General features: G+C 42.7%; 194 protein-coding genes, 5 tRNA genes, 3 rRNA genes and 3 pseudogenes (2 of these 205 only partly in view). 110 read left to right on the top strand and 95 right to left on the bottom strand.

Translation table 11 applies throughout. The features are described 5' to 3' along the window. From AC0J5Y_RS12020 to ahr, 3 genes are all read left to right on the top strand, one after another. On the top strand, nucleotides 1-1,245 hold the 3' portion of the coding sequence (locus AC0J5Y_RS12020) for an efflux RND transporter periplasmic adaptor subunit (protein ID WP_475130898.1). 87 nt of this gene lie to the left of the window's left edge; 1,245 of the gene's 1,332 nt are visible here — the last part of the coding sequence; the start codon falls outside the window, past its left edge; it ends in the stop codon at nucleotides 1,243-1,245. Further along, nucleotides 1,242-4,340 (top strand): efflux RND transporter permease subunit, encoded by a 3,099-nt coding sequence (locus AC0J5Y_RS12015; RefSeq protein WP_475130897.1) that lies wholly within the window; start codon nucleotides 1,242-1,244, stop codon nucleotides 4,338-4,340. The genes AC0J5Y_RS12020 and AC0J5Y_RS12015 overlap by 4 nt, the downstream gene beginning before the upstream one ends. Nucleotides 4,341-4,709: 369 nt before the next feature. Further along, the gene (gene ahr, locus AC0J5Y_RS12010; protein ID WP_475130896.1) at nucleotides 4,710-5,711 is read left to right on the top strand and encodes an NADPH-dependent aldehyde reductase Ahr; all 1,002 of its coding nucleotides are present in this window, start codon (nucleotides 4,710-4,712) and stop codon (nucleotides 5,709-5,711) included. 247 nt (nucleotides 5,712-5,958) lie between these two features. Here the strand turns inward: ahr and glmS are convergent, their stop codons facing one another. The 7 genes from glmS to hisF form a co-directional block, all read right to left on the bottom strand. Beyond that, entirely contained in the window at nucleotides 5,959-7,803 is a 1,845-nt protein-coding gene (glmS, locus tag AC0J5Y_RS12005; RefSeq protein ID WP_475130895.1) for a glutamine--fructose-6-phosphate transaminase (isomerizing), read from the bottom strand. Between the two features lie 285 nt (nucleotides 7,804-8,088). Then, nucleotides 8,089-9,465, bottom strand: coding sequence for a bifunctional UDP-N-acetylglucosamine diphosphorylase/glucosamine-1-phosphate N-acetyltransferase GlmU (glmU, locus tag AC0J5Y_RS12000; protein WP_475130894.1), 1,377 nt, complete (start codon nucleotides 9,463-9,465; stop codon nucleotides 8,089-8,091). A 182-nt stretch (nucleotides 9,466-9,647) separates the two neighbouring features. Beyond that, nucleotides 9,648-10,226, bottom strand: coding sequence for a phosphatidylglycerophosphatase A family protein (locus AC0J5Y_RS11995; RefSeq protein ID WP_475130893.1), 579 nt, complete (start codon nucleotides 10,224-10,226; stop codon nucleotides 9,648-9,650). 3 nt (nucleotides 10,227-10,229) lie between these two features. Further along, a complete protein-coding gene (thiL, locus tag AC0J5Y_RS11990) occupies nucleotides 10,230-11,264 on the bottom strand; it encodes a thiamine-phosphate kinase (protein ID WP_475130892.1) in 1,035 nt (344 codons plus the stop codon). A gap of 2 nt (nucleotides 11,265-11,266) precedes the next feature. Continuing rightward, nucleotides 11,267-12,328: a transcription antitermination factor NusB gene (gene nusB, locus AC0J5Y_RS11985; protein ID WP_475130891.1), complete on the bottom strand. Its 1,062-nt coding sequence runs from the start codon at nucleotides 12,326-12,328 to the stop codon at nucleotides 11,267-11,269. A 224-nt stretch (nucleotides 12,329-12,552) separates the two neighbouring features. Then, nucleotides 12,553-13,074 (bottom strand): 6,7-dimethyl-8-ribityllumazine synthase, encoded by a 522-nt coding sequence (ribH, locus tag AC0J5Y_RS11980; RefSeq protein WP_011514697.1) that lies wholly within the window; start codon nucleotides 13,072-13,074, stop codon nucleotides 12,553-12,555. Nucleotides 13,075-13,279: 205 nt separating this feature from the next. Further along, nucleotides 13,280-14,062: an imidazole glycerol phosphate synthase subunit HisF gene (gene hisF, locus AC0J5Y_RS11975; RefSeq protein ID WP_475130890.1), complete on the bottom strand. Its 783-nt coding sequence runs from the start codon at nucleotides 14,060-14,062 to the stop codon at nucleotides 13,280-13,282. Nucleotides 14,063-14,250: 188 nt separating this feature from the next. On the opposite strand from hisF, the gene AC0J5Y_RS11970 reads away from it, so the two are divergent. The 3 genes from AC0J5Y_RS11970 to AC0J5Y_RS11960 are packed head-to-tail and all read left to right on the top strand — an operon-like array spanning nucleotide 14,251 to nucleotide 16,648. After that, nucleotides 14,251-15,438 carry a homoserine kinase gene (locus AC0J5Y_RS11970; RefSeq protein ID WP_475130889.1) on the top strand — a complete coding sequence of 396 codons (1,188 nt, stop codon included), beginning with the start codon at nucleotides 14,251-14,253 and terminating at the stop codon, nucleotides 15,436-15,438. Nucleotides 15,439-15,481: 43 nt separating this feature from the next. Continuing rightward, entirely contained in the window at nucleotides 15,482-15,742 is a 261-nt protein-coding gene (locus tag AC0J5Y_RS11965; protein ID WP_475130888.1) for a putative signal transducing protein, read from the top strand. Continuing rightward, nucleotides 15,743-16,648, top strand: a complete 906-nt coding sequence (locus tag AC0J5Y_RS11960) for a class II glutamine amidotransferase (protein ID WP_475130887.1) — start codon at nucleotides 15,743-15,745, stop codon at nucleotides 16,646-16,648. Nucleotides 16,649-16,656: 8 nt separating this feature from the next. On the opposite strand, the gene AC0J5Y_RS11955 is transcribed toward AC0J5Y_RS11960, so the two are convergent. Both AC0J5Y_RS11955 and AC0J5Y_RS11950 read right to left on the bottom strand, forming a co-directional pair. After that, the gene (locus tag AC0J5Y_RS11955) at nucleotides 16,657-17,238 is read right to left on the bottom strand and encodes a YchJ family protein (protein ID WP_475130886.1); all 582 of its coding nucleotides are present in this window, start codon (nucleotides 17,236-17,238) and stop codon (nucleotides 16,657-16,659) included. Nucleotides 17,239-17,283: 45 nt separating this feature from the next. Then, nucleotides 17,284-18,000, bottom strand: coding sequence for a metal-dependent hydrolase (locus AC0J5Y_RS11950; protein WP_475130885.1), 717 nt, complete (start codon nucleotides 17,998-18,000; stop codon nucleotides 17,284-17,286). A gap of 113 nt (nucleotides 18,001-18,113) precedes the next feature. Here AC0J5Y_RS11950 and AC0J5Y_RS11945 point away from each other — a divergent pair, with 113 nt between their 5' ends. Together AC0J5Y_RS11945 and acnA are read left to right on the top strand one after the other, a co-directional pair. Continuing rightward, nucleotides 18,114-19,124 carry a DUF3025 domain-containing protein gene (locus AC0J5Y_RS11945; RefSeq protein WP_475130884.1) on the top strand — a complete coding sequence of 337 codons (1,011 nt, stop codon included), beginning with the start codon at nucleotides 18,114-18,116 and terminating at the stop codon, nucleotides 19,122-19,124. Between the two features lie 413 nt (nucleotides 19,125-19,537). Next, a complete protein-coding gene (gene acnA, locus AC0J5Y_RS11940) occupies nucleotides 19,538-22,366 on the top strand; it encodes an aconitate hydratase AcnA (RefSeq protein ID WP_475130883.1) in 2,829 nt (942 codons plus the stop codon). A 235-nt stretch (nucleotides 22,367-22,601) separates the two neighbouring features. Here the strand turns inward: acnA and AC0J5Y_RS11935 are convergent, their stop codons facing one another. The 5 genes from AC0J5Y_RS11935 to gltX form a co-directional block, all read right to left on the bottom strand. Then, the gene (locus AC0J5Y_RS11935) at nucleotides 22,602-23,255 is read right to left on the bottom strand and encodes a LysE family translocator (RefSeq protein WP_475130882.1); all 654 of its coding nucleotides are present in this window, start codon (nucleotides 23,253-23,255) and stop codon (nucleotides 22,602-22,604) included. A gap of 222 nt (nucleotides 23,256-23,477) precedes the next feature. Continuing rightward, nucleotides 23,478-23,553, bottom strand: a tRNA-Glu gene (locus AC0J5Y_RS11930). A gap of 160 nt (nucleotides 23,554-23,713) precedes the next feature. Then, nucleotides 23,714-23,789: transfer RNA gene (locus AC0J5Y_RS11925), tRNA-Ala, on the bottom strand. A gap of 122 nt (nucleotides 23,790-23,911) precedes the next feature. After that, nucleotides 23,912-24,277: a hypothetical protein gene (locus AC0J5Y_RS11920; RefSeq protein ID WP_475130881.1), complete on the bottom strand. Its 366-nt coding sequence runs from the start codon at nucleotides 24,275-24,277 to the stop codon at nucleotides 23,912-23,914. 297 nt (nucleotides 24,278-24,574) lie between these two features. After that, nucleotides 24,575-26,104, bottom strand: a complete 1,530-nt coding sequence (gltX, locus tag AC0J5Y_RS11915) for a glutamate--tRNA ligase (protein WP_475130880.1) — start codon at nucleotides 26,102-26,104, stop codon at nucleotides 24,575-24,577. Between the two features lie 277 nt (nucleotides 26,105-26,381). Here gltX and rsmH point away from each other — a divergent pair, with 277 nt between their 5' ends. The 7 genes from rsmH to AC0J5Y_RS11880 all read left to right on the top strand — a co-directional run bounded on the left by rsmH (nucleotide 26,382) and on the right by AC0J5Y_RS11880 (nucleotide 35,891). Further along, a complete protein-coding gene (gene rsmH / locus AC0J5Y_RS11910) occupies nucleotides 26,382-27,533 on the top strand; it encodes a 16S rRNA (cytosine(1402)-N(4))-methyltransferase RsmH (protein ID WP_475130879.1) in 1,152 nt (383 codons plus the stop codon). A gap of 211 nt (nucleotides 27,534-27,744) precedes the next feature. Beyond that, nucleotides 27,745-28,257: a cell division protein FtsL gene (gene ftsL / locus AC0J5Y_RS11905; RefSeq protein ID WP_475130878.1), complete on the top strand. Its 513-nt coding sequence runs from the start codon at nucleotides 27,745-27,747 to the stop codon at nucleotides 28,255-28,257. Then, complete coding sequence (locus AC0J5Y_RS11900; RefSeq protein WP_475130877.1) at nucleotides 28,254-30,341, top strand: peptidoglycan D,D-transpeptidase FtsI family protein; 2,088 nt, start codon at nucleotides 28,254-28,256, stop codon at nucleotides 30,339-30,341. The genes ftsL and AC0J5Y_RS11900 overlap by 4 nt, the downstream gene beginning before the upstream one ends. Nucleotides 30,342-30,411: 70 nt before the next feature. Then, a complete protein-coding gene (locus AC0J5Y_RS11895; RefSeq protein WP_475130876.1) occupies nucleotides 30,412-32,130 on the top strand; it encodes a UDP-N-acetylmuramoyl-L-alanyl-D-glutamate--2,6-diaminopimelate ligase in 1,719 nt (572 codons plus the stop codon). Between the two features lie 90 nt (nucleotides 32,131-32,220). Beyond that, entirely contained in the window at nucleotides 32,221-33,669 is a 1,449-nt protein-coding gene (locus AC0J5Y_RS11890; RefSeq protein ID WP_475130875.1) for a UDP-N-acetylmuramoyl-tripeptide--D-alanyl-D-alanine ligase, read from the top strand. A 3-nt stretch (nucleotides 33,670-33,672) separates the two neighbouring features. Continuing rightward, a complete protein-coding gene (gene mraY, locus AC0J5Y_RS11885) occupies nucleotides 33,673-34,791 on the top strand; it encodes a phospho-N-acetylmuramoyl-pentapeptide-transferase (protein ID WP_475130874.1) in 1,119 nt (372 codons plus the stop codon). 164 nt (nucleotides 34,792-34,955) lie between these two features. Beyond that, nucleotides 34,956-35,891 carry a putative RNA methyltransferase gene (locus tag AC0J5Y_RS11880; protein WP_475130873.1) on the top strand — a complete coding sequence of 312 codons (936 nt, stop codon included), beginning with the start codon at nucleotides 34,956-34,958 and terminating at the stop codon, nucleotides 35,889-35,891. Nucleotides 35,892-35,947: 56 nt separating this feature from the next. Here AC0J5Y_RS11880 and cls read toward each other — a convergent pair whose 3' ends face one another. The 6 genes and pseudogenes from cls to AC0J5Y_RS11850 form a co-directional block, all read right to left on the bottom strand. Further along, entirely contained in the window at nucleotides 35,948-37,387 is a 1,440-nt protein-coding gene (gene cls / locus AC0J5Y_RS11875) for a cardiolipin synthase (RefSeq protein WP_475130872.1), read from the bottom strand. A gap of 80 nt (nucleotides 37,388-37,467) precedes the next feature. Further along, nucleotides 37,468-37,566, bottom strand: a pseudogene (locus tag AC0J5Y_RS11870) (YdcF family protein); the annotation flags it as partial. A 435-nt stretch (nucleotides 37,567-38,001) separates the two neighbouring features. Further along, nucleotides 38,002-38,418: a hypothetical protein gene (locus AC0J5Y_RS11865; protein WP_475130871.1), complete on the bottom strand. Its 417-nt coding sequence runs from the start codon at nucleotides 38,416-38,418 to the stop codon at nucleotides 38,002-38,004. A gap of 17 nt (nucleotides 38,419-38,435) precedes the next feature. Continuing rightward, the gene (locus AC0J5Y_RS11860) at nucleotides 38,436-39,365 is read right to left on the bottom strand and encodes a hypothetical protein (protein ID WP_475130870.1); all 930 of its coding nucleotides are present in this window, start codon (nucleotides 39,363-39,365) and stop codon (nucleotides 38,436-38,438) included. A gap of 18 nt (nucleotides 39,366-39,383) precedes the next feature. Further along, nucleotides 39,384-39,722 carry a YkgJ family cysteine cluster protein gene (locus AC0J5Y_RS11855; protein ID WP_475132166.1) on the bottom strand — a complete coding sequence of 113 codons (339 nt, stop codon included), beginning with the start codon at nucleotides 39,720-39,722 and terminating at the stop codon, nucleotides 39,384-39,386. A gap of 32 nt (nucleotides 39,723-39,754) precedes the next feature. Next, nucleotides 39,755-41,062, bottom strand: coding sequence for a tetratricopeptide repeat protein (locus AC0J5Y_RS11850; RefSeq protein ID WP_475130869.1), 1,308 nt, complete (start codon nucleotides 41,060-41,062; stop codon nucleotides 39,755-39,757). Between the two features lie 359 nt (nucleotides 41,063-41,421). Between AC0J5Y_RS11850 and AC0J5Y_RS11845 the strand changes: the two genes are divergently transcribed. Genes AC0J5Y_RS11845 through AC0J5Y_RS11835 form a run of 3 tightly spaced genes read left to right on the top strand, consistent with a single transcriptional unit; the run spans nucleotide 41,422 to nucleotide 45,192 of the window. Next, nucleotides 41,422-42,939, top strand: a complete 1,518-nt coding sequence (locus AC0J5Y_RS11845; RefSeq protein ID WP_475130868.1) for a type I restriction-modification system subunit M — start codon at nucleotides 41,422-41,424, stop codon at nucleotides 42,937-42,939. Then, nucleotides 42,929-44,131, top strand: coding sequence for a restriction endonuclease subunit S (locus tag AC0J5Y_RS11840; RefSeq protein WP_475130867.1), 1,203 nt, complete (start codon nucleotides 42,929-42,931; stop codon nucleotides 44,129-44,131). Before AC0J5Y_RS11845 ends, AC0J5Y_RS11840 begins: the two co-directional genes overlap by 11 nt. After that, nucleotides 44,131-45,192 carry a hypothetical protein gene (locus tag AC0J5Y_RS11835; RefSeq protein WP_475130866.1) on the top strand — a complete coding sequence of 354 codons (1,062 nt, stop codon included), beginning with the start codon at nucleotides 44,131-44,133 and terminating at the stop codon, nucleotides 45,190-45,192. Before AC0J5Y_RS11840 ends, AC0J5Y_RS11835 begins: the two co-directional genes overlap by 1 nt. Before the next feature lie 176 nt (nucleotides 45,193-45,368). On the opposite strand, the gene AC0J5Y_RS11830 is transcribed toward AC0J5Y_RS11835, so the two are convergent. Further along, a protein-coding gene (locus AC0J5Y_RS11830; RefSeq protein WP_475130865.1) for an IS3 family transposase occupies nucleotides 45,369-46,534 on the bottom strand; the annotation gives its coding sequence in 2 pieces (ribosomal slippage) (nucleotides 45,369-46,276 and nucleotides 46,276-46,534; 1,167 coding nt in all). Between the two features lie 17 nt (nucleotides 46,535-46,551). On the opposite strand from AC0J5Y_RS11830, the gene AC0J5Y_RS11825 reads away from it, so the two are divergent. The 8 genes from AC0J5Y_RS11825 to AC0J5Y_RS11790 all read left to right on the top strand — a co-directional run bounded on the left by AC0J5Y_RS11825 (nucleotide 46,552) and on the right by AC0J5Y_RS11790 (nucleotide 57,230). Then, nucleotides 46,552-47,214, top strand: a complete 663-nt coding sequence (locus AC0J5Y_RS11825) for a hypothetical protein (protein ID WP_475130864.1) — start codon at nucleotides 46,552-46,554, stop codon at nucleotides 47,212-47,214. 191 nt (nucleotides 47,215-47,405) lie between these two features. After that, complete coding sequence (locus tag AC0J5Y_RS11820; RefSeq protein ID WP_475130863.1) at nucleotides 47,406-48,398, top strand: restriction endonuclease; 993 nt, start codon at nucleotides 47,406-47,408, stop codon at nucleotides 48,396-48,398. Between the two features lie 234 nt (nucleotides 48,399-48,632). Then, nucleotides 48,633-48,902: a hypothetical protein gene (locus AC0J5Y_RS11815; protein WP_475130862.1), complete on the top strand. Its 270-nt coding sequence runs from the start codon at nucleotides 48,633-48,635 to the stop codon at nucleotides 48,900-48,902. Between the two features lie 225 nt (nucleotides 48,903-49,127). Beyond that, on the top strand, nucleotides 49,128-50,606 hold the full coding sequence (locus tag AC0J5Y_RS11810) for an AAA family ATPase (RefSeq protein ID WP_475130861.1): 1,479 nt from the start codon (nucleotides 49,128-49,130) through the stop codon (nucleotides 50,604-50,606). Continuing rightward, complete coding sequence (locus tag AC0J5Y_RS11805; RefSeq protein WP_475130860.1) at nucleotides 50,590-51,204, top strand: HNH endonuclease family protein; 615 nt, start codon at nucleotides 50,590-50,592, stop codon at nucleotides 51,202-51,204. The genes AC0J5Y_RS11810 and AC0J5Y_RS11805 overlap by 17 nt, the downstream gene beginning before the upstream one ends. Next, complete coding sequence (locus AC0J5Y_RS11800; protein WP_475130859.1) at nucleotides 51,197-54,547, top strand: type I restriction endonuclease subunit R; 3,351 nt, start codon at nucleotides 51,197-51,199, stop codon at nucleotides 54,545-54,547. The genes AC0J5Y_RS11805 and AC0J5Y_RS11800 overlap by 8 nt, the downstream gene beginning before the upstream one ends. Before the next feature lie 6 nt (nucleotides 54,548-54,553). Then, a complete protein-coding gene (locus AC0J5Y_RS11795) occupies nucleotides 54,554-55,378 on the top strand; it encodes a M48 family metallopeptidase (protein WP_475130858.1) in 825 nt (274 codons plus the stop codon). Nucleotides 55,379-55,571: 193 nt separating this feature from the next. Further along, the gene (locus AC0J5Y_RS11790; RefSeq protein ID WP_475130857.1) at nucleotides 55,572-57,230 is read left to right on the top strand and encodes an RNA-binding domain-containing protein; all 1,659 of its coding nucleotides are present in this window, start codon (nucleotides 55,572-55,574) and stop codon (nucleotides 57,228-57,230) included. A gap of 77 nt (nucleotides 57,231-57,307) precedes the next feature. Here AC0J5Y_RS11790 and AC0J5Y_RS11785 read toward each other — a convergent pair whose 3' ends face one another. From AC0J5Y_RS11785 to AC0J5Y_RS11760, 6 genes are all read right to left on the bottom strand, one after another. Continuing rightward, complete coding sequence (locus AC0J5Y_RS11785; protein ID WP_475130856.1) at nucleotides 57,308-57,568, bottom strand: helix-turn-helix transcriptional regulator; 261 nt, start codon at nucleotides 57,566-57,568, stop codon at nucleotides 57,308-57,310. A gap of 166 nt (nucleotides 57,569-57,734) precedes the next feature. Continuing rightward, entirely contained in the window at nucleotides 57,735-58,646 is a 912-nt protein-coding gene (locus AC0J5Y_RS11780) for a recombination directionality factor (protein ID WP_475130855.1), read from the bottom strand. 134 nt (nucleotides 58,647-58,780) lie between these two features. After that, a complete protein-coding gene (locus AC0J5Y_RS11775) occupies nucleotides 58,781-59,815 on the bottom strand; it encodes a YqaJ viral recombinase family nuclease (RefSeq protein ID WP_475132165.1) in 1,035 nt (344 codons plus the stop codon). A 231-nt stretch (nucleotides 59,816-60,046) separates the two neighbouring features. Further along, entirely contained in the window at nucleotides 60,047-61,042 is a 996-nt protein-coding gene (locus AC0J5Y_RS11770) for a DUF932 domain-containing protein (protein ID WP_475130854.1), read from the bottom strand. Between the two features lie 69 nt (nucleotides 61,043-61,111). Continuing rightward, nucleotides 61,112-61,399 (bottom strand): hypothetical protein, encoded by a 288-nt coding sequence (locus tag AC0J5Y_RS11765; RefSeq protein ID WP_475130853.1) that lies wholly within the window; start codon nucleotides 61,397-61,399, stop codon nucleotides 61,112-61,114. Between the two features lie 166 nt (nucleotides 61,400-61,565). Beyond that, nucleotides 61,566-62,477, bottom strand: coding sequence for a YagK/YfjJ domain-containing protein (locus tag AC0J5Y_RS11760; protein ID WP_475130852.1), 912 nt, complete (start codon nucleotides 62,475-62,477; stop codon nucleotides 61,566-61,568). 429 nt (nucleotides 62,478-62,906) lie between these two features. On the opposite strand from AC0J5Y_RS11760, the gene AC0J5Y_RS11755 reads away from it, so the two are divergent. Next, the gene (locus AC0J5Y_RS11755) at nucleotides 62,907-63,827 is read left to right on the top strand and encodes a hypothetical protein (protein ID WP_475130851.1); all 921 of its coding nucleotides are present in this window, start codon (nucleotides 62,907-62,909) and stop codon (nucleotides 63,825-63,827) included. On the opposite strand, the gene AC0J5Y_RS11750 is transcribed toward AC0J5Y_RS11755, so the two are convergent. Beyond that, nucleotides 63,824-65,182, bottom strand: coding sequence for a tyrosine-type recombinase/integrase (locus tag AC0J5Y_RS11750; protein ID WP_475130850.1), 1,359 nt, complete (start codon nucleotides 65,180-65,182; stop codon nucleotides 63,824-63,826). The two genes, AC0J5Y_RS11755 and AC0J5Y_RS11750, sit on opposite strands and share 4 nt — an antisense overlap. 283 nt (nucleotides 65,183-65,465) lie before the next feature. Further along, nucleotides 65,466-65,556: transfer RNA gene (locus AC0J5Y_RS11745), tRNA-Ser, on the bottom strand. A gap of 265 nt (nucleotides 65,557-65,821) precedes the next feature. On the opposite strand from AC0J5Y_RS11745, the gene AC0J5Y_RS11740 reads away from it, so the two are divergent. The 3 genes from AC0J5Y_RS11740 (at nucleotide 65,822) to AC0J5Y_RS11730 (ending at nucleotide 67,668) form a co-directional block, all read left to right on the top strand. Then, nucleotides 65,822-66,673, top strand: a complete 852-nt coding sequence (locus AC0J5Y_RS11740; protein WP_475130849.1) for a DNA/RNA non-specific endonuclease — start codon at nucleotides 65,822-65,824, stop codon at nucleotides 66,671-66,673. A gap of 76 nt (nucleotides 66,674-66,749) precedes the next feature. Next, nucleotides 66,750-67,013 carry a hypothetical protein gene (locus AC0J5Y_RS11735; protein ID WP_475130848.1) on the top strand — a complete coding sequence of 88 codons (264 nt, stop codon included), beginning with the start codon at nucleotides 66,750-66,752 and terminating at the stop codon, nucleotides 67,011-67,013. A 271-nt stretch (nucleotides 67,014-67,284) separates the two neighbouring features. Next, on the top strand, nucleotides 67,285-67,668 hold the full coding sequence (locus tag AC0J5Y_RS11730) for a DUF2147 domain-containing protein (RefSeq protein ID WP_475130847.1): 384 nt from the start codon (nucleotides 67,285-67,287) through the stop codon (nucleotides 67,666-67,668). Nucleotides 67,669-67,933: 265 nt separating this feature from the next. On the opposite strand, the gene AC0J5Y_RS11725 is transcribed toward AC0J5Y_RS11730, so the two are convergent. From AC0J5Y_RS11725 to AC0J5Y_RS11710, 4 genes are all read right to left on the bottom strand, one after another. After that, on the bottom strand, nucleotides 67,934-69,196 hold the full coding sequence (locus AC0J5Y_RS11725; protein WP_475130846.1) for an ammonium transporter: 1,263 nt from the start codon (nucleotides 69,194-69,196) through the stop codon (nucleotides 67,934-67,936). 77 nt (nucleotides 69,197-69,273) lie between these two features. After that, the gene (locus tag AC0J5Y_RS11720; RefSeq protein ID WP_011514651.1) at nucleotides 69,274-69,612 is read right to left on the bottom strand and encodes a P-II family nitrogen regulator; all 339 of its coding nucleotides are present in this window, start codon (nucleotides 69,610-69,612) and stop codon (nucleotides 69,274-69,276) included. A gap of 438 nt (nucleotides 69,613-70,050) precedes the next feature. Next, the gene (locus AC0J5Y_RS11715; protein WP_475130845.1) at nucleotides 70,051-70,905 is read right to left on the bottom strand and encodes a universal stress protein; all 855 of its coding nucleotides are present in this window, start codon (nucleotides 70,903-70,905) and stop codon (nucleotides 70,051-70,053) included. A gap of 145 nt (nucleotides 70,906-71,050) precedes the next feature. Next, nucleotides 71,051-72,550 (bottom strand): SulP family inorganic anion transporter, encoded by a 1,500-nt coding sequence (locus tag AC0J5Y_RS11710; protein ID WP_475130844.1) that lies wholly within the window; start codon nucleotides 72,548-72,550, stop codon nucleotides 71,051-71,053. Nucleotides 72,551-73,071: 521 nt separating this feature from the next. On the opposite strand from AC0J5Y_RS11710, the gene murD reads away from it, so the two are divergent. Both murD and AC0J5Y_RS11700 read left to right on the top strand, forming a co-directional pair. Next, on the top strand, nucleotides 73,072-74,487 hold the full coding sequence (gene murD, locus AC0J5Y_RS11705; RefSeq protein ID WP_475130843.1) for a UDP-N-acetylmuramoyl-L-alanine--D-glutamate ligase: 1,416 nt from the start codon (nucleotides 73,072-73,074) through the stop codon (nucleotides 74,485-74,487). A 441-nt stretch (nucleotides 74,488-74,928) separates the two neighbouring features. Continuing rightward, on the top strand, nucleotides 74,929-76,053 hold the full coding sequence (locus tag AC0J5Y_RS11700; RefSeq protein WP_475130842.1) for an FtsW/RodA/SpoVE family cell cycle protein: 1,125 nt from the start codon (nucleotides 74,929-74,931) through the stop codon (nucleotides 76,051-76,053). Nucleotides 76,054-76,110: 57 nt separating this feature from the next. Here the strand turns inward: AC0J5Y_RS11700 and gluQRS are convergent, their stop codons facing one another. The 6 genes from gluQRS to AC0J5Y_RS11670 form a co-directional block, all read right to left on the bottom strand. After that, complete coding sequence (gene gluQRS, locus AC0J5Y_RS11695; protein ID WP_475130841.1) at nucleotides 76,111-77,100, bottom strand: tRNA glutamyl-Q(34) synthetase GluQRS; 990 nt, start codon at nucleotides 77,098-77,100, stop codon at nucleotides 76,111-76,113. Nucleotides 77,101-77,363: 263 nt separating this feature from the next. After that, on the bottom strand, nucleotides 77,364-77,804 hold the full coding sequence (dksA, locus tag AC0J5Y_RS11690) for an RNA polymerase-binding protein DksA (protein WP_011514645.1): 441 nt from the start codon (nucleotides 77,802-77,804) through the stop codon (nucleotides 77,364-77,366). Nucleotides 77,805-78,327: 523 nt separating this feature from the next. Further along, nucleotides 78,328-79,167 carry a metallophosphoesterase gene (locus tag AC0J5Y_RS11685; RefSeq protein ID WP_475130840.1) on the bottom strand — a complete coding sequence of 280 codons (840 nt, stop codon included), beginning with the start codon at nucleotides 79,165-79,167 and terminating at the stop codon, nucleotides 78,328-78,330. Between the two features lie 308 nt (nucleotides 79,168-79,475). Then, a complete protein-coding gene (locus tag AC0J5Y_RS11680; protein WP_475130838.1) occupies nucleotides 79,476-80,309 on the bottom strand; it encodes a metal ABC transporter permease in 834 nt (277 codons plus the stop codon). A gap of 74 nt (nucleotides 80,310-80,383) precedes the next feature. Next, on the bottom strand, nucleotides 80,384-81,175 hold the full coding sequence (locus tag AC0J5Y_RS11675) for a metal ABC transporter ATP-binding protein (protein WP_475130837.1): 792 nt from the start codon (nucleotides 81,173-81,175) through the stop codon (nucleotides 80,384-80,386). A gap of 104 nt (nucleotides 81,176-81,279) precedes the next feature. Beyond that, nucleotides 81,280-81,807 (bottom strand): Fur family transcriptional regulator, encoded by a 528-nt coding sequence (locus AC0J5Y_RS11670; RefSeq protein WP_475130836.1) that lies wholly within the window; start codon nucleotides 81,805-81,807, stop codon nucleotides 81,280-81,282. A gap of 192 nt (nucleotides 81,808-81,999) precedes the next feature. On the opposite strand from AC0J5Y_RS11670, the gene AC0J5Y_RS11665 reads away from it, so the two are divergent. The 13 genes from AC0J5Y_RS11665 (at nucleotide 82,000) to AC0J5Y_RS11605 (ending at nucleotide 94,969) form a co-directional block, all read left to right on the top strand. Then, entirely contained in the window at nucleotides 82,000-82,881 is an 882-nt protein-coding gene (locus AC0J5Y_RS11665; protein ID WP_475130835.1) for a metal ABC transporter solute-binding protein, Zn/Mn family, read from the top strand. 295 nt (nucleotides 82,882-83,176) lie between these two features. Then, a complete protein-coding gene (locus AC0J5Y_RS11660; RefSeq protein WP_475130834.1) occupies nucleotides 83,177-83,575 on the top strand; it encodes an ATP synthase subunit I in 399 nt (132 codons plus the stop codon). A 681-nt stretch (nucleotides 83,576-84,256) separates the two neighbouring features. Further along, nucleotides 84,257-85,123 (top strand): F0F1 ATP synthase subunit A, encoded by an 867-nt coding sequence (atpB, locus tag AC0J5Y_RS11655; protein ID WP_475130833.1) that lies wholly within the window; start codon nucleotides 84,257-84,259, stop codon nucleotides 85,121-85,123. Nucleotides 85,124-85,162: 39 nt separating this feature from the next. Then, nucleotides 85,163-85,411, top strand: a complete 249-nt coding sequence (gene atpE, locus AC0J5Y_RS11650; protein ID WP_105244316.1) for a F0F1 ATP synthase subunit C — start codon at nucleotides 85,163-85,165, stop codon at nucleotides 85,409-85,411. A 117-nt stretch (nucleotides 85,412-85,528) separates the two neighbouring features. Then, entirely contained in the window at nucleotides 85,529-85,999 is a 471-nt protein-coding gene (locus AC0J5Y_RS11645) for a F0F1 ATP synthase subunit B (protein WP_475130832.1), read from the top strand. 13 nt (nucleotides 86,000-86,012) lie between these two features. Next, nucleotides 86,013-86,636: a F0F1 ATP synthase subunit delta gene (locus tag AC0J5Y_RS11640; protein WP_475130831.1), complete on the top strand. Its 624-nt coding sequence runs from the start codon at nucleotides 86,013-86,015 to the stop codon at nucleotides 86,634-86,636. 91 nt (nucleotides 86,637-86,727) lie between these two features. After that, nucleotides 86,728-88,272 (top strand): F0F1 ATP synthase subunit alpha, encoded by a 1,545-nt coding sequence (gene atpA / locus AC0J5Y_RS11635; protein WP_475130830.1) that lies wholly within the window; start codon nucleotides 86,728-86,730, stop codon nucleotides 88,270-88,272. A 261-nt stretch (nucleotides 88,273-88,533) separates the two neighbouring features. After that, complete coding sequence (gene atpG, locus AC0J5Y_RS11630) at nucleotides 88,534-89,415, top strand: F0F1 ATP synthase subunit gamma (RefSeq protein WP_475130829.1); 882 nt, start codon at nucleotides 88,534-88,536, stop codon at nucleotides 89,413-89,415. Nucleotides 89,416-89,465: 50 nt separating this feature from the next. Continuing rightward, nucleotides 89,466-90,899 (top strand): F0F1 ATP synthase subunit beta, encoded by a 1,434-nt coding sequence (gene atpD / locus AC0J5Y_RS11625; protein WP_475130828.1) that lies wholly within the window; start codon nucleotides 89,466-89,468, stop codon nucleotides 90,897-90,899. 115 nt (nucleotides 90,900-91,014) lie between these two features. Further along, nucleotides 91,015-91,431, top strand: a complete 417-nt coding sequence (locus AC0J5Y_RS11620) for a F0F1 ATP synthase subunit epsilon (RefSeq protein ID WP_475130827.1) — start codon at nucleotides 91,015-91,017, stop codon at nucleotides 91,429-91,431. A gap of 530 nt (nucleotides 91,432-91,961) precedes the next feature. Then, nucleotides 91,962-92,678 carry a response regulator gene (locus AC0J5Y_RS11615; RefSeq protein WP_020444432.1) on the top strand — a complete coding sequence of 239 codons (717 nt, stop codon included), beginning with the start codon at nucleotides 91,962-91,964 and terminating at the stop codon, nucleotides 92,676-92,678. Nucleotides 92,679-92,929: 251 nt separating this feature from the next. After that, on the top strand, nucleotides 92,930-94,615 hold the full coding sequence (locus AC0J5Y_RS11610) for an ATP-binding protein (RefSeq protein WP_475130826.1): 1,686 nt from the start codon (nucleotides 92,930-92,932) through the stop codon (nucleotides 94,613-94,615). Nucleotides 94,616-94,792: 177 nt separating this feature from the next. Then, a complete protein-coding gene (locus tag AC0J5Y_RS11605; RefSeq protein WP_475130825.1) occupies nucleotides 94,793-94,969 on the top strand; it encodes a hypothetical protein in 177 nt (58 codons plus the stop codon). A gap of 124 nt (nucleotides 94,970-95,093) precedes the next feature. Here the strand turns inward: AC0J5Y_RS11605 and AC0J5Y_RS11600 are convergent, their stop codons facing one another. Beyond that, nucleotides 95,094-96,563 (bottom strand): ATP-binding protein, encoded by a 1,470-nt coding sequence (locus AC0J5Y_RS11600; protein ID WP_475130824.1) that lies wholly within the window; start codon nucleotides 96,561-96,563, stop codon nucleotides 95,094-95,096. A 296-nt stretch (nucleotides 96,564-96,859) separates the two neighbouring features. Between AC0J5Y_RS11600 and rpsP the strand changes: the two genes are divergently transcribed. The 4 genes from rpsP (at nucleotide 96,860) to rplS (ending at nucleotide 99,295) form a co-directional block, all read left to right on the top strand. After that, nucleotides 96,860-97,129 carry a 30S ribosomal protein S16 gene (gene rpsP / locus AC0J5Y_RS11595; RefSeq protein ID WP_011281274.1) on the top strand — a complete coding sequence of 90 codons (270 nt, stop codon included), beginning with the start codon at nucleotides 96,860-96,862 and terminating at the stop codon, nucleotides 97,127-97,129. A 179-nt stretch (nucleotides 97,130-97,308) separates the two neighbouring features. Continuing rightward, nucleotides 97,309-97,842 carry a ribosome maturation factor RimM gene (gene rimM / locus AC0J5Y_RS11590; RefSeq protein WP_475130823.1) on the top strand — a complete coding sequence of 178 codons (534 nt, stop codon included), beginning with the start codon at nucleotides 97,309-97,311 and terminating at the stop codon, nucleotides 97,840-97,842. 116 nt (nucleotides 97,843-97,958) lie between these two features. Continuing rightward, the gene (gene trmD, locus AC0J5Y_RS11585) at nucleotides 97,959-98,723 is read left to right on the top strand and encodes a tRNA (guanosine(37)-N1)-methyltransferase TrmD (RefSeq protein ID WP_475130822.1); all 765 of its coding nucleotides are present in this window, start codon (nucleotides 97,959-97,961) and stop codon (nucleotides 98,721-98,723) included. Nucleotides 98,724-98,902: 179 nt separating this feature from the next. After that, nucleotides 98,903-99,295, top strand: coding sequence for a 50S ribosomal protein L19 (gene rplS / locus AC0J5Y_RS11580; RefSeq protein ID WP_011281271.1), 393 nt, complete (start codon nucleotides 98,903-98,905; stop codon nucleotides 99,293-99,295). Nucleotides 99,296-99,531: 236 nt separating this feature from the next. Here the strand turns inward: rplS and AC0J5Y_RS11575 are convergent, their stop codons facing one another. Then, nucleotides 99,532-100,089, bottom strand: a complete 558-nt coding sequence (locus AC0J5Y_RS11575) for a DUF4442 domain-containing protein (protein ID WP_011514625.1) — start codon at nucleotides 100,087-100,089, stop codon at nucleotides 99,532-99,534. A gap of 453 nt (nucleotides 100,090-100,542) precedes the next feature. Between AC0J5Y_RS11575 and AC0J5Y_RS11570 the strand changes: the two genes are divergently transcribed. Continuing rightward, nucleotides 100,543-102,063, top strand: coding sequence for a DUF3360 family protein (locus AC0J5Y_RS11570; RefSeq protein WP_475130821.1), 1,521 nt, complete (start codon nucleotides 100,543-100,545; stop codon nucleotides 102,061-102,063). Nucleotides 102,064-102,211: 148 nt separating this feature from the next. Beyond that, a complete protein-coding gene (uvrC, locus tag AC0J5Y_RS11565; protein ID WP_475130820.1) occupies nucleotides 102,212-104,056 on the top strand; it encodes an excinuclease ABC subunit UvrC in 1,845 nt (614 codons plus the stop codon). Between the two features lie 117 nt (nucleotides 104,057-104,173). Here uvrC and AC0J5Y_RS11560 read toward each other — a convergent pair whose 3' ends face one another. From AC0J5Y_RS11560 to lgt, 3 genes are all read right to left on the bottom strand, one after another. Then, complete coding sequence (locus AC0J5Y_RS11560) at nucleotides 104,174-104,746, bottom strand: dihydrofolate reductase (RefSeq protein ID WP_475130819.1); 573 nt, start codon at nucleotides 104,744-104,746, stop codon at nucleotides 104,174-104,176. 67 nt (nucleotides 104,747-104,813) lie between these two features. After that, complete coding sequence (locus tag AC0J5Y_RS11555) at nucleotides 104,814-105,686, bottom strand: thymidylate synthase (protein ID WP_475130818.1); 873 nt, start codon at nucleotides 105,684-105,686, stop codon at nucleotides 104,814-104,816. A 70-nt stretch (nucleotides 105,687-105,756) separates the two neighbouring features. After that, the gene (gene lgt, locus AC0J5Y_RS11550) at nucleotides 105,757-106,641 is read right to left on the bottom strand and encodes a prolipoprotein diacylglyceryl transferase (protein ID WP_475130817.1); all 885 of its coding nucleotides are present in this window, start codon (nucleotides 106,639-106,641) and stop codon (nucleotides 105,757-105,759) included. A gap of 157 nt (nucleotides 106,642-106,798) precedes the next feature. Here lgt and AC0J5Y_RS11545 point away from each other — a divergent pair, with 157 nt between their 5' ends. Together AC0J5Y_RS11545 and AC0J5Y_RS11540 are read left to right on the top strand one after the other, a co-directional pair. Further along, nucleotides 106,799-108,481, top strand: coding sequence for a DUF4139 domain-containing protein (locus AC0J5Y_RS11545; RefSeq protein WP_475130816.1), 1,683 nt, complete (start codon nucleotides 106,799-106,801; stop codon nucleotides 108,479-108,481). Between the two features lie 38 nt (nucleotides 108,482-108,519). Then, nucleotides 108,520-109,344, top strand: a complete 825-nt coding sequence (locus tag AC0J5Y_RS11540; protein WP_475130815.1) for an NRDE family protein — start codon at nucleotides 108,520-108,522, stop codon at nucleotides 109,342-109,344. 99 nt (nucleotides 109,345-109,443) lie between these two features. Here AC0J5Y_RS11540 and AC0J5Y_RS11535 read toward each other — a convergent pair whose 3' ends face one another. Next, the gene (locus AC0J5Y_RS11535) at nucleotides 109,444-109,965 is read right to left on the bottom strand and encodes an RNA pyrophosphohydrolase (RefSeq protein ID WP_011514617.1); all 522 of its coding nucleotides are present in this window, start codon (nucleotides 109,963-109,965) and stop codon (nucleotides 109,444-109,446) included. 489 nt (nucleotides 109,966-110,454) lie between these two features. On the opposite strand from AC0J5Y_RS11535, the gene AC0J5Y_RS11530 reads away from it, so the two are divergent. Continuing rightward, a complete protein-coding gene (locus AC0J5Y_RS11530; protein WP_475130814.1) occupies nucleotides 110,455-110,868 on the top strand; it encodes an OsmC family protein in 414 nt (137 codons plus the stop codon). Nucleotides 110,869-110,882: 14 nt separating this feature from the next. Further along, nucleotides 110,883-111,308, top strand: coding sequence for an MAPEG family protein (locus AC0J5Y_RS11525; protein WP_475130812.1), 426 nt, complete (start codon nucleotides 110,883-110,885; stop codon nucleotides 111,306-111,308). 49 nt (nucleotides 111,309-111,357) lie between these two features. Here the strand turns inward: AC0J5Y_RS11525 and AC0J5Y_RS11520 are convergent, their stop codons facing one another. The 6 genes from AC0J5Y_RS11520 to hisIE all read right to left on the bottom strand — a co-directional run bounded on the left by AC0J5Y_RS11520 (nucleotide 111,358) and on the right by hisIE (nucleotide 117,050). Beyond that, entirely contained in the window at nucleotides 111,358-112,392 is a 1,035-nt protein-coding gene (locus AC0J5Y_RS11520; RefSeq protein WP_475130811.1) for a tRNA dihydrouridine synthase, read from the bottom strand. A gap of 81 nt (nucleotides 112,393-112,473) precedes the next feature. Next, nucleotides 112,474-113,973 (bottom strand): UvrD-helicase domain-containing protein, encoded by a 1,500-nt coding sequence (locus AC0J5Y_RS11515; RefSeq protein ID WP_475130809.1) that lies wholly within the window; start codon nucleotides 113,971-113,973, stop codon nucleotides 112,474-112,476. 220 nt (nucleotides 113,974-114,193) lie between these two features. Beyond that, nucleotides 114,194-115,078: a twin-arginine translocase subunit TatC gene (gene tatC / locus AC0J5Y_RS11510; protein WP_475130807.1), complete on the bottom strand. Its 885-nt coding sequence runs from the start codon at nucleotides 115,076-115,078 to the stop codon at nucleotides 114,194-114,196. After that, nucleotides 115,078-115,743, bottom strand: a complete 666-nt coding sequence (gene tatB, locus AC0J5Y_RS11505) for a Sec-independent protein translocase protein TatB (RefSeq protein WP_475130805.1) — start codon at nucleotides 115,741-115,743, stop codon at nucleotides 115,078-115,080. The genes tatC and tatB overlap by 1 nt, the downstream gene beginning before the upstream one ends. Nucleotides 115,744-115,769: 26 nt before the next feature. Continuing rightward, nucleotides 115,770-116,012 carry a Sec-independent protein translocase subunit TatA gene (gene tatA / locus AC0J5Y_RS11500; protein ID WP_475130803.1) on the bottom strand — a complete coding sequence of 81 codons (243 nt, stop codon included), beginning with the start codon at nucleotides 116,010-116,012 and terminating at the stop codon, nucleotides 115,770-115,772. 189 nt (nucleotides 116,013-116,201) lie between these two features. Further along, nucleotides 116,202-117,050 (bottom strand): bifunctional phosphoribosyl-AMP cyclohydrolase/phosphoribosyl-ATP diphosphatase HisIE, encoded by an 849-nt coding sequence (hisIE, locus tag AC0J5Y_RS11495; protein ID WP_475130801.1) that lies wholly within the window; start codon nucleotides 117,048-117,050, stop codon nucleotides 116,202-116,204. 669 nt (nucleotides 117,051-117,719) lie between these two features. Here hisIE and rpmI point away from each other — a divergent pair. The 7 genes and pseudogenes from rpmI to AC0J5Y_RS11460 form a co-directional block, all read left to right on the top strand. Then, nucleotides 117,720-117,917, top strand: coding sequence for a 50S ribosomal protein L35 (gene rpmI, locus AC0J5Y_RS11490; RefSeq protein ID WP_011514608.1), 198 nt, complete (start codon nucleotides 117,720-117,722; stop codon nucleotides 117,915-117,917). A 150-nt stretch (nucleotides 117,918-118,067) separates the two neighbouring features. Next, nucleotides 118,068-118,424 carry a 50S ribosomal protein L20 gene (gene rplT, locus AC0J5Y_RS11485; RefSeq protein WP_011281252.1) on the top strand — a complete coding sequence of 119 codons (357 nt, stop codon included), beginning with the start codon at nucleotides 118,068-118,070 and terminating at the stop codon, nucleotides 118,422-118,424. Nucleotides 118,425-118,765: 341 nt separating this feature from the next. Next, nucleotides 118,766-119,821: a phenylalanine--tRNA ligase subunit alpha gene (gene pheS, locus AC0J5Y_RS11480; protein WP_475132164.1), complete on the top strand. Its 1,056-nt coding sequence runs from the start codon at nucleotides 118,766-118,768 to the stop codon at nucleotides 119,819-119,821. 68 nt (nucleotides 119,822-119,889) lie between these two features. Next, nucleotides 119,890-122,307, top strand: a complete 2,418-nt coding sequence (pheT, locus tag AC0J5Y_RS11475; RefSeq protein ID WP_475130799.1) for a phenylalanine--tRNA ligase subunit beta — start codon at nucleotides 119,890-119,892, stop codon at nucleotides 122,305-122,307. 248 nt (nucleotides 122,308-122,555) lie between these two features. After that, nucleotides 122,556-122,855, top strand: a complete 300-nt coding sequence (locus AC0J5Y_RS11470) for an integration host factor subunit alpha (protein WP_011514605.1) — start codon at nucleotides 122,556-122,558, stop codon at nucleotides 122,853-122,855. Between the two features lie 109 nt (nucleotides 122,856-122,964). Continuing rightward, nucleotides 122,965-123,405: a transposase family protein gene (locus AC0J5Y_RS11465; protein WP_475130068.1), complete on the top strand. Its 441-nt coding sequence runs from the start codon at nucleotides 122,965-122,967 to the stop codon at nucleotides 123,403-123,405. A gap of 8 nt (nucleotides 123,406-123,413) precedes the next feature. Further along, a pseudogene (locus tag AC0J5Y_RS11460) lies at nucleotides 123,414-123,797 on the top strand (transposase family protein); the annotation flags it as partial. 152 nt (nucleotides 123,798-123,949) lie between these two features. Here AC0J5Y_RS11460 and AC0J5Y_RS11455 read toward each other — a convergent pair. Continuing rightward, entirely contained in the window at nucleotides 123,950-124,306 is a 357-nt protein-coding gene (locus AC0J5Y_RS11455) for a hypothetical protein (protein ID WP_475130797.1), read from the bottom strand. Between the two features lie 541 nt (nucleotides 124,307-124,847). Between AC0J5Y_RS11455 and ypfJ the strand changes: the two genes are divergently transcribed. Further along, on the top strand, nucleotides 124,848-125,732 hold the full coding sequence (ypfJ, locus tag AC0J5Y_RS11450) for a KPN_02809 family neutral zinc metallopeptidase (protein WP_475130796.1): 885 nt from the start codon (nucleotides 124,848-124,850) through the stop codon (nucleotides 125,730-125,732). A 167-nt stretch (nucleotides 125,733-125,899) separates the two neighbouring features. On the opposite strand, the gene AC0J5Y_RS11445 is transcribed toward ypfJ, so the two are convergent. The 3 genes from AC0J5Y_RS11445 to trxA form a co-directional block, all read right to left on the bottom strand. Next, a complete protein-coding gene (locus AC0J5Y_RS11445) occupies nucleotides 125,900-126,139 on the bottom strand; it encodes a hypothetical protein (protein ID WP_475130795.1) in 240 nt (79 codons plus the stop codon). Between the two features lie 341 nt (nucleotides 126,140-126,480). Continuing rightward, nucleotides 126,481-127,749, bottom strand: a complete 1,269-nt coding sequence (gene rho, locus AC0J5Y_RS11440) for a transcription termination factor Rho (protein WP_020444407.1) — start codon at nucleotides 127,747-127,749, stop codon at nucleotides 126,481-126,483. A 524-nt stretch (nucleotides 127,750-128,273) separates the two neighbouring features. Continuing rightward, complete coding sequence (gene trxA / locus AC0J5Y_RS11435; RefSeq protein ID WP_020444406.1) at nucleotides 128,274-128,600, bottom strand: thioredoxin; 327 nt, start codon at nucleotides 128,598-128,600, stop codon at nucleotides 128,274-128,276. Nucleotides 128,601-128,954: 354 nt separating this feature from the next. Here trxA and AC0J5Y_RS11430 point away from each other — a divergent pair, with 354 nt between their 5' ends. Both AC0J5Y_RS11430 and AC0J5Y_RS11425 read left to right on the top strand, forming a co-directional pair. After that, a complete protein-coding gene (locus AC0J5Y_RS11430; RefSeq protein ID WP_475130794.1) occupies nucleotides 128,955-129,668 on the top strand; it encodes an RluA family pseudouridine synthase in 714 nt (237 codons plus the stop codon). 136 nt (nucleotides 129,669-129,804) lie between these two features. Continuing rightward, a complete protein-coding gene (locus AC0J5Y_RS11425) occupies nucleotides 129,805-131,418 on the top strand; it encodes a flavin-containing monooxygenase (RefSeq protein ID WP_475130792.1) in 1,614 nt (537 codons plus the stop codon). Between the two features lie 13 nt (nucleotides 131,419-131,431). Here the strand turns inward: AC0J5Y_RS11425 and AC0J5Y_RS11420 are convergent, their stop codons facing one another. The 3 genes from AC0J5Y_RS11420 to AC0J5Y_RS11410 all read right to left on the bottom strand — a co-directional run bounded on the left by AC0J5Y_RS11420 (nucleotide 131,432) and on the right by AC0J5Y_RS11410 (nucleotide 135,916). After that, the gene (locus tag AC0J5Y_RS11420) at nucleotides 131,432-132,382 is read right to left on the bottom strand and encodes a D-2-hydroxyacid dehydrogenase (protein ID WP_475130790.1); all 951 of its coding nucleotides are present in this window, start codon (nucleotides 132,380-132,382) and stop codon (nucleotides 131,432-131,434) included. Between the two features lie 168 nt (nucleotides 132,383-132,550). Further along, the gene (locus tag AC0J5Y_RS11415; RefSeq protein ID WP_475130788.1) at nucleotides 132,551-133,519 is read right to left on the bottom strand and encodes a response regulator; all 969 of its coding nucleotides are present in this window, start codon (nucleotides 133,517-133,519) and stop codon (nucleotides 132,551-132,553) included. Between the two features lie 84 nt (nucleotides 133,520-133,603). Then, nucleotides 133,604-135,916 carry an ATP-binding protein gene (locus AC0J5Y_RS11410; RefSeq protein WP_475130786.1) on the bottom strand — a complete coding sequence of 771 codons (2,313 nt, stop codon included), beginning with the start codon at nucleotides 135,914-135,916 and terminating at the stop codon, nucleotides 133,604-133,606. Between the two features lie 713 nt (nucleotides 135,917-136,629). On the opposite strand from AC0J5Y_RS11410, the gene rapA reads away from it, so the two are divergent. Both rapA and AC0J5Y_RS11400 read left to right on the top strand, forming a co-directional pair. Next, nucleotides 136,630-139,518 (top strand): RNA polymerase-associated protein RapA, encoded by a 2,889-nt coding sequence (rapA, locus tag AC0J5Y_RS11405; protein WP_475130784.1) that lies wholly within the window; start codon nucleotides 136,630-136,632, stop codon nucleotides 139,516-139,518. Between the two features lie 244 nt (nucleotides 139,519-139,762). Then, nucleotides 139,763-140,665, top strand: coding sequence for an acyl-CoA thioesterase (locus tag AC0J5Y_RS11400; protein WP_020444398.1), 903 nt, complete (start codon nucleotides 139,763-139,765; stop codon nucleotides 140,663-140,665). 256 nt (nucleotides 140,666-140,921) lie between these two features. Here the strand turns inward: AC0J5Y_RS11400 and mutY are convergent, their stop codons facing one another. The 4 genes from mutY to AC0J5Y_RS11380 form a co-directional block, all read right to left on the bottom strand. Then, nucleotides 140,922-142,169, bottom strand: coding sequence for an A/G-specific adenine glycosylase (gene mutY, locus AC0J5Y_RS11395; RefSeq protein WP_475130783.1), 1,248 nt, complete (start codon nucleotides 142,167-142,169; stop codon nucleotides 140,922-140,924). Between the two features lie 247 nt (nucleotides 142,170-142,416). After that, entirely contained in the window at nucleotides 142,417-143,373 is a 957-nt protein-coding gene (gene ylqF / locus AC0J5Y_RS11390) for a ribosome biogenesis GTPase YlqF (protein ID WP_475130782.1), read from the bottom strand. 168 nt (nucleotides 143,374-143,541) lie between these two features. Continuing rightward, nucleotides 143,542-146,649 (bottom strand): DUF2339 domain-containing protein, encoded by a 3,108-nt coding sequence (locus AC0J5Y_RS11385; protein ID WP_475130781.1) that lies wholly within the window; start codon nucleotides 146,647-146,649, stop codon nucleotides 143,542-143,544. Nucleotides 146,650-146,802: 153 nt separating this feature from the next. Beyond that, nucleotides 146,803-147,540, bottom strand: coding sequence for a dienelactone hydrolase family protein (locus AC0J5Y_RS11380; RefSeq protein ID WP_475130780.1), 738 nt, complete (start codon nucleotides 147,538-147,540; stop codon nucleotides 146,803-146,805). Nucleotides 147,541-147,700: 160 nt separating this feature from the next. On the opposite strand from AC0J5Y_RS11380, the gene AC0J5Y_RS11375 reads away from it, so the two are divergent. Then, nucleotides 147,701-148,264 (top strand): YcgN family cysteine cluster protein, encoded by a 564-nt coding sequence (locus AC0J5Y_RS11375; RefSeq protein WP_475130779.1) that lies wholly within the window; start codon nucleotides 147,701-147,703, stop codon nucleotides 148,262-148,264. 187 nt (nucleotides 148,265-148,451) lie between these two features. Here AC0J5Y_RS11375 and AC0J5Y_RS11370 read toward each other — a convergent pair whose 3' ends face one another. After that, the gene (locus tag AC0J5Y_RS11370) at nucleotides 148,452-149,795 is read right to left on the bottom strand and encodes an Lnb N-terminal periplasmic domain-containing protein (protein ID WP_475130778.1); all 1,344 of its coding nucleotides are present in this window, start codon (nucleotides 149,793-149,795) and stop codon (nucleotides 148,452-148,454) included. Between the two features lie 276 nt (nucleotides 149,796-150,071). On the opposite strand from AC0J5Y_RS11370, the gene AC0J5Y_RS11365 reads away from it, so the two are divergent. The 5 genes and pseudogenes from AC0J5Y_RS11365 (at nucleotide 150,072) to AC0J5Y_RS11345 (ending at nucleotide 156,216) form a co-directional block, all read left to right on the top strand. Further along, nucleotides 150,072-150,971 carry an HlyC/CorC family transporter gene (locus AC0J5Y_RS11365; RefSeq protein ID WP_475130777.1) on the top strand — a complete coding sequence of 300 codons (900 nt, stop codon included), beginning with the start codon at nucleotides 150,072-150,074 and terminating at the stop codon, nucleotides 150,969-150,971. A gap of 295 nt (nucleotides 150,972-151,266) precedes the next feature. Next, entirely contained in the window at nucleotides 151,267-152,841 is a 1,575-nt protein-coding gene (lnt, locus tag AC0J5Y_RS11360; RefSeq protein WP_475130776.1) for an apolipoprotein N-acyltransferase, read from the top strand. Nucleotides 152,842-152,977: 136 nt separating this feature from the next. Further along, a complete protein-coding gene (locus AC0J5Y_RS11355) occupies nucleotides 152,978-153,397 on the top strand; it encodes a hypothetical protein (RefSeq protein ID WP_475130775.1) in 420 nt (139 codons plus the stop codon). Between the two features lie 270 nt (nucleotides 153,398-153,667). Next, nucleotides 153,668-154,041: pseudogene (locus AC0J5Y_RS11350) on the top strand (POT-type proton-dependent oligopeptide transporter); the annotation flags it as partial. Between the two features lie 357 nt (nucleotides 154,042-154,398). Beyond that, entirely contained in the window at nucleotides 154,399-156,216 is a 1,818-nt protein-coding gene (locus AC0J5Y_RS11345) for an aminopeptidase P family protein (protein WP_475130774.1), read from the top strand. A 76-nt stretch (nucleotides 156,217-156,292) separates the two neighbouring features. Here the strand turns inward: AC0J5Y_RS11345 and AC0J5Y_RS11340 are convergent, their stop codons facing one another. The 3 genes from AC0J5Y_RS11340 to AC0J5Y_RS11330 all read right to left on the bottom strand — a co-directional run bounded on the left by AC0J5Y_RS11340 (nucleotide 156,293) and on the right by AC0J5Y_RS11330 (nucleotide 160,183). Beyond that, nucleotides 156,293-157,171, bottom strand: coding sequence for a hypothetical protein (locus AC0J5Y_RS11340; protein ID WP_475130773.1), 879 nt, complete (start codon nucleotides 157,169-157,171; stop codon nucleotides 156,293-156,295). A gap of 126 nt (nucleotides 157,172-157,297) precedes the next feature. Beyond that, nucleotides 157,298-158,713 (bottom strand): beta-ketoacyl-ACP synthase II, encoded by a 1,416-nt coding sequence (fabF, locus tag AC0J5Y_RS11335; RefSeq protein ID WP_475130772.1) that lies wholly within the window; start codon nucleotides 158,711-158,713, stop codon nucleotides 157,298-157,300. Nucleotides 158,714-158,809: 96 nt separating this feature from the next. After that, entirely contained in the window at nucleotides 158,810-160,183 is a 1,374-nt protein-coding gene (locus AC0J5Y_RS11330; protein ID WP_475130771.1) for an anhydro-N-acetylmuramic acid kinase, read from the bottom strand. Nucleotides 160,184-160,302: 119 nt separating this feature from the next. Between AC0J5Y_RS11330 and tyrS the strand changes: the two genes are divergently transcribed. The 3 genes from tyrS (at nucleotide 160,303) to AC0J5Y_RS11315 (ending at nucleotide 162,214) form a co-directional block, all read left to right on the top strand. Next, nucleotides 160,303-161,514: a tyrosine--tRNA ligase gene (tyrS, locus tag AC0J5Y_RS11325; RefSeq protein ID WP_475130770.1), complete on the top strand. Its 1,212-nt coding sequence runs from the start codon at nucleotides 160,303-160,305 to the stop codon at nucleotides 161,512-161,514. A 130-nt stretch (nucleotides 161,515-161,644) separates the two neighbouring features. Beyond that, the gene (locus AC0J5Y_RS11320) at nucleotides 161,645-161,875 is read left to right on the top strand and encodes a DUF1653 domain-containing protein (protein WP_475130769.1); all 231 of its coding nucleotides are present in this window, start codon (nucleotides 161,645-161,647) and stop codon (nucleotides 161,873-161,875) included. Nucleotides 161,876-161,899: 24 nt separating this feature from the next. Then, nucleotides 161,900-162,214, top strand: a complete 315-nt coding sequence (locus tag AC0J5Y_RS11315) for a hypothetical protein (RefSeq protein ID WP_475130768.1) — start codon at nucleotides 161,900-161,902, stop codon at nucleotides 162,212-162,214. A gap of 26 nt (nucleotides 162,215-162,240) precedes the next feature. Here the strand turns inward: AC0J5Y_RS11315 and AC0J5Y_RS11310 are convergent, their stop codons facing one another. Beyond that, on the bottom strand, nucleotides 162,241-163,197 hold the full coding sequence (locus tag AC0J5Y_RS11310; protein WP_475130767.1) for an alpha/beta fold hydrolase: 957 nt from the start codon (nucleotides 163,195-163,197) through the stop codon (nucleotides 162,241-162,243). 13 nt (nucleotides 163,198-163,210) lie between these two features. Between AC0J5Y_RS11310 and AC0J5Y_RS11305 the strand changes: the two genes are divergently transcribed. Continuing rightward, on the top strand, nucleotides 163,211-163,753 hold the full coding sequence (locus AC0J5Y_RS11305; protein WP_475130766.1) for a hypothetical protein: 543 nt from the start codon (nucleotides 163,211-163,213) through the stop codon (nucleotides 163,751-163,753). A gap of 24 nt (nucleotides 163,754-163,777) precedes the next feature. Here AC0J5Y_RS11305 and AC0J5Y_RS11300 read toward each other — a convergent pair whose 3' ends face one another. Both AC0J5Y_RS11300 and upp read right to left on the bottom strand, forming a co-directional pair. After that, a complete protein-coding gene (locus AC0J5Y_RS11300) occupies nucleotides 163,778-164,530 on the bottom strand; it encodes an SDR family NAD(P)-dependent oxidoreductase (RefSeq protein WP_475130765.1) in 753 nt (250 codons plus the stop codon). 81 nt (nucleotides 164,531-164,611) lie between these two features. Further along, nucleotides 164,612-165,259 (bottom strand): uracil phosphoribosyltransferase, encoded by a 648-nt coding sequence (gene upp, locus AC0J5Y_RS11295; RefSeq protein WP_475130764.1) that lies wholly within the window; start codon nucleotides 165,257-165,259, stop codon nucleotides 164,612-164,614. Between the two features lie 251 nt (nucleotides 165,260-165,510). Here upp and AC0J5Y_RS11290 point away from each other — a divergent pair, with 251 nt between their 5' ends. The 11 genes from AC0J5Y_RS11290 (at nucleotide 165,511) to AC0J5Y_RS11240 (ending at nucleotide 177,593) form a co-directional block, all read left to right on the top strand. Further along, a complete protein-coding gene (locus AC0J5Y_RS11290) occupies nucleotides 165,511-166,218 on the top strand; it encodes a DNA glycosylase (RefSeq protein ID WP_475130763.1) in 708 nt (235 codons plus the stop codon). Between the two features lie 745 nt (nucleotides 166,219-166,963). Further along, nucleotides 166,964-168,502, top strand: a 16S ribosomal RNA gene (locus tag AC0J5Y_RS11285). A gap of 85 nt (nucleotides 168,503-168,587) precedes the next feature. Continuing rightward, a tRNA-Ile gene (locus AC0J5Y_RS11280) sits at nucleotides 168,588-168,664 on the top strand. Between the two features lie 6 nt (nucleotides 168,665-168,670). Next, nucleotides 168,671-168,746 (top strand) — tRNA-Ala (locus AC0J5Y_RS11275). Between the two features lie 356 nt (nucleotides 168,747-169,102). Next, a 23S ribosomal RNA gene (locus tag AC0J5Y_RS11270) occupies nucleotides 169,103-171,964 on the top strand. Nucleotides 171,965-172,144: 180 nt separating this feature from the next. Beyond that, nucleotides 172,145-172,258: ribosomal RNA gene (gene rrf / locus AC0J5Y_RS11265) — 5S ribosomal RNA — on the top strand. Together the 16S, 23S and 5S rRNA genes with 2 tRNA genes alongside form the textbook arrangement of a ribosomal RNA operon. Before the next feature lie 358 nt (nucleotides 172,259-172,616). Next, a complete protein-coding gene (locus tag AC0J5Y_RS11260) occupies nucleotides 172,617-173,675 on the top strand; it encodes a TRAP transporter substrate-binding protein (protein ID WP_475130762.1) in 1,059 nt (352 codons plus the stop codon). A 16-nt stretch (nucleotides 173,676-173,691) separates the two neighbouring features. Beyond that, nucleotides 173,692-174,219, top strand: coding sequence for a TRAP transporter small permease (locus tag AC0J5Y_RS11255; protein WP_475130761.1), 528 nt, complete (start codon nucleotides 173,692-173,694; stop codon nucleotides 174,217-174,219). Beyond that, complete coding sequence (locus AC0J5Y_RS11250; protein ID WP_475130760.1) at nucleotides 174,216-175,505, top strand: TRAP transporter large permease; 1,290 nt, start codon at nucleotides 174,216-174,218, stop codon at nucleotides 175,503-175,505. Before AC0J5Y_RS11255 ends, AC0J5Y_RS11250 begins: the two co-directional genes overlap by 4 nt. A 393-nt stretch (nucleotides 175,506-175,898) precedes the next feature. Continuing rightward, nucleotides 175,899-176,951: a 5'-nucleotidase gene (locus AC0J5Y_RS11245; RefSeq protein WP_475130759.1), complete on the top strand. Its 1,053-nt coding sequence runs from the start codon at nucleotides 175,899-175,901 to the stop codon at nucleotides 176,949-176,951. A gap of 36 nt (nucleotides 176,952-176,987) precedes the next feature. Continuing rightward, nucleotides 176,988-177,593 (top strand): rhomboid family intramembrane serine protease, encoded by a 606-nt coding sequence (locus tag AC0J5Y_RS11240; RefSeq protein WP_475130758.1) that lies wholly within the window; start codon nucleotides 176,988-176,990, stop codon nucleotides 177,591-177,593. Nucleotides 177,594-177,676: 83 nt separating this feature from the next. Here AC0J5Y_RS11240 and AC0J5Y_RS11235 read toward each other — a convergent pair whose 3' ends face one another. The 3 genes from AC0J5Y_RS11235 to AC0J5Y_RS11225 all read right to left on the bottom strand — a co-directional run bounded on the left by AC0J5Y_RS11235 (nucleotide 177,677) and on the right by AC0J5Y_RS11225 (nucleotide 180,650). Continuing rightward, nucleotides 177,677-178,222, bottom strand: coding sequence for a hypothetical protein (locus tag AC0J5Y_RS11235; protein WP_475130757.1), 546 nt, complete (start codon nucleotides 178,220-178,222; stop codon nucleotides 177,677-177,679). A 294-nt stretch (nucleotides 178,223-178,516) separates the two neighbouring features. After that, nucleotides 178,517-180,385, bottom strand: coding sequence for a sodium:solute symporter family protein (locus AC0J5Y_RS11230; RefSeq protein ID WP_475130756.1), 1,869 nt, complete (start codon nucleotides 180,383-180,385; stop codon nucleotides 178,517-178,519). A 4-nt stretch (nucleotides 180,386-180,389) separates the two neighbouring features. Further along, nucleotides 180,390-180,650, bottom strand: coding sequence for a DUF4212 domain-containing protein (locus tag AC0J5Y_RS11225; RefSeq protein ID WP_011514563.1), 261 nt, complete (start codon nucleotides 180,648-180,650; stop codon nucleotides 180,390-180,392). Nucleotides 180,651-181,720: 1,070 nt separating this feature from the next. Between AC0J5Y_RS11225 and AC0J5Y_RS11220 the strand changes: the two genes are divergently transcribed. Then, nucleotides 181,721-183,217 (top strand): alanine/glycine:cation symporter family protein, encoded by a 1,497-nt coding sequence (locus AC0J5Y_RS11220; RefSeq protein ID WP_475130755.1) that lies wholly within the window; start codon nucleotides 181,721-181,723, stop codon nucleotides 183,215-183,217. 109 nt (nucleotides 183,218-183,326) lie between these two features. Here AC0J5Y_RS11220 and AC0J5Y_RS11215 read toward each other — a convergent pair whose 3' ends face one another. Further along, the gene (locus tag AC0J5Y_RS11215) at nucleotides 183,327-184,964 is read right to left on the bottom strand and encodes an electron transfer flavoprotein-ubiquinone oxidoreductase (RefSeq protein WP_475132163.1); all 1,638 of its coding nucleotides are present in this window, start codon (nucleotides 184,962-184,964) and stop codon (nucleotides 183,327-183,329) included. A gap of 620 nt (nucleotides 184,965-185,584) precedes the next feature. Here AC0J5Y_RS11215 and AC0J5Y_RS11210 point away from each other — a divergent pair. From AC0J5Y_RS11210 to AC0J5Y_RS11195, 4 genes are all read left to right on the top strand, one after another. Next, nucleotides 185,585-186,340 carry a DUF1285 domain-containing protein gene (locus AC0J5Y_RS11210; RefSeq protein ID WP_475130754.1) on the top strand — a complete coding sequence of 252 codons (756 nt, stop codon included), beginning with the start codon at nucleotides 185,585-185,587 and terminating at the stop codon, nucleotides 186,338-186,340. A 171-nt stretch (nucleotides 186,341-186,511) separates the two neighbouring features. Then, entirely contained in the window at nucleotides 186,512-187,513 is a 1,002-nt protein-coding gene (gene murI, locus AC0J5Y_RS11205) for a glutamate racemase (RefSeq protein ID WP_475130753.1), read from the top strand. Nucleotides 187,514-187,716: 203 nt separating this feature from the next. After that, the gene (locus AC0J5Y_RS11200; RefSeq protein WP_475130752.1) at nucleotides 187,717-188,736 is read left to right on the top strand and encodes a DUF4062 domain-containing protein; all 1,020 of its coding nucleotides are present in this window, start codon (nucleotides 187,717-187,719) and stop codon (nucleotides 188,734-188,736) included. Nucleotides 188,737-188,931: 195 nt separating this feature from the next. Then, nucleotides 188,932-189,231 carry a hypothetical protein gene (locus tag AC0J5Y_RS11195; protein ID WP_475130751.1) on the top strand — a complete coding sequence of 100 codons (300 nt, stop codon included), beginning with the start codon at nucleotides 188,932-188,934 and terminating at the stop codon, nucleotides 189,229-189,231. A 265-nt stretch (nucleotides 189,232-189,496) separates the two neighbouring features. Here the strand turns inward: AC0J5Y_RS11195 and AC0J5Y_RS11190 are convergent, their stop codons facing one another. The 4 genes from AC0J5Y_RS11190 to msrA all read right to left on the bottom strand — a co-directional run bounded on the left by AC0J5Y_RS11190 (nucleotide 189,497) and on the right by msrA (nucleotide 193,360). Continuing rightward, a complete protein-coding gene (locus tag AC0J5Y_RS11190) occupies nucleotides 189,497-190,969 on the bottom strand; it encodes a lytic murein transglycosylase (protein ID WP_475130750.1) in 1,473 nt (490 codons plus the stop codon). A gap of 267 nt (nucleotides 190,970-191,236) precedes the next feature. Beyond that, the gene (locus tag AC0J5Y_RS11185) at nucleotides 191,237-191,950 is read right to left on the bottom strand and encodes a DUF1499 domain-containing protein (RefSeq protein WP_475130749.1); all 714 of its coding nucleotides are present in this window, start codon (nucleotides 191,948-191,950) and stop codon (nucleotides 191,237-191,239) included. Nucleotides 191,951-191,962: 12 nt separating this feature from the next. Continuing rightward, nucleotides 191,963-192,622, bottom strand: coding sequence for a thiopurine S-methyltransferase (gene tmpT / locus AC0J5Y_RS11180; RefSeq protein WP_475130748.1), 660 nt, complete (start codon nucleotides 192,620-192,622; stop codon nucleotides 191,963-191,965). Between the two features lie 216 nt (nucleotides 192,623-192,838). Further along, nucleotides 192,839-193,360: a peptide-methionine (S)-S-oxide reductase MsrA gene (gene msrA / locus AC0J5Y_RS11175; protein ID WP_475130747.1), complete on the bottom strand. Its 522-nt coding sequence runs from the start codon at nucleotides 193,358-193,360 to the stop codon at nucleotides 192,839-192,841. Between the two features lie 196 nt (nucleotides 193,361-193,556). Here msrA and cmoA point away from each other — a divergent pair, with 196 nt between their 5' ends. Then, on the top strand, nucleotides 193,557-194,339 hold the full coding sequence (cmoA, locus tag AC0J5Y_RS11170; RefSeq protein WP_475130746.1) for a carboxy-S-adenosyl-L-methionine synthase CmoA: 783 nt from the start codon (nucleotides 193,557-193,559) through the stop codon (nucleotides 194,337-194,339). Between the two features lie 83 nt (nucleotides 194,340-194,422). Further along, on the top strand, nucleotides 194,423-195,469 hold the full coding sequence (cmoB, locus tag AC0J5Y_RS11165; protein WP_475130745.1) for a tRNA 5-methoxyuridine(34)/uridine 5-oxyacetic acid(34) synthase CmoB: 1,047 nt from the start codon (nucleotides 194,423-194,425) through the stop codon (nucleotides 195,467-195,469). Nucleotides 195,470-195,498: 29 nt separating this feature from the next. On the opposite strand, the gene AC0J5Y_RS11160 is transcribed toward cmoB, so the two are convergent. Beyond that, nucleotides 195,499-195,717 carry a DUF2788 domain-containing protein gene (locus tag AC0J5Y_RS11160; protein WP_475130744.1) on the bottom strand — a complete coding sequence of 73 codons (219 nt, stop codon included), beginning with the start codon at nucleotides 195,715-195,717 and terminating at the stop codon, nucleotides 195,499-195,501. A 415-nt stretch (nucleotides 195,718-196,132) separates the two neighbouring features. Between AC0J5Y_RS11160 and argS the strand changes: the two genes are divergently transcribed. The 3 genes from argS to AC0J5Y_RS11145 all read left to right on the top strand — a co-directional run bounded on the left by argS (nucleotide 196,133) and on the right by AC0J5Y_RS11145 (nucleotide 200,059). Next, a complete protein-coding gene (gene argS / locus AC0J5Y_RS11155) occupies nucleotides 196,133-197,962 on the top strand; it encodes an arginine--tRNA ligase (RefSeq protein WP_475130743.1) in 1,830 nt (609 codons plus the stop codon). Between the two features lie 65 nt (nucleotides 197,963-198,027). Next, nucleotides 198,028-198,819 (top strand): SPOR domain-containing protein, encoded by a 792-nt coding sequence (locus tag AC0J5Y_RS11150; RefSeq protein ID WP_475130742.1) that lies wholly within the window; start codon nucleotides 198,028-198,030, stop codon nucleotides 198,817-198,819. 145 nt (nucleotides 198,820-198,964) lie between these two features. After that, a complete protein-coding gene (locus AC0J5Y_RS11145) occupies nucleotides 198,965-200,059 on the top strand; it encodes a PTS sugar transporter subunit IIC (protein WP_475130741.1) in 1,095 nt (364 codons plus the stop codon). Nucleotides 200,060-200,410: 351 nt separating this feature from the next. On the opposite strand, the gene clpX is transcribed toward AC0J5Y_RS11145, so the two are convergent. The 4 genes from clpX to rdgB form a co-directional block, all read right to left on the bottom strand. Next, complete coding sequence (gene clpX, locus AC0J5Y_RS11140) at nucleotides 200,411-201,685, bottom strand: ATP-dependent protease ATP-binding subunit ClpX (protein WP_475130740.1); 1,275 nt, start codon at nucleotides 201,683-201,685, stop codon at nucleotides 200,411-200,413. A gap of 133 nt (nucleotides 201,686-201,818) precedes the next feature. Continuing rightward, a complete protein-coding gene (gene clpP, locus AC0J5Y_RS11135; protein ID WP_475132162.1) occupies nucleotides 201,819-202,448 on the bottom strand; it encodes an ATP-dependent Clp endopeptidase proteolytic subunit ClpP in 630 nt (209 codons plus the stop codon). Nucleotides 202,449-202,908: 460 nt separating this feature from the next. Further along, nucleotides 202,909-204,249: a trigger factor gene (gene tig / locus AC0J5Y_RS11130; protein ID WP_475130739.1), complete on the bottom strand. Its 1,341-nt coding sequence runs from the start codon at nucleotides 204,247-204,249 to the stop codon at nucleotides 202,909-202,911. Nucleotides 204,250-204,658: 409 nt separating this feature from the next. Continuing rightward, nucleotides 204,659-205,312, bottom strand: coding sequence for an RdgB/HAM1 family non-canonical purine NTP pyrophosphatase (gene rdgB, locus AC0J5Y_RS11125; protein WP_475130738.1), 654 nt, complete (start codon nucleotides 205,310-205,312; stop codon nucleotides 204,659-204,661). 459 nt (nucleotides 205,313-205,771) lie between these two features. Between rdgB and AC0J5Y_RS11120 the strand changes: the two genes are divergently transcribed. Next, nucleotides 205,772-206,401 carry a superoxide dismutase gene (locus AC0J5Y_RS11120; RefSeq protein ID WP_011514541.1) on the top strand — a complete coding sequence of 210 codons (630 nt, stop codon included), beginning with the start codon at nucleotides 205,772-205,774 and terminating at the stop codon, nucleotides 206,399-206,401. An 80-nt stretch (nucleotides 206,402-206,481) separates the two neighbouring features. Here AC0J5Y_RS11120 and AC0J5Y_RS11115 read toward each other — a convergent pair whose 3' ends face one another. From AC0J5Y_RS11115 to AC0J5Y_RS11105, 3 genes are read right to left on the bottom strand one after another with little or no spacing between them, the layout of a single operon-like run. Beyond that, nucleotides 206,482-207,222 (bottom strand): DUF4145 domain-containing protein, encoded by a 741-nt coding sequence (locus AC0J5Y_RS11115; protein ID WP_475130736.1) that lies wholly within the window; start codon nucleotides 207,220-207,222, stop codon nucleotides 206,482-206,484. Nucleotides 207,223-207,282: 60 nt separating this feature from the next. Continuing rightward, complete coding sequence (locus tag AC0J5Y_RS11110; RefSeq protein WP_475130735.1) at nucleotides 207,283-208,101, bottom strand: DUF72 domain-containing protein; 819 nt, start codon at nucleotides 208,099-208,101, stop codon at nucleotides 207,283-207,285. A 58-nt stretch (nucleotides 208,102-208,159) separates the two neighbouring features. Beyond that, nucleotides 208,160-209,167 (bottom strand): polyprenyl synthetase family protein, encoded by a 1,008-nt coding sequence (locus AC0J5Y_RS11105; RefSeq protein WP_475130734.1) that lies wholly within the window; start codon nucleotides 209,165-209,167, stop codon nucleotides 208,160-208,162. A gap of 735 nt (nucleotides 209,168-209,902) precedes the next feature. Between AC0J5Y_RS11105 and fadB the strand changes: the two genes are divergently transcribed. The 6 genes from fadB to AC0J5Y_RS11075 all read left to right on the top strand — a co-directional run bounded on the left by fadB (nucleotide 209,903) and on the right by AC0J5Y_RS11075 (nucleotide 215,952). Continuing rightward, entirely contained in the window at nucleotides 209,903-212,062 is a 2,160-nt protein-coding gene (gene fadB / locus AC0J5Y_RS11100; protein WP_475130733.1) for a fatty acid oxidation complex subunit alpha FadB, read from the top strand. Nucleotides 212,063-212,205: 143 nt separating this feature from the next. Then, a complete protein-coding gene (gene fadA, locus AC0J5Y_RS11095; protein WP_475130732.1) occupies nucleotides 212,206-213,378 on the top strand; it encodes an acetyl-CoA C-acyltransferase FadA in 1,173 nt (390 codons plus the stop codon). 264 nt (nucleotides 213,379-213,642) lie between these two features. Next, nucleotides 213,643-214,218, top strand: coding sequence for an isochorismatase family protein (locus AC0J5Y_RS11090; protein WP_475130731.1), 576 nt, complete (start codon nucleotides 213,643-213,645; stop codon nucleotides 214,216-214,218). A gap of 157 nt (nucleotides 214,219-214,375) precedes the next feature. Then, entirely contained in the window at nucleotides 214,376-214,687 is a 312-nt protein-coding gene (locus AC0J5Y_RS11085) for an IS630 transposase-related protein (protein ID WP_475130346.1), read from the top strand. Then, nucleotides 214,659-215,231, top strand: coding sequence for a transposase (locus tag AC0J5Y_RS11080; protein WP_475130347.1), 573 nt, complete (start codon nucleotides 214,659-214,661; stop codon nucleotides 215,229-215,231). The genes AC0J5Y_RS11085 and AC0J5Y_RS11080 overlap by 29 nt, the downstream gene beginning before the upstream one ends. 91 nt (nucleotides 215,232-215,322) lie before the next feature. Further along, entirely contained in the window at nucleotides 215,323-215,952 is a 630-nt protein-coding gene (locus AC0J5Y_RS11075) for an HD domain-containing protein (protein ID WP_475130730.1), read from the top strand. A 92-nt stretch (nucleotides 215,953-216,044) separates the two neighbouring features. Here the strand turns inward: AC0J5Y_RS11075 and phoU are convergent, their stop codons facing one another. The 6 genes from phoU to asd form a co-directional block, all read right to left on the bottom strand. After that, entirely contained in the window at nucleotides 216,045-216,776 is a 732-nt protein-coding gene (gene phoU, locus AC0J5Y_RS11070; RefSeq protein WP_475130729.1) for a phosphate signaling complex protein PhoU, read from the bottom strand. An 86-nt stretch (nucleotides 216,777-216,862) separates the two neighbouring features. Beyond that, a complete protein-coding gene (gene pstB / locus AC0J5Y_RS11065) occupies nucleotides 216,863-217,621 on the bottom strand; it encodes a phosphate ABC transporter ATP-binding protein PstB (RefSeq protein ID WP_475132161.1) in 759 nt (252 codons plus the stop codon). Nucleotides 217,622-217,866: 245 nt separating this feature from the next. Continuing rightward, the gene (gene pstA / locus AC0J5Y_RS11060; protein WP_475132160.1) at nucleotides 217,867-218,781 is read right to left on the bottom strand and encodes a phosphate ABC transporter permease PstA; all 915 of its coding nucleotides are present in this window, start codon (nucleotides 218,779-218,781) and stop codon (nucleotides 217,867-217,869) included. 69 nt (nucleotides 218,782-218,850) lie between these two features. Further along, complete coding sequence (gene pstC, locus AC0J5Y_RS11055; protein ID WP_475130728.1) at nucleotides 218,851-219,804, bottom strand: phosphate ABC transporter permease subunit PstC; 954 nt, start codon at nucleotides 219,802-219,804, stop codon at nucleotides 218,851-218,853. Between the two features lie 172 nt (nucleotides 219,805-219,976). Continuing rightward, nucleotides 219,977-221,128 (bottom strand): phosphate ABC transporter substrate-binding protein PstS, encoded by a 1,152-nt coding sequence (pstS, locus tag AC0J5Y_RS11050; protein WP_475130727.1) that lies wholly within the window; start codon nucleotides 221,126-221,128, stop codon nucleotides 219,977-219,979. Nucleotides 221,129-221,418: 290 nt separating this feature from the next. Further along, entirely contained in the window at nucleotides 221,419-222,252 is an 834-nt protein-coding gene (gene asd, locus AC0J5Y_RS11045; RefSeq protein ID WP_475130726.1) for an archaetidylserine decarboxylase, read from the bottom strand. Nucleotides 222,253-222,438: 186 nt separating this feature from the next. Here asd and dtd point away from each other — a divergent pair, with 186 nt between their 5' ends. From dtd to phoR, 3 genes are all read left to right on the top strand, one after another. Then, nucleotides 222,439-222,894, top strand: a complete 456-nt coding sequence (gene dtd, locus AC0J5Y_RS11040) for a D-aminoacyl-tRNA deacylase (RefSeq protein ID WP_475130725.1) — start codon at nucleotides 222,439-222,441, stop codon at nucleotides 222,892-222,894. 147 nt (nucleotides 222,895-223,041) lie between these two features. Further along, complete coding sequence (gene phoB / locus AC0J5Y_RS11035; protein WP_475130724.1) at nucleotides 223,042-223,746, top strand: phosphate regulon transcriptional regulator PhoB; 705 nt, start codon at nucleotides 223,042-223,044, stop codon at nucleotides 223,744-223,746. Between the two features lie 89 nt (nucleotides 223,747-223,835). Further along, on the top strand, nucleotides 223,836-224,900 hold the full coding sequence (phoR, locus tag AC0J5Y_RS11030; protein WP_475130723.1) for a phosphate regulon sensor histidine kinase PhoR: 1,065 nt from the start codon (nucleotides 223,836-223,838) through the stop codon (nucleotides 224,898-224,900). Nucleotides 224,901-224,913: 13 nt separating this feature from the next. Here phoR and AC0J5Y_RS11025 read toward each other — a convergent pair whose 3' ends face one another. Beyond that, complete coding sequence (locus tag AC0J5Y_RS11025) at nucleotides 224,914-225,504, bottom strand: M23 family metallopeptidase (RefSeq protein ID WP_475130722.1); 591 nt, start codon at nucleotides 225,502-225,504, stop codon at nucleotides 224,914-224,916. A 194-nt stretch (nucleotides 225,505-225,698) separates the two neighbouring features. On the opposite strand from AC0J5Y_RS11025, the gene AC0J5Y_RS11020 reads away from it, so the two are divergent. After that, nucleotides 225,699-226,376, top strand: coding sequence for a 3'-5' exonuclease (locus AC0J5Y_RS11020; RefSeq protein ID WP_475130721.1), 678 nt, complete (start codon nucleotides 225,699-225,701; stop codon nucleotides 226,374-226,376). Between the two features lie 16 nt (nucleotides 226,377-226,392). Here the strand turns inward: AC0J5Y_RS11020 and AC0J5Y_RS11015 are convergent, their stop codons facing one another. After that, entirely contained in the window at nucleotides 226,393-227,304 is a 912-nt protein-coding gene (locus AC0J5Y_RS11015) for an alpha/beta hydrolase family protein (protein ID WP_475130720.1), read from the bottom strand. 347 nt (nucleotides 227,305-227,651) lie between these two features. Here AC0J5Y_RS11015 and AC0J5Y_RS11010 point away from each other — a divergent pair, with 347 nt between their 5' ends. Then, complete coding sequence (locus AC0J5Y_RS11010) at nucleotides 227,652-228,329, top strand: LOG family protein (protein WP_475130719.1); 678 nt, start codon at nucleotides 227,652-227,654, stop codon at nucleotides 228,327-228,329. Nucleotides 228,330-228,422: 93 nt separating this feature from the next. Here AC0J5Y_RS11010 and AC0J5Y_RS11005 read toward each other — a convergent pair whose 3' ends face one another. Continuing rightward, a complete protein-coding gene (locus tag AC0J5Y_RS11005; protein WP_475130718.1) occupies nucleotides 228,423-230,015 on the bottom strand; it encodes an FAD-dependent oxidoreductase in 1,593 nt (530 codons plus the stop codon). A 348-nt stretch (nucleotides 230,016-230,363) separates the two neighbouring features. Beyond that, on the bottom strand, nucleotides 230,364-230,686 hold the 3' portion of the coding sequence (locus AC0J5Y_RS11000; RefSeq protein WP_475130717.1) for a YceI family protein. 283 nt of this gene lie beyond the right edge of the window; the window shows 323 of its 606 coding nt (coding positions 284-606); the start codon falls outside the window, past its right edge; it ends in the stop codon at nucleotides 230,364-230,366.

Genomic DNA, 230,686 nt, shown 5'->3' with positions numbered 1-230,686 from the left:
TCAAAATTTCCTTTATGGTTATTACCAGTATTGGCCATTGTGCTCGTTATTGGGGTATTGGTTGGTAAGTACTGGGGCAATGATGAGGAAGCAAGCAATGAGTCGCCCGTTGCTAACAGAGTGCAAAACGATAGCGCTAACCTAAAAGATGCTAGCATCGAGCAAGCTGTATTATCGGTTGAAACAGTGCTACCAAGCCAAGATAATATTGGTAATACGCTCAGTGCTGATGGAACCATCAATGCTAAAGATGTCGCTAATGTCAGTGCCAAAGTAAACGGCGTAGCGATTGAACGGATATTGGTCGAAGAAGGTCAGCGTGTCAAAGCTGGTCAAATACTGGCTGTATTTGATACCGACGCGATGGAGCAGCAAGTCTTGCAAGCAGAAGCAGATGTTGCTGAAGCAGAAGCGACGCTTGCCAATGCCACTGCCGATGCCGTCCGCGTCCTGCCACTTATTGATATTGATGCCATTAGCAAGCAAGAAGCAGATCGCTATCGTACTGCTAAACTACAAGCGCAAGCAGCACTGCAAGCCTCTAAAGCACGGCTGAATACGCAGCGCTTGAGTGTCAATAATGCCAATGTGGTTGCACCGGTTAGCGGTATTATTAGTGAGAAAATGGCTGAAGTTGGTATGGTTGCTGGTGGAGACCCACTATTTACTATTATCAAAGGTGGTATTTTGGAATGGCGTGCGGATATCGATCCTAAGCTGATTGGGGAGGTTAATGTTGGCACACCAGTGCAAGTTAGCCTACCGGGCGGCGATTCTGTCATGGGGCAGGTCAGTCGCATTGCACCAACAGCCGAGAATAATAGACAAATTACCATTTATGCTAGCCTTGCTGCTAACGCAAAAATACGAGCAGGCATGTACCAAACGGGCGAGTTTTTATTGGGTAGTAGTAGCGCTCAAACGGTTCCTAATAGCGCCATTGTCAGCAATGACGGTTATGACTATGTGATGCTAGTGACCAATATCAGTACTAAAAACGGTCACAACATTGGCCGTATTAAACAACAACGTGTGACCCTTGGTGAGCGCTTTGGCGATAGTATTATGCTCATAGAGCCACTCCCTGTAGAGAGCCGACTTGTAAAGCAAGGAGGAAGCTTTTTAAATGATGGTGACTTGGTACGTGTCGTTGATGGTCTGAGTCAAACTGGTAAGCAAGCGAATGCTGATGGTCAAGCAACTGCTAAGCAGGCTAGTGGCGCTGACACGCAGGCGCGCTCATGAGTTTAAATGTCTCCGCCTACTCGATTAAAAATCCATTAGTGGCTATCTTACTGTTTGTACTGCTGACCTTAGGCGGTATCTATGGCTTTATGCAAATGAAGGTGCAGCAGTTTCCTGATATTGACCTACCAGCGGTGGTGGTCACGGTTACTTTACCGGGTGCCGCACCATCGCAGCTCGAAAACGATATTGCAAAAAAGGTGGAAAATAAGCTCACCAGTATTGAGGGCGTCAAGCACATTCGTACGACGATACAGACGGGCGCTGCCACTATGGTCGCTGAGTTCGTCTTAGAAAAAGACATCCAAGAAGCAGTTGATGATGTACGTTCAGCAGTCGGTGAGGTACGTGGCGATTTGCCTGCCGCCGCCAATGACCCTATTATTACCAAGGTCTCAACATCAGGATTCCCAGTCGTCACGTACTCTTTCGCTGCTGAAAACATGAATGTAGAAGACTTGTCTTGGTTTGTCGATGATACCGTCACCAAGCGTTTATCTGATATACCCGGTGTCAGTACTGTTAGCCGTATCGGCGGTTTGCAGCGTGAAATTACGGTTGCCGCTGACCCTATTACCTTGAGTGGTCTAAAGCTTTCTATCACGCAATTATCCAATCAAATTACGGGTATTCAGCAGGACAGCTCAGGCGGTGAAGCCGAAGTTGGCAAAACCACACAGACCATTCGTGTACTTGGTGCTGTTGAGCGCTCAAGCGAGCTGAATAATTTACAAATAGCCGTCCCTACTGGCGGTACGCAAGCACTTGGACGCATGGCACAAATTACGGATGGCGCGGCTGATCCCAGCTCTATTGCCAAGCTCGATGGGAAAACGGTGGTTGCATTTAATATTACGCGCTCGCGTGGTGCCAGTGAAGTAGAAGTGATGACTCTGGTTGACGCTGAGCTTGCCAAGCTGTCAGCAGATGTGGGCAATATTAGTATTGAAAAGGTTTATGATCGAGCAACGCCAATCGCTGAAGATTATCAAGCGTCATTACGGATGCTGATAGAAGGTGGTTTGCTTGCCGTAGTCGTAGTGTTCTTATTCTTGCGCAATATCCGCGCAACTTTTGTGGCTGCTGTGGCATTGCCATTGTCCGTCATACCTACTTTTTTGGGTATGTATCTGTTTGGTTTTAGTCTTAATATTATATCCTTATTGGCATTGTCACTGGTCATTGGTGTACTGGTCGATGATGCAATTGTGGAAGTTGAAAATATCATTCGCCATTTGCGTATGGGTAAGACGCCTTATGAGGCGGCAATGGAAGCAGCGGACGAGATTGGCTTGGCGGTGGTTGCCACTACCTTTACCTTGATTGCCGTGTTTTTGCCGACTGCGTTTATGGGCGGCATTGTCGGGCAGTTTTTCCGGCAGTTCGGCTGGACGGCGGCATTATCAATATTTGCCTCGTTAATGGTCGCGCGTCTAATTACACCGATGATGGCAGCATATATATTGAAACCAGAAAAGAAGCACGTTGAAAAGCAGAGCGCGCTGATGGACTGGTATCTCAAAGTGGTCTCATGGACGCTAGATCATCGCTGGATTACGATGGGTGCTACTTCGGTATTGTTTGTAGCTTCGTTGGCTCTGGTAAAATTATTACCCACCTCTTTTATACCTGATAATGATATTGACCAAACACGGGTGGCGATTGAGCTGACACCCGATATGGCGTTAGCGGACACGGAGCGAGTTGCCGCGCTGGCAAGTGAGCGTATTTTAGCCATGCCTGAAGTGAGCAATATTTTCACATCAGTAGGTGAGGCGCAGGCGACAATGGACTCAAACTCTAGCGGTGGTAAGGCAGAGAATATAGCAGGTCTAGATATTGTACTTGCGCCAAGAGCAGAGCGCGGCTCTAAGCAAGAGATTGAGCGCAAGATTAGTACTATATTATCAGAGGTGCCGGGTGCACGTTTTACCGTTGGTTTATCGAGTGGCGGTGAGACAGGCTATAACTTTTCTTTAACCAGTACCGACCCGCAATTGCTTGAGCAAACGGTACAGCAGATGATGTCAGAGATTCGTCTGTTACCGACGGCGGGTTCTGTAACCAGTGACCGCAGTCTACCGCGCCAAGAGTTGACCGTTACGCCCAACCGATTAGCAATGGCGGATAAAGGCGTAACCACGCAAGATATCGCTACGACCTTGCGTGTGGCTACCGTTGGCGACTATGAGCAACGTTTGTCCAAGCTGAATTTAGATACTCGGCAGATACCAATAGTAGTACGCTTGCCAGATATCGCAAAGCAAAATGTCCGTCAATTAGAAGGTCTTTATGTACCGAGTACGCTGCCAGCAGGACAAGGCGTGCGTGTTGGCGAAGTTGCGACGCTCGACTTTGGTACTGGACCTGCGCAAATCAGTCGTCTTGATCGTGAGCGAGCGATTAGTATTACTGTTCAGCCTACCAATGGTGAGCTTGGTGATTTGGTACAAGCGGTAAAGAGTATACCTAGTATGCAACAGCTGCCAGCCTCTATTACTATTGTTGATCAAGGACAAGCAGAAAGTATGGCCGAATTATTTAGCGGCTTTGTGATTGCGATGTCGGTCGGTGTTGTCTGCATTTTGGGCGTACTTATATTATTATTTGGACGCATCTTGCAGCCATTTACGATTCTCATGGCATTGCCACTGTCTATCGGTGGTGCCTTTGTGGGCTTGGTAATTACGAATAGCAGCCTGTCAATGCCCTCGATGATTGGTTTTATTATGTTGATGGGCATTGCGACCAAAAACTCTATCTTGTTGGTCGATTATGCACTGATTGCTCAGCGGCGCGGCTTAGCACGTTTTGAGGCGATTATCGATGCTTGCCGTAAGCGTGCGCGCCCGATTATTATGACTACCATTGCGATGGGTGCGGGCATGCTGCCATTGGTCTTTGGTTGGGGCGATGCCGATCCGACGTTCCGTCGACCGATGGCGGCCGCCGTATTGGGTGGTTTGGTCACTTCAACTTTATTGAGCTTGGTCGTCATTCCAGTTGTCTATACGCTGATGGATGACCTATCAGGATGGTTTGCTAGATGGCTTGCTCCAAATGGTAAGCCAGATATAGTGACTGAGGAAAAGTAACAGCTCTAACAGTATTACTGCTAGTAAGCGACATAAAAATCTCAAACTATATTCAGGTATAGTTTGAGATTTTTATGGGTAAGAGGTTAGTTACTAGATTAATTCAAGCTATTATCAAGTCAAAGAGTCGTCATGTGTGTTATGGGGAGACAAGTTACCAAGGTAATAGGCTTTAATTATGGTTCTTTGTATGACGTTAGTCTGAAACTGGTAAGTTTAGTGGTTTAGTTAAGCAAGTCTTTGTTATAGTCGACTCAGTTAAGTTTATCAAAGAAACTGTTTGTATCGATATTTTGATGCTATCCGTGTCTTGATCATTACTAGAACTATAAACCAGTTTCTACAAATATTAGAAAACAAGGAGTAACTATGATTAATGCCTATGCAGCAAAAGAAAAAGGTGGCGAGTTTGTACCTTATCAATATGATCCTGGCATATTAGGGGATCATGAAGTAGAAATCGAAGTACATAGCTGCGGTATCTGCCATAGCGATCTATCGATGTGGCAAAACGAGTGGGGAATGACCCAATATCCGTTTGTAGGTGGGCATGAAGTCGCAGGAAAAGTCCTCGCAAAAGGCAAACACGTCAAGCATCTAGAGCTTGGTGATAAAGTCGGGCTTGGCTGGCATAAAGGATATTGCAACGTTTGTGATCTATGTATCGGTGGGGACCACAATCTATGCCCTGAGCAAGAAGGGACGATCATTGGTAACCATGGCGGTTTTGCAGATAAGGTGCGCGCAAAAGATACTAGCGTCATCAAGATACCTGAAGGGCTTGATTTTAATTCTGTAGGACCGTTGCTATGTGGTGGCGTTACGGTGTTTAATCCGCTTATGCAGTACGACATCACGCCAACCTCAAGAGTAGCTGTTATCGGTATTGGTGGTTTGGGTCATCTAGCGCTTCAATTTGCCAATGCGTGGGGGTGTGAAGTGACGGCATTTACCAGTGAATCAAAAATGGAAGAAGCAAAAGAGATGGGCGCTCATCACTCATTAAACTCAAGAGAGGATAGTGAAATTGAAAAAGCAGCGGGTTCTTTTGATTTAATCATATCAACAGTGAACGTCGATATGAACTGGGATATTGTGATCAAGACTTTGAGACCAAAAGGTAAGCTACACTTTGTTGGACTGTTAGAAGCTCCATTAGAGATATCAGCTGCACCAATGATTATGTCTCAAAACAGTCTGTCGGGCTCACCAGTTGGATCACCGTCAATCCTGCGAAAAATGTTAGATTTTGCCGCTCGACATGATATTCAGCCAGTGACTGAAACGTACAAAATGTCTGAGATCAATGAAGCATTTGAGCGCCTAGAGAGCGGTGATGCTCGCTATAGAGTGGTATTAGAAAGAGATTAAAAGTCATTAAAGGTAACGAAGCATAGTCATAGTAGTGATACCTCATTTAAGGAAAGACGGGGTATCGCTATTTTTTTGTATCGTACCTCTACTTTCTTTAAGCCATTTTTGCTTTTTTTTGAGCGAATAAAAAACCCTTGCTTTGGTATTAAACAACAGCAAGGGCTAATAGTTGAGTCAATAGAATGAATTGTCTAGTATGATACTTTATTACTCGCTCACATAAGTATTGTTAAAATAGTAAACATTATTCGACTGTAACTGATTTTGCGAGGTTACGTGGTTGATCGACATCAGTACCACGCATCACCGCCACATGGTATGACAGCAATTGTACTGGCACGCTATAAACAATCGGCGCAAGCGTTTCGCAAACATCTGGCACATACACCACGTGCAATCTATCTGCTGCGACCATTTGACTGGATTCGCTCGCAAAGACAAACAGTTCACCATGACGGGCATGAACTTCTTGCATATTGGCTTTTAGCTTATCAAACATACTGTCTTTAGGTGCTAGCACCACGATAGGCATGTCTTTATCAACCAATGCCAATGGTCCGTGCTTCAGCTCGCCTGCCGCATAGCCTTCAGCATGAATATAAGAGATTTCTTTTAATTTTAATGCACCTTCTAGAGCAATTGGAAACTGCAAACCACGACCTAGGAATAAGCAGCTTTTTTTATACTCAAAATGCTCGCTCATGATCTTGATAGGCGCGTCGAGATGTAAGCTGGCATGGAGCTGACCCGGTAGTTGTTGCAGTTGACCAAGCAGCGTGCTCAAATTTTCATCAGTCATGCGCTGTTGGGTCACACCTACCTTTAACAACAATAACATCAATGCCGCAAGCTGAGTGGTAAAGGCTTTAGTAGACGCCACGCCAATCTCGGGACCGGCAAGCGTTGGTAAGAAAATATCCGTTTCCCGTACCAATGAAGAGGTTGGCACATTGCATAATGCCAGACTTACCAGTCCAATAGGAGACTGTTTTTGAATATCACGTAGTGCAGATAAAGTATCAGCCGTCTCGCCCGACTGAGAAATACAAATCACTAAAGAGTTATCAATGACGACTGGATTGCGATAACGGAACTCACTGGCAACTTCCACTGAGCAAGGCACACGAATAAGACTCTCAAACCAATATTTTGCGACCAAACCTGAGTGATAGCTGGTACCACAAGCGATCACTTGTACGTGCTTAATACTTTTTAATTGTGCTTCATGACGTTGTAAAAAGTCATCACGCAGTTTAGTTGGCTCATCGCTATCTAATGCCATCTCGATAGTACGAGCGACAGCATCTGGCTGCTCGTAGATTTCCTTGAGCATATAATGTTTAAATTCGCCTTTGTCCGCATTGTGTTGTGCTGCGTCAATTTCATGTATTTGACGTTTGACCTCAACACCATCAGCGTAAACCTGAATACTGTTACGCGTTAATCGGGCAATATCGCCTTCCTCTAAATACATAAAACGGTTGGTCACTGGTAAAAGTGCCAATTGATCGGAGGCGATAAAGTTTTCGCCAATACCGACGCCAATCACCAAAGGAGAGCCTAAACGTACTGTAATAAGTTCTTCTGGGCAATCAATATGGATAACGCCAAGGGCAAATGCGCCATGTAATAAAGGAGTGACAGTGCGAACGGCTTCCAATAAGTCAGGCGTTGCTTTATAGATATCGTTAATGAGATGCGCGACGACTTCGGTATCGGTTTGCGAGGTAAACTCATACCCTTTGGCAATTAATTCTTCTTTTAGCTCGGCGTAGTTTTCAACGATACCATTATGTACCACAGCAATTTTGCCTGAAACATGCGGATGGGCGTTACGCTGAGCCGGTTCGCCATGCGTTGCCCAGCGTGTATGTGCAATACCAATATGACCATCGAAAAACTCTGGGTTGACTGCGACGGCATTGACTAGGGCCTGAACTTTACCCACTTGGCGCTCACGGTGGAGCTCGCCATCACGAATGACAGTCAGACCAGCAGAATCATAGCCTCGATATTCTAGGCGCTTAAGTCCCTCAAGTAAGATATTGGCGATATTACGCTCAGCCACTGCCCCAACTATTCCACACATAACTATTCCTTAAATTTAATTATTAGTATTTCGATATATAGTTAAAATATCTCAAAAACGCTACAGTGCTGCTGGTATAAATTTTTTGCAGCCTCTGTCTGCGTAGGCACAGCAAGCAAGAAAAATTAATATCAGCAGTACTTGATGTATCGATATTACTTTTCCCTGACTATATGACGAGGTCTGGTTAATCTATAAATATAAATAAGCAGCACCACAAATCATTGTCGTACTGCTTGAGATTGCTAAGAGCCGTCTTTATTTAACTAACTGTCAACGCTGCCATTATTCTTTAGTCGGACGATTAAAGTCGTTTTTCTGTGTTTGACGAGCACGACCAAAGGCTAGTGCATGAGCATCAACATTTTTAGTAATCACTGAACCAGCTGCCACAGTAGCGGTATCACCAATGTTCACTGGTGCCACTAGGCTTGAGTTAGAGCCAATAAAGGCATTATCTTCAATGATGGTTTGTGATTTATTCACACCATCATAATTGCAAGTAATCACACCAGCGCCAACATTGACACCAGTACCAATAGTGGCATCACCAATATAGCTTAGATGATTAACCTTGCTACCATCACCAATCGTTGATTTTTTAATTTCGACAAAATTACCGACTTTGCTGTTGTCAGAGAGTACGGTCTCAGGACGTAAATGCGCAAAAGGACCAATATCTACACCTGCGCCAACTTCAGCGCTATCAATCACGCAATAAGGTTTTATATGACAAGCGTTGCCTATCCGGGCGTTTTTAATGATACAGCCCGCTTCGATATAAACATTATCACCTAAGACACAATTGCCCTCAAATACCACACCCACATCGACAAACACGTCCTGCCCTGCGCTCAAGGTGCCACGAATATCGACACGAGTAGGGTCAGCGAACTGTACGCCAGCTTCTTGTAGGTCGGCGACCAGTTTACCTTGCCATGTACGCTCTAAGCTAGCAAGTTGTTGGCGGTTATTAACGCCTTCAATCTCAAAAGTATACTCAGGCTCAATGGCTGCAATCGTAATACCGTCAGCGACTGCCATTTTGACAATATCAGTCAGATAGTATTCTTGCTGCGCATTTTTATTTGATAGCTTGGGCAAAAATTTATGTAGCAGAGCATTATCGACGCAGTAAATACCGCTATTAATTTCTTGTATCTGCTGCTCATCGTTATTGGCGTCTTTTTGTTCAACAATGGCTTCAATATTGCCTTCTTTATCACGCTTAATACGACCGAGTCCAAATGGATTATCAACGGTCAGCGTCAACATAGACATACCGTCAGTATTAGCAGATTTTAACGCAGTTAACGTTTCGCAGCTAACCAATGGCACGTCGCCGTAAAGAATGAGGCTTTGTCCATCTTTTGGTAGCGCAGATAGGGTCACTTTGACCGCATGTCCCGTGCCCAACTGCTCAGTTTGGGCAACCCAAGTAATGCGCAAATGCGCATATTGCTGGTCAATGTGATCTTGTACTTGCTCGCCACCAAAACCATGCACAATGATGGTGTCATCAACGGTTAACTGATGACAAGTATCAAGGACATGACCGAGTAACGACTTGCCAGCCAGTGTCTGCAGCACTTTTGGCTTAGCTGATTGCATGCGCGTGCCTTTGCCTGCCGCGAGGATAATTACCGAAAGAGGAGATGTCATAATAGCCTACAAATGTAACAAAATATAAGATCGAATTATAGCGCAGATTGCTAGGTAACTAAAACGCTATGTCGTGACAACTTTGTAATTCAGCTATGGCTAATAGCAATATTAAATGATGAAAGTTGTTTTGTTATCATTATGTGGTTACACGATAAAATAAATGCACTGCTAATGTAAAATTAGAGGATTATATTATAAATAATGACCCAAACTGCCGCTGCCATAATACCAGCAATAATGTCATCGAGCATAATACCAAGGCCGCCTGCGACTTTTTTATCTGCCCAGCCAATCGGTGGTGGCTTAATGATGTCAAAAAAGCGAAAAAGTATGAAGGTCATGATCAGAGCAGCGATAGAAAAAGGTTGCGAGATATTGTGCCAAAAATTACCGTCAGCAATACCTAGATAAGACAACGGCAGTAAGGTAACCCATATACCTGCCCACTCATCCCAGACAATATGTGGGTCATCATGACCGCCCATCAAATCTGAGGTGCGACCACATATCCAAATACCAATGATGCAAGATAAAAGTGTAATAATTAAAAATGGTATAAAACCTAAGCGTAGCAGCGGTATTGCAACAATTAAGCCACCAACCGTACCCCAAGTGCCGGGCGCCCGACGAGGTAAACCACTGCCTAAGCCGATACCAAGCCAATAAACTGTGCGGTCAAGTATGGTGGCGTTGACTGGCACAGGAGGGCAATCATTGGCTTTACGGATATCGGGCTTAACTAGGTCGTGATCGGTCATGGGTTAACCTGCAAAATGTTGGTAACCCATAAGATTGGGCCAAGTAATAAACGGTGAGGGATGGGTGGGTGTCACTGGCTGATCTTGATAATAAAGTTCAGGATGTTTATGCGCCACATTATCTGTATTTCTATCACTCGCCAATGCAATCACATTGCCAATGTAAGTCACAGGCGTATTAACATCGGTACAAGAAGGTGGCTCGATATGGGGAGGCAAGGTAAAAGCCAACTCATAATCATCGCCACCAGTTAATTGACACAATAGCCGCTCAGATACATCGATACTAGCTAAAGGGTTACTGGTAGGAAGAGCTTCCAAATTAAGTCTCATAGCGATGCCGCTTTGCTCGCAGATATGACCAATATCTTGATAAAGACCATCAGAGATATCTATCATTGACGTTGCACCGATTTGTGCTAGTGCTGCACCTAAGCTAATACGTGGTGTTGGCATATGAAGTCGATGCGCAAGTTCAATGCCGATAGCATTATCAGGGTGCTGTAAGGCATAAGCGGCATCGCCAAGTGTACCTGATACATAAATTTTATCACCGACTTGCGCACCTGAGCGACAGACAGCTGGAGTAGCTGCGGCAAGCAGCCCTTGGGCACTGACACTCAACACTAAGCTATCATTACGGGTCGTATCGCCGCCGATAAGGGTAACGCCAAATAACTGGCAAGCATGAAATAAGCCTTTGGCAAATTCAGTCAGCCACTGACTATTAGCAAGGCGCTGAGGTAAGGCTAATGCCAGTAAAATGCTATGCGGTGTGGCACCCATAGCCGCAATGTCCGAGACATTAACTGCCACAGCTTTATAACCAATAGCAAATGCCAACTTGTTAACCTGATCCCAGTCTTTACTAAAGTGACGACCTTGAACGAGTGTGTCAATACAGCTGACTAAGCGCGCACCTTGCGGCAATGCCATCACTGCTGCATCATCACCGATGCCCTTTTCGACAGCGTTAGATGAGGACTGCGTGGCTTGCATTTGTAAAAATATACGCTCAATCAGCTCAAATTCATTCATGGCTAGTCTTTGCTTTGTTTATCAGCATCATTTAATTCAATACTTTTTGTATCAAAATCAACGCTATCCGAGTCAAGTAATTCGACCTCTACTGTAACTTTGTCATTGCTAGCAGCGATGTTTTCTTCTACTGGCTGATCATTGACAATGTTTTCGGCACTAACGGCAATCTCGTCCGCTTTATCAACGATGACTGTTTCGATGCTAGTCGGTTCAATAATAACTTCTTCAACTGTATTTTGAGTATCGTTCTGCTTACTGGCTTTGTAATCAGTAATATTTGCCAAAGCTTTACTGACACTATTGCGTTTAACACTGGCATTATTAGCACTGATACGTGGTTTATTTGATGCTGTCGGTTTTTCTTCGATATCACTATTATTGGCATTGATATCTGTGTTTTTATCCGCTTTGATAACAGGCTTAACTGCCGCTTTTTGCGAGGAGCGAAGATTGGCTTTACTATCTGCGTCTACTTCGGCAGCACGTAGCTCAACTGCCATTCTATCTAATACGGCATTAATCAGTTTATGTGCATCTGTCGCGCCAAAATGATTGTTCAGTTTCATCGCTTCATCAAGCACGACTTTATAAGGAATCTCTAAGCGATTCTGTAGCTCATAAGCACCAACCAAAAGAATGGCGTGTTCAACCGTATCGAGTTTATTGATTTCACGATCTAGGTGCTGACTAATAAGCGCATCTAGAGCATCAATCTTTTCTGGGATATCACGCATCATTTCGTGATAGTAGCCAATATGTACGGTATGCATGGCATTGGTCGCGCGTGTACGAGCAGCAATATCGTGCGGGGCATTGGCTTTCCAGCCAAGCTTGCCATCGATATCAAAACGGCGGTCAGTAACCAGCCATTCATATAGACCTTGCATAGCAAAGCGGCGAGCCTTACGGATAGCCGTGTGACTGGTCTTATAAGAAGACTCACTCATATCAAAGGTTTGATCGCCCGCACTGCTGCTCGCGATGCGCGTGGCTTCAGCTTGTTTATCATTGATTTGTGCGGTTTGTGCAGCGCTAATAGCGCGCTTGAGTTGGTCAGTCATAAGGGGTCTATACCTAGTTTTTGAGATAATAAGTTTAAAAATAAAATGTTAAATAGTGGTCGACTAGCAAATGTTGCTAGTCAGTCTTGGAGATGGATATTCGATAATCACTTAAAATATTAATGCTATTGTAAAATGCTGAGGGCTATCGTTATAACCATAGCCCTATTTCAAACAATAAATAATGATTTTATACTCATAAATGCAGCTAACAGTGAGTGCAATTAAGCGTCTTCGCTGCCATCATCAATGTCTAACTGTGATAACACAGCAAGCATTTCTAGTACAACCATCGCTGCTTCTGAACCTTTATTACCAGCTTTAGTACCAGCACGCTCAATCGCTTGCTCGATGCTGTCAGTAGTCAATACGCCGTTTGCGACTGGAATATTATAGTCAATGGCAACACTGCTTAGACCTTTAGCTGATTCGCTGGCAACAAAGTCAAAGTGCGGCGTGCTACCACGGATAATCGCACCCAAAGCAACGATAGCGTCAAAGCGATCAGACTCAGCAGCGCGCTGGGCAACCAATGGCAACTCAAACGCACCCGGTACACGAATCACGGTGATATTGCTGCCCAATACGCCATGACGAAGCAATGCATCAATCGCACCATCAACCAATGACTCAACGACAAAACCATTAAAACGACCGACGACGATACCGATACGCACGTCCTCGTTTTGATGTAAATTGCCATCAATATGGGTCACGTCATTGCGTTGCTGTTGTAAATTTGACATAAAAAATCCTTTGCCGAATAGGCTATTAATAGAAGTATGAGAATCTAAGTATTAGGAATCTAAATATATTGCTAGGTTCAAATCGCTTATTTAATTGGCTAGTGAGCAGATAAATAGGCAGGCAAATGAACGAAAACCAAATGATAATAAGCAGTTAGCGCTATGATAACATTTTTTTCTGCTATGTTTGTATTTTACCAACGTCTTACAAACGCATTTGTATGCCTTGCGCTGTCATATATGCTTTGGCTTCTTGAACGGTATACTCGCCAAAGTGAAAAATGCTGGCAGCAAGGACGGCATCGACGCCGCCTTCTAATACGCCTTCGGCTAAATGCTGTAAATTACCGACACCGCCTGAAGCAATGACCGGTACATTTACATGGCTGGTAATTTGCTTCATCAATGCCAAGTCATAGCCCTTTTTGGTGCCGTCGCCATCCATTGAAGTCACTAATAATTCACCAGCGCCAAGATCGCTCATTTTTCTTGCCCAAGCGACCGCATCAATCCCCGTAGGCTTGCGACCGCCGTGGGTAAATATTTCCCAACGCGGCATAATAATGCCATCAACTTCAATGTCAGCAACGCGCTTGGCATCGATAGCAACGACGATACATTGATTACCAAATTTCTGCGCCGCCTCTCCAACAAATTCAGGGGTAAATACCGCTGCAGAATTGATCGCTACCTTATCTGCGCCTGCATTGAGTAAATTGCGAATATCAGCAATCTTACGTACACCACCACCGACGGTTAACGGCACAAATACTGTTTCAGCCATACGCTCAACGGTATGATAGGTGGTGTCGCGCTCATCGTTGGTGGCAGTAATGTCCAAAAAAGTAATCTCATCGGCGCCTTGCTCATTGTAGCGTTTTGCCACTTCAACAGGGTCGCCCGCGTCCTTGATATCGACAAACTGCACACCTTTAACCACACGACCATTATCAACGTCCAAACAAGGGATGATACGCTTTGCTAACATAGGGACTTTCGCCTTATAATCAATTCATTCTATAAGCGCTAGTCTAGCAAAATCACCGCCATCTCAGGCAGGTTTTCGCAAGATTAATGTGCTTTTAACCAAAATTTATGTATAAGCGCTGCCATTGCCCTTAGTGTCGCCTATATTTATCTTAACTACCTTCTTTTAATTGCCATAAGTGAGATGTCATGTCCGTCTATACCCAGTTAACCGATGACCAATTTGCTACCTTTTGCCAACGTTTTGGCGTCTCATTCGCGCGTGCCATTCCGATTACCCAAGGTATCAAAAACTCTAACTGGTTTATTCAAACGACTGATGATGTAGATGGGGCGCACTCTTATGTGTTTACCTTGTTTGAAGAGCGTCCACCAGAAGATATTGAAAAAATGGCGGTTATCCTTAATCAATTGGATGGTAAATTACCGGTAGCGGCGCCGCTATCATTGCTTGATTTAGACGCTGATAGCGCAGAGAAATGCTATGTCATACGCTATGATAATAAAGCCATTACGCTAGTGCCCTGTTTGGCAGGCTCGCATCCACAGCAGATCACGCAAGCGATGTGCCATGAAATTGGCGCTGCTTTAGCGATGCTACATGAAACTTTGCAAGCATTACAGCCAAGCGCGCAGTATGGCGTGCCGTTATACCCATGGAGCGATGTGCGCGACCGTGAAAGCCAGTTTATGCCAAGCGACGAAGCCAAACTGATGAGCGATATTTGGCAGTCTTATACGGACTTGCCGCTTGCAACTTTGCCAAAAGGCTTATGTCATTTAGACATGTTTGCTGACAATACCTTATGGAACTTATCGTTAAATAACAGCCAAAAAGGTGAAGAGCGTCTGACAGGTTTATTAGATTTTACCGAAGTCAGCGTCGAGCATTATGTGATGGATATTGCCATTACTATTAATGATTTTTGCACCACGTGGGGCGATGCTGAGCAAGGCGAATCGGTAAAATTTGACCGCAGTAAAATGGCGGCTTTTTTACAAGGTTATGAGTCAAAACGCCTGCTTGGCGAGGATGAAAAACGTGCCTTACCAGTGATGCTAGCAAAAGCGGCGGTTATATTTTGGCTATTACGTCTCAACGTCATTCATTACAACCGTACCGAAGGTCGTACCGGCGATAACATCATGGTCAAAAACCCTGACTTGATGAAGCGTCTAGCCGCGTATCATTGGTCACATGTTGAAAAAGGGCAAAATACGGTATTTGCTTTAATAGCTAATCATATTGATAATAAAACCGAAAAACCGCTAATCGGTGTTTTTAGCAGTATTACTCAAGCTGAACAAGCACGTGATAATTTAAGCAATAGCAGTGATTTTGTTATTAAAGAATATACGCTCGATCAATTAGCATAAATTTTTTTCGACTAATTCTATATAAAACCATAAAGGCTACCTCATGACCGATCAAGTTGATAACTGGCACAAACTGGCACGCTACGATACCAATATCCAAGGTGAGTTACATGCCAATTTGCTGCGTAATAACGATATTAATGTTTCTCTACAACCGCTGAGTGCGATGCCTGGCATGAATTCTGGCATCGTGCTTTGGGTACAAGATACCGATTTGGCACGTGCAAAACGCATTTTGGATAGTATTGATAAGGATGCGGCAAGCTTGCCTGAAACAGACGACCATAACGGCGGTACTCTATAAATGTGTCAACTCTTAGGAATGAACTGTAATACGCCAACCGATATTGGTTTTAGCTTCGCAGGTTTTCGCAAGCGTGGCGGCATGACCGACAGTCATGAAGACGGCTTTGGCATTGCATTTTTTGAGCGTAGTGATTGTTCCAATAACAATTCGGCAAATGCCTCCACTGGACTGCGTTTGTTTCATGACAATCGCCCAAGTCACTTGTCGCCTGTGGCGGATTTGGTCAATAATTATCCCATCAAGGCCATGAATGTCATTGCCCATATTCGTAAAGCGACCCAAGGGCAGAATTGTTTGGCGAATACCCATCCTTTTGTCCGTGAAGTCTGGGGCGAGCAATGGGTCTTTGCGCATAATGGACAGATGAATAGTGAATTTATCAAACGCTGTCAGCGCCTGCAAGACAACGGCAATGCATCACACTGCCAGCCAGTCGGCAATACTGACTCTGAAATGGCATTTTGTTATCTGGTGAATCGTCTCAAAAGCAGCTTTAAAACCCGCCCTGATGACAAGACCCTATTTAATTTTTTGACCACGCAATGTCGCTATTTATCCGCCAATGGTTTGTTTAATTGCTTGATATCGAATGGCAAGTGGCAAATGGCTTATGCAGGCAGTTTACTGTTTTATCTCACGCGTAAAGCACCATTTGGTGAAGCGAAATTGGCAGATGATGATCTAGCGATTAACTTTGGCGATGTCACCACCGATAAAGACAAAGTGACGATACTAGTGACCGTGCCACTCACTGAAAATGAAAAATGGCAGCAATTGGCTGTCAATGAGTGTTTGATATTTCAAGATGGTGATGTCATTTATAAAGACAGCCCAAGCCAGCGCAAGTTTTTGACCGTTGAGGAAGGCATTGCGATTGCACGCGCAGTTGGGGCGAGTGTTTAGCGGTTGAGCTACGATAGTAGATACTTCCCACAACACCGCTTAAATTTCTCACCAGAACCACAAATACAGGGCTTCTTTTGCGTCACAGTCATCGCCACCGTTGGGTCTAAAAAGTACCAACGCGTATCGTTATGAGCTTTGCCTGTCACCTTTACAAAGGCAGATAGCTCATGATGCGCCTGTATTTTTTCTTCTAAACTATCTGACACATTATCGGTTGTATTAAAGTACGCCTTAAACTCAACCTGTGCATGACGTTTACCCAGCTTTGGCGTGTGCTGCACGATTTCTAGTCCTGCCCAGTCCGTTTCTTTTGCCCAACTTTCAATCGCATCAACATCAAGCAAAATTTGCTGCGTGGGTAGTGTAGTCTCGACGATATAGTCTGGCTTAACCAACACAAACGCACTATAGCGCGACCGCATCAGTCGCTCGGCAGTTTCCGCTTTTACACTATCTACTTTATTAACTTCTTCATTATAAAAAGCATCATGATAAGGCTGGCAGCAGTCTTGGTAGGATAGCGGAGCGTTTACCGTCTTTGCTGATGGATTGATTTGGCAAGGGCAAGTGTGTAGAGAAGGCTGCATGTTTGACTCTAATTTTCGTTTGGGCTTAATGGTCTTATGATAACTTTATTGCAGCATGCTCTTTATTAACTCTGGCAATATACCAACTTTGAGCTGTGCCCATGCTGAAGGGTCACTTAGTCGTGACCAAAACATCTCAAAAGGCGGGGCGACATATACCAGTAGTGTAAGGATAGTATATAAGAGTAGATACCACCATTTGTCTTTAGGTTGATAAAACTTCATCGCGGTGCCCGACGAGCGTTTCATTTTCATGTTCGACAAATTGACACTATACAGCTCGTCCAATGACAAATGTACGATCGCACCACCGAATAAAAACAGGCCATAAAACCAGCTAGTCGTCAGCGGTAGATGCAGACCATAATAGCTTAGACAGGTTAAACCCAGTCCGAGTATCGCCATATAAGGGACGGAATGAATCACCCCGCGATGGACAGTCATAGTGGTAAAAATAGAAAAAACCACATATCGCATAAAGCCGTAGCCCGCGAGCCACAATGCTATTAATGCCAGCAAGCTCAGCTCACTACGCCAATGCATCACCAAACCAAAGGCAAATATAAAAGACGTAATATTAAAACCAAGCTTAATCGGTGTTGAGTTATCAGAATCCAAATCAGGCAAGAGTCCGCCGATGGTACCGAGCGCCACACACATCAAAAAACCTGAATCATCAATCAATCCGGCTTTATAAACCGTTAGACTCATCGTACCACTGACCATGAATGCGACATTTAAGTGGGTATTAAAATTTGCCATAAAAACTCATTATTAAATAGCGCGCGAAACGTCATTCCGAGCGGCTCGTCTAGCCGTAAAAAAGCGCTCCATGATACCATAGCCAAGCCAGTCGTCTAATAGAGATAGTCAATATGACCACCACGGATTTACCTACCAAGCCCTATCGAAATACTGCTTCTAATGCATCTATTAATAACCCGTCTACATGCGATAGTCAGCTTGATGACAGCTTTGCTGCTATTGACTGGCAAGCGCCATGGCTGTGTCACTTAAACCAGTTAGGCTATGTGAGTAAAAGCATCACTCAGCTAAGTGACTTAAAAAATGAGCTTGCTCAGACAGATATAATTGAGAATGCGCCTGATATTATCGCCAAGCTTCTAAATACAGCATTGCAGCAACAGGCTGATGACCTACAGCAGTCATTACCGCAAACCAAACCTGCGCTAAACAATCAAGCCCACACCTTACGGTTTGTCTCACAAAATGCGTTGCCAGAAGGTGAAGCGTACGAGAGCTTTATCGGTACGACTGGTAATATTCCGACCCGCGATAATTTGCATGACTTATTTAATGGCAGTATTTGGCTAACTTTTCCCAAAACTAAAGCCTTGCTTAATTATTATCATATGCTTGAAATCGAGCAACAAGGTATTGGTGCCAGTCGCGGGCGTGTCCGCGATACCATTACCGTATTTGATGAGAATGGTGCGATTTTAGTGACAGCAAAGCCTAGTATTGGTGAGGCATTAGTTAATTTTGACTGGCAAAAAAGTTTGGTAGAACCGCGTGAGCAGTGGGATAAACCAAAAGCGCTAAATAGCGACTCTCGGGCGGCAGTTTATATTTTTGGTCATGCCTTGCTAGAAAAACTGCTACAACCACGTAAAGCATTATGCGCCCATAGTATTGTTATTTATGTGACGCCAGATTTTTTTGCCTTATCGCTATCTGAGCGTATTAGTCATTTGGATCAGACAGTAGCTGATTATATGGAGGTACTATTATCACAGCCAGAAGTGACACCGCGCAAACTGTCTCCATTACCTATTTTGGGTGTGCCGCATTTTTGGGCTGAAAATGCCAAGCCTAACTTTTATGATGATGGACAAGTGTTTCGCAGTGGTCGCCGTCAAAAATAAAAAGATAAGGGAATATCTTACGAGCTAAATGTAACAATGCTTAAACGCTAAAGCATTGTTACGTTTACGATTGTGCCACGATTTGACTACGTCTAGACGTTAACAAAGCTCGGGTTATTTGTTATGGTAAAAGGACATTACTGTTAAATACTGAAGATATGCTTATGTCTTTTGTTACCTAAGATTTTGTAAGTATAAAAATACAGCGGTCTATTTTTCTTAGCAACTCTTATGAGTTATTAATTTGAGTTGTTAATAGCAGCTACTAAAGTTACCCATTAAATTCATTTAGTAAAAATTTAAGCACTATTATTTAGCCACCAATTATCAGTATAAATGCTTATTGATTGATAGTCATATTAGTTCAAGAGTCATTTATGTCAAGGATCTATAACAACGATAAGGAAGCTACCATGAGTGATATTTTCGATGTAAAAGACACTATCTCGGTCGATGGCAAGGAACATGCCTATTATAGTTTGCCCAAGTTGACCAAAACCTACCAAAATATTAGCAAACTGCCATTTTGCATGAAAATCGTATTAGAGAATCTATTGCGTAACGAAGATGGTGGTCAATCTGTTGGCGAAAACCATATCGAAGCGGTTGCCAATTGGGATGCGGGCGCTGAAGCGTCAAAAGAGATTGCCTTTATGCCTGCTCGCGTGGTCTTGCAGGATTTCACAGGCGTACCCTCAGTTGTAGATTTGGCAGCGATGCGTGATGCCATAGTCGAGCTTGGGGGTAAAGCTGAGCAAATTAACCCGTTTATCCCAAGTGAATTGGTCGTCGATCACTCAGTACAAGTCGATGCTTATGGCCGTGAAGATGTCATAGATCTTAACGAAAAGATTGAGTTTAAACGTAATAATGAGCGCTATGAATTTCTGCATTGGGGTCGTAATGCTTTTGAAAACTTCGTTGTCGTGCCACCAGCAACTGGCATTGTGCATCAGGTCAACCTTGAGTATTTAGCGCGTGTGGTCATGGCAGCAGAAGTGGAGGGCGAGCTGACGGCATATCCTGATACTGTATTTGGTACTGACAGTCACACCACCATGATTAATGGTATTGGCGTCCTCGGTTGGGGTGTGGGCGGTATCGAAGCGGAAGCAGCAATGCTCGGTCAGCCGTCATCAATGCTCATTCCACAAGTCGTTGGCTTTGAGTTGAAAGGTAAATTGACGGAAGGGGTGACCGCCACCGATTTGGTATTGCGCGTGGTTGAAATGCTGCGTGCGCATGGCGTGGTTGGCAAGTTCGTCGAATTTTATGGTGAAGGCTTACACAGCATGCCGCTTGCAGATCGTGCCACCATTGCCAATATGTCACCAGAATATGGTGCAACCTGCGGTATTTTCCCAATTGACCAAATGGCGATTGATTATCTACGTCTATCAGGTCGTGATGAATCCCAAATTGAGTTGGTTGAAAAATATGCCAAGGCGCAAGGCTTATGGCATGATGCAGATACGCCGGCAGCGACGTATTCAAGTAAGCTTGAGCTAGATTTGTCATCCGTACAGCCAGCACTTGCCGGTCCGAACTTGCCGCAGCAGCGTATTAATCTGTCTGATATGCACGAGAAGTTTGGAGAAACGCTCGCAAAAATGAACAAAGACCGAAAATCAGAAGTCGAAGGCAAAATACGCTTTGATCAAGAGGGCGGTGAGCAAGAGCAGGCAGAGACCTTAGCTGCTAAGCCTAAGATAGGTACTAGCCAAGATGATGGGTATCAACCTGCAAATGGTGTTTTCTCTACCGTCAGTATCGATGAAAAAGACCATAAATTGCGTGATGGTTCGGTCGTGATTGCCGCTATTACTTCTTGTACCAATACTTCAAACCCAGCAGTAATGATAGGTGCAGGTCTGGTTGCCAAGAAAGCCGCCGCAAAAGGTCTCAAAGCCAAGCCTTGGGTCAAAACGTCACTCGCACCCGGTTCTAAAGTGGTGACGGATTATTTAGAAAAAACCAAACTGATGGACGAGCTAGAAAAAACGGGCTTTTACTTAGTCGGCTATGGCTGTACTACTTGTATCGGTAACTCAGGGCCACTGCTGGAAAGCGTTGAAAAAGGCATCGAAGAGAATGATCTGGTTGCCGCAGCTGTATTGTCAGGTAACCGTAACTTTGAAGGTCGTATCCACTCACACGTCAAAGCCAGTTATTTGGCGTCACCACCGCTCGTTGTCGCTTATGCGCTGGCAGGTACCGTCGATATTGACTTAACCACCCATCCACTAGGACAAGATCAAGACGGTAAAGATGTCTATCTCAAAGACATTTGGCCAACGTCAGAAGAGATTAACGAGCTGATTGCCAATAATATCGACGCTGATATGTTCCGTAAAAACTATGGTGAAGTGTTCGACGGTAGTGCCGCATGGAACGCCATTAGCTCAGCGGATAGCCAACTGTATCCATGGGATGAAGAGTCAACGTATATCAAGAACCCACCATTCTTTGATGGTATGACCATGGATCCAGAAGGCATCCCTGATATCAAAGGCGCGCGTATTTTAGGGTTGTTCGGTGATTCAATTACCACTGACCATATCTCACCAGCTGGTAATATCGACCCAGACTTGCCCGCAGGTAAGTACTTGCAAGGGCGTGGGGTGATGCAAGCAGACTTTAATAGCTATGGCTCACGTCGTGGTAACGATGCGGTCATGACTCGCGGTACATTTGCCAATATCCGTATCAAAAATACCATGATGGCTGGCAAAGAGGGTGGCTATACCTATTATTTCAAAGGTGACACTGCTACGCTCGCAGACGGCGAAGAAATGGCTATCTATGATGCAGCGATGAAGTATAAAGAAGATAAGCGTCCGCTCGTCGTACTCGGCGGGGCAGAGTATGGTTCTGGCTCTAGCCGTGATTGGGCAGCTAAAGGGACAATTTTACTCGGTGTAAAAGCGGTATTGACCAGCTCCTTTGAGCGTATTCACCGCTCAAACCTAGTCGGTATGGGTGTCTTGCCATTGACCTTCAAAGACGGTGAAAATGCAGAGACTTACAAGCTTGATGGCTCAGAGGTGCTTAGCATCACTGGTCTTGATAATGGCGAGAGCAAAACTGCAAAAGTCACTGCTACACGTGCCGATGGCTCGACTAAGAGCTTTGATGTGAATGTCATGCTACAGACACCAAAAGAGCGCGAATACGTGCGTCATGGCGGTGTATTGCACTATGTGCTACGTCAACTGGCAGCTGAGAGTAAAAATGCTGCTTAATCATTGACTAGATATAATACGACAAAAAGCCCAGTCCCAGTTAAAGTAGGGGATTGGGCTTTTTTTATGGAGACTCTTATGTTCTGATATAGTCAGAGAAAAGCAATATCGATACATAACGTACTGCTGATATCAATTTTTCTTGCTTGCTGTGCCTACGCAGACAGAGGCTGCAAAAAATTTATACCAGCAGTACCGTAGCGTTTTTAAGGTATTTTAACTATAGTTCTAAGACTTAAGCCTTCTCAGTCAAAAGCTTGACTCCCATACTGATAAATATCACACCGCTTATTCTATTTAAAATCACTTCAATAGTAGGATTCTTACGCAAGTTTTCACTGAATTTTGAGGCTAATAAAGCTAAACATGAGCACCAAATAAAACCGGTCGTAGCAAAGCTCAAACCCAGTACTAAAAACGATACCATGCTATTGGAATAACTGGGGTCGATAAACTGCGGGAAGAATGCCAAGAAAAATAGCGCAACTTTTGGATTAAAGGTGTTGGTAATCACCCCTTGCTTATATATCTGCCACCTATCTAATGGTCGAGCAGACGCCGTTTTTTCCTCATTAGGCAAATCATTGGCAAGTGAAGCTGCCTGTTTACTGGTCAGCATCTTAAAACCCAGGTAACACAAATAACTGGCACCAATATATTTCACTAGCGTAAATGCAAATGGTGAGTTTGCTAATAGGACGGACAACCCAAATGCAGCCAATAAGGTATGGACCAAAATCCCGGAGGTAATCCCCAGTACCGAATAAAACCCTGCCGTTTGACCTTGAGAGATACTACGAGTAATGATATACATGCTATCAGTGCCAGGAGTTATATTTAACAAAATAGCGGCAAGCATAAATCCCAGATAGTTCTCAATACCAAACATCGCCAATACGTCCTTGTAATAGCTTCAAATATCTATAATTTATAGAGCGCCATTAGATTGCATTCTATCAACATTACTAAAAAATGATACAGCTTTGATAACCGTTTGCAGACACAACAGACATAAAAAAGCCCAGTCACCATGTGATGACTGGGCTTTTTTATTGTTCGCTTATTAGTCTAACCCGATGCTTAAAAGGTGCTAATAAGTGACGCCGAATAGTGGCGTCCCCACGGGGATTCGAACCCCGGTTACCGCCGTGAAAGGGCGGTGTCCTAGGCCTCTAGACGATGGGGACGCATAGAGTGTCATAACCCAAGGTTATAACGGTACTTCACAATATCAGACTGCTTATCTATTAAGAATAGAGCAAGCGTTGCCTAGGTGCTGATACTGTCCTACTAGCGAGTATTTATGATGACGTTTCAGTGAAACTGAGCGCTGCTATAAATAAAGTATGGTGGAGCTAAACGGAGTCGAACCGTTGACCCCTTGCATGCCATGCAAGTGCTCTACCAACTGAGCTATAGCCCCTCGCTAAGAGTGTGCGTATTTTATGTAAGACCAGTGGTCTTGTCAACCACTATTTTAAAAATAATCAATAAATATGCAAAAAAAAGTGTTCAAAGCTATTTTATTAACTTACTAAGCACAAATTAGCGTGGGTTTTGCTGACTGGCTATCTCTTTAATGGCTTTATCGGTAAAGAATTCTTCTTCAGTACCATCTGAGAAAATAACTGCACCGCATTCTGTGGGGATATATTGCCCACCTTTTAGTTGTACTGTGCTAATGCCTTTAAAACCAATGATGTCAGATTCTTTCAATCGATCGACATTATGATTGATATAACTGCAATAAGAGGCATATATCCACTTTAAGTCATCAAAGTCTTGACCGGTTGTCAGGGTAAGATTAGCGTCGTATAGCTCTTTTATGATTGCATCATAGTATCTTTGGGCTTCTTTTAGCGTGCTAAAGACATAATCTTTACTTTCTATGGTGACGGTCTTGGCGGCCATATTTATTTCCAATTGAGATATTAAATAAAAAATCAGTATTCGTATTCAAATGCTGAGACTAACATAAAGAGGGGGCAGTATTATTCTGACCCCTCCTTTTTATTCACTAATAATGTTATGAATCAACAATGTTATAGTCGATTCTAAATAAAGTAGATATATTATGTTTTGACGCGGCACTGGTATAAATTTTTCTGGCGTGCTGTGCCTGAGCAGACAGAGGCTGCAAAAAATTCATTCCAGTCCCGCTGCATTGTTTTTACCCTAAGCTTACTATGTTAACAAACAACTAAGATGCTATTCTGCTGCCAAAAAGTCTGGTAATTCTGCTGCTTGTTTCTCTAATTTTTTTAGCTTCTTTTTACCTATGCCGCCAAGTATATCAACCGCATGACGCAAGCGAGTCAAGGTCATATCAGCGCCGATAATCGCCATCGAGTTCATGACCGGCGTCGATGAGGTGCTACCAGCGATAGCGATAAAGAATGGTGCCATAAAATCACGCATCTTAATATCAAGATGGGCGGCAAGACCTTTCAGGGTGGCGTAGATATTTTCCTCTGACCAGGTAGGTAACGTTTCTAGTTGCCAGAGCGCCAGTTGTAGCATCTCAGTAATTTGCTCAGGCGTGAGTGACTTATGAGTAAAGCTTTCAGCATTGATATTAGGTAGGTTTTGGAAATAAAAGCCACCCCAGTTAACCGCATCAGATAAAAGCTCAATACGAGGCTGAATCGCCGCAGCGATAGCGGTTAATTTATCACTGTTACTTGCCCAGTCGAGGATTTTGTTTTTGAGTTCTTCCGGGGTAAGCGCGCGTAGCCACTCGCTATTTACCCAGTTGAGTTTTTCGATATCGAAGATAGGTCCGCCAAGTGAGACACGCTGAATATCGAAGCTAGCGATCATTTCCTCTAACGTAAATTTCTCAGCTTCGTCGGGCATTGAGTAGCCCATACGCCCAAGGTAATTTAGCAGCGCTTCAGGTAGCACACCGGCATCACGGTAATACGTGATAGAGGTTGGGTTTTTACGCTTAGACAGTTTTGATTTGTCTGGGTTACGCAGTAATGGCATATGACAAAGAACCGGCATCTCCCAACCAAAATACTCATAAAGTAGCTGATGTTTTGGCGCAGAGTTCAGCCACTCTTCGCCGCGTAATACATGGCTGATGTCCATTAGATGGTCATCAACGACGTTGGCTAGATGATAAGTTGGCATGCCGTCGGTTTTGAGCAGCACTTGCATGTCCACTTGCGTCCAAGGAATCTCGACCGTACCGCGTAGCATATCTTGTACCTGACAGATGCCTTCAGTTGGCACACGCATACGAATGACATGCGGTTTGCCCTCACTGACCAATTGCGCAGTTTTTTCTGGCGCTAAATGGGCACAGCGACCGTCGTAACGTGGCGTTTCGCCATTGGCCATTTGCTGGGCGCGCATGGCATCGAGCTCTTCACTGCTACAAAAGCAGCGAAACGCATGATTGTTTCCTATCAGCTGCTCGGCGTGCTTTTTATAAATGTCGCTACGCTCGCTCTGACGATAAGGCGCATGCGGACCGCCGATATCTGGACCTTCCGCCCAATCAAGACCGACCCAACGCAGCGCATCCAAAATCATTTTTTCAGATTGCTCGGTTGAGCGGGTTTGGTCAGTGTCTTCGATACGCAGAATAAATTCGCCGCCATGAGCTTTAGCAAAAGCTAAATTAAACAGTGCGATATAAGCAGTGCCGACATGCGGGAAGCCAGTAGGCGAAGGGGCAATACGGGTACGAACAGGACGTATGCTATTAGTAGAAGTAGATGGTTGCATCATAAAAATCTCAAAATGTTGTTGTTAATGAATGGGACAGTCAAAAGTAGTAGTGAAAAGTGAAAATATGGACGAAAGAATGGAAGTCAACGTTGAAAAATAGCGTAAAATATAGCGCTAGTATAACAGAGAGATGGGATATTTTTAATGAAATACCCTTCTAGCGCTTGACTACCCGTGTATCCTTGCGATAATAATGTTAGGTAAGTCATAACTTGTTTATTTTCATCTGATTTTTTACTATTACTGGTCAATTTGACCATCATCTATTGAGTTGTTTGTGTCCATATCGAATAGTAAGCCGAAAAATACGCCAAATGCTAATCACAATCCTTCTGACCTTGATCACTCTATGTCAGCGGCGAGTCTGTTTTCTGAAGAAAGCACTTCTACTCAAAAACTTATACAAGAGTCTAGTGAAGATCAAGCCACGTCTGACGAATTGAGTTTTGTCCATGATGCGGTGCTATTACAAGAAACGGTCGCCGCAGTGTTGGGTGTCAAAGCGCTACCAAAGCAGACAGACGACGAAAGTCAAAATAGCTTGCAAGCAAGTGGTATCTACGTCGATGCTACCTTTGGTCGTGGTGGTCATAGTCGCTTGCTATTAAGCCAGCTTGCCGATGACGCAACCTTGATTGTTTTTGATAAAGACCCAACGGCCATTAGCGTTGCTCGTGAATTGGCAAATAGCGACAGTCGCGTAAAAGTGGTGCATGATAGCTTTGCGACGTTAACAGACAGTCTTGCTGCAATGGGAATCACTCAAGTTGACGGCTTAATGGCAGACTTGGGTATCTCATCACCGCAAATTGATGATGGCAGTCGTGGTTTTAGTTTTATGCGTGATGGCGCGGTCGATATGCGTATGGATACTAGCCGCGGGCAGTCGGTTGCCCAGTGGCTTGAGACGGTCGATGATGAAACCTTGGCCAATGTGCTCTATGAGTTCGGTGAAGAGCGTCACAGTCGCCGTATCGCTCGTGCCATTAAGCAGATGGACAGTTACGATTCTACTTTAGCATTGGCTGAAGTGATAAAAGTTGCGCACCCAAACTGGCAACGCGGCAAGCATCCAGCGACCCAGAGCTTTCAGGCGATGCGTATTTTTATTAACAATGAGCTTGGTGATGTTGACGACTTTTTAGAGCAAAGTATTCCGATATTAAAGGCAGGCGGACAGCTAGCAGTGATTAGTTTTCACTCGTTAGAAGATCGACGTATCAAACAGTTTTTGCAGCGTCATAGTAAAGGGCAATATCCAGAAGATGAGAATCTACCGCTGCCACCCAAGCGTCCACGTTACTTTAGTAAGCCTAAACGGGTTGGTCCAACCAAAGCAGAGATAAGTCATAACCCACGATCTCGTAGTGCATGGCTACGCATGGCAACACGTACTGATGCTGACTGCGTAGTAGATATTCATCTATGAATGCCATTATAAAATTATGGGGTTTAAATATGACTAAATGTTTTAATGATTACGCGGCTGTTAAAAAGCTGTAAATATTATCTGCTAGGCTCAGCAGTTACTTTTTTGCTTGGTATTGTTTTATTGATGGTGCTGATGGCTTATAAGAGTTTTATAACTCATAAATGGTTATCGCTTTTTATATTTTGAAGTTCACTTTTTTGAGATTGTCATGGCAATATCCGACAAACCTGTAAACCGCCGCGCCGCAACGCCATCGAATACCGACGTTGGCACCTTATTTGTGCGTAAATTTAAAATATCAAATATCTATGTGGCTATATTGGTACTGTTGGCGGTTGGTATTGTATGGAGTGGCATCAAAACGGCTGAAGGTGTTCAGCAGTATCATCAGGATTATAAAATCTTGCAAGACATGAAAAAACAAGAGCGGAAATTACAAGTTGAGCATCAGCGTCTACTTATTGAACAGCAGACCTTTAGTGCGACGCCGCAGATTGCCAGTCGTGCCGTTGCGGAGCTTGGGATGTTTTCACCAACACTCAAAGATAAGCTGATTATCCAGCCAGGTGCTGCGACAGCAGTTGCACTCGTGATCCCTGATGCCAGTACTCCAGACACTTTAACGACGAATGATTCTGATGTTTTCGAAGCTGATGCTGTGAGCGATGCACCCGTTAAGGCTGCTGATACCGATTCTGACCTAGCGGAGGCAGGACAATGAGCGATAAAAAACCCAGTGCTAAAGCGACCAGCAAAAAACCCGCCAGCGGCAAGGTTACTAAACCACTACGCCGTGCTAGTGCGGCTAAATCTGGACAAACGAGTAGCAAGCCTGATAATAAATCAGATGATGGCCGTAAAGCCAAGCTATCTGGTCGCTTAAAAAAGAATGAAGAACAGGGTGCTTATACCAGTGTCAAAAATCTAAAAAGCAAAAGATCGATTTTGGGTAAAGCGTCTGGCGCTTCCTCTCGCGGCGGTGTCGAGCAAGATAAGAACCGTTTCCGTTTGATTTGGGGTATAGCGCTGCTTATTTTGGTAGCACTTATCGGTCGTGCTTACTATATTCAAATTGCCAATACTCAGTTTTATCAAGACAAAGGCAGTGAGCTCATCACTAGTGAACGCACGCAAAAATCCTATCGTGGCATGATTACTGACCGCAACGATTTGCCATTGGCTGTCAGTGCACCACTCGCGACAGTCTCTTTTAGCCCGCATGACTATGCCCGTGAATACTACGAGCTTAAGCGTATTATTATCACCAATCCTGAAAGTCCGCAGCTTATCGCACGTATGCAAAAACGCTTGGATAATATGGATTTGACGACGCTTGCGGCGGCTGCCAATATCTCAGCCGATGAGCTAAAAAGAGTGACAGCTATTGACCCTACTATTGATGTAACGGATGAAGTGGCAGTCAAAGCAGCGCTGCCATCGGGTGCAGGCTCGCATTATTTACCACTATTGAATAAAGTCACACCAGAGATTGCAGAAAGCGTTAGCTCGCTTGATTTTCCTGGTGTTAATGAGAAGAACTTCTTTCAGCGCTATTATCCGCAGCCACAGCCTAACTCGCAACTACTAGGTTTCATGGGACAAAATGCCAATGATCCGGAAGGTGGTTACGAAGGACGTGCTGGTATCGAACGTCAGTATGAGAAAGAGCTGGCGGGTGATGATGGTAAGGTTTTGGTGCTCAAAGATGCCAAACAAAACAGTCTTAAAGAAATCAAACAGCTTGAACCAGAAGTACCGGGCAAAGATGTGACATTGACCATTGATTCGCGTTTGCAATATTTGCTTTATAAAGAGCTAGAAAAGGCGGGGCGTTTGCAAAAAGCGCGCTGGTCGACTGGCATGGTGGTCGATGTACAAACGGGTGAAGTGCTGGCACTATCGACATGGCCGTCATTTAACTCTAATAATCTGAATGAGATGACGGGTGAAAATCAGCGTAACCGTGCGCTCCTTGACGTCTTTGAACCCGGTTCAGTCATGAAACCATTTACCGTTGCTGCGGCTTTAGATTCAGGGAAATACACTGCCACCACTTTGATCGATACCAATCCTGGCTCTATCCGTGTCCGTGGTTATACGATTCGTGACCATAGTAATCTAGGGCGGATCACGATGGCAACGCTACTACAGAAATCTAGTAACGTCGCCTCGACCAAGATTGCTTTGTCTCTACCGGCTGACGACATTACCAATATGCAAAGACAGTTTGGCTTTGGGGCAAAAACACCACTGCAATTCCCAGGTGAAGGCAGTGGGCTTGTGGTGACACCAGAAGAAAAAGAAACTTCGAGACGGGCAACGATCAGTTATGGCTATGGTATACAGGTGACGCTGGCACAGATAGCGCAAGCTTATTCAGCGCTGGCGGCAGGTGGCGTCATGCATCCGCTAACGTTGAATAAAAATGATAAAGCGTTACCAAGCAAACGTATTATGGCGCATGAACAAGCGATGGCCATCGTACAGATGATGGAAAGTGTCACAGAAGACGGCGGTACGGCTAAAGGTGCGGCTATTGATGGTTACCGCGTTGCTGGTAAAACAGGAACCTCGCGCCGTATCAATCCAAAAGGTGGCTACTATACTGACCAGTATCGTAATGTCTTTGCGGGTATGGCACCAGCTTCTAATCCAAAACTGGTCGGCGTCATGTTAATCGAAGACCCGCGTGGTCAGATTTATGCTGGTTTAACCGTGGCTCCTGTTTTCCATAATGTTATGAAAGAGGCGCTGCGTTTATACAATGTGCCTTTAGATAAGCCGCTCAAAACCGAAGCTCAATAGATATAAAAGTAAATTTTTAAATATCCACCTCTTAATTATTTGATGTGTTTTAACCGTTTAGGATTTGCCAATGACCCTGTCTACCTCGTCGCCACGCAGTATCACAGTTACCTTGCAACAGCTGCTTGCAGCTAGTAGCAGCGACGATAGACATAGTCTACAGCAGGTATTTACAGCGAATATGACCGCAGCTGTTAGTGAGTCATCGCATCAAATGACCACTGTTCAACTGGATGCGGTGCTCAATATTCCATTCCAGCAGTTCTGTTTAGACAGCCGTCAACTAGCCAGTAACGACGTGTTCGTCTTGTTAAAAAGCCATACGCCAAATTGCCAAAAAAGCCGTGACCACCTTTATCAAGCCGCTAACAATGCGGCTTTTATCCTATCGGAAATCGACCCTATTGCTTTGCTTGCTACGGCTAATGTCCTGCCTCATGCCAATCTCGAATTGACTAAAACCGATAATATAAAATCTATCGCTCAGCAGCAATTAGATACTTTGCCTTGCCCTGTATTATATGTACCTCATGTCCGTGATTTTCTGGGCAGCTTAATTCAAGCATGTTTGCAGTATCAGCAGCCTGTGACATTACCAACTGTTATAGCGGTGACGGGCACCAATGGCAAAACGACTATCAGTCAATTGGTGGCACAACTCACCCAGCTCACCGGTATGAGCAGCGCAGTCATGGGCACGGCAGGGAATGGTAGGCTTGGCGCTTTGGTACAAGCCAGCCATACCACGGGCGATGCCTTAGCGGTCCAGCAATTTTTATATCAAATGGGTACGGAGAATGCTGAACTACTAGCATTGGAAGCCAGCTCACATGGTTTAGATCAGCAGCGTTTACAGGGTATGCCAGTGTCGGTGGCGATTTACACCAACCTGAGTCGCGATCATTTAGATTATCATGCTGATATGGCAGAGTACGCGGCAGCTAAGGCCAAGCTGTTTGATAAAGCCCATTTTCCGGACTTGACCCACGCTATTATCAATATCGATGACGAACATGCCCAGATTATGCTTGATACGGCACACGCTAGCCAATTAATAGTTTGGACGTACAGCTTAGACCCATCAAAATCTGCAACGTTTGTTGCTGCCAAAATCAAACCAAGTCTGCAAGGTGTTGAGATTAGCTTACGTACAGATTTTGGCGATGGGACAATGAATCATTTAGATATCGTTAGCCCATTATTGGGGCGCTTTAATGTTGCCAATTTGCTTGCTGCTATGGCAGCTGCCGTCGCTTTAGGCATTAGCTTTAAAAGCATTGCGACCGTTATCCCGCAATTGCAAGGTGCGGTTGGGCGTATGCAGCGTGTGCCATCGAATGATGGCTGCTTTATCGTTGATTATGCACATACGCCTGATGCCTTAAGTCAGGTGCTTGCCAGTCTCAAAACCCACTGTAAAGGCCAGCTATGGGCAGTGTTTGGCTGCGGTGGCGACCGTGATGCGGGCAAACGTCCTTTGATGGCGCAAGCAGGATTGGCAGGCGCGGATAAAGTCGTGTTAACGGCAGACAATCCACGCACTGAAGACCCCAATGCGATATTGCAAGATATGCAGGCAGGGATGAGTACTGAGCAATATCAGCGCACCCATATTGAGCCTGCTCGCCAAGCAGCGATTGAGTATGCGGTCAATCAAGCAGCGGCTGATGATATTGTTGTTATCGCTGGCAAGGGTCATGAGACCTATCAAGAAATTAACCATGTTCGTTATGATTTTGACGACAGTGTTATTTTGCAAAACGCCTTAAAACAAGCAGGGCGTGTATAGATAACAATACTGGCTTCCGATTTTATGTTTTTTAAGCAATATTAATCATTAAATATCAAATATAAGTAATCATCACATAAGGTAATCAATATGACAGCCGACAACGATAACAGCATTCAGTCGCAAGGGCTGTATGTTTGGCAAGCAGACAATCTGCTCGCGGCGACCGCAGCACTTAACGGGCATTGGCAGCTGAGTGAGGGACAATCTGGCTCAGAAAACGATTTAATGAGCACTCGTATCGCCACCGATACCCGTACGATAAAGCCTGGTGATATATTTTTAGCGTTAACGGGTGATAATTTTGATGGTCACGATTATCTCGACACTGCTATCGCGCAAGGTGCGGTTGCGGCTATCGTCGCTCGCCCTATTGCTATGGCTGATGCAAATAGCATTCCGCAGTTAGTGGTGAGCGATACCCGTTTGGCGTTAGGACAATTGGCTGCGTATCGTCGTCAACAGCATCAAAATTTAACCGTTATTGCTATTACTGGCTCTAGCGGTAAGACCACCTGTAAAGAGATGCTCGGTAGTATCTTTGGCAGACTTGCCCCAACGCTTATCACGCGTGGCAACCTAAATAATGACTTGGGTGTGCCGATGATGTTGCTCGAATTGTCCGATCATCATCGCTATGCCATCCTAGAGCTTGGCGCAAACCATATTGGCGAAATTGCTTATACTACGGAGATTGTCCAGCCAGATGTTGCGTGTATCTTAAATATTGGTACGGCGCATTTGGGTGAGTTTGGCAGCCGTGAAGGGATTTGCCAAACCAAGGCTGAGATTTACCATACCTTGAATGACAGTCAATTTGCGATCGTTCCTGACAAAGATGATTTTACCAATCAATTACGCCGTATCGCTGAAAAGCATACATCACACGTGATTGGTTTTGGTAATACGGATGTCAGTGCCAGCCATTTAGATGTCGAGCCTGAACGCAGTGAATTTAAGCTGCATATCGGCAATCAAGTCCATGATATCAACTTGCCACTAGCGGGCGAGCACAATGTCAATAATGCTTTAGCCGCTGCTGCTTGTGCCCATGCATTAAATATTGAAGTTAGTGATATCGTCGTCGGACTTGAAAATGCGCGTCCTGCCAAAGGTCGCTTGAACAGTCAGCTGTTAGGCATGCATCGACTGATTGATGATACGTATAATGCCAATCCACATTCGGTACGGGCAGCTGCCAAAGTATTGGCAGCGCAAACGGGTACGCAAGTGATGGTATTAGGCGATATTGCTGAGTTAGGTGAGGCTGCAGTGAGCGAGCATCGAAGCTTGGGTCGTACCATTGCAACCACAGGTATTAATGTACTGCTTTGCGTTGGTGAATATGCCCCTTATACAGTCGAAGGTGCGCAGGAGATTTCTGATATCAATGCCCATGCGTTTACCGATAAAGACAGTTTATTGGCGTATTTAAAACCTTATTTGCAAGCGCAGCAGGCGCAACCTTGTACGGTGTTGTTTAAAGGTTCTCGTTCCATGGCGATGGAAACACTTATCAATGCGCTAGTCGAGGAGTAGGCGGTGTTAGTTTGGTTGTTTGGCTGGCTTGGTCAGTATTATACCCCGTTTTCTGCAGTTTCTTCTTTGACGCTGCGCGCGTTACTGGCGGTCATTACTGCCCTTGCTTTTAGCATGATTTTTGGTAATCGCGTTATTCGACGTTTGCGTGCACTTAAATACGGTCAGGCGATTCGTAATGATGGTCCGCAATCGCATTTGGTCAAAACTGGTACCCCGACCATGGGTGGGGTGCTGATTTTGAGCGCAATTGGGGTATCGACGTTGCTTTGGGCACGTTTGAATAATCCGTACGTTTGGATTTTGCTTATTGTCATGATTATCTTTGGTGCGGTAGGCTGGGCGGATGATTGGCTCAAAATTAAATATAAGAACCCCACAGGTCTAATCGCTCGCAAAAAATACTTTTGGCTATCCATGGGTGCATTATTCGTCGGCATTTCTTTATATTATATTGCCACACTACAGCCCAATGCTGTGACGACGCGTGAGATGCAGGATTTGTTATTACCAATCTTTAAAGATTGGATGATTCCCTTTTCAGCTGTGCCGTTTGGTATTGGTTTTATTATCTTTACTTACTTTGTGATTAATGGCGCCTCTAACGCGGTCAATTTAACTGATGGCTTGGATGGCTTGGCGATTTTGCCAGTGGTCTTGGTTGCTGCAGGCTTGGGCGCGATGGCATATGTCTCTGGTGACGTACGCTTTGCGGATTACTTGCACGTACCTTATATTGCCTACAATTCTGAGGTTATTATTGTCTGTGGCGCGATGATTGGCGCAGGGCTTGGCTTCTTATGGTTTAATGCCCATCCAGCCCAAGTATTTATGGGTGATGTGGGTGCGCTGTCACTGGGCGCAATGCTCGGTACCATTGCGGTAATGACACGCCAAGAAATCGCTTTCGCAATTATGGGCGGACTGTTCGTTGCAGAAGCACTGTCGGTAATACTACAGGTTGGCTCATATAAGCTACGCAAAAAACGCGTCTTTCGCATGGCACCGCTGCATCATCACTTTGAAGAGATTGGCTGGAAAGAAACCCAAGTGGTGGCAAGGTTTTGGATTATCGCTATTATCTTGGTAATCCTTGGATTGATGACGTTAAAGCTGCGTTAGAACAGTAACTCAGATTAATCTTGATATTATTCGTTAAAAAGCCATCTCAAATTTATTGAGATGGCTTTTTTGTTTCCCATACTATCTTTTCTCATACCTTTTAATACTTAGCATGGCTGAATTTTGGTAAAATAACAGCCATATTGCTATGATTTGAGATACCTGTGTCCTTATTTATTTGTCCCCTTTGTCAGTCATCACTACAGCCTGCCACCGATATATGGCGCTGTGATGGTAGCTTGCACCCAAAACAAACTGCGCATCCTTTCGATGTGGCGCGTCAGGGTTACGTTAATTTGCTACCTGTCCAACAAAAAAAATCTAAAGCACCGGGTGATAGTCAAGCGTCCATCGAGGCACGGAAACGGTTTTTAAACGCAGGGCATTATCAGCCATTACAAGCGCTTATTTGTCAAAAAATGGTGGAACTTTTAGCAAAAAATGAGTTGTCATCTGAACAAACTGGTAAACCAGTCAATTGGCTGGATATCGGCTGCGGCGAAGGTTATTATACCCAAGCGATGGCTCAGACAGGCATGGATACACTGATTGCGGCAGATATTAGTAAACCTGCCATAGTAGAGCTCGCAAAAGCGAGCAAGGCCGCAAGTTCTCTTTGGAATCAGCAAGATAAGAACGATGGTATGAAAACAGCAGTGATTTATCCATTGGTAACCAGTGCTGCTCATTTGCCTTTATGTGCGCAAAGTATCAATGGGATTAGCAGTATTTTTAGTCCTATTCTGCCCGTAGCATTCAATGAAGTATTAAGCGATGAAGGCTATTTAATCATTGCTAAACCAGATATCGGGCATTTAGCAACAATGCGTGACGCTTTGTTTGACGATGTCCGTGAGCACGATTCTGACAAGTTTTTGCAAGAATTAGCACCATATTTTACGCTGCTTAATACTTATAATGTCAGTACTGAGTTAACATTATCAGCAGATGATTTGGCTGATTTGCTGACTATGACTCCTTACGCATATCGTGCGCATACCGAAAAAAGACAAGCACTACTAGCTTCAGTTGCAACCGAAACATTTGCAACTGAAGCCAAGTTTGTCGTATATATTTTACAGAAAACAACGAACGTATAAGTTTATTTATCGCTATGTTATCTTATCAAGACACTGCACAAAATAACGTGATGGGCTTATAAAACAGGTCCCATCGTAGCAATGATATTGTTCCAAATCCTAGAAACTAGTGGCCAGTTTTTGACCTCATCACGTGTTACTTCGTCTGAGTCAGCGATATATTGGTATTGGCGCTCGATAATATCCGCCGTCAGCTTTTTATCGCTAAAGAGAACGTTATTCTCATAATTCAAATCAAAGCTACGCAAGTCTAAATTGGTCGAGCCAATTAAGCCGATTTCATCATCAATCGTCAAGGTCTTGGCGTGTAACAAGCCTGGTTTATATTCATAAATTTTTACCCCCGCTTCGAGCAATTGCCAATAAAAACTGCGACTGGTCGCGGCAACGATAAAGGAATCGTTATTTTTTGGAAAAACCATCGTCACTTCAACCCCGCGATAAGCGGTCGCGCATAAAATACTGACGAGTGAATAGTCGGGCACGAAATAAGGCGTAGAGATAATCAGCGTCTCTTGCGCTTGGCTAATCAAAGCACCCAAAAACTGTGGCGTGGTACCGTGACGCTGAGTGGGACCATCTGAAAAGACTTGGGCAGGGAAGCCATTAAGTTTTGGCGTGCTATCATAATAAAAGCTATCAAGCGGAGTATCTGGGTTTTCAATCAACCAATCACTGGCAAATAACATCTGATTTTGTGCAACGACAGGCCCTTCGATACGCAGCATAATATCAACCCACGGTGCATATTTTTGCTTTACCATAAATTCAGGATCGGCACAGTTGCGACTGCCTGAGTAGCCAATTTTGCCATCAATAACGGTAATTTTGCGGTGATTACGCAGATCAATACGGCTAAACAGCATTACTTTTATAAAGTTGGTTAGAGGGAGGGCGACACTGACTTGTACGCCAGCATCTTGCATTTCTTGCCATATCTTTGAGCTCACCATCTTCCGTGAGCCCATGCCATCAACCATCGCCCGACAAGTAACACCGCGCTTTGCTGCTCGGATGAGAGCTTGCGCTGTATCAATACCCATGCCATCGACGAGCCAAATGTAATACAGCACATGGATATGGTCTGTTGCAGCATCAAAATCGGCAATCATGCGTCTGCGGGTTTCGCTTGCATCTGCCATGAGCTCTGCCTGATTACCCTCCGTCGTATGAAAACCGGTGGCTTTTGCTGCATAAGCAAAGGAAGCTTGATAAGCGGGCTTGATCATCTTCTCTAACGTCGTCTCATGACCAAGAGCACTTGGACTGTGAGTATGTAATCGCTGAATAATATCGTCGCGTTTTTGCCCAAAGTCATGACCCAAATGTACTTCACCAAACATCCAGTAAATCAGCACACCAAAATAAGGCAAAATAAACAAGATGACAATCCATGCTAATCTAGCGGGCGAAGTCAAATCATGACGAGATAAGACCCGTAAAGAAATCAGGATCAGTAGGATAAAATGTATCGTCAACAAAATATCTACGATCATAACAGCGTCCCTTATTATTTTTTATCTAAGAAGTATCAATCGCTTCGACTAGTCAACAATATAAGCCATAAGCAGCCTGTCTAGTATTCTCCAAAAAGCCAACCACTGACAAAGGCAAAGTACTCTCGAAACCAAGCATTGTAGCGGATGTATAACGGAGTAGGGCTGGCAAGCATAAGAAAACTATAAGATTTATCTTAATGGTTTTTAAAGGATATTTAGGGGAGAGTGGACAGATTGGGAAAACAGGTATTATATAAGATTGGCGGTGAAGGAGGAAGTCAAACTATTTATTTAAGTGTTTGATAAATATAATAATATTTATTATAAATCTAGTTGTAGACCAACTATTAGACCAACATGTACAAAGTGTTGAATGCAAGGCAGATGATGGGATTTATTTTATAATAAGATGTAACTAAGTATTTCCAGAGTGATATTTAGTTTTAAATATATACTATTACTAAAAAACCTTTTAGGTGAATCAATATTAATGTCTATTATTCTTAGTCAATATTTTACGAAATAACAGTTAAGCTATAATGACAAAGAGTTGGCTATCTTAACAGGCAAATAGCCAAAGCACTTTAGTTTTTTAACAAAGAACTATTTGCTCAAAATTCAATTCTATCAACTGATGGATCATTCATTGCCATTAGGACACTAGAAGCTTCCTGAAGGGGTGAAGACTGAACTGTGTTTTGAATGGCAGTCATTGCCATCGAAATTAATTCAGGGTTATCACTTTCAATACCTTGGTCCAGCCTATGAAACATCTCATCAATAACGTGTCTACGTTCTATAAAGCGCTCTTTGAGATACGACTCTAAAAACTCTCTTTGATTGTTAGTTTTTGATAATTGCACTTCTCTCCAAGCTGAAATTGCTTCGCGCTTAGTATGCTCAGTCTGGCAAACCGTCTTATAGTCAGCGTACGCGTTAACCAGCATCTCAAAGCCTTTAGCAGCATTAGATACAGGGTCTTTGGAGGAGGTAAAAGCTTTCTTCGAATTACTGGTAATTTCTTTCATATGGTCGATTTTCCTAGTTATATTTCAAGATAGCCTTCGCACTTATGACGTATGTTCTGTACTGCTTGTCCCTCGCTATTCAAAATAGGCTGATCTAAAATCTTTTTGAGTGACTTTCCTATAGCAAGCATTGTTGTAAAGGCCTCTGGGTCAGACGCGTCATTAACTTTAATTTGTTCAAATCGTTTGACCGTTTCGAGCAATACCTTTTGGACCTCAAGTGCGTTGATAGTAATGGCTTTTACAGCAACCTCCATCAGTTCAATTTCAGCAATATTAGCATCGTTTCTTGCTTCTACTGCTCTTGCTTTAGTTAGAGCTTCTTCCCCTTTCCCCGCTAAATGAAGACCTGTAATGGCTAATGCAGGACCGGCAATTAAACCACCTAACACCATAGTACCACCAGCCATACCCAAACCACCTGTCGCAAGAGAACCACCGCCAAGCCAAGCTAAGGTTGCATTCGTTGAAGCAGCTCCTGCAAGCGTTGAAATGGCTGTTCCTGTAGAGGCTGCACCGAATAAGCCTACTGTTCCATAAGCCCCCATACCTGTAAGAACTCCGGCAGTCACACCGCTTGCAATGCCGTTTTCGATTTTAACTGCGGTAGTAACACCCTGTTTCATTTCTACATATTCTTGCTCAGTTAATATTTGATTGAAGTTTTCAATTCTTGAGCCAGCATCTTTGATTTTTCTCAACATATCTATGATATGTCTAATTTGGTTATTGAATATATCAACTTTTAGTTGACCCAAATTCCTAAGCTCATGATTAGCGTCAGAGCTAGACAGTTTCAAGACGTCTCTTTGCATCTTTAGTCGTACTTGAGACCATTCAACAATGCTATTAGCATCAGATATGTCTGACATGCCTTTGGCACCTGAAGCTACGCCAACTCCTGCTGCGGCTAAAGCCATTCCGCCTAGTATAAATGGAATAGGCATGTGAAACTCCTTGGTTATTTAAACCTGTATAATCGGTAAGTTGTTTTCTATTTGAGCTTTCTGACAGGCACTAATGTTCAGATTTATATAGTCTTCATAATTCATAGTAGAGAAAGCGTAAAAATACATTGCCTCGATATTACAAATTAAAGGTCTGTCTTCATAAATACCGCAATTATTATTGGTTTTATCGAAGTGAATACACACTCCATTACCACTGTCTAAGCTCTCATATAGTTTTTGATTTTGCAGGTTCTGGCAGCACCAGCCACATTGATTACAAGGAAACTTATCTTTTGAAAGAGTGTGACTTAGTTTAGGTGGTTTCTCTATAAATTTAGACTCTATTATTCTCACAATACTCTCTTGATTTGGTGTATCCGTACTTTTCACAATGCTTCGATTCTTTCTGTTATGTTTTTCGTCAAATCTTCTATATGTTGCTCATTCTCTAATATCACGCCACGTTCATTCATGTCAACAAAGCGTGAACTTACCTCAGTAGCGATTTTTTGAAAGTCATCCATCAAATCGAGAAATTCTTCATTATTATCAGTGCTTAATTTATATTGCTCAATAGTAGATATTTTTTCTGATAGCTCATATATTAAATCTAGCAGTGCTTGCTCTTCGTCAATAGACTCATCATTTTCTAATAACATAGCAATTTTGTCTTCTATATCCTCAATACGTTCATCAATGTTATCTAAGGCATCAGTGATAACATATGAATAGATATCTTCTATTTGCTCTACTGCAATTTCTTTATTTTGGTTTAGGTAGGCATTGATACAGTCTGATAGCAGCTCTGCATAGGAGCGGGCCACTTGATCAGTAGACTTTATGGCATATTCGTTTATATAGAGTATCTGATTTGACTGATCGTAGTGGGCTGACGCAAGCTCAACAACTGCATCCCAATCGTTTGAGGCATTTTTTAGAATAATAACGTACCCATCTTCTTCCTCGCTGAAATGCAAATAGATACCTTCTTGTAGGTTTTGGCTGGCAGTTATATCTATATTCAATATTCCTAAAGCAAAAGGAACTTCAAAGCCTGTTGCTGCTTGCGCTTTCTCGGTTCTATCGATATATTTGAGTAATTCTTCCTCACTCATACTTTCAGGAAACCACACACCACCGCCTGCATTAAGTGGTAATCTTTTAGACTCATCACGGAAGTAATCGTCAAAGAAACTACGTAATGGTATTAGCAATGCTTTATTAGAGTTTATGTCTTCGCTAACAGTATCTGGTTGCTCAACAATTATTTGAGTGCTATTCGCATTTTGAGTTTCAGCGTCCTCTTTTATTAGTAAATCGATATTATATTTTGCAACGTCATCACCTTGATCAGCCGCTTTTTGGAACCATTCAAGGGCTTTGATATGATCCTGTGCAACACCTAAACCGTCTTTATACATCAATGCAAGATTGACTTGTCCTGTATGGTAGTTCTGATGGGCTGCTTTTTGGAACCACTCAAATGCTTTAAAATGATCTTGGTCAACACAGTGACCATTGTTATACATGCATCCAATACTATCTTGAGCTGGTGCATAATTTTCACTAGCTGATTTTTTAAACCACTCAAGTGCTTTAGCATAGTCTTGTGATATACCATTTCCATTGAGATAGTCCATTCCAATTAGCATTTGTGCTTCAAGGTAGTTTTTGCTGGCGGAATTTTGGTACATCGGGTTGCTCCAAGTTCTTTGATATAAGCTTCAGCGGCTTTTATGGTATTATTCACAACATATAACACTTTGTAAACTATTGTTTCTAATTTATTGCAATTTAGTGAGATTTTCAGATATTAATTCATGTAAAGAAAGACCTATATATCTCATAGTGACATATTACATTTGGCTTAGATAAACAGCATAAATTAATGACTATATACCGTTATCCCATGCAAAAGTAAAAAGTGTCATAACCGAGTATCAACCAGAGACAGCAAATATATAATGCTATTGCGATGAATACGCGTAATACACCAAATTAATCAATCGTATATTCGTTTAACGAAATAACAAATAAATAAGGGATAGTCGGTATGCCCACTAACCAAATCAATCAAGACGATATCAACAAAGCCGTCTGGAACGCCTGTGACACCTTTCGTGGGGTCATCAGTGCCGATACCTATAAAGACTTTATCTTAACCATGCTGTTCCTCAAATATCTGTCTGATGTTTATAAAGATGAATACACTAAACTGGTTGAGCAGTTTGGCGACAACCCAGAGCTGATCCACGCCATGATGTCCAAGCAGCGTTTTGTATTGCCTGAGGGTGCAAGTTTTTGGGACTTATACGAGCAGCGTCATCAGCCGGGCAACGGTCAACGTATTGATGAGGCACTCCATGCCATTGAAGAAGCCAACGGCACCAAGCTCAAAAACGTCTTCCAAGACATCAGCTTTAACACCGATAAACTGGGTCAAGAAAAGCAAAAAAATGATCTACTCCGCCATTTATTAGAAGACTTTGGCAAAGACATTCTGAATCTAAGTGCTGAGCGGGTCGGCAGCCTCGATGTGATTGGTAATGCTTACGAATACTTAATCAAGCACTTTGCCGCGAGTAGTGGCGCGACGGCGGGCGAGTTCTATACACCGCCCGAAGTATCGAATTTGCTAGCGACTATCCTTGAGCCTGTCGAAGGGGATGAAATCTGTGATCCTGCCTGCGGTTCAGGGTCGCTACTCATTAAGTGCGGGGCGATGGTACGCAAAAACTCAAATTCTAAGAAGTATGCGCTATACGGTCAAGAAGCCATTGGCTCGACATGGGCACTGGCAAAGATGAATATGTTCCTACACGGTGAGGACAACCACCGTATCGAGTGGGGCGATACCATCCGTAATCCGCTGCTACTCGATAAAGATGGCAAGCACTTATTACAGTTCGATGTGGTGACGGCCAACCCGCCGTTTTCACTAGATAAATGGGGTCATGACGATGCCAGCAGCGATCCCTATGGTCGCTTCCATCGCGGTGTGCCGCCCAAGACCAAGGGCGACTATGCCTTTATCAGTCATATGATTGAAACGCTCAAACCTGCGACTGGTCGCATGGGTGTGGTGGTGCCGCATGGCGTGCTGTTCCGTGCGTCTAGTGAAGGCAAAATCCGTCAGCAGCTCATCGAAGAAAACCTGCTCGATACGGTGATTGGCTTACCAGAAAAGCTGTTCTTTGGAACCGGTATTCCAGCGGCTATTTTATTGTTTAAAAAGAACAAAACCGATGACAAGGTATTGTTTATCGATGCCAGCAATGAGTTTAAATCAGGTAAAAACCAAAACCAGCTCACCGATGACAATATTAATAAAATCATCGCTACTTATAAGGCGCGGGAAAGCGTTGATAAATATGCTTATCTAGCCAGCTTTGATGAAATAAAAGAAAACGACTTTAACCTAAATATTCCACGCTATGTCGATACTTTTGAGGAAGAGACAGAGATTGATTTGGAGGCGGTGCGTGCTGAACGTCTTGAGTTGAAAGCTGAATTGGATAGCTTAGAGACTGAGATGGCAGGGTTTTTAAAGGAGTTGGGTTATGGTGCCTAATGGTTGGAAACTAACTTCACTTGGTGATATTTCTAGTAAAATTCAAACTGGACCTTTCGGTAGTCAACTTCATGCTCACGAATATACAGATGAAGGTATTCCAGTTTTAATGCCGAAAGATTTGATTGACGGCAGAGCAGATATTAATAATGCAGCAAAAATACCAGAAACTAGAGCTGATGACCTTGTTAAGCATAAATTAAAAAAAGGCGATATTTTATTTAGTAGAAGGGGTGATGTTGCTCGATTTGGTTTAATAACAGAAGAATCTGAAGGCGCACTATGTGGAACAGGATGTTTAAAAGCCTCTATTAGTAAAGAAAATTCAGCTTTATTTTTATCTTACTTTCTGCAAAAAAGTACAGTAAGAAAGTGGCTAGAGCAGAATGCCGTTGGGCAGACAATGCTAAATCTAAATACCACTATACTTTCTGAACTACCTATTATGGTAGCATCGTCAAAACAGGAACAACAAAAAATCGCCAAAATCCTATCTACTTGGGATAAAGCGATTAGCACCACTGAACGTTTAATTGAGAATAGTACCCAGCAGAAAAAAGCCTTGATGCAGCAGTTACTAACGGGCAAAAAGCGGTTGCTTGATGAGTCGGGTAAGCGGTTTGAGGGTGAGTGGGAAGAAGTTAAGTTGTCAGAAGTAGCTCAAATTACAATGGGTTCTTCTCCAAAATCTGAAGCTTATAACGAGATCGGTGACGGTCTACCCTTGCTCCAAGGTAATGCAGATATTAAAAACAGAAAATCAACGCCAAGAATTTATACGTCACAAATAACTAAAGAATGTCATATTGATGATATTTTATTTAGTGTCAGAGCCCCAGTTGGTACAGTTGCTATATCCAATCATCATGCTTGTATTGGACGTGGTATTGCTGCCATAAAAGCCAAGAAAAATCACTCTCAAGATTACTTATATCAATGGCTTTTATCATTTGAAACAAAGTGGGAACGCTATTCGCAAGGTAGCACTTTTGAAGCTGTAAACAGTAATGATATTAAATCGTTAAACCTCTCCGTTCCAAATTTAAAAGAACAACAAAAAATCGCCACTGTATTAACCAATGCTGATAAAGAAATCGAATTGCTTGAGCAGCAGTTGGCTGATTTGCAGCAAGAGAAAAAGGCGCTGATGCAGGTGTTGTTGACGGGTAAGAAGCGGGTGATGGTTGATTGATGAATGCTAAAAGTACAGGAAGAGTATCGCCTTCGATGATTCCTAAAAGCTTAGAAAAATCTATGTATTTAGGACTGGGTGGTATTCCATTAGAAACCATGCCAACTGATCATACTGACTTCCTGTTCTATAATCCTACAGGTTATTGGTCATTTCCAAATCAAACCACAATTTATTCTCTAGAGTCGCAGTATTTACTACTATATACAGAGGTCGAAATAAAACTGTGGGGAAGTTCTCAAGAGTACCTAGATGCAGAAAGCTCAATCAATACTGATTGGAGAAACATGCTGGTCGACACAGGTTACAATCCTGAAAGTTCGTTAAGCAAAAGTGAATTTGATAAAGTATTAGGACAGTTAACTGATGCTGACGATAAAAAATTTCTACACAAATACCTTTATACCATAGATGTTTTCAACTTAATTTCTAATATTCAGGAAATTTCAAAAGAAGTGATTTATCTGAGCGGAGATTTTTATTACATTCTAAACTTTGAATCAGAGTTATCAGAGTTATCAGGCTTATCTAATAGTGATAAGCAGATGTATAGGACTACAAAGTCTCCTATAGCCAATAAGCTAATTGGTTTAATGGCATTGATTTATATAAGACTTCATAGCTTGCTAGATTATCAAACGAAGCTTGCTTATGAGATTGAGAAGATCAAAACTAGCTTTGAGAAATATCCTAAATTAGCATCAAATAATAAACTTTACAGTGATAAGAAAAAGCTTAAGATTAACGAAAGCATAGGAACTCTTTTTGAAAAGGATGCTTTTATTAATGGGATAGAGTCTTATCGCAACGAGTTAATCCACAACAGTTTATTAGATGATACTCCAAGAATATATGAAAATTATGAAAATAATGAGTTAGTTGAGCGATATATCCTTCTGCCTGATACGGATGAAAACGGTAGAATAGAAGGTTATGTCAATCGAAAGTTCTTTTATTCTCAGGAAGTGAAGTTTAATCTGATTTTACCAGACCTACTTCAAACCTTCCAAGAAAGACAGCTCAAAACTTTACGAGTATTAACACAAAGTATGCAACCGTAGGTTGTGTTTCACAAACCTATGAAGTTCCTATAGAAAAATGATTATAAGAAGATATAAACTCATGTTCAAAAAAGCTATAGTACTACTCTCAATATTACCTTTAACGGCTATGGCTGCTCCAGTAGTAGAATGACCCCTGCTGTCAATCCCGTAGAACTAAACTTGGGAGAATTTAGTTACGCAGCCTGACGATAAAAGTCAAACCACACCTGTCTTGGCGATTTATAGCCCAAACCCTTTTGAATCCTAGTCTGATTGTAATACAGCTCGATATATTTGATGATATCAGTAATGGCTGTGAATTGTGTTTTATAGTCCTTATGATATATTAGCTCATTCTTTAATATGCCCCAGAAGCTTTCTATTGGCGCATTGTCATAACAATTGCCACGACCACTCATAGAGCCTGTAAAGTGATGCTGCTTGATGATTTTGTGGTAGGCATGGCTACAGTACTGACTGCCTCTGTCTGAATGAACGATTAGCCCTTTGCTTGGACGTTTATTCTTGATTGCCATATTGAGTGCACGGCAAACTAAATCTGCGGTCATGCGCTTGTTGATAGCATAGCCGACCACCTCTTTGGTATATAAATCTTTAACGCCTGCCAAGTAAAGCCAGCCCTCAGCAGTCCAGATATAAGTAATATCGCTTACCCATGCTTCATTAGGACGGTTTGCATCAAACTTCTGATCCAGCACGTTTGGATAGACGAGCTTGTTATGATCGGAGTCAGTGGTGACTTTAAAGCGCTTGTGACGACGGCATTTAATGCCGTATTCTTCTTTGATGCTTCTAACCATATATTGGCTGATATCGTACCCTTGCGCTCTTAGGTGGGCATGCAGTCGATCTACGCCATAGCACTGCTTGGTCTGAGTATGAGCGACTTTAACCAGTAGTTCACACTGATTGCGATGTATCTGTTGGTCGCTGAGATCACGACCCAGCCAGTCGTAATAGCTTGATAACTTAACACTTAGCACGCGGCACATAGTGGTGATGCGAAAAAGGTGCTGGTTATCTTTGATGAAGGCGTACCTGACTAGCTGTGCCTTGCAAAGTACGCCGTCGCCTTTTTTAGAATTTCGCGCTCCTCTTCAGCTACTTTAAGCTGCCGCTTGAGCTGCTTTATTTCTTGAAGAGCACTCATAAGATCAGGATCATATTGTTCTGTGCCAATAAGCTTGCCTTGATTGGCTTTGTTCTGCCAGTTCGATAACGTTTGCATCGCTATGCCAAGTTGCTTGGCTGTGGCTGAAACATTACCGTTATTGTCTGCTATTTTCTTAACGGCTTCTGCTTTAAATTCGTCACTGTAGGTTCTTACTTTCTTGGTCATGGTAAACTCCTGTTGTTGTGCTTAGTTTACCAAGTTTAGTTGTACGGTTTCTTCAGCATAGCTCAGAAGGTGTCTATGTTAGCGGAACAAATAAGCGAGTACATCTAAGCAGTTTTGATTATGAAGGTTCAAAGCATTATGAGCTTTTCCTTGCCAATATGATTGGCGACTCTAGCTTTGTTACCGCTAGTAAAGCCAAGCCCATTCAAGACAATAGCACTGTTGTCTTTACAGTACCAGAGAGTGCTTACCTAGAGTATCAACCCAACTTAGGTTGCCAAGTTGAGGTTAAGTTTTCACCCAATGAAATTCAACTAAAAAACTTGACCAACTGCATGTCTATTGAAAAAGCTTTTAATGGCTCTTACGTCTACTCAAAGCAATCTAGTTTGGTTCCTAAAAAATACCAAGGCGCTTGGGGAGAATGCGAGTATGCCAAAGCAAGTCGTCAGTCAGCGTTCCTAAGCGACAGTACGGGCTCTTCAAATGGCACTCAACACTTCAAGATGATAAAAGTAGAGCCCAGCTCTTCTAATGTATTAGATGTCACTGGCGCATTTTATTATGAAGCCAACCCAGTGGTGGACAGTGTAAGATATGAATATCTAGCAGATAAAAGTGTACGTATTCAAGCTGGTTGGAATGACTCTGCATCAACTTATAAAAAATGTCGTGACTAGCTCCACACTTCTTACGCAATACTGGTATGACTAATCCTAGCATCAACCCGCCTAATCGTTACTCATCACACTGGCTATTAGCGCTTGTAGCCTAGCAGTTATTGGAGAGTAAGCGTAGATTGATCGTTGAACATCAATATACATATAGAACATGATTGGTTTTTATATCTCACCTAAAAGGAAATTTGTAAATGGCTCAAGTTAATTTTGTGATGGTCAGAAGTCCCAAACTTATTAAAAATAATCAGATTGGCTATGGTTGGGCGAGTGTTAATTTTTCTCAATTTGAGACTGTCAAAGATTTAATTGAGCAAGGGTTTCAAGGCATCAACAGAGGGCGACAAACCAACCAAATAAAGCGCTATTTTAATCTTAAGCAAGGTGACTATGTGATTGTTCCTTTTTCTGGAGCAGTTGCTATTGCGGAAATAGTTGGTGAGAAAAGTTATCAACCTGTTACCGAAGGCATTCAGTATGGGGAGAATAGAATATCTGTCAGATATCTAAAGCATAAGGATGGTTACTTTATCCCTAGAGGTAACTTATCAACTGCCCTGCAAAACAGACTTAAAATACGCATGACTGTTTGTGATTTGAATGAGTTTTCGGACGAGTTATACAAGCATATAGAATCGGTTAAGAACGACAAGCTATATACATGGAACAACGAGCAAGAATTTAAAATACAGCAAAATACTGAGAAATTTAAAGTTGATCTACTATCTAGATTGCGCAGTAATAAAGATATAAACCTTCAGTCTGGTGGCATTGGTCTTGAACACCTTATTAAGGAAATCTTGGAAGCTAAAAACTACACTGCACGTATACCTGCGAAAAATGAGAAATCGGGCATACAAGATGTCGATGTCATTGCCACACGTTTTTCAGAGTTCTCAGAAAAGAAGGAAGGCATTTTTATCCAAGTAAAACATCATGAAGGTACAACAGGCAATCGTGGTATCAGACAAGTGGCAGAGTACGAGATTAATGAAGATGACTATACGCACATTGATAGAGTTCTCATCACAACAGCGGAATTTAAAAATACCGATTTTGCAGAGTTGCATGATGTAACGGTGCTAGCAGGCGCAGATTTCGTAAACTGGATATACGATAATCTTAATCTGTTATCAGATGACAGTCTCTCATCACTCGGGATATCGAGCTTGCCTACGCTGTTATGACGCAAATTTATAATGTGTACCAAACTCACTCCATGCATATGTATTGCTACTTACAGATATCGAGCGAAAGCATAGATATACGTCGCATCATCAACCTTTGATGGGCAAGACATGAGTCATGACTTATGAATAGGTGTGATATGTAGGCTAGATCCTAAACTTAGCTTATTGATACTGAGCGTTTTGATAAAAATGTACATAAATAACTTAATAAATACTTGAATGGAGATGAATATGAAACAAGATTTATTCGATAAATTAGAAACTGGAATGCCAGTTACATATCAAAAGATGGGAGCAAAAGAGCACAATTTTTATTTTGTTATATCTAAAATAAACTTTAGTAATGACACTGTCGATGTAGAAAGATACTCAAAATTGACAGGAAAAAAAGATGAGGAAAAGAGCATTTCTTATAAGGATGTCCTATTGTCCGATATAGACTTTATTGATGCAAAACACAAATTGATTGGATTAGATCCAAGTAAATTTTTTCCGAAATAGAAAGATGAATAACGCTTGTTTCTACGTATTGTGCTTTATTCAATATAACTGCCATGCTTCATACCCTTTGGGTAACGAGCAATCATGGCGGTTTTTTATTGCCTTTTTTAAAGCAAAAAAAGACGTCACGCTTCATTGTAGCGACAAACCGTAGCGCACTGCTATACTGAAAAGGTATAAGGCTCTTTATAGATCGATCACATAAGAAAGCGACTGGATATACTCATGGATATAAAAAAACTCACGCTAAATAATCTAGGACGCTTTGAAAACCTTGAGGTAGACTTTGCCCCAACTGAGAGTAATCAGTCGAATGTCACGGTATTCATTGGTAATAACGGTGCTGGTAAGACTTCCATACTAAACGCATTAGCAACTTCTTTAAGCTGGTTCGTTGCACGCTTGCGCACTGAAAAAGGTAATGGCACGACCATCGATGAGCTGAATATCATAGACAATGCGTCAGCTGCTGGTATTTCATTATATTTGTCCGATGATATTAAAACGGATAGTGAGATATCATTTTTATTGTACCAATGGACGCTCGTAAAAGTACGAAAAGGGCGTAAAAGTGAGAAGTCTAGCAACCTAAGTCAACTTTCTAAGCTAGTAGATAGTTACCGTCAGAAGCTCACCGATAATGACAATGCCAGCCTGCCATTGATCGCTTATTACCCTGTTGAACGTTCAGTCTTGGACATTCCGTTAAAGATAAGAAGCAAGCACAATTTTGATCAGATAGATGGCTATGACAGCGCGCTCAATCATGGCGTGGACTTTCGACGGTTTTTTGAATGGTTTCGTGAGCGTGAAGATATTGAGAATGAGGAGCAAAGTAGAAGAGTAGAGCTCTTCTTTGATAATGATTTGAATATTTTCGATAAGATGAAGGTAATGCTTGGAGACTACGCTAACAATAGTTATAAAAGGGAGCAAGACAATATAGAAGTTGTGAAAGACAATGGTGTAGAAAGTATTGGAATGAGTGTGCAAGACGTATTAGAAAAAATAGAAAATCTCAAAATTTCGAAATATAGATATCAAGATAAACAACTAAACGCAGTCAGAACTGCGATCACAGCTTTTATGCCTGATCTCAGTAATATCCGCGTTCAACGCAAACCACGCCTACATATGGCGGTCGATAAAGATGGCAGGTCACTCAATGTCATGCAGCTCTCACAAGGAGAGAAGTCATTGATGGCGTTGGTAGGCGATATTGCCCGTCGTTTAGCGATGATGAACCCAGCTCTTGATGACCCACTACAAGGTGATGGCATTATCTTAATTGATGAAGTCGATATGCACTTGCATCCTAGTTGGCAGCGTAATCTTGTGCCACGCTTCACGGCTACTTTCCCCAATTGTCAGATCATACTTAGCACCCATTCTCCTTTGGTCATCAGTGATCAAAAAGGCATATTGGTCTATCTGCTAAGTGATGGTGAGATTGGTGCATTGCCGCCTTTATATGGTGCCGACGTTAACACCGTATTGCTAGAGGCAATGGACACAGACGTTCGTAACCCTGATATTAATAGTAAGCTTAATGACTTATTAGATGCCATTCATGACGGTGATGTCAATAATGCCAAGATGCTAATGCAAGCACTAGGTCGTGAGCTGCCAGCAGGCAATATGGAGCTTGCCAAAGCAAGATTGCTGCTTCGTAAAAAGGAGCTGCAGCTTGCGAAAAATAAGTAAACAAGTAGGTTTCGAGCCAGCAAGTTTAAGTCAGTTTAAACGTCGCAATAAGCAAGGCAACTATAGTGATCTGACGGTTGAAACAAGACAAGATATCCGTTTGGCATGTACCATAGAGCAGTTTTATTTATGTGCTTACTGCTGCAAACAAATCTCAGGCAGCAGCGACGATACAATGAATGAGCATGTCATAGCAAGAAAGACAGCACCTCATAAAAGCCTTGATTACACCAATATCGTTGCCAGTTGTACAACGGCCAATCAGTGCGATAATGCACATGGGTCACAGACATTACCGTTAACGCCTTTCGACGTTGAATGTGAAACAGATTTAGATTTTAAGCTCAGCGGTAGAGTGGTGGGTTTAACCGATGACGCTCAAAAAACCATCGATGTATTAAATTTAGACAATAGGTCTTTGACTGAGCAAAGAAAAATATTTATCGATACTATACTTTTCACATATGGTGAGGATGCTATAGAGGATGACTATCTGATAAATATAATGATAGACGAATTAGCGCAACTAGAAGAAGGTAAACTTGAAGCATTTGCGCCTGTGATTATCAATGTATTACAAGGATGGCTAAATGACTAACAGCATCAACTTCGCCGAAGAATTCAGCTCAAAAATTCCTGCCTTAACCTTGCTCACTACGCTCGGCTATCAGTTTATTCCACCCAGCCAATGCATCGCCATGCGCTCAAAGGTTGCCTCAAATAAAGCCACCAATCAGGTGATGCTATTGCCTATCATGCGTGCGTTTTTAGCCAAGCAAACTTTTACGTTTGAAGGTCAGGCGCATCCTTTATCAGACAGTGCAATCGATAAAATCATGCACGAGCTAAACCCAGCGATGAACTTAGGCTTGCAGGCTGCAAACGAGGCGCTATATAACGCTATGCTCTATGGCGTGACTGTGACTGAGTTTATCGATGGTAAAAAAACCTCACAGACTATCGCTCTGATAGATTGGAATAATATTGGTAATAATAGTTTTCACGTTACCGAAGAGCTGGTGGTACTTAATAGCGAGGGCACGAACAGTCGTAGACCTGATATTGTCTGCTTTGTGAATGGTTTACCGCTGGCATTGATCGAAGCCAAGCGCCCTGACTCTAGTCGAGAGTGGCAATCGACCAATGCTCAAGCGGTGTCCCAGCATATTCGCAATCAACATCAAAAAGAAATCCCACATCTATTTGCCTATAGCCAATTATTGCTAGCGGTCAATGGTAATGACGGTCTGTACGCCACCTGCGGCACGCCTGAGAAGTTTTGGGCAAAATGGGTTGAAGAAGAGATCTCTGAGCCTGAGTTTGCGCGTCTAAAAAATCAAAAGCTCAGCGATGAGCAGATTAACAACCTATTTGCTCATCGTCCTACCTCTATCAAAGAGGAGTATAAGTCATTAGTTGATGGCGGCGATCTAGTCGTCACTGACCAAGATCGCTTAATCATCAGCCTTTTACAGCCACAGCGTCTACTTGAGATGACACGCATGTTTACCTTGTTTGATAAAAAAGCTGGCAAAATTGTTGCCCGTTATCAGCAAGTCTTTGGCATCAAAGCTCTGATTGAGCGTATCAGTACCTTTGACGAGAAGGGTAGTCGTGAGGGCGGTGTCATTTGGCATACCACAGGCAGTGGTAAGTCTTTTACGATGGTATTCTTTTCCAAAGCACTTATTTGGTTAGAAGAACTCGCCAAGTGTCGCGTCATTGTCGTCACCGATCGTGTCGATCTTGAGACCCAGCTTAGTAAAACCTTTGCTTCTGGTGGTGTGCTTAGTGATCGCGACAAAACGGATGCGATGGCAACTTCTGGTCGCCGTCTAGCGCAGCAGATTGGGCACGGTAATGAGCGGGTTATCTTCTCGATCATTAATAAGTTTGGCGCAGCCGTTAAGTATGATGAGTGCTATAACGACAGCCCAAACATCATCGTCATGGTCGATGAAGGTCACCGTAGCCAAAACGGTGAGAACAATATCCGCATGGCGCAAGCCCTGCCAAACGCCGCCTTTATTGCGTTTACGGGTACGCCATTATTAAAGGATGATAAGACTGAGAACAAATTCGGCAGCATCATTCACTCCTACACCATGCAGCAAGCGGTCAAAGATAAAACCGTTACGCCACTCTTATACGAAGAGCGTATCCCTGAGCTGAATACCAATGATGCCGCCATAGATAGCTGGTTTGACCGTATCACCCAAAAGCTGACCAATGATCAAAAAACGGATCTAAAACGTAAGTTCTCGCAAAAAGGTCAAATCTATCAGGTTGAAGGTCGTATTGAGCTGATCGCTCATGACATCTCTGATCACTTCCAAAACTTTAAACAGCAACATCTAAAAGGTCAGTTGGCTTGTGATTCTAAAGCCTCGGCTATCCGCTATAAAATGGCATTGGATAAGATTGGCAAAGTGACCTCAGTGGTTGCCATGTCACCACCTGATACTCGTGAAGGGCATGATACCGTCGATGGCGAGTCAAAAGACATCGTCCAGAGATGGTGGCAAGATAATGTCGCCAATCAGTACGGCGGTGATGAAAAAGCCTATACCAAAGCCATCATAGAAGCCTTTAGTCAGGATGATGGTCCTGACATTATGATTGTCGTTGATAAGCTACTAACGGGCTTTGATGAGCCAAAGAACACCGTCCTTTATATCGATAAGCCATTAAAGCAGCATAACTTGATTCAAGCAATTGCACGTGTAAACCGCTTGCATGAGAAAAAACGCTTTGGTTATCTGATTGATTATCGCGGCATCTTAAAAGAGCTGGATATCACCATTGAGAAATACCAAGACTTAGCTGAGCGTACGCAAGGTGGCTTTGATATCGAAGACCTCAAAGGTCTGTATAACGCGATGGATACCGAGTACAAGCAGCTACCAAGACTGCATAACGAGCTTTGGGCGATATTCTCATCGGTGAAAAACAAGCAAGATGGGCAAGCGCTAAGACAAGTGCTTGCGCCAAAGATGCAAGAAGTAGAGGGCAGAGTAGTCGATACCAAGCTCAAAGAACGTGACGACTTTTATGCTGCTTTGACCGCATTTTCTAACGCCATGAAAATTGCCTTGCAGTCAGCGTCTTTCTTTGAAGATGCCTCGTTTGATGGCAAGCGTGATCGTTATAAGCAAGACGTAAAAGCCTTTATCAATCTACGTAAGCAAGTCCGTGAAGATGCAGATGAAACCATTGACTACGATGAGTATGAAGCAGATATTCGTAGCTTACTCGATAAGCATATCGCAGGCCTTGAGGTTCGCGAAGCCAAAGGTGTTTACCTAGTCGATAACTTAGGAAAAAACGCTAAGCCTGAGGCGATGAGTGATGATGAAGCGCGTAACCAAACAGATAAAATTACTGGTCGTGTGACCAAGATGATTGAGCAAGATCTGGCTGATGATCCTTATGCCCAAGAGTATTTTTCAAAATTACTTAAGCAAGCGATTGCTGATGCCAAAGCCATGTTTGATGCACCAGTGAAGCAGTACATGATGTTTGCTGACTTCGAGCAAGCCGTAAAAGACCGTGATGTCGCTGATGTACCAAATAGATTTATCGATGGCAATGGCAAATTAAACAAACATGCTCAGGCTTATTTTGGTTTGTTTAAGCATTTATTTGACGCTGCTGGTGATAATGATAGCTTAGCGGATAAAGAGTTAGATAATGATAAGCTCGTCGCTTATGCCTTTGAGATTGATGAAGTAGTCAAAACGAATGTGGCGGAATATTCAATCAATGCCAGTGAAATTGAAAATGCGATTAATAGACGCTTATTGCCAATGTTATTTGCTGACCTAGGTATCGATAAAGCGCAGCAGCTCATTGAAGCAGTACTAAAAATTACCCGAATTGGGCTTTCAAGAGAAACAAAAAGCACGAGAGAGGCAAGTAGCCCACGAGCAGCAAGAGGGTAGTAGGCAATGACTGAGAATGGCATTTTTTATTATGGTCAAGATAAGATCTACTACGAAATCGTGCGTAAAGAAGTAACGTATAAAGCAACAACAGGTAAGTCTAAAGCTGACATGATCACCACTGAAAAAAGCAAACCTCGCAAAGTTGTGATTAAGGTACATCCTGATCAGCGTGTGGTTGCCACAGTGCCTATCGATGCTACGGATGAGATGATCCATGACGCGATGATGAAACGCGCGCGCTGGATATGGCAAAACCTACAGGACTTTGCCAAACAAAAAGATCATGTATTGCCCAAACGTTATGTCAGCGGTGAGACCCAGTTTTATCTGGGTCGTCGTTATGTGTTAAAAGTGATAACCGATGCAAAAACTAACGATAAAATAAACAGTACGGTGAAGCTCAGTCGCGGTAAGTTACATGTAGAATTGTCTCAAAGTGATTCTGAATTAGACGCTGAAAAACGAGCGGCTCTCGTGAAAAGCTTGATTGATAAATGGTATAAAGATAAATTTACGTCGGTCTCTAGAGAGAGGCTTGAGGCCTTGATGTATAAGGCCTCATGGGTAAAAAATAATCCTTCATTGAAGTTAATGACCATGAAAAAACAATGGGGAAGCTGCTCAAATAAAGGCAATTTAATCCTCAATCCGCATTTAGTCAAAGCGCCGAAAGAATGCATTGATTATGTAATATTGCATGAGCTGTGTCATATCGCAGAGCATAATCATAGTGAGCACTTTTGGCGTTTATTGACCCAAGTCATGCCGAACTGGAAAGAGGTAAAAGCGAGACTTGATGGTATGGCTGAGCTGTATTTGAATGAGTGATTTGGAGTTAGAGGAGTATGTTGAAATAAATATTTAGTTAACCATAAAAATGAAGTAAGCCTAATATCTTATCTATTAAAATCTCAAGTAGATTTCACATTTATAGACACTATCCTTTTATTCTCTATACATCTTTTGTTCAATCAAGCTTTTCCGTTATACTAATTTTTGATCAATTAATGAAGCTTTTGCCATGTCCGACTACTATCAACATCTTGTCCTAAAGCTTATCCAGCAACCAACCGAACAAGAGTGGCTTGAGTTTAAGCATAACTTTCATAGTCCTGATGAGATAGGGCAACGGATATCTGCGCTTGCCAATGGCGCTTGTTTGGCTGATAAGAAGTTTGGCTACTTGGTGTTTGGGGTAGAGGATGGTACGCATCACATTGTGGGCACAAGCTTTAGCCCGAAAACAAAAAAAGCCAAAGGCAACGAAGACTTAGAACATTGGCTGGTGAGCCGTTTAAGCCCCAAGATCCACTTCACCATCCATGAGCTAAGGATTGATGGTAAAGCGGTAGTACTGTTCGAGATTCCCGCAGCTACCGATACGCCCATTAGTTTTTTGCATGAGCCTTACATTCGTATCGGTAGCTTCACAAAACTGCTTAAGCAATACCCAGATCAAAGCCGTAAGCTCTGGCAAAACCGAGCGGATGATTGGAGTGCCGAGATTTGCCATGAGGCAACGCTTGAAGACCTTGATCCTAAAGCCATTGTTGTGGCCAGACAAGTCTTTGCTGATAAGAACAAACGTTTGGCTGAGGACATAAAAGGATGGGATGACATCACTTTTTTAAATAAAGCCAAAATTACCATTCGCGGTCAGATCACCAATACCGCTATCATTTTATTAGGGCGTTACGAATCCACGTATTTTTTAAGCCCAGCGCAAGCGCATATCACTTGGATTCTAAAGGGCGTTGATGGTATTGAAAAAGATTATCAACATTTTGAACCGCCGTTTTTGTTAGCCTTGGATGAGGTTTATAACAAAATCCGCAACCTAAATTACCGCTACATGCCTGCTGGTACGCTATTTCCTGAAGAGGTGCAGCAGTACGATCCTTATATCATTCGTGAGGCATTAAGTAATGCCATTGGTCATCAAGATTATCAGCTAGGCGGACGTATTACGGTGGTCGAAAAAGAAGACTCAACGCTGGTGTTTCAAAATAGTGGCGAGTTTATTCCTAAAACCATCGATAATGTCTTATTGCAAGATGCGCCTGAGGCGAGCTATCGCAATCCGTTTTTGGTCAATGCCATGGTCAATTTAAATATGATGGATACCATCGGTAGTGGCATCAAAAAAATGTATCAGATTCAATACAAGCGTTTTTTTCCTTTGCCAGATTATGACTTAACCCATGAAAGAGTACGTGTAAAATTCACAGGTAAAGTGCTTGACCAAGAGTATGCCAAGCAGCTAGCGACAGTTGATAATCTCACATTACACGACATCATAGCACTTGATAAAGTGCAAAAAGGGCAAGCGATCACTGAAAACGAAGCAGAAGCGCTACGTAAAAAATCACTGATAGAAGGGCGTAAAAATAATTATATGATTGCTGCTGATGTGGCGAGGCATACAGAGCAGCAGGCAGAGTATATGCAGATGCGTGGCTTAGATGACATGCATTATCAAAGCTTGATTATAGAGTACCTCAAGACATTTGAGCGAGGTAGGTTAGCTGACTTTGATAAGATGCTGACTAATAAATTACCGCAAGTATTAGACGACCAACAGCGCAAACATAAAGTGCGTAACCTATTACAAAAAATGCGCCGCGATGGTTTAGTTATATCTAAGAATCAAGTCTGGTATCTTGTAGCTAAACCTAGCTAGATGCGGCTAAACCTAGCTAGGTGCGGTTAAGACAGCAAAAAATAAGCTGCGTAGTGCGGCTTATTTTCTATCCTTGATCAGTGAATCCGAGCAGCTATCTTATTCTCAATCCACTCAGCGACTTCGCTTTCAACCCATGCCACGCGTCCCTTCGATAGTTTTACCTGAATAGGGAAGGTGGGGTCATAGCGGTTTGATTTTTTATCTAGCATATCGTAAATCGTTGTACTGCTAAGCCCAGTATAATATATGACTTGCTTAAGTGGGAGCATGCGAGGTATTTGTAGGGCACTTAAAATGGCTGCGTTCTGTTGTGTATTCACATTCAAATTTTCCATGATTATCTCCTCGTAAGTTAATGAGAATTTTTCTTCTCATACAGTTACGGAGTCCCATATTTTTTTACGGCATTCCATACCGTCCGGCCGTTAGTCTTAACTTAGACAATAAAAAAAGAGCTGAATCATTCAGCTCTTTTTTATGTCGCATATCCGTGCAATTGCTTTAACTCACCGCTGTCACGCTTTTCCGCAGTCCTTGCTCGATGCTGGTCATGTTCTGAGTGGCTAACCCATTTTGATAGTTTCCCTGCTGAGTACTACTCACATTCTCTGTCTCCATTGGATAAAACTCTTCAGCCACATCAAGCAGACCATCGCTATCAATCTCAAAGCATGAGTTTACATAGCCTTGTTTGGCAGCTGCCTCTAATGCCGCTTGGTCAAAGCCGTGTTCGCTAAGCTCCTTATCAATTGCCTGTGCATCCTGTACCGCTTGTTTAAGCGTAGTGCCATCACGTAGCGTCAAATCCACAAAGTAGATCGGCGTACGATAGCTTTGGGTGGTGCTTTTACCTCGTAAGGTGAGTTGCAGTGGTAAACACGACAGCTTGTTGCCAGATACCGCTGCAAAGTAGCTAAGACGTGCGGCTAAAGTGCGAATACTATTAAAGCCAGTCGTACGAAAGATAAACGTGCCAAGCTCATCGTCCTCACTTAGATTCACGTAGAGGCGGCCGTATGGTTTACAAGCACCGCCTTGCGCCAGTGGGCAGCGATCTGGCGACGGGCAAGTAAGCTGCTCGACACCGTTACTCGTTCGACGCTGACAATGTTCACCGTCACCCACGCATAGTGGCCGACCAGTCTGCCTGTCGAACAGCGTATATTCAGCACGTAGGTTTAGCTCAGGATCATTAAACAGCATACGTACGGGTATTTGTCTCAGCTTACCGTCATTCTTTTCGCGTAGCTTTGCATCAAGTGGATGATTGATCCAGCCGTCTTTATTCTGGATTTGGCTGGTGATAGTGAATTGATCGTCTTTGGCAGGCAGACGTTTGCCATCTTTTTCAATGACACGGCCAATGCTGATGCGGCCTAGGACTGGTGGAGTGATAGTGAGACCTTTAATCATGGTGATATTCCTTATGTGTTTAATAAATTGTGTTTGGCCATAAAAAAGCCCACCTGTGATAGGTGGGCTTTATGTGCTTGATTGATTCGCTTTGAATCGTTGATTGCTGCGTTGATGATTAAGTGACTGATGGCTTAGTCATTAAGAATGACAAAACGTCTGCTGCCTTGCTTTGTTTTACTAAACTGCGCGAGCAATTCAGGATGTGCTTTGATAACAGCCTTGCTATCGAGACCAATACTGTCTTTAGAACGCTTCCAAGATATAGCTCCACTAGAAAATACTGCTACCTCATTATCAGCAATGAGCGTTTGCAGCTGATGCTTCACTTGATCATGACGCTGCTCGATATCTTCCATAGATGCGCGGTAGCTTAAGAGTTGCTCAAACAACTTGTTAGCGCCAGCGTCTTCGCGCAAATCGATTTTGCTTGATGGCTTAGCGGTTGGATAAAGCCGCTTTAATGCCCGCGCGGCCGATTCAGAATGATCAGGGGTTGGCGGCGTGTCGGTTTCCACATACTCCCAGAACAGACGCTCATGTTCGATGATAGATTCGATTAAACGTTCATCACGCTCAACCTTATAAATCTTGGCTTCATGACCACATAGCAGCACGCAAATATGCGCAGCTTGTTTGCCAGTCACCGCCAATTGATGCTGAACTTGGCAGGTGACGTATAACGGTACGCCATCTCTCCATAATTTCGTACCGTGTTCGCCAGCGGTCTTACATTCTAAAATCTGCACCTCATCATTGCCTGTAATGGCATAATCTAAATTGGCCAACATAAAGTGTTTGTCAGGATCAGGATGCTGCAAGATGGCATTGACGCGCCGTACCTTATTGCCTGTATGCTCTTGGTAGTATTTCGCCACCATGGGCTCAAGCGTATTGCCCCAATACAGCGGTGAATACCCTTCAATGCCGTTATTACTACTGGCATCAATGTTTGAGCTCATGCGTCCTGTTTTGATCATCCATAGCTCAAGCATGGATAGGTACGGATGAATACCACAAGCAGCGGCAGCATCAGAGCTGCCAATACCTTGCTTTCGTACTTGTAGCCAGTCTTCACGGCCTAGATGCTTGGTGTTGATCAAACGCTTAGGCGTGGTTAATGTATTGGCTTGGACGGGTTTATCAACCGTTTTATTTTGCTTTAGCATGACTTCTGCTAATTTGGCCTTGGTTTTAGGTTTAGCATTTCGAGACGCTTTACCTGTCATGACTGAACGTTTGGGTTTTAGCTGAGTCGTGGTTGTGTTGTTTACTGCGATCAGGTTCATGGTGAACTCCTTTAATAGATTTATTCTTAGCGATATGCGCATGTGACTTGCTTAATTGACGGCATAAAAAAACCACGCGCAAAGGCGTGGTTAAGTCGTTAGATAGAGTAGCTAGGCGATTAAGCGTAGCGCTTCATCGAGGCTTTTATCTTTGAGTTTAGCGCCTGCGCCAAACCATGCTGAGTCCAAACGATGATCTTGCGACATGGCACGGCGTTCATGATCAACAAATTCTGTCATCGCATTCAATAATCCATAAGCCGTGTCCTTAGCTGAAGCCAAATCAGCACCGCGACCTTGGCCATTAAACATGGACATGACTTGATTCATGGCTTTTGCATTAGGAACCGCATCCTTTTCTTTCTTCGCCGTATTAAACAGAATCAAGCCATCGTCTTTGACATCGTTAAACACACGATTTAAGTAGTTGGCCGCTTCTGCTTGTGTCACGCGCCTATTGGTTAACTGTTTCATCTCATAATTGAAGTCATCCCACTGGCTGACGGATACGCCCAGTTGACGTTTGACCTTTTCGGCATCAAAGGTGGTGCTATGCGGTACTTTCACCACACCGCCACTGCCATTAGCGAGGCTGATCGCTAAGGTGTTATTACACACCACGCGAATATTGGTGAACTGCGCTGTGGTGGCAAGCGTACCATCACACGCGGTTGCAAGTAACAAGTAGCCATGACTGACGTCACCGCCGCGTAGCGTTGCTGATTGTCCCGTACGGGCGAGTGCCCAGAACTTACGTCCTTCTTTAAGCACTCCTGCGGTCTCAAGCTCAAAGTCTGCTTGTTCAGTCAGATCACGATAAAACTCTAAAATCTCACTGGGCTGGACTTCTTGGTAGCGCTGACTCACTACTGATAACGGCTCAAGCGTGTCTGAGCGGTACAGCACCTTGTTATTGTCATAAGGCATGATCAGGTTTTGACCTTTATCATTGGTTGCCATGTAGCTGACGTCTGATGACTCAATACGCCAATCCATCCCAGCCTCGCGTGCCCAGACCTCAATAGGCTGTTTGGGGGATAGCTCGTTACCCAAGCCGTGCCATGGTGTTTCGCCGACGTATGCCATGCTTTCTATTAAGTGTGCCATGAGTATTGCTCCTTTATGGTTCGATAAAATAAGTGGTTTGATAATTGAATAAGTAAATAAATGAAGACGTCAGACGCTAAAGGTATGCTGACAGGTACTGCATAGATAGCGCGGCAGGATGGTCGCTCTGAGTAATGGCGGCTGCATCAGCCGTTGTTGTGCCAGATTGATCACGGTGGCAATAGCGCCACCTGCAACCATCCCGATCATCGGATTAATCTTGTAATACTTGCAGACGCTCACACCAAGACTGACTAAGAGTTTGGGTGAGCACAGATGCTCTGTCATGCTTTGCATACTGGTATCAGTATTCTCTATAACGTGTGCTGAATGACAATTGGGACAGATAGGTTTCATAATATCTCCTTGATAGTGGCGCATAAAAAGGCCTGCTATAAAGCAGACCTTGATTAGACGTTGAGGGATAGACGGATAAGACAACAATGGCTCCTTATCTCATCACATGGCGATACTGTATATCTGAAATTATTTTGGTATTTAGTCAAGCCAAAGTATTTATTCTCTATTTTTCCTTAAATTCACCATGTCCAAATGTTTGCATCTTAGGCAACCACACTTTGAGCTTTTGATCGTATTTATCAGACTTTGTTAAATACCTTGCTACAGTAAAAGCGTTCTGTATCTCCTGAGGATTATCACGATGTATTCTACCAACACCTAACTTTCCGTTTTTTTCAAAACTATGCTTGGTCTCAGTGTCGTGAGAACTATGATAAGTACCGATGCCCTCTGTGACTTCTTGCCACTTCTCACCTATCATTTTAGCGATATGCCAGTCGGAATATCTTTTTGAATTATCATAAGTTAAGACTAAATGGCAGTGGAAACCGCCATATTTATAGCCTTGCTCTAATGCCCATGCATAACCAGTTAGGTGTTTAAAACAAGCGTTTTTCTTGCTGATGAGTTTTCTGAGTTTTTTCATATGATTATAAAAATCGTGAATAGTCAGATGATGGCGTTGGTTTTTCAAATACTTCAGCTCAATAAAAACAACTAATACTCTTGATTTATTTTCAATCAGGTTTTTAAAGTAACACTCCAAACCTTTTTGATTTCGAGATTCTTGGTAACGCCAATCATAACGCTCTCTCATAATACTATCTTTATACTCTAATAACTTTGTAATGAGTTTTTGACTTCTCTCATAGTCCCAAATAACATCACAAGGATACGAAGTACCAATTAAAGTAATAGTGCTGTTCATAAATGCGTTAATAGCTTGTGAGTAATTCACAGAGTCTTGTGAGTAAGTCAAAGCGTCTTGAGAGTAATACATAAACATAAATGGACGATATAACTTGTTCATTTGATCTTGAAAGCGTTTACCTCTAAGATTTTTAAATAATACGTTTTTGACCAGTTTATCAACATCGTTGGTAAGTTTGGATTGGTTATAAGTTGAATGTGACATTATTTTCCCTATAAATTTATTGGTGCATAGGGTTACGTACATTCATAATTTTATAATGCAGATAGCTAAGAGAGTAACTCTTAGCTCAGTAGTACTTACTAGTATATTGATATTGATACTCTAATACCAACCTATTGCATCTCAGTAAAATCCATATATCTCTAGCATAAACACATAGTCTGCTTAAAAATTACTTCATATTTTCCTCAATAAACTGAGAGTATGATAAGGGATAGTTACCTGAGAACTCAGATTATAGTAATAATTAGACTAATCTAGGGGTTGGAGCATTGAAATAGAAGACTTAAGGTGAATATTTTATATGAAAATATCACTAAAATATTGCTTAAATAGCACTTTAAACCTACAATATTATTACTATTTATTAATGAAAATATCACGCGTGATAAAATAAAAAAAGGTGGGATAATGTCGAATAACAATGTAAGTCATGTATCAAATGTAATACATGAGAATAAGAAGTACTTTGACGAAAACATCAGATGTTTATCGGAAAGAGAGGTGGCTTGGTTACAAGCCTATTTAACCAAAAAAATAAACGTTTCTTTTATGAGTATGGGGTCAACTAATATACATGAAGAGCTCATAAACCAGTTGGCAAGAATTGATAACTTTAAAAACGTTATCCATGACGCTATTTTAAAAATGTCCTACGTTCTAGTCCCTGAAGAACACTTCTTTCTTCTTGAAGGTAGTTTGAGAGCTCAGATATTTTTTTTAAATGTGCTCATTTCTGAATATAGCTACACTGTAGAAAATATTAAAATTAACAAAATGATGAAGGATATTTATTCTTTCTTTGATAAAGTGAAAGAAGGTGACACAGTAGGGAATAATATAAAAATTTTAGATAATATATTATTGGCATTTAAAGGTATTGTTTTAAAAGGTAATTATACTAAATGGTTAAAGAATGGAGAGGATCAATTAGTTTGGACTAATAATTATTTAAATGAAAAAAAATTAATAGTAAATATAAATGATGATAGCCTTTCAGAAATGGAATTTAGATCTATAATATTGGCGTCTCTAGATCTTATTGACTGCCCCCAATATACTAGAACAATTAATAGTAGTTATATATATAAAATGAGTCCGAATAAAGAACTCGTTATTGATAAAATGAAACGGGCTTGGAGCCAGCAGAAGTACCGAGATGCTGGAAAAACAAAAAAACCTTATCATCTGCCACTAACAAAAAAGACAGAAGGCAGACTAGCGAAGATGGCGCAGGTACAAGGACTGTCAGAGACAGCCATGCTTGATATATTGATCAATCGGTTTTACGATTTAAATTATCTAGATGTTGATGGTAAGGACTTATACTAATGCTGAGCGATATAACCTTGCAGCTCATCTACTGTGATCCCTTGAGCCAGCAACGCTTTCACCAGAGCTTGCTTATCAGCATTTTGTAATGAGTCAGGTTGCTTACTTGCCAATGACTGCTCAATCTGCTGACGTGCTGTCTGGAAGTCCACAACCTCACCTTTGTCTCTGAGCAGGTCTAAAAAGTCTGCCCAGACTTGCATTATTTTTCGGCGCTCATCTAAATGTTGCGCGTGGTTATAAACTGCGCGGATACTGCTTTTCTTATCATGTGCCATCTGCTTTTCGATGGCGTCGCCCATATAGCCCAGCTCGTTTAGATTAGTTGAGGCAATATGTCGAAATCCGTGCCCAGTTTGCTTGCCAGCATAGCCAAGGATGTCTAACGCATTATTAATGAACTCTTCGCTATAAGGCTGGTGCATGCCAGTATGATAGAACACGTATTCGTATTGGCCTGTGATTGGTCTCATCTCTTCTAACACTGCTAGCATTTGGTCTGACAAAGGAACAACATGCTTACGCCCGCTCTTAAGGTTATCAATATCGACACGCCATAAACGGTTAGGGAAGTCGATATGATTCCATTTCATCATACGTAGCTCGATAGTACGACAGAATGAATAGGCTAAAAATTTCATGCCCAATCGAGTTTGGTCATGACCATGGTAGCTTTCAATGTCTTGTAAGAGCTTAGGTAATTCGCTAAGCTCAACATGTTTCATGTGCTTAGTTTTCGCTTTCGGATATAGCGCTTTTAACCCTTCAGTGTGATTTACTTCGATTAACCGCTCTCTCTTAGCTCTTTTTAGAATATTGCCAACGAGATCAATAGTGCGTCTGGTTACTTCTCGTGGCGGTGTTCCTTTTTCGGCCCTAGCTTCAATGCTATCTGCCATCGACTTACAATCTTCGAATGTCACATCTTTTAAAGCGATACCTTTAAAACTAGGTAAAACATCTTTGTGCATTCGATTGTAGTCTTGCTGATAAGTGCGAGGTTTCACGTTGCGTTCACGTTCTTCTAGCCATTCAAGCGCATACTCATTGAACATTTTAGCTTGCTCATTCGCAAGCTTGTCTTGACGCTTTTTATTTTTTGGATTAACTCCATTAGCTACTAAAGTCTTAATATCAGAGTTAGCTACTCTCGCTTCTGCTAAGCTCATCTGCGGGTATGTACCTAAAGTAGTCTTCTGCTGCTTACCGTCGAAGCGATATGCACTTACCCACGTTCGCGTGCCTGAGTTGCGTACCAGTAACTGTAGACCTTGCTGATCGCTATATTTATCTGGACGAGAAGGGGTGCATTTATCAGTTGGTTTAAGCTTACGTATTTTGCTATCACTTAACATGTTGGTCTATCCCCTATACCTACGAGCTATATGTTTAAAGCGTTAAGACGATTATGTTGGTCTAAGGCGTATAAAAATAGGTCGAATGTTGGTCTAATTTAGGTGTATATGAATAATAGACCAACGAATAGACCAACACAAGTCACGGGATAGGTGGGTTATGTTAGGATAGCTTAGGAAAATAGTAGACATAAAAAAAACGCTAGACGCGTTATTTATAAAGGGCTTAAAGGGTATTTGGGATAGGGTGGGACAAGATAGGAAAACTAGGATTTTATAAGATTGGCGGTGAAGGAGGGATTCGAACCCTCGATACGCGATTAACGTATACACACTTTCCAGGCGTGCGGTTTCAGCCACTCACCCACTTCACCGTTTTGAGTCATACTCACCTAAATACTGCACAGACTGTTGACAATCTGATTCGGACTTTAAGCTTTTAGATACTGTATATGATATACAGGCACTGATTTTTGCAGGACCTAGTATAGCGGATAGCATTTAAAATGTCACGGTGTCCGCAGTATCTTTCTTTATTCTTAGACGCCTGCTAGGATGGAGCATACCTAACGTTAAGCATAAATGGGTGAAAGTTGCATGAGAAGTATTTTTAAACATAGATTTAATCTGAAAAATACCATGATAATGGTGGTAACCGCTACTATTCTGAGCATATCAGCGGCACATGCTGATGATTTCACACAATGCAGCCAATCATTTTATGGCGGTGTCTATCCTGAATTCAGCAATACGAAGCTCAGTAATAATACCCAAGCACTATGTATGGACGGTTTTGCTGTCATGTATTCTGGTATATCACGTACGCCATTATGGTCAGCAGAATATCTGGATCGTAAGCGTTTACAGCAGGCCAAACAAATCGACCGTGAAGACAGTTTTCATGAAGAAAGCCGATTGCCACAGTCCATGCGTGCGAAGCTCTCTGACTATTCAGGCTCAGGTTATGACCGCGGACATTTAGCACCTAATGGAAATATGGCCAATCGAAGTCAGCAGTATGATAGCTTTAGCCTGGCTAATATAGCACCGCAATCACCACGTAATAATCGCTATATCTGGCGCAATATTGAATCGGCGACTCGCTATTTAACGCAGCAATATGGTGAAGTCTATACTGTCACAGGGGTTGCATTTACTGATAAAAAAGCTAAGCAACTAGCAGGGCGGGTACTGGTGCCCAGTCATTTCTTTAAAGCCGTTTATATCCCAGCGATCAATCAAGCAGGTGTTTACTATGCGCCAAACGACGAATCTGAGCGTATAGAAATTATTAGTATTGACGAATTGACGTCTAAAATTGGTATTGACGTCTTGCCGGTACTTGATGCAAAGACTAAAGTACAAGCTCTAGATTTACCGCTAAAGGCTGGTGAAGCGATAGATCTACCAACCACAGAGGTAGAAGAGCCTGCTTGGATACTATTCGTAGTAGCAATTTTTGAATGGCTCATGGCACAATTGCAAACATAAATCGTTTAAATCTTGTTAAAACTGAGCGATTCTGATACATCCTGTAATATGCTACTTATGAAAAAAGGGGGATTAAATGATTGATCCGTTTGCTAATAACCACCAAAGCATGCAAATTGGTGAGCTGGTGGTTGAAAATCAAAAAGATAAAATTATTATTTATGGGGACATTAATCTGGTCTTAAATGACACTGGATATGAGCAGGCAAAACAGCTGCATGAGCTTAGCGGTAAAATTTTAAGCGCCTTCGAAAGTAAAAGTCTCTATATTAATGATGAGGCTAAGTCAAAAGAAAAAGATGACCAATCGGGCAAAATTATAGACAATCCTTTCTTGTAACTTATTGATATAGTTTTGATTTTATAGAAATAATAAACTATAAAAAAATTACTAGGCAAATTCTTAAAATTGCTTATAATGAGTCAAGACAACGCTTATGCGGTCCAGATTTTTTATAAAGCGTAAATTGGTCATTTGGTATTTCCTGTACTAATAAGTGAAAATTAAATATAGTACCACTGCGCTGTAATAAAAAATTGTTGGCAAAGGATTAGCTTAGGACATAGAAACATATCGTTTCTAATAACCATTGAATGAAGGGAGTCTATTTATGAAACTATTCGCAAAAACTACATTAGCAATTGCTGGTATCAGTTTAGCAAGCATGGCATTCGCTGCTGATCCATTAGCCAATACTACTTGGCAGACTTATGACGAAGGCAAGCCAAAAGGCGTGGTTAAAATCACCGAGTCAAATGGCGTGTTGACTGGTAAGCTTATCAGCACCGTATCAGAGAAAGGTCAGAAGCACGTTGGTATGACGATTATCTCTGGACTAAAAGCTGATGGTAATGGTAAATACAGTGGTGGCAAGATTACTGACCCTGAAAAGAACAAAACTTATAAATTGACTGCTAACTTGAAGGGTAGCAATCTTGATTTAAAAGGTCATTTAGGGCCATTCTCACGTAGCCAAACGTGGAAAAAGAAATAAGTTTACGCTAATGTAATTTCCTTTATTAAGCTAAGTATTAGTAAAGGATAAAAAAATCCCGCATTACCGAAAGGTTCTGCGGGATTTTTAATGGATCTACTTTAACGATATTGAGCTTAGTATAAAAACGAGTCAGCGGAATTGGAATGAATTTTTAGCAGTCTCTGTCTGCGAAAGCACAGCAAGCCAGAGACATTTATACCAGTTCCGCATTGAAATATAATGGTTCTGCTTTATTTGAAATGGATTACAAGGCTCGCTGTTCTTATCTACCGAACTCTGGATATGCTTCCATACCACATTCGGCAAGATCAGCCCCTTCATATTCATCTTCTTCAGATAGACGTAGACCAATAACAGCTTTGATAATTGCCCAAACGATTAAGCTTGCCACGAATACCCAAACAAAAATAGTAGCAGCACCAGCAATCTGTCCTACGAACGATGCTGCTGGATTGGTAATCGGTACGATAAGTAGCCCGAACAGACCAACCACACCATGAACTGAAATCGCTCCAACTGGATCATCTATTTTTATTTTGTCTAATGCCAGAATAGAGAGCACCACGATAACACCAGCGATTAAGCCAAACAGCGTCGCTTGCAATGCAGATGGTGTAGAAGGTTCTGCCGTGATGGCAACCAATCCAGCAAGTGCACCATTTAAGAGCATGGTTAAATCGGCTTTACCAAATATAAGGCGTGCGATGAGCAACGCACCAATCGCTCCACCAGCAGCGGCGGCATTGGTATTCAAAAATACGATAGCAACGGAATTGGCGCTAGCGATATCACCAAGCTTTAATACTGAACCACCGTTAAAGCCAAACCAGCCCATCCATAAGATTAAGGTACCAAGCGCTGCCAATGGTAAGTTTGCACCAGGAATGGCACGTATCTCGCCTTTAGCGCCGTATTTACCGAGGCGCGCTCCTAGCAGTAGTACACCTGATAACGCCGCCGCCGCACCTGCCATATGTACAATGCCAGAGCCTGCAAAATCAGAGAAACCCAAGTCGCCTAGACTATATAAGCCAAAAACATCTTTGCCGCCCCAAGTCCAGCTGCCTTCTAGTGGATAAATCACCCCAGTCATGACCACAGCAAAGAGTAAAAACGACCATAGCTTCATGCGCTCAGCCACAGCCCCAGATACGATAGACATACAGGTTGCGACAAACACGACTTGGAAGAAAAAATCAGATGCAGCAGAATAAACAGAATCACCGCCGAAGCCATTTTCAGCAGAAGCGGCCAACGCGTCATCTACTAATGTCTCATTGCCTGCAATACCACTCAAAAATAAATCACCGCCATACATAATCGCATAACCGCATATCATGTACATGGTACAAGCAGTAGCAAAGAGCGCGATGTTTTTGGTTAGGATTTCGACGGTATTTTTTGAGCGAACCAGCCCTGCCTCTAACATTGTGAAGCCCGCAGCCATCCACATGACAAGCGCACCACACATTAAAAAGTAAAATGTATCTAGCGCGTACTGGAGCTCAAAGATTTGATTTTGCATGTTAATTCCCCCTTGAATATATGCAATACAGAGATCGATATGACCTATAAAGAGATATTTATAGGTAAGTCTTACGTTTAGATAGCGTCGGGACCTGTCTCACCTGTACGAATACGAATGACTTGCTCGAGATTGGTCACAAATATCTTACCGTCTCCGATTTTACCGGTACTAGCGATACGCGTGATAGCTTCAATAGCTGGCTCAACCATCTCATCCATTACCGCCACTTCTACTTTTACTTTAGGCAAAAAATCCACCACGTACTCGGCGCCGCGATAGAGCTCAGTATGACCTTTTTGACGACCGAAACCTTTGACTTCAGTGACGGTAACGCCTTTTACACCAATGTCAGAAAGCGCTTCACGCACATCATCGAGCTTAAACGGTTTTAAGATCGCAGTGATTAGCTTCATAAAAAAATCCTTATATGGGTGATGTCGCAGGTCAATAGATGCCATTTGATACAACATATTATGATCATGCTTATATTAAATGATTCAAGAATTGTGCCAAACTTACTCAAGGGGGAGGATAAAATAAGGCGCATTTACTCAAAACCATTAGCACAATGACAAAAATGGCGTTTATACAGCAAACATAATCCTCGTTTTACACTGTATAAACAGCTAATTAACCTGTAACGTTACATGAATACAAACTTTATTATAACCAACTTTTTAAGCGCTTGGGGAGGATATGTTTTTATTTCCTGTGATGATTTGCTAAATGATTGCAGGATATAAAAACAGCGGTAAAAGACAAAGGCTAAATAATGGTCAATATGAAGATTGGCACTTCTATCGATAATTATTTAGCCTTAGTGTGAAGGGGGTTAAATTAATAGTTTACCTTTAAGCCTTTGGAAACAGGAGATACGGGGTAGTTGTACTGCCTAGTAGCTTTTTGGTGTCACTGCCTTTTAATAGCTCAATCAAGCGCGGCTGGGCAAAGGCACCAGTCATCAGTAGACCAATATCGTTATCGCGTTGGTAGTAGTTTAAAGCTGAAGTGACATCGCGGCAGTCGAGCAAGGCTTTTTTGCATTTAATACCAGCCTGTTTCAGGCGCGCATAAGCTTCACGTAGCGCATCGCAGTTTTCAGAATTTTCTTTACCAACCATGACGACGTGGATTAGTAAGGCACGCACGAGAGAAGTTTTACATAGCCAATTGAGCATTTTATGGGAAGTGGGGCTATTATCAAATGCAAATAAAGCACTGATAGGGGGCAAAAATGGTGCATGAGTCACCAAAATGGGGCAGTGACTTGAGCGGATAAGCTGGCTTAGAGTGGATTTACAAGTGACATGATGACCAATCACGATAATTTGGGCTTGGTCATCGATATAATTAATACTGTCATCGAGCTTTTCATGCCGATACAGCGTATAAGTCTTGATTTTATGACGTTGCTGCTCGCAATAGCTGCTGGCTTGATGTAAAAGCAGCTTACCTTGCGCTTTTAGCTCACAATTACTCAAGTGCTCTTTTGTAGTGAATTGATCTAGTAAGGTATTTTCATCATCAATATTGAGGCAGCCTGAATAATCAACGGCTGCCTTTTGCTGTAGGCTTGGCACTGAATACAGCAGTCCAATCGGGGCTTGCAAGCGGATAGACGCCCATATGCTTGCTTCCAATACAGCTTGCACATGGTCTGGACAGTCTAAGCAGGCAATCACGCTATCTGGCTTCAAATTACTCATAGAGGCATCACATCATTTCAATAACTTAAATGCAAGCTGGGCAGTCGAGATATGGCGCTCAACTGCTCAACCTGATTTATATACCAATATAATTACTGATCAATAAACCAATCGTTTATATCAGCTTGATAACACACATACAGTTCTAATCTAATAAGCCAATGTCTCGGCGATCATGAGTCGAAAAACGATCGATAAGGGTACGGCTGGCACTGTTCAATCCAACGACTTTTACCTCAATACCTTCGCGTTGCAAACGTATCACCAACTTGTCTAAGGTGTCTACTGCGCTGACATCCCAAAAATGCGCTTGGCTAACATCAATATGAACGTTATCTAATGCCTCTTTGGTATCAAAGCTTTGCAAAAACTGCGTGGTAGATGCAAAGAACACTTGTCCTTGAACGTAATAATAACGCGTATTGCTACTGTCATCATATTCGCTAAATATGGTTAAGAATTGACCAATCTTATTGGCAAAGGCTAGGGCAGATAATAGTACGCCAACACCAACGCCATATGCTAAATTGTGAGTAAAAACGGTAGTCAAAACCGTTGCTAGCATGACGATATTAAATGACATAGGATGGGTCTTAAATTCACGAATAGACTGCCAGTTAAAAGTACCAATAGATACCATAATCATCACAGCTACCAGCGCCGCCATCGGTATCAAGCTGACCCAATCACTTAAAAACACTACCATAATCAGTAGTACGACACCAGCGATGAGCGATGATAAGCGGGTACGCCCACCAGATTTTACGTTAATCATTGACTGCCCAATCATTGCACACCCAGCCATACCCCCAAAGAACCCTGAGACCACGTTAGCGATACCTTGACCACGGCATTCGCGGTTTTTATTACTTGGCGTATCGGTCAGCTCATCGACAATGGTTGCTGTCATCATAGATTCCAACAGACCTACGATGGCAAGTGCAATCGAGTAAGGCGCAATAATAAGCAAGGTAGTCAAGTTTAGGGGAATATCAGGAAGCAAAAACATTGGTAATGAATCTGGCAAGTCACCCATGCTACCGACGTTACGAATATCAAGATTCATATACATGGCAACAGCTGTCAAACCTACAATACAAATCAGTGGCGATGGAATAACGCGACCAATTTTAGGAATGAGGGGAAACAAATAGATAATCGCCAAACCTGTAGCAGTCATTATATAAACCGTCATGCCGACGCGTTCAGTGGCAGGATTAAGCTCGGGCAGCTGAGCCACAAAGATCAAAATCGCCAACGCATTGACAAAGCCAATGACCACTGAGCGCGACACAAAACGCATCAGATTACCGAGTTTTAAGATACCCATTACGATTTGAATACCACCGCACAATAAGGTTGCAGCAAGCAAGTATTGCAGACCGTGATCGGCGACCAAATCAACCATAACCAGTGCCATGGCTCCCGTAGCTGCCGAAATCATACCCGGGCGTCCACCAACAAAACTGATGACTACTGCGATGCAAAATGAGGCGTATAAACCAACTTTTGGGTCGACACCGGCGATGATAGAAAAGGCAATGGCTTCTGGAATCAGTGCCAGAGCAACAACCAAACCTGATAAGGTATCGCCACGAATATTGGAAAACCACTCTTCACGTAAATTACCAAAAAAAGATGTCATAAGTAAACTGCATATGGTTGGAGACAAAAAAAGCAATCATTACTCATTGATAGAATGATTGCATTGTGATGAGCATTTCTAGAATGATAAAATTGTGTCCGCAATCATGGTCTGCGGTAGAAGAAAACAGATGAATTGTCAGAAAAATTATAAAAATACGTATGATGAAAAATAAGGGAGAACATACCTGTCATACTATTAGCATAATATGAAACATTGCCAATAAGAGGCGACAGTCATATGATAAACATCACAACATGCTAAACTAAAACAATAGGTTGAAGTTGTCATCAATATAGTCGCTTTTACTAAGGTCGCTATTATAGCATTAGCCACTCAATATAAAAACCGCCGTCTCATTGTATAAAGTATTGAAAAATCAGTACCGAAATATGGTTGATACCGTTATCATGCTATTCATTTTAATCGAATGGTTCAGGCGATATGTGCATTACATTGATTGTCTGTTTTCTTGATATCATTTTGTTCGTTTATTTATTCGTTTCATAAAAGGAAAAGCCATGACCGCTAGCACCGCAACAGAAACCTTACTTCATAAAGGCAGTGGTTTACAAGTCGTGGTCGGTTTGGGGCAGTCGGGGTTATCGGTCGCGCATTATTTGGCCGAGCAAGGCTACCAAGTTGCTGTCACTGACAATCAGGAAAATCCTGCGTTAGCAGACAAGCTACCTGTTAATATTGATATCAGGCAGTTTGGCGCGATAGATGCAGAATTATTACAACAAGCGGCACGCATCATTATCAGCCCTGGTATCTCTTTAGATCATGTTACCATTGCAGCAGCGCGTGCGGCAAATATTCCAGTCGTCAGCGATATTCAGCTGTTTTGTGAGGCTTGTACGGTACCAATCGTTGCGATTACTGGCTCAAATGCTAAGAGTACAGTCACGACACTGGTCGGACAAATGGCGGCAGATGCAGGTATCAATGTTGGCGTAGGCGGTAATATTGGTGTGCCAGCGCTAAATCTTCTGAGTAATACAGAGATGGAGCTAGCGGTCATAGAATTGTCTAGTTTTCAGCTAGAAGCGGTCACCAACTTAGGAGCACAGGTTGCAACAGTCCTCAATATGTCTCCTGATCATTTAGACCGTCATGGCGATATGCTCGGCTATCACCAAGCCAAACACCGTATCTTTCAAGGCGCCAAATCTGTAGTAATTAATCGTGAAGATGCGTTGACTCGGCCACTGGTGTCAGACAGTCTACCGCGATTAAGTACAGGTATTCATGCGCCTAATAAAGGACAATATGGACTTATTACAGATACTGCCGGACAGACTTACTTAGCACGCGGCACAGAGCGTCTAATATCGGCAGACAAACTCAAGATAAAAGGGCGTCATAACCTGCTTAATGCTCAAGCAGCATTGGCATTGGGTGAGCTTGCTGGTTTGCCACTTGAGAGTATGCTAAACACCTTGCAGCAGTTTGCAGGGCTTGAGCATCGCTGCCAATATGTTTCTACAGTTGCTGGCATTGATTATTTTAATGACTCTAAAGGCACTAATATTGGCTCCACTATGGCGGCTGTTGAAGGTTTAGGTGCAGTATATGCGCCAAAAGACGGTAAGCTGCTATTAATATTGGGCGGTCAAGGTAAAGGTCAGCAGTTTGGTGAGCTTTCACCCTTTATCAATCAATATGTGAGTCAAGTGCTGTTTATTGGTGAAGACGGTAAGCAAATTGAGCAACATTTACGCGCAGCGGGTCTCAGCGATGAGGTCAGTCTGCATCAATGTCAGACATTAGAAAATGCTTTTGCGACGATTGAGCAAGTAACAGCAAGTAGTTTGTCGCAAGTACAGGCAGTGTTATTGTCACCTGCTTGTGCAAGCTTCGATCAGTTTGATGGGTTTGTCGCGCGCGGCGAGCGCTTTAGCCAGCTCGTTAACCAGCTAGATGTTGTGTCTTAGAGGTTTCTATCATGAATAGCGAAACCTAAGCATCTATATCGCCCTATTCAGTCTTGTAAAGCACCTTGTTACAATATTATGTGACATGCGCTTTATAATCGTAAACACGACAAGCATTTTCTGGATAAATGATTGTTTTGCTTATAAATTGCTGCTACTGTCAAAGACAAGCATTACGGTCAGGAATTACAGACTGTAGCAGAGACAGTGAATACTTTGATGAGTATTAATTGAAGGTTTTCTAATCGACACTGTGTTGCTTATGCGTAACTTTTTAGTCAAATCTATTTACCAATATCTCTTTTTAATTTTTAAACGGTGGCGTTGAATAAACGCCGTGTTTTTTCGTTTGCTAGTGTATATAAAATTATGGCGCTCTCTTCTTTCTTTCGTTCTTCTTTTCAATCTCGACAACCTAAGGGTTCTGATGGCGTCTTGTCTATGCCATCTGCGCGTGCGATTTTATTATCTAGCGTTGGCTGTATGTTGGTTATGAGCCTATTAATGGTGGCTTCGGCGTCTATTCCTTTTGCGCTCAGCCGCGGCATGACAGAGCTAAAGTTTTTTTATAATCAGCTTCTATATATGGGCATTGGACTGGCTATCGCAGCGGTTTCTTACCGTGTTGTGTCCTTAAAGACCTTATATAAGACCGAAACCCAATTTATACTCTTAGCCATTACAGGAGCCTTGCTATTTGCTACCTTATTTAGCACGCCCATTAACGGCTCGAAGCGTTGGTTAACCTTAGCGGGATTTAACTTCCAAGTAGCAGAACTTGCAAAGCTTGTAATGATTATATTTGTCTCAGATTTTGTTGTACGGCGCTCATTCGAAGTTCGTAATGGTTGGGATGGCTTTTTAAGGATTGCGTTGGTGGTTGGGATGATAACCTTCCTATTATTGGCGCAGCCAGATTTTGGCTCCTTTGTGGTTATTATCGGCATGGTCTTTGCGATTTTTTATATCGCTGGTGCTCCTTACAAACAGTTTATAGCCTTGGGTGCGGTCGCTGTCGGCGGCGCAGTATTAATGGTTGCGACGGTACAGTACCGATTGGTACGGGTGATGTCTTTTCTAGACCCATTTGATGATGTGCAAGATACGGATTATCAGTTGGCACGCAGTTTAATCGCCTTTGGTCGTGGACAGTTTACCGGCGTTGGTTATGGTGAAAGCGTGCAAAAGCTGTCGCATTTGCCGGAAGCGCATACCGATTTTTTATTAGCCATTACAGGTGAAGAGTTAGGTTTTGTTGGGGTGACGATGATTCTAATACTTGAAGCGCTGATTATCGGTAGTGCCATGCGTATTAGTTATACCGCTCTAAAGCGTCGGCAGATGCGCATGAGCTATACTGCTTTTGGCATTGCGGTCGTGTTTATTGCACAGACCATTATTAATGCTGCAATGAATATGGGTGCAATTCCGACTAAAGGTTTGACAATGCCTTTCTTTAGTTATGGTGGCTCATCAATGCTGATTAGCTTAGTGATGGTGGCAGTACTACTAAAGATTTATAAAGAAAGTCCTGAGATTGAAAAAAGCCAGTGTCGTTATTATTAAATGGTTTTATTCATCAAAGCGGCGCTAGTAGCGGCGCTTTTTTATTACGTAGTTTTATTATGTAGCAGGCATATTTAAAGACTGCCTACCTTGTAATGGCGTGTTATCCCATTGAGAAATTGCTTGATTTAGCATACGCTCTGGCGAGTCATGCTCGACTGGTAACTGCCCTAATAGCTTTAACGCATACGCAAGTAATTTACTTGGATGACGGGTATCGATAGGCTGCGCAAGATTTTGCTTGGAGAGTTTTTGACCATCTGAATTGCATATCAAAGGCAGATGATACCAATGACTGATCGTCGGTAAACGTGCTGCTTGCATGATGCTGATTTGAGCAGTCGTCATCGGTAAGATGTCCAAACCACGCATGATATGGGTGACTTGCTGTAGTCCATCGTCAAGACTTGCTGCCAAAATATAATTAATCATGCCATCTTGGCGTCGAGCCACCATGTCCCCTAAAGTTTGCTGCGGATTGTCCCATTGTATGCCCTGAATACCATCGTTGAATCCAATACAATAATCTGGCAGCTGTATACGCAGTTTATGTTGTGTAGGACTTAAATCCTCCTCAATACAAAAGCGTGGATAACGTTGCCTATTAGGTTGTATATCGCTATCTACTTTTCGATCATCGTTAATACATAAGTCAGTGGATAATTTTACATCATTAAGCGCTATTTGCTGCTCTTGCTGTGTCCAATAATGCTCTAAACGCTTACGTGAGCACTGACAGCCATAAGTCAGAGGACTCAATACTGAAGAGACATAATCATTATAAATATCAATGCGCTCAGATTGAAAAATAACATCGCCATCCCAGTTGAGCCCAAGCGTCTCTAAATCTATCAAAATTTGCTCGGTAAACTGTCTGTCACAACGTTCGGTGTCCGTATCTTCGATACGTAATAACCATTTGCCACCGAGTGATTTGATATGACAAAAGCTGGCAAGCGCGGTCGTTAACGAACCTAGATGCAGCTCACCTGTGGGTGAAGGCGCAAAACGGCCGATAGGCTGCGTCAATTCAATATTGGTTGGCATGGTTTTCTCTGACTCAGACGGGGTAGACGTTTTCCACATAGACAGTTATTGTAAAATGACTGGAGAGATAAATAGAATAAACAATACACTTATAAAAAGATATTTAACGAATACGCTCATTTTTTTGGTGACTCGTCAACCTGCATAAAGCCTATTTATAAAACGCAAAGAGCGACCAATCAATAGTCGCTCGTCCTTATTGTCATACTTGATCAAAACCGCTTCAGTTCACTATATCTTGTATGTAGCAAACCTAAGCGCTTTTAGGTATGACCTTGGTTTTGGCGTTCTTTAATCTCAGACAATGTTTTGCAATCAATACACTGAGTTGCTGTTGGGCGTGCTTCAAGACGACGCAAACCAATCTCTACGCCACAGGTTTCACAAAAACCGTAATCATCATTTTCTATTTCTGAGATAGACTTGTCGATTTTGCGAATAAGCTTACGTTCGCGGTCACGCGTACGCAAAGTCAGCGCAAACTCTTCTTCTTGAGTAGCGCGATCATTGATGTCTGGCATAGCGCTCGACTCATCTTGAATATAAGTCTTGGTGCGATCCGCTTCACCGATAAGCTGATGCTTCCAGTCTAACAACATTGCCTTAAAATGTGCCAACTGCTCATCAGACATATACTCTTCGTCTTTGGCAGGTGCATAAGGCGTAAACTTAACATCACTTGGATTCGTGGTCAGGGTGCTCATATGGGTATCCTACTTTTTCAAATTAATTCAATAAAACGTGCTGTCAAAAGACCAGACGTTATCAATTTACCAAACGCTATAAATTTTCCCTTTATAAAACGTTTTACCACTTAGTAACACAGCTGATCTGATAAAAATGTTTGTCTCAATATGCTGATAATGACGTATCAATGGTCAAGTATATTGTCATAAATATTTTTATTTAAATGGTTATATCTAAATAAAATAATAAATCACTGACTATGTACACTTAAATTATGGTCGAGGTAGCCATCCTAGCTATTATAATATTACCTAATGATATATTAAACTGTTGTCATTTCTAGCACTATTTATCGTTTGTAATGCTGTCTTCAAAACATGGCTCTCAAGACAAAAATGCAATTAGTTATATTGACATCAACCTATACTGTGCCAGCCATTCTATGACGAATCAAGCAAAATCAGAGAGCAACATAGCTAACAGGCTCAAAGCACCATTATAGCCAAACAAGTAATCAACTCTAGTCAATAAAACTGGTCGTCAAGTATCTAGTCTTTCAACCCAGCTTGCAACCTCTCCATTGTTGGCTAATTGCAACCAACGATACCCTGGGCGCATATTTTTATCGTAGGCAAAATTGTCTTCAAACGGCTTAAATTGATAGCAGGTAGAAGGAGTGCTATACACAGTAACACCTTGATGATGGCGTGTTTGCTCTTGATGGGTATGTCCATTGATAATAACGCTAAGATTTTCAAAAGGGGTTATATGCTGCCAGAACTCTTTTGCATTCTCTGCCATATGGCTATCAATCCATTCGGAATCTACGGGCAATACATGATGATGGAGCGCGATGAGCGCGGGCTTAGCACAAGATGCTAGCTGCTCAATTACCCAATCAATGTCGGTCCCCGTAATCTCGCCTTCTACTTTGCCAGTAATCGATGAGTCTAGTAAAAGCAGCTGCCAATGCTCAGACTCAATCAAATGACGGCTAAGCAGACGTGGGTCAGAAGCCCTCGCAATCAGCGTCCGTTGGTAAAAAGGTAAGTCCTCACCCATCTCATCAGTCACGTCATGATTGCCAGCAATACAAGCAAAGGGAATGCCTGTCTCCTTCAATACTGTAAAAATATGGTCATAAATAGCAGGCTCTACTTTATTGACCAAATCGCCTGTTACAATAATTAAATCACAGCGTATCTCTTTGCTCAATGCTTGCTTGATAATTGCCTCAAAACTATATTGGCAAACAGCGACTTCACTACTGGTTTCATCAGCAGAAGCCGGCACATGTGATGATAGATGCAAATCAGTGATTTGTAATACATTCACCTGTCCGTCTGGCGTGCTGACGGCACTCACAGGATAGCTTGGCATTAGATTTTGCCCCTTATCGAAGACTAACAATGAACACTTTTAGGATATTCGGATAATTAAATGTAACATGCTAGCTCACCTGATTTTTCGATGTCGTTTTTATAGAGGGCATTTTTGACTGCTGATAAGAATAGTGTTCCCTCTTGCGTAAAGCCTATTAACTATCATATTGATAGCATTAGTGAAATTTTACAACATTAAACGTATGAAAGCTTTAGCAATTTTAATGAAATAAAGTTGTGCAAGGGAAAGAGGTATTTGAGAGCATTACTAATGGCTATAGTGTGTTATGGCAAATGGCCTACCTTCTAACGGCGTGGCGACCAAAACTTTGCCAATATGGATCTTGATGTGGTCAGCTTTGAGATGATTAAAGCAGTAAAGAACAAACTGGCTAAGACCAAGACGATAGAGAGTCCAGTTTGGATATCAAGCCAAATACTGCCCCATACACCGAGTGTCACACCAAGTTGGGCTGTAAATAGGGCGATAATCACCATCTGTTTTGGTGACGCTGACCACAGGCGGGCAGTAAGAGCTGGCAATACTAATAAGCCGCTGATCAATAAGCTGCCAACAGCTTGCAAAGCGATGGCACAAAACCCTGCTAATACGCCCATAAAAAACAGACGTTGGCGAGTAGGGTTAATGCCTTGTATACGTGCCAAAGCTTCATGGGTTGCCAATTTAATTTGGGCAGGCCATATGTAAATAAGCAATGCCAAACCGACCAATACGCTACCAGCAATTAAGGGTAAATCTGCCCAATCAAGCTCAAGCAAGTTACCAAACAAGAACCCTAATACATTTGCTTGCTGATCGGTTAGCTGGGTTAAGGTTAATAGCCCTAGACACAGTAAGGATACGGCAACCACTGCTAGTACTGCATCGGCTGGTAAGCGCTCATCATCAATCAATACCAGTCCTACTACCACCATCACACTGATCAATGCAATACCAATGCCTATGGGCAGCTGCCACCATACTGCCAGTGCCACACCGAGTAATGTGCCATGTGCCAGCGCATCCGCGAAAAAAGCCATACGTCGCCACAAGACCAAGCATCCTAAAGGTGCTGAAAGCAATGCTAAAATACTACCGGCAATCCAAGCAGGCGCAATAATGGCTAACCAAGTGGTCATAATACATATCCATAAATTTTTATAAAAAGGGTGTCAGGCACTTTTTTCTTTAAGCAAGTTGGTTGTTATTGTATTTAACTGGGTGCGTGATGCTCGCAGGCATGTGGCTTATGGACATATGGCTGCTCATAATGATGACCGAATAGTTTCTGAAACTCACTGCTGATGGCAAGCTCGCTTGGCCGTCCTTCACAACAGATATGCTTATTCAAACAAATCACGCGTCGACTGCCTTTCATAACCCAGTGCAGATCATGAGATACCACTAGCATGGCGCAGCGTAAAAAATCCGGTAGTTCATCGATAAACTGATACAACCAAACCTCAGTATCAGGATCAAGCCCCTGCATCGGTTCATCTAAAATCAATAAATTGGGTTTATCTAATAACGCCCGTGCCAATAATACCCGTTGGGTTTCACCGCCCGATAGATGCAGCATTTGCCGTGATAGTAGATGGGTCAATGATAATTTATCAAATATAAACTGCCGCTGCTCAGGCGTTAGGCGTTTTTTATGTGCTTGCGCTAACAAGTCGCTGACGCGTAATGGTAGTATTGGTGGCACAGAAAATCGCTGCGGCACATAGCCTATCTGTAAATTCTGGTATGGTGTTATCTGTCCAGCTTTCGGTTCAATCAAGCCTAAAATAAGCTTAACCAGTGTCGACTTGCCAGCACCATTAGGACCAATAACGCTTACTGTCTCATTGATAGCAAGGTCAATATCGATATTTGAGAGAATACGTTGCTGGCCAACATAGTAGCTGATATTGGTTAAGCTCAGCAGCGGGCGTATATCGCTCGCAGTAGTATTGTCAGCAATAGAAGGCAGTGGCTGATTATGGGATAGGGTAGAGAGGCTCATAAGATGACAACTAATAATAGATAAAAGGGTAGTACGGACGAACCATCAGTAGCAGTGAACATATCTTTATCAGTGCTTAATTTACTAATACCGGTAAATGTGTGCTACTGGCAAACTTGGCAACGCCCACTCAATTCAATAACACTGCGTGCCACCGTAAAGCCTACGTCTTGCTCAGCAAAGTTCATCATCTCTTGCACAGGTAGGCTGCTGCACTCTTGCACCCGCTTGCATTGTTCGCAGATTAAAAAGGCGGCCGTATGATGCGCTCTTGGATGGCAGCAAGCAACATACGCATTGATGGAGGTCAGCTGATGAATCAGGCCCTCTGCCAACAAAAACTCCAAACTTCGATAGACCGTTGGCGGCGCGACGTTTTTTTGCATCGAGTCATTGGTGTGATTGTCTGTGGTGGGCGAGCGTTTTTGCTGTAACAGAGTAATCAAGTCATAAGCACCAATCGGCCTATTGGCTTCTAAAACCAGTTGATATATTTGCTGACGCAAGGATGTAAAGCGTGAGCCATTTAGACGGCATTGATCTTTGGCCTCGGCCAAACGTTCTATCACATCGTGCGGCGTAAAGTCCTGCGCATCATGCAGATGTTCACAAACTGATGAGTGGCTAGACATGGTGCAGACTCCTAAAAATAAAATGGCTGTTTTATTATATTTTTTATTGTTATAGTATAACATAATAAAACGAAAAGCAGATAAGCTGTCTTAAGCTATCTGGTATCTATTCTGTTTTTATCAAATAATATGTTTTAACACTACTACGGTCACCACTTATTTCTCATCACCTATATAACAAAGATACCAACTATGAACTCAGCTTTTAATCGTTTACTACGTCCAGTTATGAAATTAAAACGTATACTCATTGCTAGCACTGTGCTAGGGGTTTTGACGCTAAACGCTCAAGCCGCAACCGTGAGTGTGAGCAATTACCCCATGTTTTTACTCAGTGAGGCTGTCACTGATGGGACGCCCTCAGCCAATAGAATTCTGCAAGCAGGCGATGTAGGACACCATGGTAGCATCAGCCCAGGTGATATCAAGGCGATTCAAGACAGCACCTTTGTAGTTTGGTTTGGTGAGTCACTAGAAAATAATTTGGCAGCAAACTTGAACAATGCGCCCAACTCTATTGCCTTATTTAAATTTGATGCATTTAAGCGTCGTCCCTTGCGCGATATCAAAGGTAAGCCTATCGCTGGCACGTTAGATCCGCATATTTGGCTAGACCCTGACAATGCCAAAGACATTACTCGAGCGCTTGCCGTCATACATAGTCATGCCAATCCGCAATATAAAAAACTTTATCATGCCAATGCGCAAAAATTTGCCCAACGTATGGATGCAGCAGTGGCAGAGTCAAACCGTTATGCTAATCAAAAACCTTTGCCATACTGGGCTTATCATGATGCATATCAATATATGGAAAATAGCGTCAATCTACAGCTCATTGGTAGCCTAAGTACTGACCATCATCTTGCGCCAAAAGCCAGTCAATTACGCTGGCTTAACGATCAGCGTCCCACTAAGAGAATGTGTCTGGTCAGTCCAAGTGCGCCTGCCAAAGGTTTACTTGCCAAGTTGCAGCCCGTTCAAGATACCGTCCAGGCAGAAGATATGAGTAATAGTAAAGACTTTGTCAATGGGTGGCAAACGATGGCACAGCAGATTCGCCAATGCGTATCGTAATGGACTTATTAGAATAAGTGATTGAAACTGTTAATTAAGAATCCCTAAAGACTGTGATATAGTGCCGATAAAAGACCAGTTGTCTATGCTTAAATATCTGAAATCTTGATGATTGAGCTAGGTGACTGATAAAAGGTATATTTTACTTGCTTAAAAGGGGTTCGCTCCCTATAATAAGTGGCGTTTAATTTTGGTTAAAAGGTAATATCTGTAGAGTGAGCCATTCACGGATAATTGTATCGCGATGATATCAGATAGCGACACAATCTAAATGTTTAAGGCTATAGGAATACCGATGACCAAGCCTGCCAAACGCACACAAAAAGATAAAATTGGTATTTATATCAAACGTCAAGCATGGATACTGTTTATCCTTATTATTATTGCTTGGTTTGTAGATACGATGTGGCTGCACAGTGCGCTAACCGTTGCAAAAAGCACCGCTATTGGTGCCTTGCTAAGTTTTACCACGCAAGTGGTCTTTGCCTTTTTTATCTTTTGGTATACCGGTTATCGCGCGCGCTTACATATTGTTAGCCAGCTTTATCGGGGTCAGGTGGCCAAATGGCTATTGACTGTGTTTGGTTTCGCACTAATTTTTATTACCGTACAACCCCTATCAGCGCCTGCGCTGTTTATCGGTTTTATGGTAATGCAAATTAGTCACAGTTGGATGTTGTGGCATATACGCTAGTGTTAATAAATGATAACTATATACATAGTTACAGTATTCATTGCGCTTAGCAAGTCACCCTGCCGTCCAGCTTCTCTATGACTGATTTTAGAAAGTCGAAGCATAATAATTGTCTCAGGACAGTACCAACTATCGTGATATAAGCGTTTGATGTAAGGTAGCGTGCAGTAATGTGCGGGTAGGGGAGCGCGAAATGAGCGTTTACTACTATTTATAATTAAATTCTTACAATTTAATTATAAATGCGAAGCGATGGCATTAAACGCCACTAGCAGCTAACTTATTCATACAGCGGACAAAAAAGTCACAATTGACTTTACACGAATATAACCCTGCATTAATATATGCAGCTAAATATTTTAGTTAACAGCGCTGTATTGAGCGTCGACTGTCAAAACACAGTGATAAGTAAACATATACATAAGAATTTTGCGTACACATGTAAAGGGCTATTACTGAACTATCATAAGTCCTTTTTTTTGATAGCTAAAATTCATCTTACGCTATCAAATCAGCATGAGTTATAGAATTATGGGTTGGATGTTATTGGTTATATGAGCGTGTTAGCATGAGTCATTTGCTTGCTTTGTTGCAAGGCAGATAGCCATACTAAACTCTCATCAGATGACAACCATATTTTTGGTAGTTGATTAAATCGTTGATTAATAAGAAGCTTACATTATGGCATCCGAGCAAACATCATCAGAATATATCTCTCACCACTTAACGAATTGGACGTACGGCTACTTGCCGGGCGAAGGCTGGAAAGTTGCCTATAGTGCTGAAGAAGCAGGGCTGATGGGCTTTAAAGCTATCCACCTTGATTCTATGCTATGGTCAATTGGTCTAGGCATTGTTTTCTGTACCATCTTTTGGATGGTTGCCAAAAAAGTTACCTCAGGCGTACCAAGTAAAACTCAGGCCGCGGTTGAGATGATCGTTGAGTTTGTTGATAACAACGTTCGTGATTCTTACAGTGGAACCTCAAAATTGATTGCGCCACTGGCGTTGACTATTTTTGTTTGGATCTTCTTGATGAATCTCATGGATTTGATTCCAATTGACCTTATACCGGGTCTAGCTGGTCAAATTGGTGCGGCAATGGGTCATGATCCCCATCATGTTTTCTTTAAAATAGTTCCAACCACAGATCCTAATGTCACATTGGGCATGGCGTTTTCAGTATTTGCTTTGATCATTGCCTATAGTATCAAGGAAAAAGGTATCGGGGGCTTTTTAGCTGAGCTAACGCTGCATCCATTTAGTTCAAATAATATTATTTTAAAGATTGTCTTGATTCCTATCAACTTCATCTTAGAAGTAGTGACTTTGATTGCTAAACCTATATCACTTGGCTTACGTCTATTCGGTAACATGTATGCAGGTGAATTAGTATTTATTTTGATTGCCTTAATGCCGTTTTGGATTCAGTGGGCACTATCAGTACCATGGGCAATATTCCACATTTTAGTTATTACCCTTCAAGCGTTCATTTTTATGATGTTGACGATAATTTATTTGTCACTAGCATCATCAACTGAACATTAATTAGACACTTATCAATAAATAGGTAAAGAGGATATATCAATGGATCCAGTATTAGGTGGTTACACAGTTATCGCAGTTGCATTACTTATTGGCGCAGGCGCTCTTGCAACAGGTATTGGCTTCGCTCTTTTAGGCGGTAAATTCCTAGAAAGCGTTGCGCGTCAGCCAGAACTTGGTTCACAGCTGCAAACTCGTATGTTCATCGTAGCAGGTCTTCTTGATGCTATTCCGATGATCGGTGTTGGTATTGCTATGCTATTGTTGTTCGCTAACCCTCTAGCAGGTTAATCCGAAAGCTCAGTTGTACATGTTTGGCATGTGAGTATTTTCTATTAAATGTAGTCAAAATTTGGCTGCCAGACATGCTCAATGAAACTGATTTTTCATTAACAGAGAGGTGATCACGTGAATATCAATTCTACCCTCATCGGTCAAGCCATTGCTTTTGCAATCTTTGTGATGTTCTGCATGAAATTCGTGTGGCCACCACTTATCGGCGCAATTAACGACCGTCAGCGTAAAATTGCTGAAGGCTTAAATGCCGCAGAAAAAGCAAAAGCAGATTTGGCGACCGCGGAGCGAGATGTACAGCAGGAGCTTGATCTTGCAAAGACTAAAGCTGCTGCTTTGATCGAGCAAGCAAATAAAAGTGCCAATCAACTTGTTGAAGATGCAAAATCGCAAGCCCAAGTGGAAGCCGAGCGCATTCGTCAACAAGCGCAAGCCTCTATCGACCAAGAAATCAATCAAGCACGTGAATCATTACGTGCCCAAGTTGCTGAATTGGCGGTACTTGGTGCAGAAAAGATTTTGCAAGACAAAGTCGATGTGCAAAAACATGCCAGCATGTTAGACCAACTGGCGGCGAAGCTGTAATTGTGAGGATATAATGGCTGACTTATCAACCTTAGCACGACCGTACGCTAAAGCCGCGTTTGACTATGCCAACGAAAACGGGGCAGTAAATGAGTGGGAAGACTTCTTATTTGTTGCCGCCACCGTTGTCAATGACAAGTCGTTCAGTACTTGGCTAGACAATCCAGCTGTTTCTGCTGAGCATAAGTCAGCTGCTTTGGTCGATCTTTATGATACACAAGTAGCTAGCGCTAATGATTCTGCTTTTAAGCAGTTATTAGATGCAAATAAAGGGGTTCGCCCTGACAGCAACGCCAGCTATCCAAAAGTATCAGTAGCATTTAGTAACTTCGTTAAACAGTTATCAGAACAAGAGCGTCTGGCGCTGCTTCCTGAAGTTTATGAGCATTATCGCCGTCACAAGGCAGTAAGCTTAAAGCAGCTTGCCGCTTATGTGACCTCTGCTTATCCATTAACCGATGAACAGCGTGATATGCTACAAGCACGTCTTGCTGCTTCGCTAAATGCTAGCGTAGTGATTCATGAATCGGTGGATGCCAGTCTTTTGGCAGGCGTTACGATCAAAGTCGGTGACAAAGTCATTGATGATTCGATGCGCGGCAAGTTACAACAGTTAAAAACACAGCTAACGGCCTAATGCCAATCATTAACGTAGCTTAATCAAGCATGCGTGATATAAGAGCATTTACGTCAGTGGCGGGTTATCATAAATTAAAGGAAACAAGGCAATGCAACAATTGAATCCAGCGGAAATCAGTAACCTGATTAAGCAGCGCATTCAAGACCTTGATGCGGGTGCAACTGCAAAGAATGAAGGCACGATTGTCAAAGTATCTGACGGTATCGTGCAGATTCATGGTCTTGAAGATGCCATGTACGGCGAAATGATTGAGTTTGAAGGTGAAGTCTACGGAATGGCGCTCAACTTAGAGCGTGATTCTGTTGGCGCAGTAGTACTGGGTGACTTCCTAAAACTACAAGAAGGTCAAAAAGCCTATTGTACTGGTCGTATCCTTGAAGTTCCGGTAGGTCCTGAGTTGCTAGGTCGTGTTGTTGATGCTTTAGGTAACCCTATTGATGGCAAAGGTCCTATTAATGCCAAAATGACTGACAAAGTTGAGAAGATCGCCCCAGGTGTTATCGATCGTCAGTCAGTTGATCAGCCAGTAATGACGGGTTATAAAGCCGTTGATACTATGATTCCAATTGGTCGTGGTCAGCGTGAGCTTATCATTGGTGACCGTCAGACTGGTAAAACAGCGATGGCTATCGATGCGATCATCGCACAGAAAGCCTCTGGCATTAAGTGTGTATACGTAGCTATCGGTCAGAAACGTTCTACCATTGCCAACGTCGTACGTAAGCTTGAGCAAACTGGTGCCCTAGAATATACCACGGTTGTGGTTGCATCAGCGTCAGAGCCAGCAGCATTACAGTACATCGCACCGTACTCAGGTTGTACGATGGGCGAATACTTCCGTGACCGCGGCGAAGACGCACTGATTGTATTTGATGACTTATCAAAGCAAGCAGTCGCGTATCGTCAAATCTCACTACTATTACGTCGTCCGCCAGGTCGTGAAGCGTATCCTGGTGATGTATTCTATTTACACTCACGTTTACTTGAGCGTGCATCACGCGTAAACGCGGCGTACGTAGAAAAATTCACCAATGGTGAAGTGGTTGGTAAAACGGGTTCTTTAACCGCGCTACCGATTATCGAAACTCAAGCAGGTGACGTCTCTGCATTCGTACCAACCAACGTGATTTCAATCACTGATGGTCAGATCTTCTTAGAATCAAGCCTATTCAACTCAGGTATCCGTCCGGCTGTGAACGCTGGTATTTCGGTATCACGTGTTGGTGGTGCGGCTCAGACTAAAATTATCAAAAAGCTATCTGGTGGTATCCGTACCGCACTTGCTCAGTATCGTGAACTTGCAGCATTCGCTCAGTTTGCATCAGATCTTGATGATGTGACTCGTGAACAGCTTGACCACGGTGAGCGTGTGACTGAACTGATGAAGCAAAAACAGTATCAGCCAATGTCAATCTCTGAGCAAGCCGCTGTTATCTATGCGTCAAACGAAGGTTTCTTAGCAGACGTACCAGTTGAAAAAATCGGTTCTTTTGAAGAAGCTTACTTACGTTATATGCATGATGAACAAGCTGACTTAATGAAAGAGATTGATGACACTGCGAATTATAACGATGATATCGCAGGTCGTTTAAAGTCGTCTTTAGAGACTTTTAAACAAAATCACAGTTATTAATTTAACGGGTTAAGCCAGTTTTGTTGTGGCTTTAGTGTTAGAGCTTATGGAGTGGCGCGTTGTCTGATAAGCTTTTTATTAAGACAGCAGCGCCACTTTAGTCACAACATATGGTAGATGGTTGCGTCATGCTACAATATATTGAAACATTCAAACAATGATGCAATGCTAAATTGTACATTGTTAATGAGAATACCATTTTATATTGAAATATTGTTGCAAGCGCCAATGCTTTTTTAACCCTCTTATATTGGAATCATTATGGCAAACTTAAAAGAAATACGTGCCAAAGTCACCAGTATTCAAAGCACCCAGAAAATTACTCGTGCTATGCAAATGGTAGCCGCTAGTAAAATGCGCCGTGCTCAAGAGCGCATGGAAGTGGGTCGCCCGTATGCTGATAGTATGCGCCGGGTTATTTCGCATTTGGTGCATGCCTCATCCGATTATAAACATCCGTATATGGTAAGCCGTCCAGTCAATAGAGTTGGCTATATTGTCATCACATCTGACCGTGGTCTAGCGGGTGGTTTGAATATCAACTTATTCAAAGCCTTATCTAAGAATATTCAGAAATACCAAGAGCAGTCTGTACAAGCTGAATTTGCTGTCATTGGCTCTAAAGGTGTCAGCTTCTTTAAAAGCTTTGGTGGTAAAGTCACCTCAGCCGTAACTGATTATGGTGATAAACCTACTTTTGAGCAGATAAATGCGCCAGTTCAAGCGATGCTTGACGATTATACTAACGGTAAAATAGACCGCATCTATGTGGTTTATAATAAGTTTGTCAATGCAATGACCCAAAAGCCAACGGTCAATCAGTTGGTGCCTTTACCAGAGAGTGCGTTTGGTGAAGAAGAGAGTGGCATTCAGACTGAACTTAGCTGGGATTATATCTACGAGCCTGATATCAAAACACTGATTGATGAATTGCTTGGACGTTACATTGAGTCTATCGTCTATCAAGCGGTAATGGAAAATATTGCCTCTGAGCAGTCCTCACGTATGGTTGCGATGAAAGCGGCGACAGATAATGCTGGCGACCTAATTAACGATTTACAGTTGGTTTATAACAAGCTGCGTCAAGCGGCGATTACTCGAGAAATATCGGAAATCGTTGGCGGTGCTGCTGCTGTTTCATAATTGAAACCTTTTATAAAACCCAATATATACAGAATTTCCAGGAGAACGCAATGAGTAGCGGTCGTATTGTACAGATTATTGGCGCGGTTCTTGACGTTGAGTTTAACCGTAACGAAGTTCCTCAAATTTTTGATGCTTTGCTAGTTGATGGCACCGAAACTACTTTAGAAGTACAGCAACAGCTGGGTGATGGCATCGTACGTACGATTGCTATGGGTTCTACTGAAGGACTCAAGCGTAACCTTCCAGTTACCAATACTGGTGGCCCAATTTCTGTGCCAGTTGGTATCGGTACGCTAGGTCGCATCATGGATGTACTTGGTCGTCCTATCGATGAAGAAGGTCCAGTAGAAGCATCTGAGCGCTGGTCAATTCACCGTGAAGCGCCAAGCTATGCAGAACAATCAAACAGTACTGAGCTGTTAGAGACTGGCATTAAAGTAATCGATTTACTTTGTCCGTTTGCTAAAGGTGGTAAAGTTGGTTTGTTTGGTGGCGCTGGTGTTGGTAAAACCGTCAACATGATGGAACTGATTAACAACATCGCGCTTAAGCACGAAGGTCTATCAGTATTTGCTGGTGTTGGTGAGCGTACGCGTGAAGGGAATGACTTCTATCACGAAATGCAAGAAGCTGGCGTTGTCAACACTGAAGACTTTAGCAAATCTAAAGTTGCGATGGTATACGGTCAGATGAATGAGCCACCGGGTAACCGACTACGTGTTGCTCTGTCTGGTTTGACCATGGCTGAATACTTCCGTGATACTAAAGATCCTGCTACTGGCAAAGGTCGTGACGTATTGCTATTCGTTGATAACATTTACCGTTATACGCTAGCCGGTACTGAAGTATCAGCATTGCTTGGTCGTATGCCATCAGCAGTTGGTTATCAGCCAACACTTGCTGAAGAAATGGGTATGCTCCAAGAGCGTATTACTTCTACGCAATCAGGTTCTATTACTTCTGTACAAGCAGTCTATGTACCTGCGGATGATTTGACGGATCCATCACCTGCGACTACCTTTGCTCACTTAGATGCAACTGTGGTACTAAGCCGTGATATCGCCTCACAAGGTATCTATCCTGCGGTTGATCCACTAGATTCTACCTCACGTCAGCTTGATCCATTGGTTATCGGTGAAGAGCATTACAATGTTGCTCGTGGTGTTCAGGAAGTTCTACAGCGCTATAAAGAGCTGAAAGACATCATCGCGATTTTGGGTATGGATGAGTTATCAGAAGAAGATAAGCTGGTCGTTTATCGTGCTCGTAAAATCCAGCGCTTCTTATCACAGCCATTCCATGTTGCTGAAGTATTCACTGGTGCACCTGGCAAATATGTCCCACTACGCGATACCATTGCTAGTTTCAAAGCAATCATCGCAGGTGAATATGACAGCTTACCAGAACAAGCCTTCTATATGGCTGGCGGTATTGACGAAGTTGTTGCTAAAGCTGAAAAAATGAAGTCTTCTGCTGCGTAAGTAGTATTAGTATTCGCTAAAAAGTAGGTATAATAAAACTTTATATCTACTTTTTGGTAACGCATTGCAGTTTTTACTGTTTTTTTGATCGCGCTTTAATGGTAAGGAATTAAGTATGGCAACGTTACAATGTCGCGTCGTAAGTGCTCGTGAAGAGTTGTATTCAGGCGAAATTAGCATGTTAATAGCTAGTGGTACCGAAGGCGAGATTGGTATATTGCCAGGTCACACTCCGCTTATTACTTTGCTTAAGCCAGGTACAATGCGTGTACAAACGCCAAATGGCGAAGAAGAAGTAATTTACGTCTCAGGTGGCGTACTAGAAGTACAGCCAAAAATGGTCACCGTACTTGCTGATACTGCCATGCGTGCAGATAACCTTGACGAAAGTAAAATCGTTGAAGCACGTAAGAAAGCGGAGCAAATGCTGGTCAACCAGTCTGATACCGTACAAACTAATGCTGCCTTGGCGTCATTAGCGGAATCTGTTGCCCAGCTACAGACCATCCGTAAGTACAAAAACCGTGCTTAATACTTTTTGCTTGTGAGGATAAATATTTACTCTTGTAAGCATTGATAAAAAAACAGTCCTTTATGGGCTGTTTTTTTATGGTTGTTGGTTTTATTGAATAGTGACGGTTTTTAAGTTTTAGCCAAAAAGCAGCTAGCAACAATGGCAATATATGGTTATATTAAGGGTTGGAAAATAGTTTGCTAACTTATAGAGTTGAGCTGTTTTATGCGCTTTACTTAATGCTCAGACTTATGACTGAAAGCTTTAAACATAGCCAAATAGTTATGAGAAAATAAAGTTATTTGATTCTTTTTGAGTACGGTAAACGGTATGATTTTTGCATGTAAAATAAAGTTTTAATAGTCGTAGTTTATAGATTTTGTTAACGACTATAAGCTATAGTATAGGAAGCTGCAGGATTAATAGTATACTGTGCTGCCAAGTTTGTAACAGCTATATAAACAGCAGTTGCACTATTTTGTAGTGCTATTCATTTTACTGCTCTTATTTTGACTACTTTTAAATGAGATGTATTAGAGGATATAACAATGACAACGAATGATGATGACAACACCCCCCGAATTTTGATTGTTGAGGACGATGAGCGTCTGGCCATGTTGACCCAAGATTATTTGGTCAAAAACGGTCTAGAAGTGGCGATTGAAACGGATGGTAATCGCGCCATTCGTCGTATTGTCAATGAGCAGCCAGATTTGGTTGTACTTGATGTCATGCTTCCAGGTAGTGATGGCTTGACAGTCTGCCGCGAAGTACGTCCACATTACCAAAACCCTATCTTGATGCTGACTGCACGCACAGAGGATATGGATCAAGTATTGGGTCTTGAGATGGGTGCAGATGATTATGTCGCCAAACCTGCTCAACCACGTGTTTTATTAGCGCGTATTCGCGCGTTATTACGCCGTTCAGAAAACGCCCCGTCAGAAGATGTGCCGCAGCGCCTAGAGTTTGGTGAATTGGTTATCGATAATGGTGGTCGTTCAGTGAATCTAGGTGATGAGTTAGTAGATTTTACCAGTGCAGAATATGACTTACTATGGTTGCTTGCTTCTAATGCTGGACGTATCTTGTCACGTGAAGATATCTTTGAGCGTCTACGTGGTATTGAGTATGATGGTCAAGATCGATCCATTGACGTCCGTATCTCACGTATCCGTCCAAAAATTGGTGACGATCCAGAAAATCCGAAACGTATCAAAACCGTACGTAGTAAAGGCTATCTATTCGTAAAAGAAGGCAACTAATCGTCGACTTTTGCTATAAGTCTTGATTTTTCATCGTTATGCAATAAAAAACCAGCGTAAAGCTGGTTTTTTAGGGTCTAAATATTAAGTTTTTAACCTTAATTGCTGCGTTATGTGGTTTAATTAAGCGGTAATTTTATATCCAGTTTAATCACCATTTGATAAATAACGTAGCAAATATTATCCTATATTCGTTAGGATAGGGATCCTTCTATCCATAACTTTTATTCATCAGGTTGGTCACAGCACGTATGTCATTAGTCTCTTCTCTTAAACACAGTATTTTTGTTCGTATTTATGCAGGTTTATTGATAGTCTGCTTATGTGTGGCTTTATTTGCCCAATTATTGATGGATACGATCAATAAAGAGCGTGTGCAATCTTATCGAGAAAATATGGCGACCGGAGCGTTTCATATCGTCAGTGAGGGTTTGGCTCACCAAGAAAGCGAGGCGCAACGTGATTATTGGTTGTCTGATGCCAGTAGTTTGTTTGGCTCAGAATTTAAGATCGTGTCTATCGATGAGGTAGATTTTAATGCCAGCGAGCTGCGCCGTTTTGAGAAAGAAAACACGGTTGTACGCTATATGAGCCAACTGGCCACTGCTGATGTCTATTATCGCCTACCAGATAATCAAGGTGTTTTGACTGCGCGCATCTCACAAGTGACCGAACAGCAAGTCAGAGCCATTGCTGTTTTTTTGCTAGATGATTTGTCCTATTATATTACTTTGTCTGATAAACGTGCACGTTTGGCGCAGTTAGAAGAAAAGTTTTCATTCCCTTTAGCATTTAAAGCTGTAACGGCGCTCGACTTAGATCCTGATCAGATGGCGCGCTTGCGTCGTGATGAGGTGGTTATCTTATTACAAGATACCAATACCAGTAAAAGTAACTCATCTATTAAAGTCATTGTGCCGTCTGAAATTAGTGATATGGCAATTTTGATCGGTCCAGTACCTTTGTTTAATTGGTTCCCACTAAACTTGATCGTCAGTATGATTTTGATCAGTATGTTTTTAATTAGTTTGGGTGTGTATGCACTGATTTTCCCGCTTGAGCGCAAGTTACAACTGATACAGGTCGGGGTAAATGAGGTCAGTAAAGGTAATCTTGAAAGTCAAGTACAAGTGATTGGTCAAGATGAAATCGCCCGTTTAGCTGCGACCTTTAATGCCATGACGTCTCATATTAAGCGTTTGATTGAGTCGCAGCGAGAGCTAACGCGAGCGGTGTCACATGAGCTACGGACGCCCGTTGCACGTATTCGCTTTGCTGTTGATATGCTGGCAGATACTGATGATGAAGATTCGCGTTTTATGCAGCGTGACTTTATTGATGAAGATATCGAAGCGCTTAATGGCTTGATTGATGAAATTCTAACCTATGCGAAACTTGAAGAAGGCTCGCCTAAGTTAGATTTGGAACCAGTCAATCTTCGAGAACTGCTTGAGCAGATTGAGCGTGAAACCAATGCCCTGGGTAAACCGATTAAAATTGTCACCAAACTGCCAAATGCTAAAGTAGAAGCAATAGCAGATAGACGCTACTTACACCGCGTGATTCAGAACTTGGCTGGTAATGCTTTGCGTTATGCAGAGACTACGATTATCATTAGTGCTGGGGTCAAAAAGGGCAATGCCTTTGTCAGTGTTGAAGATGATGGTCATGGTATTCCAGAAGCTGATCGAGAAAAAGTCTTTATTCCATTCTCGCGTTTGGATGACAGTCGCACACGTGCGTCAGGTGGCTACGGTTTGGGCTTGTCTATCGTATCACGCATTGCTTTTTGGTTTAATGGTCGTATGAATGTTGATGAGAGCCGAGATCTTGGAGGCGCGCGGTTTGTGATGACTTGGCCTATCAAGCCACTGACACAAATTCTAGCAGCCGATGAATTAACCCAAGATAAGAGTGAGCGTGAATTTGATGCATAAGCATCTTTAATATAATTTTGGAATAAGACAGTGCTGTTAAGATAGCTTTTATAAAGGTATCAAAACGCCTATCGAAATAGTATTTCACTTGTAGCTATGTTATTTCTAACTGATCATAAATAATGCTAATAAGTTATTTATTGCGGTTATTTAGTCTTTAATGGAGGAGGGCAAAGGATGCCGTATTTATTCGGGGGTTTGGTGATATTAAATGCTGTGACACTAGGATATTATTTATTCTTACAGCAGCCAAGTACTACTCAGACGATAAAGGTAGCGCAGGATGAGATTACCCAGCCTTTAGCCTTTACTAATAGTGCTGAGTATATTCCGCCAGTTATTGGCAGCAAGTAATAAGTTTTATAACCGTTGAAGTTTTTAGTATTATTGATTGATACTATCATGATCAGTTCAATATAAAAGTGAGCAAGGGAGAAAAATTCGTCCCAGTCTCGCCCTATAAAATAAGGTATTTATTTTATTTAGTATCAAATGTCGCAATAAATGGCTTTGTAGCGGGATTGACATCCAAAGGCTGCTCTCCGGCAACTTCTGAGATGAGAGGGATGCGAATACAGACTTGCAGACCACCATCTGGATGATTAATAGCCTCAACTGTTCCATGATGCAAGCGTGCGATACGGTCAACAATCGCCAAGCCGAGTCCACTACCCTGAGTGGTACGCGCTGATTCGCCACGCTCAAACGGCTGCATGACACGCTCGAGTTGGTCTTCTGCCACCCCATCGCCGCAGTCACGCACACATATAATCAACTGCTCTTTTGCTTCTTTATTGACTGTATTTTCAGTCACAACATCGCTATATTCTATTACCTCTTTTTCTACAAAGGTTGGCATGACAACAGCAGACAGATAAATAGGCGGCTCACCATAACGCTTAGCATTATTCACCAGATTGATAATCAGGCGCTTAATCGACATAGGACGTACGGGCACAAGCTTGCTGCATTCTGACTGATAAATAAACTCTAGTGGCGCAAATTGCACCATAATCTCATTAAATATGGTATCTAAATTGGTAAGGCGTACAGGCTCATCGGAGCCATCTTTCATAAACGAGATAAATTGTTCTAAAATAGCATCCATATCTTCAATATCGTAAATCAACCCTTCACGAAAAAAATCATCGGGCAGCATTTCAGCAGTTAAGCGCATACGAGTCAGCGGGGTACGCAGATCGTGTGAGATGCCAGCTAACATAATCGTGCGCTCTTTTTGTGCTTGATTGAGGGTAGTAAACAGCCGATTAAAGGCCATATTTACCTGACGAATTTCAGTAGGACCATGACGGGTCGGCAGCGTTGTTGCATGTCCCAACTGAATATAGTTGGTAGCAGCACGTTGAAGATAACGCAACGGACGATTTAATTGACGGGCTAATAAAATAATGGTTAGCAAGGTCAAAATGGGTAGCCCAAACAAAAACAAGATCAATAAAGTAGGGCTGTACTGCGAATAATAAACCACAGGTTCGCGTATCCAAAAACTGCTATCACGACTGTCTTGTACCCAAAGCTGAGGGGTTGGTTTAAATTTAAAGTATACTTCAACTGGTCGCCCCAATTGTGCGCTGATTTCTCGCTGTAACACATCCGTAAAAACACTGACAAAAGCTTTGTCCGCAACCTCTGGAAAGTCACTTGGATTATCCACCACTACTACATGTGAGTGCTGATAAATCCACTGACGAACTTCAGGATTGTCCCGCCAGTCTCGGTTGGCGCTGTTCATCAGTCGAAGCTCGCTGGTCAAATAGCGCGCATGGCTTTTGAGCTCAGGTAAATATAGACTGCGCCAAAAAAACAAAATTGATACCCCGACGCTAATGAGAACAATAAAAGCCACCATTAGAGTGGTTAGCAGACTATTAGAGTAAGAACGGGGTAACCAGCTTTTATGAGGCAATGGTGGGTTTGGCGTGGTCATAGGAATCCAAATTATAATGAGGCAGTGACAGATGCTATTGCTAGGATAGCATAACCCATTAATAATGCTGCCAGCTTTCATCGACAACGCTAGCAGTATCATCCGCTTAAGATAAAGCCATGTGATAGAGGAGTATCCATTATATTAGCAGCGTGAATGATGAATCTTATTTACAGTCATGACGATTTAAGCTATTGTTAATAAATAATTAAATAAGCGCAGTTTATGTTTTCAATAAAATAAGACTGTGGTATAATTATGCCCTTTTTGGTATACCTGCGAAAGAGAGAATTCACATGGTTGTTATTCGTTTAGCACGGGGCGGTGCCAAGAAACGCCCATTTTATCAAGTAGTTGTTGCTGATCAACGCCGCGCGCGTGACGGTCGCTATATTGAAAACATCGGCTTTTTTAACCCACTCGCTAAAGATTCTGAAGAAGCAGTGCGCTTAAACATGGAAGCGTATAATGCGTGGGTCGCAAAAGGTGCACAACCTTCTGATCGCGTTGCTTCATTAGCAAAAGCTTATAATAAGTCTGCTGCTCAAACTGAAGCTACTGCTTAAGTTTTGGCTACAATAGACTGATAGTGCATTTATGCATCCATCAGTTGGCTTAAGAATACCTAGCGTAACTGGTCTAACCAGGGTACGCCATTAACTGTTTATCGCTTTTGACGACGTTTATCGTATTTAATGGCTTTTTATTTATCATCGTTGTTTTTATCATTGTTAGGTTAGCTGTTATGTCTTCTGCTCCAAACGCTAGTGCCCTTATGAAAATTGGTCAGCTCAAAAAGCCTTATGGCATCAAAGGTTGGCTTTGGGTATTTAGTGAAACAGACGATCGTACGGCGATATTTGATATCAAGCCTTGGTGGATGAAAACCGCTACCGGTATGAAACCTTTGACAGTAAAGGCTTGGCGTGAGCAAGGCACAGGAATTGTAGCTCAGTTTGAGCAGATTCCTGATCGCAATATTGCTGAGACCATGAATGGGGTAACTCTTTGGGTTGAGCAAGACATCTTGCCAGAACCTGCTGAAGATGAATACTATTGGTCGGATTTGGTTACTCTGCGCGTGATGAACGAGCAGAATGAGTATCTAGGCGATATTACTGAGATGTTTGAGACTGGCGCCCATGCTATCATGCGGGTTGCGGCAACTTCAGACAGCTTGGATAAAGAAGAGCGTCTGATTCCATGGCATAAGCAAACTGTAGTGAAAGTCGATCTGACTGGAAAGACAGTGCTAGTGGCATGGCCAAGTGACTATTGACAAGCGATTATTAAAACAAGCTTTAGTGGTATAAGCTTTAACTTTATCGCTTAAGATTGTTAGTAATAATACCGATTTATTTAGCCAATATTAGCCCCTGCGCAAGTAGACATCTGATGTATTTTGCCGTTATTAGTATTTTTCCTGAAATGTTTGCCACGATTCGTGAATTTGGAATCACAGGTCGGGCAGTCACTCAGAAGCAAGTAACGATTGAATGCATTAACCCGCGTGATTTTACCAGTGATAATTATCGCCGTATTGATGAACGCCCGTATGGTGGCGGTCCTGGCATGGTGATGATGGCTGAGCCATTATCACAAGCCATTGAGAATGCGCGCCTGCGCGCCAGTCAGTATGGTTGCCGCGTCGACAAAGCGCATTGTCCGGTGATTTATATGTCGCCACAAGGGCAGACGCTGAGTGAAAGTAGTGTGGTCGATATGACTGAGTATGATGGCATGATTATATTATGCGGTCGTTACGAAGGCATTGATGAGCGCTTACTGTCACAGTATGTCGATAGGGAAATATCACTTGGTGATTACGTGCTTACCGGTGGTGAGCTACCAGCAATGGTGCTGATGGATAGTGTGATACGTCGTTTGCCAGATATTATGGGCGATGACAAGTCAGCTGAGCAAGACTCGTTTGTCGATGGCTTGCTTGATTGTCCACACTATACCAAGCCGCATGAGTTTGCGGGTATGTCAGTGCCTGAAGTGTTACTTTCAGGTCATCATGCCAATATCGCTGAGTGGCGCTTTCGTCAGCAAGTCGAACGTACGCAAGCGCGTCGTCCAGACTTATGGCAGGCGTTTACCCCAACGGTCACGCAAGCAAAGTGGCTAAAGGCATTAGCAAAAGTTGATAAAAAATAGCGGTTAAAAAGATAAATAGTTAAGTAATAAAATTTTGAGCAACAACAAAACGAGTCATAGCATAATGGCCGTTTGTCATAACCCACTTACGTTGTGTCTCATTAAAAAGATACGATCCATTATTACAAACAGGTGATATGCGTCAAGCCTCTATTATCTAATGTGAGGAGATAACTCTCATGAGCAACAAGCATCCATTGGTTCAGGTCATCGAAAATGCTCAATTGATTGAGCGCCCAAGCTTTGCACCCGGCGATACCGTTGTGGTTCAAGTAAAAGTACGTGAAGGTGAGCGTGAGCGTTTACAGGCTTTCGAAGGCGTTGTAATTGCTAAGCGTAACCGCGGTTTAAACTCAGCGTTTACCGTACGTAAAATCTCAAGCGGCGTTGGTGTTGAGCGTGCATTCCAATTGCATTCACCAATCATCGATAGCATTGAAGTGAAACGCCGTGGCGCTGTTCGCCGTGCGAAACTATACTACTTACGTGAGCGCTCTGGTAAATCAGCACGTATCCGCGAGAAGCTTGCTCCGCGTGCACCTAAAGTTGTTAAGCCAAAAGCTGACGCTTAGATTATATCCAGTATCTGGTTTTAAGCATTGTGCTTAATATTGCTTTATTACTGAGCCGTCTATTATGCGATTCGGTAATAAAGAAGCAGATACAAGCCCTTATTCATAGGTTTATCATATAAATAAGCGGGTCATACCAAAAAAGACAAAACCCCAATCTGTGCGAATGCCAGATTGGGGTTTTTGTTTCTGGCGCTTTAAATTCCAGACTTAAATGAAGGCTTTAAACATTGCGTTTAATCATCGAGATTTTCAATACGGCTGTTTTGGTCTTTAGATTTGCTGTACTTACGCAAGCGTATGTATAGCGTCTTGGTGACGATAGCGATGATCTTTTGCTGATCGTCCACGATATCTACTTGGTATTCACGAAAGACGGGTTCACCCTCTTTTGCCAGCTCTTGAATGGCTTTAATCTCACTGCTAGGGATTTTCATGCGAGCAGTGACTTTGCTATTGCCCGGCGCGATAAATTCAATATGTGAGCTTTTATCCCAGACGACGTAACTGCTACCCAGTTGATGCATGAGCATGAGCATATAAAATGGATCAACCATTGAATATAAGCTGCCGCCAAACTGTGTCCCTACAATGTTCTTATTTAAACTATTTAGTCCCATATTGACCACACATAAACCTTGGTCAAGGTTTATGTGCTCAATCTTGATGCCGGCACCGATATAAGGTGCATAAGTGTTGATACGTAGCTTGAGCAGATAAGGCGTCAGCAATGGCATAATATTTTTTTTAGCGTTACGTTTTAGCGTCTCAAGATTTTTGGGTAGTAAACTCATAAACTTATCCTAGGGTACTTCTTGATTTTTAGACTGCTATTATTCAATCGTTATGGGTAAAAAGGTATTTATCATAGTGAAAAACTTGTAAAGGCGCTAGAGCTAAAGCGTAACTTCATTCAAATCTTAGCGCTTTGTTTTTTGTCTATGTGTGATGGTAGATTGTTTATGTGCGATAACGTATTATTAATTATAAGAACTATGATCATAATGACTACAATCTACTATTTTATTAGCAGCTAAGTAGTTAATAAGTTTGTATTTATTTTAAAATGAAACTTTATGTTCTTAATTCCTGCTATATTTATAGTACATTCGAATCGTTATAAATTCGCGTTCTAAAGTCTCATGACATACAATGACTGCATTTTTTCTTCAGTGGCTTAACACTTATCGCAAGAGTAGTAAGTGGATAAGCAGTCACTAAAACGTCGGTCGACACAAGGAAATGTGATGAGTAACACGCAGCTTCCCCCTTTAGATGCCAATCCGCAGCAGCCAACCCCTTCTGATAATGATGTTCAAAGTAGTTATGTAGAATTACATAAGCCTTATTCAAGTTTTAAAAATCGTGATGCCTACCTCAATCATGAACTACAAATCATGCAGCCAAAACGCTGGCGCGCCAACTTACCGTTCCGTGACTATCGTTTTGAGTACGAAGATACCATTCCAGCGATGGCTGCGACTATTGGTAAAGTCGTGATGGTGGGTGCTATCGCGGCGACGTTTGCCGGGCCACTCGGTTTGAGTGATGCTTTTATTTTAGAAAACGTCCGTTATGAGTTATTGATTGTTTCGTTTTTTGTCATTTTATTCTCAGGTTTTCTACTGCCGACCGCCAATCTTGCAGGTACTCATGGGCCTTTAATTCCGCTTATACCTATTGTGGTCGCAGCTGGTGGTCACCCGATGGCCTTTGGTCTGCTCATCGGTGCCTTTGGATTATTATTGGCAATCAGTAAAGGGGGCAGTTTGCTAGCAAATTTGACCAGTAAAGGCGTGTGCGGTGGTTTGCTGCTCTACTTGGGCTTTATTGGTACGATATCACAAGTTAAAAACTTGTTTGCATGGGCAGAGGGCATTGGCATGGCATATATTGCTTTTGTAGTGATTTTGCTGACGATTATCTTGTATGCCGTGTTAGAAAATTTTCAAAAGCGCTGGCTGGCTGTGCCGCTGAGCTGTTTGTTAGGTGGTGGCGTGGCGTTCGCTATGGGTGCACCTTTCGCCTTTAAAACTGCACCCGGTCTACCGCATATGAGCCCTATGTATTGGTGGGGCGAAAATACCGGTTGGATGTTAGGATTGCCGACAGTTGAGAGCTTTATCGTGGTATTACCTTTTGCGGTGTTAGCGGTTGCTATGTGGTCGCCAGATTTTTTAGGTCATCAGGTCTTTCAGAAAATCAGCTATCCCAAACGTACTGAACGTGTACTGATGGATATTGATGATACGATGACCAGTGCATCGTTTCGTCAGGTCGTAGGTTCTGTGCTCGGTGGGGCGAACTTTGCGTCGTCATGGGGTACTTATATCGTACCTGCAGCAATTGCCAAACGTCCCATTCCAGCTGGTGCGATTTTGACAGGACTATTCTGCCTTATCGCAGGTGTTTGGGGTTATCCGATGGATTTGGCAATCTGGGAGCCAGTGATGTGTGTGGCACTCATCGTTGGCGTCTTTATACCGCTACTTGAAGCTGGGATGGAGATGACGCGTGAGGGTAAAACTACTCAGTCTGCTGCTATTGTGGTTTTTGCGTCCGCACTAGTTAACCCTGCATTCGGTTGGTCTATTACTTTGGTGCTTGATAATTTAGGGTTAATTGGCTCTAAAGAGCGCAGTGCCAGTCTGACCAAAATGAGCCGCTGGATTATTCCTGTGATCACCTTTGTGATACTGACCGGGGTTATGGCAATCGTCGGTATGTTGCCAGGTATCCCAGCACTATTACCAAATTTCCGTCACTAGTCGCACTGTAGGATTGTTTTTCTGCAAGAAGCCAGCCTTGATGCTGGCTTTTTTTATGGTTATTGCTAAGCTGATAAGGGTTCTTGTAAAACCCATGCTATCGCCCCATAAACATCTGTATATCAGTATCTTGAGAGCAATAAATTCTATGGTCAATGTCTCAGAATCGAGTCCCGTCGATGACAAGAAAGCCCGTCTTAAACATTTAATCCAGCGCCTGCCAAACTTGCCGGGAGTGTATAAAATGCTGGGTAAAAATGGTGACATCTTATATGTTGGTAAAGCCAAATCACTCAAGAGCCGTGTGAACAGCTACTTTGCGAAAACCATTGACCATCCAAAAACACGGGCACTGGTGGCACGGATACATAATATTGAAACCATTATTACCCGCAGTGAGACGGAAGCGCTGTTACTTGAGCAAAATCTGATTAAAGAATATCGTCCACCTTATAACGTGCTACTGCGTGATGATAAATCTTATCTTTATGTGTTTATTTCAGCAGATAAGCCCTATCCAAGATTGGCTTATGGTCGCGGTAAAGGCAATCACCAAAAGGGTCGCTTTTTCGGTCCTTTTCCTTCCGCGCATGCGGCAAAAGAAACACTGGTGCTCATGCAAAAAATGTTTCAAATGCGCCAATGTACCAATACCTTTTTTAAGCAACGTAAGCGTCCGTGTCTTGAGTATCAGATTAAGCGTTGCCGTGCACCCTGTGTGGGCTTGGTATCAGCAGAAGAGTATGCAGAAGATGTCAGCAATACCATTCGTTTCCTAAAAGGCGACTCTAGTGATATCCATACTGCTTTGATTGAAAAAATGGAAGCTTCTGCTGAAGAGCTAGACTTTGAAAAGGCAGTTTTTTATCGCGATCAGCTGTCTATGCTGCGTGAAGTACAAGCGAAGCAAGCCGTTTATACCGTGCAGGGTGAGGCGGATGTGATTGCGATTGCCAGTCAAGCAGGCATGACCTGTGTCAACGTATTGACTGTCCGTGGTGGGCGCGTGCTTGGCGGTAAGAACTACTTCCCTGATGTGGATAGCAGTGAGCCTCTTGCAGACAATTTATCAGCGTTTATCACCTCATTTTATTTTCAGGTGACAGATGACTTGCCAGCTGAAATCATGCTGAGTCATGAATTACCGGATCAACTAGCAGTGAGTGAGGCGTTGGCAACACACTTTGGTAGTAAGGTCGTTATCAAAACCAGCGTACGTGAGCACCGTGCTGAATGGTTAGACTTAGCAAAACTTAATACTAATAATGCACTAAAAACCAAGCTGGGCGATTATTTAGAATTGCATGCACGCTTTGGGGCGTTAAAAGATGTTTTGACTGAAGTCACGGATCGTACCATTGACCGTATCGAGTGTTTTGATATCTCGCATACGATGGGCGAGGCGACGATTGGTAGCTGTGTGGTGTTCGACCAAGGTGGCTCGCGTCGTCGTGATTATCGTCAGTATGCTATTCATGACATTGTTGGCGGTGATGACTATGCAGCGATGAAGCAGGTGTTGACACGGCGTTATAAGAAGCAGCCATTGCCGGATTTATTGCTTATCGATGGTGGTAAAGGGCAGCTCGGTATCGCTAAAGAAGTGCTGACTGAGTTGGGTATCCTGGGTGATACTTTGCTTATCAGTGTGGCAAAAGGGGAAGGGCGAAAGGCTGGCTTGGAAGTGTTGCACTTTATTGACCATGAGCCACTTGATTTGCCTATGGATAGTAAAGCGCTGCATTTATTGATGCACATTCGTGATGAGGCGCATCGCTTTGCAATTACAGCGCATCGTAAGAAGCGCGATAAGCGTCGTTCATCGTCGGTGTTAGAGGTGATTCCGGGACTGGGTGAAAAGCGCCGCCGCGATTTGCTCAATCACTTTGGCGGCATGCAGCAATTGCTTGGTGCCTCGCAGCAAGAGCTGGCAGGCGTGCAGGGAATTGGTCCGGTATTAGCAAAAACCGTTTATAAAGTGCTGCATGAGTAGTCTAGGTAATGTTCGTCAAATTTAGGTTTATGTTCATAAAATTTGAACATGAAAAAAGAGGCTGTCCTAGAGTTATTTAGGATAGCCTCTTTTTACGTTTTGTTTAAAATTTTACTATTATTCAGCGCTTTTTATTTTATAAGTCACAAATCTAAAATCTAACGCGCTTTTTTCATCATGCATTTGCTCAGATTCTTCCGCGACTACGAACTCGCTTGGCAATTTAGGATAAAAGGCATCGCCATTTGTAATCTCAGTATCGACGTGAGTCAGCTCGATACGATCGGTATACATCAAGGCATCGCTAAACACGCGCTCGCCGCCAATCACCCAGATCGTATCAAGATGCGCACCATGTGCTAGACTGGCTGCTTGGGTTAAGGCATCGTCTAAATTATGCATTACATAAGCTTTTTCACTACCTACCAAACCCTTTTGCTCAGCATAATCTATCTGGCTACTGATAATAAAGCTCACACGTTTAGGTAACGGCTTGCTGCCCATTGACTCAAATGTCTTACGACCCATAATCACGATACCTTGTATCGCTCCGTCATTTGGTTTGGTTGTCATACTTTTAAAATGCTGCAAATCGGCTGAGATATGCCACGGCAGCTCATTGTCTTTACCAATACAGCGATTGCTACTGATAGCAGCGATTTGGGCAACTTCGGTGTTGGCATAGCTCATAAATTATCCTTTGCTAATGTTAAAATATGGTTTAGAGAAGTTGAATAAATAGCTGAATAGACAGCCGCTATACCGCCACTTGCGCTTTAATCGCTGGGTGCGACTCATAGCCATCGACGCTGATATCTTCATACTTAAAATCAAAGATATCTGTCACATTAGGGTTAAGCGTCAACGTTGGCAGCGTATAAAGCGAGCGCGTCAGCTGCAGCTCCACTTGCTCACGGTGGTTTTGATAAATATGGCAATCGCCACCAGTCCAAATAAACTCACCGACTTCTAGTCCGCATACTTGCGCCACCATATGAGTAAGCATGGCATAGCTTGCGATATTGAAAGGTACGCCTAGGAATAAATCCGCTGAGCGCTGATAGAGCTGGCAGGAGAGTTTATTGTCTGCGACAAAAAACTGAAATAGCGTATGACAAGGCGGCAAGGCAACTTGCTCCGCTTCACCCGGATTCCAGCCAGAGACAATCAAGCGCCGCGAGTTAGGATTGGTTTTTATTTGCTCAACCACCTGTGCGATCTGATCGATACCATCGGATTTATATTGCCCATCTACACTTTTGCTCGCGCCATAATTACGCCACTGATGACCATAAACAGGACCTAAGTCGCCTGCAGGACGATTAAAGCGCGCGGTTTGCTCGCTAGTTGCCCATTCATTCCAAATGCGTACGCCGTTTTGTTGCAGATAATCAACGTGGGTACTGCCACTTAAAAACCATAGGAGCTCATAAGTGATGGATTTAAGATGAACTTTTTTGGTGGTTAATAGTGGAAAACCATCGGCTAAATTAAAACGTAGCTGCGCGCCAAAATGGCTAAGCGTACCGGTTCCAGTGCGGTCGCCTTTTTCAGTGCCTTCGTTAAGGACAAGGCGTAGCAGGTCTAAATAGGCTTGCTCGTTTTTAACTATAGAGCTGTTCATGGTCATAAAATTACTCTTTGCGCTTTAAAGTGTCTCATCAAAATCATGCTTAACAGGTGTTCGATAAACGTACAGTTTAATAAGCTGCTTGCTTACCCCAATCATAAATACCACGCTTATAAGCATAAATCAGCATAATCAAGCCGGCAATAATCATCGGTGCGCTTAATAGCTGGCCCTTGGTCATCCAACCTAATAGGATAAATCCTTGATCAACGTCTGGTTGGCGGAAGAATTCGATGATAAATCGGCTGATACCATAACCTAGTAAGAACACAGCAGAGGCAGCCATACGTGGACGCGGCTTTGATGAATACCACCATAAGAAAATAAATAGCAGCAGACCTTCGGCAAAAGCTTCGTATAGCTGTGATGGGTGACGCGGCAGCACATACTGACCATTGACCTCAATCATTAACTCTTGCAATTGTGGATTACTCTGTAATTGCTCCATATCAAAGGCAGCGGCTTGCGGAAAGTAGGTCAGCCAGTTATAGCCACCGTCTGATACGCGTCCCCATAACTCACCATTAATATAGTTACCAATGCGACCAAATAGTAAGCCGGTTGGTACACAAGGCACGATAAAATCGAATACTTGGAAGGGCGCTTTCTTATATTTACGAGCAAAGAACCACATGCCTACCATGACACCGATAAAACCGCCGTGGAAAGACATACCGCCTTCCCAAACTTTTAATAAATAAGCAGGGTTTTGTAGTAGCTCGCCAAACTGATAAAACAGCACATAGCCGATACGACCGCCTAAAATCACACCAAGCGCACCATAAAATACCAAATCAGACACCATGTCGGTGGTCCAATTGTCACGTTTACTGCTGCGATACCAAGCCAGACCAAAAGCTGCAGCAAATGCTAACAAATACATCAAGCCATACCAGTGTACTTCTACTGGACCCAAGGACAGCGCTACAGGATTGTACTGAGGATGAATTATCATAAGGGCATCATCATTATTGGTAATTAAATGCTGTCTATAATAGCAAAATTCATCCCTTGCGAACACTATGATAAAGGTATGGTTTATTGAATGAATAGCAAAGCGCTAAAAAAAACGATAAGATGAAAAAAAGCGCGTCAACTTCTAAGGAATTATCATGTCTGCTACCGTATCATCACGATCATTTTTGCACGATAAACAGTTAACCACTGTAGTGGATGTGCCAACGACAAACCTTAAGAGAAACAGACTATCATTATCCTTATTATGTACAGTAGTCGCATCAGGCTTCGGTTTTTTTGTGCCAGTGACGGCGCAAGCAGCAACCAGTAGTATCGAACAAATTACCATTTATCAAGGCTTAGCCAGTGTCACTCGTGCATTACCCATCAGTGGTATAGGTGAGCAGACACTGGTTTTTTCCTGTCTTTCGCCTGCGATCGAACCCGACAGTATTAGTGTGCAAGCACTGGGCAATGTTAATATCGGTGAGGTCAGTATTCAAACTGTGAGTGGTGAGCAGGCAGCGCAGTGCCAGTATCAAGGGGCAGCGAATGTACAGACTCAGCAGAATAATCTTGCGGATATCAGTGCTGAACTGGAAGCGGCACGCCTGACCAAAGCTTATTTGCAAAACCTTACTAAAGTCACGCAAATCACTACTGCTGGCACCCTTGCTAATAATGCACGCGACTTAGAAACGCAAGCCGCCAGTATTAACAAAAAAATAGTAGAGCTACAAAAACGAGAAGCTCGTGCTAAAGACGACTTAAATCAGCTGGTCGCTGGCAGTACTTCTTCGGTACAAAGTAATGTCACCCAAGTCAGTGTACGTACCGCTAGCCGTTCTGCCAGTAGTGTGAAATTACATTATCGAGTACGCGGTGCCAGTTGGGAGCCGACTTATCAAGCGCGTTTAAATACCGATAATAAACAACTCAATATCACCGCGTCTGCCATCATCGCCCAACAAACGGGCGAGAATTGGAACAACGTACCTATTATTTTAAGTACCGTTAATCCCAATCAAACGACGACCAGCCAGCTACCAAGAGTTGAGCGCTTATCTTTATATGAAGAGCAGCAAGCTAAAATGACTAGGTTTGCACAGCCGATGATGGAAAGGGACACAGCTTCAGTGGTGGTTGTGTCTGCCAGCGACAGTTATGGCGGTGCAGAAAATATGGCGCCGCTGCCGAGCTTTACGGTGAGCAGTCAAAATAAAAATGGTATTACCGAGTATCGCTTACCGCAGCGCGTCAGTATTCCTAGTGATGGCAGGCACGTACGCACTGTTATTGATGAGCAGTCTGGCACCAGTAAGTTATGGCTACGGAGTACACCGAGTGTCGAGACCGCCGCTTATTGGTATGCATCTGCGCCGTTTTTGACGCCAGCTTGGGCGGATGGCTCGTTGCAACTGTACCGCGATGATAACTATGTTGGTCAATCACACTATGATTATCAGAGTCTAAAAGAGCAGGGCATTGGTTTTGGTATTGATCCGAGTTTGCTTGTGAAACAGCTGACTGATGAAGATAAAAAAGGTGATAAAGGGGTGTTTAATCGTCAACAAACTAAAACCATTACCCAAGCGTATCAGTTTACTAATCAGCACAATCGTAGTGTGCGCATGCAAGTGTTAGGCGCAGAACCTGTGAGTAGCGATGACAGCATTAAGGTGAGCGCAACGCATACACCAGCGATTGGTACAAAAGATTGGAACGATAATAAAGGCATGGTAGCGTGGGAATTTGATTTACCAAGTAAACAATCTCAGGTGCTGCAATCTACTTATCAGATTAGCTATCCTGCAGATAAAAAATTAAACACCAACTAAGTGCTAATAATTTTATATAAATGATATCAAGGAAAACTATGTGTATTGTCGCTGTTGCTTGGCAGTTATTTGATGAGCTGCCTTTGGTGTTATTGTCCAATCGCGATGAGTTTCTACAGCGTCCGACAGAGCCACTACATCAATGGGAAGATAAGCCTATTTTTGCAGGGCGTGACGCGCAAAGTGGCGGTACATGGTTAGGAATTCACCAAGAGCCGCATGCTAACTTTTATAAGCAAAATGGTCGCTGGGCGGCAGTATTGAACTTTCGCGATGGTGTACAGGCAAGTAACGATGAGCGCTCACGTGGTGAATTGGTCGCTGATTTTTTGACCAGTTGCTTAAACCCGATGGATTTTGCACGGAAAATCAGTCTACAAGAATATGCTGGGTTTAATCTGATTATCGGCGATAGCAGACAAGCGGTTATCGTTAATAATCGTGGTCATGCACCGACACCCTTATATGCAGGCTTGCACGTATTTTCTAATGGTCAGCCAGAAGAGGGTTGGTTTAAGACAGAGCGTTTGCGTGGTCGTTTACGTCAAGAAGCGCTAACGCTCATAGCTGAGGACAGTACTCCTGAATATTGGGAAGAGGCTGCTTTTAAGGTATTGTCCGATAATACTCAAGCACCAGAAGAAGAGTTACCAAATACTGGTATCGATATCAAAATAGAACAAGCGCTGTCTTCGATTTATATTGAAAGCGCCAATCTTACTGGCATTGCTAGTAAGGAGGTCGTCAATAATGCTGTGCCAAGCTACGGTACAAGGACACAAAGTATTTTAACGTTACGGCGAAACTCTATTAAAGACTTAGGCATTCAAGCTGAAATCGTCAGCCGCGAATGTACTCATTAGCTATTAACAAAAATCCAGTGAGAAAAAAATACCGTTAGTGACATTAAATATCACTAACGGTATTTGTTGTTGTGCTAATTGCATTAAAAATTAGTGAGTTTATTCCACCAACAAATGGTTGTTTTGTTCCGGAATAATAAGCCCTTGTTGAAGCGGTAGCTCGGGCACCAATTCTTGCAAGGCACGACGATATACGCTGCGTTTAAAGTGAATCACTTGTCCAAGTGGATACCAGTAGCTGACCCATTGCCAGTTATCAAACTCTGGTTTTCCCTCATCAAAGCGGATGTGTTGGGTATTTGGCTCATCTAAGCGTAGCAAAAACCATTTCTGTTTTTGCCCAATACATAAAGGGTACTGCCCATGACGTACATAGCGTTTTGGCAGACGATAACGCAACCAATCTTGCGTAACCGCTAGCAAATCAACATGACGCGGATGTAGACCGACCTCTTCCCAGAGCTCGCGATACATCGCATCCATCGGCGTCTCTCCACGGTCGATACCGCCTTGAGGGAACTGCCAAGCATTGTGACCAATACGTTTTGCCCACAGAACTTGCCCTTGTGTATTTGCCAAGATGATGCCGACATTGGCGCGAAAGCCGTCTGCATCTATCATGACGTAACCTTTTAAAATGTTTAAAAATAGCTTATTTCAACAAGGCACAGTGACAGCAATCATAATTATTATAAGGTGATTGCTATCGATACTTTGGCAAAATAAGATTTATTACCATCATTAAACCAAGAAAAGAGCGAAATGTGTAACAATATTTTGCTATAAAATGTTTCACGGCTTTAATGATTTAACATCAAGAAGTTATATAAATATATTTAAGCAGACTTTTGTATATTTTTTATCTAAGTTATTTTGTTGTTAAATTTTTTGCTCTAGTGTCTTATCGTTATAAGTGCTTACTTAATAATATAAGTAATAATACGAGTCTTTGATTCATCAATGCGAGTTTTAGCTTATGCTACACTAGTCATATTTTGCTTATCTTAATCAACGATAAAGTATTAAATCGATAAAGCCATTATTATATATTGAACCAATAATATCGAACAAATAAGAACCTATTATTAAATAAAACAAGGATTATTTAGAATGTCAGAATCTAAAGCAAGCGTTACATGGCAAGAGAACAAAGCCTTTATGGGTGTATCGCCATCAGGGCATAATGTACAAATCGATGCTGATAAAGAAAAAGGCGCCAGTCCAATGGAGCTGATTCTATTGGGGCTTGGTGGTTGTGCCAGCTACGATGTGGTGGCGATTTTGCAGAAATCGCGTCAAAATGTGACTGACGTACGTTGTGAGCTGACAGCTCAACGTGCCGAAACCGTACCGGCTGTTTATACCGACATTCACATGCATTTTGTCGTGACCGGTCAGGATGTCAAAGAAAGCCAAGTAGAAAAGGCCATAAAATTATCCGCAGAAAAGTACTGCTCAGCCAGTCGTATGTTGGTACAAGGCGGGGTCAATGTGACGCATGACTTTGAAGTTATCGCAGGATAAAGGCGAGTATATTGATGAATTTATTCTTAGGGTTGGTCTCTGATACCGCATCGTCAGCCATTTGGGCAATGGTGGTAGCCAGTTTGCTGCCATTAACAATGGCATTAACTGCAAAAATGCTCGGCGGCTTTAATTTGGCTGACAATGCCCATCCACGAGATTTTTTACAGGGTACGACGGGCGCTGCTGCACGTGCTAATGCCGCGCAGCAGAATAGCTATGAGACTTTACCGGTATTCTTAGCTGCAGTCTTGGCAGCGATGCTGTTTTTTGTGCCACAGATGATTGTGAATACATTGGCTTGGCTATACGTGCTGATTCGTATCGGTTTTTGCGTCGCTTACATCACTAATTTGGCGATGTTCCGCTCTATCCTTTGGGTGCTATCGATTGCTTGCTGTTTGATGCTATTTTATTTAGCTATTCGCGTCAGTGTATAGTAGCAGCTGATTGAAAAAACTAATGCTTATAAGATAAAAGCAGCTAACGTTATTGTGCACTCATCTGTAGTGCACTAATGATAGCTGCTTTATTTTTCTCTCTTTTAATACTGTCCCATAATATCTTCGCCTCGCTATAGCCTTTGGTGAGCATCGCTAACCATTGTTTATAACGACCGACCAATACAATATCGCTTTTTGCCGTGCCTTGCAGAAATTTAATTTGATGCGCAATCAGGTCTTGCCATAGCAATGTTTTTTCATTATTTAAAGTCTGACTAAGTTCTCTATCAACCTGCGCAATCAAATCGGGACGGGTGACCGCGCCACGACCCAACATCAAATGCTGCGTACCTGCTTGTACCATACAATTTTGTGCGTGCTCTGCATTCCATATTTCACCATTGGCAATGACTGGAATGCTAAGCGCATTAAAACTTTGAATCTTGTCCCAGTAAGCAGGCGGCTTATAGCCTTGGGTTTTGGTGCGTGCATGAATGGTCAGCCAATCCGCGCCGCTCGCAGCAATCGCGCCGCGAATGTCATCCATCTTGCTGGTGTCGGTGTAGCCCAAGCGGATTTTTGCGGATACTGGGATATGCTCAGGAACCGCCTGACGTACCGCGCTGATAATTTGATACATGGTTTCGGGTTCATCCAGTAATACCGAGCCGCCGCGATGACTATTAACCGTCTTAGCAGGACAACCAAAATTGATATCAATGGCTGGCGCACCAAGCTCACACGCATAAGCAGCATTGTCTGCCATCAGCTGCGCTTCACTGCCAAGCAACTGAATATGAATCGGTGTGCCAGAGGCAGTTTTGGCATCATGATGCAGCTCGGGGACATACTTGTAGAATACATGCGCGGGCAAGACATGCTGGGTCACGCGAATAAACTCGCTAACTGACCAATCATAGGGATGACCTAAATCTGTTGCAATCTGCGTTAGGATTTGCCGCATTAATGGATCAGTTAAGCCCTCCATTGGTGCAAGAAGGCGGACAGGATTGGCAAACAATCGCTGGATGGTGTGTTGGCGTTCTTGCATTGCTTGCGATAAAGAGGAAGTGTTATTCATGGTTGGTAAGCTATTACTGTAAATTGAGGTCGGTAAAGACTATGAAGTGTGAGACTATGAAGTATGAGATAAAAAAGAAAACTAAGTATTACCAAAAATCACTTTTTTCCCCGTCTGTAACCCTGATATCAAGTCTTTGATATTATGAATGTCTAAGTTGCTTTGAGCACGTGTGCAGGCGACATAAAGCAAGCGCAGTTCTTCTGGGCTGATTTTGACTGCGTTGGTAGTGATGTCATAATAAAAGTCGTCATCGAGCTGCACTTTCCCCCATTCCAGCCCTTTGGCTTTATGGGCGGTAGAGATAACATAATCGGCATTCTCGATACTGGTCAGGCTATTCACCGCTTGACTGAGTACATTGGTACCATGGTCATCGACCAGCTTGACCAGTGTCTTGAGATCGCTGCCTTCATTGGTCTCAGCGTACTCTTGTACATCACCCCAATTATAAAAATACGCCAGCTCAGGCACGCCATAAGCTGATTTGCCGTTCTTTAAGTTTTCAGCAGCCTGACAGAATTTTAGCATGCGATCGGTATCGGCTTGTAGCGCAACTCTATGGCCAAGCTTTAAACCCGTCAATAGCTGAGTCATAGCAGCGGCATTGGTACGGCAAAGAATGGCATCTTTTTTACTGTGTACCATGCCTTTATCAGTAGAAGATTGTTTATTAGGATTGCCTTTTAAGGGTACGTCTTCTTGCAAGGCTTTGAGTAAGGTATTGGCAATTTCAGCAATCGGTTCACCGAAACGAAACGACTGGGTCAATAAGGTTTGTGGCAATGGCAGTTTTTTCATCGCATTAACGGCACCGCGCCATTCATAAATCTGCTGATGGGCGTCGCCCACATAAATCACTTGCCTCGATTGCTGGGTCAAAATCCCCATCATCAATGGGTCGGCATCTTGCGCTTCATCAAATAAGATAAAGTCAGCTGGGATACTAGGTTTTGATAATGCCCAAAGTTTTAGATAAATATCATGCCCGATACCAGCCGGATGGCGCGCATCAATCGACTGTAGCCAGCGCTGCTCAACGGCAGGGTAGAGCATCTCACGCAATTGCTCGGCATCCGATTCATCAAGCCAGCTTGGAAACAGTATGTGCCTCGGCGCAGGATAGCTGGCGTGCGTACTACAAAAATTGCTGATAGCATCACTGACAAAGCGCGATAATCGGGCTGGCGTGAGGGTAATATATTTATTAATCCCATCAATCTGCCGACGCACTTGTACAGGTTGTAAACCCAAATCATCACCCAAACGTTTGGGTGAAAAACGCGGTAACGATAGCTTAGCAGTGATATCACGGGCAACATGACGGTAGGCGAGTGAGTGAAAAGTACGGCACTCGACATGGGGTGGGAATTTGGCGCGCGCATCATTGGCAATGGCTTTATTAAAAGCTAAGTACAAACCACGTCCACGCAAACGCTCACCAATCAGTTTTAAGGTCGTTGTTTTACCAGCACCAGCATAGGCCACCACTTTAAAAGACTTGTGATCCATCGCCATATTGAGGGCGCTGAGCTGCTCGTCAGTGGGATCGCTCATATAAGCTGGCATAGATGCGGACATAATAAAGCTACCTAAAAACTAGAATGGGGCAAAAATAACGGGGTTAAAAAAAGCCACTGCATAGACAATGGCTGACTGGTCGTAATGTTGATATTGATGTTGATTGCAAAATACTTGCAGTCGCACATAACATGATAAAAAAGTTAGTAGGGAATAAAGCCAGCTATATTAACAGATTAGCGCATTGAGTGTTTTGGCAATAAGTGTCTGATAAGTAGCGCTATTCTTTCTTCAATGCTATATCATCTGCTGCATCAAGGCTGCGATCTTCTTTGATTAAGATTTTTGCCAAAAACAATCCCAACTCAAATAGCAGCCACATCGGGATGGCGAGCATCAACATCGACACCCCATCAGGCGGTGTAACGACCGCAGCAACGGCAAAACAGCCGACGATAATATAACGGCGCTTATCTTCTAAGCTCTGAATGGAGACAATGCCAGTCAATATCAATAGCAAGGTGACGACTGGAATCTCAAACGTTAACCCAAATACCATAAATAATTTAAGGGCAAAACTTAGATAACTGTCGATATCTGTCATCGGTAGGACGTTCTGCGGCGCAAACATGATAAAAAACTTAAGCACGCCTTTGAGTACAATAAAATAAGCAAAAGCCACGCCTGTATAAAACAATAATATAGAAGACAGTAGCACGGGGATAGCGACTTTTTTCTCTTTTTTATATAAACCGGGTGCGACAAACGACCAGATTTGATACAAAATGTAGGGCATTGCAAAGAATGCAGCGACAAAGATAGTCAGGCGTATTGGTGCCATAAAGTTGGAGGTGATATCGGTCGCGATCATCGTTGAGTTGGCGGGCAACTGGGCAACCAATGGATCCGACAAAAAGTCATAGAGCTCGCGGGAAAAGCCAGCCAATACTAAAAATATCACCAGTACGGCAACGCATATCTTAATCAGATGCCGACGCAGCTCAATGAGATGCTCGGTAATCGGCATATCGCCAAGTGAGCTTAACATATCGCCAGAATCCTCAGTATTGCTGTCGACATTACCATCAATGGTAGCGGTTGAGGTCTCGATATCTGAATCCGCGACTTTTTCTTGACGGCTTTTTTTACGTTTGAATAAGCCCACTAATTACTCTCCTGCGCACTAACAGATGCCTGTTTAGGTAAAGGACTGTCTAGATGGCTGTTTAGTAAGATATCGGCTTTATAGTTTGGTAAGTAAGGCGGTTGCGGCAAACGACGGGCTTTGTCATACGCACCAAGACGAAACCACATGTTTTCCCATGGTCGGGTGGTGAGGGGTTGAGCGGTTTGACTGCTACCATTACGAGAAGCGTTTGCTACATTGCCTTCAACGACTTGCTCAGTACTCTGTTTGGTAGCTTGTGTTGATAACGGCTCATGATTTTGTAATTTTTTATCCTGACCTTTATCTTCATTCTTAATATCACTCTCACCATATTTATCATCGGTGAGAGTGGTATGCTTGGCTTGTAAGTGTTGATTTTTCGAATGCTCAAACTCTTGCATACTGCCACGTATCTCTGCCATTTCACGGCGCATTTCTGCTTCAGTTTGACGAATTTTGGCCAGCTCTTTTTGCATTTGCTGGCGCGTCTCAGCTAAGTCAAGCTCCGCTTCTATTTCAGATTGCAAAGTAGAAACTGTACGGCGAACTTTGGCATACCATTGCCCAGCGGTACGCGCCGCTTGGGGCAGCTTTTCTGGTCCCAAGACGATTAAGGCAATGACGCCAAAAAGCAATAATTCAGAAAACCCAATATCAAACATAATGTTTCAATGTCACTGTCTAAATGCTATACATTATGCGTGTCATCAACCTTAGCGGTTGTTGGGCGATCTTTAGTGTGTGCGTTGCCATCATGGTCGAGCACCACTTGCTTTTTGGCATGTTCAGTATTTTCATCTTTGACGGCTTCTTTAAAACCTTTGACCGCGCCGCCCAAATCTTTACCAGCATTTCTCAGTTTGGAAGTGCCAAATACGACAACCACCACCACCAATAAAATCAGCCAATGCGTAATGGAAAAACTGCCCATAATGCTATCCTTATGTCTTAATTTTCAGTCTTTATAGGAATACGTTGAATGTATAGAATATTGTGATCGTACACAAAAGCTATCGACAGCTTATGCGAAGTAGCACGTCACTATATTATAACCTGCTGTTATGACAAAAAGGTGAAAGCAACAATAATCAAACAGGGTAATGGCTAATCTGATAAAACGCTATCGAGCGGCTTTTTCATCAATACCTGATAGACCAAAGCGTCGACCCAGTTCATATAATACCGCATCCGACTCTATGTCGAACCATGCTAAACCAACCAATGTATGAAACCAGACATCCGCCACTTCATAGATGAGCTCATGACGCGCTTCGTCATATTGGGCTTTATCCGTATTTTCATTGCAATTGGCAAAGTCTTTGGCAGCGATGATACTCTCTGTACTTTCTTCACCGACTTTTTCTAATATTTTATTCAAACCCTTGGCGTATAAGCTTGCTACATATGAGCTATCGGCATCCGCTTGTTTGCGCTCAGCCAATACACCGTCAAGCTGTTGCAAAATGGAGGAAGTGATGTGGCTATGGTCATTCTGATTGCTATCTGAATCGACTATATTATGAGATGGTGCTTCGTTGATATCAGGATTGGCTTGTGTTGCTGTATTTGAATGATAAATATCAGCAGGATCCTTTAACACTTTATCAACCGTTTGCCACTCAGGCGTTTGCCCTGACAAATCCAAACGCTGATAAAAACAAGACTCACGGCCAGTATGACAAGCAATACCACCAGCTTGAGTGACGCTAAGGACAATCACATCGGCGTCGCAATCTAGACGAATATCATGCACGCACTGGGTATGCCCAGAGGATTCGCCCTTATGCCATAACTTGCCCCGCGAACGCGAAAAGTACACTGCCGTCTGCGTTTGTGCGGTTAATTGTAGGGATTCGGCATTCATCCAAGCCATCATCAAAATACGCCCTGACACATAGTCTTGTGCAATTGCAGGAATCAAACCATCAGCATTAAAATTTACGGCAGCCAGCCAAGCAGGTGAAGTCATAATCTTGTTGCCATCTTATAGGTAGAAAATAGTAAAAAGTCGCTAAGTATTCGCTAAATAATAGTTATTCAGTCTATCTGTCATTCATGCGAGCGCTTTATCAACATGCAGTCTCTACTTAAACACAGCTTAAGCTGACATTCAATATGTTAAAGCAGTAAATACAGCACAATTATACTTGAGCTAAATTTTGATACAGCAAGAATTGCAAATTAAAAGTGTTTTTAATTCGCCTAGTTTTTTTCAGCTATAGTTAAAATACCTTAAAAACGCTACGGTACTGCTGGTATAAATTTTTTGCAGCCTCTGTCTGCGTAGGCACAGCAAGCAAGAAAAATTAATATCAGCAGTACGTTATGTATCGATATTGCTTTTCCCTGACTATAGCTATCGCTTGTGGCTGCTCAGTTTTTGCTTCTAAGCGTGTATTTTAAGTGTCTAATAATCAAGTTTTGGAAGATGAAAATAAGCAGCAAGGTATTTGTGATTAGAAAGAACAACATACGTTAAACAGCGTTAAAACTTTCCTTGGCAAAACAGCACACGATCTGTTAAAATGTCGCCTCCCACCTCGAGGCAAATAGAGGTTTGGTGCCTGTTTTTACAGCCACCAATCATTATTGACTATTTGACGACCAGGTTCTAAAACAGAAAAAGAGGCAAATCATCATGAAAAATAAGATGAAAACCAGAAGCGGTGCAGCTAAACGCTTCAAAAAAACAGCGAACGGCTTTAAGCGTAAGCAAGCATTCAAAAGCCATATTTTGACCAAGAAATCACCTAAGCGTATTCGCCAGTTGCGTGGTCTTAAGTTGGTGCACAAGTCTGACGAAGCAGCAGTTCGTCGTATGTGCCCATACATTTAATAGGCTATCGTCATTTATCGTTGATTAAGCGCTTTTTAATTAATAGCGACTGAATTAAAAGTATATGACTTTGCAATTTGATAACGATGTCTATTATCCGATGACATCGTGATTCGTTTAATAATGATTAAAAATATCTTGGAGTAATTTATGGCCCGTGTAAAACGTGGTGTACAGGCGAATCGTCGTCACAAAAAAATCTTAAAGCGTGCAAAAGGCTACTACGGTGCCCGTTCACGTGTTTACCGCGTAGCGGTACAGGCAGTGACCAAAGCTGGTCAATATGCTTATCGTGACCGTCGCAATAAAAAACGTACTTTCCGTCGTCTTTGGATTGCACGTATCAATGCTGGTGCACGCTTAAACGGCTTAAGCTATAGCCGCTTTATCAATGGCATGAAAAAAGCTAACATTGCAATCGATCGTCGCGTACTTGCTGACATCGCTATGCATGATGCAGCGACTTTCACAGCGTTGGTCGAAAAAGCTAAAGCGGAACTAGCATAAATATTAACCTTCCTTTAGGTAGGCTGCTTTCAAGTCATTACTGATAAGTGGTTATCTACATGGATAGGAATAATATTGATTAATAGGTCGATATTAATAAAAGCTACCGCTGGTCGGTGGCTTTTTTTATATTACATTATTTTATGACCCGTTTTATCATCGTTAAAATGCAACCAGTCTTTGTCACTGTTGCGCTGCTCATTGTCTAAATATTCAAGCCATTCATATCATTGAAATTATCGTCACATGAATGGGTAAATGGTTTGCAATATTTGGTCAAATCCCTACAATTACCTATCGCTATTATTAATAGTCCGTTTAAATCAGGAAAAATGCGTCTTATGACTACCCCTGCTGCTACCACCGATTTGTCGGCGCTACCGACCTTGTCCACAGAGCTAAGCGAGCTTAATGAAGCTCAGCTAAATGAGTTGGCCAGTGCCGCTGAAGCCTTGGTTCTACAAGTAACCGATGTGCGTGCGTTGCAAGATTTGCGTGTGCAGCTGACCGGTAAAAAAAGCCCATTAACTGGCTGGTCAAAGCAGATGGGTAAACTCAGCAGCGACGATAAAAAAACCTACGGTGGCTGGTTACATGAAGTCCGTAGCCGTATTCAAGATGCATTGACAGAGCAGCAGCAGCAGCTAGAAGTGGCTGCACTAAATGCTAAGCTTGCAAGCGAAAGTATTGATATCACATTGCCTGCTCGCGGTGGTCAAAAAGGTCATTTGCATCCGGTAACGATGATTACTCAGCGTATGCAGCAGTATTTTGTGCAAGCAGGTTTCAATGTCGCAACAGGTCCTGAAGTTGAGAGCGACTATTATAACTTTGAAGCGCTTAATATCCCTTCACACCACCCAGCACGAGCCATGCACGATACCTTCTATTTTGATGCCCATTACTTGCTGCGTACCCATACCAGTCCGGTACAGATTCGTACCATGGAAAAAAATCAGCCACCGATTCGTATTATTTGCCCCGGTCGCGTTTATCGCAATGACTCGGATCAAACCCACTCACCGATGTTCCATCAGCTAGAAGGGCTTATGGTTACTGAGTCGAGCACTTTTGCTGAGCTCAAAGGTCTGATTAGTGAGTTCTTAGAAGCGTTTTTTGCCAAAGAGCTGACCGTTCGTTTCCGCCCTTCATTCTTCCCATTTACCGAGCCTTCTGCTGAAGTCGATATCCTAGACGATAATGGTAAATGGCTTGAAGTCATGGGCTGCGGTATGGTACATCCACAAGTACTGACCAATTGCGGTATTGATGCCGAAAAGTACACCGGCTTTGCCTTTGGTATGGGTATTGAGCGCTTTGCGATGCTCTATTATGGTATCGATGATTTGCGCCTGTTTTTCCAAAATGACGTGCGCTTTTTAAAGCAGTTTGGCTAGATTTTCGTTAATAATACGTCACCCTTTATTCTAAAATATTTATTATAAAATTCTGATCCGAGATACTTATGAAAATTAGCGAACAATGGCTACGTCAATGGGTGAATCCCAACAATAACAGTGAACAGTTGGCAGACCAACTCACGATGGCAGGACTTGAGATTGATGATCGCTTTGCAGTCGCTCGTGCCTTTAGTGGTGTGGTCGTCGGTGAAGTCATCAGCGTCGAGCAGCATCCAGATGCTGATAAGCTACGCGTCACACAGGTCAATATTGGTGCAGCTGAGCGGTTACAAATCGTTTGTGGCGCGCCCAATGTGACTGTTGGTATGAAAGTGCCTGTTGCCACCGTTGGTGCCGTTTTGCCCAGCGATGATATCAGTAATGGTAAAGCGGGTTTTGAAATTAAAAACGGTAACCTACGTGGTATCGACTCTAACGGCATGCTTTGCGGTGCGTCTGAGATTGATTTAGTCGATGACATTGATGGTTTGCTCGAATTGCCAGCTGATGCGCCAATCGGTATCGATATTCGTGAATATCTAGGCTTAGACAATCAAATATTGGATATCTCTATTACGCCAAACCGTGGTGATTGCTTTAGCGTACGTGGTATTGCGCGTGAGATATCCGTCATTAACGATTTGCCGTTACAAATGCCAAATATCCCTGATAATATCAATTTCACTCAAAACGAAGTGATGCCAGCTGTAACAGTCAGTGCTGTAGAAGCTTGTCCACGCTACCTTTTACAGTCGATAAGTAATATCGATCGTACTCTCGATACGCCAAAGTGGATACAAGATGCGCTGGTTCAGTCAGGACTGCGCTCGCACAACTTTTTGGTTGATGTGACCAACTATGTATTGCTGGAGTTGGGTCAGCCGCTACATGCGTTTGACGCTGATACTATCGAGGGCGATATCGTTGTGCGTTTGGCACAGCCTGAAGAAACCATTACTTTATTGAATGAGCAAACCATTATCTTAACGGGTGATGAATTGGTCATTGCTGATGATAAAGGCGCACTTGCACTCGCGGGTATCATGGGCGGTCAACGCAGTAGTGTTACTGATAGCACGACTAATATTTTGTTAGAGAGTGCATTCTTTAATCCATTGGCTATCGCTGCACGCGCACGCCGTTTTGGTCTGCATACTGATGCCTCACAACGCTTTGAGCGTGGGGTGGATTTTGAATTACCAGCGTTAGCACTGGCGCGTGCTACTGATTTGATTACCAGTGTCACGGGCTCTCAAGCTGGGCAAATAGTAAAAGTGGAAAACAGCGAGCATCTACCGACACGTGCGCCTATTATGTTGCCAACCACTAAAGTTCGTGATGTCATTGGTATTGAGATTGAGCCAGCAGTCATGGTACGTATCTTGACCCAATTAGGCTTTGAGGTAGAGCAGCAAGCAGATAGCCTAATTTGTACGCCGCCATCGTATCGCTTTGATATGAGTATCCGCGAGGATCTAATCGAAGAAATTGCGCGTATCTATGGCTATGACAATATTCCAAGCGTCTTGCCGCACTTGCAAGTCAGCATGGCTTATGACGATACCGCAGACCTGACACATGACATGAAGCTGACACTGGTCGATAATGGCTATATGGAAGCGATCAGCTTTAGCTTTAGTGACGCAAAAATAGAAGCCTTGCTCGATGATGAAGCATTGGGCGAAGTGTTGGCATTGGCCAATCCTATCTCTAGTGACTTAGCCGTGATGCGCCGTACTTTGCTGTCAAGCTTATTGCCTTGTGTGCAATATAATGTAAATCGTCAGCAGCCGCGTGTGCGTTTCTTTGAAACTGGGCTTAGCTTTGTTGGTCAAAGTATTAGCGAGTTAGTACAAACGCCAAGTATTGCATTGGTAGCAGTCGGAGATGTTTGGGACGAGCAAGCATATCAAAACCGTGTGTTAGACTTTTATGATCTTAAGCATGATATCGAGCAGTTATTACCTGCGCAAGTGAATAGTGCGCGTATCCGCTATGAGCGTAGTGAGCTAGTTTTCTTGCATCCAGGTCAAAGTGCCAAGCTTTATATTGACGATCAGTATGTTGGCTGGTTGGGGCAATTGCATCCTAATACCGCTAAACAGTTGGATCTGCCAGCTACGTGGGTTGCGCAGTTGTCATTGGCACCATTACTAACGCTTGCTCATAAACAGCATGCCATAACTACTCCAAGTAAGTTCCCGCAAGTACGCCGCGATATTGCTATATTAGTAGACAGCGATATCAGCCTTCAAACCCTAGAGTCAACTATACGTAAGGCATCAGGTGCACTCTTGACTGATCTTTGGTTGTTTGATGTATACCAAGGCGAAAAAGTGCCAGCAGGTCAACGCTCATTAGCATTTGCCTTGATATGGCAAGATAAAATGCAAACCTTATCGGATGACGCTGTAAAAACGGCCACTGATAAAGTGGTACAAGCATTAACAGTTGAGCATTCAGCACAGCTACGTAACAGCTAACCTCTAATCGAAAAAGACAAATATACTATAGCCTCAATATAAATGAGGCTATGGATTTTTGCTATTTATAAAAATTATTAACTGATAGAAGAGTTTTATTCATAGAGTAAGTTAAGTGGTTATTAATAAAGGATTTTAATGCAGACTTTATTAAAAAGATGCACGAAAACCTTTATAATAGCTAATACTAATTCTCATGCCGCTAAACCATGATATTCGACATCACGACATAGCATAGGAGTCGTACTGTGAGCACCTTAACCAAATCTGACATGATTGAGCATTTGATGAATCATCTAAACCTAACGCGCCAAGAAGGTCGCTGTTTGGTAGAGAATTTTTTTGACGAATTGTCAGAGAGTTTGATTGATGGCAAAGAAGTCAAGCTTTCAGGCTTTGGCAACTTTGAGCTTAAAGACAAAAATAGTCGCCCAGGACGCAACCCTAAGACCGGGGAGCCCGTCGCGGTATCAGCGCGCCGCGTTGTGACCTTTAAAACAGGACAAAAATTTCGTCAACAGGTCGATGAGCGTCTATTTGACCAATAATAGTAGTGAGTAGGATTAAAAATGATGGTTTACAGTTGTCTATTAGACCTCTTGCAAAAGTAGCAGAGGGAATTAAAATAACTAATACATTCATAACTGGCTAGGAACCATGCCAAACATAGATAAGCTACTCAAACAAAGTGACGCTGGTTTTAAACGCTATACTGGCATCCATAAAGCCACCTTTCATGAAATGCTGGATGCTATGCAAGAGCATGAATTATCTAAGACCAAATCAGGCAGACCCAGTGCGCTTAGTCTTGAGGAACAAATATTACTGGCCCTTACTTATTGGCGTGAATACCGAACGCTATACCACATCAGTATGGACTTTGGTATTCATGAGTCTTCTGCCAGCCGCATTATTCGTAAAGTAGAAGACGTACTGGTTGATTCAGGCAAGTTTGAACTGCCCAAAAAGCTGCCATGTCGCGTCGATGACGATATCAATTGGCGGGTAGTCATCGTTGATGCGACCGAAACCCCAATTGAGCGTCCAAAAAAAACCAAAGCGACTACTACAGCGGTAAGAAAAAACAGCACACATTAAAAGCGCAGGTTATCGTTCATTGGCAAACAGGCTTGATACTTGATGTGCAAACCTGCAAAGGGTCAATCCACGATTTTAAGCTCTATAAAGATACTTGTCCTGACTGGTTACCTGAAAATACTAACTATCTAGCAGATAGTGGTTATCAAGGTATAGCAAAACTACATAACCAAACCTTCACGCCATTTAAAAAACCTCGTGGTGGTCAGTTATTAGAGATATGCAAACAGGCGAATCATTATCTGGCAAAGTTCCGTATTATGGTTGAGCACAAAATAGGCTTAATCAAATTGTTCAAAATCGTGGCTCATAAATATCGCAACCGTCGTCAGCGCTATGATCTTAGAATGAAGCTGTTTGCTGGTATCGTTAATTCCGAGCTTAACCTATGACTTTCGCAAGAGGTCTATTAGATTGACTGTTATGGCCATCATTTTTTATGCGACATTGTCTCAGTTATATAAAATAAAAATTGCAGGCATAAAAAAAGAGAGCATAGGCTCTCTTTTTTTTAGTACAGTATTTTTATTTATAAAAATAAAAATTACTGAGCTGGTTGCTCAACTACAACTTCGTCAGCTGCGTCTACAGCTGGAGTTTCGCTAGCTACGTCAACGCTAGTAGTAGTACCGTCTACAGGTACTTCAGCATCGATTTCGTCAGTAGCAGTAGCAAGTTGTGCATCAGCGATGTCAGCTGCAGCGGCGTCAACAGCAACTTCAGCTTCAGCAGGAACAACTTCGCCTTCAGCAGCAGCTTCGTCTAATTGCTCAGAAGCATCAGTTACTTCTTCTTGAGCGTCAGATAAATCTTCAGCAGCGTTTTCTTTGTTGCTATCACAGGCAGTTAAGCCCATAGTTGCAGTCATGATACCAGCTAGAGCAAGTAATTTTAAGTTCATAAGGTTTTCTCCGGGATAATTAAATGAGCAGTAGCAGCAAAAAAGGTTAAACATCCGAGATATCTCAGATATTCAACTAGTCTTAGTCACAGCTACTCAGCTTCCACGCATTCTATATGATTTCTTTCTGTATAGAAAGAGGTTGTACAATTAAGTTACAATAAAATTGTAAATAGGGTTTTATTTTACTTATCTTACATAATTATCCATACAAAACGTCAAATTAACCGACGTATAATCAACGACATCTGCTTATTGCAGATAGATTTCTTATGTTTGGTGCTTTGTATCTGTTTGCGCCCTTTATGACAGCATAATAAAGAAGAGAGTGGATACGTAAGTAATGCTAAATGATGGTCATAATAACTGGCTGTAGATATAAAAAAGCGCTAAGTGTTTTAAAGCAGTTTGTAGTTTGTAGCAGATGAAATTAGCAAAGGTTATCAAAATATGACATCAAAGGATTGAGCTAAAAACTATATAACATGAATCATAGTCGATATGAGTGGCATAAGATATCGTATTTTTTGGGAGAAGGATTATGAAATGGCAAGGCAGACGTGGCAGTACTAATGTGCGCACTAGTAGTGGTGGCGGTAAGCTAATGGGCGGCAGTATCGGCGGTATCATTATTGCTGGTATTTTATGGCTAGTGTTTGGGGTAAATCCCATGACCGCATTGCAGACAGGTCAAGAGGTCGCAGGCGGTGGTAATACCTCTACTCAACCAGCTACCAGTGACGATCGGGATACACAGTTTGTCAAAGTTGTCTTGGCGGACACTGAAGAGGTTTGGCATCAAATATTCAATGAGGGTGGTAGTACCTATAAAGAGCCGTCACTGATTTTGTTTAATGGGCAAGTCAGTTCTGCCTGTGGTAGTGCCAGCTCAGCGACAGGTCCTTTTTATTGCCCAGGTGATCAAACAGTCTATTTAGATACGTCGTTTTTCGTAGAGATGCGTCAAAAACTTGGTATCTCTGGTGATATCCAAAACTCAGGGGATAGTGACAATCAGAACAAAGCGGGCGATTTTGCCCAAGCCTATGTGATATCCCATGAAGTAGGTCACCATGTACAGACTTTGCTTGGTATTACTCAGCAGGTAAATGAAGCCAGCCGTCAAGTGACCCGAGCACAAGCAAATAAATTGTCTGTACTGCAAGAGCTACAAGCTGATTGCTTTGCTGGTGTTTGGGCGCAGCGCAATCAAGAGCGCGTACAGTTTTTAGAAGCAGGTGATATTGATGAAGCTATCAATGCTGCTGGTCAGATTGGTGATGATCGCTTAGCGCGTGCAGGAGGCAGGGCGGTAGTACCTGATAACTTTACTCATGGTACTAGCCAACAGCGTGTAGAGTGGTTTACGCGTGGTCTAGAGAGCGGTAATGTGCAAACTTGTGATACGTTTAGTGGCGCTTTATAGCACTAACCATTATAAAACCAGTTATATTGATTGGTATGATCAGTAGCTAATATAATAATCGTTAGATAGAAAAAAGCCTGCAATTGATTGCAGGCTTTTTTTGTCAGCTGGTTGACTAGGTAATATCTTTCATAAAATATATGTGCCAAAGAGCGGTTTAAAACTGATTATCTGGTTTGATCATAGATATAACCACCCGCGCCGCCAATAGCAGCACCAGCAATTGCACCACGAGCGATATCTTTGCTATCGCCTTTACTTTTAATCAGTGCACCAGCAGCAGCGCCAGCAGTGGCAGCTTTAGCTGTATTACTTAGACCAGTGTTATACCCGTTAGTAGCACAGCCACCCAGAATAAGAGCAGAGCTAGTTAGAACCGTCATTACGAGAGTTTTAGCAAGTTTCATAATATCACCTATTAAATCGTCAAGTTTAAAATACTAAGTATACAGTATATATTTCAGTATGTTCTTAACCCTTATAGTAGCCCTTATATATAAATCTGGTCGTATTAAAAACGCTAAGCTTTGCAAGTAAGCTGTAAACTATGTTGCCTCACTGTGTCACTGGTAATGCCTTTGTTTAGGGTTATTGTATTTATCCTGATAGTAAGCTAACTGTATTCGACGCGAATTATTACTAATGATAGAGCCAATAGTAATAAAAGCAAAAAGACCGCCTTATAGGCAGCCTTTATGAGTAAAACGTCAATTATTTATATAACTTTATTGTCGTAAAAGATTTAAAATCAATTTTGTGATTTACGCTTCATTTGCTCAAAAAATTCATCATTGGTTTTGGCTTCTTTTAAGCGGTCCAATAAGAACTCAGTTGCTTGTACACCATCCATCGGCTGTAGCAATTTACGCAGGATCCAAACTTTACGCAGCTTATCTTCATCAAGCAGACGTTCTTCACGGCGTGTACCCGATTTTTTGATATTAATAGCAGGGAAGACACGCTTTTCTGCCAAATCACGCTCAAGGGTAATCTCTTGGTTACCGGTACCTTTGAATTCTTCAAAGATAACACTGTCCATCTTACTACCAGTATCAATAAGGGCACTGGCGATAATGGTCAAGCTGCCGCCTTCTTCGATATTACGAGCAGCACCAAAGAAGCGTTTTGGGCGCTCTAACGCATTGGCATCCAAACCACCGGTCAAGACTTTACCTGATGAAGGAATAACGGTGTTATAAGCGCGGGCAAGACGGGTAATCGAGTCAAGCAAAATGACCACATCTTGCTTGTGCTCAACCAAGCGCTTGGCTTTTTCAATGACCATTTCAGCCACTTGTACATGGCGCTGTGGCGGCTCATCGAAAGTTGAGGCAACCACTTCACCGCGTACGGTACGTTCCATCTCGGTGACTTCTTCTGGACGCTCATCAATCAGCAGCACAATGAGGTAGCATTCAGGGTTATTACGAGTGATCGATTGTGCTATTGACTGTAGTAGCATCGTTTTACCCGCTTTGGGCGGTGCCACAATAATAGAGCGCTGACCTTTACCAATCGGTGCAATCAGGTCGATAATACGACCAGTTAAATCTTCAGTTGTACCGTTACCCAGCTCAAGCTTTAGCTGCTCAGTCGGGAATAATGGCGTTAAGTTTTCAAAGATGAGCTTATGACGTGAGCGGTCTGGCGTATCAAAGTTGATTTCACCGACTTTTAATAGTGCAAAATAACGCTCAGAGTCTTTTGGTGGACGAATCGTGCCCGCGATACTGTCACCAGTTTTTAGACTAAAACGGCGAATTTGGCTTGGGCTGACATAGATATCATCAGGACCTGCTAAATAAGAGCCTTCAGATGAGCGCAAAAAACCAAAACCGTCGGGGAGCACTTCAAGCACACCATCACCATAGATGGCCTCGCCGTTACGGGCATGAGTTTTTAGAATGGCAAAGATAATGTCTTGTTTACGGCTACGTGCCATATTATCAAGACCCATCTCTTTAGCGATGGCCAGTAGCTCAGCAATTGATTTTTTCTTTAATTCAGTAAGATTCATAGATAGGTCGTTAGCAGTTGATAAGATGAGAGATGCCATTATTCACAAATCACGACAGTGATTAAAACAATGTTATTAGGGTGATAGAGGGTATATATACAGAGTTAGTATGTAGTTTTGATTTTATGTGTCAGTTTATGAGCTTGTCGCAAGAGAGGTAGACAAGTTATAAAAGGTGAAGATAAAAAAGTCTACATAAGAGTCTGCGCCAAAAACTCAATATCAGTCATTGTGTTTAGTCATTCGGTCAGTAGTGGTATTTAATAATGACGATGGTGTTTTTGTTGATAAACACGAGGAGAATAGCGACAAGATATTTAGGAGAGCCATTAGTGTTCTCTTATCAGCAGACTATACGGGCTTAAAGATAGTATTGTCAATAATTTTTGCCAAAAAAGTCAAGCAATCTAGCTTTTTGGTCATAAAATCAACAAAAAAGCCACTATCTGTATCAGATAATGGCTTTAGCATTTACGATATTTTAATGAGGCTGCCAAACATCAACAACGCCAATAAGCACTAATTTATAAATGCTTATCTAGTACTTTTGCCAATTCAGCCTTTGGCTGTAAGCCCATGACTGAATCCACTTTTTCGCCACCTTTAAATACGAATAAGGTAGGAATGTTGCGGATACCAAAACGACTTGCTGCTTGTGGATTGTTATCAACGTCAACTTTAACGATTTTAACTTTACCTTGGTACTCAGTCGCTAAATCTTCTAAAATAGGTGCGATGGCTTTACAAGGACCACACCATGTTGCCCAGAAATCGACTAATACTGGCACGTCAGATTGTAAGACGTCTTGGTCAAAGTTGGCATCAGTGGTGTTAACAATAAGGTCTGACATAATTTTTCTCTCTTGTATTATTATATTTGTCACCATTTATCGATAAAACAATAAATGTCATACCAAAATGATGACCGGCTAAAGAATGTTAAGAATGGGTAGAAATCTGCCATTATATTAACATGTTTGCCTAAAGTTGAAAGACGTAGACTGGTTAAATTGTTTAACAATTACGATTAGCACAATAAATCGACACATAAGGATACAGGGTTGGCTTTTATCTGTTACCTACTGTATTGATTTCTGCTTTTAACTGCTCGTTAAGATTATTTGCATTTTTGATTCTATAACGGATTCTGATTTTTATATCCGAACTGATTAATATAAGTCCCTTCATATAAGTAGCCCACATTTATGCCTTTTACAAATGAAAAAATCGATGCCCTTAATGCTGAAGAAAAAACCCGTTCGCTTGAGTTTTTTCAAACATTTGCAAAAAAAGTTACCGTCTATGAAGATGAAGATATCTGGGTAGTCGATAAGCCAGCAGGACTATTGAGTGTCGATGGTAAGACCTTAAAGGTCAGTTTGCTGGCACGACTTGAGCGTGTCAATCCTGCCGTCAAACTGATTCATCGCCTCGATATGGATACCTCTGGGCTGCTTATTTTCGCCAAAAATGCAGCGGCACAAACCAATATTAGTAAGCAGTTCATTGACCGACTGCCACAAAAAAGTTATCAAGCACGAGTGTTTGGTCAATGGGACAGCGTTGGCACTACTGGCAAGATATCGGTACCAGTACGTTATGAGCCTGCAACCAAACCGCGTCATATTGTCGATCCTAACTGGTCAAAACATGCGCTGACTTTGTATGAAGTATTGGCGCATGAAGAATGTGATGGTCAAATAGTAACTCGCGTCCTATTAAAACCAGTCACCGGTCGTAGTCATCAGCTGCGCGTCCATATGGTACATGTCGGACATGTGATGATTGGTGACCCGATTTATGCAGAAGGTATTGCGTTGGATATTGCGCCAAGACTAAATCTACATGCGCAGCAACTGCGCCTAAAACATCCAACGCTTGGGGCGTGGATGGACTGGGAAAGTCCAACACCTTTTTAGTGTTTTTAAAATAAACTAAAATCTAGTATTTTTGCAAATTACTAGATAAAGTTACTAGGTAAAATTGCTATGGAAAATTAGTAGGGCGTCCTGTGCTCTGATAGGTCAGCCAATTTGCAAAAACAAGGATTGTATTATGCTTAATATGACTACTGCCAAGCAGGCGCTTAAAAAGCGCTTTAAAGCCAAACCTTATTCATCAGATGTTCCTACAGATTATGAGGTACTGATTATTGGTGCGGGTATCGCAGGCATCAGCATGGCTTGCCATTTGCAGCAGCAGAGCTCGCAAAAAAGTCATTTTGATAGTAAAAGCGTTAAGCAGAAAAAACGCCTCAAACTTACTAGCCAACGATTTTTAATCGTAGAAAAACGTGAGGATTTGGGCGGTACATGGGATTTGTTTACCTATCCTGGTATTCGTTCTGACTCGGATGCGCTGACTTTTGGCTATAGTTTCCGTCCGTGGATGGATCATAAGATGCTTGCAAAAGGTGCAGACATTAAACGCTATATTGCTGATACCGCACGCGAGTTTAAGGTGGTAGAGCACATTCGCTATCAGCATGAAGTACAGCAGTTATCATGGTCAAGCGACAGTCAGCAATGGACGGCGATGATTAAAAATCATGCTACCGGTGAAGTATTGAGCTTAACGGCAAACTTTGTTGTTGGAGCGACTGGTTATTATGACTATGAGAGCGGTTATAGACCACATTTTAAAGATGAAGAAAGTTTCAAAGGTGAGATAGTCCACCCGCAACATTGGCAAGACACGCAATACGACGATAAAAAAGTGATTGTCATCGGTAGTGGCGCGACGGCGATGACACTGATACCGGCATTGGTCGATGAAGGTAGTAAACAATGTGCCCGTCATGTCACCATGCTGCAACGTTCACCGACGTATGTTGCAAGTGTACCGGGCGATGATCGTGCGCTTGACCTGCTCTCAGGTAAATTCTCACCTTTATCAAAAGCACAGGCGTATACCTTGTTGCGTACGCGCAATGTGATGTTTCAACAAGGTGTTTATCGGGTGGCGATTTATGCGCCAAAAGTGATGAAAGCGCTATTAAACCATAAAGTCAAAAAAGAGCTTAAAGGCAGTGGCGTGGATGTTGCCCATTTTAAGCCAGCTTATAATCCTTGGGAAGAGCGCTTATGTGCGGTACCTGATAGCGATTTGTTTCAAGCTTTGCATAGCAAGCGCGCTAAAGTGGTAACCGATAGCATCAGTCAGTTTACCTCAACTGGTATTGCATTAGCATCAGGCATGCATTTGGACGCAGATATCATCGTTACTGCGACGGGTCTAAAATTACAGATGCTAGGAGGTGCCGCTTTATATGTCGACGGGGAGCCGATCGATGTAGGCGCACGAATGACCTACAAAGCAGTGATGCTTGAGGGTGTACCAAATATGGCAATCATGTTTGGCTATACCAACGCGTCTTGGACATTGAAGATTGATTTGGCTTGTCAGTATGTGCGGCGTTTACTGAGTTATATGAATAAAGAAGGATACAAAACAGTATGTGCGCAGGCTGAGACTGAGCACGAACAAGTGAAAATGCAGGCAGATACGGTACTTGGGGCACTATCGGCAGGGTATGTCAGCCGTGCCAAGGATGAGCTGCCAAAACAAGGTGATCGCTATCCTTGGCGGGTGAACAATAACTATCTAACCGATCGCATCATGCTCAAACACCGTAAAATCAAAGATGAGTGGCTACAGTTTAGTCGTTAGAATTTGCTAATTATTAATCTTGCTGTGCTTGATTGATAAAATCACTGACTTGTTTACTAAGCATCTGCCACAAGGTTTCTTGCGCGCTTTTGCTGCCCCATGCATTGTGCGGACTGAATATTACGCGTGGATGCTCGCTAAGAGCCAGAGCCAGTAAAGGATCATTGGCAGCTATGGGTTCTTGCTCAAAAACGTCGCTGCCATACCCTAAAATCTGCTCATTTTTAATGGCATCAGCAAGCGCTTGGCTATCCACAATACCACCACGAGCGACGTTGACAAGTAAAGGTTTTTTAGTCATTTTGGCCAAGGTGTCTGCATTGATAAGGTGCTGAGTTTTCTCATTTAACGGGCAATGTAAGCTCAGTACATCGGACTGCGCCAGCACGTCTTCAAACGCTGTATAGTCATCATTACGCGGCATACGCCCTTGGTGTTCAGCCCACAATACTGTCATGCCAAACGCGCGCGCAATATCAGTGACACGTTTGCCAATGGTGCCAATACCAATAATACCGAGCGTTTTATTTTCCAAATCTATAAGCGGGATATCAAGCAGGCAAAAATTACCGTTATCTGCCCACGTGCCATCGGTGACTTTATTATGATAATGCAGGCCAGCACGCATGGCATTTAGCATCAGCATAAAGGTGTGTTCAGGCACGCTTTTCACCGCGTAACCGGCGACGTTATAGAGCGCGATATTACGCTCAGTACAAGCATCTTGGTCAACGTTATTCATGCCCGTAGCGGTCAGTTGAATAAGTTTTAGCTTTGGCAGCTTAGCAATCACCTCAGCATTTATTTGCACTTTATTGGTAAAAATAATGTCGGCATTTTGACAACGCTCAATGATCAGTGCTTGAGGTGTATCGTCGTAAGTAATGTAATCAGTAACGCCAGCGGGTGCTGGCAAGTCGATGTTATCAGAGAAAGTACCTTTATCTAAAAAAACCGCTTGCATGATGATTCCTTATCTTGTTGTTATCGTGAATGGGTTTTGTTTATTATCGGTTTAATGTAGCACGTTGCAGTATTTAGTCAAAAAGGTCGTTAAAAAACACGAAGCAAAAAACCTCTACTTCAAGCTGAAAATAGAGGTTTTATTTATTGAGACACCAGTTTATTGCGCTTATAAAGAAAAACGTTTGCGCAATTTACCGATAAAACTACGTACGCGACTGCTCAAGTCAATGCGCACATCATTTTCAGGATCGTGCTCGACTTCATAACGTTTGATCAATTCAGGGCTGGCTTTTAGTTTTGCATGATGTTGGAAAGCACGATTGACACTAATCTCAAGTAAGCTGGCACGCATCGGCTTCGGTAAGCAGCGATAGACTTGACCTTTATTAATCAAATCAATCAGCAAGCCAGCGTCTTGGAATTCAGTCTGTACCAATACGACCAAATGCGGCGCATCTTGTTTTAAGGTAAAGATAATCGGCGCAATATTCTCGCCACTGACGTTGATATCGGTAATACAAACACCGATATCCTCGTTCGCCAAATAATCGTAAGCTTCCTCTAAACCTTGGGCATGCAGCACTTTATAGTTGTTAGAAAACTGCTTACGTATTTGCTCAATCAAATCATTGGTCTCATCAATGACCAATAAAATCTGCTTATTGCCTGAACTATCGAACTGCTCAGCGTTTTCGTCTGGGTTATAAGTCAAAGCGATTTCAGTAGCGCGTCCGACGACAGCGAGCAGTTCTTCAGATTTACACGGCTTAGTTAAATAACGGTAAATTTCACCATCATTAATAGAGCCAATAATCGCGTTTAAATCAGCATAGCCTGTTAGCAATATACGCATGGTAGAAGGTGATACTTCTTTTACTTCGCGCAAGATATCAACGCCAACCCGCTCAGGCATACGTTGGTCACTGACCGCGACGTGTACATGGTTGTCTTTGATATAGTCGATGTATTCAGTCGGGTCGGTGGTAATAAAAACGTCATGCGTTTTACGAAATAACAGTTTCATAGAACGTAAAATGCGTTGTTCATCGTCAATAAAAGCCAGCTTCGGTTTAGCTTCAGCCCCTAACTCAGCGGTACTGATGTTATGACTGGTGTCATTTTCTAATTCATTCATGATGGTATCCTTATGATGAATAACAGTGATATAGCTTTATATAATCATTAAAATAGTAATTAAAATAACAACAGAACCTAGCGATTATGCCGCTAGGCTTTTTTCTGTCAGATCATTATTAATCGGTAGCGCTAAGGTAAAGGTTGTGCCAACGCCTTCAGTCGATACGGCTTTGATATCGCCATTATGCTGCTCCATAATCTGCTGACTGATTGCCATACCAAGACCAGTACCTTCGCCTGCGCCTTTAGTCGTAAAGAATGGCTCAAATATCTGACTGAGCACTTCTGAGCTCATGCCTTTACCGTTATCAATGACATCAATATAGACATTGCTGTCATCGGCGCGGGTTCGCACTTCAATTTTGCCATCAGATTTTTCACCCATGGCTTGCGCGGCGTTATTGAGCAGGTTGACCAATACTTGATTGATTTGCGATGGTGAGCATTTAATCTCAGGCGTCGGCGCAAAATCAGTGACAATCTCTTGATGTCTGATAGAGTTACCCGCGATTTTAAGCGAGGCTTCGATACATTCGCGCACATCAATGGTCTTCACTTTTGACTCATCAAGACGGGCAAAGTTACGAAGATTAAGTACCATCTCGGTGATTTGTTCAACACCAAATAGCGAGTCTTTAATCAGCTCTTTTAGCTCAGCGGACAAATCATCTTCTTGGATTTCATCAGAAGCACGGACGATATCTGCTAATAAATTATCAATCTTCCCATTAGATACGGCGTCTGACTTGATACCTTTTAACCCTTGTACCAGTTCAATCAGCTCTTCATATTGCTCAGTCAATTGACCGATAATTTCAAGGTTATTTTGAACATACGATAATGGTGTATTTACTTCATGGGCAACACCTGCAACCATTTGCCCCAACGTTGCCATTTTTTCTGAACGGATCAATTGTAGCTGCGAGCTTTTCAGCTCTTTTAGTGTGTCTTGCAGCTCGGCGGTACGTTCTTCTACTTTAATCTCTAGCTGTTGGTTAATATTGGCAAGCTTACCTTCGTTAGATTGGATACGATCTAATAGGTCGTTAATAGAGCCGTTTACCAGTCCAATCTCGTTGCGACCTGTCTTGAATTTAACTGAGCTTAGCTTGTTGTACTGCTTGTTATTAATAATGTTTTCTGCGAGAGAAATTTTATCAGTGGTTTCTTTCAATGGTTTGAATGCTAAGAAAGTTAGCATAAAGTAGATAATACCAGCGGTGATAAGGAGCGCTAATGCAATCCAGTTAATCAAGTTTTCACTTAGATTGTCGGCGATAGCGTTAATTTCAGCGTCAGGTTGGACAACGATAAGTTTCCAATAAGTTTCAGGAATCTCAAAGACATAGGCTTGACTGCCGTTATAAAAGTTATCATTGGTCAGCTCAAAGCTTTGTAGCAAGCGGCTATCCATAGCATTTTGCTTATTTTCACCGTTATTTAGGTAAGCAGCATAGTTGACCAAATAATAACCTTTGGAATCACCTGTTTCTGCTTTATCAATCGTATTCAATACTTGCTGAACTTGCGGTGACACGCTAGCTGCAACTTGCTCGATAATCTCGTTACGCTGCGTTTCCAAGAAACCTAGCACTGGCTCCCAAGCAGGGTCAGAGTTGATAACCTGTTTGATATCAAGCGGTGTACCGGTTGCTTCATCAATATAGTTTAAGCGTTCAGGGTTAGATGAGGCGATGACCTTATCACTGTTATCCAATAATAGGATATAGCCTGAACCCGAGCTTTCACTCAACTTAACGATGTTCTCTTGCAACTGGTTTAGGGTAAAGTTGACCGTACTGGCACCCCAAAACTGATTGTCACGCTCAATGGCGACACCGCAGCTCATGGCAAGCTCGCCTTTGGTTTGGCTGGCGCGAACATGGTTCCAGATACAGCTGTCAGGTTTGAGTAGTTTTAAGACACTAAACCAATCTTCTTGATAATAAGGATTGGTTGGGTTTGGATCGCTTAGCACTGCTTGATAATCACCGTTTTGGCGTACCATCAAAAACGGATGGGTCACGGTATTGGCACCAAGCGCATCTTTTTCTGGCCAAATGCCGCCACTACCCAATAGGTTATAGTCGCGTTTATCGAATGCATTGGCGGTACTGACTTGCAAAATATTCTCTTGCGGTGGCAGCGTTTGCGCGCTTTGCTGTAACAGCAAGGCACTACGCATGACACGATTGATGTCGGCTGAGATACTATTAACCGCGGTATTACCACGTTCAGCGACCAGCTTTGCTGATTCAAGGCGAATTTTATCATGACCTTCTTTATCAACGACATAAACAACGACCGCAAGTACGACCGCAAAGGCAATAAACAAAATAGTAGTAACTTGGGTACTGACTTGATTAAAAAAGCCGACTTTTTTGGAGTCACTCATGATGGGATTTGTCCTTGGGAGTAGGGAGTACAAAGAAGATTGCTAATAAGATTTTTTTGCTACAGTGACCTATATGGTTAGGTTCTATTAAAATGGCGTATGAATAATAATCATAAACGTCAACTGCAGACAGTATTAACATAACTTAAAATAATGACATTAAATTTAACCTATAACTTAATGGACTATTACAGACAGTCATCCATCCATCCATGACTGCTGATAACGCACAGATAACAGCTACTAGGTCTATGCTGTTTTTTTATATAATTAGTGGTTAGCTAAAATTCTAATGACTTAATTAAGTTACATAGCTTTGGTGTTAAGAGAGATGTTCTATTGCATTTTTTAACAATACAGTAACAATTTTACGATAACAATATTTTTTGTTTACTTGCGAGTCGTTATCTTACGAGTTTATAAGCCCAACTTATGCTTAGCCTTGACTTTATCTTGTAGAAATCTGCTCTTGAAAAGTGAACTTAACGCACTTATCTAAGCGCTAACGTTATATAATGATCTGTTTTATCGACGGATTTGGCTTACAAGCTGATGTGCCTGATATATCTCGTGACAATATACTGAATGACCGCATATTGAATAAGTGTATATCCAATAGTTGTCAGTTCGTCAATGTGACTGAGCCAGCAAGCATGGCTTGCATCGTAAACTACCTATTTTCTTATCATCTGAGTACAAAAAGACATCGCCCTATGACTATCTCTATCGCTTCATTGCACAGCACCGAATTCGCCGTTGGTCAACGCTATTTATCTGATACGGAGTCCGAGCTGGGCTTAGGTGTGGTCATCGATGTAGACGACCGATGTGTGCACATTTTATTTCCGCAAAGTGAAGAGACGCGCGTTTATGCAAAAAACTCTGCGCCGTTATCTCGTGTGGTGTTTAAAGTCGGCGATAGTATCTCTGATCAGGCAGGTAAGAGCTATACAGTAAGTGCTGTTGAAGAAGTGATGGGTGTGCTCAAGTACAGTGTAAATGAGCATGAAAAAGCCATTATGGAAACCCGTCTGGCTGCCAATATTACTTTGGCTAAACCACTGGAGCGTCTGCTAGCAGGTCGTATTGAGCGCAGTGATTGGTATGATTTGCGTCAAGATATCTTGCGTATGCAATCAGCGCTTGCAGGTCATCCGCTCAAAGGCTTGATGGGTGCGCGCGTCGATATCATTGAGCATCAGCTCTATATCGCTCATGAAGTTGGCAAACGTATCGCACCGCGCGTGTTGCTTGCTGATGAAGTGGGCTTGGGTAAAACCATTGAGGCAGGTTTGATTATTCATCAGCAGCTACTGACGGGCAAAGCTGAGCGTGTACTCATTCTTGTGCCAGACAGTCTGCAATATCAGTGGATGATTGAGCTGCGCCGCCGCTTTAATCTAAACTTTGCCTTATTTGATTTGGTACGTACCGCAGCGATTAAAGAGCACGACCCTGAGCAAAATGTCTTTATGACTGAACAATGTGTCATCGCTGGTATGGACTTACTCCTTGACCATCCTGACTTGTATGACCAAGCGATGGAAGCAGGGTTTGATTTATTGGTCGTTGATGAAGCGCACCATCTGCATTGGGATGAAGCGCAAGGCGGCAATGATAAGTACGACCTCATTGCAGATTTTGCTGAAGAGACTGCAGGAGTCATGCTATTGACGGCGACACCTGAGCAGCTTGGGGCGCAAAGTCACTTTGCCCGTTTGCGTCTATTAGACCCAGATCGCTTTGATGACTTAGATGAGTTTATCGATGGTCAAGATGCCTTTGCAGAAACGGCAGCCGTTGCCAGCCTATTAATAGAAGACAAACCTTTAAGTGATGGACAAATTGCCGCACTGAGCAGTTTATTGACGATTAATATCGATGAATTAGCAACGATTAACGAAGACGAAAAACTCCGTACTTATGCGTTAAATGAATTGCTAGATCGCCATGGTACTGGACGTATTTTATTCCGTAATACTCGTGAGAGTGTGAAAGGTTTTTACGGTCGTAGCAGTCAGCCGTATCCATTGCCGCTACCAGAAACATGGGTCGATAGCTATCAAACCAATGGTAAATTGCGCGAGCAGCTATGGGGCGAAGAAAATCAGCCCGATGGTGGCTGGTTAGAGGACAACCCGCGTGTGCCTTGGTTGATAGATATCTTAAAAGGTGATCTTAAGCATAAAAAGGTGCTATTGATTGCCCGTAGTGGCGCGACGGTTGAGAGCTTGGAAGCAGTATTACGCTTACATGCTGGTATCAAAACGGCTATCTTTACCGAGCAGATGACCTTACTTGAGCGTGACCAAGCAGCAGCGTTCTTTGCCGATAATGAAGGCGCGCAGATATTGTTGTGCTCAGAGATTGGCTCAGAAGGTCGTAACTTCCAGTTTGCAAGCCAGCTGATACTGTGGGACTTACCTGCCAATCCAGATACCCTGGAGCAGCGTATTGGTCGTTTAGATCGTATTGGGCAAACACAGCAAATCATGTTGCATGTGCCTTATGTGCAAGGTACTGCGCAAGAGCGTCTGTATCAGTGGTATAACAATGCGCTCAATATGTTCAATCAGATTTCACCAACAGCACAAAGCGTTCAAGAGCAGTATATCCAAGAGCTAAAACCGATGCTTGAGGGTGCTGATAACGACGTCAATCGTGCAATATTGGCAGATATTATCGCAGAAGCGGCACAGACACGATTGGGGCTTGAAACACAGTTACAAGCTGGTCGTGACCGTCTATTAGAATACAACTCATGCCGTCCGCGCGTCGCTGGACGTATCGCTGACGCCATGCGCGATTTTGATGGGCATAATCTATTGCCGCAGTTTATCGAGCGCTTTTTTGCCTCAGCCAATATCGAGCATAATATCCAACGTGATGGCTCGTGGGTGATTTCACCGATTGACAGCACTGAAATTAGTGATTATATCGATGGTCTGCCACTCGGTGATGAAGACGGTATGACGTTGACTTTTGAGCGTGAGCAAGCGCTGCAACGTGAGGATATTGCTTTTATCACGCATGAACATCCATTGATGCAGGCGATTTATGAGCTGGCGAGTACCAGCACCTTTGGTAATACCACCGTTGCAATGCTAAAAAGTGCTGCGGTACCACAGGGCATGGTGATGTTAGAAGTGAATTTCCGTGTAGAAGCCATCGCACCGAAACTACTTAACTTGCCTGCTACCTTAAGTACGCAAAATATCCGCGTCTTTATCAGTGAGCAGGGCAGTGATTTGTCAGCGCGTATCAGTGCCGATATGATCATGCCGCACATTGAGCGTTTGGATAAAAACCGTGCCCGCCAAGTGATTAAAGTAAGGGGCGATGTCATCGAGCAGCGTTACTATGAAGCGGAAGATATTGCCCGTCAGCAGTTGGCTGAGATTGGTGAACAAGCAAGTGCCCGCTTTAGCCAGCAGTGGTCGCGTGAGATCAAACGTCTTAAGCATCTACAAACCATCAATCCCAATGTGCGTCCAGCAGAGATTGAGCGTTTAGAGCAGCTAAAATCGCAAGGCGAGCAAGCATTGGCGGGCTTGTCATTGGTGCCAGATTCTATCCGTGTATTGGTGGCAGTAAAACCATAGATTTACTACAATAGTAAAAGCGAGGTGTATTTGAGCATCTCGTTTTTATTGATGACTTTTTATCATGAGTTTTCGATAATCCATTTATTGCTCATCTACAGATTTATCTTGTATATTACTGCTATTGATTTCATATTATTTACATTAAAACGCCATATCGGCTGAAGCCATATCGTCTTGATATTCTTTGGCGCTTATATCTAGATGCCTGGCGTTGCTGATAAAAATAAGGAAAGTAATCGTCATGTCTGATTATTCACAACTAATAGATGAGCTATTGGCTACCGTCGCGCTCATCGAAGTCAGCCCTGATGTGTTTGAAGGTAAAAGCCATGACTATGTTGGTGCCCGTATCTTTGGTGGGCAAGTGCTCGCACAAGCGATCATGGCAGCAGCGCATACGCTTGATGAAGACAAGCCTTGTCACTCATTGCATGGGTATTTTTTGCGCGGCGGTGATATTAATCAGCCGGTGATTTATCAAGTGCGACGCTTACGTGATGGGCGTAGTTTGTCCGCGCGCGAAGTGACGGCGATTCAGTATAAGCAAGTACGTGGTAAGCCGCCGGTTGAGCAAGTGATATTTTCAATGATTGCCTCTTTTTCACCGATGGAAGAGGGTTTAGAGTATCAAGAAGATATGCCTGTCTATCCACCGCCTGAAGACTTACTTGCGGAGCAGGATCTAAAAGAAGACTATGTTGGTAAAGTTCCAGAGGCATTAAAATCTCGTTTTATGCGCCGTCGTCATATCGAGATTAAACCAGTGAAACCGCGTGACCCGATCCATCCGGAACCAATGAAACCTAAGCAAGCGAACTGGCTGCGTATCCGCGAGCTTGGCAATCAACCTGTCGCGATTCAGCAAGCATTACTGGCATTCTCCTCTGATTTTTATTTGGTTGGCACGGGGCTGATGTCACATGGTATTAGCTTTATGACCAGTGGCTTGCAAGCTGCTAGTATCGACCATTCCATGCATTTTCATCGTCACTTTGACCTAAACGATTGGCTGTTATATGACATGTGGAGTGATACGACATCCAATGCGATGGGGCTCAATCATGGTCAGTTTTGGCAAGATGGGAAGTTGGTCGCGACGGTACAGCAAGAAGGCTTAATGCGTCTGCGTGTACCGAAGTCTTAAGTTTTTATCTTCCGATAGATAAAAAAGCGACTCAAAATAATTCTGAGGCGCTTTTTTATGGCGTATATAGTCGATTCTAAATAAAACAGATACATTATAGTTCAACGCTGAACTGGTATAAATTTTTCTTGCTTGCTGTGCCTTCGCAGCTCGATGCTGCAAAAAATTCATTCCAGTCCCGCTGTATTATTTTTATACTGAACTCACTATACAATCGTTATTTTAAGCCGATTTTTTAGTGATTATATATGGGATCCTATTCTAAAATCTTTACCATCGCTCTTGGTAATCCTAGCGTTGCTTGCGCATCATTAGCATTCAACCAGTTAATATTAATTTCAGCTGCTTCTAATGCCTTGGTTATCTCAGTCACCTGTTTATCGTTTAAAGTTACCGATTGCGGGGTTAAATACCAATGAAAATGGGTCAATGAATGTTTGATAGGCGAATCATCGAGTAATGTGTTGCTAACTGATTTTGTGACCAATTGATTCTTATCTAACCACTCATTAATAATTTGCTCAGCAGTGGTAAATTCTGTCTCGTATATTTTTTCATTACTAGCTACTTCTAAAAGCTGATTATCATTCGCTGTAATTGGTTCCTTATTTTTATTCTTGTCAGCATCCTTCACAGCAACTTTTCCGCTAATTTTTTCTATAAATGCTAGCGGCAAACTCCACAGTCCGCCCCAAATGCCATTGTCAGGGCGCTGTAGCCAAAGTATTTCGCCATTTTCGTTTTCAATAAGCAGTGCATTACTAAATTTACTCGGTTTAGGCTGTTTCTTAGCTTTCACTGGATAGTCCGTTTCACGACCTTGCGCATGCGCTAAGCAATCATCTTGTAGTGGACATAGTAGACAAGCAGGCTTACTACGCGTGCATAAAGTTGCACCCATATCCATCATCGCTTGCGCAAACAATCCTGAGTTCTCTATTGGCGTTAGACGCTCTGCCAATGCCCACAGCTCTTTAGTCGTCGAGGACTTAGTGATGTCACCATCAATTGCTGCCCAACGCGTCAAGACACGTTTAACGTTGCCATCACAAATGACGCCATAACGATGCAAGCCCATTGACATAATTGCCCCAGCGGTCGAAGGACCAACACCTGATATCGCTTCCCAACCTGCCAAGGTTTGCGGAAAGTCGCCAGATTCGTCAATCACAGCGACCAATTGCTTCGCGCCTTTATGCAAATTACGTGCACGCGCATAGTAACCTAGCCCCGCCCAATGCTCCGCGATGGTGTCCCATTCTGCTGCTGCTAAATCTTGCACGGTCGGAAAGGAGTCCATAAAACGGGCAAAGTAGGGCAGCACAGTGGTCACTTGCGTTTGCTGGAGCATAACTTCTGATAGCCAAACAATATAAGGGTTGGGCGTATCGGTTAGGTGTTGTTGCCAAGGCAGATCATGGCGACCGTTTTCGGTGAACCAATCTAGTAGGCGGGGTGCGAATGCGTCTAAAGAAGTTAATGAGTGAGAAAATTGAGTATGCAAGAGTATTCCTTGTAAATTTAACAGGGATATATAAGGTTTGGGATTAAGGTTACTTATGGGGTGTAATACGATTGATACAAGACAACAGTAGGTGAGCTTAATTGTGAGCACCATTGGATAAAATGGCAATTAACTGTATTGTTTGCCAAGTGAGATTGTGAGGATTTTCAGATAAGTTAAAGGTGAATTATAAAGATAAAACAGGTGCGCTAGGCGGGCGCACCTTATGAGCTATGTTAGTGAGAGTTTACTTCCGATTCTTCCGCGTTTTAAGGCGACGCAAGCGTTTCTCTTCTTCTTTAGCGATTCTTTTTTCTTCTGACGCGATGCGTTGCTCAGCGACGACGACTTCTTCAGCCTCAGTCATAGTTGGCGTCTCCAAAGTGATACGCCCAATCTTACCGCTACGCAGCTCATTGACTAGGATTTCAGACATCCGGTACGTATCGACTTTATTACCCGCGCGCACGCAGCCACGATTACGCCCAGCTATTTCAAAAAACTCCCAATCGGTCTTAGGCAGCTCATCAATTTTATAGCGGGTTTTTAGCAGCTCAGGATAGGCAGTTAATAAATACTCAGCGGTATAACCAGCAACATCCGCAAAATCAAACGCCGTATCACGAATGCCGCCTGTCGCCGCCAAGCGATAGCCAGAGTTTTCGTTTTCAACTTTTGGCCACAGCATACCTGGCGTGTCATAAAGCATGATATCATCATCAAGTTTAATCAGCTGCTGCGACTTGGTGACCGCTGGCTCGTCACCAGTTCTTGCCACGGCGCGTCCAGCCAAAGTGTTGATCAACGTCGATTTACCGACGTTTGGAATACCCATAATCATGGCTTTGATTTGGCGACCCGTACCCACTTTATTGGGGACAAGTTGTTTACAGATTGCGATGATACGTTTGACATCATTGGCTTTATCGGTATCGCAAGCAATGGCTTTAACACCATTTTGCTGCTCAAGATAATCCATCCATGCTTGGGTCAGCTCAGGATCAGCAAGATCAGCCTTATTTAAGATTTTGATGACCGGTTTTTCACCGCGTAATGCCGCGACCATTGGGTTTTCGCTGCTATAAGGAATACGCGCATCAATCACTTCGATAACCACATCCATCTGCGGCATAATTTCTTTGATTTCATTGCGGGCTTTGTTCATATGCCCAGGGAACCACTGAATACTTACTCTCTTATCCATCTGCTTTCATAACCTTTTATAAAAAATGCTCAAAGTAAGACGATCGTCATTTACTTTTCATGGTGTTCAGTTTACTACATAAGCCACGTACGGATGCTAAAAAGTAATGATGTTAAAAAGTGCTCACGCTATAATTCAATTTACTCTAATAAAAAACTATGACTCGATCTATTCTGCCGTTCCATCACGCGCTGGTGGCAACGGTGCCAAATAACCAATCAATAAAATCAAACTACCTGCACTAAGGAAAGAAATTACTCGCCAAATTGCCTCAGTCTGTGACAAGTCAACCAAGACCAATTTTAAGACCACAATACCCAATAAGCCAATGCCCATAAACCATAGCGCGCGCTGCCAATAGCGACTGGCAGTAATGGTGGCGACTAAGGCTAGTAGCGTCCATAAAATCGTCAGTCCAGTTTGCACTTGCTCACTATCCCATGCGCTGCCATTATGATCATATAATTCCGCTATCCACAGCGGTGTATTGATAAAAGCGTGTAGCGTTCTGACCAGCATACTAGAGAGTATCCAAAAGCTAATCAGCGCTAGTACGATCAACAACGTGTCACTCTTACGAAAGGCGCTAAATAAATTTTGCGAGTGCCCGCCACGTTGACGCAATAAATAAACGCCCAATCCGTAAAATAGCACTAGCCATAACGTCACATCATATAAGTTAAATAAAGGAAAGTAAGGCAGTTCCCAAATCACGCCATCATAGGTGACATTGGTAAAAATGACCCAGCATAATGTTAGTGGCACGAATATTCTGGCGCTGTTTAATAGCGATTTTTGCCAGTCAAACCAATACATAGAGAGCGGTGAAATTAGATTTTTCATCTGATTATTATTTTGCTGACGATACGTCAACCAGAGTCCAACTATCATAAGCGCAACTGGCACAAGAATGGTCATCACACCTTTTGACTCGGGTAAGCCGTAATGTACAGCCTCAGCCAAAATTATAATGCCAGTACCAAGCCAGCTTGCACTATCGTAACCTTTTAATTCTGCACTATTATTGTCGTCGTTATTAGCATTGTTATGCCACGTCTTTAGCCATAATTGACCAAGAACCAGCCAGCCGATGAACAACGTTGTAAATATCGGCCAATAAAAGGCTGTCCATTGATAGTCAAATTCATATTGTTGTGGCAGTTGTAATATCAGCATCGCATAAAATAACAGCAGCAAACCATGGCTAAATTGTCTAATTTCTCGCCACGGACGATATTGATTGATGACATAATAAATAATCATGCTAACGACACTTGCTAAGGCAATAAGCGTCGATGTTGCTGATTGCCAGCTGGCAAGCCATTGGTCAAAATCGAGGACTAACACATACAGCAGCCAGCCCATCGCGATGAGCGTTAAAAGCCGTATCAAAGCAGGACGTTGCCAAATGATTTTAAACGCCATACTTTGGTTGTTGATACTTTCAAACCATTGCTGAGCAGCCGCCTCACTAATGCCTAACGCTTTGGCATATCCAGACAGCGTATTATTGGCATTAAGCTGATTTTCAGAATCGTGGACAGATGGCATTGAGCCTTGCGTCGCTGTCATAGGCGATAAAATAGGTAATGAAATAGGTAATGAAATAGGTAATGAAATAGGCGAATTACTGGCACGTAAGATAAAGACGCTGGCAATTGCACTGATGGCAGAAATGGTTAATGCGAGCGTCGGATAGTAATCAAGGGTAATGACAAAGGTATTTGATAACATACCAATGCTAATTAGCTGCAATACTAAACCCAATAATATTGACCATGCACGAAGAGAACGCCTGCCAAACCATACCAATGCTAGTCCTTGAACCGACCAGCCGAAGGCAATCCATTCTGCATTTAATGCCAGAGGAATCACTAATGCCAAAAATCCAAAGCCCAATGCCAGCATCCCTTCCGTAACCAATGCATAACGCTGACTGCGCTGAATAAACGTCCAACCAAGCCCCAAATAAATGACCGCTAAAATTGTGCTAGTTAGGGTTAAAGCGTGATTGATATCGTGCAGTAATGCTGAAAATAACCCAAATGCCAACAGTGGCACAGAAAATAGCAGTCCGATATCAATAGGAAATACATAGCTGGCATGCTGACTCTTAATATCAGCATTTTGGTCAGTATCAATAGCCGTAACGGTAGCGGCGTCACTATCGTTATAAGCAATAGTATCGTTATAAGCAATGATTTGCTGTGCATAGCGAATCACGACGAATAAATACAGCAGTATATGTAGCGCGACGAGTAAGACCAATGTCCAGCGTTGATTTTCTATAATTACCGTTAAATTTTCAGTCAATCCCCAATAATATGCCAAGCCAAATGTCACACTCGCGCCAAATAAGTTCAGCACCTTCCACGGGCGATAATGAGCAATAACCGCAATGGTGATATTTAATAACAAGTAATAGCTAAATAATACCGTTAAGCTGCCAGTATCTTGACTGGTCAAAATCGGTGCAAAGAATCCACCGGATAATGCTAATAATGCCAAAGGAAAAGCATTTTGGCGTACCGCTAAAGCGACCGTTACCGCTGATAATATGCCAAGTGCTATAAAGCTTGGCAGACTACCGATTACCTGATAGACGCTATAGGCAAAAAATGTGGTCAAATAAGCAATGGCTAAGCCCGTACCTTGTAAGCTGATACCATAGGCAAAGCGTTTTGCCGCCAGCTTTAAGCCTAATCCTGCCAATCCTAATCCTATGATAATAATGACTGTTAGCTTAACGCCAATGGATACTTGTATATAGTCACTTAGTAAGCGCAGCAATAGAACCACGCCGATCAGTAAAACCAATACGCCAACACGCACCACTAAATTGCCACCCAAAAACCAGTTTTGAATCGAATGAATAAGTGAGGTAACAATAGGAAATGAGCGCTCGTCAGGTTCTATCGGTGCATTAACCGCTTTATTGGCTAAAGGCTGACTATTGGAAACTGGTGATTGAGTTGCAGATAGTGACACAAAGTGAGTTGATAGAGGGTTAGAGGATAAAGCATCAAGCGGCAACGGGGGCGGCATTGATTTTTCTGTTGATGACAATGCATCTTCACTAGGTGATTCGATGTCAAATATACTTTTTACCGCAGTGGTACTATTCTTTTGCTGCTTAAGTTCGCTCTTTAGCTGCACCATGTCTTGACGCAGTTGTGCCAATTGCTGATGCAGCCTAATATAAAGGGCAATCATAATCACTATTAAAGTAATTACAACCAGCCAACCTAAAGAACCCATCAAAAAATATAGCATCATTATTACTCAATCTGTCTGTCCATTGAGTGATAATGACGCTATTTGATTATAAGCACAAGAGTGACGTGCCCAACACGCCATAAATGAGATTATTCAACGAAATTTAAAGGGCTTAAATAAGCTTATTGAATGTCAAAGTAGTATAAAAAGCTATTATGCCAAATTGTCTTTCATAAACTCCAGCATATTGTCCCAGCTCTGTTTAGCAGCCGTTTCGTTATAGCCTAAGTCCACACCATTTTTAGCAGCGCGCTCATCCGCATTTGGATTGGTAAAGCCATGCTTAGCACCATCATAAACATCAATAGTGTAATCAACGTTCGCCGCATCTAACTCTGACTTGAGACCTTCTATCGCATCCATAGATACCATAGAGTCATCACGACCATGAGCAACCAATACTTTAGCAGTGAACTGCTCATCGGCAGGCTGCTTCGGTGATGGGTTACCGTGGAAGGTAGCGACTGCTTTTAAGGGCATACCTTCACGTGCCATATCAAGGACGATTTTGCCACCAAAGCAATAGCCAATCGCACCTAAGTTGTCGCTATCAATGGCTAGTTGATCAGTAAAGTCATTGAGAATCAACCGGCAGCGAGACATGAGCATATCTTGGTCTGCTAACACTTGCTCCATCCACATATTTGCCTGCGCGGCATCTGAGGTTAGCTTACCTTCACCGTATACGTCCATAGCGACCGCGGCGTAGCCTGCTTTTGCTAAGCGTTCAGTGACATTCTTTGGATGCTCGACTACGCCCCACCATTCGGGTGCAACCAAAATACCAGCGACAGGATGGTCCTCTGAGGCATTTTCTGGCAACGCGACATAGCTGATCAATTGAATACCATTTTCTGTCGTACTGATTAATTCAAACGTCTTAATTGACATAGTATTGTCCTTTTTTAGGTAATGAAATTTATGTGATGAGTATCAGATATCCGTATTTTTTGAGTGATCTATTTGCTGACCTTTACTACCATACCGCCCAACCTAGTCAAAAACAGCTATAATACTGTAACGCTCTTTGTCAAAATGATACGGCAGTTTTATGACCCTAAATTTTTTAAATAACGATAAATCTCATTTAAGTACTGCTACGGACACGCCTTTATTATTTGAAGGTGGCTCGACTGAATCACTGCGCCCGCAGTTTTGGTCACGCTATATTTTAGCGGAATTAAACCCTAGCGAATGGGAAGCCTTGTGTGATGGCTGCGGCAGTTGCTGCTTGATTAAATATATTGATGAGGACGAGCAGGGTAATGTTGATGAAGATTTGGTGGAATATACTGATGTAACCTGCCAGCTAATGGACTGTGCGACTGGCTATTGCAGGCATTATGCGACACGGCAAGAGCATGTGCCAGATTGCATTCAGCTGACGATTGAAAATCTGCCGAATATGATGTGGCTACCGTCACACTGTGCTTATAAGCGCTTATATAAAGGGCAGAACTTACCAAGTTGGCATTTATTATTGACCCAAGATGCGCTGGCAACTCAGCAACAAATGCGTGCTGCCAATGTTGGCGTAGCAGGGCGCTGCGTGACTGAAATTGGTATGGATGATGAGGAGATGGAAACGCGGGTAGTCAATTGGGTGAAGCCTTAATAATCTCTAACCCTTGATTGTCAAAATATTTAATCTTTAATATAGTCAGGGAAAAGCAATATCGATATATAACGTACTGCTGATATCAATTTTTCTTGCTTGCTGTGCCGTTGCTGCCAGAGGCTGCAAAAAATTTATACCAGCAGTACCGTAGCGTTTTTAAGGTATTTTAACTATAGAAGTAATATTAATGGGAAGCTTGAGCGGCAGATTGAGCATTTGCTTCGGCAATAGCTTGTGAGTCAGCCAATGGCGGTATCGGAATACCTTGGCGAATCTGCTTTGAAAACTCGCTGCCATGAATATTGCTGCTATTCTGAAATCCTTTAGCCTTTGGATTGATATGGGTGCGCTCATACCAGGTATCCATCGACCAAGGTTGTTCTGTATTTTTAGGATTGGCGCCTAACATCCCGACATCATATAGATAGTTTGGTAGCCAACCAGAGACCCAAATCCGGTAATCCCATGGCAAACGCTCATCACTAACCAGACGCGCCATATAAAAGATAATATTGGTACAGTTGCTGGTTAAAGTGTTGTACCACGCAGGCTTGGTATTAAGCTCATCAGCGGCTGTCAAATAGGACTCAAACAATGCTTTGACTTCATGCCGCTGTAGATGGCTAATGGGGAATAAATAGACTTGCTCGCCGCGCGCGTTACTGCGCGTATAGATAATGTCGCGCTCTTCTGCGGCAATCAAGCTCAATTCAAAACGTCTAAAAAATCCTGCCAATGCCGAAAACGATTCACCATTCTCTTTACGAATCTCAAATGAGAAGGCAAGCGGGCGCTCCTCTTCAAAACGAAAGCTCACTAGCGTATGGGCAATCAGTGGCCCCATCCAATACGAATTGGTAATATCGACGCCATATAACTTTGACATATCAATCGTACGCGTCTCCCAGCGCTCTGTCGCTTCTGTGTCGGTATGCCAATCAAAATTTCGTACATTGGTGAGTGTAATCAGATTAGGATTGCTAGGATCGCGCCTATAAGTGACTCTTTCAGAGACTTCTGGCATCCAGTCGCGCTCTTGTTGCGCTTCAATAGAGAAAAACCAGCCAAGACCTATTAGCCAAAAGGCAATATAAGTGGCTACAAGACTTTTAGCAACAGTCTTTGCAGAAATATGTTTACTATTCACTTTCCTTATACTAGTAAGCCTGTTTATCAGTTTTCCCGCCATACCTGTCCGCAAGCGAATAGCAAGCAGCGATGCCAGTAGCCCAACGACAGTAATGGTTGCGAACCACGTGATAACTGAGTAACCACCGAATTGATACCAAATCGCTAGCAGTAGCCAAACCGCTGACAGTAATAGCGTTAGCGCAATAAAAAATTGCAGTAAATAATGTCGCCACTTGGGTTTAGTTGGCTTAGTTTTTAGTGGCTTACGATTTAATGGTTTATTCAATGTGCTATTTACCTTGTCATTATTTAACTGATGATTGCCTAAGCCATTGTCTGAACGATGACCAGTTGAGTGCGACGAAAATAGACGAGAAAAAAAGGCACGTAGCGACATAAGGTTTATTTTGCCTTTGTGTTGGCTTTTATTAAGAAATAAACAGGCTTTGACCATAGCAAAAATTGCAACACACTGACAATACAATTTGAGTGAATTTGACGTTGAATGTCGTCACGCCTTGCGATAAAGTAGATCTGATTAAGAGGAATAATTTATGCTTTAATATCCTGTTAATGATAAGCTGACTGTTTTATTTAGCTTTTTTATCCCCATCTATCATTTTTATGATTCTAATCACCATTAAATTAATCAAAGAGGTTAACTCACACCATCATGTCTGAAGATGCTCCAAGCCCGAGTAGTTGGTCGATGCGCGGCTTAAAACGCTGGCTATCGACTGCCCCTGAAACCCGAGATGAACTGATACGTTTGGTGCAAGACTCGCGCCAATTTTTAGAACCTGATACGGTGGATATGTTAGAAGGCGTACTTGATTTGCCTGCAACACAAGTGCGTGAAATCATGACACCGCGCCCGCAGGTAGTAGGGTTACATGAAAACACCAGCCTTGCTGAAGTCATGGACATCATCCTTGAAACCACCCATTCGCGCTATCCGGTTTTTGATAGCCAAGATGACGATGCGGTCATTGGTATTCTGTTGGCAAAAGATTTGATTCCTCTGTTGGTGCACATGGTGCGCGATGAAGAAGAGAAGATCAGCAGCAAGCGCTTAAGAGATTTGGTACGTCAGCCACTCTATATCAGTGAAAGTGCGCGCTCTGATACCTTGCTGCGCTCCTTGCAGCGTACCCAAGTCCATATGGCGATTGTCGTCGATGAATTTGGCAATTTTGGTGGCGTGGTCACGATGGAGGATTTGCTTGAAGAAATCGTCGGTGACATCGTCGATGAGCATGATGACTTCGATGAAGACAGTGATATTAATAATATCGTCGCTGACCCTGAAAAGCCCAATACTTGGCGGGTGCAAGCCTCTACCGTGATTGAAGATTGTAACGATGAGCTTGGCTGTCATTTTGATGATACTGATGTCGATACCATGGGTGGCTTGGTCATGCAGACCCTTGGTCATGTAGGTAATCTAGAGGGTGAGAGCGTGGTCATAGGCGATTGGCAAATCACTATTACTCATGTCGAAGGGCGTTTTATTCAAAATCTTGAGCTGACTAAAATTAATCCTGAACCACAAATCTTGATTGGCAGCCATTAAACACTTTGTTGAATAAGTTAGCTTATTGATTAGAGCTATTAAATATACGCTTAATAAAGGTCATAACCATACAAAAAACACGATTGCGATCGTGTTTTTTTGTTTTTTAGCATTTGTAATTACTCTTTGGTCGATAAAACATGCAAATTTACCCATTATTTTGGACAGACTGGTATTATGAGCAAGTTTGATCTTTGATGGTTGTATTGAGCATAATATGCCCATTTTTATATGAAACGTCGATTGAATCATCAAGATTTGAAATTATTGAATAATAAAGTTTTGGATAACTGCTATGCGTCTGTCTACTGTTGATTTGCAAAAACGTCTAAACCCTGAGAAGCCAAAGGGCTTACCTCTGGTGCTGACGCTATTGATTGCGTGGCTGGCAGGCGCAATATTTATCTTTGCACTCGCGCCTTATGGAATTTGGCCCGTGGCTTTAGTATCGCCAGCGATTTTATACGCTTTATTATTGCCACAAATGAATGGTAAGCGAGCGTTTTTTATCGGTCAGGCTTATGGTACAGGGCTTTGGTGTGTGGGAGCGTTTTGGTTATATACCTCCATTCATGTCTATGGAGATACGCCAGTATGGCTTGCGCTGATTATGATTGCGCTAATGGGTCTAGGCATGGGGTTATTCCATGGCTTTTTGGCGCTGACTTTTAATCGGATGGTGGGTAAGCAGCCGTTATCATTTGCCGCGCTATGGATATTGCAAGAGTGGATGAAGACTTGGCTGTTTACGGGCTTTCCATGGCTGTTTGTCGGTTATGCATTTACTGAGCAGTATTGGCTGTCGTCATTGGCACCGGTCGCGGGCGTGTTTGCTGTATCATTTGTGGCCGTATTATTAGCAGCCAGTATCGTGGAGCAATTTCGCCGTCGCGGTGGTTATCTGATTGCCACGTTTGCGCTATTAATCATTAGTACTTCTTTATGGCTCATCAATCCACAATGGACAAAGCCAAAGGGCACACCTGATTTGTCGGTGTCGTTAATTCAAGGCAATATCCCCCAAGACTTAAAGTGGCTGACTGAGTATCAAGTAGAGACGTTAAAAATATATGCAACTTTGACCAGTACAGAATGGGAACGTGATATTGTCGTATGGCCAGAATCTTCTATTCCTATGTTTCAAGATGAAGCGGTTGGTTTTATCAATGAAATGGTAAAGATGGCAAAAGAAACCGATACCACATGGGTCACAGGTATTCCTTATAGAGATCAAACAGATTTTGATCCAAAAATAGATAAGTACCCGCCGTTTTATAATAGTGTGATTGCGCTTGGTAGTGATGCGCAAGGGATGTATAAAAAGCAGCGTTTGGTCCCATTTGGTGAATATATTCCTTTTGAGGGTATGCTAGATATCTTGCCAAATCTTGCCGGTAGCCAAGATATCATGAGTTATAGCCGTGGTAGTGATAGACAATCACCGCTGCGGGTACGTGGGCATAATCTGGGCGCGGCAGTATGTTATGAAGTCGCTTATCCTGATACCACGCGCAAAAATGCTATCGATACTGACTTTTTATTGACCATCTCAAACGATGCATGGTTTGGCACTTCAGCGGGTCCGCTGCAACATCTGCAAATGGTACAGATGCGCGCATTAGAGAACGGGCGCTGGTTTATGCGTGCGACCAATACGGGTGTGACCGCTATTATTGACCACAAAGGGCGTATCGTTAAACGTGCCCCGCAGTTTGAGCGTACCGTATTACGTGGCGATGTTCAGGCGCGTGTCGGTAATACCCCTTTTATGCGCTTTGGTAATTATCCTATTCTAATCATGATTGCGCTGCTATTGTTATTGAGCTATCTTGGCAAACGATCAACGCCTCAAATACGTACGATTGAGTAATTACACCGTAAATATACGGTGGCTATGATATTTTTCGATAATAAAACCTTTAATTAGTTGAGGGTTTTAACAAATCGACATAAATTGCGATATAATAGCCCAATATTTTAAATATTTTGTGCAAGGTGGATAAGGTATGTCAGAACATATTGTCGAAAACAACCCTAAAAAAGAGCTATTATTTACTTTAGGCGGTGTCGCCTTATTTTTAGGTATCGTCTTATTGATCGGTATTTCTGGCTTCTTGCGCCCAGCGGGAGAGCATATCACTGCTGAAACTATGCCAGCAGTTGAAGCAGAAGCACCTGCAACCGAAGAGGCAGCAACTGCTACTGCCCCAGCAGCAGATAATACCGCAGTGGCGACTGCTACTCCCGCGGATGCGACAGTGACCCCAGAAACTGACGCTGATAGTGCCGTTGTTAGCGCAGAAGCAGGTACAGCTACTGCTGAAGGTACAGTAAGTCAAGCGGCAATTGCTGATGCTGATTTAACAGCAGAACCTACTGATGGAGTAGCAGCGGAAACTACCGAAAAAGCGCCTGCTGCACAGTAGTTTTGCTGTTTTAGAGTGATAGCATAAATCTAGTGATGAGCAAGCTGTCTACAATTAAGTCTCTAAATGTAGCGTTTAATCTCTACTTATTAACAGTGCTATTGCTGCTATGATTACGACTCAGCACAACCATAAAAACCCTGTTCTCAATCATGGAGAGTGGGGTTTTTTTATGGTTGTTTGTGTAAATTTTTTGCAGCCTCTAGCAGCAACGGCACAGTAAGCAAGAAAAATTTGCACTAGCAATACGTGTTGTATCGATATTACTTTTCACTGACTATATTTGCTGATCGTTATACAGATCTAAACGTCTTAGGGTTTGAAGTACCCAGTATCTGGTTTCAATCGTTGAATCCGTTGTTTATCTTAATATTAGCACCTATAGCTAGTATTATATGGGTCAAGCTTGCGCCAAAAGGGATGCAAGGTCAGATGATGGGTCTGTTGTTTGCCTCCGTTGCATTAGGTAACTTGGTAGCTGCATTCTTTGGTGGTCAGGTATCAGCAGATAAAATTGAAGGTCACCCGGTTTATGTACAACGATGACCCTCTTTTTGGTGGGGACGGCCGTGATCTTGCCGTTATTGGCAAAACCTATCAATAATATGCTCAAACAAAGCGAGCATGCGGATCAAGCCAGCTAAATAGTAAGTGGTTGATTGGATGAGTCGACCAAGTCAATAATCTACAATAAGACGTGTTATCATTCTTGGTAGCACGTCTTATTTGCTGAAATATTTGCCTAATACTATTGAAAGCTTGCTGTCCGTCCAAACATCTAAAGATGTTATTTTTTCTTCTTATGTTCAATCAACCTTGTCTCATGGCTATATCAAAAGGCTCTGTTAAACGACGTTGTCAAACAGTCCTTTGCTTGGTCTTGAGTGCTTCTCCATTTATGTTAATGATCATATCAATTTTCAAATAAGACGGCTATTAATAGTCGCCGAATACTATTTTTTTTAAAACTGATTTTTGAAACACTCATAAGGAATTACCTAATGAATAAACAAGCCATTCATGATCGTATTGAGAGCCTACGTCAGACCCTAGCGGCACAAGACCTTACCGCGATTATTGTCCCTTCTGCTGACCCGCATTTGTCTGAGTATCTACCAGAATATTGGCAGGCAAGGCTTTGGTTGTCAGGATTTACCGGTTCGGTCGGTACATTGGTCGTTACCGCTGACTTTGCTGGTCTGTGGACCGACAGCCGCTACTGGGTACATGCAGCTGAGCAGTTGGATGGCACGGGTATTACTTTAGAGAAGCTAGCACCGGGTCAGCCAAACCATATCGATTGGTTGGCTACGCATTTGGCGGAAGGTGATAGTGTGGCAGTCGATGGCAATGTACTGTCTATCGCTGAGCAAGATCGCTTGCTTGATGCCTTTGACGCCAACGATATTACTTTAATCACTGAGCGTGATCTATTGACGGAAGTATGGACTGACCGTCCAGCATTGCCGGCAGCCAGTTTATATGTACATGATGCACAGTTTTTAGCGCAGTCTGCTATCGACAAACTTGCCGCCGTCCGTGCCGGTATGGCAGAGGCAGGGGCGACGCATCACTTGCTTTCGAGCTTAGACGATATTGCTTGGTTGACTAATTTACGTGGCGCTGATGTCGATTACAATCCGGTATTTTTGGCGCATATGTTCATTAGCGAAAACGACACGACATTGTTTATTGATAATAATAAAGTCAGTAGCGAGATAGCACAAAGCTTGAACGATAGCGGTATCACAATTGCTGATTATGAGGCAGTGCAAGACGCATTAGGTACGCTCACAGCCGATGATTTATTGTTATTAGACCCGAGTAAAGTGGCAGTGGGTACGCTATCTAAAATGGCCGATGGCGTAGGTTTTATTGAGCAAATGGCGCCAAGTACTTTACTAAAATCAGTGAAGTCCGACTCTGACATCGATCATGTACGTGAAGCGATGCGTCAAGATGGTGCAGCATTATGTGAGTTTTTTGCTACTTTTGAGCGGCGTCTAAAAGCAGGTGAGCGTTTAAGTGAGCTGGATGTTGATAGTATGTTGATTGAAGTACGTAGCCAACAGCCACATTATGTGTCGCCAAGCTTTCCGACTATCGCAGGTTTCAATGAAAACGGTGCGCTGCCACATTACCGCGCAACACCAGAGAAATTCAGTTATTTAGAGGTAAATGAAGGCGAAGGCGGACTGCTACTGATTGATTCAGGTGCTCAATATCAAAACGGCACCACAGATATCACCCGGGTGGTTGGCATCGGTCAAGTAAGCATGGAACACAAACGCGACTTTACCACCGTACTTAAAGCACATATTGCTTTAGCAAAAGCGCATTTCCCTGATGGTATTGCCTCACCACTGATTGATGCGATTTGCCGTGCGCCACTATGGCAAGCTCAAATGGATTATGGTCACGGTACGGGTCATGGCGTTGGTTATTTCCTCAATGTCCATGAAGGTCCACAAGTGATTGCTTATAGCGCCAGTACGCCGAAAGAGCGTGCGATGAAGGAAGGTATGATATCTAGTAATGAGCCGGGTCTATACCGTGAAGGCAAATGGGGCATCCGTATCGAAAACTTGGTGGTAAATATGCCAGTTGGCAACCCTGCGGAGACAGAATTTGGCGATTTTTTAAACTTTGAAACTATCACTTATTGCCCAATTGACACACGTTTGATTGAGCCATCATTATTAAGTCAAATAGAGGTCGATTGGCTGAATGACTATCATCGCCAAGTATATGCAGAGCTAAAAAATCGCGTTGATGGCGCAGTGCTTGACTGGCTAACCGAGCGTACACAAGCCATATAAACATCGCTCATTTTTAAGCAAGCATAAAAAAGCCCCGTTACTCATTGACGGGGCTTTTAATATTTTAGAAGTGCCTTTAATCTTTTTGCACATCATTTTTAGTAAGCGTCTTATCTTGCTCGCTTAAATGTTGAGTCATCTCAGCACGCAGCCAAGATTTTAGGTTTTCAGACATCAGCATCATCTGATCGCTCAAATAATCGTCAATCTGCATTTCAAGCTCATGAATTAAGTCTTTATGAGTGACGCTTAATTTGGCGTCTTTGACGGCTAAGCTGATCGCTAAACTGGCTTTATTGTTGATGGCGTTAATACTGCTATCATTTTTGATGCCTTGCTCATTTTCGATACTGTCGTCATCGATTGCAATGGCATTAGCATGTTCGCTAATGGTTTTACTACTAACAATAGGTTTCTCATTATCAGAATCACCATTGATGATAGTATCAACTTTATCGTCGATTTCTGTTTCATCTGCATCAACTGTCTCTAGTTTTATAGCTGCTTCTAAATGATTTTTATCATCAGCCAACAGTGTCTCTCTTTCTGCTTCTTTGTAAGTATTTTCAGTTTCTTTATGCTTATTTTTTCCTTCAAAAGCTTGTTCTTTTAACCTGCTTTCCTTTGTTAAGTGAGCTTCTTCTTGACTTTTGCTCTCTTCTGCTGCTTTGATTTTTTGTTCTTCTTCTAAACGCTGTTGTTCAAAAACTCGCTGTTCTGCCGCTTGTTTATCAGCGATTGCCTTGGCGATAGCTTGCTCAGCTTCGTGATTCTCATAGAGATCATCAAGGTGTGCATCTAGGTCATGGGTGCTAAAAACAAAAGTTTCAAATGGTGTTTCAGCTTTCAATAAAGTTGTGATATCGGTGAGTTCTTGGATGATTGAGGCACGGATAGGCTCTGGTGCACACGTCCAGCGCTGATAAAACTGATGAGAAAATGAGTAGCTTGACATGGTATCGTCCATAAATGTTGCAAAAATTACCCCTTATCATACGCAAGGATGATAAGGGGCTGCAAGTAGACAATCGTAGTAAATCTGCCACCAAGGTTACAAGGTCTCACTCATAAGCTTGATACCTTAATGATTGAGTGGCCAGCGGGCAAATATCAATGAACCATTGGTGCCACCAAAACCAAAGCTATTGGATACGGCATACTGCAAGTTCTCAACTTGGCGCGATTGATTGGCGACATAATCCAGATTACAGTTGTCTTCAACATTGTCCAAATTAATCGTTGGTGGTACTTGCTGATGTTGTAAAGCAAGCACAGTAAAGATGGCTTCAACGCCGCCTGCCGCGCCAAGTAGATGACCGGTCATTGATTTGGTGGAGCTGACCAAGATACTGTCTTTTATAGGGGCAAATACCGTTTCAATGGCGATAGATTCGGCGACATCACCGGCAGGCGTGCTAGTGCCATGAGCATTGACATAGCCCACGACTGACGGCTCAATACCGGCATCGTTTAAAGCATTACGCATAGCACGTGCTGCGCCACTACCATCTTCTGGCGGCGCAGTAATGTGACTGGCATCATCACTCATACCAAAACCAACCAGTTCAGCCAGTATCGTCGCGCCGCGCGCTTTAGCATGAGCAAGACTTTCTAGTACCATGACACCAGCCCCATCACCAAGTACAAAACCATCGCGGTCTTTATCAAATGGGCGTGACGCGCGGGTCGGCTCGTCATTGCGAGTTGAAAGGGCGTGCATGGCACCAAAACCTGAGATACCAAGTGGGCTTGAGCCTTTTTCACTACCGCCTGCTAGGATCACATCGGCGTCGCCATAAGCAATCAAGCGCGCTGCTAGACCAATTGCATGAGTTGCTGTAGTGCAAGCAGTGGACGTTGCAAGGTTTGGACCTTTTAAAGTATGTTTGATCGCCACCAGCCCTGCTGCCATATTGACGATAGAGCCTGGAATGATAAAGGGAGAAACTTTACTGGCGCCTTTTTCACGTAAAGTATCACGGCTGTTTTCGATGTTTTGAATACCGCCGATACCTGAGCCTATAATGACACCAAAGCGCTCTTGATCAACACCTTTTACCGGAGCATCAGCGGCGCTCACTTCGTCAATAAAACCTGCTTGCTGTAGCGCCATTGAGGAGGCCGCAACCGCATAATGCATAAAATCATCATAACGGCGTGCGTCTTTAGCATTCATATATTGCTTTGGATCGAAGTCTTTGACTACGCCTGCGATTTGCGCACGATAGCCAGATGCGTCAAAATGACTAATAGCTGTGATGCCGCTTTCAGCTTTGAGTAGTTTCGTCCATGAGCTTTCGACATCTAATCCCAATGGCGTGACCGCGCCCATACCTGTCACGACAACGCGCAGCTCATCAGTGCGCTCGAAATGTGGCGGCTTATGACGTTTTTTTGTCTGAGCGGTGGTAGGAGTGTTGGCAATAGGGCTATTAATAATACTATCCGTAGCTTGGTCGATAAGTGAGTCGTTGGGTAAACTGCTGTGCTGGCTCATTCGCTATATCCTATACTGACAGATCCTAAGAGGAGTGTATTTCTAAAACCATTATAAAACACATAGGTGTACGCATGTAAACTAAAATTTGACCGCTCAGGCAAAACATACTTGTCCCAATACCACGCCTTTACTTGCGCCCGTCACGGCGGGCAAGTTACCGGTTTCACCCATAAGTGTTTGTCTTGCTAACCAAGCAAAGGCAACGGCTTCTACCCAAGTTGGCTCAAGTCCCAAGCTGGCTGTCGTTTCTACTTTGCATCGTGGCAGATGTACTTGTAAGCGAGTTATTAAATAATCATTTAATGCCCCGCCGCCGCAGACATAAACAGCATTATTATTACTATTAGCATTGATAAATAGATTGATTTGCGCACTGGCACTGAGGGCGGTCAGCTCAGTAAGCGTTGCTTGTACGTCGGCGGATGAGTAGCGAACATCAGCAGAAGCTTGGTCGAATTTTTGTAACTCATCTTGTAGCCATGCTAAGTTAAAATCTTCACGCCCCGTACTTTTTGGGTAGTTTTTCTTAAAAAATGGATGCTCTAATAGCTGATTCAGTAAAGGCTCAACGACTTGACCTGACTGTGCCCATGTACCGCCAGCATCATAATCCTTGTCCGTGTGCAATGTTGTCCACGCATCCAATAATAGATTGGCAGGACCGGTATCATAACCAACCACGCTATCAGATGGCTGATTTTCTGAGGGTTCATTGGAATCTATGTCATTATAAATCGCTGGCAAGACAGCGATATTAGCAATACCGCCCAAGTTTAATAACACGCGCGTGCTATTTGGCACCGAAAACAATGCTTGATGAAAAGCTGGGACCAAAGGCGCACCTTGACCACCGACTGCCATATCACGGCGACGGAAATCACTGACCACGCTAATGCCCGTACGTTCGGCAATGATATTGGCATCGACCAATTGTAAGCTAAAACCCATCTGCGGACGATGGCGTACCGTTTGACCATGACAGCCAATCGCTAGTACAGATTCACTATCAGTATTTGATTGCTGCAATAACGTATTAATCACGTCGCTTGAAAATTCTGCATATTCTTTACTTGCCCAGCCAAACCAGTCTAATTCGCTATTTGGTTCATCATCAGATGGCGTTAATACTTGAATACCATTAGGCTGACACAATGCTAATAGTACTTCACGCAGACGCGGTGGGAAATTTTGGCTATGAGTCGCTAACAAGTGCATTGGTTGTTGGGTATTATCTCTCTCACTGAATTGACAAAGAACCGCGTCCATACCATCTAAGCTAGTGCCCGACATCATACCTATATATAAGCCATCATCGAAGTTTTCAAACACCGTTTGTTCGAGCGCATCGGTCAAGGTGGCATAGTTTAAATCGTCCATATTATCTAGACGGCTATCAAAATCATTATCTGAACTCAGATTTGAAAAATTATTATGCTGACTATCAGCAATCGATGCAGGGTTGGTCATGGCAATTTACCTTAAAAAACGCTAGTATATCTGTCAAATTCTAACATTTTTTGATGGCTACGAGATTCTAAATAGCCCAAACGCTTTACCCTTTAAATAAAGACAATAAAGAGAGCATCATGACCACCCAAACTTATACCCTAGAAGAACAGCTAGCGATAATCCAACGCGGTACACAAGATATCCTATCTGAAGAAGATTTGGTTAAGAAGCTAAAACTCAATCGCCCGCTACGTATCAAGGCAGGCTTTGATCCCACCGCGCCGGACCTGCATTTGGGTCATACCGTGCTGATTAATAAGCTGAAGCATTTTCAAGATTTGGGTCATGAGATTTATTTTCTAATCGGTGATTATACCGCCAAGATTGGTGATCCTTCTGGCAAAAACAGTACGCGACCGCCATTGACCGATGAGCAAATCAAAGTCAACGCGCAGACTTATGCTGAGCAAGTATTTAAGATTTTGGATAAAGAAAAAACCAAGATTGTCTTTAACTCTGAATGGTTCAAAGATATGTCAGCGGGCGATATGATTCAGCTTTCTAGCCAGTTGACCGTCTCACGTATGCTTGAGCGCGATGATTTTTCTAAACGCTACGCGGCGCAAACGCCAATTGCTATCCATGAGTTTTTATACCCATTGGTGCAAGGCTATGACTCAATCGCGCTAAAAGCCGATGTCGAGCTTGGTGGTACTGACCAAACCTTTAATATTTTGATGGGACGCACCTTGCAAGGTCGTTATGGTCAAGAGCCACAAGTTTGTATCACGGTACCGATTTTGGAAGGTTTAGACGGCGTTAATAAAATGTCTAAATCGCTCGGTAACTATGTTGGTATTTATGATGCACCGGGCACCATGTACCAAAAACTATTGTCGATGCCTGATACCTTAATCCGTCGCTACTTTGAATTTTTGAGCTTTAAGCCGATGGAAGAAGTGGAAGCGTTAATGGCAGAGATGGAAAACGGTCGCAATCCACAAGAAATCAAACGTATTCTTGCTGAAGAATTAATTGAGCGTTTCCATGATGCTGACGCTGCTGCCAATGCACACAAATCAGCGGGTAACGTACTTGCCGATGGTGAGTTGCCAGTCGATTTACCAGAAGTGACGTTAGAGTTAGAAGGGCAGGACGCATTATTTATCACGCAGATATTAAACCAAGCAGAGCTTGCCAAAAACAGCTCATCGGCTAAAGACATGATTAAACGCGGCGCGGTAAAGGTAGATGGCGAAGTCGTCGATGCAGGCTTTAGCTTAACCTCTGGTCAGACAGTGGTTATCCAAGCAGGTAAAAAGGCGTATGCAAAAGTAACGGTTGCTTAATAAGTGATTGGGACAAGCTATTGGTATTAAAAATAAGGTCGACATTGATGGTCGACCTTATTTATTTTGCGATATGAATATACTGCGACAATATTTGATTCGTACCTTTATAATAAATTAGGATTCTGCCATGACAGAAAAAACGGTTCCCCAAGGTATTTACCGCCATTACAAAGGCAAACTTTACCAAGTCTTGCATACCGCGCAGCATTCAGAAACGGAAGAATCGTTAGTCGTTTACCGCTGTCTATACGGTGCGTATAGCGTTTGGGTAAGACCATTAGCCATGTTTTCTGAAACTGTCACGGTAGACGGTAAAGAAGTGCCTAGATTTGAGTTGGTTAAGGCGTTAATGGATTAATTTAAAATAAAAGGTAACTTATAGATGCAAATACATGAAAATGAAAATGTACCTTTGTTATGGCAGCTATCAGTACTTATAGTCCAGTTCGTTATTTACTTATTTATCAATTGGTTAGATGTTTATCTCAATCAAAAACCGCCTACTTCATCATTAGATAAGTTTTTTTGGATAGTCATCGTTCCTATTACTTGGCTTGTCTATATGCTCATGTCTTATCATTATTCTCATAAGCTCTTGCGGGCAGTTCTCCAAGGATTACTGCAGACGCTGGTTTCTTATACCGTCGTCATTGCTAGCGTATTAGCTTTTTATACATGGACTGGCGGCTCATTTTGAGAATTTGTTAATGTTTGATTCTTAGCTTACTTTTCTAAAAAACTCTTTAATACTTCATAAAACCCAATCGGCTCATCCATTGGTACCGCATGACCTGAGCGCGGCAACACAACCTCAGTTGCATTGGGTAGCATTTGGGTGACTTTTTGCTGCCACTTAGCATCATACAGCTTAGAGCGTCCGCCAATCAGATTAACCACCGGAATGGTGACCCGCTCTATCGCGCCGCGAAAGTCATAGGGCAATGTCAAATAGGCTTGCAAGCAACGCACTTTATGATGCCAAATACTGTGGTCATAAAGCGCAAGTTTGGAGTCATTTTGATAGGTCATCACTTGTATAAACGCTTTTGAGTGCGTGCGATTGACGGATAATAAAGAAAATAGCCGTTCGACATCCGTTGCGCGACGTTTAAGAGCAAAAGGCAGATGGGTAAAGCTTTCGACGTCAGCATAAGGCAAAGTCTTATCAATCACCTCATGAAAAATATCAAACATCTCTTGTTGCCGCTTTCCAAACAGCCCACCTTGCCAATCCGCTTGATTATGAATTACAGGGCTTTGATCGATGTTCAAATATCGATTGACTCTAGATGTACCAAAACGCTCAAAATACGACCACATTACTAGAGCACCCATCGAGATTGCAGCCACAGGTAATGACTCTATATGATGAGACAGGCAAACGTACTCAATAATGCTAGCGATATCATCGGTATACTGATGCACAAAATCAAACTGAGTCAACTGTAACGTTTTTGCTGCGCCAAATCCTCGAAAATGCGGTAGATAAAATGCGTATTGGCCAATTAAAGGTAAAATAAACGGCAAAAACTCACGCGCATCCATACCATAGGCATGCAAGAGTAGCATGGGTTTACCATTTCCTATGACAGACACTGGTAGCAAGGTACCGTCAGTCAAAACGATGCTTATCGTTTTCAATTGGTATTTAGTAGGCAAGTTAATTAAGTTTTTCTTCATAAGGCGAGGTACCTTGTTTTTATTAAGCGCTTTCACCAAGCAATTATTAGCCAATGAGATTTATCAAGACTGGATTAATAGCAGCGTGTTTGGACGTTATTTACATCGTGATTTTACGGCGTTCTCTCAGCAAACAGAAGACAGTTTCAATATTGATATGCCTTCATTGTTTCGTCAGGAATTGATGCGTCACGCGCAGTATTTACCGCTAAAGCAAGTATTGTTTTTTGCAGGGGATTTACCAAAAACCGTGCGCCAGACAAAGGTGTTAATTACAACTGTTAATCCTATTACCGCCATCATTAATGCTCAGAAACTAAGTGAAAAAACTACCATCAATAATTCGACCGCGATTATCAATCAGATAGTGATTACGGGTAAGCAAATCTTAGCATTTCCGATACGGCACAATAAACGCACTAGCGAGCGCTTGCGTAATGAAGTGCTAATTTTAGACTTTCAGGAATTGCGCTTAGTCAATGAAGAGAATATCAGTACCAAAAAAAGAAGCAACATAGATGGGACTATATTGCTTCGGTCTTATGAATTACGTTAATAAGCCAAACGGTCAGCTAAAATTTTAAGAATCTTGCTTAGCAATCGTCAGACCGTTATAAGTTTGTGCAACCGGCATCACTTCCAAGCGATTGACATTAATATGGGCAGGCGATTCAATCAACCATAATAAAATATCGCCGATATCATCGCCGGTCATGGTTTTAAAGCCGTCGTAAACCTGAGCGGCTCTAGCATCATCGCCGTGGTAACGCACGTTCGAAAACTCAGTGCCCGCGACATTACCGGGCTCAAGGTTGGTCACGCGCACTTGCGTACCGATTAAATCTGCACGCAAATTTAAGCTAAACTGTTTGACAAAGGCTTTTGTCGCACCATAGACGTTACCACCAAAATAAGGCCAACTTCCGGCAATTGAGCCGACATTAATGATATAACCGCTATTTCGTGCGACCATCGCTGGCAAGACCGCGTGAGTCAGCGCCATCAACCCTTTAATATTGGTGTCGGTCATACGCATCCAATCATCAAGACTAGCACTGTGCGCAGGCTCTGTACCAAGCGCCAATCCTGCATTATTTACCAAGACATCGATTTGTTTAAAATCAGCAGGCAAATCCGCAATGATTTGCGGGATAGACGCTGTATCACTCACATCCATGACCACAGGTAAAAACGCCTCGCCCAAAGTTTCTGCCAAAGCATTGAGTTTGTCTAAGCGTCTGGCACAGCCAATCACGCGATGACCTTTGGCAATCATACGCTCAGCCAGCGCTTTACCGAAACCCGCGCTTGCCCCTGTAATCAATACATTCATCTTAATATCCTTATTGTTGATGTTTTGTACATGTGTCATCTTGTTTGAGATGATAGCTTGTCTTAGTGTATCTGCTTTGGCTTACTTATTAAATAATTGCTTACCAAAGATTTTATCACCAGCATCGCCCAGACCTGGAATAATATAACCCTGCTCATCCAAATGGCTGTCTAAAGCGGCAGTATAAATGGTCACGTCAGGATGTGCTTCATTGACCACGCGTACACCTTCAGGTGCGGCAACCAAGACTAATGCTTTGATATTGGTACAGCCGTTTTTCTTTAGCATTTCGATAGTTGCAACCATCGAGCCGCCAGTGGCTAACATTGGGTCAATGATAAGGGCTGGGCGTTTGTCCATGTGGCTAACAAACTTTTCAAAGAAAGGCACCGGTTGTAAGGTTTCTTCATCGCGCTGTAAACCAACGACAGAGATTTTCGCGGTGGGAATCAAATCGAGCACCCCATCAAGCATCCCAATACCTGCGCGTAAAATCGGTACGATAGTTGCCGTCTTACCGATGATTTGCTCACCAACGATTTCACCACACCAGCCTTCCATCGGAAAGGTTTCAATTTCAAAATCGCGGCTAGCTTCATACGCCATCAAGCGCGCAAGTTCTTTGGTTAATGTACGAAACTTATAGGTACTACAGTCTTTTTCACGCATAAGGCTGAGTTTATGACGGACTAGAGGGTGATCGATGACGGTAATTTTTAAGTCGCTCATAAGTATTCTCTTGGTTTTTTGGACTGATGCTTGATTAGTATAAAAGATACAAACATTTACTGCACTTAAACCCTATATTTAGCCCATCAATAGTAAGCTTAATACTTTAACAAAAAGTAAGCCAAAGGCATTTACAACGTGATCGGTTTTATTTAAGCCGACTATGTTTGACTATATAGTGCTATAACAAATGAAGTAGTGTTTAACCTTGCTATGATACCAAAAAAACCGCTTTTCTGATGAAGAATCTTATGACCAAAACCTCACTGAATAATCCCATCCATCCACAAAAAGCTGCTAACGACTTTGTGTGGATACAGAAATTAAAGACCGATAGCGCAAATATCGAAACCCATCCTTTTGGTCCTGTCCTGCCACCTGATGCCACTGTCATGATGATGGGCAGTTTTCCGCCCACTTCCGATAAATGGGCAATGAGGTTTCATTATCCCAATTTTCAAAATGACATGTGGCGCATTTATGGACGCGTATTCTTTGATGATGCGGATTATTTTAGAGTAGGGGATGAAAAACGTTTTGATCCTGAGCGCATTCAAGCCTTTATGTTTGAGCGTGGTATTGCCTCTTGTCCCACGGTAGTACAAGCGATTCGCGAAACAGGCAATGCGTCTGATAAAGACCTTACAGTCGTGACCACTGTCGATCTAGACACAATTTTGCCGCAAGTACCAAAAGTACAGGCGCTATTCACCACTGGTGGTAAGGCAACAGAGGTCTTACTGAATTTATTGGCTGAACCACCTGCCAAATCAAAGCAGCCAAAGACCAATCAAAGCATGGACTATCCTTATAAATGGCAAGACAAAGACAATAAAAAAGCTGATATTAATAGTTTAACCCTATATAGACTGCCTTCTACCTCGCGTGCCTATCCTTTAGCATTGGATAAAAAAGTCTCTGCTTATAAAGACTTCTTCAAAAAGATAGGTAAGCTATAAAAATATTATATAGAAGAGGCTATATATAAGCATTAACTAAGCACAAGAATTGATTTTGGTAAAGGTAAAACTACTTTTAACCCTAACTGACTGATAAATATATGGTATTGATTATAAGAGTAGATAACCGCTAAAATATCAGGCAAACCCCCTTGACCCTCTATAAAAACAGCGTATACTGCCCTCCAGTTGAAAGGGAAGGCAGATTGAGAGTGGTTTATCGCTTAGACAATTTAGCCAATCGAAAAAATTACTTTTAGGTTAACTCAAATTAAAATAATTTACCTCTTGACTTACTAATTAAAGCGTCTATAATACGCACCTCATTAAGACGAACCGGAATCAGCTACTGTGTGATTACACAATAACTAACCAGTTAACTTAAAGAAACAAATCAAGAAAAGAAGTTGACAGACTATTAAAACATGATATGATGGTCAGCTTGCTAAATAGGATAAACCAGATTGGTTTAATTATTTAGAAAGAACACTCTTACTGGACGACAGTAGAGACATTATTTAAAAGCATAACTAAAGAACAACTTGTGTGGATTTTTGCTGATTCAGAATGTTAAAAAATAAAGTTGGTTTTACTCTCTTTTCGGGAGTCATTCTAACTATAAAAATTATCATTTAAGACAGCAGAAAAACTCAAAGTTAATTCATTACGAACATAATTTTTAGCGATTTGCCAGATTAAATGAGCCAAGTTTAGAAGCTTCTTTAAAGAGCTTCATAGCAAGATTAAACTGAAGAGTTTGATCATGGCTCAGATTGAACGCTGGCGGCAGGCTTAACACATGCAAGTCGAGCGGAAACGATGATAGCTTGCTATCAGGCGTCGAGCGGCGGACGGGTGAGTAATACTTAGGAATCTACCTAGTAGTGGGGGATAGCACGGGGAAACTCGTATTAATACCGCATACGACCTACGGGAGAAAGGGGGCAGTTTACTGCTCTCGCTATTAGATGAGCCTAAGTCGGATTAGCTAGATGGTGGGGTAAAGGCCTACCATGGCGACGATCTGTAGCTGGTCTGAGAGGATGATCAGCCACACCGGGACTGAGACACGGCCCGGACTCCTACGGGAGGCAGCAGTGGGGAATATTGGACAATGGGGGAAACCCTGATCCAGCCATGCCGCGTGTGTGAAGAAGGCCTTTTGGTTGTAAAGCACTTTAAGCAGTGAAGAAGACTCTTCGGTTAATACCCGGAGACGATGACATTAGCTGCAGAATAAGCACCGGCTAACTCTGTGCCAGCAGCCGCGGTAATACAGAGGGTGCAAGCGTTAATCGGAATTACTGGGCGTAAAGGGAGCGTAGGTGGCTCGATAAGTCAGATGTGAAATCCCCGGGCTCAACCTGGGAACTGCATCTGATACTGTTGAGCTAGAGTATGTGAGAGGAAGGTAGAATTCCAGGTGTAGCGGTGAAATGCGTAGAGATCTGGAGGAATACCGATGGCGAAGGCAGCCTTCTGGCATAATACTGACACTGAGGCTCGAAAGCGTGGGTAGCAAACAGGATTAGATACCCTGGTAGTCCACGCCGTAAACGATGTCTACTAGTCGTTGGGTCCCTTGAGGACTTAGTGACGCAGCTAACGCAATAAGTAGACCGCCTGGGGAGTACGGCCGCAAGGTTAAAACTCAAATGAATTGACGGGGGCCCGCACAAGCGGTGGAGCATGTGGTTTAATTCGATGCAACGCGAAGAACCTTACCTGGTCTTGACATATCTAGAATCCTGCAGAGATGCGGGAGTGCCTTCGGGAATTAGAATACAGGTGCTGCATGGCTGTCGTCAGCTCGTGTCGTGAGATGTTGGGTTAAGTCCCGCAACGAGCGCAACCCTTGTCCTTAGTTACCAGCGGGTTAAGCCGGGAACTCTAAGGATACTGCCAGTGACAAACTGGAGGAAGGCGGGGACGACGTCAAGTCATCATGGCCCTTACGACCAGGGCTACACACGTGCTACAATGGTAGGTACAGAGGGCAGCTACACAGCGATGTGATGCGAATCTCAAAAAGCCTATCGTAGTCCAGATTGGAGTCTGCAACTCGACTCCATGAAGTAGGAATCGCTAGTAATCGCGGATCAGAATGCCGCGGTGAATACGTTCCCGGGCCTTGTACACACCGCCCGTCACACCATGGGAGTTGATTGCACCAGAAGTGGATAGCTTAACCTTCGGGAAGGCGTTCACCACGGTGTGGTTGATGACTGGGGTGAAGTCGTAACAAGGTAGCCGTAGGGGAACCTGCGGCTGGATCACCTCCTTATAGATGACATTCGGTCAGCAAGAATTCACAACAAGTTGTTCTTTAGTTTAAGCTAGTTTATTAGCTAGAGGTATATGCCTCGTACAGGCCTGTAGCTCAGCTGGTTAGAGCACCGTGTTGATAACGCGGGGGTCGGCAGTTCAAGTCTGCCCAGGCCTACCATTATTAGGGGCCATAGCTCAGTTGGTAGAGCGCCTGCCTTGCACGCAGGAGGTCAACGGTTCGACTCCGTTTGGCTCCACCACATAATAAACGAATCTTTAGATGCTAATAAGTAAATAGGTATCAAATAGAAACAAGTGATTCTGATATAGCAATATATCAACATGATTACTTCTTTCTGTTTTATACAGAATCTGTGACTCGACGAGAGCATAGAGACTATTTAAAAACATAGATATGAGTCTGGGTTAGGAACACGTGTTCACGCGTTGTTTCTAACCTTAGTAATCAGCTCCTTAACGACATCAGTTGTTATCCCAGGGGTTGATTGCTAAAAAAGTAAAGAGAACTGAATCAAGCGTATAAAATTAGGTGATATCGTTATCATAATTAGACTTATATAACACTTTGAAGTCGAAAGACTACTTGGGGTTGTATGGTCAAGTAATGAAGCGCACATGGTGGATGCCTTGGCAGTCAGAGGCGATGAAAGACGTGACAGCCTGCGATAAGCTTCGGGGAGGCGGCAATATCCTGTGATCCGGAGATTTCTGAATGGGGAAACCCACCTAGCATAAGCTAGGTATCTTGTACTTGTACAAGAGGCAAACGAGGGGAAGTGAAACATCTCAGTACCCTTAGGAAAAGACATCAAATGAGATTCCCCAAGTAGCGGCGAGCGAACGGGGAGAAGCCGATTAATGCTAATGTAGAAGAACAGCGTGGGAAAGCTGACCGTAGTAGGTGATAGTCCTGTATTCGAAACATTAGCGTTAACATATTAAGTAGGGCGGGACACGAGAAATCCTGTTTGAAGATGGGGGGACCATCCTCCAAGGCTAAATACTCCTGACTGACCGATAGTGAACCAGTACCGTGAGGGAAAGGCGAAAAGAACCCCTGTGAGGGGAGTGAAATAGAACCTGAAACCGTGTGCGTACAAGCAGTAGGAGCCTCAATTTATTGGGGTGACTGCGTACCTTTTGTATAATGGGTCAGCGACTTATGTTCTGTAGCAAGGTTAACCGTTTAGGGGAGCCGTAGGGAAACCGAGTCTTAATAGGGCGTTTAGTTGCAGGGCATAGACCCGAAACCGAGTGATCTATCCATGAGCAGGTTGAAAGTGTCGTAACAGACACCGGAGGACCGAACCCACTATCGTTGAAAAGCTAGGGGATGACTTGTGGATAGGGGTGAAAGGCTAATCAAACTCGGTGATAGCTGGTTCTCCCCGAAAGCTATTTAGGTAGCGCCTCGGACGAACACCATTGGGGGTAGAGCACTGTTTCGGCTAGGGGGTCATACCGACTTACCAAACCGATGCAAACTCCGAATACCGATGAGTGATATCCGGGAGACACACAGTGGGTGCTAACGTCCATTGTGGAGAGGGAAACAACCCAGACCGCCAGCTAAGGCCCCAAATTCCTAGTTAAGTGGGAAACGAGGTGGGAAGGCATAGACAGCTAGGAGGTTGGCTTAGAAGCAGCCATCCTTTAAAGAAAGCGTAATAGCTCACTAGTCGAGTCGGCCCGCGCGGAAGATGTAACGGGGCTCAAACTAGGAGCCGAAGCTGCGGATTTGAATTTGTTTTCAAGTGGTAGGGGAGCGTTGTGTAAGCCTGTGAAGGTGTGTCGTAAGGCATGCTGGAGGTATCACAAGAGCGAATGCTGACGTGAGTAACGATAATGCGAGTGAAAAGCTCGCACGCCGGAAGATCAAGGGTTCCAGTCCAACGTTAATCGGGGCTGGGTGAGTCGACCCCTAAGGCGAGGCCGAAAGGCGTAGTCGATGGGAAATCGGTTAATATTCCGATACTTGTTTATAATGCGATGGAGGGACGGAGTAGGTTATGTCAGCCTGGCGTTGGTTGTCCAGGTGAAAGGATGTAGGCAGACAGTTTAGGCAAATCCGGACTGTCATTATGCTGAGATCTGATAGCAAGCTGTACTTGTACAGCGAAGTGGCAAATACCATGCTTCCAGGAAAAGCTTCTAAGCTATAGTTATAAACGAATCGTACCCTAAACCGACACAGGTGATCAGGTAGAGAATACCAAGGCGCTTGAGAGAACTCTGCTGAAGGAACTAGGCAAAATGGTACCGTAACTTCGGGAGAAGGTACGCTGCCGATGGTGATAGGACTTGCTCCTTGAGCTGTTGGCAGTCGCAGATACCAGGCTGCTGCAACTGTTTATTAAAAACACAGCACTCTGCAAACACGAAAGTGGACGTATAGGGTGTGATGTCTGCCCGGTGCTGGAAGGTTAATTGATGGGGTTAGCGTAAGCGAAGCTCTTGATCGAAGCCCCAGTAAACGGCGGCCGTAACTATAACGGTCCTAAGGTAGCGAAATTCCTTGTCGGGTAAGTTCCGACCTGCACGAATGACATAATGATGGCAGCGCTGTCTCCAGCAGAGACTCAGTGAAATCGAAATCGCAGTGAAGATGCTGTGTACCCGCGGCTAGACGGAAAGACCCCGTGAACCTTTACTACAGCTTTACATTGAACTTTGACCTGACTTGTGCAGGATAGGTGGGAGGCTTTGAAGCCGAGACGCTAGTCTCGGTGGAGCCAATCTTGAAATACCACCCTGGTCATGTTGGGGTTCTAACTCAGGTATAACAATACCGAGGACAATGTATGGTGGGTAGTTTGACTGGGGCGGTCTCCTCCTAAAGAGTAACGGAGGAGTACGAAGGTGCGCTCAGACCGGTCGGAAATCGGTCGTAGAGTATAAAGGCAAAAGCGCGCTTAACTGCGAGACCCACAAGTCGAGCAGGTACGAAAGTAGGTCTTAGTGATCCGGTGGTTCTGTATGGAAGGGCCATCGCTCAACGGATAAAAGGTACTCTGGGGATAACAGGCTGATACCGCCCAAGAGTTCATATCGACGGCGGTGTTTGGCACCTCGATGTCGGCTCATCTCATCCTAGGGCTGAAGCAGGTCCTAAGGGTATGGCTGTTCGCCATTTAAAGAGGTACGCGAGCTGGGTTTAGAACGTCGTGAGACAGTTCGGTCCCTATCTACCGTGGGCGTTGGAAATTTGAGAGGATCTGCTCCTAGTACGAGAGGACCAGAGTGGACGAACCTCTGGTGTTCGGGTTGTCACGCCAGTGGCATTGCCCGGTAGCTACGTTCGGATGGGATAATCGCTGAAAGCATCTAAGCGAGAAGCCCACCTCAAGATTAGATTTCCCTAAAGAGCCGTTGAAGACTACGACGTTGATAGGCAGGGTGTGGAAGTGCAGCGATGCATGTAGCTAACCTGTACTAATTGCTCGTTTGGCTTGACCATACAACACCCAAGTGGTTTGTATCAAAGCTCTAATTAATCTATCTTGTAAAGCGAAAGCTTTAGAATATATATATTTCGATATCACCTTTAACCTTGATTCAGTGAGGTTACAAGTTGGTCGATGACAAGCTAAAACTTGACGTCATAATAACAACTACAGACTCATATCTAACCCCCTTTGCTGACGACAATAGCAAGACGGAACCACCTGATCCCTTCCCGAACTCAGAAGTGAAACGTCTTTGCGCCAATGGTAGTGTGGTTCGCCCATGTGAGAGTAGGTCATCGTCAGCTCTCTATTCCTAGACAACCCCCCTTCGCGAAAGCGATGGGGGGTTTTCTTTGCCTGATGGTTGGGGTGGGTTTGTGTTGATCGGATAATCGCGCTGATTTATTCAGTTTAGAGTAAGTATCTTAGTGGGCGTTATCATGAGATTTTTCTGTTATAAAAATCGCTATATCTTATATTCGATATATTCCTTCTTAATCATTTAAAATGATTTGACTTATATCGTTATAGCTGCTAATTTTAATGGGTATTTCAACTTTAGTTAATTAAAAGCATATATGAAGTCCATACGGAATTTGACTCTATAATTAACTTATTAGTAAAGACTTATACCTTATTCATGGTTATCAAAAGGAATTGATAATGAAGTTAGCTCCTCTTTTTTCAATAGGTGCCTTAGCAGCTATTAGCCTTCTAGGTTGTTCTAATCAAGCTTCCGATAGTACAGATGCTTCAGCAGCAACTTCTCAAGAAACAACCACATTACGTTTTTCTCATTTTTGGCCAGCAACTTCTTCTATTAGCACAGAGGTCTTTGAACCTTGGGCTAAGCAGATAGAAGCAGATTCTAACGGCCGCTTAAAAGTAGAGTTATATCCTTCAGCGGGTCTTGCTAAGGCAGACGTTACTTATGAATCTGCTGCCAAAGGCACGATAGATATTGGTTCACAAGCTCATGGCTATACCAATGGTCGTTTCCCATTAACTCAAATTACTGAACTTCCAGGTTTATCAAGCTCAGCCACTCAAATGGGTTGTATGTTACAAACCCTTTATAATGATGGCACCCTTGCTAGTGAATATGAGGACACACACCTTTTATTCATGTACGGCGCAGGGCCTGGAGCTCTTCACACCACAAACAAATTGATTCGTACCCCTGAAGACATGAAAGGTATGCGTATTCGTCGTCCCTCAGCAGTTGCAGGCGATATCATTGAGAGTATGGGTGCCTCTCCTGTAGGCTTGCCTGCCAATGACATGTATACCTCTCTACAGCGCGGTGTCGTTGATGGGTTAAGCTTTCCTTGGGAAGCGGTAACCGCTTTCAAAATTGACGAGATCACAAAATACCATACCAATATTCCTTTTTATAGCTCAGCGCTGATGGTCACCATGAATAAGGGTAAATACGAAAACTTACCTGATGATTTAAAGCAAGTTTTGGATAAAAACTCAGGTATGGCGCTTGCCAATAAGGTCGGTGAAGTATTTGATAAGTATGACAAAATGGCCATACAAGCTGCCAAAGATAAAGGGGATGAAATTATAGAAATTCCTGATCCTTTGAATGATCCAAATTGGAAAGGTCCGCTTGAAAAAGGGACGCAAAAATATCTTAGTGATGTCAAGGCTCTAGGTTTGGATGCTGATGGTGTTTATGAAAAAGCCAAAGCCGCCAGTGCAGCCTGTAAGGTCTAACCTAAAGGAGTTTTACATGGCATTTTTAGTCAAACTGAGCACCCTTATCTCCAGGTTATGTCAATTCATTGGTGGTATCAGTCTCATTATTATTGTATTGACCACGATGCTAGATGTTATTGCCCGCTATGTATTCAAGCTCACCGGTGGTGAGGTTGGATTTACGGTAAAAGGCAGCGTCGAGATCGTCTCTTACTTTATGCTCTTTGCTTTACTCGGTGCGTTTGCTGCTTTTGTAGAACGCTCGCAGATTATCGTCGATGTATTCACTCAAAAGATGTCAAAAGCCTTTAAAGGTTACATGATGGGCACCTTTATGATGGGGTTCTTTATCATCGGCATTGTATTTGCTTGGGGTCTGTATGAGAGCGCTTTTGATGCAATAGAGTATGGCAAAGTGACCCAAGACCTTCGAATATCCATGATGCCCATCTACGCTATCAGCGCTTTCTTAAGTATCTTACTTGCCATTCGGTCATTGATCGAATCCATCAATATTTTTAAAACAGGCGAGTTCTTTGACGCTGAGGAGACAGGCGCATGAGTCCAGAAATTATTGGTGCCATTGGTTTGTTATGTATGATTGCGATGGTCATGCTGCGTGTTCCTGTTGCACTTGCTATGTTAGGTGTGGGTCTGGTTGGTTTTGGCGCAGTGACGGCACCAAGCGGTGCACTGCAAATGCTAAAAGATATCCCGGTGGATGTCTTGGCAAAATATGACTTTAGTGCTATTCCGTTATTTATTCTAATGGGTGTCTTCGCTTCTCATTCTGGTATGGCCGGAAAATTGTTTGATGCCACCCGAACCATCTTTGGCGGCGTAAGGGGCAGTCTAGGTATTGCCGGTATCGGCTCATCTGGTATCTTTGCTTCCATCTCAGGGTCATCATTGGCAACTGCGTCTACCATGACTAAAGTGGCATTGCCACAAATGGAGAAGTACGGTTATCAGCCAGGCTTTGCCTGCGGTATTTTAGCTGCTGGTGGCACTTTGGGAATCATGATTCCGCCAAGTATTGCCTTACTGGTCTATGCTATCTTAACTCAGCAGTCAGTCGGAGATATGTTTATTGCTGGTTTCTTACCGGGCATGCTTGGCATGGTGATGTATTCAATCACTGTTATGATCATGGTGCGCTGGAAGCCACATTTAGCACAACGCGGGGAGTCTACTTCTTGGAAACAAAAGCTAATCTCTTTGACAGGTCTTATTCCGTTTAGCTTTATCTTCATTGTTATTATTGCTGGTATTTTCTTTGGATTATTTACGCCAACAGAAGGCGCGGCAGTAGGAGCGTTTGTATCATGGGCTTATGCTTTTGCCAAAGGCATGCGAATGACAGGGCTAAAGCAATCCTTGATTGAGACGCTTGCCCTCTCTGCGGTAGTCTTCTTTATGCTACTTGGTGCTGAAGCACTGGGCTACTTTATTTCAGTATCGCGCTTGTCTTATAGTTTGGCGACGTGGATTGGTACATTGGCAGTTAGTCCAATGATAGTACTGATCTGTATCTTGATCATGTATTTCTTGCTTGGTCTATTTATGGATGCCTTAGCGATGCTGGTAATTACGATTCCGGTCGTGTTTCCAATCATTGTGGCTTTGGGCTATGATCCGGTTTGGTTTGGTATCATTGCTGTATTGACGGTAGAGCTTGGATTAATCACGCCGCCAATGGGGATGAATATCTTTGTGATTAAGGCAATGGCACCGCATATTAAGCTGTCCGATATGTTCAAGGGGGTGATGCCCTTTATTGTCTCTGACTTGGTGCGCTTGGTCATTTTGGTGGCGTTCCCAGCGATATCTTTAGTGTTATTGAGTTAGTGATAACTTAGAGAAATGAGGGATAAAATATTTAAATTAGAATTGTCTTAGTTAGAAAATAAAAATAGCAATTTGATTTTATAGCCATATTGTCATGATGATAATATGGCTTTTTTTATGAGTTAATATTTTAAGATTGTTATAGAGGTTCAATTTAAAAATGTTTGGTGCTATTGTTACAAATTTTTATCCTATATAAAGTAGACGGTAACAAGTAGGAGAAATTTATAACAGTAATATATTATTCAAAGCGTTTTTCTTTGATTTTGAACTGACTATATAGGATTATGCAGATAATGACGTTAACATAACGTGCCTCGTTATTAATGGTAGCTATAGTAAAATTCACTCTATTCATTTCGATTCCCAAAAAACCCATTAAGCAGAAAGACCATGGCCATTGATCTTACCAATACCTTGATAGTTGCTATATCGGCAACCGCTTTATTTGATTTGTCAGAGTCTGAGAATCACCTCATATCGCTTTTACAGCAGTGTCCTCGCGATGCCGTTAAAGAGTTCCGCACCTATATGGCTGAGCGTGAAAATGATCCGTTGACCATTGGCGCAGGTTATCCGCTGATTAAAGCACTGTTGAATTTGAATCGTTATTGTCATGATTGTGATAATAAGAATGACGGTGGCGATGCACCCTTGGTAGAAGTGGTCATTGTCTCAAAGAGTAGTCCTGATACAGGTATTCAAGTCCTTAATGCAATACGTGAGCATGAGCTAACCATTTCACGTTCAGCATTTATATCCGGTAGTCCTATTGCCCCTTATATCAAGGATTTTAATGTAGATTTGTTTTTGACGACCAATCTTGAAGATGCGCAGCAGGTTACAGATGCTGATATCTGCGCTTGTGCGATATTGGATGCCACGCCAGTCAATACTTATGAGCTGGATACCAAGCAGTTACGTATTGCCTTCGATGGTGATGCAGTATTATTTGATGATTCAGGCGAGCTGCTTTATAAGCAAAAAGGGTTGCAAGCGTTTCATGACCGTGAAGCCAAAATGCGCGATTTACCGATAGAAAAAGGTCCTTATGCAGAGTTATTAATTAAGCTGTCCAAAATGCAAGAGCGTCTACCAGCAAGCCTGCATTCTTGTCCAATGAAAATAGCCTTGGTGACGGCTCGTAATGCCCCAGCTGACTTACGAGCGATAAAAACATTGCGTAATTGGGGCGTAGATATTGATATGGCGTTTTTTTTGGGAGGACTTGAAAAGACTTCGGTACTTAAAACATTTGCGCCGCATATTTTCTTTGATGATTCAGTTAAGCATATCGATGCGGCTCGTAGCTTTGTACCAACAGCGCTAGTGCCTTATCATTCAACCTCACTATTACACGCCAGTAGGCTATTAACTACCAATAAAGATGCGTCATCGCTATCTTTTAAACCCGTAGTAACGACGATTTTGTCTGCCAGTCATTAACATGCATTTAACAAGATAAGAAGGATAAAATAGTAGATGAAGTGGCAGCAATTGGCGACGCTTGTAATCGTACGAGTTAAGCAAGTATTTGGTCTATATGCTTTTGTATTGATACCAATGTGGGTGATGTTTTTTCTTAATGACACCGTATTTTTTGGTCTATGGAATATTTTCGGTATTGTGCCGCGAGCACTGGATATTGGCAGTATGATAGGGATATTTGCCTCATGGACGATGCATGGTAACTTTTCACATCTAGTAGGAAATTCGCTGACACTGATACAGATTTTGTTCTTGTTTGGCTTATTTGAAAATAACGCTTATCGTACCGTTATTAAGCTGATAGTTGCCGCAGGGCTTGTAACATGGGTGATTGGTTCACCGTTATCGATACATATCGGTGCCTCAGGGCTTTGTTTTGCAATGCTTGGGTTTATGATAGGTGGGGCGGTATTCGCTAGGCATTGGGGCTATTTACTTGCTTGTATTGTGATGGGTACGGGTTATTGGCTGACTATCAAACAAGGTTTGATACCGCAGCAAGGTATCTCATTTGCGGCGCATTTTGGTGGTCTATGCGCCGGTTTGTTGTTGGGTGCCAATTCTAAACATGCTTATACGAAAGTGAATAATCGTTATTAGCCTTATTTTTCGGCAATATATTTAGACAGACTGTTCAATAATTCATAAAGATAAGTCAGCTAACAGTGGCTTCAATGATTGAGTTATTTTTTATTAATACAAACATGGATATATAGCGGCTCATTTTTTTCTAATGGACGCCAAGCAGTCGTTTGTTTCACATGCTCATCGATACTAAGCTTACTGCCTTTTTCTTGTAGTACATAATCTGCACGGGCAGGGGCAGCACAGTCGATCACTTGTGGTACTTGCTGCACACTTCTACGTCTCTCAAACAAATACAAATTGACCAAGTAAACCTCTGGGTTATCGGCGTTAGCACGAGCGTGTCCGCTATCAGCTGCTATAAAGCGTAACGTCTGTGGTTTAACGTAAGACCACGGGCGAAACCACGTACCTTCTTCAACTTTTTTGACGACATGAACACCTTCAGGGAGCTGTGCAATCTGTTGACCGAACCAGCTATATTCTTGGCTTATTTGAAAGCCAAAAATACCGATGGCACCAAATAATGGAATAAGCCATCTTGGCGCTTTCTTACCTGCGAGCTTGCTGAGGTGAGTGATGACTAGTGCTATCCCAGCTAAACCAAACCCAGCCGCTATGGTCGCGATAAACTCAAAAAGCATAAGACTTTTCCTTAACGCACTCAGCGCATTTCATACCAATTATTAAAAATAAAACCACGTTTTCAACTTTTTTTAAGCGAATTTATTATGGCATTTATGGTCACCTTTCTCATAATGTTTACTTTTAAGAGAGGTGAATAAAATAATCATAGTTGGATAAGCAGTGTTGAAAAAACACTCTATCACCAGATTGGGATAAAAAAATCACTCACAAGCAGCTGCTGCCTGTGAGTGATATATCATCGTAAAAAAGCATACGTCATTTGCACTTCATTTTCTAGCTTGTATCGAAGCTTAGTGATCGATTGCAGCACCAGCACCACGTGGAGAACGTACACTTTCCACCAAATCTTGGATATGTTCTGGTGGTGGCGCAGTCGCATAAGAAACTGCGAATGCTACGATAAAGTTAAGCAATGCACCAATCACACCAAATGATAATGGTGAGATACCAAACAACCAGTACTCTTCAGTATCAGGGAAGCTTGCTGTACCTGGGATGAAGAACCAGCCTTTATAGATGAAGATATAAACTAAGATACTAATCAAACCTGTGAGCATACCAGCGATGGCGCCCAAGTTGTTAATACGTTTAGAGAAAATACCCATCATCAATGCCGGGAACAGTGTGGAACCGGCAATACCAAAGGCCAATGCAACGACCTGTGCAGCGAACCCTGGTGGATTAATACCTAAGTAGGTAGCAACCACAAGCGCAATAGCCATCGTGATACGTGCGACTTTTAGCTCGCCTGCATCAGTGATATTTGGATTAAGGTTACGTTTAATCAAGTCATGACTGATCGCTGATGAGATGGCGAGTAACAGACCAGCTGCTGTAGATAGCGCTGCTGCCAAACCACCTGCGGCGATAAGACCAATAACCCAACCTGGTAGCTGTGCGATTTCTGGGTTAGCCAATACTAAGATGTCAGCGTTGACGTCAAGCTCGTTACCTGCCCAACCTCTATCAACAAACAAACCATCACGCCCTAAAGCATGTTCAGCTTTTGCTTTTTCAACGGCCGTCGTTGCTGCTGCAACATCACCGCCGTCAGTCGTTGCCGTAGCCAATGCTAGCTCTGCTGCGCCAAGTCCATTATCATTATAGAACTGGATGCGACCGTCGTTATTTAGGTCGTTATATTTAATAAGACCGGTTTCTCCCCAGGTTTTCATCCAATCTGGACGTTGATCATACTCGATAGGAGCAGCGTCAACACCTTGTGGATAAACAGTATCGATGAGATTTAGACGCGCCATTGCACCTACTGCTGGTGCAGTGAAGTATAGTAGTGAGATAAATACCAACGTCCAACCAGCTGTCCAACGCGCATCCGCAACTTTAGGAACCGTGAAAAAGCGAATAATAACGTGAGGTAGACCCGCGGTGCCAATCATCAGTGATAACGTAAATAGCACCATATTTAGCTTGTTCGGTACATCAGCGGTATAAGCGGTAAAACCTAAGTCGACGACGATTTGGTCAAGCTTGGTTAGAATAGGAATGCCTGATTCAACATGGTTTGAGAACAAACCAAGACCTGGAATTGGGTTACCCGTCAACTCAAGTGAGATAAAGACAGCAGGAATCGTATAGGCAATCATAAGAACTACATACTGCGCAACCTGCGTGTAGGTAATCCCTTTCATACCACCAAGTACGGCGTAGAAGAATACAACAACAGCCGCAATAATCAGACCAGTGGTACTGTCAACTTCTAAGAAGCGTGAGAATGCCACACCAGCACCTGTCATCTGACCGATAACATAAGTGGTTGATGCGATAATCAAACAAACAACGGCAATCATAGCAGCAGTTTTAGAATAAAAGCGATCACCAATGAAATCGGGAACCGTGAACTTACCAAATTTACGTAGGTAAGGCGCTAGTAGCATGGCTAGTAGCACGTAACCGCCGGTCCAGCCCATTAAGTAAGTTGATGCACCATAACCGCCAGAGGCGATAATACCAGCCATCGAGATAAATGACGCCGCACTCATCCAGTCAGCTGCGGTTGCCATACCGTTAACAACAGGATGTACACCACCGCCAGCAACATAGAACTCACTGGTCGAACCTGCACGTGCCCACCAAGCGATACCGAAGTATAAAGCGAAGGACAGACCTACAAAAATGATATTAATCGTAAATTGACTCATAGGGCTATTCCTCGTCTACACCATATTGTTTATCTAGTTTATTCATGCGCCATGCATAGAAAAAGATGAGGGCGATAAATACGATAAGAGCACCTTGTTGTGCAAACCAAAAGCTTATATCAGTACCACCTATTCTAATACCTGACAATAATGGACGTAGCAAGATGCCAAAACCATAAGAGACTAAAGCCCAAATGACGAGGCTGACTTTAATGAGACGGAGATTGGCGCGCCAATAACCTGACGAATCGTTGTGGTTCTCCATAGGACAACTCCTTTTGCCTAACATAAAAACAAGGTTACTGATCTGAGTCTGACAAGTCCCTGTGCTTTAGTGTTTATCTTATTGTGAAAACAGTATCTTACAACCATAAAAACGGTAGATGAAAGACTAAAGCAGAGCGATCAATCAAGATAAGTAACCCAAGATTATCAAAAAATGAACCAACTTTTCCAGTGCAAACGATACAGACACCGAGGATAAATTACTCGATATGACTGTTATAAAAGTTAAAGGATAAAAATCGATGTTAAGCGCTCAAAATCTAATCATTTAACAATAGATAGTGAGACAATCGATCAAATTTATTATATGGAAAGAATGATGTTTAAAGAGGAGGGGCGGTACTCGCTGACAATCCTCTGTCTTATTATTATCATCTTCCCGATGACATTATCTTAATAATGAGAAATACATTCATGCCGATAAGTATTGCAAGCAGCTTTTATAAACTTATTAGGAATATATACACTATTGACTTAATTAACAATAAATAAATTTTATTTACTTTATGTAACTAAATATGTGTCTTGTAGAAACCATAACTAACTTATGTTAGCAGAACCCAATAGATATCATGACACTGAGACAATAGTATACTTAGACCTTAGTTGTACTAAGAATTTTTTATATTCGTTAGATTAATTGATAAAATTAAAAAACGGCATTTATTTTTAAAATAACGGTTATGTAAATAACTATTTTTATCGTAAATAAGTATGACATCAATATAATTTCAATATCATAACTATTCATTAGTCCTAAAATCTTTTCATAAACTATAAATAATAATGGTTATTCTATTACTATTAGCTTACTAATAAACAAAAGTTTAAAAATAATTGATAATTAAAAAAAGCATAAAAACAGCTAAATTGTTTATAGTCAGTTAAAATACCGCCATATGATATACGTGATTTCCTTGTCATTTTATTGCTCAAATAGGTAATGAGGATCAATAAGCAAAGAGAGAACGAAACATCATAAAAAGCCATTAGTTACATCAATTTATAACATATGCTAAAAGTATAGAATGTTAGTGAGGGGGATAGAGTATGAGCGAAGGCATAGCAGGTTTGTTTAATAGTATCGTAAACTATGGTGTGGGTATCATTTGGGGTAATAATGATTGGTTGATTGCCAGCAATCCATGGTATGGACTGCTGATGTTCGTCTTAATAGGTGCAGGTCTATATTTTACCGTGGCGACCCGCTTTATTCAGTTTCGTCATTTTGGTCATATGTGGCAGTTATTACGAATCTCAAATCAAGGGCGTAAAGATGGTGGTATCAGCTCATTTGAAGCACTGATGACATCACTTGCTGCGCGAGTAGGGACAGGGAATCTAGCAGGGGTGGCAATTGCCATCTATTTGGGTGGACCGGGTGCTGTATTTTGGATGTGGATGACAGCGATTGTAGGTATGTCGACCAGCTTTATCGAGTCAACCCTTGCGCAAGCATACAAAGTGCCGCATAACGATAATGTCTATCGCGGTGGACCGGCTTACTATATCGAAAAGGGTTTGGGTAAACGCTGGCTTGCCATATTTTTCTCACTATGTTTACTGGTCGCTTTTGGCTTGGCGTTCAATGGCGTACAGTCCAATACCATCGCACAGGCGACTAATGAGGCGTTCGGTATTCCAACTTGGATGACTGGCTTGATATTAGTCGTGCTAGTCGCACCAGTAGTATTTGGTGGATTACGCTCTGTTGCCCGTATTGCTGGTAAAGTTGTACCAGTGATGGCGATTCTTTATATTCTGTTGGCACTCTATGTCATCTTGACCAATTTTAGCGAATTTCCAGCGGCGATTGTTTTGATTGTAAAGTCAGCATTTGGCTTTGAACAAGCAGCAGGTGGTGTGATTGGTTATGGTATTGCGCAAGCGATGATTAATGGTATTAAGCGTGGGCTATTTTCGAACGAAGCAGGTATGGGTTCAGCACCTAATGCTGCAGCGACTGCAAAAAGTCATCCTGATCATCCGGCAGTGCAAGGTTTTATGCAAATGCTGGGTGTCTTTATTGATACGCTTGTCATTTGTACAGCGACAGCTTCAATTATTATTCTCTCTGGCGTGGTTGATCCTAGTGTCGAGCAAGAAGGTATTCAGTTAACACAGCTAGCATTGTCGCAATATGTAGGTGATATGGGTGTAATTTTCGTCGCGATTGCCATCTTCTTTTTCTCATTCACCTCTATCATTGCAAACTATAGCTATGGTGAGTCAAACCTTGAATTTATCTCTGGCGAGAAAAATGCCAAAGTAATGATTATGATATTCCGCTTCATGGTCTTGGGTATGGTATTTATCGGTGCTGTCGCCAGCCTACCAGCTATTTGGAACTTTGCCGATTTATCCATGGGTCTGATGGCATTGGTCAACTTAGTGGCTATTATCATCTTGTCGCCAGTAGCACTTAGAATATTACGTGACTATGAGCGTCAGGTTAAAGAGGGGAAAACTGCTGATCAAATCAAGTTTAATCCTGATGATTTTGTGAAATTAAAAAATGAAGCCAATCGTGATGCATGGACAGATTAAGCTGAAATCCTAGATATACAGCGATTAAATATACCTATAACTAAAAATCGCCCTTCTGAGGGCGATTTTTTTGCAGCTTATTCTAAATAATAACCATCTAAATCATGGTTTACATGTTTGGATAGTTAGGACCGCCGCCGCCTTCCGGCGTTACCCACGTGATGTTCTGTGAAGGGTCCTTGATATCACAAGTTTTGCAATGGACACAGTTTTGCGCATTGATGACAAATTTAGCGCCTTCCGCGTCTTTTACAATCTCATAAACACCAGCCGGGCAGTATAAACGCGCTGGCTCAGCATAGAGTGGTAAGTTAATGGTAACAGGCACTGTTGGATCAGTTAATTTTAAATGTACTGGTTGATCTTCAGCATGGTTGGTATTTGAGATAAATACTGACGATAATTTATCAAATATCAATTTGCCATCTGGTTTTGCATAGGTTGGCTGATAGGCATGAGCCGCACGCTCAAGCTGATCATAATCTTTTTTATTGTCATGAATGGTCAAAGGCATTTTGCCGCCCATCAGATTTTGCTCTAAAAAGGTAAACGCGCCGCCCATCCATTGACCCATACGGTGCATAGCAGGAGCAAAGTTACGTGCTTCATAGTTGTCTTGATATAACCAAGACTCTTCAAACATCGTAGTATAAGCCAGCACTTCATCATGTTGACGACCTCCTTGCAAGGCTTCGAAAATTGCCTCAGCCGCCAGCATCCCTGACTTCATTGAAGTATGGGTACCTTTGATTTTTGCAGGATTTAAGAAACCGGCATCATCACCAGCTAATACACCACCTGGGAAGGTGAATTTTGGCAAGGAGTTTAAACCGCCTTTAGTTAGCGAGCGTGCGCCGTAAGATATACGTTTACCGCCTTCTAACACATTACGAATAAGCGGATGTAGTTTTAGACGCTGCATCTCATCAAATGGCGACATATATGGATTAGAATAGGAGAGATCAATAACGAGACCAAAGCTTACTTGATTGTTTTCAGCGAAATACAACCACCAGCCTCCAGTTGAGCCAGTGTCAGTTAAAGGCCAACCTGAACCATGCATGACCACACCTTCTTCATGCTTAGCAGGATCAATATCCCATAGTTCTTTTAGACCAATACCATAGTGCTGGGGGTCACAGTCTTTATCAAGATTAAAACGACTGATCAAGCGCTTGCCTAAGTGACCACGGCTACCTTCGGTAAATATAGTATATTTAGCAAGCAGCTCATAACCTGGCTCAAAGCTATGCTTTGCTTCGCCACTGGCAGCCACACCCATATCGCCTGTCAATACGCCCTTAACTGAACCATCATCATTATATAAGATTTCATCAGCGGGAAAGCCTGGGAACATCATGACTTCTAGCTCTTCAGCTTGTTGAGCCAACCAACGAACGACATTGCCCAACGAGACAATATAGTTGCCTTGGTTATGCATGCTGGCAGGAATGACTGAATCCATCAATTTGATAGATTTGGTCGCTGAACCCAGCATATAGACGCGATCTTCGATTGCAGGAACGTTTAGCGGTGCACCTTTTTCTTTCCAATCTGGAATCAACTCATCCAAAGCGCGTGTTTCCATGACCGCACCAGAGAGAGTATGAGCGCCAAACTCCGAGCCCTTTTCGACCACACAAACCATGAACTCATCGTTACCTGCTGCGATGGCAAGCTGGCGTAGACGGATGGCAGCTGAAAGTCCGGCAGGTCCACCACCAACGATAATGACATCAAATTCCATTGACTCACGTTCTACTTCAGGCTCTGCTGCAACAGGTTCTGGCGCTTTGTCGACAACGATTGTTTCGGCAACTGGCTCAACGGCCTGCACTTCCTCAGCGAGCACTTCTGGTATCACCACTGCTGGCTCTGGATTTGCTGTGTCTGTCACGATTGGGGTGTCGATAGTTACAGTATCACCATCAATAACTGGCGATTGATTGTCTTGCTCTTGCATACCTACTCCTAAACTTGTAGTGGCTTATCTCAGGGCATCATTAGCTTAACAATTGGATAATAAGGCTTGTGGCGCTAACTTTACTCAGACATATGGCTGCCCGATAAAAAGGGTCTTTACGGTATCAGTTGACGGCGTTACGATGAAAGTGTTTTTAAAAACCTTCAAAACATAACGTAAAATGTGTCGTTAGTACAACGCCCACCAGACTATTTCAAATAAAAAATCGTTACTTATTATAAAAGAAAAGTCCCACAAACACGATACGCATTTCACAACATCGGTGTTAAGGTAAGATTAAGACGGTGGGGTACAATGACGATATTGTCTTATCATACCCGAAACTAAAATTTATAGTAATAACAGATTTGCCAAACTTTGATTACTACGTGAAGGATTGTACGATGACAGATAATACTAAAGATATCGATGCCACAACTTTAAAAGATGCTAAAGCCTCTAATGACAAGGTGCCTGAGCTAAATACTATAGACAATTTGAGCCAATATTTAAAGTCTGCGGCAGGGACACGTGAAGGACGAGCCATACCGCCACTAGAAAATTGGCATCCTAAACAAATTGATAATATGGATTTGATCATCAAAGCCAATGGCGAGTGGTGGCATGAAGGCGGACACATGACCCGTGAGTCATTAGTCAGTCTGTTTGCTACTGTCTTATGGAAAGAAGAAAAAGAGGGTGCGACTGAGTATTTTCTAAAGACGCCCGTACAGAAATTGCGTATCCAAGTGGAAGATGCGCCACTATTAATCAATGATGTCGGTATCGTCAACGAAGACACTAATAGTTGGCTTGAATTTACCACGACAACGGGTGATGTTGTACGCTTAGATGATGAGCATCCTATTTTTTTACGTCCTTATGACTCTATTAATGTAGAGGGTGATGAAAATAGAAATGGTTACTCTAATGATATGAATGCCGTTCATAATAGTCACAGAGAGGAAAACCAAAAATTAACATCTGAGGCACAAATGCGTCCTTATATGCTGGTTCGAAATGGATTGACGGCACTTATTGGTCGCAATGTGTTTTATCATTTAACCGAAATTGGCGAATTGACAGAGCAAGATGATAAAACCACGCTAACGCTGCAAAGTGGCGGTCATGCTTATACATTGACGATGACATCTATTTAATGGTCAATAATGAGCTATAATTAGCCAGTGATTGCTATTTATCTTGAGCAAATCTTGTTATCTGTCTTATAGCCCTTTTGATTTATGGGTCTATTATTAAAAGTAGTATTGGTTAAATTTATTGGTAGGGTCGGTATGACAGTATTTTTATTAAAATGGCGGTGAAATAATATGAAAGTTGCCGCAAGTGCTGTTACTGACACAGTTAATACTTACTCAATAATTTCTGATAATAACACTGCTGAAGAAGCGATGTTCAATAGTGTCATATATAGCCATAGTAAAGGGATAAAGGCAGAGCATGACCGTAGTGCGCCCATTGGCTTATTTGATTCTGGTATTGGTGGCTTGTCTGTTTATCTACATTTAGCCCAGCAACTGCCCAATGAACGTTATATTTACTATGCTGATACCTTGAATGTGCCCTATGGCAATCGAGATAGTGATGATATTAAAACATTAACATTGACGGCAGTAGAGTGGCTATATCAGCAAGGCTGCAAGCTTATTGTCATTGCGTGTAATAGTGCTTCAGCCTATGCGTTACAGACAGCAAGATGCCATTATCCGCAGCTACCCATTGTGGGTTTGGTACCAGCATTGAAACCTGCGGTATTGGCCAGTAAGAGTGGTCATGTGGCGGTATTAGCAACCAAAGCGACTCTAAACGGTAAACTCCTGAACGATGTCATTGCTATGATAGCCAGTCCGAGTGCAACCAGAGTGACCAAATATTTTGACCCGCAACTGGTGCCTTGGGTAGAATCAGGTATGCCAGAAAATAGTCAGACGGCGCAAAATCTTCGTCAGCAATTGCAAGTATTTGCAAACGATGGGGTAGACCAGCTGGTATTAGGCTGTACACACTATCCATTCTTTAGAGGTTTTGTGATGCAAGCAATTGAAGCGCAAAAACTATCAATGCAAGTGGTTGATTCAGGTCAAGCAATTGCGGAGCGCGTTAAGCAATTGTTAATCGTCAATCATTTGTCAGCATTGCCTATAGATGGATTAGATAGAAATGGTGTTCTAGATGCCAGTTTGAGTGACAATCAGATTAAGCCACCGTTGATATTTTATGCGACCAAATACGATAAGCAGATGGATTTGCTGTTATCACGCTTACTTAGCGAGCAAACGCATTTACAATACCATTCTTATCTTGATTATTAGCCTTAAAGGCTCCTAGGATTAATCTCGATACAGCTGTTATAATCCCGTAGTACATTAATGGAATTGAAAATAAAGTAAACGCATCCTAGCAAGATTATGCTAGGCTTGTATTTACCAAAAAGAATATTTTAATTGCTTATTATTATAATTTTTCTGAGAACTCTGAGAACTTATCTTTTTCGACCAGCTAATAGAGATTAGAGATGATCGTGCCAAACCGTCGCTACCATATTCATATTGTATGCGCTGATAACGACCAGTTATTGGTATTGGATAGTATTGCGATATTTTTTCAAGGCCGTGCCTTTTTAACCTATGATGCTTCTAGTAAATTACCCAAAGCTTCGTTATATGGGCGTCAGTGTATTGATGCTTGTGATTATGCTTTGATGGTCATTGGCGATAGCTACGGTACGACGCAAAATAACGGTGTTAGTCAAATGCATTTGAGCTATCTCAATGCTAAAGCGAAGCTCAAACCTTTACTGATACTAATAAAGAAACATCATAACGGTGCCAATATCAGTAGACAGTTGCAAGAATTTACCAATGCAGTAACGTCAAAAACGGATAAGATTTATTATTACGAGACAGAAAACGACATCGAGCAATTGCTTATCCAAGCCTATTACAAAATGGTTGCTAGCCATAATATAGCTGCGGGATGGATCAGGGTTGATGAAGAGGCGATGAAGACTAATAAACCTTCAGCATCTGAGACTCTGGCGGCTACTTTGACAAATAATAGAGTGATAGCGCAAGAGACTACTGTCGCCCCTAGTCAGAGTATGGACGATAATGTCAGTAAGCCAATTGTATTGACAGAGACCTTTGAGATTCACTATAAAGCCCAAGCTTATGAGGGTGGTAATTTAACTGATGTGACAAGACCAATGGTATTGGCATGGCAAGAGGTATTAATCACCCTGATAAAAATGCCCGCTACTTTTTCAAGCTATGGCTTACAAAGTGGTATCAACCGTTTAATCGCTGCGCGCGCTGAGATCGATATCAAACGCGAGATGCCAAATGTCCATGCTGTGGCACGTTGTCAAATCTCTCAAGACGATCTCAATCATCTGCAGCGGCAATTGGTTGCTGCTAATTGGCTACAGCTAACTACCTATGGAACACGGGTCACACAGGAGCTTTGGAAGCTGACTTTTTATGCAAAAAGTTTACTTGATGTAAAAAATCCTGCTATATCAACCGCCACTAGCTAAATTTTTGCCTTCACCATTATCGTTGCTACCAATCTTAGAAACTCATACAAATCATGATTCACTAACACATTTTTTGCTGATGGCTACGTTTTGTAATACAAAGTATACGTGGTACTCGTTGTGAATCCCTTTGATACTCGTAATAATAATCAAGATGAACACATAATAATACTGAGCAATTAAGGAGAGCAAATAATGAGTAATGCTGAAAATGACGCGTTAAAAAGTGAGTTGGATAGCTTAGAGCAAACCATGCATGAGGCAAGTCAGTTTCATACGTTAGAAGAGCAAGTAGCAGATATGAAGCGCCGCGGTATCGATCCGACCAAAGTCTATAAGGAATTGGATAGACAGGAAGAGGATGCAGATTGGGGTGATGCCACGTGGAAAGAAAATGGCAAATGGGAGCCTAAGACACTGGCAGATTTAGATGATAAAGCTCGTGAAAACTGGGATGGTGACAATGGTAAACCAAATCCACCGCCTATCGTTTAGTGTTTAAAAATTAGGTATATTATGTAAATTGTGTCAAGTCATAAAGAGTGTTAGAACTGACATCATCAAAAAGCCACGCTAATGAGCGTGGCTTTTTATTTATATTATAGTCGGTGAAAAGCAATATCGATACAACACGTACTGCTGGTGCAAATTTTTCTTGCTTGCTGTGCCTACGCAGACAGAGGCTGCAAAAAAATTACACCAGCAATACTGTAGCGACTTTAAAGTATTTCAACTATACTACTTAAAAGGTATTACCTAATCAAGAGCCTTCATCAATACGTACCAGTTTTATAGTGCCATCAGCACCCGTTACACGGCGATATCGAGTTGTGCTTGAGTTTGATGGGCTGATCGCTGTAGGCTGCGAGTAGCTATTAGGTGTGGTATTTTGCTGTTGAATCAATTGTCCCATACGATCAGCAGACGCGGGGTTTAAAGGACGACTGTTTGTTGGCGGGTTATATGGATTGCCGTATTGCGAAGTATTAGGCGCCGTATTACCAACGATGGCACGATAGAATTTCTGCCCTGCACGTCCATCAGCTGGAAAAATGCCACGGCTAGACTGGTACTGCTGAATAGCCGTACGAGTATTATCACCGATAATGCCATCGACGGCGCCGATATCATATCCTGCATTTAATAATGCTTGCTGAATCGCTCTGGATTCTTGGCGACCAATACCAGGATCGTCAGTTGGCCATGCCGTGATAAAGTCAGTTTTACTGCTACTCTCGCGAGTAATCAAATCTGATAAATGGGCAATCGCCAGTGCATAGCTTTCTGAGGCATTATAAGAATAGAACGTATCAAAGTTTTTACCGACTAAGAATGCAGGGCCGTCAGGACCTGCTGGTAATAATAATCCAGCACTACTCAAGTCAGAAGGGAGTGGGCTGCCATTAGCAAGGGTTAAGCCTTGATTGCGCCAGTGGCTCATCGATTTTTTATCCTTACGATTGGACGCTGCCCAAAATCCACTTGGCAGTTTTACCTCATAACCCCATGCTTCGCCTGAACGGTAGCCACGTTTATCTAAGAAGTTTGCTGTAGAGGCAAGTGCATCGGGGACGCTATTGACCAAGTCGCGGCGACCATCGCCATCGAAGTCGACTGCCAACTCTAAAAACGTACTTGGCATAAATTGCGTCTGACCAAACGCGCCTGCCCATGAACCTGTCATATCGCTTGGCGCAATATCACCGTTTTGTACGATTTTTAGTGCATTGGCATATTCGCCTTGGAAGTAGCTTTGGCGGCGATCAAAGCAAGATAGGGTCGCTAAAGATTCAAACAAAGGTTTTTTGCCCAATGTCTGTCCAAAGTTGGACTCCACGCCCCAAACGCCCAATACGTGTTCGGCTTTAACCCCATAACGCGATTCAATTTTACGCAACGTATCTGCCCATTGACGTTTGGCACGGATACCATCTTCTACTCGTTCAGTATCAACGAGCGAAGATAAATAATCCCAGACGTCTTTTTGAAATTCAGGTTGATAGTTTAGCGACTGAATCACACTCGGATCAGGCTGCGATGGGCGATAGTTATTAAAAGTATAGCTATCGACGCCACGAAATTTGCTAGAGCTTTTTAGTCCATCTAGACACTGCTGAAACTGAGCATTAGACAAGTTTGGTGCGTCTGGCTTGGCAGCTTGAGCGGTGCTGGCAAGACTTAAGCCAATCGCTGCTGTCAATAAAGATAAGGTGGATAAGGAATTCAAGCGCATAAAAATATCCTATAAGCGTCGAGGTAGCTGTTAAAAAAACAGTTACTAGAAATTAGTTATTAGAAAGTAAAACAAAGCGTTTAAAAGTCGATTTTACTTAGAGTAACCAATCTCCATAGTAAAGAAAAGGTATCGTAGCACTCGGTTACTATAAGCTGACGTTTGCGTGAGTTTAGAATAGGGTTTTAGAAAAATATAGCATTACATAATTTTAGGAAAGGCTCTGGCTTTAATGTAGGTGATGAATTTTCCAGGTGTTTTACAAAGCTATTTCGCTAAAATGATATCCAACTCCTCAATAAAATTATGAATACGCGCTGCGTTTTTACCCAAATCGCTACTGCCAACCCGCGATTTACTACGGATATCAACCAGACGCTCGCTACCATTATCGTTGATACGTACAACGATATCATCTTTAAAACCGAACCACGCCGTAGTATCTGTTGCTTCAACAATACCTTTATTAGTATCGATATTGACAAGCTCCCAACCTAAATTATCGATAGCTTGTTTGGTTGCCTTAACCAATTCAGCTTTTGATTGTGAATAGACTAGCGTTTTTAGTTCCGGATAGCCTTGACGTTGTTGCTCGGCAATTGCTTCACCAGCGTAAGCGACTGGATTGGGTGCGTCAGCGCGTAGCGGAGCAATAGCGACAAACTCAGGTGGGTTGATTAAGTCAGTTGAAATATCATGAATAGGCGCTACGCTTTTGCCCTTACTCAGCATGCTAAGTGGTAATCCGAGAGCAACGGCGGATAACGCAATGCTGACTAACACATTGGCATGCGTTAGTGTATTTCGCTTAAATATAACTTGTAATACGAGTAACACAATCGCTGCAACAGCAGTCAATATGCCATATTTAAATCCTGTAAAAACCGTACCTAATTCAATGATGTCATACTTATAAAGAGGGGCTGTCAATACGACTAATAAGAAAGCAATGAGACTTACGAAACCCACTAAAATTTTCATCAGATTTCTCGCTTATGGTTTATTCAACAACCAAACATGCTCTGTCACTGCCATCTCAGGTGCGGCGTTCAAAGTCGATGATTCGCCCTCAAGGTCTTGAATTTGATAGTGAGCGCTATAGTACTGCTGGATTTGCTCATGACTGATTGAAAAGGGCGGTCCTGCTCGCTTATTTTGGTCGTAATTGAGTGTCAGTAATAATTGAGGAGCGTTTTGACTGAGGTCGATGACTTGCTGACTATATTGCGGGCGCAACTCTTCTGGCATCGCAATTAATGCTGCTCGATCGTAGACCGCATCAACGCGACCAACATCATTAGTACGTAGCATAAATATATCTGCAACCCATAACGCTATTGTTTGTCCTGATAACTGCCCTTGATAGCATTTAATATTTGAATTTTCACCATGCGCTTTTATCGTATAAGAGATGTTATTTTCAGCAAAAAATTCCTGTACCGCTGATTCAACCAATTCAACGCCAACCATATCAAAACCCTGATTGGCTAGCCAAATCATATCAATAGATTTGCCACATAAAGGGATGAATATACGGCTTCCGATGGCCATTTTTAAATCTGAAAAGTATTTAATCAATAAGGGATTTGCTTTAGGCTGATTAAAGCCGATGCGTTTTTCTTTCCAGCGTGCTTGCCAAAATTCTGGATTCATTGCTTTAGCCTTCAGTTATCAGGATTTCTATTATCAGTTATTTTTTACAGTCGATGCATTATCATAACTTGTCGCTTGATATTGTCAAAGTCATTAACGCCAATAAAATTATCAGAAATTAAAAAAGCCAAATACTTATACTATAAGCATTTGGCTTTTATTAAATAGTAGATTAAGACATGTCTGAAACGAATAAATTGTTAGGCAATGTGATGCTTAGCTCACCATATATTGACTGAATTCTTTACGCAGTTTGGCAAGCTTTGGTGGTATGGCGAAGTTGCAATAAGCTTGTCCTGGGTTGCGATTAAAGAAGTCTTGATGTGTCTCTTCTGCTTGATAAAACTCAACCGTAGGATGTACTTCGGTCACCACATTTATACCCATGTCACGCAATTTGTTAATGGTACGATCAACCGTTGGCTTTTGATCTTCGTCTGTGTAAAACACGACGCTACGATATTGGCTACCGACATCATTACCTTGACGATCCATTGTGGTGGGATCATGGGTCGCAAAGAAGACATCAAGTATCACTTCTAATGGGACAATTGATTCGTCAAATTCGATTTTAATCACTTCAACGTGACCAGTATCCCCACCGCAGACTGCTTCATAGTTGGCTGATACCGCATCGCCGCCCATATAACCTGATATTACAGACTGTACGCCTTTTACGGATAAAAATACCGACTCGGTGCACCAAAAGCAGCCGCCACCTAATACGATTGTTTGCATAATTTTTTCCTATTTTTATCGATATGAGCCAAATGCTGATTACTCAGCAGTACGTATTTAGCTTAGCAGGGCATCTAGCCGCGATAAGTAACAAACAGTAATGTTATAATGGGCTTTTGCTACGTTCGCCTACTCTTGATTAACGGATTGGGTAAAATGCATAAATATATTCTAATGTCAGCTTTATTATTACAAAATGAGTCGCCCCATGAGCCAACCTGATCCCGCTAAACACGACATCTTATTTACCACGCCACTGGATAAAGCGGCGCGTTTTTCTTTTGATGAGCAAGTGGTGGCGTGTTTCCCCGATATGATTCGCCGTAGTGTGCCCGGTTATGGTCAGGTATTGGCCATGCTGCCCATATTTGCCCGTCGGCACTGCAAGTATCGTCAGCAAAGCGACAAGGGTCAGCGTGTTAGCCGCGTTTATGACTTGGGTTGTTCGTTGGGTGCTGCCAGTATGACGTTGGCTGGCGAGTTTGATCCGCAAGATTTGCAGATCAAAGCCATTGATATCTCGCCTGCGATGACCACTGAAGCGACTACTTTATTAAGTGATAATTATCCTGAGCATGATATCGAAGTCATTACTGCGGATATTAGAGATATCGAGCTTGAGCCCTGCGACATGGTGATTTTAAATTTAACGTTACAGTTTTTGCCAGCCGCTGATAGAGTAGCAGTATTAGAAAAGATTTATGCCGCGTTAAGTGAAGGCGGCATACTAGTATTGACGGAAAAAACGCACGCGTTTGATGAGCAGTATGACGCGTGGTTGGTTGAGCGTTATTACGATTTTAAACGCGCCAATGGCTATACCGAAATGGAAATCAGCGGCAAACGTAATGCGCTAGAGAATGTGCTTATTACGGATACTTTAGATGAGCACCATGCGCGGCTAGATCAAGTTGGTTTTCAGCGACATTTGACGTGGTTTCAGTTTTTAAACTTTGTCTCTATCGTGGCGTTTAAATAATGCTGACAAGCCATGAAAATAACGTTTAACTTTTTAAAAAATAACTTTCATATTGTTTTTGATTCACATGGTAATCTGCGCTTATGCTTAACGACACGATCACGCACGCCGAACGCGAACTGTATTTAACCCTATTAGAACTGGCCCAGCAGCAGCCGAGCGCTTATGAATGGCTGACGCGACTACCAACATGGTTGAATGCTATCAAGGACAAAGCCAACTATGCCCATGCACCGGCTTATCAAGCATCAGTGGCGCGTTTACCACAGTTGACGGTTAATCATGTCGATCTCAATAGCGATACATTGACGATTGATGCGAGTCTTAATCAGTCTCAGCATAAACAAACGACAGCGTTATTAAAGCAGCTGATGCCGTGGCGCAAAGGGCCTTTTCAGATTGGTAATGATGAATCGTCGATAAAGATTGATACCGAGTGGCACAGTGATTGGAAGTGGCAGCGAGTCGCGCCGCATTTAAGCAGTTTAAAAGGTCGACGTGTTTTAGATGTCGGTGGCGGTTCTGGTTATCATGGCTGGCGCATGGCTGGTGCTGGGGCAGACACAGTCATTATCATTGATCCGTCTTGTTTGTTTTATCATCAATTTATGGCGATTCGGCATTTTGTCGGTAGTGCTGATGCTCATACTCATGTTCATGGTACAGGCCGTTATCGGACCCATTATATTCCTGTGCCACTTGAAGCATTGCCAGAGCATAGCCAGTTATTTGATACAGTGTTCAGTATGGGCGTGCTTTATCATCGTCTGTCGCCATTTGAGCATTTACAGCAGCTAAGAGGACAGCTGATAAAAGGCGGCGAGCTGGTACTTGAGACGTTAGTTATTGAAGGCGATGCCAATACCGTACTAGTGCCGCATGATCGCTATGCTCAAATGAATAACGTATATTTTTTACCTTCAGTTGCCGCATTAACTGGCTGGCTAGAAAAAGCGGGATTCTCAGACGTGCGTTGCGTCGATGTAGCCGTCACCTCAGTTGAGGAACAACGTAAAACGGAATGGATGACGTATCATTCGTTAGCAGATTTTTTAGATCCCAATGACGCAACAAAGACCATTGAAGGCTATCCTGCGCCGATGCGTGCTACTCTAATTGCAAAAAAATGATTGTCAAAGCAATAAATTTTCGATGCTTCTTAGATAAACCACCGTGTAAATGCCATTTCTAACAATATTTTTAAGATAAAACCGATAAAACCAGCACCAAGTGCCAAAAACATCCAAAATGTACCCGCGCGCCCTGCATCAGACTGTTTTGATAAGTCCCAAATAATAAAGAATAAAAAGGCAATAAAAATGGGCAGTAAGATGTAAAGCCCCCAACTGGTAACGGTACTGGCAGCAATGGCAAACATAATTTTATCCTATATCTAAAGTCAAAAAATACCATGTTCTCTGTTCGTTACTTGATTGCTTTTTAATGAAATACTTACAAATAGTTGAATAAATATTTAAGCGTCACGATATCTAGAGAAAGTAGCCAATAAATGGCGTTATTATAACGTGGAATAGGCTGGGTATGAATGTTTCATCAACTTTGGGAAACAGGAACGCTACAATAACTCTGACCTATAAGCCATCTGCCAATTATAATAACCATTAAACGTCAAATAAACCCTAGCATCTTGCTATAAATAGCATTTTATCGCTATTTTTAGTCCAGATAGTGCAATAGCAGGTAAAGGTTGTTATATTTGCAGGTTACTTATCTTTTTATCGTATTTTATATTCCACTACTTTTATTGTTTATTTATCCGAGTTTATAGTCCTATGTCACAAGCCCAAATCGATACGCTTACCTCACTGTTTGACAGTGCGATCGCAGTCCTAAAAAATGACGGCGAATTACCGGCTGATTGGCAAAATAATAGCCAAATTACGCGTACCAAAGATACCAGTCATGGTGACTTTGCCAGCAATATTGCCCTAACAGCTGCTAAAGCTGCCAAAGCCAATCCGCGCCAAGTGGCTGAAAAAATCGTCAATGCATTGCCTCAGAATCAAGACATCCGCCAAATAGAAATCGCGGGACCAGGGTTTATCAATGTATTTTTGAATACTGAAGCCAAGTTTGCCGTGTTAGATGATATCTTCAATTTGCAAAATGGCTTTGGCTTAAGCAAGCAGTTTGACGGACAAAAAATACAGGTCGAATTTGTCTCTGCTAACCCAACTTCTAGCTTACACGTTGGTCACGGTCGCGGTGCCGCATTTGGTATGAGCGTATCAAACTTGCTTGAGGCGATTGGCTATGATGTCACGCGTGAGTATTATGTCAATGATGCCGGTCGCCAGATGGATATCTTAGCGACCAGTACTTATTTGCGCTATCTAGAAACCAATGGTGAGACGGTCACCTTCCCCGTCAACGGCTATCAAGGCGACTATGTCAGTGATATTGCTCAGACATTAAAGACGCAGTATGCTGATACTTACGTACATCGTTTCGCAGACATTGCCGAGAACGTGCCAGAAGATGCGCAGTTCGAAATAAGTGACGATGGCGAAAAAGTACTGCTATCAGGTGATAAAGAAGCCCATATCGATGGTCTAATTGCCAATAGTAAAGCTTTACTTGGTAATGGTTATGAGCTTTTTTTAAACGCTGCTTTGAGCAGTATTTTGGCTGATATCAAAGACGATCTAAGTGACTTCGGTGTGAGTTATGAATGCTGGTTTAGCGAAAGATCGATTGATAGTGAGATTGAGCCAGTCTTACAGATTTTAGAGGACAAAGGCTATCTCTACGAAAAAGACGGCAATATTTGGTTTAAGTCGACGGATTTTGGCGATGAAAAAGACCGTGTCGTACGCCGCGCTAATGGGCAAAGCACCTATTTTGCCTCTGATATCGCCTATCATAAAAATAAATTCGATCGTGGTTTTGACAAAGTAGTGAACGTTTGGGGTGCAGACCATCATGGTTATGTACCGCGCGTAAAAGCGGCTTTATTGGCGCTTGGTATTGATGCCGATCGTTTAGATGTGGTGTTGGTGCAGTTTGTCGCATTATGGCGCGGTGATGAAAAAGTTCAAATGTCATCACGCTCGGGTAAGTTTGTGACCTTACGTGAGCTGCGTCATGAAGTTGGTAATGATGCCGCACGTTTTTATTATGTGGCGCGTAAGCCTGAAGTACACGTTGATTTTGACTTAGAGCTTGCAAAATCGCAAAGTAAAGACAACTTGGTTTATTACATTCAATATGCACATGCTCGCGTTTGCCGTGTGTTAGAAAAACTACAAGCCAGCGGTTTAAGTGTGGATGATGCGATAGGTGCGGCGCAGCAAGAATTACTTGTTGCACCAAGTGAAGAGGAGCTCATTAAGCTACTTGCCGCTTATCCTGCTACCTTGATGCGCTCAGCGACAGGTTATGAGCCACACATCTTGACTAACTACCTTAAAGAGTTGGCGGCGTTATTCCATGGTTGGTACGACAGCAATCGTATTTTGCCTGTGAGCCTGACTTCAGGTGAGACACCAAGCGCCGATGAGATGGCGTTGATGCAAGCTCGTTTACGCTTATCTAAAGCAGTACGCCAAGTTATCAGTAACGGGCTTGGTCTATTAGGGCTGTCTGCACCGTCTAGCATGTAAAAAGCTGGCAACTAATAGTAATAATTCCATAATGACAGATAGATTCAGTAGGGAGAATGCGATCCATGTTAGCCAAAAAACCAAAAGGTGCCACTGAAAAGCGCAAAACAAGTAGTGCGTCAGGCTTATTATGGATGTTTGTTGGTGCAGTGTTGACGCTGATGATTGGGGTATTCTTATATCTGTCACCATGGTTTAATTTTAGTCCTGCTGATACGGCTGGAGATCCTAATAAGCAAATACAGCAAAGAGTGGATCCTGATGCCGACAATGGTGATTATGAATTCTATGATATTTTACCCAATCAAGAAATGGCAACCGTCCCTGATGAAGAATTTGACAAGACCGACAATGACCAGTTAGGTGAAATCATTGATTTTGAACCGGATGTGATTGTCAATCAAACTGATAGTAATGTGCCTAATACTAATGATGGTACGGATAATATTTCTGAAGGTACAACCAGTTCGCCAAATGCTGGCGCAGCTACTGGTAATGATGATATCGTTATTATTGAAGAAGATGCGACCTACGATGGTATGCCAGCGACAAGCAATCCGAGCACTAATGCAAATAAACCCAATGCAGGCAATTCAGGTACTCAAGCTGCTAAACCTGCTGCTACGTATATCTTACAAATTAACAGTTTTGGTGATGCTGATGAAGCAGACCGTCGCCGTGCGCAAGTACTGATGGCAGGTGTCGATGCGAAAGTCGTCAAAAATACTACTGGTAATGGTTTACCTATCTATCAGGTAATCTCACGCCCGATGAACAGTCGTCAAGCCGTTGCTACTGCTCAGCAGCGCCTGCAAAATACTGGAATTGATTCTATTATCGTTGAACAACGTCGTTAGTTTGAGATTGATTTGATTGTTTAGAAAAAAAGCGTCACAGTGGCGCTTTTTTTATACGTTTTTTTTGCTGCTAGCGGCGTATTTTTTCTAAGCTTGACCCACTATATTGAAATTTTTTATTGCCACACTAACCGAGAGTATCGCTATGACGGTATTTAATTCAGCAGTAACCACGCACAGTCCTTTTAAAGCATTTTTTCAAAAATACTTTATTGATGCATTTACTGGTATGGCTTTAGGGCTTTTTGTCACCTTAATAGCGGGTCTGATCATCTCGCAAATCGGTGGCTGGCTAAATATTCCAACATTGATTGCCGTCGGGAAATTGGCGTCTGTGTTAATGGGCGCGGGCATCGGTGTCGGCATTGCTTATTATCTAAAAGCGCCAACTTTGGTCATGCTTAGCTGCTTGGTCGCTGGTATGTTGGGCGCTCACTCTGAAGCTTTGATGGCAGGTAATCTATTTATTGCTCAAGAGGCAGGTCCGGCAACCTTTGCTGCGCTACCGGGTAATCCAATTGGTGCCTATTTGGCATCTGTTTTTGCCTATCGCGCTGGTACATGGGTTGCAGGCAAGACCAAGCTTGATATTCTACTGGTACCTTTACTGGTCTGCGCGGTGGCATTAGCCGTATGTGCACTACTCAATCCTCCTGTCGTTGCTGCGGTCAATGCCATTGGTCAAGGGATTCAAGCGGCAACTACTTTACAGCCATTATTAATGGGTATTGTGATTGCTGTCGTCGTCGGTATGTTGCTAACGATGCCGACATCGAGTGCGGCGATTTGTATTACTATTGGACTTGGCGGAGTTGCAGGTGGGGCGGCAGTGGTAGGCTGTGCGGCGCATATGATTGGCTTTGCCGTCGCCAGCTTTAAGGACAATGGCATAAGTGGGGTGGTGTCCCAAGGTCTTGGCACTAGCATGCTACAGATTCCTAATGTGCTCAGAAAACCCATTGTTTTATTACCGGCTGTTATAGCAAGTGCTATCGTCGGTCCGATAGCGACCGTCGGCTTTGAGCTAGCATGTACGGCTACAGGCGCAGGTATGGGAACCGCAGGACTGGTTGGCGTATTTGGCGTGATTGAAGCGTCACAAGATATTATGAGTACTGGTCAATTATGGACGGCGATTATTTTATTGATGTTTATATTGCCCGCTGTGATTGCTGGCATCGTGGCTTATGCGATGCGCCGTCTTGGTTGGTTGGTCGAGGGCGATATGAAACTGCCTTAACATTCATTAAAGAATGAAAAGAATTTATTAAAAAGTAAGGTTTAAGGAAGAGCTCAGGAAAATCAAAAAGTCCGGTTATCTAAAGTATAGTCAGGGAAAAGCAATATCGATACATAACGTACTGCTGATATCAATTTTTCTTGCTTGCTGTGCCTATGCAGACAGAGGCTGCAAAAACTGATACCAGTAGTACAGGACTGTTGATGTATCGATTTTACTTTTCATTGACTATAAATAATAGGACGGTAGGCATAAAAACGGCGTCTTAGCACAATGAATGCCAGACGCCGTTTTTATCATAAAAGCTTATGAGCGATAACCAAGTAACCTCAATTTGCCACCAACGATAGGCTAAGCAATTTCAGGCGTCTTGCCTTCGTTAATCACTTGTTCATCAACGAGTACGGTCTTAGCATCCTTCATAGAAGGCAGCTCATACATCGTCTCTAACAGAGCATTCTCAACGATAGAGCGCAGTCCACGAGCACCAGTTTTGCGTGCCATCGCTTTTTTGGCAATCGCATCAAGCGCTTCTTTGGTAAACGTAATGTCAGCGCCTTCCATATCAAACAGATACTTATACTGCTTAACCAAGGCGTTTTTAGGTTCCGTTAAAATCTGTACCAATGCATCTTCGTCTAGCTCTCGTAAGGCTGCAAGCACTGGCAGACGACCAATTAATTCAGGAATAAGACCAAATTTAATTAAGTCCTCTGGCTCAACTTGCTGTAGTAGCTCTGAGCTGCGACGGCTATCATCTTTTGAGCTGACATCAGCATTGAAGCCAATGCCTGTCTTTTCAGTACGCTGCTGAATAACTTTATCTAGACCAGCAAATGCGCCACCAACGATAATCAAGATATTGCTGGTATCGACTTGGATCAACTCTTGCTGCGGATGCTTACGACCACCGTGTGGTGGAATAGCTGCGACCGTACCTTCGATGAGTTTTAGCAATGCTTGCTGAACGCCTTCGCCCGATACATCACGGGTGATAGAAGGATTGTCACCTTTTTTGCTGATTTTATCAATCTCATCAATATAGATGATGCCTTGCTCCGCTTTACTTACATCATAATCTGATGCTTGTAATAGCTTTTGCACGATGTTTTCAACGTCTTCGCCGACATAACCGGCTTCGGTTAAGGTTGTGGCATCTGCCATCGCAAACGGCACATCGAGTAGGCGCGCTAAGGTTTGCGCAAGCAAAGTCTTACCAGAACCGGTTGGACCGATCAGTAAGATGTTACTCTTTGCCAATTCTACCATCGCATCATCAGCGCCAATTTTAGCTTTTTTGCTATCATTGGCTAAAGTTTGGCTAACTTTTAGGCGTTTATAATGGTTATAAACCGCAACCGCTAACGCTTTTTTGGCAGCGTCCTGTCCGATGACATATTCATCAAGCTTGGCACGTAGCTCTTTTGGCGTTGGTAGCTTTTTATTGACCCAAGAGGTATCAATGTCGCTATCGTCATCACCATGTTCGTCACTGTCGGCGATAAGGTCAGTACATAGCTCAATACATTCATTACAGATATTGGCATCGTCAGCAGCAATCAGCTGCTTCACTTCACTTTTTTCTTTGCCGCAAAACGAGCACTGCGGGGTGTTATCTTCTGCCATATACAGGCACTCCTAAAATTTTATACTTATAAATATTCTGATGTGTGTATCAACGCTTAAGTGTCTAATATAGAGCACTTAAGCATAAGCAGCGCTACTAGCTACATCGATACAGCTGCTCATAGACTGGCTATTATAAAGAAGCAGGACGACGCTCTAATACTTCATCGATCAGACCATATTCTTTGGCCTCTTTGGCATCTAACCAATAATCACGCTCAACGTCTTTTTCAATTTTGTCTACTGGCTGACCTGTACGCTCAGCCAAAATCTCGTTTAAGCGTGCACGAGTTTTTAGAATCTCACGCGCATTGATTTCGATATCTGATGCTTGACCTTGCGCGCCGCCTGAAGGTTGATGAATCATGACGCGAGCATTGGCTAGGGCATAGCGTTTGCCTTTCTCACCAGCAGCCAACAAGAATGAGCCCATGCTATACGCACCGCCCATACAGATGGTTGATACTTCAGGCTTAATAAAGTTCATCGTATCAAAAATGGCCAAACCAGCACTGACCGAGCCGCCTGGTGAGTTGATATATAAATGAATGTCTTTATCAGGGTTTTCGGCTTCCAAAAATAGCAGCTGCGCCACAATAAGATTGGCCATATGGTCTTCGACTTGACCGGTCAAAAAGATCACGCGCTCACGTAGTAGACGCGAGAAAATATCAAACGAGCGTTCGCCGCGAGCTGACTGCTCAACTACCATAGGAACCAAGGCACTTTGAGTAATGCTCTGCACATGGTTGTGTGCGCTCATCAGCATATCAAAATGCGGGTTGGCAGTGATGCGATCATAATCTGTCATAAAAATATCCTGTTTATAAAGATAGAAAGTAGAAAATCGTTAAATTTTTATTGGTGTTTATCATTGTAAACATTGTCGGTTTATAATAAAACCTATTACGCTAAATAAGACGGGTATCGGATCAATAATTGATAAATAGCGGTAATAAGAGCTATTGGGTTAAAATAATTGAGCTAATGGTAACTTTTTTATCAGAGTAATAGTAACTTTTTCATGTGAAAAATGACTTTCTACTAAGAGCATAGGGGACTTCCTATTAATAGGGCGTTTGTGCCCACTTATCAAGGGTGCTTTCTATAATCTATCCATAAAGATAGCATATAAGCCACCAATAAAAATGCCCTAACAAATTTGTCAGGGCATTTTTAGAGCAATCTTAGCAGTCAGTTCCAGTTAATGGCAAAGAGCTAGATTACATTGCTTGCTGTTGTTGCTGAGCAGCTAATAGGTCTTGGTAGCTAACTTCTTTATCCGTTACTTTGCCTTGACCAATTAGATAGTCTACTACTTGGTCTTCTAGTACAACAGACTCAATGTTCGCGCGCTGTTGCTTATCAGTGGTGTAGTACTCGATTACCTCACTTGGATCTTCGTAGTTTTCAGCCGCTTCTTTGATGAATGTCTCAACGCGAGCCTGATCAACTTCTAAGCCTTTGGTATCGATAATGCGAGCAACGATGATGCCAAGGCGTGCCGCACGTAGTGCTTGCTCTTCGAATAGCTCATTTGGCAGCATGTCTTTATCAAAGCTATCAGCATTGGCGCCGAACTGCTGAGAAAAACGTTGCATCATCATGTTGCGCTGACGATCGATTTCTTGCTCTAGCATAGCGTTTGGTACGTCAAACTCGTTCTTTTCTAACAAAGCGTCAAACGTTGCTTGCTTAACTTGGCTACGCGCCGCGTTTTTGATTTCGCGTTCCATGTTTTTGCGAACGTCGTCCTTTAACTTCTCAACGCCGCCTTCTTTAACACCGAATAGCTCAAGGAACGCATCATCGATTTCTGGTAGCTTAGATTTTTCAACCAATTTTACGTTGATTTTGAACTGAGCTTCTTTACCAGCCAAGTTTTCAGCTTGATAATCTTCTGGGAAAGTGACGTCGATCACTTTCTCTTCGCCAGCTTTCATGCCTTTGATTCCTGCTTCAAAACCAGGAATCATTTGGTTGCTACCGATAACCAGTTTGAAGTCTTCAGCAGAACCGCCTTCGAACTTCTCGCCATCGATAGAGCCTTCGAAGTCAAAAGTTACTTGATTGTCTTTGTCCGCTTTCCCTTTTTTCTCAACGAATTCTTCACGTTGTTTTTGTAGGTTTTCGATCATGGTGTCAACATCAGCTTCATCAACCTTGGCGGTATGACGCTCAACTTCGATTTCATCGATACCTTGTACATCAACTTCTGGGAAGATTTCAACAGTCGCTTGATAAACCAAGAAATCGTCTTCAAGTTTTACGTCGTCGATATTAGGCATGCCAACGGCGCGGATGTCTTCAGATTTGATCGCTTCAAAAACGGTATCACGGATGACGTCGTTGATCACTTCTTGCTGAATGCCAGCACCGTATTGTGCACGGATATGTGACATAGGAACGTTACCTTTACGGAAACCGTCAATCTTGGCAGTTTTCGCAACTTGACGAATACGACCTTCAACTTTGTTTTGAATCTTTTCAACGGGTACTTTGACCGTTAACTGAGTTTCTTTGTTAGAAAGCTTGTTGGTTGTGACTTGTAAATCTGTAGCCATGTTGATTACACCTTTAGGATTAAATAGTACTTCGGATTGAAAAGTACTTAGGGTTAAATAGTAATAGACAACCATGCTGCAAAATACGCGTGTGCTACTGGTTGCCGTTGGAATAAATAGGGGAATAGTGATAGCTATTTTACCACCAATGCCTCAAGCAATCGCCCTTGGTACTGGTATAAAAAATGGTAAATCGTAATAGATGCTATCAAATATCAATCATAAACCGCTAATGGCTCGCATAATAACGCTTTTTGGCGAATTATACAGAAAACTAACGGCTTTCAACAAAATTTTAAAAGTAGAACAGTATAATCTATCTGATTATTAAAGTAAAAATTATCTCTTTCATAGCCGCTCGCACGATTTTGATAAGCCATATTGTGTACTGCCTGCTTATCCAATATGACTATAACGGCAATTGTGCCAATAACTGCTGAATCGCCTGACCACGATGGCTGATGCGGTTTTTATCAGCAGCGCTTAAGCTTGCTGCGCTTGCTTGCAACTCTGGCAACCAAAATAGCGGATCATAACCAAAGCCGCCATCGCCATGCGCTGCTGTTAGAATTTCACCTTGCCATAAACCCTGCGCGATAATCGGTAGCGGATCATCAGCATGACGTACCATCGCTAGTACGCAAACGAACATGCCTTTAATAGGCTCATTAGGGTGCTCATCGCGGATAGGCTGCAATTCAGTGACTAGTTTGGCGTTATTTTTGGCATCATTGCCATGCTCACCGGCATAGCGCGCCGAAAAAATACCCGGTGCGTTGCCCAATACTGGCACACATAAGCCAGAATCATCGGCAATCGCAGGTAGACCACTAATACGACTGGCATGACGGGCTTTTATAAGGGCGTTTTCTACAAAACTCAACCCATCTTCCAGCGCATCCTCGATATCAAGCTGTCCTTGCGGTATCACCGTCACATCCAAATTTGCTTCGGCAAATAGTCTTGTGAACTCAGCAAGCTTGCCTTTATTATTGCTGGCGAGTACCCATGGCTTGTGAGATGTGGGTTGGGTCAAGGGTGGTGATGTACTGATAACGCTCATAAAGGGTATTCCGTCGTGTAATTAGGTCTAAATAATAAAAGAGAGTGATTCATATTAACGTGCTGTTGCTATAGTTTTTTGCCTGTTTTTCGCAAGCGATACTGCTTGCGCTTTACATAACATTTGGTAACTGATATTTGTCGCCACTATTGCTATAATAGCTGCCAAGCTACAGTGAATTATATCTTATAGCTTGTGAATATTTGGTTAATAAAGGCTGACAACGTCAAGTGTTTGGTTTTTGTGCCAAGAGCAAGTAAAGAATAATAGTTAATTTTGGATTCATAATAATACGTGATACTGTGTTCAGTAATACAATGTATTAATCGATAACATTCATTTTAAACAATAAACTCAGCCAATTTAGCCAGCTATTTTATAGGGTTTTTTGCGTGTTAAAAATAGCGTAAAATTCAGTTTCCATAAAATAACAGCTAAAACAGCAAGGATAAAATAACTATGTCAAAGATTACTTTACCAGACCTACCATATGCAAAAGATGCTTTAGAGCCGCACATCAGTGCTGAAACTTTAGAGTTCCATCATGATAAGCATCACAATGCATACGTGACTAAGCTTAACGAGTTGCTACCAGGTTCTGGTCTAGAAGACAAAACTTTGTCAGAAATCATCATAGCAACGGCTAAAGATGACAGCAAGCAAGGTATGTTTAACCAAGCAGCCCAAGTATGGAACCACACGTTCTATTGGAACTGCATGACGCCAACAAACGGCGGCGGCGAACCTACTGGTGACTTGAAAGCGAAAATCGAAGAAGATTTCGGTAGCTATGACAAGTTCCGTGAAGAGTTCAAAAACGCAGCATTGACTCAGTTTGGCTCAGGTTGGGCATGGCTAGTCGCTGATAAAGTCGGTGGCAAATTGTCTATCGCCAAAACAGCTAACGCTGATACACCACTTGCACATGACCAAATCGCGGTATTGACTTGTGATGTATGGGAACATGCTTACTACATCGATTATCGTAACCGTCGTCCTGATTACGTCGACACGTTCCTAGACAAGCTAGTGAACTGGGACTACGCAAACGCAAAATATAAAGGTCAAGATGCTGGTGTTGAAGAGTAATCTTTAACCACTAGGTATTTGATTTGAAAAAGGACGCTGAGAGGCGTCCTTTTTTTGTTTGGATTTTAGAAACTAATAAATTATTTTTGTTTATCTCTTTGCCTAATGTGTTCTTGCGTATCTAGTGGAATCAAATCTTTATATAAACTTTCAAGCTCTTTTGGTTTAGTAATTAGTTGATCCGCAATATAGTTCAATATACTAAACAATTTCTCAGCAATCTCAGCATTATCGTCTAAGTTTATCTGCCCAGGATGTACTGCGTTGTTTCCTACCACTCTCAGTAAGTCTAAAGCTTGCTGTATTGTAGGGCTTAATCCTTCCGTTACTAGCTCTCCTATATCATCATTTATTTTCTTACCACTTTTGCCTACTTGTTTTAATAGCATTTGAAGAGCTAGCCGTAAAAGAGCAGTAGAACCTTTAGGTGAGTCAATTAAAATAGTCGCAGCTTCCATATAAAGATCTTTTATACTTTCTTCTAAATCTTCATTAGGTGGTGGAATTGTGGTTCTTTTAGGATAAACAATTTGCTCATTTACCCATAAAGTAATTTCACTACATGAGCAGCAAGTAGCTATTGAAAAACCATTGGGTACAAATCTATTAAAAGTTTGTTTAAAGTCATGTGTGCTACTGTCTAAAAAATCGGAAACGAACTTTTGAGCATAATCCTGAACACCTTGTCTATAGTTTAAATAAATATGCTGAAAAATTGATATTACTGCATTACCTGCATTGTACCCATTAAACCATTCTTGGGTTGCAACGATATTACAGTGTGGACATTTAAATTTTTTACTTCCATGTTCTGGCAACATTTGCTGCTCCATAAGTTGACTAGATAACACGATATGATAACGGAAAATTTATATTAAAAATCAAAACATCTCAAATCCAAACTGACCCAACGCCTCTCTCAGCATCGCAATATTATAATAAGCGTGCGCGTTGACGGTGTTTTGAAAGAATATATATAGCGTATCAAAATGCTGACGCTGATTGGCAATTGCTTGCGCCCAATCCTGCATTTCCGCCTCGCTATAACGATAATCATGGCGGTCAGCGGCACTCATCGCATCCCACCAGTTTAGATTATTGCCATGCATACGCAGGTAGCCCGTACGCTGAGTAAATATTAGACGAGATGGCGGTAAACCGCTGACTTTGGGATAATCGACGCTACACCAAATCAACCCTTGTTTGACAAAACTATCGACCACTTGCGGGGTATGCCAGCCGTTATGACGAAACTCAACAGCGAGTGGGTAGTCCTGAAACCAACTGACAAGGTTTGCGAGATATAGACGATGCTCACGAGTACGATCAAAGCCATGTGGGAATTGTAATAATAATGGCGCTAGAGCATTGGCTTCGATAAGCGGGGATAGGGCATTTAAAAACGCTTGCGCATGTTCAGCAGTGCCCTTACGCGCATGAGTAAAGTCTTGATGCAGCTTGACCGCGAACTTCAACTCACTGTCTGCTTGTACATAGGCTTTATCGACCATACCAGCAAAGGCTTTTTGTCCAATGGGTGCGTAAAAAGTACTATTAATCTCAACTGCGCCGTATTGTTTGGCGTATTCACGTAAGAAGTCGGTTTTTTTGGTGCCAGTTGGATAAAGCGTACCGAGCAAATCGGTATCGCTATAACCGCCAGTACCGAGGTAAATACGCGGGGTAAGGTTACTGTCCATGTTGACCACTCACTGCTGTTTTTTGCTGATTAAAATATTGGGCGTGTTGGTTATTAGACTATTTCTTACGTGCCCAAAGCCATTCGATAAGTGCCATCAGCGCATCGGTGTCTGAGCTGTCGTCAAGCTCACGAGAAATGGCTGCACGCCCATCATCAAATAGCGATTGCGCATAGCTTGTCGCATTATTGACACCCATCAATTTTACATAGGTAGATTTATCTAACTTTTCATCACTGCCGGCAGGTTTACCAAGCGTATCAGTAGAGGTCGTTACGTCTAGAATATCGTCCTGAACCTGAAAGGCGAGACCGATATGCTGTGCACACTCTTGTAGAGCCATGCGCTGCGGAGCCGTCGCGCCAGCACAAATACCGCCCATCAACATCGCCGCTTCAATCAAGGCACCGGTTTTATCACGATGAATGGCTTCTAAATGATCTTGTGAGATGTCGTTACTGGCTTCGGCATTAAGGTCAAGCATTTGACCCGATACCATGCGTCTGGCACGTGGGGCAAATACAGCCAGAAGCTGGCTGGCAATAGCTGAGTCAAAAGGCGCAAAGGTTGGCAGCTCAGCGGTCAATACTTCAAAGGCTAGCGTCTGCAACACGTCACCAGCGAGCAGGGCGGTCGATTCTTCAAAGACGATATGAGCAGTTGGCTGACCACGGCGCAGCTCGTCATCGTCCATACATGGCAAGTCATCATGCACCAGCGAATAAGTATGCAGCAGCTCCACCGCCAACGCTGCACGGCGGCACATATCATAATCTGAGTCGTGTTCTAACAAAGATGCCAAGGCATTGTCTTTATCAGCGATTGTATCATTATGGCTATAAGTGCTGGAAAAAGCGCTGGCAACCAGTAGCGGACGTACCAATTTCCCTGTACCTGTCATTACATAGCGGCAAGCGTCAAGCAGCGGGCTTGGCAGCTCAGCATAATCAAATAACACTTCGATATCTTTGGCTAATTGCGCGCGCACCTCATGGTGAAACTGCTCTGTATTGCTAAAAGGGATAAAGCTAATAGGAACAACGCTCGACGTAGAAGAAACAGACATAACCCAACCTTCTATCAGGTGAATAATAAAAATATCGTTAGTGTAACATGATAGATTATATTCCTTATGCCACATGCATAATCCCTAATGTATTTTTTAAAGTTGTATATTAAAAATAGAAGGTTTGAGATCAAAAGCAGAAAGCTTGATATGAAAAGCAGCATGAAATAATGCAACAAGCCCTCGTTACGTATTATTGATTTAACTTAGTGGTTAAATATGTTTTGATAAGAGGCTGCATTTAAAGGTTAATCACTACAGTCTGATTCCATTATACAAACAATCACTTAAGGCAGATTGCTAGTCAGGTAAAGGGCTGCTGTGGATTTAAGAGTGACTTGCGAGTATGGTATTAGCTTGTGACAGTCGGGGGCATAATCCCCTACACTAATTGGCGTGAAATTGGTCTAGCGATTGATAACTGAGGTTTTACACCATTTATCAATCGAAAAACGGCTATAAGACCAAGTCTCAGTCAATAGCGACAATAGTAGTAATATAAGTACATAGAAAACCAGTACATAGCTATAAAGATACAGGCATAAGCGCTAGATAATAAAGATATCTTCACCGTTTAATTTGGCTCACTTTTATCCCCATTATCACAATGACGTCATTATTGTTGATTAGGATAAAAGGGCAGGTTAGCGGTGCTATTACCCATTTTTCTAACAATAACTGGCTATTTATTTTAATTTTAAAACGTAGCTTTCGTTATATAGCAAGGAGTTCCAAATGGTATACCAAGGAAATCGCATCACGGTGACAATGCTAGAGGATGGCATCGCCAACATGCAATACAACGCCGAAAATGAGAGCGTGAACAAGTTTGACACTGAAACCAACAAGCAATTTGCCGAAGTTGTTAATGCATTAGAAAAAGCGGATGACGTTAAAGGCTTAATCGTCACGTCAAGCAAAGGCGTCTTTATCGCTGGGGCAGACATCACAGAGTTTGTGGCTTCTTTTAAGCAATCAGAAGAAGAAATCAAAGATTGGGTTATTAATATCAATGACGCCTTCAATCGCTTCGAAGATTTGCCTTTCCCGAAAGTAGCGGCTATCAATGGTGCAGCGCTTGGCGGCGGTTGTGAGATGACCTTGGTTTGCGAATACCGCGTCATGAGCGACAAAGCCATCATCGGTCTACCAGAAACTCAATTGGGTATCTTCCCAGGTTTTGGTGGTACGGTTCGTAGTACGCGTGTCATAGGTATCGATAATGCGCTTGAGCTGATTGCGACTGGCACACCAAAAAAAGCATTTGATGCATTAAAACTTGGCTTGGTTGATGCGACTGTTGCTGCTGATGACTTGCAAGATGCTGCCATTGACCTAGTCAAAAAATGTATCTCAGGTGAGCTTGATTGGCAAGCAAAACGCGAAGAAAAGCTGGTTCCTGTTAAGTTAAATCAGCTTGAGCAAGCGATGGCGTTTAACAGTGCAAAAGGTATGATCTTTGCCAAAGCCAATCCTAAGCAATATCCTGCGCCAGCACTAGCTATCGCTGCTATCGAAAAACACGTTAACTTACCACGTGATAAAGCAATTGAAGTAGAAGCAGCAGGTTTTGCAAAAGCGGCTAAAACCCCACAAGCAGAAAGCTTGGTTGGTTTGTTCTTAAACGATCAATTGGTTAAAAAATTAGCCAAGCAGCACAGTAAAAAAGCACATGAAATCAATGAAGCGGCCGTACTTGGCGCTGGTATCATGGGCGGCGGTATCGCTTATCAAGCAGCCAGTAAAGGCTTGCCAATCATCATGAAAGACATCAAGTCTGAGCAATTAGACCTTGGTATGGGTGAAGCCAGCAAGTTACTTGGCAAAATGGTTGATCGCGGCAAAATGACCCCAGCAAAAATGGGTGAAACCTTAAGCCGTATCCGTCCTACTTTGAATTATGGCGACTTTTCTGAAACGGACATCGTAATCGAAGCCGTCGTAGAAAATCCAAACGTGAAGCGTGCGGTTCTTAAAGAAGTCGAAGGCTTGGTAAAAGACGACTGTATCCTAGCGTCAAATACCTCAACGATTTCTATTACTTTCTTAGCTGAAGCATTAGAGCGTCCAGAAAACTTCGTTGGTATGCATTTCTTTAACCCAGTACATCGTATGCCATTGGTTGAAGTTATCCGCGGTGAGAAGTCATCAGAAGAAGCGATTGCAACCACTGTTGCGCTAGCCTCTAAAATGGGCAAAGTACCTGTTGTGGTTAATGACTGCCCAGGTTTCTTAGTGAACCGTGTCTTGTTCCCATACTTTGGTGCCTTTGATTTGTTGCTTAAGCAAGGCGCTGATTTTGCTCATGTTGATAAAGTCATGGAAAAATTTGGCTGGCCTATGGGTCCTGCTTATCTCATCGACGTGGTCGGTCTAGATACGGGTGTTCATGGCGCAGAAGTGATGGCAGAAGGTTTCCCTGACCGCATGAAGCCTGATTATAAAGGCGCGATTGAGCTTTTATATGAAAACAAACGCTTGGGTCAAAAGAACGGCGTTGGTTTTTATAAATACGAAACAGATAGCCGCGGTAAGCCAAAAAAAGTGGCTGATGCGGCCACTTATGAGCTATTAAAAACTACGACTGATAGCGATAAGCAAACGTTTGAAGATCAAGCTATCATCGACCGCACCATGCTGGCTTTCTGTAATGAAACCGTCCGTTGCCTAGAAGACAACATCGTTAGCACGCCTGCCGAGGCCGATATGGCGATGATTATGGGCGTTGGTTTCCCGCCATTCCGCGGTGGACCTTGCCGTTATATCGACCAAATGGGTCTAGATAACTACTTGGTACTGTGTGAAAAATACGCGCATCTTGGCAAAGCTTATGAAGCGCCGCAAAAGATTCGCGATATGGCAGCAGCAGGCGAGACCTTTTACGCTACCGCGTAACAGGCAGTCATTACTAGGATGAAGTGCAGTACACATGCTCGATAAGAGAATTGGTAATTTATTTATTATCAATAACCTTCTAAATTAGATAGGCGAGCATTAGGGTACTGCCACTGACAATAAAAATTGAAAAGGAAGATAGTATGACAATTTTAAGTCCAAAAGACGTGGTCATCGTAGATGGTGTACGCTCAGCAATGGGTAAAACTAAAAACGGTATGTTTCGTCATGTCCGCGCTGATAGCATGTCTGCTGAATTGGTCCGTGCATTGGTTGAGCGTAATGACTTTGACCCACGTGACGTCGAAGACATCATCTGGGGTTGTGTCAACCAGACGCTAGAGCAAGGTCTAAACATCGGTCGTAACATCGGTCTGCTGGCTGGTATTCCAAAGACTGCGGGCGGTCAAACCGTTAACCGTCTATGTGGTTCATCTATGCAGGCGCTACACACTGCTGCGGCTCAAATCATGACCAACCAAGGTGATGTATTCATCATCGGTGGTGTTGAGCATATGGGTCACGTCGGCATGATGCATGGCGTTGATCTGAATCCTGAAGCGTCAAAGCATTATGCAAAAGCCTCAAACATGATGGGCTTGACCGCTGAAATGCTTGGTCGTATGAATAACATTACCCGTGAAGAACAAGATGCCTTTGGTCTTGAGTCGCATCGCCGTGCATGGGCGGCCACCACTGAAGGTCGTTTTGACAATGAAATCATCGGTATCGAAGGTCATGACGAAGCGGGTCGCTTGCAACTATGTACCGTTGATGAAGTGATTCGTCCTGATGCCACGATGGAACAAATGCAAAAGTTACGCCCAGCCTTTGATCCAGTAGGCGGTACGGTGACTGCTGCTACCTCATCTGCATTATCTGATGGTGCATCAGCGATGCTAATCATGAGCGCGCAAAAAGCTAAAGAGCTTGGTCTAAAGCCACGTGCTCGTATTCGTAGCATGGCGGTCGCTGGTTGTGATGCGGCGATTATGGGTTATGGTCCTGTACCTGCCACGCAAAAAGCGCTAAAACGTGCTGGCTTGAGTATCGATGATATGCAAACCATCGAGCTTAATGAAGCCTTTGCCGCGCAAGGCTTGTCTGTACTTAAAGCCTTGAACTTGACTGGTAAGCAGGACATCGTCAACATCAACGGTGGCGCGATTGCGCTAGGCCATCCACTAGGGTGTTCAGGTGCTCGTATCACGGTTACTTTGCTAAATGCCATGGAGCAATCAGATACTGAAATCGGTTTAGCGACGATGTGTATCGGTCTTGGTCAAGGTATTGCGACTATTATTGAGCGCGTTTAAGCCTATAGTATGGCAATAATTTTAAAATAGTTAAGCACTCTAATATGAACCCCTAGTTATCATAACTGGGGGTTTTCGTATTTATGAATCATAGTGGTTTACTTAGAATAAAAAGGTCATAAGTTGTTACTATCGCTTATCTCCATTGACGCATTCGCTAAACTGTGACTAAATAAGAGAGTAATTCATCATTATGATTTTAAGTCTGATATTCATTCTAAATCAGTTTAGAGCCGTCGGCTTCAGCCGTACAAGGAGTGTACTATGTCCACCATGATTACTGATCGTACCTACCGTATTGACCGTGAAAATACTCAAGCGATGATAATCGACGTGCAAGAGCGCCTAACACCGCATATCTATGATCATGAAAATATTCTCAAAAAAATAACGACTTTGATTAAAGGTCTGCAAGCGCTTGATGTTCCTATTATGCTGAATGAGCAATATAAAAAGGGCTTAGGCGAAACATTGCCTGAAATTTGTGAATTATTAGAAGGCGATAATGCTAAAAGTTTTGAAAAAGTCACCTTTAGTGCCTGTGATAATGACGATTCATGGAATCATCTTGCGCAGCAGAATCGAAGCATTATTTTATTATTCGGTGTTGAGGCACATGTCTGCGTGCTACAAACCGCGCTTGATTTGCTAGATAATGGCATGCAGCCAGTTATTATTGGTGATGCCGTCGGTTCGCGTTTCCCGTATGATAAAAAGCAAGCCATTCGCCGTATTCGCCGTGCTGGTGGGGTGATTACCACGGTTGAAACCATTCTGTTTGAGCTTTGCCGTAGTAGCAAAGACCCTGCGTTTAAAACCATTAGTAACTTGATTAAATAGCTATTGTCATTCTTTGCACAACAGATAGCGCTTACTAAGATAAGCGCTATTTTGTTTTTATGGTAACGCTAATTAACGATAGGTTAGCACCTTCTTTTATAGTCAGCTGACTCCAAAAATGTTATAAAGTAAATCAACTAAACGATTATCACTATAAATGACCATGACTTACTCCCTAGATTATCGCAAACAAGTCCTGAAAAGCTTAGATGAGGGCATGACCTTTGCTGAAGCTGCTGTTTTCTATGATATCAGTCCCACGACTATCCAGAAGTGGAAGAAGCGTCTTCACAGTAAAACCACTCGAGATATTAAGCCCTACAAAATAGAGGATGAAGCCTTAGCTCAAGATGTTAAGGATTACCCTGACGATTACCATTATGAGAGAGCTCAGCGTTTTAAATGTAGTCCAACGGGTATTAGTAAAGCCTTAAAGCGTATTGGTATTAGCAAAAAAAAAGACACTTGAGCATCCCAAAGCTTGTCCAGTAAAGAGAGCTCACTACCTAAAAAAACTTAACCACTTCATCTCTCAAGGCTTTGCTATTGTCTACATATACGCGCGTGGCTTTGAGAGTGAAACAATGCGCCCTTGTGGCTATGCACCCATTGGTAGCCCTTGTATTGACAGTTATAACTGGCAAGCTAAAGATCGAACCAATGTCATTGGTGCCCTATATGACAAAATGCTCTTTGCACTCGATTACTTAAAAACAAACATTAATAAAGGGATTTTCTATAACTGGTGCAAGTTCATACTAATACCAAAGCTTAAAAGAAAATGCGTGATTGTGATGGATAACGCTGCCTTTCATAAAAATAGGCGTATTCAAAAACTACTCAACAGACATGGCCATCGTATTCTATGGCTACCACCCTACAGCCCTGATCTAAATCCTATCGAGAAGAAGTGGGCTCAAGTGAAGTTCCTACGACAAGGCTGGATGGAAAATGACTTATCTAAGTTGTTTTATGATATTCATCCAAATCATAACTCTTTTGTAGTACAGTGACTATATAGCGCTTATAAAATGTATAATAATTGCTTATGCGTAAAGATAGAATGAAGCGATATACATTGTTAGAAAAATTAAGAGAAAATTTATGTCATCAGCTAATTCCATGTCATTCCCTAACCCAGCGCTTGCCTCAAACATTGATATAGATTATGTCACTCATTTCTTATTAGAGCTTGATGCGCTTAAACGTGTCAATCGACGTAGCTATGTGACAGGTACGACTCGCTTAGAGAACTCAGCTGAGCATTCTTGGCATTTAGCCATGGCATGTTGGTCCATTGCTGAACTGTTTGAACTTGATGTCAATCATGAGAAACTACTAAAGCTGGCGCTAGTACATGATTTGGGCGAAATTGACGCTGGTGATACTTTTTTATATGCTGATAAACGTGCTGATGCGCATGTTAAAGAGCGAGCTGGCATTGCGCGCTTACAAGCTGAGCTTGGTAATGGCATTAAAGATTTAAATGAGATTTGGGAAGAACAGGAAACTGGCAGCAGCAAAGAAACCCAGCTGCTGAAAGTGGTTGATCGCTTGTTGCCATTTTTGCTTAATTTAAATACCAACGGAAAAACGTGGATTGCATCTAATGTTACGCGCTCGCAAGTAGCTGGCGCGCATGCCTTTATTAAAGACAGCTTTCCGAGTATTTATGATTGGCAGACACGGCAGATTGAATTTGCCACCGCGCAGGGCTGGTTGATTGATGGTTAAATTTATAGCAGTATCACATTACTAAAAGCGTGTCTTTTTTATTTTGAACGGACTATGTTCTAAACAGACCAGCGTGTGCGATAAAGAAAATGCTATTTATTACTACCAGCATCCGTGGTTTGCTGGATGATTTTTTCTACTTGCATAAAATTTGTATGCCGCACATCTTTACCGCTGGTGCAAAAAATAACCAGCTCAGCAATGTTTTTAGCATGATCGCCCACACGTTCTAGGGCGCGCAATACCCAAAGTATATTCATCACTCTGGACACGTGGCGGCTGTCTTCCATAATATAGGTCAGCAAGGCTCGAGTGGCAGATTGATATTCTTCATTGACCGCAGCATCACTTTGCAAGACCGAAAATGCCTGCTGAGGATTCATCTGCGAGAAGGCGTCAATCGCATCAAGTAGCATCACGTGCACCTTGTTGGATAAATGCTGAACCTCTGCATATCCTCTTGGAGAAGCGCCGTCTTTAATTAACTTGCAGGCCATACGCGCGATTTTTTCTGCTTCATCTCCCACACGTTCAAAGTCAACAATACCTTTGCTAACCGCCATCACCAAACGCAAGTCATTTGCTGCGGGTTGGTGCTTGGTGACTAACAAAATGATTTGCTCATCGATTTTAATATCTAGCTGATTAATCAGCTGGTCGTCTGCAATCACTTTTTTCGCGGTCGCTTCATCTGCAGCTATCAAAGCGCGTGTCGCAACCATGACTTGCTCTGCTGCCATGTAACCCATTTGCATAAACAGCTCAATCACATCATCTAAGTCATTATCAAAACCCTTTGATAAATGTTTTTGCGTTATTAGCATGGCGGCTTCCTTACTCTTATAGATTTAAATAGGGGTGCAAACATAAAATAGATACTAAAAAATTAGTACTATCAGTACAGACTGTTTTAACCATGACGACCGGTAATATAATCTTCAGTCGCCTTTTGAGTGGGATTGGTAAATATCTGATTCGTCTCGCCCATCTCTACCATATCGCCCAGATACATATAGGCGGTATAGTCAGAGACGCGCGCCGCTTGCTGCATATTGTGGGTCACGATAGCAATCGTATAGTCGTTTTTTAAATCGGTAATGAGCTCTTCAATCGCGCCTGTCGAGATAGGGTCGAGCGCTGAGGTTGGCTCATCTAGGAGTAGTACTTCAGGTTTTGTCGCTACACCGCGAGCGATACAAAGCCGTTGTTGTTGACCACCGGATAAAGACAATCCTGATGCACGAAGTTTGTCTTTTACCTCAAGCCATAAAGCTGCCTTTTTGAGTGCCCATTCGACACGATTATCCATCTCAGCTTTGCTTAGCTTCTCGTAGAGGCGTACGCCAAATGCCACGTTGTCATAAATAGACATTGGAAATGGCGTCGGTTTTTGAAAGACCATGCCGACTTGTGCGCGTAGCAAGTTCACATCGATGTCTTTGCTCAAGATATTTTTGCCATCGAGGTTGATATTACCTTCTGCACGCATACCGGGATATAGATCATACATACGATTAAACGTACGTAATAGTGTGGATTTACCGCAACCTGAAGGCCCGATAAAGGCAGTCACTTTTTTGTCTGGAATATCAATATTAATATTTTTTAGCGCTTGAAAGTCACCATAATAAAAACTTAGGTCACGAATCTCTATTTTTGCAGCGGGCATATTTTTAGGAATATCATGAATTGTTTGCTTGGTTAGGCTGGCAATATCCGGTTGTTGCATCTGCGTGCTAGTAGACGTAGGTCTACTTAATGGATTGCCTGTTGTCTGATTGCCTGTTGCCTCATTGAAGCAATTAGCAGGCGCTTCTGTACGAACTTTGCTGATGACGTAATTCATAATTTTATCCAACCCAGCTCAATTAAAATTCAAGTAAATGCTCGATGTCACGTGTTCTATCGTCAGATTTATTTGGTCTGACCTCTACCACTGATGAATCTCGCCAAAATATTTAATACCAAGACAGAGATCGTAATAAGCAATGCTGCTGACCATGCCAGTGTGTGCCAGTTGTCATAAGGACTCATCGCAAACTGATAGATGGTATTGGGCAAGTTAGCAATGGGCTGACTCATGTCGGTACTGAAATACTGATTATTCAACGCTGTAAATAGCAAGGGTGCCGTCTCACCAGTGATTCTGGCAAAGGCCAATAGCACCCCAGTGGTGAGTCCTGCGCTAGCCGCCTTAATAGTAACCTGCGTCACCATTTTCCATTTAGGGGTGCCGAGTGCATAGGCCGCTTCACGAATACTATTGGGCACTAGATTGAGCATGTTTTCAGTGGTACGCACCACCACAGGAATGACAATCAGTGCTAGTGCCAATGCGCCTGCCCAGCCAGAGAAACTTTGACCTTTGACCATCAGCGCATAGATAAAGAGACCAATAACAATTGATGGGGCAGAAAGCAAAATATCGTTTAAGAAACGCGTCACTTTGCCAAGCATACTACCTTGAGAGAATTCAGATAAATAAATACCTGTCATCAGGCCAATAGGTGCGCCGATAAACAATCCTGAAAAGGCCAACATCACCGAACCAACAATGGCATTACGTAAGCCACCTGCACTCATGGGCGGTGGGGTATCAGCCGTAAATACAGGCAATTGTACGATGCCTTGAAAACCTTCAACAAACAACGTAAACAAAATCCAAGACAACCAGAACAAACCAAAAAACATTGCCGACATCGCAAAGCTTAGTCCTAGCTTATTGGCCCAGCGGCGCTTGTTATAAAGGCTGCGGTTATAACGACCTTCAAATCCTGTTTTGACTGGTAACGGTGCATTGGTTGCGTTGGTTGCATTATTAGAAGGCATCATATTTATTTTCCATATCTTTTATCAATCCTTCGAAGTCTGTCGAAACGTAAGAGGCTAGTCTAAGACTTATCGATTGCCTGCTTTATTATCCATGCGCATAAGCATCAACTTAGCCAGAGATAACACGATGAAGGTAATAACAAACAAGATTAAGCCCAAATGTAGTAGTGATGCCAAATGTAGCTCACTGGACGCTTCCGCAAACTCATTGGCCAAGGCCGAAGTAATCGTCACTCCAGAGGTAAACAGACTTGGACTGATATTAAAGGCATTACCAATTAAGAAAGTAACCGCCATCGTTTCACCCAATGCGCGTCCAAGCCCTAAAATTACGCTACCGACCACGCCAGCTTTGGTATAAGGTAGGATGATTTTGAACATCACCTCCCACGTCGTTGCACCCATGCCATACGCGGATTCTTTTAATAATTCAGGCACCACAGAAAAAACATCCCGCATGGTGGCCGCGATAAAAGGAATAATCATAATTGCCAGTACTAAGGAGGCGGTAAACATACCAAGCCCCATTGGTGCACCTGCAAAGAGCTTGCCGATAATAGGTAAAGGCCCTACGTGCTCAATGAACCATGGCTGAATGTGATCGCCAAAAAAAGGCGCAAATACAAATAATCCCCACATACCATAAATAATAGAGGGAATGCCTGCCAACAGCTCAATGGCCATACCCAATGGCTTTTTTAAGAAGTTAGGGCATAGTTCAGTCAAAAAGATAGCAATACCGAAGCTCACTGGCACAGCAATAGCGATCGCAATAAAGGAGGTGACAATCGTACCGTAAATAGGCGCAAGCGCACCGTATTGATTATTTACCGTATCCCAGTTATTGCTGGTATAAAACCCCAGTCCAAACTCAGTGATACTGGGCCAAGCGCCCACGATTAATGAGAGGAGGATGCCACCAAGCGACAACAGCACCAAGATTGCAAAGGCTTTGGTTGCATTGACAAACAGCGTATCGTAACGTCTTTGTTTAGCCAGTTGGGACCTTAAATCATTCATAAGTGTCTCAGCGTTGAATAGAATCAAGTCAAAATAGTAAAAGAGGTTTTATCACAACAAACTTAAAAAGACCTTTAAATTTTCTGTGATAAAACCTCTCAAACCCCTACCGGAGAATAGTGGTTTGAGAGGCTGGCTTGAGAGTGATTATGCAATCACTAGGATAAACAGGTTATTGTGCAGGTTTATAGACAGGTTGACCGTCGCTGCCTTTGACCTCACTCCATTTTGATTTAAATAAGGCAACCGCAGTATCAGAGAAGGGTACGTAATCAAGTGCCATAGCGTCGTCATCACCTTGCGCATAAGCCCAGTCAAAGAATTTCAATACACCAGCGATTTGTTTGGCATCTTGTGGCTGCTTATGTACTAAGATAAAAGTGGCTGCGGCGATTGGCCAAGCTTGCTCAGTCTCAGAATCAGTAATGACTTTATAGAAACCTTCTTGCTGTGACCAATCGATATCACCTGCCGCGGCAAAGGTCTCTGCAGATGGCTGTACGAAGTTACCAGCAGCATTCTTAAGTGCCGTGTGTGACATTTTGTTCTGTTTAGCGTACGCATATTCAACATAACCGATAGAGTTTTTCATACGGTTGACGTAACTTGAAACGCCTTCGTTACCCTTGCCGCCTGCACCAGTGGCAGATGTTGGCCATTTAACGGTTTTATCAACACCCACTGAGTCTTTCCAGTCTGGTGATACTTTTGCCAAATAATCCGTGAAGTTAAAAGTCGTACCTGAACCGTCTGAGCGGAATACGGTGGTGATTTGGGCATCAGGTAGGGTCAAATCTGGATTCAATGCTTTGATAGCAGGATCATTCCAGTTACTGATTTTACCCAAATAAATATCGGCTAAGGTTTTACCGTCTAGCTTCAACGCGCCTGGCTCAATACCATCAATATTGACAACTGGCACGACGCCGCCGATGACTGTTGGGAACTGTATCAGACCGGCTTCGTTTAACTCTTCTGGTGTCATCGGCGCATCAGATGCCCCAAAATCTACGGTCTTCGCAACGATTTGTTTGATACCGCCCGATGAGCCAATAGACTGATAATTGACCTGACCACCTGTGGCTTTGTTGTAGGCATCTGACCACTTAGCATAGATAGGCTGTGGAAAAGAAGCACCAGCTCCGGTAATGTTCATCGATACATTTTCAGCTGAGCTAGCACTAGCGTCGCCACTAGCAGCGGTTTCTGATGGTGCTGTGGTTGCTGCGTTGGTTTTCTCGCTCTCATTGTCGCTCGTCGTTTGGTTACAAGCGGCTAATGTCAAAGTGCTAGCGATTGCTACTGCCATGAATGAATAACGCATTATTTCTCCTAAAATTAATCAATTTTGAGTATCAAGCATTTATAAATAACAATAACAGTGGTTTGCTGAAATGATGCTCTGCGGTTAATAAGGAGAGTTTGACAAATGAATATGACAGTTTGATGACATAAAGCCTTTTTATCACAAAAAAAACGACTGAAAAAAGACAGTATTAAAAAACATAAGAAAGGAGTAGGCACAAAAAAAGCATAGGCAGTATTCTGGTTACTGTCTATGCTCATGTTGCCCAATATTACTTGTGACAAGCGTTTTTACTTAGATAAATGGTATTAGATTTTAGCGCTACCTAACAGTTGCCCCATTTGAACGATGGAGCCATGCTGCATGGTATCTTGCCAATCCGTTTTTGCCGCTTTTGGCAGTATTACAATTGCGGTTGAACCTAAATAAAAACGACCAAGCTCGTCACCTTTTTTAAAGCTCATATCATGATCGGCTTCTTGAATATCATCAGTACGGCTAATTTTACCCGTTGCTACTGTCTCAATCCCAGCGACAATCATCGCACCGACCATCACTACCGCCGCTTTACCATAGGTAGTATCAAACAGACAGACGAGGCGCTCGTTACGAGCAAACAAATCCGGTACATTGGCAGCCGTGGTATTATTGACCGAAAACAGTGTACCAGGGACATAACGAGTTTTAATAAGAGTGCCATCGAATGGCATATGTACACGGTGATAGTTGCTTGGGGCAAGATAGACCGTGGCAAAACTACCGTCAGCGAAATAATCGCCATCTGCGCTATTCGCTAAGAGCTGACCGATATCATAGTCACGACCTTTTGCTTGCAGTAGTTTATGGTCATGAATCTGCCCAAGCTGCGAAATCATGCCATCTGCAGGACTAACAATACCATTGATACTGGTATCGATAATACGGGCATTGTCTTGGAGCTCACGAGTAAAGAAATCATTAAAGCTCTCATAAGCGTTTAGGCTTTGACGCTCATATTCATCTAGACTAACATCATATGCTTTGGCAAAACTGCGGATAAATGTACGCTTGACCCAAGGGTGGCGGCTGGCAGCTAAGCGTCCTGCGACTTTACTGATTTTTTGCTGCGGTACAAATTGCTGTAAGGTAGTAAATACATTCATAATAGATGACCAAAGTAGGGATTAAAAATAGTTATTAAAATAAAAAGTTATATTAAAAAATCATAGATAGGCAGTTTTATAGCTAGATTTATTTATAAATATAATCATAAGTACATGCATCGATAATTGTATTTTATCATGGTCTGCAGCAGACTGTATGACCATAATCGTTAAAGGAAGTAAGCAATGAGAGCTCTTATTCAGCGAGTCAAACATGCCAGTGTCAGCGTTGATGGGCAGGAGGTTGGCGCTATTGATTTTGGAGTACTGGCGTATATTGGCTTGGGGCACGATGATAACCTACAAAGTGCGCAGCGGATGATTGATAAAATCTTGACTTATCGACTCTTTGACAATGATGACGATCCAGCCAAATACGGTAAACTCGATAAAAATATCCAGCAAGTCGGTGGTGGGCTATTATTGGTCTCACAATTTACTCTGCTGGCAAAGACGGACAAAGGACGCCGCCCTGACTTTGGTAGCGCAATGACACCTGATATGGCTCAAGCTTTATTCGCACAATTGGTTGATTACGCAAAGACGCAGTATCTAACGGTTGCAACGGGTCGGTTTGGCACTGATATGCAAGTGTTGAGTGTTAATGATGGACCATTAAACTTTTTATTGGAAGTGCATTAAGTCATTAGCAGGGCTACTAAGTATTATAAATCTAAGAGTAAATGTCATTAAGCTGTCATAATTAAGCCCTTTAATAAAGAAACGCTTATTTGCGTTTGTTACGGCTTTTATAAACTCTATTTTGTCCTCTAACACTAAGAATACATTATGTCTAAAGAGCAAATTTTGATTGTTGAAGATGAAGACGCCATTCGTGAAATGGTCGTCATGACGCTAGAGATGGCAGGCTTTGATAGTTTACAAGCAGCGGATGTGTCAGAGGCGCACCAACAAGTGGTCGATCACCGTCCGGCACTGATTTTATTAGACTGGATGTTGCCCGGTGATAAAAGTGGTATTGATTTTTGCCGTATGCTAAAAAGCGATACGCTGCTCGCCGAGATACCGGTTATTATGTTGACTGCTAAAAGTGAAGAAGACAGTAAAGTGCATGGTCTTGACGCAGGCGCTGATGATTATATGACCAAGCCTTTCTCGACTCGTGAGCTTATCTCAAGAATCAAAGCGGTATTGCGACGTAGTAACGCGCTAAGCGGCGACAAACCTATCAGTATAGGCAGGCTAACTTTAGATGCCAAAAGCCAACGCTTTATGGTGGGTGATGACATTATCGATATGGGTCCGACAGAATATCGCTTATTGGCGTTTTTTATGAGCCATCCTGAGCGCGCCTATACCCGTGCCCAGCTGCTCGATCAAGTATGGGGTGGTAATGTCTATATCGAAGATAGAACCATTGATGTTCACGTAAAGCGTTTACGCACATTACTACGTCCACATGATTGTGATACATTGATACAAACGGTACGCGGTACAGGTTATCGATTTTCTAGCCGTATCGAAAAAGGGTAATCGCTAGCAATATGGATATTGTATAGTGTCGCCTTTTATCGGAAGCGGCTGATAGTAGAAAAATTATAAAAAATAATGGATAAATAAAAATGCCTATCCAAGATAAATACCAACGTCCCATAAATCAACTTAAAAAAATCAGAAGTGCTTTACGAGCATTACGTGATGCTGTGATTTTGCTCAATGACGATGATGGAATTGAATGGTGGAACCAAGCGGCGCAGGATTTATTATTGTTACAATCTTCAGATAAAGGCAGGCGTATTTTTGACTTCATTCAAGTGCCTGAATTTATGAAGTATTATCAGGAGGCAACGACGATTAATAGTGATGCCGATGAGAGTGTGAATATCGTCTCTTGGCAAGACCCAAACCGCTATCTAAAGTGTGAGCTGACGCCATTTGGCGATGAAAAACTACTGATCATTTATGATGTGACCCGCTTGCAGCATTTAGAAGCGATGCGCCGCGACTTTGTGGCCAATGTCTCGCATGAGCTGCGTACGCCATTGACGGTCTTGATGGGATATCTGGAGAATTTCTCTGATCAGCCAGATATGCCTTCACACTGGCGCCGCGGCTTTGAGTTGATGACTCAGCAGACAGCTCGTATGAACAGGGTAGTCAATGACTTATTGCTCCTGTCTCGCATCGAAATCGAAGAAACTCATGCGTTTGATGATATCGACATGACTAGGCTACTCACAAATGTCTATGATGACGCGCAAGCATATAACCAAGAATACAAGCATACCATTCACCTGCATATCGATACCTATGACGGGCTATATGGCTCAGAGATGTACTTGAATAGTGCACTGTCTAATCTGGTGATTAATGCCATTAAGTACACACCAAAAGGCGGTAATATCTCTATCAGCTGGACTAAGACTGCTGAGGGTTGCCGATTTGCGGTTGAAGACAATGGTATCGGTATCGCACCAAAGCATCTTAGCCGTTTGACCGAGCGTTTTTATCGTGTTGACAGTGGGCGTAGCCGAGCAACGGGTGGCACAGGACTTGGACTGGCTATTGTAAAACATGTGTTATATCAGCATGAAGCGCGCTTGCAGATTGAGTCTGTAGAAGGCGTAGGCTCGACATTTAGTGCCGTGTTCCCAAATAACCATGTACGATCTGCCGCAATGAATTAATGCTTAATACACTTTAATCCTTTTGCAAAAGTGGATAAGGATTTACCGCGCTACCATTAATATAAATTCCATAATGAACATGCGGCGGTGTGCCTTTAGCATTGCCGCTATCACCCACGTAACCAATGGTATCACCGGCATTTACCCAGTCATTGGGAGAAATGTCAGCATAGTCTTCCAAGTGCGCATAATAGTGTCCTGCGCCGCCTGGTCCCACTATCATAACGACGCGACCGCCTAACGCATTTTCGCCTACCTTGCTGACGATACCTTGGGTCGTCGCTTGAATCGGCGTGCCGCGCGCCGCAAAAATATCAATCCCTTCATGTGAGCGGCCTTGACTACGAGCAGCGCCCCACGTATCAGTCAGATGCTGCTTGGGTAGCGGATTTGGCAGGCTATTCTCTGTTGGTAGCGGATGTTGCAATAGGCTAAGCTGCTGCCATTTTGCTATGAAAAATGATTGAGTTTGTTGGCTGATACTCGGTAATAATCTGTCAAATACGAATAACAGCATCAGCAATACTGCGGCCTTGATAAGTACGCTAATTGCGCGGCTGATAAACCTAGGGTTTGGTTGTTCATGATTGCCATCTATTCGCATTGAAATCTCTTTGAGTTTTTGAATGAATGCCAACAGATATTATATAAGCTAAGTTCTCTATTATTTGTATGCCATTGTTATCTCTGGCTTTTATCCCCATAAATATAACGTTTACGTGTCTTTAAAATAACCCTTACCTAAAATACCAATGTTACTATCTATTACTGCTTTCCATAATTCTTGGCTGAACCTTTATGACAGACACTGCGCTTGTTATCGATACCGAAACCGATCAAGGTCGTGATCCACGTCCTATCCAAGTGGCGACGATTAATGTAGCTACGGGCTTTGAGTGGATGAAATACTTTAATAGTGGTCGATCAATATCGCCAGTTGTGATTAGAGTCCATGGTATTACCGATGACGATGTAGCAGGTCTTGAGCGGTTCGAGCTTGAGCAGTTTGAGGTACCTGAGTATCTTATTGGGCATAATGTACGCTTTGATTGGCGGGTGATTGGCAGTCCTTCCGCTAAGCTAATTTGCACCGTTAGGCTGGCGCGCGTCGCATTTCCTGAATGGAGCGCCTATGGTCAGTCCAAGTGTATCGAGCAGTTATTGGGCAAAGGTGAGGCTAGTAGGATGACGATTGCTGCTCATGATGCGCTCGGTGATGCTCGTATGTGTTATCTGCTGTATCAGGCTTGCTGCGAGCGCTTAGCGATTGCACCAACTGATTTTGCAGCAGCGCATGCTATTGCCAATAAAGCCAATCCAGTTAGTAAAATGCCCTTTGGTAAGCATAAAGGCATACCAATCAAAGATGTACCTATTAGCTATATAAAATGGATGCTGGGTAATATCCACAACATGCAGCCGTCGCTTTATTCTGCATTGACCAAACGCATCAAGGCAGAAATTGCAAAAGAATAAATAGACGGCTTCTTTGCTAGATAGACGCTGAAACCGATTGATTATTTAGCCAATCAATCGCCATTTGCCACAGCTTAGGCGCTTTAGCATTGGTCCTGCTGCTAAAATAACGCATGTGACCGATGCTACTAACACCAAAATCTTTGGGATCTAAAAAGTGTTTTTCTGCTGGCATTTTGGTAAAGACACGAATCATATCATCCATATTTTTGCTATTGGCAATCTCATCATCACTAAACCCTAGCCATAATGCTGGCATATCGATCTCATCATAAAAATGCGTGTGTATACTTTTACCAAAGGCGGTCTTGATATAACCTGCGCCATTACACCACTCACGCCATTGACGAGCGACGCCGCGCGGCAGCGGCTCGCCCATGCCGATTTTATCCGATGGCGTATAGCCTAACGTCAAATTAGTGAGAGGAATAAATGCTTCCATAAAACCTATGGCTTTGAGCTTATAAGGCATGTCCATGTTTTTGATGCGACCTGATGAGCAGGCGACATTAAATACTGAAGCAATAGACTGGTAATTTGGCATCAAACCAATCAGCTGACCGCCAGCGCTATGACCAATCAAATGATAATTGGCATCGGTAAATTCATCTTGCAAGGCATCAAGGACGGCTGGCATGTCATGACGACCCCAGCTGATTAGAGACGCATCACATTTTGCCAAATCGGTGGACAATGACTCGCCGATGCCTTCATTATCAAAGGTTAGTACACCAAAGCCATGCTCGGCTAAGTAAGTGGCAAAGTTATGATAAAACTGGCGTTTGATACCTGTTGCTGGCGCGATCATAACCGCTGTTTTTACCTCATTTTTAGGACGATAGACAGTCGCTGCCAATGCCTGATTGCGATCGGTCATAATGCTTAATGAATAAGCCTCTGTTTGAGTAATGGTAGGGTTATTTTCCATGGTTGAAACTTAATATATTGTTATCGTTTTTATGAATGAGCTTTGTTAGAAAAGAGAAGGCGTTAATTTGTAATAAGCTGCCAATGTGTAGCCTTAAAAATGTAGTAATTGCGTAGTGATAAATGGTTGCGACCGCGTGATAGCATTGCTTATGTTAAAATAAATCTCAGTAGGGAAGGCGCTCAAATATGACTTCTAAGTTCTATCCCAATTTATCTTGCATGATATGATCCATTAAGTCTGGACTGAATAACTATCTTGACTATTCCATATGCACGGATAAAAATACTTTAACAAACAAGTTCTTAATAAAAACAATTGATATAAAAGTTAAGGAAGCTAGCTATATGCAAATGAAAATTAATAATGACACGTATGAAGTGATTACCAGTCAAGATATTACTAATATCGAAAAAGCCGTGGATAAATCAGCGTTAACTATGCCGCTAGTTGCGGTCTATTGTGGGTCGCGTTTGGGTAATGATGTCATATATGAGCAAGCCGCACGAGAGCTTGGTGTGGCATTAGCAGACAATGGCATGGGTTTAGTATACGGCGGCGCGAGTATCGGGCTGATGGGCGCTGTGGCAGATGAAGTGATTCGAGGTGGTGCAGAAGCAGTCGGCGTGATTCCAACCTTTATGCTCAAACACGAAATCGCTCATGAGCAGCTGACCCGTTTACATCTCACAGATACCATGCACACACGTAAAACAGTGATGGCAGAATATGCTGATGCCTTTATTACTTTACCAGGTGGACTTGGTACTTTAGAGGAAATCATGGAAATCGCCACATGGCGCCAGCTATATCAACATGAAAAGCCAATGATTATTTTGAATATTAATGGTTTTTATGGTCGTATGATTGAGCATTTAAAATATACCACTGAGCAAGGCTTTATGAAGCAAGAAGATCTTGAGCGCTTGGTAGTATGTAACACGATTGGTGATGCCATTGATTTACTGCAGACGATGGTCAAAATAGATGCTGCTGTCAATACAGAAAAGATGGCAGGCAACTAAAAACAGATATATAAGCAAATATGAAAAAAGGGAGAGAATGGCTAAAAAAGCAATTCTTTCCCTTTTTTTGTCCGCTAATTAAAAACGTCTTTCTTAAGTCCTATAATTATCTGAACTATTGTTAATATTTAAATCCTCTAACGCCTTTTCGCGAATACCACGATTGACGCCTGCCATCGCCAGCGGAAAGCCGCGCTCTTTTGCCAAATCACGGGCGACCGTCTCAATAGCCAGACTGTCGTTGTGCGCCAGATACGCCCACTCATGAGCATAGCGATTACGGTTCACGGGCGTATCAAGTTCAATCAAACCAAGCTCACTCAATTCGTCAACGATTTGATCTGCTGCAATTAGAGTTGAAGATGCTTTGACGTTTTCAGCACGGGCATAGCGAATATTAAAGTATAAGCTCACATCAGCGACCCGCAGTGTGTCATCCTCACCAGGAATTTGCTGCCCACCGTATAAAGCATTGCCGACCGTACGGGCACTATGGAAGGTCGGTACAAATTCTGCCACATAATCAATCGCTTGTTGACTACGCGCTTGTAGTGGTGCTTTGTCCCAACCATCTTCGATATAATGCACATATTGCGGCGGCAATTTTGGTTGGGCGCTGTCTTTGCTTGAAGCGACCAAACCATCATTGAACAGCGTGATAAAATTACTCATGCCATGTATCTGAAAATAACCACCTGGATAAGGGGTTAGTTGTGCCATCCCTTCAGGTGTACCGCGATTACCATAGACAATAATCTCTGGTATCTGTCCACCGGTATCTTCCCAATGAGTAATATAAGAGGATTTAAACTCTACCATACGCGTGACTTTGACACCGACCATATCATCAATCACCCCTGTACGAAAACCACAGGCATTGACGAGGTAGTCGACTTCGATGGACTCGATTTTGCTATTGGACTGCAATTCAGGATCTAAACCAGCGCCTTTCTGATAATCAATACGCCATTTGGTCACATGATGATCAGCGTTTGAGCAGTTTTCACAATCAACTGGCATGACCTGCTTTACTTGAGTATCGGTAAATACATGCGCATGCTCATAACCATCTAATGCCAATTGCGCCGATGCTGCCAAGCGGAAAATATTCCAGCCATATTCTTGTACCACAATCAGCGGAAATTTAACTTTATTTAAATCCAAGTATTTTGCAACCGGTATCATCCATTCATCAACGGTAGTTGGCACAGTCACTTGCTCACGCTCAGACAATGCAATCAGTCGTTCATGACTGTAGAGCTGATAATAATCTTCTGGTTCGCCCAGTACTTTGTTATTGGCATCTTGAGCAATCAGCTCACGATACGCATCGGTCAATATCTCAAGCCGCGGTAACAAGTCTTCGGGCAAGCCGTCATCACGAGTCGGCACCGCAAATACCGTTGGACGTACATCAATGGTATAAGGATAAAGACGTAAAATATCGATGCACTGTTTGAGAAGGGCGACGCAGTCCTCGTCAGGGATTTCGCGATAGAGATTGCCACCGGCATGCAAATGGCACATAGGCGGACCATCAATCAGCGATTTGTTTTTTTCGAACACGTAAGTTTCAAGCCCTAACGCTGCCAATCGAATGGCAATGGTTGCCCCCGCCGTACCACCACCGAGGATACCGACACGTTGAGTAGCAATTACTTGATTATTCATGAGAGAGTGAGTCATTGTCGAGGTTATATCCTTAATAGCATTTGCATCAAGTGGTAATTAAATCAGTATTTAAAGGGGTACTTGGCATAGGCATGAGGTGGCTTATGGATATTAATATGCGTGCAGAGGCAGTCAAGTTCAACAGTAATCATAAATCTTAATGGTCACATTCGCCATTGTGTAGTCATGCTTAATTTCTATAGCGCTATTCTACAAAAAACGTTGGAGAATAGAACGGCAAATTGGTAAGTGCATACATGATTTTTGTCAACGAATAGCCGAGTAATAAAAAAAGCAGCCACATATCATGGCTGCCTTTTGAGATTTAGAGAAATTGATAATGCTTGAACCTAAACGTTAGGTTTATTTCGCTTTTTTCTCAATCAGCTCACCATCGATTTGGATCGGGACATTGGTGGTAATGCCACTTGCAAAAGCGGTCATACCATAAGCGGCACGGTCAATCACACCGGTCGCACGAAAGCCAATAACAGGCTCTTTGGTCATAGGACTATTGGCTATTTTATTTAGAGTCACATCTAAGGTCAGTGGTTTGGTTTTACCTAGCATGGTAAAGTCGCCCGTGACTGTAGCTTGTTGTGGATTTTTAAATGTGACGCTAGTCGATTTAAAAGTCATGGTTGGATATTTTGCCACATTAAAAAACTCATCCTTTTTTAGATGAG

This window comes from Psychrobacter sp. TS_SC_6 (assembly GCF_056156305.1).
Note: the sequence above shows the minus strand (reverse complement) of the source record. Positions and strands in the feature narration are given on the sequence as shown.

What these genes read in the sequence shown, in the direction of transcription:
- thiL (WP_475130892.1), bottom strand. Translation starts at nt 11,264, where the DNA reads ATGAATGAATTTGAGCTGATTGAGCGTATATTTTTACAAATGCAAGCC.
- AC0J5Y_RS11215 (WP_475132163.1), bottom strand. Translation starts at nt 184,964, where the DNA reads ATGGAATTTGATGTCATTATCGTTGGTGGTGGACCTGCCGGACTTTCA.
- pstS (WP_475130727.1), bottom strand. Translation starts at nt 221,128, where the DNA reads ATGCGTTATTCATTCATGGCAGTAGCAATCGCTAGCACTTTGACATTA.
- AC0J5Y_RS11850 (WP_475130869.1), bottom strand. Translation starts at nt 41,062, where the DNA reads ATGTACCAAAATTCCGCCAGCAAAAACTACCTTGAAGCACAAATGCTA.
- AC0J5Y_RS11185 (WP_475130749.1), bottom strand. Translation starts at nt 191,950, where the DNA reads ATGAAAATTTTAGTGGGTTTCGTAAGTCTCATTGCTTTCTTATTAGTC.
- AC0J5Y_RS11660 (WP_475130834.1), top strand. Translation starts at nt 83,177, where the DNA reads ATGACCAAGCCTGCCAAACGCACACAAAAAGATAAAATTGGTATTTAT.
- argS (WP_475130743.1), top strand. Translation starts at nt 196,133, where the DNA reads ATGTCACAAGCCCAAATCGATACGCTTACCTCACTGTTTGACAGTGCG.
- AC0J5Y_RS11210 (WP_475130754.1), top strand. Translation starts at nt 185,585, where the DNA reads ATGACAGATAATACTAAAGATATCGATGCCACAACTTTAAAAGATGCT.
- rho (WP_020444407.1), bottom strand. Translation starts at nt 127,749, where the DNA reads ATGAATCTTACTGAATTAAAGAAAAAATCAATTGCTGAGCTACTGGCC.
- AC0J5Y_RS11240 (WP_475130758.1), top strand. Translation starts at nt 176,988, where the DNA reads ATGAAGTGGCAGCAATTGGCGACGCTTGTAATCGTACGAGTTAAGCAA.
- fabF (WP_475130772.1), bottom strand. Translation starts at nt 158,713, where the DNA reads ATGAGCCAGCACAGCAGTTTACCCAACGACTCACTTATCGACCAAGCT.
- AC0J5Y_RS11380 (WP_475130780.1), bottom strand. Translation starts at nt 147,540, where the DNA reads ATGTCAATTAAGACGTTTGAATTAATCAGTACGACAGAAAATGGTATT.
- AC0J5Y_RS11255 (WP_475130761.1), top strand. Translation starts at nt 173,692, where the DNA reads ATGGCATTTTTAGTCAAACTGAGCACCCTTATCTCCAGGTTATGTCAA.
- AC0J5Y_RS11330 (WP_475130771.1), bottom strand. Translation starts at nt 160,183, where the DNA reads ATGACCAACCCTGCATCGATTGCTGATAGTCAGCATAATAATTTTTCA.
- AC0J5Y_RS11675 (WP_475130837.1), bottom strand. Translation starts at nt 81,175, where the DNA reads ATGAGCCTCTCTACCCTATCCCATAATCAGCCACTGCCTTCTATTGCT.
- AC0J5Y_RS11525 (WP_475130812.1), top strand. Translation starts at nt 110,883, where the DNA reads ATGAATTTATTCTTAGGGTTGGTCTCTGATACCGCATCGTCAGCCATT.
- AC0J5Y_RS11765 (WP_475130853.1), bottom strand. Translation starts at nt 61,399, where the DNA reads ATGAAACCTATCTGTCCCAATTGTCATTCAGCACACGTTATAGAGAAT.
- AC0J5Y_RS11530 (WP_475130814.1), top strand. Translation starts at nt 110,455, where the DNA reads ATGTCAGAATCTAAAGCAAGCGTTACATGGCAAGAGAACAAAGCCTTT.
- AC0J5Y_RS11935 (WP_475130882.1), bottom strand. Translation starts at nt 23,255, where the DNA reads ATGTTTGGTATTGAGAACTATCTGGGATTTATGCTTGCCGCTATTTTG.
- AC0J5Y_RS11640 (WP_475130831.1), top strand. Translation starts at nt 86,013, where the DNA reads ATGGCTGACTTATCAACCTTAGCACGACCGTACGCTAAAGCCGCGTTT.
- trxA (WP_020444406.1), bottom strand. Translation starts at nt 128,600, where the DNA reads ATGTCAGACCTTATTGTTAACACCACTGATGCCAACTTTGACCAAGAC.
- AC0J5Y_RS11780 (WP_475130855.1), bottom strand. Translation starts at nt 58,646, where the DNA reads ATGATTAAAGGTCTCACTATCACTCCACCAGTCCTAGGCCGCATCAGC.
- lgt (WP_475130817.1), bottom strand. Translation starts at nt 106,641, where the DNA reads ATGATAATTCATCCTCAGTACAATCCTGTAGCGCTGTCCTTGGGTCCA.
- rdgB (WP_475130738.1), bottom strand. Translation starts at nt 205,312, where the DNA reads ATGAGCGTTATCAGTACATCACCACCCTTGACCCAACCCACATCTCAC.
- AC0J5Y_RS11290 (WP_475130763.1), top strand. Translation starts at nt 165,511, where the DNA reads ATGACCAAAACCTCACTGAATAATCCCATCCATCCACAAAAAGCTGCT.
- AC0J5Y_RS11300 (WP_475130765.1), bottom strand. Translation starts at nt 164,530, where the DNA reads ATGAATGTATTGATTACAGGGGCAAGCGCGGGTTTCGGTAAAGCGCTG.
- murD (WP_475130843.1), top strand. Translation starts at nt 73,072, where the DNA reads ATGACCGCTAGCACCGCAACAGAAACCTTACTTCATAAAGGCAGTGGT.
- AC0J5Y_RS11545 (WP_475130816.1), top strand. Translation starts at nt 106,799, where the DNA reads ATGTCTGCTACCGTATCATCACGATCATTTTTGCACGATAAACAGTTA.
- murI (WP_475130753.1), top strand. Translation starts at nt 186,512, where the DNA reads ATGAAAGTTGCCGCAAGTGCTGTTACTGACACAGTTAATACTTACTCA.
- AC0J5Y_RS11535 (WP_011514617.1), bottom strand. Translation starts at nt 109,965, where the DNA reads ATGATAGATGCAGACGGCTTTCGCGCCAATGTCGGCATCATCTTGGCA.
- AC0J5Y_RS11375 (WP_475130779.1), top strand. Translation starts at nt 147,701, where the DNA reads ATGACCCTAAATTTTTTAAATAACGATAAATCTCATTTAAGTACTGCT.
- dtd (WP_475130725.1), top strand. Translation starts at nt 222,439, where the DNA reads ATGAGAGCTCTTATTCAGCGAGTCAAACATGCCAGTGTCAGCGTTGAT.
- glmS (WP_475130895.1), bottom strand. Translation starts at nt 7,803, where the DNA reads ATGTGTGGAATAGTTGGGGCAGTGGCTGAGCGTAATATCGCCAATATC.
- AC0J5Y_RS11540 (WP_475130815.1), top strand. Translation starts at nt 108,520, where the DNA reads ATGTGTATTGTCGCTGTTGCTTGGCAGTTATTTGATGAGCTGCCTTTG.
- AC0J5Y_RS11970 (WP_475130889.1), top strand. Translation starts at nt 14,251, where the DNA reads ATGTCCGTCTATACCCAGTTAACCGATGACCAATTTGCTACCTTTTGC.
- AC0J5Y_RS11795 (WP_475130858.1), top strand. Translation starts at nt 54,554, where the DNA reads ATGACTGAGAATGGCATTTTTTATTATGGTCAAGATAAGATCTACTAC.
- AC0J5Y_RS11955 (WP_475130886.1), bottom strand. Translation starts at nt 17,238, where the DNA reads ATGCAGCCTTCTCTACACACTTGCCCTTGCCAAATCAATCCATCAGCA.
- AC0J5Y_RS11785 (WP_475130856.1), bottom strand. Translation starts at nt 57,568, where the DNA reads ATGGAAAATTTGAATGTGAATACACAACAGAACGCAGCCATTTTAAGT.
- dksA (WP_011514645.1), bottom strand. Translation starts at nt 77,804, where the DNA reads ATGAGCACCCTGACCACGAATCCAAGTGATGTTAAGTTTACGCCTTAT.
- AC0J5Y_RS11465 (WP_475130068.1), top strand. Translation starts at nt 122,965, where the DNA reads ATGCCAAACATAGATAAGCTACTCAAACAAAGTGACGCTGGTTTTAAA.
- AC0J5Y_RS11750 (WP_475130850.1), bottom strand. Translation starts at nt 65,182, where the DNA reads ATGTTAAGTGATAGCAAAATACGTAAGCTTAAACCAACTGATAAATGC.
- AC0J5Y_RS11840 (WP_475130867.1), top strand. Translation starts at nt 42,929, where the DNA reads ATGGTGCCTAATGGTTGGAAACTAACTTCACTTGGTGATATTTCTAGT.
- tyrS (WP_475130770.1), top strand. Translation starts at nt 160,303, where the DNA reads ATGACCACCCAAACTTATACCCTAGAAGAACAGCTAGCGATAATCCAA.
- cmoB (WP_475130745.1), top strand. Translation starts at nt 194,423, where the DNA reads ATGCTTAACGACACGATCACGCACGCCGAACGCGAACTGTATTTAACC.
- hisF (WP_475130890.1), bottom strand. Translation starts at nt 14,062, where the DNA reads ATGTTAGCAAAGCGTATCATCCCTTGTTTGGACGTTGATAATGGTCGT.
- AC0J5Y_RS11610 (WP_475130826.1), top strand. Translation starts at nt 92,930, where the DNA reads ATGTCATTAGTCTCTTCTCTTAAACACAGTATTTTTGTTCGTATTTAT.
- AC0J5Y_RS11235 (WP_475130757.1), bottom strand. Translation starts at nt 178,222, where the DNA reads ATGCTTTTTGAGTTTATCGCGACCATAGCGGCTGGGTTTGGTTTAGCT.
- phoR (WP_475130723.1), top strand. Translation starts at nt 223,836, where the DNA reads ATGCCTATCCAAGATAAATACCAACGTCCCATAAATCAACTTAAAAAA.
- phoB (WP_475130724.1), top strand. Translation starts at nt 223,042, where the DNA reads ATGTCTAAAGAGCAAATTTTGATTGTTGAAGATGAAGACGCCATTCGT.
- AC0J5Y_RS11320 (WP_475130769.1), top strand. Translation starts at nt 161,645, where the DNA reads ATGACAGAAAAAACGGTTCCCCAAGGTATTTACCGCCATTACAAAGGC.
- AC0J5Y_RS11820 (WP_475130863.1), top strand. Translation starts at nt 47,406, where the DNA reads ATGGCTCAAGTTAATTTTGTGATGGTCAGAAGTCCCAAACTTATTAAA.
- AC0J5Y_RS11150 (WP_475130742.1), top strand. Translation starts at nt 198,028, where the DNA reads ATGTTAGCCAAAAAACCAAAAGGTGCCACTGAAAAGCGCAAAACAAGT.
- AC0J5Y_RS11160 (WP_475130744.1), bottom strand. Translation starts at nt 195,717, where the DNA reads ATGTTTGCCATTGCTGCCAGTACCGTTACCAGTTGGGGGCTTTACATC.
- AC0J5Y_RS11680 (WP_475130838.1), bottom strand. Translation starts at nt 80,309, where the DNA reads ATGACCACTTGGTTAGCCATTATTGCGCCTGCTTGGATTGCCGGTAGT.
- AC0J5Y_RS11670 (WP_475130836.1), bottom strand. Translation starts at nt 81,807, where the DNA reads ATGTCTAGCCACTCATCAGTTTGTGAACATCTGCATGATGCGCAGGAC.
- AC0J5Y_RS11615 (WP_020444432.1), top strand. Translation starts at nt 91,962, where the DNA reads ATGACAACGAATGATGATGACAACACCCCCCGAATTTTGATTGTTGAG.
- AC0J5Y_RS11115 (WP_475130736.1), bottom strand. Translation starts at nt 207,222, where the DNA reads ATGTTGCCAGAACATGGAAGTAAAAAATTTAAATGTCCACACTGTAAT.
- AC0J5Y_RS11665 (WP_475130835.1), top strand. Translation starts at nt 82,000, where the DNA reads ATGAACTCAGCTTTTAATCGTTTACTACGTCCAGTTATGAAATTAAAA.
- pstB (WP_475132161.1), bottom strand. Translation starts at nt 217,621, where the DNA reads ATGCCCGCTGCAAAAATAGAGATTCGTGACCTAAGTTTTTATTATGGT.
- ypfJ (WP_475130796.1), top strand. Translation starts at nt 124,848, where the DNA reads ATGAAATGGCAAGGCAGACGTGGCAGTACTAATGTGCGCACTAGTAGT.
- AC0J5Y_RS11790 (WP_475130857.1), top strand. Translation starts at nt 55,572, where the DNA reads ATGTCCGACTACTATCAACATCTTGTCCTAAAGCTTATCCAGCAACCA.
- gltX (WP_475130880.1), bottom strand. Translation starts at nt 26,104, where the DNA reads ATGATGCAACCATCTACTTCTACTAATAGCATACGTCCTGTTCGTACC.
- AC0J5Y_RS11245 (WP_475130759.1), top strand. Translation starts at nt 175,899, where the DNA reads ATGGCCATTGATCTTACCAATACCTTGATAGTTGCTATATCGGCAACC.
- AC0J5Y_RS11190 (WP_475130750.1), bottom strand. Translation starts at nt 190,969, where the DNA reads ATGCGCTTGAATTCCTTATCCACCTTATCTTTATTGACAGCAGCGATT.
- AC0J5Y_RS11725 (WP_475130846.1), bottom strand. Translation starts at nt 69,196, where the DNA reads ATGCAAAATCAAATCTTTGAGCTCCAGTACGCGCTAGATACATTTTAC.
- pstC (WP_475130728.1), bottom strand. Translation starts at nt 219,804, where the DNA reads ATGAATGATTTAAGGTCCCAACTGGCTAAACAAAGACGTTACGATACG.
- rplT (WP_011281252.1), top strand. Translation starts at nt 118,068, where the DNA reads ATGGCCCGTGTAAAACGTGGTGTACAGGCGAATCGTCGTCACAAAAAA.
- AC0J5Y_RS11145 (WP_475130741.1), top strand. Translation starts at nt 198,965, where the DNA reads ATGACGGTATTTAATTCAGCAGTAACCACGCACAGTCCTTTTAAAGCA.
- AC0J5Y_RS11845 (WP_475130868.1), top strand. Translation starts at nt 41,422, where the DNA reads ATGCCCACTAACCAAATCAATCAAGACGATATCAACAAAGCCGTCTGG.
- AC0J5Y_RS11700 (WP_475130842.1), top strand. Translation starts at nt 74,929, where the DNA reads ATGCCATCTGCGCGTGCGATTTTATTATCTAGCGTTGGCTGTATGTTG.
- AC0J5Y_RS11385 (WP_475130781.1), bottom strand. Translation starts at nt 146,649, where the DNA reads ATGATGCTATATTTTTTGATGGGTTCTTTAGGTTGGCTGGTTGTAATT.
- atpB (WP_475130833.1), top strand. Translation starts at nt 84,257, where the DNA reads ATGGCATCCGAGCAAACATCATCAGAATATATCTCTCACCACTTAACG.
- pheS (WP_475132164.1), top strand. Translation starts at nt 118,766, where the DNA reads ATGACTACCCCTGCTGCTACCACCGATTTGTCGGCGCTACCGACCTTG.
- AC0J5Y_RS11200 (WP_475130752.1), top strand. Translation starts at nt 187,717, where the DNA reads ATGATCGTGCCAAACCGTCGCTACCATATTCATATTGTATGCGCTGAT.
- glmU (WP_475130894.1), bottom strand. Translation starts at nt 9,465, where the DNA reads ATGACATCTCCTCTTTCGGTAATTATCCTCGCGGCAGGCAAAGGCACG.
- AC0J5Y_RS11570 (WP_475130821.1), top strand. Translation starts at nt 100,543, where the DNA reads ATGAGTAACACGCAGCTTCCCCCTTTAGATGCCAATCCGCAGCAGCCA.
- gluQRS (WP_475130841.1), bottom strand. Translation starts at nt 77,100, where the DNA reads ATGCCAACCAATATTGAATTGACGCAGCCTATCGGCCGTTTTGCGCCT.
- asd (WP_475130726.1), bottom strand. Translation starts at nt 222,252, where the DNA reads ATGAATGTATTTACTACCTTACAGCAATTTGTACCGCAGCAAAAAATC.
- AC0J5Y_RS11415 (WP_475130788.1), bottom strand. Translation starts at nt 133,519, where the DNA reads ATGAATGAATTAGAAAATGACACCAGTCATAACATCAGTACCGCTGAG.
- atpG (WP_475130829.1), top strand. Translation starts at nt 88,534, where the DNA reads ATGGCAAACTTAAAAGAAATACGTGCCAAAGTCACCAGTATTCAAAGC.
- AC0J5Y_RS11560 (WP_475130819.1), bottom strand. Translation starts at nt 104,746, where the DNA reads ATGAGCTATGCCAACACCGAAGTTGCCCAAATCGCTGCTATCAGTAGC.
- atpD (WP_475130828.1), top strand. Translation starts at nt 89,466, where the DNA reads ATGAGTAGCGGTCGTATTGTACAGATTATTGGCGCGGTTCTTGACGTT.
- AC0J5Y_RS11965 (WP_475130888.1), top strand. Translation starts at nt 15,482, where the DNA reads ATGACCGATCAAGTTGATAACTGGCACAAACTGGCACGCTACGATACC.
- AC0J5Y_RS11555 (WP_475130818.1), bottom strand. Translation starts at nt 105,686, where the DNA reads ATGACCATGAACAGCTCTATAGTTAAAAACGAGCAAGCCTATTTAGAC.
- ribH (WP_011514697.1), bottom strand. Translation starts at nt 13,074, where the DNA reads ATGTCAAATTTACAACAGCAACGCAATGACGTGACCCATATTGATGGC.
- AC0J5Y_RS11810 (WP_475130861.1), top strand. Translation starts at nt 49,128, where the DNA reads ATGGATATAAAAAAACTCACGCTAAATAATCTAGGACGCTTTGAAAAC.
- AC0J5Y_RS11620 (WP_475130827.1), top strand. Translation starts at nt 91,015, where the DNA reads ATGGCAACGTTACAATGTCGCGTCGTAAGTGCTCGTGAAGAGTTGTAT.
- trmD (WP_475130822.1), top strand. Translation starts at nt 97,959, where the DNA reads ATGTATTTTGCCGTTATTAGTATTTTTCCTGAAATGTTTGCCACGATT.
- AC0J5Y_RS11400 (WP_020444398.1), top strand. Translation starts at nt 139,763, where the DNA reads ATGTCTGATTATTCACAACTAATAGATGAGCTATTGGCTACCGTCGCG.
- AC0J5Y_RS11105 (WP_475130734.1), bottom strand. Translation starts at nt 209,167, where the DNA reads ATGTCTGTTTCTTCTACGTCGAGCGTTGTTCCTATTAGCTTTATCCCT.
- nusB (WP_475130891.1), bottom strand. Translation starts at nt 12,328, where the DNA reads ATGACTGACCAACTCAAGCGCGCTATTAGCGCTGCACAAACCGCACAA.
- ahr (WP_475130896.1), top strand. Translation starts at nt 4,710, where the DNA reads ATGATTAATGCCTATGCAGCAAAAGAAAAAGGTGGCGAGTTTGTACCT.
- tatA (WP_475130803.1), bottom strand. Translation starts at nt 116,012, where the DNA reads ATGGGCAGTTTTTCCATTACGCATTGGCTGATTTTATTGGTGGTGGTG.
- AC0J5Y_RS11315 (WP_475130768.1), top strand. Translation starts at nt 161,900, where the DNA reads ATGCAAATACATGAAAATGAAAATGTACCTTTGTTATGGCAGCTATCA.
- rpsP (WP_011281274.1), top strand. Translation starts at nt 96,860, where the DNA reads ATGGTTGTTATTCGTTTAGCACGGGGCGGTGCCAAGAAACGCCCATTT.
- clpX (WP_475130740.1), bottom strand. Translation starts at nt 201,685, where the DNA reads ATGGCAGAAGATAACACCCCGCAGTGCTCGTTTTGCGGCAAAGAAAAA.
- atpA (WP_475130830.1), top strand. Translation starts at nt 86,728, where the DNA reads ATGCAACAATTGAATCCAGCGGAAATCAGTAACCTGATTAAGCAGCGC.
- acnA (WP_475130883.1), top strand. Translation starts at nt 19,538, where the DNA reads ATGAGTGATATTTTCGATGTAAAAGACACTATCTCGGTCGATGGCAAG.
- AC0J5Y_RS11230 (WP_475130756.1), bottom strand. Translation starts at nt 180,385, where the DNA reads ATGAGTCAATTTACGATTAATATCATTTTTGTAGGTCTGTCCTTCGCT.
- AC0J5Y_RS11520 (WP_475130811.1), bottom strand. Translation starts at nt 112,392, where the DNA reads ATGAATAACACTTCCTCTTTATCGCAAGCAATGCAAGAACGCCAACAC.
- AC0J5Y_RS11220 (WP_475130755.1), top strand. Translation starts at nt 181,721, where the DNA reads ATGAGCGAAGGCATAGCAGGTTTGTTTAATAGTATCGTAAACTATGGT.
- AC0J5Y_RS11420 (WP_475130790.1), bottom strand. Translation starts at nt 132,382, where the DNA reads ATGCAAGCGGTTTTTTTAGATAAAGGTACTTTCTCTGATAACATCGAC.
- rplS (WP_011281271.1), top strand. Translation starts at nt 98,903, where the DNA reads ATGAGCAACAAGCATCCATTGGTTCAGGTCATCGAAAATGCTCAATTG.
- ftsL (WP_475130878.1), top strand. Translation starts at nt 27,745, where the DNA reads ATGGCAATATCCGACAAACCTGTAAACCGCCGCGCCGCAACGCCATCG.
- fadA (WP_475130732.1), top strand. Translation starts at nt 212,206, where the DNA reads ATGACAATTTTAAGTCCAAAAGACGTGGTCATCGTAGATGGTGTACGC.
- AC0J5Y_RS11010 (WP_475130719.1), top strand. Translation starts at nt 227,652, where the DNA reads ATGCAAATGAAAATTAATAATGACACGTATGAAGTGATTACCAGTCAA.
- AC0J5Y_RS11760 (WP_475130852.1), bottom strand. Translation starts at nt 62,477, where the DNA reads ATGTCACATTCAACTTATAACCAATCCAAACTTACCAACGATGTTGAT.
- AC0J5Y_RS11365 (WP_475130777.1), top strand. Translation starts at nt 150,072, where the DNA reads ATGTCTGAAGATGCTCCAAGCCCGAGTAGTTGGTCGATGCGCGGCTTA.
- AC0J5Y_RS11445 (WP_475130795.1), bottom strand. Translation starts at nt 126,139, where the DNA reads ATGAAACTTGCTAAAACTCTCGTAATGACGGTTCTAACTAGCTCTGCT.
- AC0J5Y_RS11920 (WP_475130881.1), bottom strand. Translation starts at nt 24,277, where the DNA reads ATGGCCGCCAAGACCGTCACCATAGAAAGTAAAGATTATGTCTTTAGC.
- AC0J5Y_RS11085 (WP_475130346.1), top strand. Translation starts at nt 214,376, where the DNA reads ATGACCATGACTTACTCCCTAGATTATCGCAAACAAGTCCTGAAAAGC.
- AC0J5Y_RS11575 (WP_011514625.1), bottom strand. Translation starts at nt 100,089, where the DNA reads ATGAGTTTACTACCCAAAAATCTTGAGACGCTAAAACGTAACGCTAAA.
- AC0J5Y_RS11995 (WP_475130893.1), bottom strand. Translation starts at nt 10,226, where the DNA reads ATGACCGATCACGACCTAGTTAAGCCCGATATCCGTAAAGCCAATGAT.
- AC0J5Y_RS11945 (WP_475130884.1), top strand. Translation starts at nt 18,114, where the DNA reads ATGACCACCACGGATTTACCTACCAAGCCCTATCGAAATACTGCTTCT.
- AC0J5Y_RS11370 (WP_475130778.1), bottom strand. Translation starts at nt 149,795, where the DNA reads ATGTCGCTACGTGCCTTTTTTTCTCGTCTATTTTCGTCGCACTCAACT.
- AC0J5Y_RS11345 (WP_475130774.1), top strand. Translation starts at nt 154,399, where the DNA reads ATGAATAAACAAGCCATTCATGATCGTATTGAGAGCCTACGTCAGACC.
- AC0J5Y_RS12015 (WP_475130897.1), top strand. Translation starts at nt 1,242, where the DNA reads ATGAGTTTAAATGTCTCCGCCTACTCGATTAAAAATCCATTAGTGGCT.
- AC0J5Y_RS11685 (WP_475130840.1), bottom strand. Translation starts at nt 79,167, where the DNA reads ATGCCAAGCTATCCTGTGAGTGCCGTCAGCACGCCAGACGGACAGGTG.
- AC0J5Y_RS11900 (WP_475130877.1), top strand. Translation starts at nt 28,254, where the DNA reads ATGAGCGATAAAAAACCCAGTGCTAAAGCGACCAGCAAAAAACCCGCC.
- tig (WP_475130739.1), bottom strand. Translation starts at nt 204,249, where the DNA reads ATGGCTACAGATTTACAAGTCACAACCAACAAGCTTTCTAACAAAGAA.
- AC0J5Y_RS11025 (WP_475130722.1), bottom strand. Translation starts at nt 225,504, where the DNA reads ATGCGAATAGATGGCAATCATGAACAACCAAACCCTAGGTTTATCAGC.
- AC0J5Y_RS11260 (WP_475130762.1), top strand. Translation starts at nt 172,617, where the DNA reads ATGAAGTTAGCTCCTCTTTTTTCAATAGGTGCCTTAGCAGCTATTAGC.
- AC0J5Y_RS11960 (WP_475130887.1), top strand. Translation starts at nt 15,743, where the DNA reads ATGTGTCAACTCTTAGGAATGAACTGTAATACGCCAACCGATATTGGT.
- AC0J5Y_RS11355 (WP_475130775.1), top strand. Translation starts at nt 152,978, where the DNA reads ATGTCAGAACATATTGTCGAAAACAACCCTAAAAAAGAGCTATTATTT.
- AC0J5Y_RS11710 (WP_475130844.1), bottom strand. Translation starts at nt 72,550, where the DNA reads ATGACATCTTTTTTTGGTAATTTACGTGAAGAGTGGTTTTCCAATATT.
- AC0J5Y_RS11800 (WP_475130859.1), top strand. Translation starts at nt 51,197, where the DNA reads ATGACTAACAGCATCAACTTCGCCGAAGAATTCAGCTCAAAAATTCCT.
- AC0J5Y_RS11735 (WP_475130848.1), top strand. Translation starts at nt 66,750, where the DNA reads ATGATTGATCCGTTTGCTAATAACCACCAAAGCATGCAAATTGGTGAG.
- lnt (WP_475130776.1), top strand. Translation starts at nt 151,267, where the DNA reads ATGCGTCTGTCTACTGTTGATTTGCAAAAACGTCTAAACCCTGAGAAG.
- hisIE (WP_475130801.1), bottom strand. Translation starts at nt 117,050, where the DNA reads ATGACTTCACCTGCTTGGCTGGCTGCCGTAAATTTTAATGCTGATGGT.
- uvrC (WP_475130820.1), top strand. Translation starts at nt 102,212, where the DNA reads ATGGTCAATGTCTCAGAATCGAGTCCCGTCGATGACAAGAAAGCCCGT.
- upp (WP_475130764.1), bottom strand. Translation starts at nt 165,259, where the DNA reads ATGAGCGACTTAAAAATTACCGTCATCGATCACCCTCTAGTCCGTCAT.
- AC0J5Y_RS11310 (WP_475130767.1), bottom strand. Translation starts at nt 163,197, where the DNA reads ATGAAGAAAAACTTAATTAACTTGCCTACTAAATACCAATTGAAAACG.
- AC0J5Y_RS11015 (WP_475130720.1), bottom strand. Translation starts at nt 227,304, where the DNA reads ATGGAAAATAACCCTACCATTACTCAAACAGAGGCTTATTCATTAAGC.
- AC0J5Y_RS11020 (WP_475130721.1), top strand. Translation starts at nt 225,699, where the DNA reads ATGACAGACACTGCGCTTGTTATCGATACCGAAACCGATCAAGGTCGT.
- cls (WP_475130872.1), bottom strand. Translation starts at nt 37,387, where the DNA reads ATGATCGTAGATATTTTGTTGACGATACATTTTATCCTACTGATCCTG.
- AC0J5Y_RS11515 (WP_475130809.1), bottom strand. Translation starts at nt 113,973, where the DNA reads ATGTCCGCATCTATGCCAGCTTATATGAGCGATCCCACTGACGAGCAG.
- AC0J5Y_RS11455 (WP_475130797.1), bottom strand. Translation starts at nt 124,306, where the DNA reads ATGAACTTAAAATTACTTGCTCTAGCTGGTATCATGACTGCAACTATG.
- AC0J5Y_RS11755 (WP_475130851.1), top strand. Translation starts at nt 62,907, where the DNA reads ATGTCGAATAACAATGTAAGTCATGTATCAAATGTAATACATGAGAAT.
- AC0J5Y_RS11250 (WP_475130760.1), top strand. Translation starts at nt 174,216, where the DNA reads ATGAGTCCAGAAATTATTGGTGCCATTGGTTTGTTATGTATGATTGCG.
- AC0J5Y_RS11430 (WP_475130794.1), top strand. Translation starts at nt 128,955, where the DNA reads ATGCCTTTTACAAATGAAAAAATCGATGCCCTTAATGCTGAAGAAAAA.
- AC0J5Y_RS11775 (WP_475132165.1), bottom strand. Translation starts at nt 59,815, where the DNA reads ATGCTAAAGCAAAATAAAACGGTTGATAAACCCGTCCAAGCCAATACA.
- AC0J5Y_RS11720 (WP_011514651.1), bottom strand. Translation starts at nt 69,612, where the DNA reads ATGAAGCTAATCACTGCGATCTTAAAACCGTTTAAGCTCGATGATGTG.
- rapA (WP_475130784.1), top strand. Translation starts at nt 136,630, where the DNA reads ATGACTATCTCTATCGCTTCATTGCACAGCACCGAATTCGCCGTTGGT.
- AC0J5Y_RS11865 (WP_475130871.1), bottom strand. Translation starts at nt 38,418, where the DNA reads ATGAAAGAAATTACCAGTAATTCGAAGAAAGCTTTTACCTCCTCCAAA.
- AC0J5Y_RS11770 (WP_475130854.1), bottom strand. Translation starts at nt 61,042, where the DNA reads ATGGCACACTTAATAGAAAGCATGGCATACGTCGGCGAAACACCATGG.
- AC0J5Y_RS11195 (WP_475130751.1), top strand. Translation starts at nt 188,932, where the DNA reads ATGAGTAATGCTGAAAATGACGCGTTAAAAAGTGAGTTGGATAGCTTA.
- AC0J5Y_RS11600 (WP_475130824.1), bottom strand. Translation starts at nt 96,563, where the DNA reads ATGACCACGCCAAACCCACCATTGCCTCATAAAAGCTGGTTACCCCGT.
- AC0J5Y_RS11895 (WP_475130876.1), top strand. Translation starts at nt 30,412, where the DNA reads ATGACCCTGTCTACCTCGTCGCCACGCAGTATCACAGTTACCTTGCAA.
- ylqF (WP_475130782.1), bottom strand. Translation starts at nt 143,373, where the DNA reads ATGGATAAGAGAGTAAGTATTCAGTGGTTCCCTGGGCATATGAACAAA.
- phoU (WP_475130729.1), bottom strand. Translation starts at nt 216,776, where the DNA reads ATGCTAATAACGCAAAAACATTTATCAAAGGGTTTTGATAATGACTTA.
- AC0J5Y_RS11075 (WP_475130730.1), top strand. Translation starts at nt 215,323, where the DNA reads ATGTCATCAGCTAATTCCATGTCATTCCCTAACCCAGCGCTTGCCTCA.
- pstA (WP_475132160.1), bottom strand. Translation starts at nt 218,781, where the DNA reads ATGCCTTCTAATAATGCAACCAACGCAACCAATGCACCGTTACCAGTC.
- tmpT (WP_475130748.1), bottom strand. Translation starts at nt 192,622, where the DNA reads ATGAATCCAGAATTTTGGCAAGCACGCTGGAAAGAAAAACGCATCGGC.
- AC0J5Y_RS11950 (WP_475130885.1), bottom strand. Translation starts at nt 18,000, where the DNA reads ATGGCAAATTTTAATACCCACTTAAATGTCGCATTCATGGTCAGTGGT.
- AC0J5Y_RS11120 (WP_011514541.1), top strand. Translation starts at nt 205,772, where the DNA reads ATGTCAAAGATTACTTTACCAGACCTACCATATGCAAAAGATGCTTTA.
- msrA (WP_475130747.1), bottom strand. Translation starts at nt 193,360, where the DNA reads ATGCAAACAATCGTATTAGGTGGCGGCTGCTTTTGGTGCACCGAGTCG.
- AC0J5Y_RS11090 (WP_475130731.1), top strand. Translation starts at nt 213,643, where the DNA reads ATGTCCACCATGATTACTGATCGTACCTACCGTATTGACCGTGAAAAT.
- AC0J5Y_RS11110 (WP_475130735.1), bottom strand. Translation starts at nt 208,101, where the DNA reads ATGGACAGTAACCTTACCCCGCGTATTTACCTCGGTACTGGCGGTTAT.
- AC0J5Y_RS11860 (WP_475130870.1), bottom strand. Translation starts at nt 39,365, where the DNA reads ATGCCTATTCCATTTATACTAGGCGGAATGGCTTTAGCCGCAGCAGGA.
- AC0J5Y_RS11225 (WP_011514563.1), bottom strand. Translation starts at nt 180,650, where the DNA reads ATGGAGAACCACAACGATTCGTCAGGTTATTGGCGCGCCAATCTCCGT.
- AC0J5Y_RS11890 (WP_475130875.1), top strand. Translation starts at nt 32,221, where the DNA reads ATGACAGCCGACAACGATAACAGCATTCAGTCGCAAGGGCTGTATGTT.
- AC0J5Y_RS11340 (WP_475130773.1), bottom strand. Translation starts at nt 157,171, where the DNA reads ATGTCAAGCTACTCATTTTCTCATCAGTTTTATCAGCGCTGGACGTGT.
- AC0J5Y_RS11425 (WP_475130792.1), top strand. Translation starts at nt 129,805, where the DNA reads ATGCTTAATATGACTACTGCCAAGCAGGCGCTTAAAAAGCGCTTTAAA.
- AC0J5Y_RS11740 (WP_475130849.1), top strand. Translation starts at nt 65,822, where the DNA reads ATGATAATGGTGGTAACCGCTACTATTCTGAGCATATCAGCGGCACAT.
- pheT (WP_475130799.1), top strand. Translation starts at nt 119,890, where the DNA reads ATGAAAATTAGCGAACAATGGCTACGTCAATGGGTGAATCCCAACAAT.
- AC0J5Y_RS11605 (WP_475130825.1), top strand. Translation starts at nt 94,793, where the DNA reads ATGCCGTATTTATTCGGGGGTTTGGTGATATTAAATGCTGTGACACTA.
- AC0J5Y_RS11835 (WP_475130866.1), top strand. Translation starts at nt 44,131, where the DNA reads ATGAATGCTAAAAGTACAGGAAGAGTATCGCCTTCGATGATTCCTAAA.
- AC0J5Y_RS11005 (WP_475130718.1), bottom strand. Translation starts at nt 230,015, where the DNA reads ATGACTCACTCTCTCATGAATAATCAAGTAATTGCTACTCAACGTGTC.
- clpP (WP_475132162.1), bottom strand. Translation starts at nt 202,448, where the DNA reads ATGAGCGCACACAACCATGTGCAGAGCATTACTCAAAGTGCCTTGGTT.
- AC0J5Y_RS11815 (WP_475130862.1), top strand. Translation starts at nt 48,633, where the DNA reads ATGAAACAAGATTTATTCGATAAATTAGAAACTGGAATGCCAGTTACA.
- atpE (WP_105244316.1), top strand. Translation starts at nt 85,163, where the DNA reads ATGGATCCAGTATTAGGTGGTTACACAGTTATCGCAGTTGCATTACTT.
- tatB (WP_475130805.1), bottom strand. Translation starts at nt 115,743, where the DNA reads ATGTTTGATATTGGGTTTTCTGAATTATTGCTTTTTGGCGTCATTGCC.
- rpmI (WP_011514608.1), top strand. Translation starts at nt 117,720, where the DNA reads ATGAAAAATAAGATGAAAACCAGAAGCGGTGCAGCTAAACGCTTCAAA.
- AC0J5Y_RS11730 (WP_475130847.1), top strand. Translation starts at nt 67,285, where the DNA reads ATGAAACTATTCGCAAAAACTACATTAGCAATTGCTGGTATCAGTTTA.
- AC0J5Y_RS11410 (WP_475130786.1), bottom strand. Translation starts at nt 135,916, where the DNA reads ATGAGTGACTCCAAAAAAGTCGGCTTTTTTAATCAAGTCAGTACCCAA.
- fadB (WP_475130733.1), top strand. Translation starts at nt 209,903, where the DNA reads ATGGTATACCAAGGAAATCGCATCACGGTGACAATGCTAGAGGATGGC.
- cmoA (WP_475130746.1), top strand. Translation starts at nt 193,557, where the DNA reads ATGAGTCGCCCCATGAGCCAACCTGATCCCGCTAAACACGACATCTTA.
- AC0J5Y_RS11715 (WP_475130845.1), bottom strand. Translation starts at nt 70,905, where the DNA reads ATGAGTAATTTGAAGCCAGATAGCGTGATTGCCTGCTTAGACTGTCCA.
- rimM (WP_475130823.1), top strand. Translation starts at nt 97,309, where the DNA reads ATGTCTTCTGCTCCAAACGCTAGTGCCCTTATGAAAATTGGTCAGCTC.